Below are 230,686 nucleotides of genomic sequence, written 5' to 3' on the forward strand. Positions count from 1 at the left end.
TGAAGTAGAGCTTGTTATTATCGATATTCTTTAATGCTTCGATGATTTCGATAATCGATGCGCTTATAGCTAATCCGCCGTGAAATCCATTAGCAATCAATAAAGTTTCAGTATCTGAATTTAGCTTAGTGCAAAAAGCCAAATGTTTACCTTCAGAGATAAGCTCGGTAGACAAATTAGGTATATGCTGTTTCGGATCATCAACAAAGTGTAGGAGAATTTTTTTGTGCTGATCAGCATGTTGCCAATGGAAATCAAGTGGGTCATGGCTGATGGTATTACATTTGAGTAGTTCAGTAATTTGACAGAGTTGTTGCGTCAAAGGCTCAGGAATATCACCTAAGAAAATATCCGATAAAATCATCTTACGTCCTTGTTTATAACAATCAACTATTGAAGTCCTTAACAATAGTCTGCAAATCTAGCAGATACAGATTATTACATATAATTAGAAAACACTGAAGTTATTAATGGATTAGATTAATTTGCACTGATTGGTAAGTGAATGGATTGTAAATGTAATGTTATTGTTGTTTTTATTTAGTTAGTTTACTATAAGTCGAAAATTTATAATAAAAAGGATACTGCTGGGTATGAATAACAAAGGAAACGGGGTAACTTTTATTGGTCCCGAAACTTCACTGGATGGGGAAATGACAGTAAAGGGGCCTGCTTTGATTGCTGGTCAAGTCAAAGGTGTTATTCGTTCAACAGACCAAGTTAAAATTGAAGTAGGTGGCGAAATTGACGGTGAGCTTTACTGTCAAGAATTACGAGTTTGTGGTGTATTTAAAGGTTCTTTGCACTGTAACAGTCTCGTCATCGTAAGCTCTGGTGTAGTTGAAGGTGATGTTTCAAGCCATAAGATGGAAATCTATGATGGCGGGCAATTCTTAGGTGCTAGAACAAAAGGACCTGAGCAAGGTGTTTTACCTGAATTAGCGGCGGACGAACAATCTGTTGCTGCCTATAGTGCACCATTTAATGATGAACCGGCGTACGCCTCCCCAAAGGCTGAAGCGCCTATTGCAGAGGCGCCGATAGCTCAGGCTGCAAAAGTGAGTAATGTTAATGTAATGGCAGAGCCTATTTCTAACATTGCTGTTGACACTCCTCAGGTAAAAACTGAGATTAAACCAGAAGTAAAGCCAGAGCCAATATCTGATATCAGGGATAATTTAGACGCTGACATTCAAATGACTGAACCTGTTATCAAGGCTGAGCCCAGAACTGCGCCAACGCCAGAACGAAAAGCAGCTCCTGTGCAAAATACTGAAGCTGAAACAGCACCAAAGCCAAAATCAAAACTTGAAATTAAGCCTCAACCAAACCCTCAAGCGCAGTTAGCGGCTAAAGCTGCAGCTGAAAAAGCGCAAGAGAAAAAATCCGGTTCAGGTGCTAAGTTTGTCGTTGCTGGAGTTGTATTAGCTGCTGCAGCAGGCGTTGTTGTAATGAAGCCTGAATTGACCGAAGATTTAATGGCTCAATTTAACTCTACATCATCTCAAAACGTAACATCTGAACCAGCAGTTAAAGAAGTTATCGTTGAAGAAGTGGCTGAAGCATTAACACCGAGTACCGCAGAAGCAGTTGATGCAGAAACAGCGTTAGCGCAATTAGATGCCGCTGGAACAAATGCTAATTCAGGTATTGAATCAGTAACTAATGATGCAGTTGCTGCATCGGTTACTGAGCAAGGAGCATTATTAGCAGAGCTTGATGAAACAAGTGCTGATTTAGAAGCAGATCTTGCAGTAGAAACTGATGAAGTGATTGCAGCTTCTGAAGCTGATGTTGTAGATAAAACTAAAGTAGATAGTCTGTTAGCTGACTTACTTGCAGAAGATCGTACTGAGCTTGTTGAACCTACAGATGCAGTTGAAGAAACTTCAACTGGTAATCTATAGTCAATAGAGTTAGTTATCTGAATTAGCAATATATTGTTGATATTTAGAAAAAGATCACATCTTAAAGGTCCTCAAATGAGGGCCTTTTTTATTGGCATTAACTTCTGAATTGTACACTTTGTCATGACTGTGTTTAGTGACCAATTAACCATCCATTTTGTAGTTATGTCCTAAATTAACGCCATTTATTTTGTAACTCGACTCCTTATGAATGCGATTATTTAATGATGTCATTATTCTCATTACACGGTTTTATTTATGTCCAATTATGCACATATGCCAAAAATTAGAGCTGACTTTTATGGGTTATAAGGAGCTATTTTTACATGAGTTTGAAATCTGTTTTGAATCCCATACCTTACAAAACCTGCTGCGCTAATCTTGTGCGCACTGAAATCGAGCTGCACTTTATTGGTGCGTTTCTATGCCTTTATTTCTGACTGATTTAATCTTATTTGTTTTAAAACATAAGCTTACAAGTTTGGCCTGATGATTGAATTGTATTTGTAAACAAATATATAACAATCACACTTTTGGAGGTCGAGATGAAACTCGTCAGCGCTATCATCAAGCCGTTTAAATTGGATGATGTCCGAGAAGCTATTGCTGGAATGGGCATTGAAGGAATGACTGTAACTGAAGTTAAAGGTTTTGGTCGTCAAAAAGGACACACTGAGCTTTATCGTGGTGCAGAGTATCAAGTCGATTTTCTTCCTAAAGTAAAACTAGAAATTGCTACTAAAGCAGAAAATTTAGAAGTATTACTTGAAGCAATTACCACTGCGGCTCATACAGGCAAGATTGGTGATGGCAAAATTTTCGTAACTGATCTTGAACAAGCAATCCGTATTCGTACGGGTGAGCTTGATAACGAAGCACTATAAGGGGGCTGAAATGGAAGAGTTAGCAGCGTTAGGAACTACAGTCACTGAGTTACGTTTCGCATTAGATACGTTTTATTTTCTAATCTCAGGTGCATTAGTTATGTGGATGGCAGCAGGTTTTGCCATGCTTGAAGCGGGTTTAGTTCGCTCAAAAAATACCACAGAAATCTTAACTAAAAACGTATGTTTATATTCAATTGCCTGTGTGATGTACCTGTTAGTGGGTTACAACATCATGTATGTAGATAATGTTGAAGCAGGTTGGTTACCATCATTTGGTTCGCTAATCGGTTCACAAGCAGACGGTGCCGATCATGCGCTAGAATCTGATTTCTTTTTCCAAGTCGTCTTCGTTGCAACTGCAATGTCAATTGTATCTGGTGCGGTTGCTGAACGAATGAAACTTTGGTCTTTCCTACTTTTCTCTGTGGTATTAACAGCCGTTATTTACCCAATTGAAGGTTATTGGACATGGGGTGGTGGTTTCTTATCTGCAGCCGGTTTCGTTGACTTTGCTGGTAGTGGTATTGTGCATATGGCAGGTGCAGCGGCAGCAATCGCAGGTGTATTGTTATTAGGTGCTCGTAAAGGTAAATATAGCGCTAACGGTTCAGTTAACCCAATTCCTGGTTCTAATTTACCTATGGCTACGTTAGGTATGTTTATTTTATGGATGGGGTGGTTTGGTTTTAACGGTGGTTCACAGTTGTTAGTTTCTGATGCAGAAAATGCTTCAGCGGTTGCAAAAATCTTCGTTAACACTAACTCTGCAGCAGCATTTGGCGCAGTATCAGCGCTAATCGTTTGTAAGATTGTTTGGGGTAAAGCTGATTTAACTATGATTCTAAATGGTGCATTAGCTGGTCTGGTTGCTATTACAGCTGACCCATTATCACCTTCATTATTGATGGCAGCTGTGACAGGTATTGTTGCCGGTGGTGTGGTTATCTTCTCAATTGTTGGTTTTGATCGTATCAAAATTGATGACCCAGTAGGTGCCATTTCTGTTCATGGTGTATGTGGCTTCTTAGGCTTAATGCTAGTACCGCTTTCAAATGCTGATGCTAACTTTGGTGCTCAGTTATATGGCGCTGCAGTTATCTTTGCTTGGGTATTCGCTGCTTCTTTCGCTGTTTGGTTTGTACTGAAAGCGACTGTAGGCATTCGTGTTACTGAAGAAGAAGAGTATAACGGAATGGATGCTTCAGATTGTGGTGTTGATGCATACCCTGAGTTTGTTTCAATTAAATCAGCTGGATAATAAATGACTTAGTTTGAAATAACTTAAAAAAAGCAGAGCCTTAGTGCTCTGCTTTTTTGTTATACTCAAACTAGTATAAGCATTTAATTGGGCTTTGATATGAACAAGCTAGCTAAACTCATTACTATTATTAGTATGTCAGGATTGCTTTGGATCTTGTCTGCAGAAACTGCTCAGGCTGGTAAAGTGGTTGTGCGTAAAGCTTCTGAGCCATTTGATGCTTTTGCGATTAGAGATCAAGTTCAGCAAGATCATCAATGGCAAGAAATGCTCCGTATGCAGCAGCAAATTCAAATACTACAGGCACTACCCTTTGGCTGCTTACCTATAGCTGTCCCGTACCATTACTTTAACTGTTCTGGTAATGCTTATCGACCTTATCCTTATCAGGGCAAAGAGGTATTTATTCAAATTGATCAACCAAAAAATACTTCTAACCATCATTCAACTGATAAACCTAATTAGTCTGTTAATATTCACTCTAAGGTAAAATCGACTCAATAATTTCTGTCGTAAAAATTTGAAGTTTTATCTTCATTTTTAAGAAAACAGCGATAGTTTGACCTGTTTGTTAGATAAGTTTTGTAACGTTTAAGTGTCTCATTTTTTGCACTTGCATCTATGCTTAATAAAGGCATTAGCTGGAGCATAAAAATGTTACAAAAAAATGAAAGTGCGATATTTATTTTTAGCGGGTTTTCAGCGCTTGCTAGGTTATTGATCCATAGCTTATATTTGTTGATTTTCTTATTCTCTTTTTCCATCATTTCAGGTTGTAGCAGCACATCACAAGCAAAAAATACCGCGAAAGCCAGTTCACTTTTTAGCGACAGTGACTTTACTGCTGTTGCCATTCCTGAAACAGATGCCATATTTGAGCTCCCCGAAGAAATGGTAAATGACATAAGGAGACAGTATGCGCGATCTGCTGGGATCACTGGTGAGAAAATGCCTGTCAATAAATGGTTAGCAGAATATATCAATGCTCAAAACGGTGGCTTTGAGTATCGCGATCATTACACCAGAATGGCTAGCGTAACCGCACAGGAGCGTGCTGGAAATTGCATGTCGCTGGTGGTGTTGTCGACAGCTATCGCAGATGTGCTTGATGTACCTGTTAAATATCAAGATATTGATGTTGAGCCTATCTGGGATAGGCGAGGTGGTTTTTATCTAGTGAATGGTCACGTGAACATGAAGCTCCTTCACCGTGACCAAGCGAATACGTTCAGTATGAGAGGTTCAGAGATATTAGTAGATTTTTTACCTGAAAGATCTGTTAGAGCTTATAGAGTAAAACAGATAAACAAACAGACTTTAGCTGGAATGTATTTTAATAATGTCGCAGCAGAAGCACTGGTTAAAAATCAATACGATCTTGCTTATGCGTTGGCTAAAAGGGCTATTGAACTGGATCCCTATTATGTAAATAGCATTAATACGTTAGCCGTGATTTATCGTCATAAAGGCATGGATGAGTTAGCTGAAAAAGCTTATCGACATGTACTTCAGTTAGAGTCTAAAAATATTACCACTTTATATAATTTAGCTATCATCCTAGGCGAGCAAGATAGATTAGAGGAGTGGCAACAAGTTCATAAAGTGCTGGAGCTCGCACGTATTAATAATCCATTTTATTATTTTGATATGGCTCAACAAGCCTACTTTGAAAAGCAATATCAAGAGGCATTAGTATGGTATAAGCGTGCTGTGGACAGAGCAGATTACCGTCATGAGTTTTATTTTGGATTATCACGTGCCTATTGGGCAACGGGTGATGAAAGACGAGCGAAGAAGAATATGGAAAAAGCACTCGATCTAAGTATCGATCAAACGAATCAAAATCGATACAAAGGGAAGCTTCAAGCCATGATGCGGCATTAGTTCTAACACTTTTAGTCATCATCCATTAGCTTCAACATAGAAAACCATTTTCAGATAGCGCTGAAAATGGTTTTTTATTTTCGTCTCAAAGCACGCCTGAAAGTATCTCGGTTAACCGAAATAAATGAATTTATTAGTTATTTTAAAATGTTAATTTTAAAGTTATTTATTAACAGTGATTTATACTCATAAATTAGATAAAACCATAGATTGAGTGAATTATTGTATGGTACTGTTTGAATTATAAAGCTGTGCGTTATGCTTTACTGCCAACCTTTAAGTTTGGCATAAATAAACTGTTTGCTGGAGCTGTATAAAATATGTATTACCAAAATGATGACGTTAGAATTGATGAGATAAAAGAACTATTGCCTCCAATCGCTATTTTAGAGCGATTTCCGGCGTCAGAAACGGCATCAGCAACCGTGTTTAATGCTCGTGATGGTATTCACCGTATCTTAAATCGCCAAGATGATCGTTTGTTGGTTGTGATTGGTCCTTGCTCAATTCACGATCCTGTAGCTGCTTTAGATTATGGTAAGCGTTTAATAACCTTGCGTGAACAATACAAAGAGCAACTTGAAATTGTTATGCGTGTTTATTTTGAAAAGCCTCGCACTACAGTGGGCTGGAAAGGCTTAATCAACGACCCATACATGGATAATAGCTTTAAGCTAAATGATGGTTTAAGAACGGCACGTAAGTTATTGGTTGATTTGAATGAATCAGGTATTCCAACTGCGGGTGAGTTTCTCGATATGATCACGCCTCAATATGTGGCTGATATGATGTGTTGGGGAGCAATTGGTGCTCGAACCACTGAGTCACAAGTGCATCGAGAACTTGCGTCGGGTTTATCAAGCCCGGTTGGATTTAAAAACGGCACCGACGGTACAATCAAAGTCGCTATCGATGCAATTGGTGCTGCCAGTGCCCCGCATCATTTCTTATCTGTGACCAAATTTGGTCATTCAGCGATTGTATCGACTAAAGGCAACTCTGATTGCCATATTATTTTACGTGGTGGTAAGGCTCCTAACTACAGCGAAGGTGACGTGACTAAAATTGAGGCCCAGTTAGATAAAGCTAAGCTGCCAAAGAACATTATGATTGATTTCAGTCATGCTAATAGTAGTAAAGATTATAAAAAGCAGATGCTTGTTGCTGAAGATGTTGCAGGACAAATTAGTGCAGGTAACCAAAATATTTTTGGTGTGATGGTTGAGAGTAACATTGAAGAAGGCCGTCAGGACCTTGTTGTCGGAAAAGAGCTTTGTTACGGACAAAGTATTACAGATGCGTGTATCGGCTGGAGCGACACTGAAAAGTTGCTTGCTACATTGAGTGACAGTGTACTCAAAAGACGTGGCTAATCATTAATTCAATAGGCTATCTAATATTCGGATTCAGTTGCAAAAATAAGGCGCTATTTAGCGCCTTATTTATTTGTTGGTATTGGCTAAATACTCATTGGCTTTAGCTAGGCTTCCAAATGCCGAAATTAGATTGTTCCTTCCTTTATCTTGAAGTTCAGGGTTACCTGATTCAATCATCATCCATACCCATGTTTGTATTAGTTGTAATGGTGGGTGCTGAACTTTTGCTGCGTCTAACATGTTGCTTCCTTTGAACGGGGAAAATGTTAATGGCTAGTATAATCCGCCAAAAAGTATCCAATAAAGAGTATCAAATTCTCTTTGGTTGCTGAACTAGAAACACGCGATTATTTGCTTATTTATTGAATTATTTTATTAAAACTAGCCTTTATAACTACTTAAATTAGCTAAAAGTAATTCTAAAGTATTATTTATTGCTCGGTTTGCTATTAAAATGCATTAAAAATGATGTGTGTATGACCAATGTTTATCGACGTTTATTGATTTTAAATAAATATTACCTCAGTGAAAAAGTGTTAACTTAATGTTGATGTGATGATTGTAAATAAGGCTTCTTGGCTATTTTGTTGAAGTGAATATAATTTTTAATTGGTGGAAATAAATGAGACCGTCGGCGTATTTTGATGGACCAGTAGGTAAGCTGAACTGGAAAGTCGTGAGATTATTGTGGCCTTACCTATTCGAGTTCAAAGGTCGTATTGCATTGGCCATGTTATGCCTAATTGTCGCCAAGCTTGCCAGCGTAGGTTTACCATTCATCTTAAAGGATTTAGTCGATAGCTTAGATGGGCAAAAGACGGCTGCGTTAGTTGGAGTTCCTGTTGCATTAGTTATCGCCTATGGCTCAGTCAGATTTCTAAATGTCATTATCGGAGAGATAAGGGATACGCTGTTTGGACGTGTTACTGAACGCGCAATAAGGCGATTAGGCTTGGCGGTTTTTGAGCATTTACATCGCTTGGATCTCGACTTTCATTTAGACCGCAGAACCGGTGGCTTATCAAGAGACATTGAACGTGGCACCAGCGGCATCAGTTTTTTGATGCGTTTTATGGTGTTCAATATCGTACCAACCTTACTCGAAATCAGTTTAGTTATTATTATTTTCTTTTTTAATTATGGTATCGGCTTTGCTCTAATCACACTAGTTGCCGTAGTGGCTTATATTGGCTACTCAGTAGTGGCAACAGAGTGGCGAACAGGGTTTGTTCGTGATGCTGCTAATGCAGACTCTTTATCAAATACCCGTGCAGTAGATAGCTTACTAAACTATGAGACCGTTAAATATTTTAATAATGAACTTTATGAATCAGAGCGTTATGACTCTGCGCTAGATCAATGGGAAGTGGCTAAACGCAAAAATCGTCTGTCTCTATTTGCTTTGAATGCAGGTCAAGCGCTGATTATCGCCATAGCGATGACGTCAATGATGTGGCTGGCGGCCTACGAGGTTACTGAGGCTAATATGACTTTAGGTGACTTTGTATTGATTAATGCGTTTATGATGCAGTTATTTATCCCACTTAACTTCCTCGGTTTTGTTTATCGCGAAATTCGTGGTGCTTTGGCTAATATTGAGCGCATGTTTGGTTTATTGGATAAAGTGCCAGCCATTCAAGATACGCCGCATGCATCGGATGTGGTGCCAACAAAAGGCGAGTTATCTTTTAATCATGTTTGCTTTAATTACGATGAAAGACCGATATTAAAAGATGTCAGTTTTACCATTCCAGCTAGGCAAAAAGTGGCTGTTGTGGGGGAAAGCGGTGCAGGTAAATCAACCTTAATTAAATTGCTGTTTCGATTTTATGATGTTGACAGTGGTACAGTGACAATTGATGGGCAAGATATTAAACAGCTAACTCAACAAGCATTAAGGAAATCTATTGCTATTGTGCCGCAAGATACTGTGCTTTTTAACGACACCATTTATAACAATATTCTTTATGGCAGGCCTTCAGCAAGCGTTGATGAGCTCAAAGAAGCTGTTAAATTAGCTAACTTAACCGACTTTATTGAATCTTTACCTAATCAATGGGAAACCAAAGTGGGTGAGCGCGGGTTAAAATTATCTGGTGGGGAGAAGCAAAGGGTATCCATTGCTCGAGCTATTTTAAAATCAGCACCCATTCTAGTATTTGATGAAGCGACGTCCTCATTGGACAGTAAATCGGAACAAGCCATTTTGACGGCATTGAAAGAAGCTGAAAAAGGACATACTAGTCTCGTGGTTGCCCACCGTTTATCGACCATTATTGATGCAGATAAAATTGTGGTTTTGAGCCAAGGGAAAATTGCGGAACAAGGCACGCATCAGGGCTTATTAGACCAAAATGGCGTGTATGCAAAACTGTGGCGAATCCAAAATGAGCAAACAATCACACTTTGAAGTGCTGCTTGTAGATGTTTTCTCTCTTTGATAGTGCAGTTTTTGTGTATAATTAACTTTAATTGCCTGGAAAGGATTGAGATCGTTTAGGTAAATAGGAAATTATCAGGTAATTAAGCCTAAATATGGAGGTCGTTAGTGCAAAACATTTCTTTAATAGCAGCCTTAGAGGGTACACAACATAAAGTGACCACAGATTGGTTTGCAATTATGGCTACGCTTGAGAAGCGAGAAATGAATCAAGATGAACTACAGTCTGTCTATGATGAATTATGCGCAGGTTTGATTGTAACTACCCGTGGGCTAACACTTGCAAAAATAAACGATAACGAAAGCGAAGACAGTTTATTGAAAGCAGACGATAGCGCGGCAGATATTTTGGTGTAACTTTCTTTGGATAAGCCGTCCCTGTAATGGAGATATCCAATGATTCTAATGTGACTCAAAAGACACATAAAAAAAGCAATCAGATGATTGCTTTTTTGTTACCTAAAAATCGGATTGATATACGCTTACCGTATGTGTAAAGATATTTTTTGAGAATATCTATCTTGTGTTTATCTATTTTTAGACCAGCTATTGCAGACCATTGTAATCATCGAAGTACTACTAACATCTTCAATCAATCGGGTGATTTTCCCTTGCTCAAAGCACACCTTTTCACCTTCAATCTCAGAAAGTTTTTCGCAGTTACTGCACGTTAGTGACATTGATTTATGACTCCCGCTGGATGTCATAATCGAATTTTCAGTTTTCAAAGTAAGCCCCTAAATGTGCTCTGTGTCACAATTTTACACCTATTATAAAAATAGTCCAAAGTAATCGCTTGTCAATACATTAGCAATTGGTCTAATAGTTTTTACTAATTTAACTATTTACTCTAAAATTATTCTTGCCTGTAAGCGGTTTATTTCGCTTAATTAATACTGTCGATAAAATTTATCTAACGAGATAGAAATACCGCTTTCTGTAACAATTCTTGCGTGATGGCGAGTTAATTGTCTTGGTTCACTGACACCGCATGAGTGAGCAATAATTTTTAAATCATGATGAAGTGAACGATTATAGTTGGCGACTCTTGCTGATTTATTACGCGGGTCTAATCCTTGTTGTAGATGCTTGTTATGGGTGGTAATACCTGTAGGGCAGGTGTCTTTATTGCATTGCAGTGCTTGGATACAGCCTAGCGCAAACATATTCCCGCGGGCTGATGCGATAAAATCAGCGCCTGTGGCTAATGCCCATGCGACTTGAGAAGGTAAAACCATCTTGCCGCTAGCAATAACTTTGATCCTTTGCTTTAAGGCTTTTTGTCTCAGTAGGTTAATGACAATCGGTAAGCTTTCTTTAATTGGTAAGCCCACATGATCCATCAAGGCTTGTGGCGCAGCGCCAGTACCTCCCTCCGCACTGTCTAGAGTAAAAAAGTCAGGAGCATGTTCAACTCCCCGCTGATTAATCTCTTCACATAAATCAATTAACCATTGCTCGTCACCTAACACAGCTTTAATTCCAGTGGGTTTTCCTGTTACTGCTCGGACATGATTTATCATATCGAGGATATCTGCCACATTGTTAAACTCAGCATGGCCATTAGGGCTAATAGAGTCTTGCCCAACTGGAATACCGCGGATCGCAGCAATCTCTTTTGTTACTTTAACCCCAGGTAAAATACCTCCCTTACCGGGTTTAGCGCCTTGGCTGAGCTTTATTTCAAACATCTTCACATTGTCATGAGCCGCAACTGCTTTTAACTTTTCATCGTCTAACTTGCCATTTTTATCTCGAACACCATATTTAGCAGTACCTATTTGAAACACTAAATCACAATCGCCCTTTAAGTGATGCTCACTTAATCCACCTTCACCAGTGTTTAGCCAGCAACCCGCTTGTGCAGCACCGTGCGACAAGGCGGTGACAGCAGGGCGAGATAAAGCCCCAAAGCTCATGGCTGAAATATGGCAAACAGTTGATGTTTGATATGGAGTTTCGCACTCTGCACCGATAGTGACTGTTTTGTCGCTATGTTGATCTGAATCGTATTTGGGAAAGGCTGCATTCAAAAACATCACTGTGCCAGTTTTATCGTGCGCTTGAGTTGAGCCGAAAGAAATGGTGCGATCGATATTTTTAGCTGCACGATATATCCAGCTACGTTCAGCGCGATTAAAGGGCAGCTCTTCTCTGTCTTGAGCAAAGAAGTATTGTCTAAAAAATTCGCCTTGCTTTTCGAACAGGTATCGAAAACGGCCAATCACAGGGTAGTTATGACGAATTGCTTGTTTAGTTTGAAGTTTATCGGCGATATACATATAAATAATTACAATAACACCAAACGCAATACAGGCTAAGAATAATCCTGTAAAAATTTCTAAACCGACAATAAACCAATGTGGTTGCATTTTTGTTCCTTAAAAATGTTCCTTGGGCCTTTATCGCAACCCGTATTTATTAGTGATTGATAGTAGCTAAATTGTTTACTTCTTGACTATCATTATTATGGATGAACCCATGCGCTTGTTCTAGGTCATTTAAGGCATGTGTTATGTGTGCAAATATATTCGACCTAAACTTTATGCTTTAAATTTAGGGTTTAACTTTAGGTCTGAAGATTATGGTCGATAACTAAGTTATCCTCAATTGTACATACTTTAACCGGAGCTGATGATGGAGTTATATAACCCAACGCAATTAAATGCCAAAGCAAATAATCGTCAACAATTAACTGATGATACCTCTGCTGATAAAAGTGCTTCATCCCAGCAAACTGATAAAGTTTCAATTAGCCAAGTGAGCAGAGAGCTTAAAAATAGCAGTATTTTGGCGGCACAAGAACAAGTCAGTATCGCAGCAGGCGATCAATCTATGGCGTTATTATATCGTGCAGCCATAGATGCAATTAATGTTGAACTTGCGCCTTCAATGGGTGAAAACGCCATACAGAAAGCAGCTGAGAGTGATGTGGATTATTCGCCAGAAGCAACGGCAGAGCGTATAGTCAGTTTTGCGACTAACTTTTTTTCAGTGCATCAGCAACAAAATAGCCAAATGGAATTTACTGAGCAATTAGATAGCTTTATGGAGAAGATTTCAGGTGCGATAGATCAAGGCTTTAAAGAAGCAAGCGAGATACTATCGGGGTTAAAGGTGCTTGAAGGAGACATTGCTGCAGGAGTTGAGCAAACTTATAGCTTGATACAAGCTGGGCTTGAAGCCTTTAAAGAAAATACAACTCCGCCGCAAGCAGACTGAGCACAGTGAATTTATGCATCTAAGATTGAAGGAATAGCTTATGTGGACAACGGGTACCGTCATTGAACGTATTGAATGGAATGAGAAGTTATTCTCGCTGCGCATCAAAGCCGATGTTGAACCATTTATTGCTGGACAGTTTATTAAATTAAGCCAGATCCGAGATGAAAAGCGTATTGCGCGCGCCTACTCTGTTGTTAATCCACCGGGTAAAGATTATGTCGAAGTGCTAGCTGTGGCTGTGGAAGACGGTCAGTTATCGCCTGATCTGCAAGCGCTTAACATTGGCGATAGCATTGAAGTAAGTACAAAAGCTGCAGGCTTTATGACACTAGATGAAATCCCTACTGGGGCGCTACAAGGCCCGCATTTATGGTTTCTAGCGACAGGAACTGCTGTTGGTCCTTTTATCTCAATGATGGAAACTGAAGAGCCATGGCAGCGATTTGATAAAGTAGTGTTGGTATATGGAGTTAGGTTGATTGAAGATTTGGCATATTTACCAGAATTAACCGCGCTACAAGAAAAGTTTCCCACCCAATTTGTGTTTATTCCTTCAGTGACCCGTGAAAGTTATGACGGTGGCCTTTCATGCCGTATTCCTGATGGATTGCAAAGTGGTATTCTTGAGCAAACAGCAGGCGTTGCATTAAATCCAGAAAACTCACAAGTTATGATTTGTGGTAATCCCGGTATGATTACTGATGCGCAAACGGCATTAAATGAGAAGGGGTTAGTTAAAAATTTACGTCGTGCACCAGGTCAAATTACCGTAGAGAAATATTGGTAGCCATCTTTAAAAAGCTGTACGGAATAGAAACTGTACAGCTTTTAACATCATAATCACCGTAAACCTTTCTAAATAACCTAGGTTGTAGACATAAACAACACTTGCTCCTTAAGCAGTGATCTATTATCCTTTCCGCAATTGATAATTATTATCATTTCCATAAGCAATTACTTAACCAATCTGTTCAATATTATTAAGTAATGCCAAGCCAAGGAGAATTTGGAATGAAATCGTTTAAAAGTCTAGCATTGTTAGGTTTAGCTACTGTGTCATCAATGGGTTCAATCGCTGCAACAGCCGCTGATGATCTTACTGTTTATTCATACCGACAAGCTTTTCTTGTTGAGCCGATTTTAGAGCAATTCACCAAAGATACTGGTATCAAAGTCAATGTGGTATTTGCTAAAGACGGTATAGCAGAACGTATTGCTCGTGAAGGTCGTCTTTCACCTGCTGATGTGGTTCTCACATCGGATTTTTCTCGCTTAATGGAACTGGTTGATAAAAATCTTGTTGTTGATGTTAATAGCGACACTCTCAATAATAATATTCCTGAGCAATATCGTTCGCCTGAAAATGACTGGTATGCTCTGACTATGCGTGTTCGTAACGTTTACTCTTCTAAAGATCGTGTAGGTAAGCTTGACTTAAGCTATGAAGATTTAGCGTCAGAAGAGTACAAAGGTAAAATCTGTACTCGTAGCTTCAAGCACCCTTATAATATCGCATTAGTTGCTTCTATGATTGCTCACCATGGTGAAGCTGAAACGAAAACATGGCTTGAAGGTGTAAAAGCTAATTTAGCACGCAAGCCACAAGGTAATGACCGCGCTCAAGTTAAAGCTGTTAAAGAAGGCCTATGTGATGTTGCTATTGGTAACAGCTACTACTTCGGTAAAATGATGACAGATCCTAAGCAAAAAAGCTGGGCTGAAGCGGTATACATTAACTTCCCTAATCAGAAAAATCGTGGCTCTCACATCAATGTTTCAGGAATGGCATTAGCTAAGTTTGCACCAAACAAAGATAATGCGATAAAATTAATGGAATTTTTATCGTCTGATGTAGCTCAAAAATCTTACGCAGAAGTTAACATGGAATATCCAGTTAAAGCGGATGTAACACCTTCTGACATGGTAGCTTCATGGGGAGACTTCAAAGCTGATAGTCTGCCAATCTTCAAGCTAGCAGAAAACCATCAAGCTGCAGTGAAGTTACTTGATGAAGTAAAATTTGATCTGTAAGGATGCTTTATCTCGCCCCATGGTAGTCATGGGGCACTGACTGGAAAGTATTTATGATCTTAGGCTTAACCAGAAGCTGGTCGCTCGCTGGTTATGCGATTGCGGTAATATTAATATTGCCGCTTTTTGCACTTTTAGTACAAGCTACACTACCTGACGAAGCTGTTTTTAGTCATCTAATTGATACCGTTTTACCTACCTATATCAGTAACAGCTTGTTGCTGATGTTGCAGGTCTGTCTCGGTTCTTTGGTTATTGCTGTTCCTGCAGCATGGTTGGTGGCAAGGTGTGATTTCCCTGGCCGCCGCTATTTCCAATGGGCGCTGTTACTGCCTTTGGCCATGCCAGCCTATATTGTTGCTTATGTTTATACTGACATGCTCGATTATGCAGGGCCTGTGCAGCGCTTTTTAAGACAAGCATTTAGTTGGACTTCCCCTCAAGATTACTATTTCCCTGATATTCGTAGTTTAAGCGGCGCAGCAGTCATGCTGTCCTTGGTATTATTTCCTTATATTTATTTGTTGGCCCGTACTGCTTTTATGGAGCAATCCTCAAGCTTATTACATGCCTCACGTATTATGGGTTGTAGCCCATGGCAAAGCTTTTGGCGTCTAGGTTTACCTATGGCAAGGCCTGCTTTGGCTGTTGGGATGGCATTGGTAGCAATGGAAACCGCTGCCGACTTTGCTACTGTGAGTTACTTTGCCGTACCGACTTTAACTACCGCTGTATATGACACTTGGCTTGGATATGGAAGTTTGTCCGCAGCAGCTAAACTCTCAGCCATCATGTTATTAGTGATTTTCGCTATGGTTGGCTTCGAGCGTTTCGCTCGCCGCAAACAAGAGTTATTTCAAAAGCAATCACGTTTAACTGAATCTGATCGTTATCACTTATCAGGCTTTAAAGCATGGTTATCATTTGGCTATTGCAGCTTGCTCATTGTGCTAGCTTTTTTACTGCCGTTTACTGTGCTTGCGGGTTATGCCGTCGACTACTTCGACGAGAGTTGGAATAGCCGCTTCTGGCAATACAGCTTTAATAGCTTATACATTGCAGCTGTGGTGAGTTTTATTTGTGTTGTGCTGGCATTAGTGATGATGTTTATCAGGCGTGTTAGTCCGCGTAAAAGTGACATCTTACCTTCAAGGTTGAGCAGTACTGGTTACGCAATACCTGGCACAGTTTTAGCCATTGGGGTGTTAGTGCCGCTAACCTATTTGGATTTCGCTATTAACGATATCTATGACTACTTTGATGCTCGTGGTCCAGGCTTGCTATTTACCGGTAGTGTCTTTGCACTGATTTTTGCTTTTTGTGTCCGTTTTGTCGCGATTTCAATTGGCAGTATTGAAAACAGTTATAAGCGTATTTCGCCTTCACTAGATATGGCGAGCATTACCATGGGACAAAAACCAAGACAGTTATTATGGCGAGTTCATTTACCTTTATTGCGTAAAGGTATTTTTGCTGGTGCGCTGTTAGTGTTCATTGAAAGTATGAAAGAGCTGCCAGCAGCACTATTATTACGTCCAATTGGTTTTGAAAACCTTGCAACCCATGTCTTCCAATTCGTTTCAGATGAGCAACTTGAACATGGCGCGCTCGCGGCAATTGTGATTGTTCTTGTTGGACTTATCCCGTTGATTTATCTTAACCGTTCTTTGGAGCAAGAGAGCTAATATGTCCACATTGACCATTAAAAATGTAAAAAGTGACTACCAAGAACAGGTGATTCTTAATGGGTTAAACCTGACGTTAGAGCAAGGTGAAATAGTAGCTCTGTTAGGCCCTAGTGGCTGCGGTAAAACCACTTTGCTTCGTGCAATTGCCGGTCTACAAGCGATCAGTGAAGGTAGTATAGCGATTAATGGTCAAACGCTTAGTGCTGATGACGTATTCGTACCAAGTGAAAAACGTGGCATAGGGATGATTTTCCAAGACTACGCTTTATTTCCTCATTTAACCGTAAGTGACAATATTTTATTTGGCGTTAAAGGTTTAACGGATAAAGAGCGCTGTGAGCGTCTTGATGATATGTTGCAATTGGTAAAACTTGAAGGACTTGGTAAACGTTACCCACACGAGTTATCGGGGGGGCAGCAGCAAAGGGTATCTATTGCTCGTGCACTGGCTTACCAACCTGAGTTGTTATTGCTTGATGAACCATTTTCTAATATCGACTCGCAAGTGCGCAGTGAAATGATGTTAGAAATCAGACAAATTCTCAAACAGCGCAATGTTAGTGCGGTTTTTGTAACGCACAGCAAAGATGAAGCCTTTGTGTTTGCCGATAAATTGGCACTCTTTAAACAAGGTGGCATTGTTCAACATGGTTTAGCTGAAGAGTTATATGGTGAGCCCAATGAACGTTATGTGGCTGAGTTTTTGGGTGAAGGTAACTACATTACGGTAACGATTAAAAGTACGACACAGATATCCTCAGTTTTAGGGTTAATTGAAAGCACTACAGTCCTTAATCATCCTCTTAATAGTCAAGGTGAGTTGTTATTAAGACCACAACAGATTGACTTACAACCTGCCGCTCAAGGACATGGCGAAATTGTTGAGCGTCGTTTTCTGGGTACAATTTGTCATTATTGGGTTAAAGTAGGGTTACAAACGCTCGAAGTGAGAAGTCAATTAACGACGTTGACACTTGGCCAAAAAGTTAACCTATCAGTATCGGCGCATCCGTTAGTGATATTTTAGTGATTTAAGTCAAAGTTGGTTAATAATTGCTTAGAGCGTAAGGAATAATTTGCTTAATTACCTTACACTATTTTAATCTTATTATTGTTAAAGGTGATTGATTCCAAAATGGAAACACAGAATATGCCTCGTGAACAGTTAGGAGTTTGTGCTGAAGGGAATTTGCATAGCGTCTACTTGATGTTCAATGTAAATGACGGCGTTGAAGCCCAACTACGCCCTTGTTTAGCCAATGTTGCTCAATATATTTATGAGCTATCAGATCAATATGCAGACAGTGCTTTTAATGGCTTCGTCGCAATAGGTGCTAACTATTGGGACACCATTTTTGGCGACCAACGTCCTGCGCAACTTCGTCCTTTTCCTGCTATGAGTGAAGGTAATCGTGACGCGCCAGCGATAGAATATGATTTGTTTATGCATATTCGCTGTGATCGTTATGACATCTTACATTTGGTTGCCAACGAAATCAGCCAAATGTTTGAAGGTTTAGTTGAGTTAATCGAAGAAGAACGCGGTTTTAGATTTATGGACAGCCGTGATTTAACCGGCTTTGTCGATGGCACAGAAAACCCGAAAGGGCGTAGCCGTCAAGATGTTGCTTTAGTGGCAGATGAGGATATCTCATTTAAAGGTGGTAGTTATGTTCATGTGCAAAAATATGCGCATAACTTAAGTAAATGGAACCGTCTACCGCAGAAGAAGCAAGAAGATATTATCGGTCGTACTAAGCAAGATGATATTGAATATGCATCAGAAGATAAGCCATTAACCAGCCATATCAAGCGAGTTAATCTAAAAGATGCTGATGGTAAGTCGATGGAGATTTTGCGTCAAAGTATGCCGTTTGGTTCGCTAAAAGAGCAAGGTTTGATGTTTATCTCTACTTGCAACAAGCCGACTCACTTTGAAGAAATGCTTCGTAGCATGGTACATGGTGATGGTCACGGTAATCATGATCACTTGATGCAGTTCACTAAAGCATTAACCGGTTCATCATTCTTTGCGCCATCGTTAGATTTTTTAGCGCAGTTTGCTAACGACTAATCTCATTGTAATGGCACAAGCCATCACATAAATTTGAGACATAAAAAAGCAATGCCTAGGCATTGCTTTTTTATTGGCTGATACTCGCAAACATGCAGGTATTAATTACGAAAATGGTTCATAACAGCTATTCGTAAAAGCTACTCACTATAGTTAAAAAGTGACTTAACCGTTTCAAGCGTATCATCAATAGTCTTAATGCTAGATGGACAGATGAAAATTGTGTCATCTCCGGCAATGGTACCTAAAATTCCTTCAGGCTTACCTATTGAGTCTAGCAAACGAGCGATTAACTGTGCAGCGCCCGGGCTGGTGCGAACCACTATCATAGCTTGGTTATGATCAACGTCTAACACTAAGTTTTTGACTGGGCTACCTGCAGTAGGCACACCTAACTCAGCAGGTAAACAATACACCATTTCTTGCTTGGCATTACGAGTACGAACAGCACCGAACTTGCTTAGCATACGCGAAACTTTTGATTGGTTGATATTGCCAAACCCTTCCGCCTGCAGCGCATTAACTATCTCACTTTGGCTTCCAAAGCGCTCTTCCTTTAGTATCGACTTAAACGTTCTAACGAGTTCATCCTGATTCTTGGTCGCTGGCATATTTTTTTCGTCTTATTAGTAATTTTTAAAATGAATACAATATATTCACAAAACGGGTTCATTTTGAATATATAAACAACACAAGTCAAGAAATAAGCTAAATTGGTGAATAAAAATTCACTTTACAGTGTAAGTGGGTAAATCAGTGATTATTTATATACATATCATAGAATAAGTTAATTGCTTTACTCCACTAAGGGATAATTGAAATTGTGTCGCTGATGCAGTAATGTGACGCCACAAGAAATATGATCTATGTCACAGACTGCGAATCATAAACTTAGAAGTCAAACACTAGAACGTTATTGGAGATAATTATGAAAGTAGCTGTACTTGGTGCTGCTGGCGGTATTGGCCAGGCCCTAGCTTTACTATTAAAAACTCAACTTCCAGCAGGCTCAAAGTTGTCTCTGTATGACATTGCTCCTGTTACTCCAGGTGTTGCTGTTGATTTAAGCCACATCCCAACAGACGTTGAAGTGGCTGGTTTTGCAGGTGAAGATCCAACTCCTGCACTAGTTGATGCTGATGTTGTTCTTATTTCAGCAGGTGTTGCACGTAAGCCTGGTATGGATCGTTCAGATCTTTTCAATATCAATGCTGGTATCGTACGTAACCTCATTGAAAAAGTAGCAGCAACTTGTCCTAAAGCCTTAATAGGTGTGATCACAAACCCAGTGAACACAACGGTTGCTATCGCTGCAGAAGTGCTTAAAAAAGCAGGTGTTTACGATAAGAATCGTTTATTCGGTGTGACTACACTGGATGTTATCCGCTCTGAAACTTTCATCGCAGATCTTAAAGGTCTAAACGTTGCTGACGTTAACATTAACGTTATTGGCGGCCACAGTGGTGTGACTATTCTTCCACTTCTTTCACAGGTTGAAGGCGTAAGCTTTACTGATGAAGAAGTTGCAGCACTGACTACACGCATTCAGAATGCTGGTACAGAAGTTGTTGAAGCTAAAGCGGGTGGCGGTAGTGCGACACTTTCAATGGGTCAAGCGGCATGCCGTTTCGGTCTATCTTTAGTACGCGGCCTACAAGGTGAAGCAAACGTTGTTGAATGTGCATACGTAGATGGCGGCAGCGAACATGCTGAATTCTTCGCACAGCCTGTAGTATTAGGTAAAAACGGCGTAGAAAAAGTATTAGCTTACGGTGAAGTAAGTGCTTTTGAAGCGAATGCTCGTGATGCAATGCTTGATACATTAAAAGGCGATATCAACCTAGGTGTTGAATTCGTTAAATAAACACTTGGTTTATTAACTTTAAAAGCGAAGCCTTGAGCTTCGCTTTTTTGTGCCTGCTATCTACTTGATCATCAAATTGCCAATTTACCAGTTAATCGTTTTTCCTTGCCAATCTAAAAATTCAGCTTTGCAATCAAAGACCAGTTGTTGATGAGTCTTCATTAATTGTTTAGCGACAAATCCTGCTGTGAATAATTTACCTTCAGGTACATTTGCTTGAAAAGGTTTAGATAGCTCGGTATCGGTAGTACCTGGATGAAAGGCAATGAGTTTGACGTTTTTGGCCCTGCGAGCATATTCAATCGCTGTGGTTTTAAGTAACATATTCAAGGCAGCTTTTGATGCGCGGTAGCTATACCACCCACCTAAATGGTTGTCACTAATACTGCCCACTCTGGCACTTAATACACTGATAACACAATTTTGTTTGCTATTAACCACAGTCGCTAACTGTTGCAACCACAGCATGGGTACTATGGCGTTTGAGTGAAACAAAGCCTGCATTGATTCAGGATTTATTTCTTCTAAGCGCTTTTCTGGGCTTATTGCGGTTTCATCTTCAGTATTTACAGAATGCAGTCTGCCATTGCAAATAAACACTTTGACCAAGTAGCCTTTGATTGATGATAAATTTTGGCAAACATTGGCAATGCTTTGCGCTGAATAATTACAAACCTTGTGTACGTGATTGATGTCATTGCCGTGGTTTCCGCTGAGGTTACTGTTCTCATTTTGGCTAATGGTTATGATCTGCTCTATATCAACATCCTCAATAAGTTCATCAACGATGGCATTGGCAATGCCGGAAGATGAACCAATGATTACGGCAGAATTGACGGGCTTTAGCACGAGATTATTCATACTTATTGTAATTACTCATAATTATTTTAGGTTACAACTGCCAGTTTCGCAGCGTTGTTGACCGGTTAATAAGTAAGATATTTTATACCGGTTTTTGGCAAAGCCACGATATGCCACATCGGCAAAGGGTTTAATACAAGGTAACCTCAGTAGTTGTATCCATTTATGTTTACCCGTTAATGCCCAAGCTTTGGCGGTAACGTCAAGGCCACGTAATATTTCACCTGTATTGGTTTCTGCGTGCAAAATAGAATTGGCAACTGCAAGATCGATATGAGGATACTTTTGCTCGAAGCCTTCTTGGTTTAAATCAGCAAGCTCAATTTTGTGTAGGCGGTCGTGCTTCTTAAGCTGCTGCATCTCATTGCTACACAATGGACAAGCGCTATCATAAAAAATACGTAACTCCATAGTACTGCCTCGACTTGTTTTGATTAGAAAGTATTACGCCGAATATCACAGAATGGATCTTTTATGTGTGCTTGCGCACCTATTCTGAGGTGTAATTGAGTGTTAGTATCAAACTAATTGCACACTTTTGATGGAACAAAATATGAAGAAACTCAGCCAGTTTACTTCTTTTTTATTGTTAACCTCCGCTGTTATTTCTAGCACCTTTATTAATATTGCCGTTGCCGAAGATGCCAACGAAGTCTCAAATACAGTGATCCCACGGCCAGTTAAAGTTATCCAAGTTGATGTTGGTACCGAATATCGTGAGCGTTTCTTACCCGGTGAAGTGAAAGCATCTGACAAAGCGGCATTATCTTTTAGAGTGGCTGGTGAGATTGCACAGATATTAGTGAGACCTGGAGACCCTGTTGAACCTGGCGATATTTTAGCTATTTTAGACAGTGATATATACCAGCAACAACTCGCAGTAGCGCAGGCACAGTATGAGTTGGCTAAAGTGTTATTTGAGCGAAATGAGTCACTGGTTGAACAGGGCGTGGTATCACGTAATGATTATGATCAAGCTAAAAGTGATTACACTATTGCACAAGCTGCATTAGACAAAGCCAAAACAGATGTCACTTACACTAAGCTCAGAGCGCCGTATCAAGGGGTGATATCTAAACGTAATAAGCGTGAATTTGAATTTGTACAAGCCCAAGAAGAAGTCATGGGCATTCGCACTGATTCTGCTGCAGATATTAGCTTCCAGTTACCTGAACAATTTATTGGTTTTCTGCAAAAATCGGATAAAAGTTTATCAGATATTGATAACATCGAAGTTAAATTTGATAGCCGCGATCAATGGTACCCAGCAAGGTTAAAAGAGTTAAATACTGTAGCTGACCCCACCACCAGTAGTTACACCATTATTCTGACATTACCTATGCCTAATGAGCTTAACGTTCTTCCAGGCATGTCCGCCCGGGTTAAAGTCAAACTCCCCGCTAGAACAGCTGATGCTCATCCTAAAATTCCTGCAGGTGCGGTAGTTAAAGAAAACCAGCAAGCCTATGTGTTTACTTGGTCACCTGCGGATAAACGGATCACCAAAGTACCAATCACACTGCAAGGCACAAGGATGATGACTGGTCTCAATGATGGCGACTGGCTAGTGGTGGCAGGGGCTTCAGAACTTGAAGATGGCCAAGCGGCTGTGAAATGGATTAAAGAGCGAGGCTTATAAGATGAAAGCGTTTCTGCATTGTAAATACAGCGCCATCGCAGCTGTCGGGCTTGGAATAGTTTCCTTGTCAGCTTGTGAGCGAACAATTGATATCGCTCCGACAAAAACCTTAGTAAAAACCTACACTTTACCCCATGCAAATAACGAAGTGATGCGTGAATTTAATGGAGTTGCAAGGGCGCAGGACTTAACTAATTTATCGTTTCGTGTCGAAGGTCGAATAGAGCGCATTCCTGCGACTAAAGGTAAAACCGTTAACAAAGGCGACTTATTAGCCGTACTTGAGAAACGCGACTACACCATTGCGTTAAGTGATCGCCAAGCGCGAATGGAAGTGAGCTTTAAGCAAGCGCAGCGTGGTAAGCAATTAGTTGAAAGTAAACTGATGGCGCAATCGGAGTACGATCAAATGAATGCGCAATATCTAGTTGCTAAAGCTGAAGAGCGTCAAGCGCAGTTAAATTTGCAGTATACGGAACTTAGAGCGCCATTCTCAGGCATTGTCAGCGATGTATTTCTAGAATCATTTGAGAACGTGCAACCGGGTGTATCAGTGCTTAGCATGCAAAAAGTTGAACGCATTGAAGTTGATGTACAAATTCCTGACATGCTGATTGCAGTGTCTAGAAAACATGAAGATCGTCAAGATGAGTCTTATTTGAGCGTAAGCTTTGAAGCTTTCCCTAATACCACTTTTAAAGGTCACTTATTAGAAGTTAATACCGAAAAAGATCCTACAACCTCAACATATATTGCGACTATCGCGGTGGATTTAGACCCTAAATACAAAGTGCTCGAGGGGATGCCCGCTAAAGTGACGGTGAACTTAAGTAACATGACTTACACCTACCATCGAGAGTTTTTGGTGCCTATTGAAGCTGTTGTGATGCAAGACGGCAGTGATATCGATACTCAAACAAGTGGCGTGTGGCTTTATAACGCGGCAGATAACTCTATTCAATATCAACCTGTCACCTTAGGGGTGATTGTCGGTGATGAAATCGAAGTGACAAGTGGACTTGATGATGGCCAAACCATCATTACCACTGGCGCGGCGCGGTTAGTTAAAGGTCAGCAAGTCAAATTGCTGCAGGAGGGGTAAAGATGAATCATCAATACTCACTGAGTTTAAACAATCCAAACGCCACCAGAAAAGCTGATACAAGGGAATGTGTGTAATGAATATAGCAGGCTACTTTGTAAAAAATACCGTTATCAGCTGGATGTTCACATTGATATTACTGATCGGTGGCTTAATGGCATTTACCGGTTTAGGTCAGTTAGAAGATCCACCATTTACCATTAAAGATGCTGTTGTAGTGACTTTATATCCTGGCGCAACATCTACAGAAGTAGAAGAGGAAGTGACTTATCCCATTGAAAAGGCAATTCAAGCTTTGCCTTATGTGGATTATATACGCTCGCTGAGCACCTCAGGTATGTCACAAATCACCGTGACCATGAAAAACGTATACGGCCCAGAAGAGCTACCGCAAATATGGGATGAGCTGCGCCGCAAAGTAAACGATATGTCGGCTAGTTTACCACCTGGAGTGCAAACTCCGATTGTGAATGATGACTTTGGCGACGTATACGGCATCATGTTAATGGTCAGTGGTACAGACTACAGTTACCGCGATATTCTGGATTACGTTGACTATGTTAAGCGTGAGCTTGAACTGGTGCCAGGTGTGGGCAAGGTGTCACTAGCAGGTAATCAACAAGAACAAGTGTTTGTGGAAATGTCGCTGAACAAAGCGGCCAGTTCGAACATCGATCCATCGCTTATTCAAAACTTGCTGAATTCGCAAAACATGGTGTCAGATGCCGGTAATATCCGGGTGTCTGCCGATAACTTAAAAATTCGCACCAGTGGAGGATTTAAGTCTGTCAGTGAGCTTGAAGAGCTGATTATTCCAGGTACTCAAGGTGACAAACTCATTTATTTAAAAGATGTCGCCACAGTCTCGCGCGGCTTTCAAAATATTCCCACTAATTTGCTTAAGTTTGATCAACATGATGCCATTAATATTGGTATTTCGTTTTCAACTGGCGTTAATGTGGTTGAGGTGGGTAAAGCCATCGATGCCAAGCTCGCCAGTATCGAAAGTGTCCGTCCTGCAGGAATGGTAATTGAAACCATGTACAACCAGCCTAACGAGGTGGATGCATCGGTAGGTAGCTTTGTATGGAACTTGATTGCAGCAGTGGTGATCGTGGTTGGTGTACTGCTGGTATTCATGGGCTTTAAATCAGGGATATTAATTGGGTTAATCTTATTTTTAACCTGTTTAGGCACCTTCATGTTGATGCTGCAAGCTGAAATTGAACTGCAGCGGATATCACTAGGGGCGCTGATTATTGCCCTTGGTATGCTGGTGGATAACGCCATTGTTATTGTTGAAGGCATACTTATTGGGCGGCAACGAGGACAAACTACTCTTGAGGCGGCTCAAGGTATTGTTAAGCAAACTATGTGGCCATTACTTGGCGCGACAGTTATTGCTATTACAGCTTTTGCGCCAATAGGTTTATCGCCGGATTCAACCGGTGAATTTGCAGGTTCTCTTTTCTGGGTATTGTTGTTTTCACTGTTTTTATCTTGGATTACTGCCATCACGATTACGCCGTTCTTCGCACAATTATTTTTCGGCGCAGAAGCTGAAAAGTCAGAAGGTGAGCCAAAAGATCCATATGGCGGTGCATTCTTCATGTACTACAAGGCACTGCTTGATGTCTGTATGCGCTTTCGTTGGGTTAGCGTCGTTGCTGTCGTTATTGCGTTTTGTGTGTCAATTTACGGCTTTGCATACGTTAAGCAATCTTTCTTCCCGCCATCGACAACACCGATATTCTTAGTGGATGTGTGGATGCCAGAAGGCACAGATATTCGTGAAACCCAAACGGTAGTCGAAGGCATGGAGGCTATCGCGGTTGAACTGAATAATGTTGAATATGTGGCTTCGACCATAGGTAAGGGGTTTCCGCGTTTCTTGCTGACGTATTCGCCTGAAAAAAACTATGCATCTTATGCGCAGATTTCGATTCGTACTACTGACTTTGAAACCTTAACTGATGTGATGGTGAAGTTTAGAAAAGACGTAGAGCAAAGTTATCCTCAAGCACAGCTTAAGTTTAAGCGTTTAGAGATTGGTCCATCTACCGATGCGAAAATTGAAGCCCGGATAAGTGGGGCAGATCCTGATGTACTGCGAACTATTGCGGCTCAAGTGATGGAAATCTTTAATGCTACACCAGCGACAGTCAATGTGCGCCATGACTGGCGTGAACGAGTAAAATACATTGCGCCGCGCTTTAATGAAACCCAGGCTCGTCGATTAGGTATTGTTAAAAGTGAAGTTGACGAAGCCCTTAAATTCTCTTTTACAGGCTTACAAATCGGTGTGTACCGTGAAGGTACAACATTGTTACCGATTATTGGACGCTTACCTGAAGACGAACGTATTGATATTGAATCAATGGAAAGTATTCGAATTTGGAGTCCTGCGTTAAGCGCATTTGTGCCGTTACAACAAGTGGTTGATGGCTTTGAAGTGAAATTTGAAGATCCGATTATTCAGCGACGCGATCGCAAACGTACTCTAACTGTATTTGCTGATACTGATTTTGAGTACGACATTTTGCCTGCCGAGTTATTCACCCAAATAAAGCCTCAAGTCGAAGCACTTGAATTGCCAGTAGGTTATGAGCTGCAATGGGGTGGTGAATATGAATCTTCAACCGATGCGCAAGAGTCATTGTTTGCCACTCTGCCATTAGGTTTCTTGTTCATGTTCCTTATCACCGTATTCTTGTTTAACTCAGTGAGAAAGCCTTTGGTTATATGGGCATGTGTACCGCTAGCGATTATTGGTATTACATCTGGATTGCTGATCCTTGATAAGCCATTTAGCTTTATGGCGCTGCTGGGAATGCTGAGTTTATCAGGCATGTTACTTAAAAATGGCATAGTATTACTCGATCAAATTAATACCGATATCAATGATGGTATTGAAACTTTCGAAGCGGTATTTAACTCAACGGTGAGTCGTGTAAGGCCTGTTTGTATGGCTGCTGTTACGACTATTTTAGGGGTGTTACCACTACTGACAGATGCCTTCTTTGAGTCGTTAGCTGCAGTGGTCATGTTTGGTTTAGGTGTCGCTACCATGCTGACTCTGATCATTGTGCCAGTGTTCTATATCATCTTCTTTAAAGTTAAGTATCGAAACTATAAAGAGTTTTAGTTCGCAAAATTGACGATTTATCGCTATAACTATAAGAGTCAACTGTAAAAACGTTGGCTCTTTTTTATGTGATCTAACTTGCTCATTCTCACGTATCACGTTTTGTATTCACACGAGGCTCACTATGTCTATTAGCCAAGCTATTATTAAAGTTACTAATCTTCGTTTACGCACCTTCATTGGTTTTAATCCAGACGAACGTGAAAAGCAGCAAGATGTTGTGATTAATATTGAAATCCAATATCCCGCCGACAAGTCGTTTCAAACCGATGATGTTGCCGATGCATTGAACTACAAAGTTATCACTAAAAAAGTTATTCAACATGTGGAAGAAGGGCGCTTTTTATTGCTTGAAAAGTTGGTTGCTGATGTACTGGCAATTTGTAGCGAACACCCATCAATTACCATGTCTCGAGTAACAATTGACAAACCTCATGCTTTACGTTTTGCCGACTCTGTTTCACTGTCTTTAGAGCAGCGCAAATAAGCGAAAGCCTAGTAAGCTTTCACGTAACGGTGTGGTTTTTATTTGGCACGGGTTGCCATAAGGAAAACACATGATTTCAGATGAAGCACGTAAAGTGCAGCAAGTTCTTATTGAACGAGGTCTTGAAACGCCATTGGTCGAAAACGACATGACCAATGAACAAAAAATCGAACGTATCCAAGGGCTGATGACCGAAGTTGTATCAACTCTGGGCTTAGACTTAACTGACGACAGCTTATGCGAAACACCCCACCGTATCGCTAAAATGTACGTCAATGAAATCTTCTCCGGTCTTGACTACCATCAATTCCCAAAAGTCACTCAAATAGATAATAAAATGGGTGTTGAGGAAATGGTCAAAGTTAGTGATATCAGTGTCGTCAGCACTTGTGAGCATCATTTTATTACTATCGATGGCACAGCTGATGTCGCCTACATACCGAAAAAGAAGATTATCGGGCTGTCGAAAATTAATCGCTTAGTACGCTTTTTTGCTCAAAGACCTCAAGTACAGGAGCGACTAACTCAGCAGGTATTAGTGGCATTACAAACGTTACTTGAAACCGATGACGTGGCCATCAGCATTAACGCTACTCACTACTGTGTAAAGTCTCGTGGTGTAACAGATACGCAATCCCACACCACAACCTCTGCCCTAGGTGGTTGTTTTAAAAATAACCCTGCTTCAAGAGCTGAGTTTTTCTCAAAGGCTTGATTCACTCAGCTAACTCATGAATGATGGATAACAGACACTAGGTCATTAGCCGCTGCTAATGACCTTTATTATGTGAGTTTAACTACTGGCTCAATACAAGAATAAGAGAACTCAAATGAAACAAACCATATTTATTACAGGTGTCGGAAAACGAATTGGTTATGCCTTGGCAAAGCATTTTTTAGCTCAAGGTTTTAACGTTATAGGCACGTTCAGAAGTCATTACCCATCGATAGACGAACTACTTGAGCTCGGCGCAGACTTATACCAGTGTGACTTATGCCAAGCAGATGAAATCAATGACATGCTTAGTCGCATCAAAGCTCAGCATCCACAGGTAAACTGCATCATTCATAACGCATCTGATTGGCATAATGATAAAACCAGTGCAGAGGTTACTTCTGCCGATATTATGGCACGAATGATGAACATTCATGTCAGTGCGCCTTATCAAATAAACTTGGCGTTAGCGGAGCTATTAGTTGCCTCAGCGGGTGACAGTATTGGCGACAGTAATATCATTCACATTACTGATTATGTCGCTGAAAAGGGCAGCCAGAAGCATATTGCTTACGCGGCGAGTAAAGCAGCATTACATAATATGACCTTATCATTTGCAGCCAAATTAGCTCCAGCTGTCAAAGTGAACTCCATTGCTCCAGCGATGATATTATTTAATGAAGGCGACGATGATGCCTATAAAGCCAAAGCGCTAGCTAAAGCGATATTGCCAATAGAAGCTGGCAACAGCGAGATTATCGAATTAGTAGAGTACTTATTGTCGAGCCAATATGTCACTGGTCGCAGTTATGCAGTTGATGGTGGAAGGCAGTTGAAATAGTCTCAGTAAATAGACGGTAACGGTTGAATTAAAACGTTTTATGCTTCTGTCTTATTTCTAGTGTGTATTTTGACAATATTATCGCTGGTGACCACCAGTTGTTAGATTGCATTACAGCTTAATACTAGGCTGGTCTTGAGTTCGTAAAACTAATTGATGAGTTCGATTAGTTTCTTTAAAAAGTAAAATAATTAATCTTTTTAAGGCAGGATTTATAATATTGTTAATAACAAAGTATTTAACTAATTTCTAAAATGCAAAATTAGTTAAATGTACTATAGTGAAATACATCGCAAAATACTCACAAGGATGTGTAGATGAAGTCACTATCAATGATGCCAACCAGTTGGCTTATTTCAATGAATGTATTAGTCATCTTAGTTGTTTTTTCGTCAATTACTCTCTCAGTCAACAATTCCAATTCTAGTATAAAAACCAGCAATGATATGGTTGCGCATACATATAAAGTGCTACTTCATATTGAAGAATCTATCGAGCAAGTCGTAAATATGGAAACGGGTTATCGTGGTTATTTGTTAACTAATAACCGAGAATTCCTAGAGCCGTACGCATCAGGGCAGAAAAAAGTTCAAGAAGAGTTAGCTATTTTGCTGGATATGACAGCAGACAACCCTACTCAAACAGACGCATTTAATGAAGTCGTTAAAAACATTGAGTTATGGGAAAACTTAGTCATCAATGAAGGTTTTTCTTTAAGGGATAATAGTGATGACTCCCAGGTCTCTGCATTTGTAGAAAAGGGTGCTGGTAAGCAATATGTTGATAGAATTCGCGAAGTTTTGGATGAAGCATCATTAAGAGAAGAGAGCCTACTAGCTGTACGAGATGATGAATATGCGAGCTCAATGAGTGATTTGATGACGATGGTGGTCGTCATGTCTCTCATTGGATGTGTTGTATCATCAATATTTTTAACTTATGTAAACAGAACTCTATCTAGTAACGTAAATGAGATTTCCACAGCGATTGGCAGCCTAGCTAAAGGGGTTCTTAAGCCTCTGCCTCTAACGGAATCTAGAAATGAATTCTTTAAAATTAAACAAACATTCAATCAGTCAATTCATCAACTATCAACGCTGATCAATGAATTAACTTTGGCTTCAACCAATACAAGTAGCTCTTCAGAAGAGCTAACTTCAGTAATGCAAAATACTGCTAGCAATACGCAAAGTGAGCTATCACAAGTAGAGGGGGTTTCAACAGCAATAGGTCAGCTATCAAGTACTTCAAAAGAAATGTCACTTAATGCTGCGCAAGCAGAAGGAGAGACTAAAAAAGCCATAGACAACGTGCATCAAGGTCATAAGGCGCTTGAACAATCAATTGTGCTAACTCAAAGCATTAATCATTCGGTACAAGCTACAGCGGCTATGATCGAGGAATTGAAAAACAGTGCAATTGATATAGGTGAATTTACAGATGTTATCAGTGCGATATCTGAACAAACAAATTTATTAGCGCTAAATGCTGCAATAGAAGCAGCACGTGCGGGTGAGCAAGGAAGAGGGTTTGCTGTTGTAGCAGATGAAGTACGTAATCTCGCAGAAAAAACTTTCCAATCAGCAGAAAATATTCAAAATATAATCGCTAAGCTTCAAGTTCAATCAGAAACAGCCAATAACAATATGGTCTCTAATGTCAGCTCTATTAAAGAGTCCGTAGAGTTATCAGAGAATGTAAAAGCATCATTTAATGATATATCTGATTCAGTTCAAACCATTTCGGAAATCAATACATTAGTCGCTTTTGCTTCACAGGAGCAATATTCAGTTACAGAGGAGCTTGCTGAAAATACCTCTAAAACCTTTGATTTAGTCAATGAGAATGTCAAAGCTGTGAATCAAACTTTGCAAGCAGCCCAAGATCTTACCTTTTTAGCTGAAAAGCAAAATCAAGAGCTGTCTTTTTTCAAAATTAGTTAGGCCGTTTTAAGTTTATATTATTGTTTATGCTGTGTGCCGTAGCCCAAGGCTTCAACTTATAACTGTATGACATAAGTTACTCAATGTAAGAAGCCGTTAATCTATTTAGGTTAACGGCTTTTTTGATGAGTGGTTTGCTATCTAATAAACTCGGTTCAAGTTAAGCTGGCTGAAGCAATTCGCCTTGTGGGAGTGATAATCACAGGCAAGGGAATATCCCAATATTCAATTGGTAAAAAGCTCACTTGCTGACAATCGTGAGCATAGCCTACTGCTAAGGGTTTACCTTCTTTAACTTGCGCTAGTGTGCGATCGTAAAAGCCGCCGCCCATACCCATTCGATTACCTTGATCATCAAAAGCCACTAACGGAGTGACAATCATATCGAGGTTTTCAACTGTCACCATGTGGCGAATATCTAATTTAGGTTCAGCAATATCATAGCGATTATTTACCATTTGAGTTTCGGCGTTATAACGCATAAATAATAAATGGCCCTTAGCGAAAGGATGCAGGCGAGGTAAGTACACTTCCACATCGAGCTTCCACAGCGCTTCAATTAACTTGCTGGTGGCAAGCTCTCCATCAAAACCTAAATACAGCGCAACTCGTTTGGCTGAAATTCGTTGGATCTCAGACAATAAATGACGACTAGCAATTAATGCCAGTTGATTCTGATCTGCTTGAGGAATTGCGTTGCGTTCTTGGCGAATGTGACGACGAATACTGTCACGGCTCATATTACGGCTGTCGAATAATGGCTCTGCATCATGAGGGCTATTAAATGAATGTCGGTACAGTTTATCTGTATTTGCCGCAGCATCATTGGAGGCTGAAGTCGCAGAAGAGAAGTGAGTGATAACAGATTGATTTGTCGTAGCTGACTGGCATTGGGATGAGCCAGTCATAAAACGCGTCATGCTCATAGGTAGGAAATACTCCATCTACATACAAATGAAAAGTAAAATAGCGTTATGAATAAATGATGTAACTAACTGCAGGTTATCCTGATATGTGCAAAACTCAAAGAAGATAATGTAGTGATTAACCAGCATTGGCTGATATGGCTAAAAATCAATCGGCGGTATGATAAAAAACGCCGATGATACAAGTATCATCGGCGCTCATTTTTACATTATCGACTTAAGGCTACTTTTCCATGTTCATCGATTTAAGTAGTACAGGGCTGTCGTAATCTGCAACTTCAGTTTTAGCTTTTAACCAGAACTGACGACGAGTTAAGAAATAGGCGAAAATCACAGTTAACATTGCCCATTCAATCAGGTTTTCAGCCATAAACATGGTGCCAGGACGCAAAGACTGTAGTAGCTCGTATGGGTATCTGCCATGGTTTTCGATAAAGCCAATACGTGAATTGAGTATAAATAGGCCGTAATGCAAGGCGCAATAAACGCCAATACCAGCGATAAAACCTGCTATTTTTGTGTACCACTTATTCGGCAACTTTGTGCCAATAACGACAACATACAGCCCGACTAATAACGATGCCGCCATCAATGCATTGGTTACTTCAAGTGTATGTTGAATAACTTCAAAACCGTTGTAGTACAAGGTGAAACAAAGATGGGGTATTAACAAGGTTAAACTGAGTGCCAGTAACCACACTTTTCCTGGGCCGATGTTCTTCCAGTACCATTTTTGAATACCTTTATAGCTTAACCAGAACAAGCCAATAACGAACAGGTAGTTACACCACTCAGGTAAGCCAAATAAGCCAAATTTCATGGTCAATAGCGCCAACATCCATTCAGGAATCTGGGTAACACTCATGCGATAGGCCGTTTCTTGGGCAAAAGTAGGGAACATCACAGCAAACAACATTCCTATTGTTAGGAATAGAAATGCGAATTTACACATACTGCCAATCATTTTAGGCGTAATGCCTTTCACACTTTGCTTTTTAAGCTGGGTCACTAAGGTTTGATAATTAGAAACAACCGCATCTTTAATATCACTTGAAACCCAGTTTTCCTCTAATAATGCAATCGAGGTGTTAGTTTCATTGGCTTCAATAATGTTTTTAACTGCAGGTGTTGAAAGAGCGGCTTTATCATTGGATTTACTACCGCCAGCAAGCTTTTGCGCCACGCTCCATACCGCAGGATCGTATACACCACCTGCATCATGAGTGCTGTTTTTGTTACCACCAAAACATAACGTCGTATCGACGTTATCGATGTTGGCAGTAAATTGTAAAGTCGGTAGTTTGGCCTTAAAAGCATACATAAAGGTGCAACCGTCCAAAGCGCCTTTAACATCGACTTCGGTGATATCATCTAAGTGGTGAACGATTTTAAGTCCCGTCTTTTTGACGTAATCAGATGTCCACTCATGGTAATCACTGGTGTTATATTCCCACTTTGTACTCCGTTTAGCTTCACCATCAATGGTGTAACTGAAATAGAGGTAACCGCCACCATCACAGGTACGACAGGTCACCTTGCCTGAACCACCGCAGTTATAGCAGGTATTATGACCACGTCCGCCACACGATGAACAGGACTCTGTAGTATGTACCGTGCGGTTATTCTCGTAGCGAGTCACATGATTTCGGCCACTGCCACTACAACCGCTACAGGAAGTGCTACCGCTGCCATGACAACTGCCGCAGTTTTGTTTACCAGAGCCACTACAGTTATAACAAACCTTGCTACCGACATAGGTTTCTGGCGCAGACTTTAAGCCACGATCTTTGATTAAAAAGTTTTCAGCAACGTCAGGGCCAAGTATTTTGATGAAACGATCGTTAAATAACGAATTTTGGCCGCTGACATACTCTTTTGCTTTATCGTTAGCGCAGTTACAAGCATTTGAGGCGCTGCCAGATTTTATTCCAGCAGGGCAATGACCGCCATGTTCATGCTCGCTAACACCAATCTCAATTGTCCAGCCAAAGGTAAAGTTGAGCTCGGGTAGTTTTGCCTCTTCATTACTCAAAACAACTGGCACATCAACGCCAGTGAGGTCTTTACCATTACTGCGGATAAAATCCTGAAATTGTACTAATTTACTCACGTAATACTTCCTATAAATCAATGCGTGATAATTTTGGTTAATCTATTTAGTTATTTTGCTTAGCTGTTCTAAAGCTTAATCGTAAAGTCGGTGTTATCTGCCTTTAAATACACCCACTTTCTAACGGGTTGATGACCTTGTGCTGATACTTTTACGTCATAGCCGCCTGCGGGTAACATCATCCCTGCTTGATATTTAGGTTTGATGTTCATTACGGCAATTTTGGCACCAGTCACATTGGTATTAATGGTTAAAGGCAATAAGACTTTCGCTTGTTGGTGGTTCGCAGACTTAACGCTAGTGTCATGTTCTGGCATCAAGGTTAGGTCGAGTTGGTTAATCGGCTCACTGATGGCGTCAAAACCTTTGGTGATAAACAGGCGTTGATCGATACCAGTTCCAATAGGCTGCACGATAGGCTGAGTCACTAGTAACCATTTAAGCGCATAAGAAACGCTGGCTGAATCATTCTTTTCCATTTGCTCAAAAAAGTAATGAAGCGCCGAGTCTTTCATGGTGTATTGGTTACCGCCCATAGTTAATGGCACTACAAAAATAGCCACTAGCATCACCCCAGAAATACTGGCTTTGATGTAGCCTTTGGTTTTAGGGGCTTCAGTATCATTGGCTGCGCGCTTAACTTGTACTAACTCAACAGCTTTCATTGGCAGTTTTAATACAGTTAATAACACCAAGGCTAAGCTGATAGACATGGATATTGGCGGGACTATGGTGGCTCTTAATGCCGATTTACCCGTAGATTCGAATGCACCACCATCAGCAAACTCAGTTTGCTGGGCTTCAAGAACATTGAGATATTCAGTTGTTTTACGGGCAATATTGGGCTCAATGATTTTTTGTTTAAACTCTCGGTTATTCCAATCGGCTAATGTAGGGCTAACATATAACTCTTTCATTTGGCGTTGAATGCGTTTTTGCACATCACCTTCTTGCTGGAATTGCTGCCAGCTAAGATTAGGTGGCATGTCATTACCTTGCTTTTTCATCGCAGAACGCCATTGTGCATCGGCTTGTTGGCGCACTTTTTTAGCCACTGCATTATCAAAGCTGTTCCGATCAGTGAGCGACCAAGAAGCAGGTAAATTTAAGCCTTTCTGTTTAAGCTTTTTATTCACTTTCATGCTAGTGATTTCATGAACTCTAAAGTCATGAATATACTGAATACCTAAAGGGTAACCACCTGATTCTTTGATGAAATCAGGCTCCATTTTAACCATCAACACATTCTTATAATGATTCACATCATTGGTATACACCATACGATGATCTTTAAAGCCTGCATCACCGCCCGTTGCCGCGTCAGCTGCTTGCATCGCAGTAAATAAACCAAAGGTCATAATGCCAGTAATAATTGAGTTACCGACGTTTTCAGAGGTTGAGATTTCTTCGCGGATTAACCAGTCATCTGGTGGAATATAAGGGATGCTGTATTTGGCAATTTCTTTGTCGTAACCGTTTTGCAGACGCTCAAAACAGCGATTTTTACTGCTGCCTTTTTTCATGTCGGCGCACTTATTTCGACGTTCAAAAAAATCATACATTTTAGGGGCTATTTTTTGGGCGCGAGATTCCACTCGAGCTTCATAAGCAGTAACGCCTTTTTGGTATTTTTCCCAGCCTTGTTTTACTTGATTTTGAGTGTCTAACCAGTATTCATCTGAGCGCTGCGGTGAGCTTGCCAGTGCTTTGTTGTATTTATTTGAGCCTTCAGCATATTCGGTATATTTACTGCGTAAGGTCTGGCGAAAATCATCGTAATCGCCGTAGTGTTGATCAAAGTTGGACATAGCGCGATCGCGGACAAACTTCTCCATGATCATGCGTTTTTTCTGTTTCAAATCATCAACCAATTTATCGTCGGCATAGACTAAGCCGCCAAATACAGACAAAAAGGTTTTTTCGGTGGAGTTATGTTCTCGATTGGGATCGTAATCTATGCCTTCAAATTGAATCGAGTTTTCTATCAATGCGCTACGTAATACTTGCGATAAGTACGCTTGTTGACGTTCCTCAGGGGTTGAGGCATCGATAATGAAATGATCAACCAGCCATTTTTGTCCAAAAAATACCGTTGGCCAGACAATTAATGCAATTAATCCAAAGTAAGCTAACGCGCGGCCAACTTTAGCGACTCTTCGGCCTTTAAGTAATAAATCGGCTAATAACAAAGTGACGCCAATACCACTAATAGTACGACCAAATAGCTCGACTGCACGTAAGTCTTCTTCACTTGAATTTCTGCCGCCAGCTACATCAGTTAGCGCAGCATTAAAGACTGCCTCAGGGAATAAATACACTACCGAGCAGATAAACATCAGCAACATCCACCAAAACGGTTTACCCATTTTGGTGATTTGCGCTTCAACGGCTTGAGCTTTTTCGGTTTTAACGGCTTCTGACTTTTGTTTTTGCTGAACTTTCTTTAGTTCTTTTTCAGCCGACTGCATCTTTTGCTGTGTCGGGGTTTTATTCAGCAAGTTGGTTGCAAATGGGCTTTGTTTATTTTCAGTCATAGTGATTCAAAGGCTTTTCTTGTTATCGATTGTGATTAATGACGCTTATTTACTGTTGCTTGGTAAGGTTAAAATGATGGTGTCGCCAGTTTGAGTATCGATTTTTTCATCGGTAATCGTCGGAAAGCCATGCTCAAGCAAAGGTGTTGGAGTGTTATTTACGGCCTGTTTAGTTTGATTGCCCTTAATTGACTTAAGACCTGATGCCAGTGACAAGTAATAACCTTCTTGTTGATACCCCAGCATTTCTTCAAAGCGATCAAAGTTCGCATCTTGGGGTAATGAAGCAATATAACGACCTATATTGCTTAGAGGTTGATAGCGTTTTGCAGGCACGGCTGCGTTGAATAATCGCTGACAAATTTTGTACGGTGTTGCATCCACAATTACCCCGTGAGGCAAAGACTTTTTGTTCAGCTTCAATAGTTGTGATTGATGATAATCAGTGCCGTTGAGAGAGTAGGTATAGACTTTCATGTCTAAACGTTCTGCGCGGCTTTTAACACTTCTGTTTTGCATAAAGCTGCGAATATCGAGGTGGATCCCTGAATGACTGCCAAGCTTTCTTTGTAACTTAGCCAGCGCATCTGAACTGGTGTAGTCCTTATAACGTGAACGATAACGCTTAGTGCCATAGCGTCCAGCGAATTCAATATTATTCTGGTTCTCTAGATAGTAAGCGTCACTGTTAACGCCTTTACGCATGTCGGCAGTTAACTTTTCAACACTGGTAGGGTGTCCGCCTTGGACAAAACCTAAGTAAACGTATGGGTTAATCCCACGTAGCTTGTATAAGATATCTTGGTCTGCCGCTGAGTAATAAAACCCGCCATTACCAATGTATTTTTTGAGCATATTGTCGAGCTCGACTAACTCTTGGCCATTAGCATCAGATTTTATTTCCACATTCAGTTTTTGACTAGGCATTCGATAGCCTGCAAATACCTTAAAGGCTTCTGCTGCGGTAATTGGTCGTTCATTGAGCAAGGCGTTGGTGTCTTTATCACGTAGTTTTAATTGACCAAACTCTTTACGGTTCATACGTTCAAGTTTGTAACGCTCACCTGTGTAGTGCACGGTCGCGCGACCGGTCTGGCTATCATGGTGATTAACCCAAGTGCCATCTTTAAGCAGCATGACATCAATTTCGACACTATTAAAATTATCATTTAACGCCGAAGCAATCGCGTTATAACTGCTTTCAGGTTGGCGAAAGTCGCCGCGGTGAGCTGAAATATCTAACGCACATTGCGCGGTTGATAACATCTTAATGTTGCCATTGGCAGCTAAGTACAAGTTGCGATCGCCAAGGGTTAATTGGATATCAATGATATCTAAACCTTGCGTGGCTGCATCGACAGGTAGGTGAGCTAATGCAGCTGGTACAATATAAGTTGGAGTAATAGGTTCTGGGGTAGATTTACAACCAGAAAGAATTAAAAGCGATGTCATTGTAACTACAATGTAGCTCGCTAATAGAAAAGGGCGACTTGTCATAATCCCTAATTACAAGTTATTAATATTGTGGACTTTATACCTTAATGTTCTGAACAAAACAATAATAACCATAATCTTCACAAGTGTAATTATTAACGAAGGTTAACTTTACCTATTTTGCACTTTTTTTCGGCTGTTTTGTTACAGAGTTTTCTCAACTATTTTATGTTTTAGTTTTATGTTTTAGTTTTATGTTGAAGTTATTTGATGAAGAATTGAGACTCTGGGCGAGGTCGGAGATGTTTGATTGCTTTAAATGATTTATGCTGAATTGAAATTGAGTTACCTGCAAATGCGCTAAAAGAAACAATAAAAAAGCCACCTAATGAGGTGGCTTTTTTATTGAGTCAACTTAAGCTTTTTTATCGCTTAGCAATTTAGGATGCTCCCCAGAATACCGACCGTCGGTGTAGCCCTTGAACCGTAGGTTCAAGGCGGGAAAATGTTCATCTCCTAAGGTTTCTCGGTACGAGCCGAGCATACACAATGTCAATGAAAACATTCACCCTGGGTTTGTAAATATCGGCACAGGGACATAACCTACAAGCGCATATCCCAGGGAGCAAAACCGGTGTGAATCATGTTGAACTCATTGCTCAACACAAATCTAAATTTGTTTAGTCGTCCTTGCTGGTTCGTTCAATCAGCGAGTTTTCTAACGTCGACTGTAATAACGAAATACGCTCATCCATTTGCGCCATGTACTGCTTATTTTTTTGCTGTTCTTCGTGTAACTCGTAACCAATATTCAGCGCGGCCATAATGGCTAATTCTTCGCGGCTCAAATTATTGGTACGTGCTTTCAGGTTAGTCAGCTGTTGCTCAACACCTTTAGCGATTGAACGCAAAGCATCCTCTTGTCCTTTCGGGCAAGCGATAGAGTAGGTGCGCCCTAAAAGGGAGATATCAATAGCACTGTTACTCATAGTTCGCTGAGGATCCTTATTCGTCTAAAATAAAAATTGTAGCAGTTTATCGTTCCATCTGACTGTAACGCTTTCGCATGAATGCGAGTATCAGCGTTGATTTACAATCATTTTACAACATCGGCAGAGGAACTAGCCTATTTGCGGACTATATAGCGCCCCTATTAAAAGTGCAAGGTAACTTACCGCCTTTAAGGCTATTTGCTTGATGAATGAGCATTTCGGCTTTTTCATCGTTTTTAAAGCTCGCAACGCAATTGTTTTAGACATCTCTAAGGATACGTTGTTTATTGTAAATCGTTTAGTTCATCGAGTTATATTCGATACGGTTAATATTAGCTTTTGGTTTATCAAACCAGTCATAAATAGTCTATGAGCTAACAATTGCACATTCAGCTTAAACTATGATTACGCTAATAGGCCTAAGGTGCTTTATACTTAACAAATTGACGAAATATTTTAGCAACTTGTCTTGCAGAATTTGGTAGCAGTTATTAACTCTGCTAGCATTGCAGCAGATTGATTATTTAATGGAAAAATACCATGGCAACGCCTCCTTCTTTATGTATTGAAAAACTAAAAAAAGCTTTAGATTCAGCCGAGATTGGTCAGCATCCAGTCGAAGTGCATGGCGCGTTAGTTGGATTAATTTGTGGTGGGGTAGAACAAGCCAATACAGTTTGGCTAAAACCTTTGCTTGAACTAATGAACGATGGCCAACCATTGACCGGTGAATTACAGCAATTAATCACTGATTTGTTTAAAGACACAGCCACGCGCTTAGGCGATGCCGAATTCGGATTTTCGCCATTATTACCTGAAGAAGAAGAACCACTAAGCACCCGCTTAGAATGCCTAGCCCTGTGGGTACAAAGTTACCTGACTGCCATCGCATTGATTCAGCCTAAACTTAACGGCGCATCATCTGACGTGCGTGAGATCATTCAAGACTTAGGCGCGATTGCTCAAGTTGAATTTGATGTGAGTGACGATGATGAATCAGAAGGCGCTTTTATTGAACTGCATGAATTTGTCCGTATGGCCGCAGTCTTATGTTATTCAGAGTTTGGCCCTGAAATCCCATTAGATGACAGCGAGCCTGCAGCGCCACTGCACTAAAAAATAGTCTTACATTTTAGTATTAAATACGAGTACTAGAGTCGGCATGACAAATTTACTGGTGCGCACTTAATTTTACTTGAGTGCACACAGGTTAAATCAATAATAAAAAGAGCTCGCGCTATGACACAGCCAACTAATTCTGCCAAGCTAACTAATTCAGACAAGCTTGATAAGTCAACAGCCTCTTCAGTTAACGAAATCCAGCAAGCCTCTTCAAATGATGCTATCGAGCATGTGGATATTACCATTGTTGGCGGTGCGATGGCGGGCGCGAGTTTAGCCCTTGGTTTAGCGCAGTTATCTGATAAGTATCAACAGCAGCTTGGCAGACCTCTATCAATCGCGGTGATTGAAGCGGTGAAGCCTGATGATAATCACCCAGGCTTTGATGCGCGCTCCATTGCTATCGCCCATGGCTCAGTATTTGAATTAACCCGTTTAGGTATTTGGCCAAAGCTTGCCAGCCTTGGCAGCGAAATTAATAATATTCATATTTCTGATCGCGGCCATTTCGGCATGACCGAGCTTAACGCCGAGCAGTTCTCATTGTCAGCAATGGGACAAGTGGTAGAGCTTGCTAAAGTCGGTAAGGTCTTGTTTGATGAACTCAAGCTAAACAAAGTGAGTCAGCAAGCCGTTAAGCTTTATTGCCCTGCGCAATTAGCGGAGTTAAATACTGACGCACAAGGCCATACTTTAACCTTAGATAACGGCCAACAAATTCGAACCAAATTGTTAGTTGCTGCCGATGGCGCCAATTCGAAAGTGCGCCAAGCACTTAAGCAAGATATTGAAAAGATTGAGTTTGACCAAGTGGCATTAGTCGCGAATGTGCAAACCGATAAACTTCATGATGGCTGGGCGTACGAGCGCTTCACGGGCACTGGGCCGCTAGCCTTACTGCCTATGTCAGCGGTAGATGGTAAACCAAGAGTATCATTAGTGTGGGCGCTTGATAGTGAACAAGCGCAAGCAATGAAAACCGCCTCTAAAACTGAGTTTTTAGCAGCACTGCAAAGTGCTTTTGGCAATCGAGCAGGGCGCTTTACCGATGTGGGTGAGCGAGTCAGTTATCCGCTTACGTTATCCTATATGCCAAGACCGATTTACCATCGCACCGTCTTTATTGGTAACGCCGCACAAACCTTGCATCCAATAGCAGGACAAGGTTTTAACTTAGGCTTGCGTGATGTGGTAGGACTAATTGATGCCATTGAAGCTAGCTTTAAAAGCGTTAATGCTTCTGACTCACAAGCGCTAGATTGCGGCCAAAACACGCTTATTCATCATTACCTTAAGCTACGCGAGCAAGACAGAAACAGCACCATCAACAATGTAGAATTTTTAGTGCGCGGCTTCTCAAATCAGCATTGGCCATTAGTGGCTGGGCGCAGTTTAGGGTTAAGATTATTGTCTTGGTGTCCGCCACTTAAAGCCCCCATTGCACACAAAGCCATGGGCTGGAAAACAGCTTAACTGTTAGAGCCTTCAGCGGCTCTTGTAAATAGAGGGCCTTTAGCGGTTCTTGTAATTAGAGAGCCTTCAGCGGTTCTTGTAATTAGAGAGCCTTCAGCGGTTCTTGTAATTAGAGAGCTTTCAGCGGTTCTTGTAAATAGAGAGCCTTCAGCGGTTCTTGTAAATAGAGGGCCTTCAGCGGTTCTTGTAAATAAAGAGCCTTCAGCGGCTCTTGTAATTAGAGAACCTTCAGCGGTTCTTGTAATTAGAGAGTCTTCAGTGGCTCTTGTAATTAGAGAGCCTTCAGCGGCTCTTATGGATAGATCTCATTTAATTATCGTCTGCAAACCGATTGAAGATTAAGGATTAACATGTTTCAAACTCAAACCTATGATGTAGCCATTGTTGGCGGTGGTATGGTTGGCTTGGCAACAGCAATTGGTTTAGCTGAGGCTAACTTAAACGTGGTCGTGATTGATGCAGGTCAAACCGAGGCGGTATCAGGCGAGCCACGACTTAGAGTTAGCGCGATTAATAAAGCCAGTGAGCGATTACTAACAAACCTTGGTGCATGGCAATATATTGACCAAACCCGCACCGCGCCGTATCAAAAAATGGCGGTATGGGATAAAGACGGCTTAGGTAAAATTGCCTTTGATGCTGCTAGCATCAGCGAGCCATCACTTGGTGCCATCATTGAAAATCAATCCATCAGTTTTGCCCTAGCCCAGCGTGCAGGCGAGCTTAATAACATCACTCATCTTGAAGGTCAGCGATTAGAGCGTATCGCTTTTGGCGAGCGCGAATCATGGTTAACCCTCGATAATGGCGACAACCTAAGTGCCGCACTAGTTGTGGCAGCCGATGGCGCTAATTCATGGGTGCGCAGCCAATGCCAAATTCCATTAACCTTTTGGGATTACGGCCATCATGCCATTGTGGCCACTATTCGCACCGCACAGCCCCACGAAGACACCGCTCGTCAGGTCTTTTTAGCTGATGGTCCATTAGCTTTACTGCCGCTGTATGAAGATAACTTATGTTCAATTGTCTGGTCAGTATCGCCGCAAGAGGGCGAAAGGCTACTAGCCTTATCGCCTGAAGAGTTTTCAAAAGCGTTAACCGCTGCATCTGATGGCCGCCTTGGCATGTGCGAATTAGTGAGTGAGCGTCAATCACATCCATTGCGTATGCGCTATGCACGCCACTTTGCTCGCCATCGTTTGGTGCTGGCAGGCGATGCTGCGCACACTATTCATCCACTTGCAGGCCAAGGGGTTAATTTAGGCTTCTTAGATGCAGCCAGTATTATTGAAACCGTTAGCGAGTTACATGATGCAGGTAAAGATCTGGGTGATTACGCTAACCTTCGCGCGCTTGAACGCTACCGTAAAGCCGAAGCCATTGAGATGATCAGTGCAATGGAAGGCTTTAAACGATTATTTGCTGGCAGCAATCCGGTCAAAAAAGCCTTACGTGATTTGGGCTTAAACCTCATTGATAATGTCTCAGGACTAAAAACAGTGTTCATCAAACAGGCTATAGGCAACAAACTTAAACTTCCTAAGCTTTGTCGTGAGTAAAATTTGCCATCGCTTCGGCCTAAAAACGCTTATATATCAGGGGATCGGCCGAAGTGAGTGATATTCTTGTAAATTAACAACATCCCTCGCATTAGTTAATCTAATGTTAAAATCTCGGATTAGAAAATTTCCTACTATACAAAATCCACTCTATGAGTATAATTTTGCCCCATTCATAGCCGTGAATATTGGAAAGCCTATATTTCCTATATTCACGGTATATAAATCGCCTTCATTCGTTTTACCCTCAGAAGGCTCATAAAAAAGAGATAATAATGGCTAATAAAACTGTACTCTTTAACAAGCACTTAGAATCAAATGGCAAGATGGTCGATTTCCACGGTTGGGATATGCCACTTAACTATGGTTCACAAATTGAAGAACATAACGCAGTGCGCCAAGACGCTGGTATGTTCGATGTATCACACATGACAGTTGTCGATGTGACAGGTACCGATGCTTGTGCATTCCTACGTAAATTATTAGCAAACGATATCGCTAAGCTAAAAGTGGCTGGCAAGGCGCTGTATAGCGGCATGCTAGACGACAATGCTGGCGTTATCGATGACCTTATCACTTACTACTTAACTGACACACATTACCGCGTGGTGGTTAACTCAGCGACGCGTGTTAAAGACTTAGCATGGATGGACAAGCAATCAGCTAGCTTTGATGTGACGATTACTGAGCGTCCAGAGCTTGCAATGATTGCCGTTCAAGGTCCTAACGCTAAAGCGAAAGCGGCTGAAGTATTCTCTGCTGAGCAAAACGCTGCAGTAGAAGGCATGAAGATGTTCTTTGGTGTGCAGTCTGAATCATTATTTATTGCCACCACAGGTTACACAGGTGAAGCAGGTTACGAAATTATCGTACCAGAAGCCGAAGCTGAAGCTTTATGGCAAGCACTACTAGAAGCTGGTGTTAAGCCATGTGGACTAGGCGCACGTGACACCCTACGTTTAGAAGCAGGCATGAACCTTTACGGTTTAGACATGGATGAAACCATTAACCCGCTTGCTGCCAACATGGGTTGGACGATTGCGTGGGAGCCAGAAGATCGTGACTTTATCGGTCGTGAAGCATTAACTGCGATTAAAGCAGCGGGCCCAGACAAATTAGTCGGCCTAGTGATGGAACAAAAAGGTGTCCTTCGTCACGGCATGCCAGTGTTTTTCACTGACGCAGATGGCGTTGAACATGAAGGTTCGATCACCAGCGGGACTTTCTCGCCAACTTTAGGCTATTCTATTGCCATGGCACGCGTACCTAAGGGTATTAGCGACACCGCAGAAGTTGAAATGCGCAAAAAACGCGTAGCGGTTAAAGTTATCGCACCAAGTTTTGTACGTAACGGTAAACAAGCATTTTAATATCGTTCAGATCAAATAATTAAGAATTAATCCTTTGAGGATTAAAAACTTAAAATATTATCTATAACAGTAGATAACCGTATTTGAACAATATGCAGAACATGAACTAAAGGAACAACGACAATGAGCAACATTCCAGCTGAACTTAAATATGCTTCATCTCATGAGTGGATCCGTAAAGAAGAAGACGGCACTTACACAGTGGGTATCACTGAGCATGCACAAGAGCTTTTAGGTGACATGGTATTCGTAGAATTACCAGAAGTAGGCGACACAGTGACAGCTGGCGAAGATTGCGCCGTAGCTGAGTCTGTAAAAGCTGCATCTGACATCTACGCGCCAATTTCAGGTGACGTGATTGCAGTAAACGAAGCATTAGAAGATTCACCTGAGCTAGTTAACAGCGAAGCATTTGGCGAAGGTTGGTTCTTCCGCGTTAAGCCATCTGACGAAGCTGAAGTGGCTAACTTGTTAGACGCTGACGGTTACCAAGAAGTGATTGACGAAGAATAATCGTCGACGCTAACGAGAAGCTCCCTTGGGAGCTTCTTTTTGTTTTGCCTTTTAACTTTTTTAAAGGTTTTAGCGATCCTTCCGCTCACCTTTAAAGTATTGCACAACAACATTTTTCCCTAGACCAGTTTAATGCCCTACAGCTTGATTCTGGCAGATTTGGAACACGACTTCTCATGACAAAGCAAACCCTAACTCAATTAGAGCAACACGAATTATTTTTAAGCCGACACATTGGCCCTAACGAAACTCAACAACAAGAAATGTTGAACTACGTTGGCGCTGAGTCGCTTGAAGACTTAACCGCACAAACTGTGCCTGGGTCAATTCGTTTACCGCAAGAGTTAACCATTGGTGATTCATGTGGCGAAGCGGAAGGCACAGCCTACATCCGCACCATTGCTGATAAAAACAAAGTATTCAAAAGCTACATCGGCATGGGCTACTACGGTACTGAAGTACCAAACGTCATTTTACGTAACGTGTTTGAAAATCCGGGTTGGTACACTGCTTATACCCCTTACCAGCCAGAAATCGCTCAAGGCCGTTTAGAAGCAATTTTAAACTTCCAACAAGTGTCGATGGACCTAACCGGTCTTGACCTTGCATCAGCATCACTGCTTGATGAAGCAACCGCAGCCGCTGAAGCAATGGCCATGGCTAAGCGTGTCTCTAAAGCCAAAAAAGCGAATATCTTCTTTGTGGCAGATGATGTGTTCCCACAAACATTAGATGTTGTGCAAACCCGTGCTGAATGTTTCGGTTTTGAAGTGATTGTAGGGCCAGCTGAAGAAGCCGCTAACTACGAATTATTTGGCGCATTATTCCAATACACCAACCGCCATGGTGAAATCACCGACAACACAGCGCTATTTGCTAAGCTTGCTGAAAAGAAAGCCATTGTCACCGTTGCTGCTGACATCATGTCACTGGTATTGCTTAAGTCGCCAGGCTCAATGGGCGCAGACATCGTATTTGGTAGCGCACAGCGTTTTGGCGTACCAATGGGCTACGGCGGGCCACATGCCGCGTTTTTCGTTGCTCGTGACGCACATAAGCGTTCAATGCCAGGTCGTATTATTGGTGTATCAAAAGACACTCGTGGCAACAAAGCACTGCGTATGGCAATGCAAACGCGCGAGCAACACATTCGCCGCGAAAAAGCCAACTCAAACATTTGTACTGCACAAATTTTACTGGCAAACATGGCTTCGTTTTACGCTGTATTCCATGGCGCAGTTGGCCTGAAAAATATCGCCAGCCGCATTAATCGTTTAACTGACATTTTAGCCGTGGGTCTTAAAGCCAAAGGTGTTGAGCTGGTTAACAACACATGGTTTGACACGGTTTCACTAAAAGGGCTTGATGTTGACGCCGTTAATGCACGTGCATTAGCCGCTGAAATGAACCTACGTATCGATGCTGACGGCATTGTGGGTATCAGCTTAGATGAAACCACCACCCGTGAAGATATTGCACAGTTATTTGATGTCATTTTAGGTGAAGGGCACGAGCTTGATGTGACTGCCATCGACACCGATATCATTAATGGCGCTGCATTTGGCGAAGGCAAAGGTTCAATCCCTGCTGAGCTTATCCGTCACGACAAAATCTTATCTCACCCAACATTCAGCAGCTACCAAAGCGAAACTGAAATGATGCGCTACATCAAGCGTCTTGAGAACAAAGATTTAGCCCTTAACCATTCAATGATTTCGTTAGGTTCATGTACGATGAAGCTGAACGCGGCTGTTGAAATGCTACCGGTAAGCTGGCCAGAATTTGCTAACATGCACCCATTCTGTCCACTTGACCAAGCTGAAGGTTACACTCAGCTTATCAACGAATTATCTGACTTCTTAGTCAACATCACAGGTTACGATGCCGTTTGTATCCAGCCTAACTCAGGCGCACAAGGCGAATACGCGGGTCTGCTTGCGATTAAGAAATACCACGAGTCACGTGGCGACGGACACAGAGACATCTGTTTAATCCCACAATCTGCTCACGGTACCAACCCAGCGTCAGCACAACTTGCAGGCATGAAAGTGGTTGTGACAGCGTGTGATAAAGACGGCAACGTTGATTTAGAAGACTTACGTGCAAAAGCCGCTGAGCTTGCTGACAGCTTATCGTGCATCATGATCACTTACCCATCGACTCACGGTGTGTATGAAGAATCAATTAGCGAGATCTGTGAAATCGTGCATCAACATGGCGGTCAAGTGTATCTTGACGGCGCCAACATGAACGCACAGGTTGGCTTAACGTCACCAGGCTTTATCGGCGCAGACGTATCGCACCTTAACCTACACAAAACCTTCGCGATTCCACATGGCGGCGGCGGACCAGGTATGGGCCCAATCGGTATCAAAAAGCATTTAGCGCCATTTGTTGCAGGTCATCAAATCGTTAAACCAGGCCGTGAAAGCGACAACAACGGCGCAGTCTCTGCCGCGCCATACGGCAGTGCTAGCATCCTCCCAATCAGCTGGATGTACATTAAACTGCTTGGTACTAAAGGCGTGAAACAGTCTACGCAAATGGCACTATTAAATGCCAACTACGTGATGAAAAAGCTATCAGGTCATTACCCAGTGCTATTTACTGGCCGTAACGACCGTGTTGCTCACGAATGTATTATCGACCTGCGCCCGCTTAAAGAAACATCTGGCGTGACCGAAATGGACATCGCTAAGCGTCTTAATGACTATGGTTTCCATGCGCCAACCATGAGCTTCCCAGTAGCGGGAACCTTAATGATTGAGCCAACAGAGTCAGAGTCAAAAGTTGAGCTAGACCGTTTCGTTGAAGCAATGATCTCAATTCGCGGCGAAATCGCTAAAGTCGAAGCAGGCGAGTGGCCAAGCGACAACAACCCACTGCACAATGCACCGCACACCCTAGCTGATATTATGGACAGCGAGTTTGACTCACGCCCATACAGCCGTGAAGAAGCCGTGTTCCCAAGTGCAGCGGCTAAGGCGAATAAGTTCTGGCCGACGGTGAATCGTATTGATGATGTGTACGGAGACCGCAACTTAATGTGTTCTTGCGTACCTTTATCGGACTACGAATAATAATGGCTACTTAACCTCAGCTATGCTGCGTTAGTTGACACTTTTGCCTACTCATTGACACCAGTCAACTCCGTGAGCAAAAGCATCAACTGCCTTGCTTAGCTATCGGCAGTAACGCCATTATGGTGTAGTTGAGGTTAATTGAATTTTCAAGAATAAAAAAGCGAACCGATTGGTTCGCTTTTTTATTGGCTACTTAATATCAGTAATACAGCATTAGACGCGATTTTTTGCATGGTTCGAAGTTAAGAGTTTGACAACAGTCAACTCAGTGGCAAAAAAGCAGCGGCTTTTTGTCTTACTTTCGGCAGTAACGCTATTTGGGATGAGTAGGTAAAATATAATGGTGTTTTACTTCAGCAATAATAGATTTTATTAGAGAAGCTTAGAAATAATATCGCTCTTTATTTCGCTGTCGAGTTTTTGAATGTGTGATATTGGGGGAGCTTTATTCGGGGTTAGTAGATTTTATGAAGTAAAAACGAACCGTAAGGTTCGTTTTTGTTAGTTAAGTAAATCTTGTTATGTTTATTTATTGCTTTTAAAAAAGGGGATGCTAAAAATTGGTATTTGAGCTTTTTGGCAAGTGCTAAAAACATGTTCTCGCCAAAATGACCAGCAATTATGTACAGCGTTAAACTCGCAAAACTCTTGAATTGCTTCACTCTTAATATCGTTTTTAATTGCGTACTCAAGTAAATAGGTAGCCTCTATCTTTGCCATTTCCTCTTTATCAATAGTAGAGCCAGCATCTTTCTCCTCTTCTTGAGGTGAGTTACTTCTATTTTCCAGTATATATCTCACACCAAAAGTAATTTTTACTTGAAGCATATCGACTGATTTGTGGGAATCAGAAACCTCAATTACACTTTCAAGGATTTGACCTTCAATATGCAACATACTTTGTTGTGACATATTATTTGGGGTCACTCCTTCAATGCTATCGCTTACCTCAAGTTGTGAGTTTTGGATTTTAATATTAAGAAGCTCAAGGTTATCTATCGCTTCTCTTATGGCAACTTTATCCATTCTATGTCCCGTACTGCCACTCTATCGGCTCAATCACACGATGAACTGAATTATTAGAAGTGATTTTTTTTGAGTACCGTTGAGTATTTGATTTATCGGATATAAAATCAACAACTTTACATTTAGGAGCTGACAATTTAAATAAATCTTCTCTGTCAATAAGTTTTAAATGCTTCTTGAGGATTAATGTATCAGATGTACAAAGCCTAATTAGTTTATCTAAACTGTCACTTTGCGACACTTCGCCTCGTTCATATTTAGAAAAAGAATTGATGCCACCACCAAAAATTATAGCTGCTTCTTGTTGTGTCCATTTGTGCTGGACTCTAAGTCGCTTCAAGCTATCTTTTCCTAGTAACCCATCATGTTCTTTCTTTGCCTCGCGCATCGAAATATCATTAGCATTTGCTTGGACTGGTGACTCAAACTCTTCATTACACACTTTACAGACACTGAACTCGCTTACTACATCTAGATGCGCTTTTTTATAACGCATTGATAATGTCTCTGTTTGCATATTCAGCTCATGCGAACCGCATGAAATACAGTTGTTCATGATTACTCTCCTATCACCTATCCATGTGAAAAGACAAAACTTTTATAGCCAATTGATTATTTTTGTCGATATAAAACTTAACATACAGATGATCTACATGGTCTTGACCATCAAGTAAATAATCAACCCTATAAGCATCAGCTGGACCTTTATCATATGAGTGAGTTTTGTGAAAACACTCTTCTGTAAGATCTTGAATGCACCTTTGAACGTCATTCATTGAGTAACCGAGATTTGTTCTATCTCGTCTACTTCCGCCCATCATTATTATCTTATTAGGATCTGAAGCCAAACTTTGGACAACAGCTAAATCATAGTGTGGCATCGGTATCCTCTAAAATCAACCATAATGGTTGATTTTTGTGCGCGGAGTATAGTTCTTCTATTTTTATTTCGCAACATCATTTGAATAGCAACTCCGTTGTATCAAAATTATTAATAGTGGATAAACTGGGTCAGAGTAAACTTTTCAATTGGTGCTTGTATGGTTCAAATGAACTGGCTTTTACAAGCGAATGATTGGCTTCTTCTTCCCTGAAAGGCGTTCTCTTATTGGATTAAGAGCTTGGCCTGCGTTTGTTTTTATTGGTGATACATTACGCTATTTATTTTGTTAAGTGCAATGCTTTAGCGCATAAAATCACATAAAAAGTATTTAAAAATAATATGATAGTTTCCGTGTTGCTAATGTTGGTTTTGGCAAAGTCCGTTTGTCTGCTCTTTGTATCTATAGAGGTACTGTTCATTTTTTGCTTGAAGCTAAGGGGGGCTTTGGGTTTCAGGCGTTAAAGACTGCTCTATGACTTGTTTTACTTCTTGCACTGAATATCTCGCTTTGGCTGGAAATCGTATGAGTGGCAGTTGGGTGCTTTTACAAGCATCATTAATGAGTGCATCACGTTTTTGAGCTCGTTTGCTGTTGTGGCTTTTGTCGTCTAGCTCTATGGCTGCAACAAATTCCATAGTGTCGGGGTTACACAATATATAGTCGAAGTGCTTGGCAGAAATTCGGTTGAATGCCGTTTGCCAGTTGCTACGGTTTAACCCTTTTTCAGGGGTAAGCACATCGGCTACACGCACTTTTGCAAATACACGATATTGAGCTGCACAGGCGGTATCAAGTACGCCTAAAAATGAGCGTTCGGCAGGGGAGAATAATTTACTTTTTTGACGATAGCTTAACTGCTGAGGACGGTTAATAAAGGCGGTAAATAGCTTGATAAGCACGATAAATACCAATGCTAAAATAAGGTAGGTGAAATCCATAATTCATCCTTGAATTGAAAATAGGTGGTTAGAATATACAGTTCATTTTGTGCTTGTAAAATGCGGGGCTGATTCTACCTCCATTTGTCCTCTATCTCATGAATATATTTATCTCATTGTTGCTCACGGCCAGTGCATACTTTATTTTTACCGGTATTTTTAGCTGTATATAAGGCTTCGTCGGCAATTTCGAGTAGTTTTCTTGGAGCTTCTTGAGCGACTGTTAATGCGGCAACGCCCAAACTAATGGTGATATTTAGTGTGACTTTGTCGGTTTCAAAAGGAGTTGCAAAAATTGTTTTGCGAAGACGTTCGCCAATCATGAGTGCATCATTAATATTTGTCTTTGGTAGAAAAGCAACGAACTCCTCGCCACCAAACCGACCGAAAATATCAAATTCACGCATTACGTGTCGACAGCGGTTGGCTATTTCAAGTAATACTTGGTCACCAACAACATGGCCATAAGTGTCATTAACTTCTTTAAAGTTATCTACATCAAGCATAATTACGGCATATTCATGGCCATGATTAATGGCATTTTTGACGTCATTATCGCCAAGCTCTAATACCTTTCTACGATTGTATATTTGGGTTAACCCGTCAATTTCTGCATTTTTCTTTAGTTCTTCAAGTGCATTAAATTCACGTCGGCGAATGGTTGAAAATTGCAAATATACATATGCTCCAAAGCAATTTACTACAATCAGAAATAATAAGGTTGTGTAGATATATTCAATGGATGCAAAGCCGAGCACTGCACTGGTTATTATGTAGGTGAGTGACCCCGTGGTGCATACCGCTAACACCCCAATAAAGCGTGGAGGGAAACTAAGGTAGAACAACAAAACGATGACCGCGACGCCTGGAATACCGACATATTCAACTAAGTTCCCTTTAATCACTAACTCAATGGATTCGCCCTGTATTAATAACAACAATAATCCGCATAGAATTAGATTCAGTACGGGGGTGTATTTTGTCAGCTTCAACCCACAGACACACACAATCAAACTCATTAAAAGAACCGATAGCCTCATGGTAAATATGTCGATAAACATGGGGGCTGAAGTCATTATCATGTAATCGCCAATAATGGCTAGAAAGTAGATTAAACCGCCTACAAAGCTGGTAAAAACCATCCTTCTGCGGAGCTTTTCCCATTCATCTTTACGAAAGGCTATCTCTAATGCCGGATTCACAAATTCGCCCGTTTTTCCAATCTTGTCCATTCAACAGCACCTGCACCAAAAGTTCTAATAGTAAATACATAAGCAACACTCTCAATGGCTTTGGCATTAGGAGAAAAGCAAAGGATAGCAATAGCTTAATTGAATAGAGTATCTTGATATTTACTTGGCCGATATGAACTAACCGAGCAAGTTATTGATTTGTGATCTAACACCAATTTTTAAATAATTACGCGGGCTTTAAAAGCAGATTTATTGCAGTTCTCGATATGTGGAATGAAAAATAACTCAATAAGTGGGTGCAGAGTAAACTTAATTTTCTATGTCATTTTTTAGTACTAATAGCATTAAGAATATAATCCCAAGAGGCAATTGACTGAGCAAGCTGAACGAATAAGGAATAAGTGGGGGATTCGTCAGGGTCAGACTAAACTTAATTTTTTAAAGGACGTCCCATTTTCTTTGGTTTCATGCTGTTTCCTGTGAGTTTTTCTATCTCATTTTTAAATTTAACATTCCCAATCGCCATGCCTTTGTTGGTTGATTGGCGAATATCCTCTATGAGTTTGCTATCTAGATGATGCTTAAACAAAGCTTGATCATTCGATCATTCGATCATTCGATAATTCGATACTTCGATACTTCGATACTTCGATACTTCGATACTTCGATACTTCGATACTTCGATACTTCGATACTTCGATACTTCGATTGTGTGATTGTGTGATTGTGTGATTGTGTGATTGTGCGCTAGCTATGGTGGTGTGTTGGATGACAGGATAAATGTTCTGACCTAGACTGCGTACTAAAGCCGACTTGGCTGCTAGTACATTAGTGCATTTGTTAGTGCTCTAAGGTGGTCAGCAGAATGCAGCCTCACTCAAATAAGCGAATAATAGATAGAATGATAAAAATTAAGCTAACCGTTACCACCTTACTTATTGCCACGTTAGCTGGGTGTTCATCTACATCTCATTTACCCATAGATGCATCTAAAACGACACAATACTCAAAGTCTCATGCTCTAGTGGGGCAAGCCTCTTGGTATGGTAATCCATTTCACGGCAGGCTCACTGCCAGTGGTGAGAAGTACAATATGCGAGCTTATACCGCGGCGCATAAAACCTTGCCTTTTGGGACAATCGTTAGAGCAACGAATACGGCAAATAACAAAAGTGTCGATGTAAAAATTAATGATCGTGGCCCATTTGTAAAAGGGCGAGTGATTGACCTTTCTCAAAAGTCGTTTCAGCAAATAGCCAGTACTCATCAAGGGATTGTTCCAATTAAAATTGAAATTTTAGATGACAGTAATACTTTCAGGTATAAACACTAACTTTGTTGAATACATCATTGCGTTGATTCTACTTAGTTTAGTTATGACCTTAGAAGCTACATAACAAAAAGCTATAAAACAAAAAACCATAAACAAAAAAGCTAGCCCGTTTACTAAAAGTATTAGCAAACGGGCTAGCTTATATCTAGATATTTCCTTTCAAGCCGAGCTTTTTAACTGAGCTTTCTAGCTTACAAAGCCAATAAACAAGTAAGTGGCTAAGATAACTGCGACCCAAAGCACCATGTTACCAGATGGATAGTCGCTAGAAATAAAGCTACCACCTTCTTTGTATTGTCGGGCTAAAAATGCCTGACATTGGCTTAGCTTGCCACGTACTGATTGACGAATATCGCCATCCACTTTCCAAATAACCGCAAACATACGCTGCATTATATTAGGCACTAAGCGTCGGTAAACCCAATCTACGTCAAGGTGAGTTGAGCGTAGCTCTGGCGGGTACTTACCTTTAAGGTTAAGCCACACAAAGGCCAGCGCAGAGAATAACAGTAGCTGTGTCTGAGCGAGTACGTGCGTCGCATCATATGGGTTGTAGCCTGTATCGTATGGCAGCAGCGAGTAAAGCGCAGCAGGGTAGATACCAATACCAATACATAGGCAGGCCGCAATGAACATTGCCAGTAACATATTGATTGGCGGATCGTTTGCTCTAATACCCGAGTCATGGGCGAAGAAGGCAAAATAAGGAATTTTAATACCTGCATGGTGGAATACACCTGCTGAAGCAAACAATAGCATTAACCAAACCCAGTCATGCCCCGTTTCCATAGCAGCTGTCATCACCATTGATTTACTGACAAAACCACTAAACAGTGGGAAGGCCGAAATAGAGGCTGCGCCCACAATACACAGTATGGTGGTTTTAGGCATGGTTTTATAAAGGCCGCCGAGATCGGAGCCGTTTATTCGCCCTGTCATATGCAGTACTGCGCCCATGCTCATAAACAGTAAGCCTTTAAAGATTACATCGTTAAAGGCGTGAGAGACCGCGCCGTTTAAGGCAAGCGAAGTACCAATACCGATACCAACCACCATAAATCCCACTTGGTTAATCAAGCTATAAGCAAGTACGCGACGTAAATCGTTTTCAATTACTGCAAAGAAGATTGGGAAACAGGTCATTGCTGCGCCAATATACACTAGTAGCTCAGTACCAGGGTATGCTCGAGCTAGTGCATAAACCGCTACTTTAGTGGTGAAGGCACTGAGTATTACTGTCCCTGTTGGCGTTGCTTCTGGGTATGCATCGGTTAGCCAAGTGTGAGCAAAAGGGAACGCACACTTAATGCCAAAGGCAATAAAGATAAGCCAACCAGCAATGCTGTCTAAACCGATAAAGTCAAAGGCGGCACTGCCTGTATCGCTGATATAAAATAGCGCGCCAATTAGCAGAATAACCCCAGACAGAACCTGCATGATGAGGTAGCGCATACCTGCACTATAGGCGGCTGGTGTGCGGCGAGCCCAAATCAGAAATACTGAGGTGAACGCCAATAATTCCCAAAACACAAACAAGGTGAGCAAGTCACCCGCGAACACAGCGCCAATGGCGCTGCCTGCATACAGCATGGCTGCCACTTGCTGCACAGTGTCTTTAACGTGCAATGAATAGACGATGGCAATAAACGCGGCAATATGAAAAATATAGCCAAACATCAGGCTTAATTTATCGGCGCGGTAAGGGACTATTTCGTAGTCTAAAAACATCATTTGCAAATGGACGCCTTCAGGCACTGTCCACAAATGCAGTCCACCTAAAACCGGAATCGCTATCATCAATGCACCGCGGAGTTTTCCACGAGTTGTAGCAGCAATCAATCCGCCAATTAAAAACAGCACAAACGGCGGTAACTCAAGCATCCACATTGCGATCACCTTTCTTGTTATTGTTAGCTTCGTGGGCGTGGCCATCGCTGACGTCGACTATTTCAATCTTGCTGTCATCAAGTTCTTCAACGGGTCCGTAGTAATCTTCTGAACGCATCAAAAAGGTCCGCATCCAGCTAGCGATTAACACTAAGATGACACAGCCTACAAAACCATAGATAGGGTAGAAAATCGGTAAGTTTTCCCAGTTATGGTAAACATGACGATGGATGACAAAATCAAGTATCACCAGTATCCCGCAGCAGGCGTATAGCAGGTATAAAACCCGTTGGATATTTTGGGGGTTATCAAAGAGGTACTGCTTCTCGTTATCCATGATTCACTCCAGATACAGTCAAGATAGCTTTCGCCAATTCATAAAAGGGCTGAGGATGGATGAACATGATCAAGCAGCCTAATGTGGTGATAGTTAATGCAATCAAAGAGGGTAGTGGCGCTTCTTTGATCGTACGATTAGTTGGCACCTCGTCTTTACCGGGGAAAAATGCGTGGTAAGGGATAGGTAATAGATAAGCAATATTCAGTAATGAGCTGAGCATCAAGGTAGCCATGACTAACCAATAGCCTGTTTCTATCGTGCCCATCAACAGGAACCATTTACTCCATGTTCCCCCTGCTGGTGGAACGCCGATAATACTCAGACTAGCAATGAAAAATGCCGCCATAGTGACTGGCATGGTATAGCCTAAGCCGCGCATTTCGCTGACCTTAGATTTATGACTGGCGACCAAAATTGCACCGGCACAAAAGAACAAGGTGATTTTGCCAAAGGCGTGAGAGGCAATATGCATTGAACTGCCGATAACACCAGACTGGGTGGCGAGTAGGGCACCGATAGTGATATAGCCCAATTGGCTGACAGTAGAGTAGGCTAGTCTTGCTTTTAAGTTGTCTTGTCGCATGGCAACAATTGAAGCCAGCAAAACTGAAAGTGCCGCTAAATGCAGTAAAAACTCAGTCGTAGGTAGTTTAGGTAATAGGTCGAGTCCAAAAATAAAAATACAAACCTTAAGTACCGTAAATACCCCAGCTTTTACCACTGCCACAGCATGTAAAAGTGCGCTTACTGGGGTTGGCGCCACCATCGCTGCAGGCAGCCAGCGATGAAACGGCATCATGGCAGCCTTACCAATACCAAATATAAATAGCACTAAAATTGCGCCTGCAATAGTGGTATCTACATCGGCGTCAAACACACCGCCAGCGGTAAACTCTAGGGTGCCTGTGATGAACCAAGTTAAAATAATGGCTAACAGGAAGAAGGCGATTGAGGTGCCGAGCAAAATACCCAAATAGACGCGCCCACCTTGCTTGGCTTTTTCTGTTCCTGCATGGGTAACCAGCGGATAAGTAGACAGCGTAAGCACTTCATAGAAGACAAACAGGGTAAATAGATTGGCTGAAAACGCGAGCCCCATTACCGCACTAATCGCTAACGCGAAGCAGATGTAAAAGCGGGTTTGGTTGTCTTCATTGTGACCACGCATATAACCGATGGCATAAATGGTGGTGATTAACCAAAGGAAGCTTGCAATCAGTGCGAATAACATACCTAGCGGTTCTACAACAAAGCTTATCTCTAAGCCCGGCATAAGCTCCCACCATGATACTTCAATGCTTGCTCCTGCTTTAAGTGCTTGATAGAGATTGACCACGCAGTAAAGCACCACAAGGCTAATACTTATGGTGACCGCCTCACGAAGGTTAGGTTTCTTTCCTGTGATTGCAATTGCAAAGGTTGCTAGCAAAGGCAATAGGATAGTTAGCTGTAACATCAGCGCCAAAGATGGATTCATGGGTTTATTCCAAACAAGCTTTGAGAAGCCGCCTGTGCAACTTGCACACTTAGGCGAGTATCGATACCGAAATAGATATTAGCGATCACTAGGGTCCAAATAGGAGCAAGGAATGTCCAAGGCGCCTCTTTAACCGTATCGCGCCCAGGCAGTGGTGGTCTGAAATAAGCCATTTCGACAATCCGCCAGATATAAACAACGGCCAGTAACGAACCTAAAAGGAGCAGCACTGCGACTGGCCACATCCCCGCTTCTACACTGGCGATAAGTAGATACCATTTACTAACAAATCCTACGGTTAATGGCACACCAATTAGGCTTAATCCACCAATGACAATGGCGGACATGGTCAATGGCATTCGTCGACCTAGCCCTTGGAATTGGCTTAGTTGTACGCTGCCAATACGGTACATTACCGCACCTAATGCTAAAAAGAGGGCGCCTTTCATTAAGGCATGGTTAAACAGATGCAGTAGTGTTGCCATTACGCCAGTGCTGGTGTTAATTGAATAACCAATAATCATGTAACCCACTTGAGCGATACTTGAGTAGGCCAAGATATGTTTAACATTTTGCTGATATATTGCCGTGGCAGAAGCGACAAAAACACCCACAAGTCCAAGCACCATTAAAATGTCTTGTAAAGGCAGGCTAGTGAACGAGAACGAGATACCAAATACGGTAAAGGTAAAGCGGATTAGCAGGTAAACAGCAACCTTGGTTGAGGTGGCTGCTAAAAACGCTGTGACGATTGAAGGTGCATAGGCATAAGCATTAGGCAACCACAGGTGAAGTGGGAACAGTGCAAGCTTTAAACAGATGCCGACAATTAAGAAGGCGAAAGCTGCAAATACCGTGCGGGTGTGGCCAACGTCAACTAAGCGTTCGGCGAGATCGCTCATATTGAGTGTGCCCGTCATTTGATAAAGCATACCAATACCAATCAAAATAAAGGTTGCACCAATGGTACCCATAATCAGGTATTGGAACGCCGCCCACAGTGCTCGTCTGTCTTTACCTAAGGCAATTAAGGCGTATGCAGACAGTGAGGAAATCTCTAAAAATACAAACACATTAAATGCGTCGCCCGTCGCTACAATGCCGAACATACCGGTTAGAGATAACAGGTAAAGGCTGTAAAACAGGGTGTGGCGATCTTCGCTTAATTCTTTTTGAATGCTGGTGTTTGCAGCAAATAACACCACAGTACCTATGCTTGAGATAATGAGCAGTAAAAAGGCATTGAGTTTATCTATACGATATTCAATTCCCCAAGGTGCTTCCCATCCCCCGAGTTCATATATGATGGTGCCAGATTTCATCACTTCGATCAGTAACAGTACGCTGTTGATAAAGGTCGCAGAGCAAACCAACAAAGCAAAAATCCACACCAGTTTCGAACGGTTTAAGAACCAGCATAATGGCGCTGCCATTAGCGGTATCACGACTTGTAAAATAGGCAGGTGAGCTAACACTATGAATTTTCCTCGTTTAGCTGATCTAGTTTTTGGATCTCATCTTCTTCGACGCAGCCATAGGATTCTTTGATTCTGATGACGAGGGCAAGTCCAAGTGCTGTGGTTGCAATACCCACCACAATCGCGGTAAGAATTAACACATGAGGAAGTGGGTTAGAGTAGTCGTTGATCCCTTCAGCTAGGATAGGCGCGCTGCCACGCTCAACCATGCCTACACTGATGTAAAAGATAAATACAGAGGTTTGGAAAATCGTTAAGCCAACTAATTTTTTAACGAGGTTGCCATGGGCGATAACGATATAAAAACCAATCATCATCAGCAGGACTACGATCCAATAATTATAAAGTCCGAGAAACATCTTGCTCCCCTTTTTGTTTGTTATTGTTTTGGATGGCTTGTCTGCGTGCATCAAAGTTGAAAAAGATACTCAGCATGACTGACGCAACGGTGATACCTACGCCTAATTCAATCACGAGTATGCCGATATGTTGACCTGTCAAAGGATCATCCGCTAACACGTTATAGTCGAGGAAGTTTGCTCCATTTAGCATCGAAACAACCCCAACAGAGGCGTACAGTAAAAGCCCTACAGCCGCTAGCAGTTGAATGATCGATGGGTTGAAGACCTTTTGTGCGGTGTCTAAGCCAAATAGCATGGTGTAGAGAATAATCGCTGCTGCGAAAATTACCCCAGCTTGGAAGCCGCCACCAGGGCCAAAATCACCATGGAATTGCACATAAAGTGCAAACAGCAAGATGAAAGGGATCAGTGCTTTACTGACAATACGTACCACCATATGGCGTTCATGCATTTGCTCTTCAGTTGGGTCGTCAGATTCGGTTTTTTTACGACGTCGAGGCAGTGATAACAAAGAAAGCACACCAATACCGGCTGTGAAAATTACTGCAACTTCGCCTAAGGTATCAAAGGCACGGTAGCTTCCTAAAACTGAAGTCACGATATTCGGGATGCCGACTTCGTCCATTGATTGCTGAATATAACGCGGAGCGACATGTTGATGCACTGGCGCATCAACAGCGCCAAAATAAGGCATATCCATGGTGCCGTATATCAACATACTACCTGTGACGAGCACAACAAATAGAGCCAGAAAGGGTTTGTGTCGTTTTGGCGCTTCTTTTCGGCCGGTAATGGTAATCGCTGCCAGCATGAGTAAGCCAGATATACCAGCTCCCACTGCCGCTTCGGTAAAGGCCACGTCAACAGCATCCAGCACCACAAAGAAACAGGCTGACAATAAGCCATAAATGCCGCTTAACATGACAACAGCTAACAGATCTTTGGTGCGAACGATTGCGATGGCAATGACCACTAAAAATATTAACAGTATTATATCTACTAAGGCTTCGATGGCTTGTTCCCTCCCTGATTGTCAGGCTTGCCCTGTTGCGGTAACAGGCCATTTTGCAGTGCTGCTTTTGCTAATGCATGACTTGCAGATGGGTTAATAAATAGCGTACACACGAGGATCAAAATGAGTTTAATGAGGACTAAACCATTTGGACTTTGCAGCATTAAGCCTATTAACACTAAGCTTGCACCTAAGGTGTCGGTAACGCTTACCGCATGCATGCGGGTGTAGAAATCAGGAAAACGCATAATCCCAATTCCACCTGAAAAGCAAAGAAAACTACCAATGAGCAGGCATAAACCACTGATTATTTCTAGCGCGAGGTTCATTCTTCACCCTCCTTAGTTGTTCGGGGTTTATAAGGAGCAACTTTAAACTCGGCCGAGTCTGAATAACGTAATACCCCAATGACACTGATAAAGTTAATCAGGGCGTAAACAAGAGCAATGTCGAGAAACTCTGGACGTCCCATTAAAAAGCCTAAAACTGAAATCAACAGAATGGCTTTAGTGCCAAAAAAGTTGAAGGCTAATATGCGGTCATACAAGGTGGGGCCGACGATACAGCGAATGATCGCGAGTAACATAACAACAAGAATGGCGATTGTGGCAGCAGCTAACATTAGTTTTCAAGCTCCCTTACCCGGCGGTCCATCTCACCGGCTTTTAGTGTTTCAATGTCTGATTCATGTAAAGCATGAACGGTGATTTGGTCATCAATTAAGTCTATCGCTACAGTCCCTGGGGTTAGGGTGATGGAGTTGGCGTAGGTCACTTTATTGATATCTGAGCACTGTCGAGTGTCGATGGTGGTCAGGGTTGGTGAGATACTCTTGTTACCCATCCAGATATGTTTAACCACACTGATGTTAGATAAAATGACCTCTTTTACTAACCACGGTAAGTAACGCAGCATACTGGCATTGAGACGAACAAGGTGAGTTTCTTGATCGATCACATCCATTTTTTGAGTAATGTAAAGCACTAGCATGATTGAACCTGCACCCAGCGACAGTAAAAGTGGATTACTGTAATTTGAGTTAATCCACCAAAATAGGGCGAGTGTTAATATCAAGATAAGCCGATGGCTCGGAACAACGCTGCTTTTATTTTCTTGTTTCATATTGATTATTGTTTTGTGTTAGTTAACTGCTACTTAAACCTAGGCGAGTGTAATCACTCTAAATTGCTATTTTATTAACCAACTAATTATCCTGTTGGCAAGACGACTCTTTGGCTAATGTTTGATAAATTTGACTGTGCAATCCTTGCAAAGAATCTGTGGATGGTGACAAGTGGTTTATTGTTTCATCAACGACTCTATCAACAAGCTGTTTGCGAGTTTCATCAGCTTGTATGCAGACTTCTGTGGGGATAATTTTTGATGTTTTATTACCGACCCGAGTGCGATAGGCCCTTTCTGAAAACCCCTCAGAATTTTTTCTAAGTTCGTATTGTTGAGTGGTGTTTAAGGTTCCTGCAAGAAAACCTTGTATGTAGTAAGCACATGGCTCAGTTGATGTGACTGTCGATTGTTTATGTACTGTCATGCAAGAAGATAAAACGAACTGTTCTTCGTCTTTAGCATTTTGAGAAGCTGCAGACAGTGAAAAAACGAGAGTGAATATTGATAGCGCTAATAGTTGGATAAACTTCATATAAACTCCTTTTTTATAATTTTTCTTATTGCAAACTCACCTACTAAAATCTATTGGTGCAGCATTCTTTTAGCCGCTATGCTCACTCGACATGTTCAGTTTTAATTCGTTAATACTAGTTCGCTGTGAAGCTTTAAAAATATACAGCGCTTAAACCATTAATGTATTAGCACCAATGAATACTGGACACGTGTAAGTGTTGCATTTAATTAACAATAAGGCGTATTCATTAACCTTATAGTTCATTTATAACACAAATGGTTTAAATTAAAATACTAACTATGTGTAAACTGAATATTTTTTGATTTGGCGACATTATTCACGTTATGTGAATAAGTTCTAATATGTAGTGTGAAGGGGGTGTTTGGTTAATGACTCAAACTTGACGCCTGAGCTAGTCACTTTGACATCATTTTTTGATGAATTTTGACTTTATAGTCAAGGTGTTGATATAGCACTCTTCGGTAAGTCTATTTTGTTGGAATTATATTTTGCCAGATATTGTGATGAAAAAATAAAATTTTTAATGATTAAATTCTGCAATTTTAATCAAAAGCAGCATCGAGTGTTTTTGTATTGTTCCACCCTAAGTCTGCTTCCTCTTTAAAATGATTAAGCTCTCCTTAAACAGAGCTAGGGCTTGAGAGATGACTTATCTGTTATCTATTTATCAAAGGAGAGGCGAATATCATTCAGTTACTGGAATGATCCACATATTATTTTCAATAGTGCCTCCCATCATTTGAGTAACTACATTATCGACTACTTGAAGGCCTGTTTCTGCCATGTTTTCAAAGGTGTCAATGCCTTCATTTGGAAAGTTTTGCCGAGTGCGGTGGATATTAAACTGATTTGCAATCTTCCTATCAAAGGCCTTTTCTACTCCACCTTTACCGATCATAAAGCCGATTAGCCCTCCCCATGTTGCGGTTGGGTTATCTGAATCCCAGCCTGCCAATGAGCCAATTTTGATGGTCTCTTTTATATCTCCTTCACCATAATGCAAACTGATGATACTGGCAGCAAAGTTAATTCCCGCAGCAAAACAGCCATTACAATAGAGCTTTCGGGACGTTATATCATAGCCATCTTGCTGATTAACTTGGTAACGCTGATATATTAAATCTCTTGCTTGTTCCCAAGGAATGCCGGAGTTATGTAATTGGGTGACGTAATCGTACATAGCTGCTGCATAGGAAGTATTAGGCAACACTTGTCGAGCTTGAGTTGCCATCCATGTCATTTGTTCTTTAATTGGGATAGTGTCGTCTACAGATGAAGCCAGAGAATGCATCACAACATAAAACTTAGCTATGTATTCAGCATCTTCTCTTGCTGTGGTTTTGATAGGTAACTCAGCTATTTTTAGTGCAATGTCTGGCCTAGTCGGAGCGAAAATTCCAAATATCTCAGTGGTTAGCTGAGCATCTATCATGTCAAAGTGTTCATTATTTGTGGGTTTTCCCGTTTCCGGTGGCAACATACCTTGATTCATCAGATCAAAAGCTCGTTGGTTAGAAACCCATAAGTAGTTTTCTTCATCATGCCTAATATGTTTTAACCAACCCTCTCGAATTTGTTCTGGAGTGAGCATGCTTGTGTTTTTGCTTGCTAGTAGATATTGATACATATATTCAATGTCAGTATCGTCATCAGAGCCCCATACTTCTACTGGGTTTCGGAAAACAAAATCAATGTTTGTTGATAAGTCGCTAGGCACTCCTTGTCCCCAAATACTTGGTTGATCTGGCATTCCCCAATCATCTCGAGTGTAAAATTTGCCTGTTTTTAGATCGCCAATATCACCAATTTTGTCCATTTCAGTCACCAGACCTGTCCAATTGGCGATAGATTGTCCAAGCCAAAAGCCATAAAGCTTCTCAGCGTAACTTTCCCTAGATATTTTCTTGGTTTTATCAACAGACATGGCTGAATGATTAATCGATGTTTGCTCTTTAATTGTGGTAGAAATTTGCCTTGGACTTTGACAGGCAGCCAAGGAGAATAGGGCTAAAAATAAAACAAAAAGAAATTTCATATTTTCTACTCACCATTAAAATGAAAGCGGTTACATCGCTATTTAATATAGTAATTAGCAGGATGAAAAATCAACAAAAAATTATCCTGTAACATTATCCTGTAATAATTAGTTAAGTGGGTTCATTTACATTTTGATTTTTGAATGTTGATTAACAATAGAGTGGGTAGTTTGCTCACATGCGCACAAAAAGGATTTAATCTAAGCCGTTAAGAAAGCAGCGCTTGAGACAATTTTTACATTGCGCATGTTTTTATTGAATCTGTTAGAACAAAGCTTCTTCAGTTTGGTGTTATTTCTTGTTGATTCATCTACCAGGTTTTTAATTTATAAAATCAATCACTAATCCTTTATTGATTGACTGTCGCTGCTTGCTACTGTGACTACATTGTAGGGAGTCATTAATGTATCTTTGACTGTAGTAAATGATATGTTGTAACATAGCGCGAAAATTGGTTCCCTATATAAGAGAAAAGTACGTGAAGAAGCACCTTTTATGTTCGTTAATTGTCATTTCTAATGGCGCATTAGCACAAGATATTATTGAGCAAACGTCTGAAAATAGTGATGATATTGAACGCATTGAGGTACGCAGGCATTGGCAGCCATACCGAGGCAATGTGCCGTTGATTGACACTCCACAAGCAGTTGATCGGATTAATGCTGATACCATCAAAAATGAAGGTATTACGCGTTTTATGGATGCCTTGGATTATTCTCCGAGTATCGTTAGACAGAATAACTCAGGCGGCATGTTTGATAGCTTTGCTATTCGTGGTTTTTCTGGGGATGAGAATAACCCAACAGGTTACTTAGTTAACGGCTTTAACTCTCGCGGTTATAACGGTAATCGCAATACGGCCAATATTGAAACGATTGAAGTAATGAAAGGACCTGGTTCGGCACTGTATGGACAAGGTGAGCCGGGTGGTACCGTCAATATCATTACTAAAAAGCCGCAGTTTGAAGAGCAAGGCTATATTCAAGGCACTTTAGGTAACTTCGATACCAAACAAGTCGAGTTTGACCACACTAAAGGGCTGACTGACAATGTTGCTTACCGCATCAACGGCTTCTATGAGGATTCTGATACCTTTAGAGATCATGTTGATGTTGAAAGTTTAAACTTAAGCCCTTCTTTGTTGTGGAACATTTCTAATACGACGAGTTTAAGTTATGAAATGGAAATTCTTAACCAGAAGAAACCATTAGATCGTGGTGTCTATGTATTAGATAACGACTTTGATTCAGTCGATACTTCTGCTTTCTATGGTGATCCCCGAGATGGGGCACACACGGTTGAGGCTCTTGGCCATCAATTAGTATTAAATCATCAGTTAAATGATCATTGGCACTTATTAACAGGCTTAGCTTATAGAGACTCGTCTTTTAAAGGCCAGTCTTCAGATGCTGAGCTATCTGATGGCCGTCAGCTGATTTATACAAACCCTGATTTGTTATCAAGACAACGAAGAGAGCGTGATTATCAAGCTCAAGACTTGTCTGCACGATTTGAAATCAGTGGTGACGTAACACTTGGTGGCTTTAAAAATAATCTATTGGTTGGGGTAGATTACTATAACTACCAATTAGACACTGATTACAGAGTATGGAGAACGGCATGGGGATCAGGTGACACAACTTATGCAATCGATCCCAATAACCCTGACTACACCATGGAACAACCTGAAACGTCGCCAACGACGTTAACCTCTGAGGAGCAAGAAGGGCTTGGTTTATATGCACAAGACTTGATTGAATTAACTGATAGAACCAAGCTTTTAGTTGGCTTCAGGGTTGATCAATTCAATCAAAAAATATTCAATAAACTTGATAATGAATCACAAGAGCAAGAACATACTGAGGTATCATCTCGTTTTGGTTTAGTTTATGAATTAGCTGATAATATCAATGTATATACGAGTTATGCGGAAGGGTTCCGTCCTAACCCAGGGCTTGATTCAGACAGAAATGCATTTGACCCTGAAACGACTAAATCTTTTGAAGTCGGTCTTAAATGGCAAAATGTTGCTGATAGGTTTTCTGGTAACTTAGCGATTTTTGATGCAAGTAAAACCAACATGTTAACCGCTGAGCCTGACACTGGACTATCAGCGACTTTAGGTGAAGTTGAAAGCCAAGGGGTTGAATTTCAGCTTAGTACTCAGCTAACCGCTGATACGAGTATTGACTTAGCTTATGCTTATACCGATGCAAGAACGGCAAAAGACTTGATTGATAATGACTGGGGCGTACCAATTCCTAAAGGCTCGCGCTTAATCAACGTCGCTGAGCATGTGGGGCATATCGCATTAAGACATTACACAGATATTATGGGTAAAGAAGCTTACTTCGGCGCCACTGTGAATTACGTTGGTGATCGTCTAGGTGAGACAACCGATCCTGATTATATTTTGCCAGCATATACGTTAGTGAACTTATCAGCAGCGGTAAATCTCACCAGTAAATTCAGCGTCATGCTTGATGTGAACAACTTATTTGATGAACAGTATTTTGAAAGCTCATATCATAAGCTGTGGACCATGCCGGGCGAGCCGCTTAATTTCACTGCGAGTGTTAAGTATCAGTTCTAACTTATAGGTTAAGTAGCTACTTAACCTCAGTAAGACTGCATCAGCCGCTACTTTTTGCTTAGCTCGAAATAAGGAGTTTGACACCAGTCAACTCCGTGGCCAAAAGCAGCGGCTTTTTTGTCTTACTATCGGCAGTAACGCTACTAGGACTAACTCGAGAATCGCCATCGACGCAATTGTCGGAACACTGAACACATTGAATGTAAAAAAGCCTGCTAATTAGCAGGCTTTTCATTAACGTTGAATGTTATTTCAGTTCAACACATCAGTAAGCAAAGTACGATTGGTTAAAACTGGTTCATCGTGTTGTCTTTACCTGATGCCTTAAGGGCTTGGTCACCAGAGAAGTACTCTTTATGTGCATCACCCATATCAGAACCAGCCATGTTTTGATGTTTAACACAGGCGATACCTTGACGGATTTCCTTACGTTGAACATTAGCAACATAACCCAACATGCCTTGGTCACCGAAGTACTCTTTAGCCAAGTTATCAGTTGATAGGGCTGCAGTATGGTAAGTCGGCAATGTAATAAGATGATGGAAAATACCCGCTTCACGCGCTGCATCAGCTTGGAAAGTACGGATTTTTTCATCAGCTTGTACAGCAAGGTCAGTATTATCGTAATCAACGCTCATTAACTGGTTACGGTCGTAAGCTGATACGTCTTGCCCAGCTTCTTGCATTGCATCAAATACTTGCTGACGGAAGTTAAGCGTCCAGTTAAACGATGGCGAGTTGTTGTAAACAAGCTTGGCATTTGGGATAACTTTACGGATTTCGTTCACCATACCGCCAATTTGAGATACATGTGGCTTTTCTGTTTCAATCCACAATAAGTCAGCGCCATTTTGCAATGAAGTAATACAATCAAGCACACAACGTTCTTCACCAGTACCTGCACGGAACTTAAATAAACCATTTGGAAGACGAGCTGGTTTAACAAGCTGCCCGTCTTGCTGGAATACTACATCACCGTTATTTAGATTAGCGGTATCAACAGCTTCAACTTCTAAGAATGAGTTGTATTGTTCACCTAAATCGCCTGCTTCATTAGTCACAGCAATCTTTTGGGTAAGACCAGCACCTAATGAATCGGTACGAGCAACAATAACGCCGTCATCAATACCAAGCTCTAAGAATGCATAACGAACAGCATTGATTTTTGCTAAAAATTCAACATGTGGCACGGTGACTTTACCGTCTTGGTGTCCACATTGTTTAACGTCAGAAACTTGGTTTTCTAATTGAATACAACAAGCACCTGCTTCAATCATTTGTTTCGCCATCAAGTAAGTGGCTTCTTCGTTACCAAAACCTGCATCGATATCGGCAATAATCGGTACAACGTGGGTTTCGAAGTTATCAATCTTATCTTGAATCGCCGCTTTATCAGCTTCTGCAGCAGTATCTAACTCACGGAACAAACCACCGAGTTCACGGGCATCTGCTTGACGAAGGAAAGTGTATAGTTCTTTAATCAGTGAAGCGACAGAGGTCTTTTCATGCATTGATTGGTCAGGCAACGGACCGAATTCACTACGAAGTGCTGCAACCATCCAACCTGAAAGGTAAAGGTAACGACGTTTGGTCGTTAACAGGTGCTTCTTAATAGAGATCATTTTCTGTTGGCCAATAAAACCATGCCAGCAACCTAGAGACTGAGTATACTGCGACGAGTCTTTGTCGTAGTTATCCATGTCTTCACGCATAATCTTAGCAGTGTACTTTGCGATGTCTAACCCGGTCTTAAAGCGATTTTGTAGACGCATACGAGCGACTGACTCTGGGTTGATGGCATTCCATGCACTACCTTCCGAATTAATCAAGGTAGCAGCTTCATCGATATTACTTCTGTAGTTAGTCATGTGTATATCCCTTTAACAAATAGATTAGCGGCAATTGATTACGTTGAAAATAATAGTTAGATTTGGTTAAATAAGTCTAATTTATAGTTACTATTTTCGGTATTCACAGTATGAATGTATCTCGTATCGACTTGAACCTCCTTGTGTATTTAGACGTTTTACTGCGTGAAAGGAATGTTACTAAAGCAGCTGATCAACTAGGGATCAGCCAACCTGCAATGAGTAATGGCCTAAAACGCTTAAGAACTTTGTTTGATGATCCGTTACTGATCAGAACCAGTCAGGGCATGACACCAACAGAACGCGCGCAAGAATTGCAACCCACGATAAGTGAATTGATTATTGGATTGGAAAAAGCCGTACAGCCACGCGCCAAGTTTAATGCAATAGAAAGTGAACAAGTCTTCCGTGTCATGGCAAGTGATTATGCTGAAGCGACGTTAATTCCACCGCTAATTGCAAAGCTTCGTACTGAAGCGCCAAACATCATTTTAGATATCATGACCCCAAGTGATGTCAGTTTCCCTGATGTAGAACAAGGAAGAGTCGATATGGTAATTAACCGTTTTGACAGTATTCCTCAGTCATTTCATCAAAAAGTGTTATGGAATGATGACTTTAGTTGTTTGATTAGTAAGACTAATCCTGTCTTGGATAAGTTTTCATTAGACAGTTATTTGCAAGCTAAGCACGTGTGGGTGAGTAAAACAGGTATGGGCGTTGGCGTGGGGATGGACCCTGATGATGTGCAGCGCTTAGGTTGGGTGGATGAGGCGTTAACTCGAATAGGAGTAAAACGTCAAATCACCATTTTTACGCGCCACTATCAAGCAGCTTGTTTGTTGGCTGAACAACAAGATTTGATCGCAACCATACCAAGTAAGATGGCCCGTCAACATGAAAATAATGACCGTGTCAGTATCGTTCCGCCACCATTTATCATTCAACCTATTGCACTCACAATGGCTTGGAGTCCTTTACTACAGCATAATCCTGCCCATAAATGGATGCGTCAATTGATCACTAAAACGGCTGATGAGATCAATCGGGGTGGAGTTTAAGTTTATTGATATTTTGATTTTTAGTTACCTATACGTAGTAAATTAACCAAAAAACATCACTTTGTCATATTTTGTGTGAATAGTGATGATAATAAGTATAAATTGGATAAATAAGTGGAGTTTGATATAGAGTAATGTCTTGCTTCGAATTAACGGTAAGCTAAGAAAATTGAAATCAGTTTGGGGTTTTATTTACCCCGGATTTTACCGTTAACGCACTGGAATTATAGGTAGGGATATTAAATGACAGCACGTATTAAAGTAGGTGGCTTACAAATAGCTGAAGAGTTGTGGCAATTGGTTGATAGTGAAATTTGCCCCAAGACAGGGATTGATTCAGCAGAGTTCTGGGCTAAATTGGAAGATGTCGTTACCGAATTTTCTCCACTGAATATCAAGCTGCTAGAAAAAAGAGAACGCCTACAGCATCAAATTGACCAATGGCATATCGATAACCCTGCTCAAGATGCTAATCCAGCGCAATACAAAGCCTTTCTCAGCGAAATAGGTTACCTCGTTCCTGAGGGCGATCCTTTTGACGTTAGCACTGAAAATGTTGATCATGAAATAGCCATGCAAGCTGGGCCACAACTTGTGGTGCCAGTTAAAAATGCCCGATTTGCACTTAATGCTGCTAATGCGCGTTGGGGCAGTTTATATGATGCACTTTATGGCACCGACGCGATATCAGAAGAGGGCGGTGCAGAGCTCACTAAGCAATACAACCCAGTTCGCGGCGCTAAAGTCATCGCATTTGCCAAACAGCACTTAGATAACGCAGCGCCATTAGTTACCGGTAGCCATGCAGATGTGAAACGTTACTGCGTTGAAGCTGGTGTGTTAACTATGACGTTAACCAATGGCGAAATCACCACGTTAACGCAAGCTGAAAAGTTTGTTGGTTTTCAAGGCACTACTGATGCGCCGAGTGCCATATTACTTGTAAATAATGCTCTACATATTGAGGTTCAAATCGATCCTAGCAGTGTCATTGGTAGTACTGATAAAGCAGGTGTAAAAGACTTATTAGTTGAAGCTGCAGTTACCACCATTATGGATTGTGAAGATTCTGTCGCAGCTGTTGATGCTGAAGATAAAGTGGAAGTTTACCGTAACTGGTTAGGCTTAATGCAAGGTAACTTATCGGCTTCACTGAGTAAGGGTGGCAAACAAATCGTCAGAGAATTGAATGACGATCGTGTTTACAGTGCACCGAATGCTACTGATAAATCGGTGATTTTACCCGGCCGAAGTTTACTGTTTATACGTAATGTTGGTCACTTGATGACGATTAATGCTGTATTAGATAAAGACAGCAATGAAGTGCCAGAAGGAATACTTGATGGCATGATCACTGTGCTTGCGGCGATGCATGATCTCAAAGGCAATAATAATGGTCGCAGTAATAGCCGTAAAGGTTCGGTGAATATTGTAAAACCGAAAATGCATGGCCCCGAAGAAGTGCAATTTACTTGTGAGTTATTCACTAAGATAGAAGATGTGCTCAACTTGCCCCGTAATACCATTAAAGTGGGGATTATGGATGAGGAGCGACGAACCACTCTTAACTTAAAAGAGTGCATCAGAGTTGCCAAAGAACGTGTGGTATTTATTAATACTGGTTTTCTTGACCGCACGGGAGATGAACTGCATACCTCAATGTTAGCAGGCGCCTTTGTACCAAAGTCGGTAATGAAACAGCAAAAGTGGATTGCCGCTTACGAAGATTGGAATGTCGATATTGGACTTGAATGTGGCTTACAAGGGCGCTCTCAAATCGGTAAAGGCATGTGGCCAATGCCGGATGAAATGGCAGCGATGCTTGAGCAAAAAGTGGCTCATCCTAAAGCGGGAGCCAATACTGCATGGGTACCTTCACCAAATGGCGCAGTCCTGCACTCGACTCACTACCATCAAATTAATGTGGCAGAGGTTCAGCAACAGATTAAACAACGTCAACGCGCTAGCATTGATGACTTACTGACGATTCCTTTACTTGATGAAGCGACCACTCTCACTAAGGAACAAATTACCTTTGAGTTAGAAAATAATGCCCAAGGTATTTTAGGTTATGTGGTGCGCTGGATTGACCAAGGTGTTGGCTGTTCAAAAGTACCAGATATTAATAACGTGGGCTTGATGGAAGACCGAGCCACATTGCGGATTTCGTCGCAATATTTAACCAACTGGTTAGAGCATGGTTTATGCAGTGAAGAAGAAGTATTAGCTGCGCTGAAAAAGATGGCTGTTGTCGTTGATACTCAAAACGCAGGGGATGCTGAATACATTAATATGGCGCCTAACTTTGACGGCATAGCCTTTAAAGCCGCGTGTGATTTAATTTTTAAAGGTAAAGCTCAGCCATCTGGCTATACCGAGCCTTTACTGCATGCTTATAGAATCCAAGCAAAGGTAAGTTAATATAAGCCAAGCTATTTTAAGCATCATAGTGTTAAGCCGCCCAAAACACTAAAGCCTTAATCAATACGATTAGGGCTTTTTTGTTTGTAAGCTATTAATGAACAGCGGGTTAAATTGCTAGCCATTCATCCAGAGTTTGGCTAATGTGGATGAATGATTAATAAAGGAATATTAAGATGAAAGTGCACGATATTATGACTCAAAATCCCGTTTGTATCAGCGATGAAGCAAGCTTAAAAGATGCCCATCAATTGATGCAAAGCCGTAATGTACGCCACCTTCCAGTTATTTCTGAAACCGATGGCCAACTGATTGGGATGTTGACTCATAAAAAAATGATTGCCAGTGTGTTAACTATGCTCAATAAATATGGCCAAGGGGCATTAGACAGAAAAGAGCGTTACACGCCAATTGCCGATATTATGGAAACCCAAGTGCAAAAGTTAGGTTTAGATGAGCCTCTAACGATCGTCGTGCAATACTTTATTGATAATAAGTTAGGATGCTTACCTGTAGTTGATGAGCAAAACAAAGTGCTAGGGATTGTCACTTCATCAGATTTTGTCAAACTGTGTCAGCGATTACTGTTAAAACATAACTAAAGGTAGTATTCCTTTTAATCAGTGATTTACAGTTAGTAGGCCTTATTCATAGGCAATTTTATTAGAAGTGAAACCTTTGAGCTTTTTACACTAGCTATTAAAAAAATGGTTCAACGAATAATATCGTTGAACCATTTTTGTATGTGCTTATAAACTGCAAGATTAAAAACTATTATAGATTCACAGTCATTACTTCAAACCCGAAATCAGTGGCGGGATACCCGGTAAAATCCCTACCGCCGCCATCACTCCTGTGAGTACCACAAACAAAATGCTTGGCAATATCGTGTCATTCAGTTTTTTCAGAACTCTAGCTTTATTACATATCAACTCGGTTCTTCAGGAATACCATATTGATAAGGTAGCCATGAGTTCTTAGTCTGGGTATGATATAAAAATAAACATAACAATAACATTATCAGCTATGTATCATTTTGATAGACCAATCATTATTTTATCTGCTCCTCGATCTGGAAGTACTTTGCTATTCGAAGTTCTTTCGAAAAATAATGCATTAATGACTATTGGTGGTGAGAGTCATGCACTAATTGAAAAAATTCCAAGTCTGAATATTGCATATCGTGGGTTTAGTTCTAATGCACTAAATCAACAAGATATTGATATTAATTTACGGCAGCACTTATTGCAGCGCTTTAGTGATGAAATGCTGGATAGTGAGGGGCAGAGAGCTAATTCAATGGCGGGTACTATTTTTCGCTTCCTCGAAAAGACACCAAAGAATAGTTTAAGAGTTGATTTTCTCAATGTTTTATTCCCTGACGCACTATTTATCTATCTTGTTAGAGACCCTAAAGAAAATATCAGTAGTATTATGCAAGCTTGGCAATCCAATAAGTTTGTAACTTACCCCAACCTTCCAGGATGGAATAAACGTAATTGGTCTTTATTGTTACCTGAAAAGTGGCAAACATTGAACGGTGAGACTTTAGAATCTATTGCTGCATTTCAATGGCAAGAGGCTAATAATGCCATTATTAACTCCCTTAAAAAGATAAACAGTGCACGCTGGTGTATGGTGTCTTATGAACAACTGGTTAATCAAACTGAAAAAACTATTGAACGTTTATGCCATTTTAGCGGCATCGAGTTTACCGAAGAGTTAGCCCAAATATGCAGTCAAGCCTTACCTCATTCTCGCTACACCATCTCTGCACCAAAAGCGGACAAATGGCTTGCAAACTACAGTGAGATTAAAAAAGTTTGGCCTAGTATTGAAACAACAATTTGTAAAATTAACCAATGCTTAGGAAAACATGGTCTCCCTGTATTTGATAGCGAATGGCATTATCATGAAATGGGTGAATCTGCGACTGGAATTGTCAAGGAATCGGGAGCATTGAATGATAAAAAAGATACTAATTACAAGAATGTGACTCGAAACAGTCTTTGCCCTTGTGGCTCAGGTAAACGATTCAAACAATGTCATGGTGCGTTGCGCTAAATTGCAGAGAGAATTATTATGAAGTTACCTCATGAGTTTTATCAATTACCTTACCTTTTTGATATTAATAGGTTGATTGAAGAAATTGAGCAATTTTCTGATTCAGATTGGTTTAGTCATCACGAAGGTTTTCCTGGAAACTCAGCGATACCGTTGATTTCAGTAAATGGCGAATTTAATAATGACTTTAAAGGACCCATGAAGCCGACTTCTGCACTCGATAAATGCCCTTATATTAAGCAAATATTATCCTCTTTTGGTGAAGTTCTCAGCCGTTCAAGATTGATGCGTTTAGCTCCGGGTGCACAAGTCCCCTTACATTCAGATATTAATTATCATTGGTACAAGCGGGTAAGGGTACATATCCCTATTACTACAAACACTAAAGTTAAGTTTTTTTGTCATGATAAACAAGTTCACATGGGCGCCGGTGAGTGTTGGATTTTTGATTCATGGAAGCTTCATAAGGTGGAGAATAATAGTGAGGATTTCCGTGTTCACTTAGTGGTAGATCTTGCTGGTTCAAGCAAATTTTGGCGAACTATTTTTCAGGAATCTTATTCAATATCGGATGAGAGTAAAAAGTTATTTAATGCTCAAATTGTCGAGTTCAATGATAGTGTAAATAGTCACTTTAATACTGAAAAGTTTAATGCACCTGTGATTATGCCTGTCTCTGAAGTTGAGTATTTATGTAGTGAATTATTGAAAGAGACCGAGTTAAATACAGAAAACACTCAAGAACAAGTGCTGGCATTTTCATTGTTACTGGGTGACTTTGTAGCCGATTGGCGTGTACTTTGGCTACAATATCAGAGTAATAGAGAAGGTTGGACACATTATCATGCATTACGACAACAAGTTATGCAAAAAGCTATAGAGTTAGGCAAATCGTTGCAGTTAATCTATTCTGGCTCTGTGATAAAAGCATTTGAACAATTAGTCATTGTTGCTTGTATGAATATCGATTTAAGTGAACAGCATAAACCTTCTAATGAAATAACACGTAATTCACAGAAGAAAACCCCTCCTATAAAAACAACTGAAACTGATTTAGTTAATAAGAGTAATTCAATTGCTGCACCTCAAACTCGAAATAGTCCCTGCCCTTGTGGAAGTGGTAAACGGTATAAAACTTGTCATGGCAAAATGAATTAGCCACATTTAGTGGATGTTGACTACTCCTGAATTTTAAAGCACCCCATGGGTGCTTTTTTAGTAACTAAAAAATTGTTTGGATGCTTGTTGGGCAATAGCCTTAAGCCTGGCAACTTCAGGTTTAATATAGGGTTGATATTTTTCTGCTTGCCCTATTGCATTAGGGTTCATTGGTTGTTTGACCTGACTGGCACTTGGCGTTAACACAGCGCGTTCTGATTCATAAAAAGTAAAACATTTAGCTTGAGTCGATAAACCACAGTAATCTAAAATTTGCTGAATTTGTGTATCAGGTTCAAGCACTAATTTCTCAAAGCAAATATGTTGTATTTCATCGGGGTAGAGCTTGTCCCAATGTGCCATTAAATCTAAGTAGTGCTGCCAATAACTTTCTATATGGTCAAACGAATAAGAATATTCATGCCCTAAGCTAAAGTACTGCTTAAATACGCTAAGACCGTTGTCTACAGCATTGCGGATAACATTTATGATCTTTGCATTGGGAAACAAAGTTTTTATTAAGCCAATATGTAAAAAATTATTAGGGTTCTTATCAATGAAGTAACTTGGGGATTCAATAAAGTATTTGTTTACTTCAGTTAAATATTGTTCGCGAAGTTGAATCGCATCAATATTTGATAATTGACTTAACTGAGATTGGTAACCTCCATTCATATCCATTTTTAGAGCAAAACGTTCCATAAAGGGAAGTTCATCAGTTGCGCCTACCTCTGTGTGGCTGGCTAATATTTGTTCCACCAAAGTGGTTCCCGAACGGGGCATTCCAATAATAAAAATTGGAGTTTGATTCGGAGTTGGTAGATTATTTATGTTTGGTGATGGTGTATGGCCAAGTAAAGATAATACAATTTTTGCAAATAAAGGTTGTTTAAAAGGGCGGTAGATAGCCATAATCTTATTGGCGAATAACATAGACTCGCAAGCTTTATCTAATTGGTTAAACTGCTCATAAGCTTTACAAAGTGCAAAATATACTAATGCTTGATTTTGTTTATTTAGCGAATCATTTCGAGCATGTTCCTGTAATAGAGCCAAATCACTATTGCTAAATTTATATTGTTTTAAGTCTGCTAAGCTCCAGTATCCAACACCGGCTTGGTTTGGACTTAGTTGAAGGTATTGATGATAAAAATCAGCTGCTCGATCTGTTTCTCCTTTCGCCTTGTATATATGGCCTAAGTTAAGCTGAACAGTAGGGGATGAAAATTCATTTTCGATACACCATTTAAAACATTGTTCAGCTATTGCAACGTCGCCTAATTTGACAGTGACCATTCCTAGTTTATATCTATGTTCGCCAACAAGGGGTTGTAGCTCTATGAGTTTGTTTAAGTATTTTTTAGCTAAGAAAAAATCTTGCTTTACTTCTGCAATCGATAGTAAACCTGATAAAGTGGAAATTGAATTAGGTGCAATAGATGAAGCCTCAATATAATAACTTTCTGCTTCAATATATTGCTCTAAATCTAAATGGATAAGACCTAATAAAGTGATCGCTTCAACATGATTTTTATCGCGTTTGATAACTTTACGTGCATACATTTTTGCAGGTGAATAATTTTTAGATATATACAGTGATTTTGCTTGTTCTAAATACTGTTCAATAATACTCAAACGAAAATCCTTTTTATTATAATGTGTCTGTTACTCCCATTTGTGTTGGGATAATCTACTCGATTTAAAGATTAAATTAAACTTTAAATTAACATAAGTTAAAACCTTAGATTCAAACTATTTTTGTACAAACTACTCGCAGCCTTTAATAGCCTTTTAATCTTCTAAGATTTTTAATGTATAGGTAATATGTCACATACTGGTAAACTACTTCAAACCCGAAATCAGTGGCGGGATACCCGGTAAAATCCCTACCGCCGCCATCACTCCTGTGAGTACCACAAACATAATGCTTGGCACAATCCAGCGGTTCATTCTGGTTAACTTGGAGCTACGTTCTTTACAGCCAATTAAGCCAAGGTTATCTAGCAACATAGTCAATGACCAACCAAATGCAGGATTAACTAATACCGATGAAAACACCACAATAGCGGCTGACTGTGTGGTTTTACCTTCACGGGTCATTTCCATACCTGCTTCAAGTAAAGGGATAAATACCCCAACCACTAATGCCACACACAGTACTGGCTCCCATATGGCTAAATCCATCGGGTAACCCCAAAGTGCCGCGATAACGCAAAACAATGCAGTGAGTAATGCACCAGCTGGAATAGGGCGCTTTGCAATTGCTGCTGGTACAATATATGTGCCCCAAGATGAGGTAAAGTTCGCTCCCCCCATAATAGAGCCGATAGTTTGACGAATTGATGCTGTGGTCATGGTGTCGTCAATGTTCATGTGTACTTTTTCAGTACGTTCAGGGTAATTAATCTTTTGAAAAACTTGATGACCTAAAAAGTCTGGCGACCACATGGCCACGGCTAGAATGGCAAATGGCAGTACTACCATAAAGCTTTCTAAGGTCGGTAAACCTAGCATCCAGCCAGTATCTTCACCCCACCAATACATAGGGTTCATATTGGGTAAACCTGGAGCTGTATGAAATTCAAATGGTGCTCCCAGAGCAAATGCCAGTGTACCGCCGAGTAGGCAGCTTAGCGGCACGGCTAACCAGCGCTTACGCCAATGTTCAAGTAATGCATATAATATTATGGTGCAGAAAATCACAATGAAAGCGATATGAGACATGCCAATATCATTTGCCCATGCAATGAGTTTATTCACTTGCGAGGCCGTGCCGACAAATCCGAGATATAGCAGCAGTCCTCCACAAACCCCTTTACTGGTGAGGTTTGCTAGCATACTGCCGCCTTTGCTAATAGCGAGTATCAACCCAAGTGCGCCAATAAGCAGACCAAATGCCATTGGGTGACCACCTGCAGCGACCACAATGGGGATCATCGGGATTAGTGGGCCATGCGTTCCAGCTAAGTTTGCCGTTGGGAGTAAAAAACCTGAAAAAATGACGATAAAGAAGGCGGCAATGATCAGCTCATAACGGACATTTTCTAAGATAAAGCTTTCGTTAAGACCAAGAGAAGTAGCAAAAGTGGTAGCAATAGCACCTACCATTACAACCTTACCAATCGTTGCCGCCATAGCGGCAATGGAGTCTTCTGGTTCGAATCGATAATCTTTCACTGGCAAATTAGGGCGCCAGCGTTTCGGCGCCATAATTTTCAATTCATTTTCTAAATATTCTTCTCTGCTTTCAAACTCAGAGCTGGATTTATGCAGTTGTTGGTAAGTCTGCTGTTGGCTCTCTTGTTGCTGAGGGCTCTGTTGGGACAGATCGTTTAACTCGGCACTTTTTTGTTCATGCACTGCTTCAGAATTACTGCTCATATCATTCCTGTTGTTCACTCACTAGAAGCGCGTTGTCGACTAATTTAGAGCCAGCTTATCTGAAGCAAGTTAGTAGAGCTAACATTAAAAGCGATTTGAGTCTCAGACATTAGTCGTATAACACAAAAAATTAACATAAATAAAATCAATAGTTTGTGGTTGATTATTGAACGATGTTGAAATATGGATTGCCTGGAGTTTCAAATGACTTCAAGCAAAATAAGCGTGTATAGCAATAAGGGGAATAGGATGGAAGAATCGTTAAAGAACAAGGTTTGGAGTGATTTTTTTTTGCAGCGTTGTACAGATGTAAAATGGTTCAGCGACTGATGTTGCTGAACCATTTTGCAAGCCTTTAAAAGCCGTTTATTAGACTATTGACTCAATAGCGGTTATTGATTAAATAGCGGTTATTGATTAAATAGTGGTTATTGATAGATATCAGCGTCGACCTGTTGCCCTTTAGCTGGACGTGGGACGATTTCAAATGCGCTATCAAATTTAACTGAGATGTCAGCAAGTGTTTGCAGGACTTCACTATTACCTTTTATCTCAGCCTTATTGGCTTTGATTAAATCGGCTAAAGTAGTTTGACCGAGTAATACTTGGTTGATATCAGCTTTGTTAATCTGAAGTGTGGTATCAGCTGTTTTAAACTCGTTAACTTGCACGTTATTCAAATTACCATTTGAAAGTTCAACAAAGTATTTCTCTCCAATATCCTGCACATTAATATTCAAAGTGAAATCAAGGCCATCTGCTTTTTTAGCGACAACTTTAATGGCCATAAAATCAAGCAGGTTTTCTACTGTCATCTCTGAAAGTACGTCAGGTGAAGATGTTTTTGGAGTGCCTGGTAAAGTCCCAACTCGGACTTCTTGTGCGCCAGTTAAAAATATGTTTCTCCAGCCGGCACCTTCTGCTTGGTAACCTTGCTGCTCCCAGTTATCAGCCAATAATTTACGTGCATCTGTATAGTCATCACAAGTTCGAACAATATGGTCTAACATGACACCAGCAAAGCGGTAGTTACCATCGTCAAATTGCGCTTTAGCTGTTGTATAACCAGCTTCACAACCACCATATGCTTGAGTGAAATGTCTCGCTTCTTCATTCACGGTTAAGCGGTTTAAGTTAGCAGGGTTCATGTCAAAGTAACCTAAATACATGTTGTAAACAGCGCGAGCATTGTGACTGTAGGTACCGTGGTAGCCATTGGTGTGCCAAAGCTGTCGTAATGATTCAGGTAGTTCACTATCGATGGTTGCACCGATATCTTGAATGCCCATTCCTTCGTTTGCTAAGCGCAGTGTTTGATTGTGAACAAAGCCATAGTTGTCACGCTGCTCTTTCATAAAGCTAACGATATTGGTATTGCCCCAAAGCGGCGCTGAGTGTGAACCCATTAATACTTCTATGTCGCTGCCCCAAGCATTGATCATCAAGTTGATATCTTTAGACCACTTTAGCGAGTCGCGCACTTTTGCGCCGCGTAAAGTGTAGATATTGTGCATACCTTGATAAGTCATCTCACCAGTCCAGATGGTGTTGTGCTTTGGCAGGTAGGCAACATTACCTGAAGGCGCTTCAGTGCCTGCGGTATCCATAAATACAAACGGTACACCATCAATCTTGTACTCATAAAATTTTTGGTCATCACCAGATGGGAAGGTAACATCGGGCGCTACGAGGGTAATATTATGATCAAGCCCTTGTGACCAACCATTAGACAGTGCAGCATCAACAATACCCGTTTGTGAGGCAGCGCCTAAGGTTGCGCCATATTGGAAAGCGGCGCGTCGAGACATGGCATTACCTGCAAGTACGTTTTCATCGACCACTTCTTTTACAAAGTTATGCGGCGCATAAACTTTCACATCAGGAAAACGGTTTTGCACAGCGCGTGAGCCACCAAAATGATCTGCATGAGAGTGTGAATAAATCATCGCAATGACGGGTTCGTCACCACCTTCTGGTACATTTTTCAAGAAGAAATCTAATGAGCTTTCCATTGCTTTGTCGTGCATCAACACATCATAAACAATCCAACCAGAATCTGACTTGATAAAAGTGGTTGAAGCTAAGTCGGTGCCGCGAACTTGATAAATGCCGTCGGTGACTTGGTATAAACCGTCTGCTGAAAAGTTAGCTTGGCCCTGACGCCATAAAGAAGGGTTGACCGAATCTGGTGATGAATCATGGGCTTCTAAACCTGAATGTAAGCCTTTGAAACGATCCCGTAGATGTGTACTGGTTTTTTCATCTAATGGAGTAATGAGTCCGCGATCGTTGTCTGCAAACACGCGGGTATCTTCGAAATTGAGTGTTTCAGCGAGGGCCTTGTTGGCATCAATCGTATGTTGCGATGCGGGTTTACCTTTACCTGTTGCAAGGGCTCCAGCTGTGACGTGTTCATGGGCGTGGCCTGCATGTTCATCGTGATTGTGTGCAATCGCGCCAGTAGAGATGATTGATAAAATTGAAACTGCAATAATAGATTTTTTCATAGTATTACCCTGACTCATTACCATCCTTGAATCATGTTGCGACTTCGTCCCTAGCCGCGATATGGGTATACTTTACTAAATATAATATTTTTAAAAACAGCACTAGGTGATAGCAGATATCATTTATAGTGATATCTTGATAGTGGACAATATGATACTTCTTAACCAAAGTGTGGCTTTATTGTTTTGCTTTTTTGACAATGAAATCATGTATGAGTTGAAATCTTTAGTGGCAAAAGGGAACTCAAGAAGTTGTAAATTAAAGGCTTGTTGATATTGCTGAGCAAGGGACTCTGGCACAACGCCAATAGCATCGCTGTACGAAACCGATGCAATCATACCTAGCAGCGATTTATGTTCGCTATATATGGTTCGTTGCGGCAGCACTTCATCGGTTATCCAATCAACAAACTTAAGATTTACCCGAGTGACATCATAGGTGGCATGTTGTTCTAATAAGTAGCTTTCTTTGTTAATGGTACTTGGCGAAATACGAGGGTGATCTTGCCGTGTTATACAATTTAACCTCTGCTTAAAGATAAGCTCTGAATGAAATAAACAGCTTTCTGGCTCTCCGATATCAATCACTAAATCTACTTTTTCATCACGTAAATCATCATAAATCGTTTGTTCATTTGAAGGCAGTTCCATTAACGTCACTGAAGGCGCAAAGTCCTTGAGGCTGATATCAAGGTTTTTTCTGAGCGGGTGGAACATGGCTTCGTGACAATAAATGGTAAACCTTTTAGTGGATGAATAGGGATCAAAATGTTCAATGCCTTCTAGCATACTCTCGATTTCAAGTAGCGGGTTTTGCAGGCGTTGATATAAATCATCAGAAAACTGCGTGGGTTTAATACCGCGACCAGTGCGAGTAAACAACTCTTGATTTACATTGGCTTTTAATCGATTGAGTGCATTACTGATGGCTGATTGAGTTAAATCTAAATGTTCAGCAGCCCGCGTCACCGACTGCGACTCGTAAGCAGCAGAAAAAATACGTAGCAGGTTTAGGTCAAATTTATGTGCCATTCGGTTTATCCACTTTTAAATACAGTTTCATACTGAAGTGAACTTTGAAATCATTCAAGTTTTTAAGTCTAACATTGTTGTTTAAATAGCGAATGGCCTAGCGATAGCGAGCGTTTTAGCTTTAGCAAGTGGCTTAGTTATAGCAAGTGACTTAGCTATAGCCAGTGGTAAGTAGCGGTTTTACTCTTTTTGATTAGAACGCTTGGAATTAAACGCTTGGAATTGAGCAATTGAAATTAAACATTTGAACTTAAGCATTGGCATGTAGGCCCTATGATGAGGGTGCATCATAGGGAAGGTTGTTCATTACTACTAGGGTTAACTATTACCTTGAACAAATTGATCAATTTGATTTTGGGCTAAAGCCTGATCCATGGTTCCTTTAAGCAGTTTGTACATCAAAATAGAAGCATCAATTTCAGTTTTACGGTTAGTTAAGCTTTCAATATTCAAGCCTAACGGGATATTGAGTGGAAGTACTGCCTCCAAGATTTTCAGCAGATTACTATGGTTAATCTTAATTGACTCATATAGCGGATCAGCAGCTGACAAAATTCGTTGGCTGGTGGCTTCGGGAACTGAGACGCCTAGCCAATTGATAAACTCTAGCGTTTTAGCACTACCGCATGGTGAGAATGTTAGGATCACTCGATTTGGTTTAACATTATTTTGTTCACATTCTTTAGCATAACTCGTCAGCATATCAATCGTCGCCTCAGCGTTATACACCGCTTGAGTGATGTAATATTCACAACCCTGATTAGATTTATTTATTAGACGAATATGTTCATTCTTTTTACTTAAATGGCGCTCGGCAATGGCTACGCCGCCAAGATAAAAATCTTTCGAGTGAGCTGCTAATGTGCTGTAAGCATCTTTTAAAGATAACGAGCTGGTCGCTTGAGCAGAGGGTGAACCCACTAAAACAATATCTTTGACATTGTTTTGATACCAAGCACGAGATAACCACTCAGTAAACTGCTGTTCATCAAGTCCTGCAACACTTTTATATGCGATAACGGGCTTAGCTGATTTTTGATTAATCAGTTGGGCATATGTCCCTGAGTCATGAGTGGCCTTAAACGGAAAAGGTCTTGGGGTGTCGATACGACTGGTTTCATCTTGAATGTCATAGATGATCAAACCATCAAAGCTAATTTCGTCGAGACGGGCTAATAATTTATCAGCAATAGTGCTTACCGACTCAAAGTCGGTGTCGATTTTCGGTGGCGTCGTACCAATAAAATAGATTCCGCGGTGATGATCGGACGAACGCTGCTTTAATGATTTTCTCATGTTTTAGCCGTCTAGATGGATATTAGGTTCATTGTGACCTAATTTTTGGCTGTTGTTAAGACTGAACAAGACTAATTTATGTCTAGATGAATAAAATTCTTGAAATTAACTGATCGAAGTCATTTTTAGATTGGTCTGGCTTAATTCATTCCTTCATTGGTATCTTGGGCATTAAGAAAAAATGGTTCAGCGACGTATGCCGTTGAACCATTTATTTGAAGCGTTTCTTTTTAAGCTTTATTTTAAATAGTGATAGATTTCTAAACTTATAGCTAACTCAATATTAAGTTCGATCTTAAGTATGAATTACTCTACTTCTTCAAAGTACCAGTAACCCGCATTAACCCACGTTGTGAGCTGTGTAACGAGTAGTTCATCATTTAAGAATGGGCTAAGGTCTTCAACCGTTAGCTCTTGGGTATCACATAACAAAGTAATGAAAGCTTCGTTATTGGCTGTTATATCTGCAGCAAGGGTAAATTGCTCACCATTGATATAAAGCACACCATCAGCAACACTTGCTTCAAAGTATAATGTGCGCAAACCGCCTAATTTAACTAGCGGTTGCTGCTTTAATTGCTCAGTGATATCTAAAACTTGAAAACCTAAACATTCAGCAGGTAAATCCAATTCACATTTAGATTGGGTTAAGTATCGTCCGCTAAATTCACTGACGAGTTTGTCATCTAAAGTCGCAAACAATTGTTGTTTGATACGCTCTAAATCACTGTTATTCACAATGCCTGAATTGTTGCTTAAACTGCGATCAGGATCGGCAATCTGCTCATTACATAGGTCTTTGTCGATAATGTGATCGGCTAATGCACTGACCATATCTTTAGCTGATGCGGTTCTATATCCCACTGAAAAGCTCATTGAAGGCTCAAGTGTTACGCCGTCATGAGGGTAACCTGGTGGCAGATATAAGATATCGCCAGGGAGCAATTCTACATCAATAATGGGCTCAAATGCTTCGGTATGGAGTAGTGCAGGGTGGGCTGCAAATTCTTTGTGTGGTCCAAGATCGCCAACTCGCCAGCGACGTCTGCCTGACCCTTGGCAAATGAATACGTCATATAAGTCGATATGAGGGCCGACTCCGCCGCCCGGTGTGGCGTAACTTACCATTACATCATCTAAGCGCCAGCGCGGGATGAAATCAAAACACTTGAGCAGGTTTTCAGCTTCAGGCACCCAGTTATTCAACGCTTGAACAATTAAGGTCCAGTCTGTTTCGCCTAACTCTTCATAGGATTCAAATGGGCCAAATTCTGCTTGCCATTCATTGTTTTGTTTGAAAACACGTCGAGATTCAACTACGTCTTCACAAGCAAGTCCTGCCATTTCTTCTGGTGAAAGCAGATCTTCAAAGTGTTTAAAGCCTTGACGGATCACCAGTGGTTTCTTTTGCCAATACTCTTCAAGAAACTGTTTTGGCGTCATACCATTTAAATCTAATTGCATGTTTATTACTCAGGAAAATTTGCGGCGATCCTAACAAGTATTAGCAATGAGTAATTTGCCTGAGATCATATAATGGCAGATTAGTATTTTTAAATGGCAAGCGAAGTATCGAGCTTAAAATAAAAGCTTAAACTCATCATCCATCGATATTGATACTGTTATTGAGCAGTGAAGATAAGGAGAAATAGACTTCTAAAGGCTGTAGCTAAGCTTGGTATATGTCATTAAGAGAGTAGGTTGTTAGGTAAAGACATAACCGAATGAGTCAGTGTTATATACGGTAAAAAAACATGTAAAACATCACATTAATACATTTTTTACAGACTTTTCTTTTTAAAATCACTATTCGATTTTCATCATTAAGTGTTATTGTTAATAATTATCATTACCAACAAGTTAAGAGTGACGATGTTTGAACTGACGGGACTTCATTTAAGTGCGGAGTATCAACCGCTACTAAATCCTCATACGAATGAACTTTATGGTTATGAAGCTCTATCACGTTTTTACACTCAAGATGGTACGGTCATTGCCCCAAATATTGTGTTTGAAGAGCTCCATGCACATAACGGGTTACTCTGTGATGTGGAATTAGCCGCTAAATCATTTCAAATTGAACATGCTCCTGAAGAAGGCGTATTGTTTGTCAACATAGATCCACATGCTATTGAGTTTAATGCAGATGAAATGCTGGGCGTATTAAGCCAAAAATGCAGTATTTGCGTAGAAATGATTGAGAATACTTGTATTAATGATGCAAACCTTTCGGCAAGTTTTATTAAAGAACTCGTGAATTATCATATACCTGTTGCTTTAGATGATGTTGGTGCGCCGCACGCAATGCTGTCACTTGATTTAATGAGCCAAGTAAGCTGTTTAAAGTTTGATAAATACTGGTTAGAAACAGCACAAAATCCACAATATCACCACCTAATTACTGCATTATTAAGCTATGCCAAGCAAACAAATAAACTAACAATTTTGGAAGGTATCGAAACTGAGGAGCACTTGAAGTTTGCCAAATCAATTAATGTTGATTTAGTGCAAGGTTTTTTGTTTCAACCACAATTTTTGATGGCAAGTGATCGAGTACCATTGAAGGACATGCTTTCAAAGTCTCATCGAAATAAAGCAATGAGTATACCTGTCCTTGTATAAATCCATAATGAAGAATCAGCTAGATATGTTATAAAAGCTGTTCAATCTTACAGGCCTATATCTGCATTTATGTTCACGTTTTGAATGTCATATATTCGAGTGAACACTTTGATCAGCGGATATTGTCATTATCGGATTGCTAAGATCAAGCGGCCATCATCAAGCTTTTCTCCGATTTCTGCACTATCTAGCTTTTGACCCAGTGGTGATTGAGGAGTAATTACGACTATCTTACCGTCATCGAGTTTTATGCCACCGCAGACAGGCATTAACCAACAGGTCATGCCGCCTTGTAAGGTGATGATAGCACCTAAGGCAATTTCATCTTCTTCATCGAAATCTTTAAATACCATAGCGTTTAAGCGTTTGATCATCACCTCAATATCAGCCACCCGTTGCGATTGTCCATGGGCTAAATACGCCGCTTCTAATCCGATAGTGTCATATTGGGTTTCGGCAACACTTTGCTCATTAGTGGCATCATTATGAGCATCTTCTGCTGCCGCGAGCGCTGTTTGACGTTGGGCCGTTAAGATAGCTAATAAATTTTGCTGTAGTGATTCTTTTTCAGTCATGGCGCTCTAATTGGGATATTGGTTAGTTATGCTTTTAGTGACTTTAAACATTAGTGACTTCAAACGCACGCACGTTACTGACTTCGCTTAATGGACTTGTTACTTACTGGCGTCATTATAGAGTGATAATAAGCTTAACTGGATTTTATCAAATTTATGGTTTCAATATTGGGCTAAATGGCACTTCAACAGGTGTTCAATATAGGATTAAATTCAACATCGTTAATTGAGTTTATTTTGTCGTTTTAACATCAAATTTGGTCAAATAATGAGTTTAGTAAAACTTTGACTTAACTCTCGATTTTCCTATAACTTTCATAAATTTGTAGCTGTTACCTGCTATTTTAAATAGGATAAAATTAATGATTAGTTAAACTTGATAAGCAAAGAAGGTTTGAAGGAACCTTCAGCTAACATTAGCAAGTATTTAACTATCACTGAAAGAAAAAGCCCATGGAAGTGGTTGTAGTATTTTCTAAAGTGATTTGAAGTATCAAAGCCTATGAAACAAGTAATGAGTGTGACATCTAACGAGCGCTACGCGGAGCTTTTTGACTCCTTGGTGCGGGTAAGTAAAGGGTTAAATAAAGTCAGTTCTCTTCAGGACATGGCGGCTTTTTTACAAATTGAAACCGATAAATTGTTTCGGCTGACTGATGTATGGATATATATCGTCGATGTTAAACATAAGGGCTGGATTAATCATGTGGCTGGCGTTGGCCCAAATGCTGATGTCATGTCGGGATACGTTCCTCGTATTGATTGCAATACAGACCCCATTTTCAAAATGATGCTTGGTCAACGTAAAATCTTTTACACTGAAGATCTAATGGTTGAGCCTCAAGCTGATCACGATGTTACCCCAAAACTTAATTTACGCACTGTGGTTAATTACCCCTTGTTCGTAGACGCTAAGGCATTAGGCGTGATGGCATTTGGCAGCTTTGGCAAAAAAGTCGTAAAACTATCGCCACTTGAGCTTAATTATTTCGACATCATCACAGAGCAAACCGCACTGACAGTTTCACGAATGCATTTTTTTGATAAATCTCAACAAGATCATTTAACTAAATTATCAAACCGATACGGACTAGAGAAAAAACTCCGTAATTTACGTGATGATAAAAATAAAACCAATAGTAAATTTTGTTTCATTTATATCGATTTGAATAACTTTAAGCAGATTAATGACAGCCATGGACACCTTGCTGGCGATCATATTTTGGCGCAGTTTTCGTTGAATCTAGCAAAAGAGTTTCGCAGCGCTGATATCATTTCAAGAGTCGGAGGTGATGAGTTTGTATTAGTATTTTCGGTACCTGAACAAGGCTTTGAAGTACAACGCTTTATTCATCGCATTGAAGATAATTGTTGCAGCATTAAATACCAAAATATCAGTTTTCAGCTCACCTTTGCATGGGGTCATGTTGTAGCTGAAGGTAAAGATCATTCTGTTAGTGAGTTATTTCAAGTTGCGGATAAAAACATGTACCAACTCAAACATGCACAAATCAAAATAAATAAGCTTAAAACACCATAAAAGATGGCTAGCAAGACTCTTGCATAAATAGGCTGGAAATTGTTTATTAGGTTTACCATCTTACATTGAATTAATGCCCTAATAAAAAACAAAAAAAGCCGTAGCAAACCGCTACGGCTGTGAATGCCTAATGCCTTTTACGGGGACGGTATCAGGCCGGGTGATGGCTATTCTCCTGCGGGAATTAGCTCGAATTCGTTAGATGCTTTCTCACCATGAATTTGAATAGCCACTTTAAATACTTCTACAGCGCCTGCTGCAGCTTTGCTTTCAAGATCAAGGTCAACGGCATTAAAGGTATATTGTCCTTCTGTTTCTGTTTCAGTAAGTACACCTGCACAAGCGTCTTCAGTGCTGGTATCGCAATTAAACGTTTGGCTAACATGCCAACGCTTCCATGCTTTGGCATTTGATGATGGCGCCGCAGGATCTGGGTAGCCAAAATACATTATGCTGTAGTCACTTGCATCAGTTATCGCTTTTTCATCACCATTATCTAGACTAAAAGTTAACGCTCCTGAACTAGCATCGTACTCGTCTACTGTTAAAATAACCGTATCTGCATCATTAATAGTAATGACTTCAGTCGCTGGTGGGTCGACTGGATCTGTTACAGGTGGCTCAACGACTGGTGGATCGACAGGATCAGTACTAGTATCGTCATCATCATTACAACCCATCAAAAGCAGCGAACTGGCCAGCAAGACGCTCAATAATTTAAGATTCATAATGGGCTCCTTAATTAAAATGACCGGTATGACATGTTTGACACTCTAAATCGCCTTTAACACTGGCTGCGCTGCCCATTGTTTCAGTTGTACCGTGACAAGTTTGACAAGCTTGAGTCTCTTCTGATGCCATTGCTTCTGGTAGAATTGAGATATCTTCAGCTTCATAAGCGCGGTTAAGTAGGTCGACAATGTAGTAAGCCATACTGGCAGACAGACGTTTACAGCGTTCACCTTTTTCAACGAAAGGTTTACCACCATTAATGGCCGACCAGTTACTGATTGATGAATGGCATAATGGGCTGTTAGCTATTGAAGTTTTGCCCACTTCCTCGCTTTTTTCAGCTGTAGAGCCAATACCTGCAACAAACTCATCAGAAGATAGTGGTAAGTCTGTTCTTTCGTAGTAACGGAATGATGCAGCAATAATCGCTGAATTTTGATCGTTAATATCATCAAGTATATTTATCAACATACCTGCTGCGTTTAAGTTCCCGCAAATAGTACCTTGTCCCACAATCCCAGCCCAACCGTATCCCGCTAATGCAGTAGGAATTGACGCAAAGTTTGCAGCATCGACACTTGAAGATTCGGCTAGCTTAGTGACGATTGAATGGAAAACTTGATGCATACAACCGCCACCTGTTTCATAGGCTAGCTTGGCTGTTGCCATTGCATCTAATGGTACATATTTTAACTTATCACCTAGTTCTAAACGGAAATTACCATCTTCATCAGTGGCAGCGAATGCTGAAGTGCCTACTAAGGTTGCTCCAGCAGCAACTGTGCTGATACCAATAATTTGGGTTAATGCCTGACGTCTATTTATGCTCATAATAATCACCCTATTTCTAATGTTACTGCTAAGTTTTTATGTCTAAGTACTTATGTCTAACTATTTATGTCTAAGTACTTATGTATTAACTACAAGCTTGAGCGCTTGTTTTGTTTTAAGTAGTACTTGTATTCATCTCTTCGAGTTTGCTGGTTTCTTATTTGAATCACTCAGCGCTGCTCGATGGGTCTAATGTAAGCAATGAGAGAATTAATAGTGTGATATAGAGCAGGGAAATACAGTGGTTGTAATAAGGGGGTATTGGCAAATAAAAATTCAAAATTGAAGAAGAACTAAAGGTGGATTTTTAGCTGAGTTAGCTAAAAGTGAGGACTAAATCACGCTATTAATGAGATTAATAAAGATTAAAGCCAGTTTTAATGATTCTAAAGTTACATTTAGTTTATTAATTTGTGTGATTTGAGTCGCAATTTGTTGTTGTAGCATGGTTATCAGCCTCAAAAGTGCAACTGAAAAGAGCGAAATTACGCAGGATCACAGAATTTTTTGATGGTTGTTTTAGACTAATAATATTGAGCAATTCTTGGGATGCAACCATGCAATTAGGCCATTGCAGATTTGATGAAGTGAAGGGTGAATTAGTTAATAGTGACAGTGGTGAAACTTGGCGCCTTCCACGTGCTGAGTTGCAAGTACTGAGCTTATTAATTGATTACCAAGGCAAGGTCGTGGCTAAGCCATTGCTAAAAATAGGTGATGGCAAGGAACTGCCGTTAAGTGATGCTTCAGTCGCTCATGCCATCTTTACATTACGGGGGTTTCTAGGGCCTCAATATGAAACACTCATTGAGACGGTCAAAGGGCAGGGTTATTTATTAAAACACCACCGTAGCCGCAAAAAAGATCAAACTAGGTTTTCAGGTAAATTTAAACAACTGATTATTATCGTCATCATTTTTATTTTGTCATTACTAGTTAGTGGCATTGTGTTGATGAGCTTTTCAAAACCGAACTCTCTACCTGTCATGCCTGCAAGTGTTAGCACTGTGAAGCTAGCATCGGGTCAAACTGTCGATGTGATTTTATATTCTCGTACTAAAACCAATAATGCTTTATTGCAAGCACAAGGCATGCAGCTTCAGCAAAGCCTTTCGCAATGCACTAACACCTCCTGGAAAAGTGTTTATTTATCACTATCACATGACAAGCAAGTGTTAAACGTGACCTTGCGTGGTGACCATTTTGGCCAATCTGTCATTCGTAATCTTAAAATCAGTGATTTAAGGCAACCGAAAAGCTTTGTCAGTCAGGAGTGGTTAAAAGGAGTTGAGATATGTGGTTAATTCAACAAACTCAGTGCAGGGAGATTAACAATGACTAGAACATGGCGCTGGGTGATTAATATCATCATATTGGCCTTATTGATCAGCAGTATTGGGGTCATAGCGAGTTTAACTTCAAGCTCTCCGAGTTTTATGCTCAGTTGTAGCTCTGAATTGTTTAATCGCAATAATGACCAGCAGGACAGTAACCACTACCTATTAGTTGATATGTTATCTAAAGATGGCCAAGCTCAGGTGCATTATCGCTACTTTAATATCGATGGTAGTTCCGCTGGAACGCTATCGATGCAAGGGCAGGTGAATCATATTGATACTGAAAACATGATTTATGATATTTCGGTGAATACCAAGCAAGAAAGCCCAATGGCTGAAAACCAGCAACCACCCAAACACTATCAATACTTATCTTATGTGAGTAACCTTAATTTGACTCGTGACGGCATGCACAATCTTAGCGTGCAAATTATCGAACAAGATGAAGCAAAGGATTTTGCCGTGGTGTTGTTTCAACCCAGTAATACCGTTTGTGGCTGCCGATTGGTGAATTAATTATTGTATAAGCATGCATTTTGCTAAAACTGAAAGTGCAAAATATCTTTTTATTTAAAAAAGTTAGTCGATATATACATTAAGGTATTTTAAGGAAGAGAAATCATTTTCTAAGTTTAAATTCAATTCACGAAATATTTGTATTCAATTTAAAAAAGCGAACCTCAATAGGTTCGCTTTTTGGAATGATTTACTAATAAGTCAGTTAGTGGACAACATACATAGCATTTTCTGTTGCAAAGTGCAGTCGTGAGCTAGAGATATCAGTTGCAGGAATATATTCGATAGAGTTATTTGATACAGCGCCTAATAAAGCTGGCGTTTGCCATATTATTTTTCCTGAGGTGGTAGAACGCATAGAGAGTGTACAATTAGGGTTACTACTCAAACCAAATTCTCCTTCATCACAGCTACTTATGAGTAAGTTTTGAGATGTAATAGGCTGTAAAATATTAGAAACCTCACCATCAATTAAATAGTTACTGATTTGTGTTAGTGAACTATCAAGTATTAATATCTCTGTTTTATTACCGTGAGGTGAGCCATTTGGGGTGACACAAGCTATTTGTTTGGCTTGCTTGATAAGCTGGACCTTTTCACAGGTAAGTGGCTTTGAATTTTTAAGAGTGAAAATACTATTTGAATATTCAAATAGCTCTAAAATACCAAAGACGCTGTTATCATTATTTCGTCTTTGGGATGTGACAACTGCAACCCATTCGTCTTGTTCATTTTTAGATAAACCTGCATCTACAAATGATATTAAATCTGCAGGTTGATAATTCCAAAGTACTGATTGATTAATTAAATCTTCTACATAGACTTGATAGCCATGCACTGTGACAAGATCAGCATAACCATCTTGATTTAAATCGGCATTATCGAGTTTTATTGAAGTAATATAACTACTTTGAGATTCATCGGGACTGAAGTGTTTTTCCCAAAGCAATACTCCGGATGACAACTCTTGTGAAAATATAGTGTGCCCATACTCGGATTGGATTTGAATATTCGCTTCGTAAATTCCATCTAGATTGTAATCTACAATATCAAGATTATGAATTGTACCTGCTATTCCATTTTCAGGATGGTAAAAGTTACTTTGATCTATTTTGCCACTTTCAGAAATAATGTTTAGTTTCCAACTATTGAGTGGTGAATAAAATATTGCTTTCTTGCTACCATCATTATCTAGCGTAGTTCCTGCTGTAATATAGGTTCCACTATTGTTGGAAAAATTTGAACCCCAGACATATTGTGGGGTTGGGTTAAATTCAATTGTATTAATTGAAGAGTTTCCTGATGTTACTAATTCAACGTCTCCATTATCTTCTATAGCTGCAGCTAGAATATTGCTAGTGTGTCTTATGAACAAGCTCCATTGCAATTCCATATTTATGCTTGAATAAGAATTTAATTTACTGCCATAACTTTCACATGGACCTGTAATAATACTCTTACCGCTATCGTTACCTAGTCTTACTGCGTGCAAGCTACATATAGGTTTTTCCAAGGCTAAACTCGAGACTTGTGAGTTGTCTCCATACTTTAATATTTCTAGTGACTTATCCTGAGAGTTAAATTTTATCAGCTCTGAAATGTTATCGTCATCTACATCTGAAAGTGTAAACAATGTTTCTTCTGAGTCACTGTGTGACCAGTTTAATTTATTGAGCTCGCTATCAAACACTAATCCATTGTCTAGAATAATCTGCTTAGAACTCGAGTTGATAATGTTACCTATATATATGCTAAATGCCTGAGAGTTTAAATCGTAAAGTGAACTTATAGATTCTGTTCCCGTATCCCAAATCCATAAATCATAATTGGAGTCATTGCCGCAATCGGTGCAAGCTACAAGTAAAACAATATCAGCATCACCATCTTCATCTAAGTCATCAACAGCAAAATCAATGAATTGTTTATTGCGAATAATATTTTCTTGCTCAAACTTATCTATTGCCACAATTTCAGTTTTTTTGTTTGTTTTTGGATCAATAGATATAATTTTGTCGCTACTCATTGCTATAACATGGCTAAGGTTATCGTTTGCAAAGTCATAATTACTTATTTTTATAGTGTCGAGGTTGTATGGGTATACCCATTTCTGAGTGTACTCGTTACTATTTTTTCCTAATATGGATACCTGCTTACTATGCGTTAATAGTAATATTTGTTTCTCTTCTGAAGATAAAAAGTTTGCAATTGAAATATCACCTCTTTTACCGGTGGCTGATAAATTCGAATAGGCACTTAGTGAGACGTCAGAGATTTGTTTTATTGATGATTCTTTAGTCGTGCCATAATCAGGAATACTAAGGGCGAAGTGAATTTCTTGAATTGATGAAAAGGGAATCGAATTAGCTTCCCAATTAAGTACACCTTCATCAGAAATTTTCATTCCATTAGGACCATATAGCAATTCTGGAACGATCCCCACATCTGGAATTGTTTCAACTTTTACGCTGATTGATTCTCCATAATTAATCTCTGAGGGAAGTTGGTTTAGGGTAATCTGCGGCTCTTTGATGAATGAAGCTAAAACTGTGGTTTTTTCAGCTGTTTCATACCAATGCATTTCGTAATTTTCAGTAAAACTAACAAAAATAGATAAACTACTTCCAATTAATTCTTGTGTATTACCTTCACAGTCCGGCAATAAGTTTGAATAGCTAATATTAATCGTTAATGGGTGTCTATCTCCTGACTTTACTTGAGATTCAAACTGGTAATTACCCGTTGTAACTTGTTCGTTTGAAATGATTTCTGAAGAAAGGTCACTATTAAAAGTATAAGATTCAATACAGGTAGTATTGGGGATTTTTAATAGCCAACGCCCTTGAATATTATTGGTTACGCTAGGAGTTGTAGGAGTTGTAGGAGTTGTAGGAGTTGTAGTGGAATTATCTGAACCACCTCCACAACCAACAAGCAAAGTAATGACTGTAATAATCATTGTTATTTTTATCATTTAAAGTCCCTTTATTGTAATGACATCCATTTGTCATCTTGACAATGTCTATGGCGGCAATAATATCTTCTTAAAAAAATGTTTACAACTTTACATGTTGAAACTAAATAAGTTCTTAAGTTTTAAGTAAACTGGTATTTAGCATATGTAATTGTTAGTTATTAATATAAAAAGTGACTTCAACTTAGCTCCTATTATCTACAGGTGGCTAAGCTCAAAAGCATTATCAATACTTATCCTATGTGAGTAACCTTAATTTGACTCGTGACGGCATGCACAATCTTAGTGTGCAAATTATCGAGCAGGATGAAGCAAAGGATTTTGCAGTGGTGTTGTTTCAACCCAGTAATACCGTTTGTGGCTGCCGATTAGTGAACTAATGTTATTTAAAGCTTGCTTATGTCGGTAACTGCTTACCGATCTTTTTAGCTTGTATTTAACATATTAAAAAAGCGAACCATGTGTGGTTCGCTTTTTTATGTTTATATCTAATACATACTTACGCTTTTTAAGCGTAAATTGCTTAGAGGAGTATTAATCATCTTCAACTAATGTCATCAGAGATGTGTTACCACCCGATGCGGTGATATCAATACTCACGGTTTTTTCTGTCAGTAGACGTTGAATCAAGTTATCGAAATATTCAGAACTGATCACCGGTAATATTGCACCTTGACGCTCAGCTAATTTCTCACTGATGTAATGTTTACGATCGCAGTTACCATCAATGACCACACCTGATAATTTAGGGTGAGCCAATAACGTCGGTAAGTGGCGATGTCTTGCCACTTGGAAGATATTTTTATCAGCTCCGGTGGCGATTAATTTATCTCTAAATACCAATGCTTCATCATGGAATAAGTCAGACACTACGGTGATAACAGTATTACCTGTTGCCAGTGCGGTTACGATTGAGAGAACCCAAAAGTGGAAGCTGACGTTTTCATCGGCAAAACAAATAATATTGCCGCGATTTTCCAAGTAAAGGATATTAGATTCACCCGTTGGTCCAGGCAATACCTTTGGCTTTTTCAAGCGCTTTTCAATATCAATTAATTGTTCACGAGACACCTTTAAGGTGTAATTTAAATCGTCTGCCAAGTCATCAACAATATCAACATGGGCGATTTTAGCCAGTAACTGACGTACACAAGAGGTACGAGTATTTAGGTCTGTTAAACGCCACTGTTTTTCAACTTCATTAGCTCTATCCATCAACAATGTTGCTTCGGATATAGATTGTTCATCACAATCTTTTTCAATGGCTTGCGGCGGCAATAGATCAAAATCATCAACATCAGGGGTGGCTTTTTCTTTTACCAAACGTGTTAGATAATTTGGGCCACCGGCTTTCGGCCCCGTTCCTGAAAGACCACGGCCACCAAATGGTTGTACACCGACAATGGCACCAATCATATTGCGGTTAATATACACATTACCTGCGCGTGATAATCGGGCTAGATCGATTGCTCTGTGCTCTATTCGGGTGTGTATCCCCATGGTTAAGCCAAAACCAGTACTGTTAATGCTATCGATGACATTTTCTATATCATCGCCCTTAAAGCGAACCACATGGACACATGGACCAAATACTTCGCGCTTTAATACACTAATATCATTGATTTCATAAAGGCGCGGCGCAAAGAAGAAGTGTTCATTGTCTGCAACTTCAGTCGATATGTCGCACTGATAAAGCAACTTACCATAGTCTCTCATGTAGTCACTGTGGGCGTTTAATGCGTTCAGTGCTTTTTGATCGATGACAGGGCCAATATCAGTACTGAGGAATTCTGGGTTACCAACGTGTAATTCAGCCAGCGCGCCTTTGAGCATAGTTATGACATTATCGGCAATATCTTCTTGTAAAAATAATACGCGAAGCGCCGAACAACGCTGACCTGCAGACTGGAAGCCCGATGAGATAACGTCATCCACAACTTGCTCTGGTAAGGCAGTAGAATCAACAATCATACAATTTTGACCGCCTGTTTCAGCAATCAATGGTACTTGATGGCCGCCACGTTCAGACAAGATTTGCGAAATCTTAGTGCCAGTTTCAGTTGAACCTGTGAACATCACCGTTTGAATGCGCTCATCTGGCAAGATAACACTACCGACTAAGCTACCTGGGGCAATAACAGCTTGGACAACACCTGCAGGAAGACCAACATACTTCATCAGTTCAATGGCGCGCAGCGCAATTAAGCTGGTTTGTTCTGCTGATTTTGCTAGTACGGTATTACCGGTCGCAATGGCTGCTGCAACTTGTCCTAAGAAGATAGCTAATGGGAAGTTCCAAGGGCTAATACACAACACGACGCCGCGAGGCTCTAGGCGATCATCTTCAGCTAATTCAATTGCTCGGTTAGCGTAATAGCGGCAAAAGTCGACGGCTTCACGCACTTCATCGATACCGTCTTGGGCAACTTTACCGGCTTCTTTAATACATAACGCAATCAGTTCATCGGTATGACGTTCTAGGATATCTGCGATACGGGTTAATAACGCGGCGCGTTCAGTGACTGACACTTGTGACCATGAAGCAAATGCGGTTTGTGCTGTGTCGATCATCGCCAGCATTGCATCTTTATCGTGGAAATGGTGATAGCCAATGATTTCATTGTGATTGGCTGGGTTTTTTACCGCTACCGCGCCTTCTGGCACATCACTGGCACTTATTTGTTTGCCAGTAAACCAGTTATCAAGTGACTCTTTTAACGGTGTGATTTCGTTGATGTTGGTTAAGTCTAAACCTTTTGAATTATCACGGTTTTCGCCATCTTCACTGTAATATAAAGCAATAGGCTTAAGAATTTGCTGATTGTACTTCTCTTTTAATCGCTGAGTTTTTTCTACTGGATCTTCAAGCAGCGACTCAACCGGTTTTGATTCATCAACAATGGCATTAACGAATGAAGAGTTAGCGCCATTTTCCAATAAACGGCGAACCAAATAAGCGAGTAGATCTTCATGGTGACCCACTGGCGCATAAATTCGGCATTGAATATTTTCACCACTGACAATTTGGTCATATAGTGAATCGCCCATGCCATGCAAGCACTGGAACTCAAAGCCTTCTTTATCATCACCTGCAAGTTCTACAATGGTGGCTGCTGTATAAGCATTATGAGTCGCAAACTGCGGATAAATAGTGTCTCTATAGCCTAATAATTTATTGGCACAGGCATGGAATGACACATCGGTCGATGACTTACGAGTGAATACAGGAAAGTGCTTATGACCGTCCTTTTGGGCATTCTTAATTTCGGTATCCCAATAGGCACCTTTTACTAAACGCACCATCATTCTGCGGCCAACACGAACGGTTAACTCACGTAGCCAATCGACCACAAAAATAGCGCGCTTTTGGTAAGCCTGTAAGGCAATACCAAAGCCATTCCAACCAGCTAAATCTTCGTCGCTAAACACGGCTTCAATAACATCAAGTGAGATATCTAATCGTTCTGACTCTTCAGCATCAACGGTCAAGCCAATGTTATACTTTTTGGCCTGCAAACATAGGGCTTTAAGCTTTGGTACTATTTCGTTCATCACTCGTGATTTATGGGTAAACTCGTAACGAGGATGAATAGCAGAAAGTTTGACTGAAATGCCGGGGACTTTTCTTGGATCATTTTTACCAGACGCTTGAGCGACTTTACCAATGGCTTCGATGGCGTCTTGGTATGATGCTAAATAACGGTCTGCATCGTCCATAGTACGTGCGCCTTCACCCAGCATGTCATAAGAATACACGTAACCTTGTTGTTCTTTTGTCGCTGCACGCTCGGTTGCTGCGACGATAGTTTCACCCATCACAAACTGCTTACCCATGATTTTCATGGCGTAGTTCATTGAAGTTCGAATGACGGGCTCACCTAGTCGGCCAATGGTTTTCTTTAATAATCCAAAGCGATCTTTAGTGCGCTTATCTGCATAATCTACCACTGAGCCTGTGATCAATAAGCCCCATGAAGAAGCATTAACAAATAATGAGTCACTGCTACCTAAATGGTTACTCCAATGGCCTTGAGATATTTTGTCGCGAATAAGTACATCTTGAGTATGTTTATCAGGTACGCGTAAAAGTGCTTCAGCTAAGCACATCAATACCACGCCTTCTTCACTTGAAAGTGAATATTCATTAAGTAAGGAATCAATTGCGCCATTGCCTGATTGATCTTGGCGAATTTTCAACACCATTTGGCGTGCTCGTTCCCAAGCCTTACTTCGGGCGCTAACGTTAATTTCTGCTAGAGGGAGAATATGATCAACCGCGATGTTCTCATCGATACGATAAAAATCACGAATTTTTTGACGGATTGGACAGTCAGAAATTAACTTACCTTCAAATAGCATGTGCTTGTCCCCAAAAATGAGTAAATATTGCGTTATCGGCAATTAAAATTATTTCAATAATTATTATTATAGTTGTCCGATAGCAGCAGTTGAGTGCTGTTTCAATACGCTACTGAAACATTATTTATTCTTAGTTATTAAAGTGTGATTTACCTTCAATAATTCTAGGTGAGAATATCCTTCATCTAGTACTTCTATGTCAATACTCATTTAGTCAAAAAGATGTAAAGTTTTTTAACTAATTTAACTCGCTGTTAACCTTTGTGGTCGCGAATTCATGTGCATTCAGTTAGACGCTATAAATTGCTGATTAGGGTGACTTGAAAGTCCGGATTTTAGATTCGATTTTATCGGGGGTATTAAAGGCGGTTTTTCATAGAGCAGCCGCTGATATGATCTGTTTTTTCGAAATTTTATGGTGACCTTTATGGTGAGTTCTGTTTTAAACGATGGCTAGGGACTTAAGTGGTACTGGCATTGCGAATTAAACATTCTTGCTGCTGCATTTATTAATGAGTATATGATGGCTGCACTTGAGCAAAGCGCCTGTATTGCCTACAATAGCGCTAGATTCTATTACTACAGAGCATGCTCATGAACGATACAACTTCACAACCCGCTTTACCTGATCGCCTTTCTGTTAATCCACGCAGCCCACATCATGTTGAAGCTGTTTTTGAAAATGACATTGGCATCAAAGTTAATGGCAAAGAACGTTTTGATGTTGAAGAGTACTGCATCAGTGAAGGTTGGGTAAAAGTACCAGCAGGCAAGGCGTTAGACCGTCGCGGCCAACCTTTATTAATGACAATTAAAGGCACAGTTGAAGCATTTTACCGTTAAGCTATACGGTTAAACTGCGCGTTTAAAAGGCTTAGCAATCATTGCTAAGCCTTTTTTGTTTACCATCATGGTGCGTTAGTTTGGCGTTACCTGAATCAGTTAATCAGTTAATCAGTTAATCAGTTAATCAGTTAATCAGTCAATTGCTTGCTGAGGAACCAATAAAATATTACAGCGACTTCGCGCTAAAATAGCCTCCGATGTGTTGCCTATTACTCTGCCTATAATGCCTTGTCGCTGCACAGCGCCCATGACCAAGTATTCCGCCTTTAATCGACAGCTGAGTTCAAATAAACACATATCAGCGTTACCTGCCAAAATATGAACATGGTCTCGGTCAATGCCAATTTGTTCTATGGCTTGTTGATGTTTATCGTAAGCTTCTTTAATCAGTACTCGGCTATTTAATATATCCATATCGCGTAATATTTTAGGGATTCGGATAACAAACCCAAGGTGCAACTCGTGACCTGTGATTTCAGCTAGACGGTGTGCTTGGTTAATCACCGCTTGGTTCAGTGCTTTTTTAGCGGGTTTGTTACTGCCTAAATCCACCGCCATTAAAATTGCCCCAGCTTTATTGAGCAAATTATGGGTTAACAGCATTAATGGTATTTTGGTGTGGCGGATCAGTTGCCAGTCAACAGGCAGGAAATGATCGGACTCATGGATTGCTTTTAACATCATCGCGTATTGCTGAGGTTTTGCATGTTGGCTGGCATGTTCGGCTAAATTTTTACACCATGTGATGTTGAACGGGATATTAGTGGGAGTAGTGTTAGCAGCTATATCGCTGAGTTGTTGTTCTAGATCCAGCTTCTGTTTCGCTAAAATTTGCTGGCGTACATCAGCGGCGATTCGTGGATTATAGTAGGCATCGCCACTGAATGATTCATAGCTATAGGCTGCTATTTCAGGCTGTAGATTCATTTTTCTAGCTAGCTCAATTCCTGCACTCACCGCATTGGCTTGCTGCTGATTTTTTTGAGCAATAATATATAGCTTATCCATGGCAACCTCCTGATATATTCCTTATACATTACCTAAGTCAAATGTACCAAAACAGCTGATTTACTTCTTGATCTTTATCATTGAAGCGCTCAATATTTAATCAGAGATGCAGCGGTTAGGAGGCGTGTATGACAGTAGAGCAGTTCATTATCGCGTTATGCTTAATTCTGCTTAGCGGTAAGGTTTTAGGAAGTATATTTGAGCGACTTCAATTACCTGCTGTCGTCGGTGAAATTTTAGCGGGTTTACTGCTTGGACCGACATTGTTGAATGTGGTTACCCCAGATGCCACATTGGCTGTTGTTGCTGAACTCGGCGTTATTTTATTACTGTTTTCAATTGGCTGTGAAACCTCAATTAAGCGTTTATCTCAAGCGGGAGGGCGCGCTGCGCTCGTTGCTGTTTTGGGGATCGTTATTCCTATTATTATGATTGGAATAAGTAGCGCCTATTACCTGACTGATTCATATTTTACCGCACTGTATTTGGGCTGCGCGTTAACCGCAACTAGTATTGGCATATCGCTTAGGGTTTTAGCTCAAACTCAACAATCGCAAACTCCATTGGGTAATGTGATTTTAGGCGCAGCTGTTATTGATGATATTGCCGGCGTCATTTTACTAAGTCTGTTGTTTAACTTCGCAAGTTTTGGGGAGTTTGATCTAGTCAGTTCATTAATACTGACCGCCAACGTGCTGCTTTTTTTGATTTTAACACCACCAGTGACGCGTGGTTTATTGTATCTGGCTCGTGCGCTTAAACCCTTGGCCGACAAATCAGGATATGAAGTGATCATTACCATGGTGTTGATTTGTCTATTTTCGTGGTTAGCACATTGGTTTGGCGCGCCTGCGCTATTGGGTGGTTTTGCTGTGGGTTTAGCATTAAGTCGGCAATTTACTTCGCCATTGAATCGCTATTTAGTGAACCCTTTTTCCTTTACTCACAAAATGGAAATATCGACAAAAACCATGGTCGATGTGTTTGCGCCGATATTTTTTGTATATGTGGGCATTCGGTTAGATTTAAGTCAGCTAGATTATAGCTCTGGCGGGATCATGTTGTTGGTTTGGTTGTCGCTACTGGCTATTTTAAGTAAGTTGCTTGCAGGTTGGTTTGGCGGAAAAACTTGGCAAGCTAAAGCGGTGGTAGGCAGCGCCATGATCCCAAGAGGTGAAGTGGGTTTAGTGTTTGCAGAACTTGGTTATCAAATGGGAATTATTGATAGCAAGTTATTTACTGAATTAGTGGTGATTATTGCGATAACCACCTTAGTTGGTCCGATGATGCTCAAGTGGAGTATTAAGCAACAGCTCAGGGTATTGAGCCAAGTTAAGCCTAATTAAAGCCCCCAGTTTAAGCCTAATACAGTGTGTTTGATGGAGTTTATTACAGGTTTTTTTAAGTTTTTACATCAGCTGTAAACAAACTCTGCCGACTGTAGCTCACATTTAAAAACAACATGACTTTTATTCATGTTGGATAGCTGTAAAATCCGCGCCTTGTTTAATCACTTATCTAATTCATCATGATCGACTTGGCTTTACTCCCTGTTTATTTAACCACTGTGGTCGCTTTATTGTTGATCCCTGGGCCTGACATGCTGCTGATTGCCAGCTCAAGTCTGAGTTATGGCCGAAAAGTTGGCGTATATGCAAGCTTTGGTAATGCGACTTCAGGGTTAATTTTAACCTTATTTGCGGCAATGGGGGTATCAGCATTAGTGGCGATGAACCCAATAGCGTTAGAAGTATTAAGAGTTCTGGGCGGCGCTTACTTATTAAAGATGGGCTGGGACTGCATGCGCAGCAGTGCAGCGGATGCACCTGAAATTGAGCTGCAAAATAACTTAGCCAAGTTACTTTATCGCCGTGCGGTTTTTAGTAATCTACTTAATCCAAAAGCGCTGATCTTCTTTGTGCTGTTTTTACCTCAGTTTGTGTCTACTCAGCTTACAGCCAGCTCTGGCGAACAAATGCTAGCACTGGGATTATTGCTTAATGTGATGGGGCTGTTGTTCAACTTACTGCTGGTGGCACTCGTTGGCAGCTTAGGTAAGCCTTTACTTAAAAATGAAAAGTTTCGCACTTACCAAAACAAGTTTATGGGGTTAATATTTTTCGCGCTAGCGATTTGGCTGTTGGCTTCACAAGTGCAAAGCCTTAGCTAAACGATTTGGCTTTTCAAACTAGCGCAATAAATGTTATCTATTGCGCTAGTTTGGGATAGCTAGATAAGCCATAAATATAATTAGTGCATCAATTTAGTTGCACTTAATGCATGCTTTTAGAAAAGAGCTTTAGGTGAATAGGTGATATTAAATGAGAAAATCTCTCCTTCAAATTTAGCTTGTGCACTATATTCCTTCATGTAATTGAAAGATAAATTCCAATGTGGATCTAACCAATAAGCAACTTGTACCCCAAGGCCGTGAACTTCAGATTTAGTGCCGAGACGGGTTCCCATTTTTTGATTGAAATTTGATATTTCATTGCTTAAATCATCTTCTTGTACCTGCCACTGACTATAGCCTTTTAGTCCCACTTCTAATTGCTGAGTTAAATACTGACTGTAGCCGTATTCTATAGTTAGGTGATCGCCAGCCGTTACGCCTGTTGAATCAGACTCACCGTGAAACTCGTAGGTTGCCGACAGCATAAATGCCCCAGCTTGCTCCATGACATAATAATAGCCAGATAACTGCACTTGAGTTGTCACCATATCGAGGCTTAAGCCATCTTCACCCGTGGGTAAATAAAAACCTAAGCCTAAGTTAATATCGTAATTAGGGTTAAGCCAACCGAGCCATAGTGGCTGAACATAAGTGTCTCCAACACCGTAGGTTTCTTCGCCAGCTACGCTGCTTGCTGCAACTGATGGATTGATGTAAAAGCTATATCGAGCCCCTAGTACATTCTTGTCGGTTACCCACATAAAAAGTGGAGCAATAGCGGCCACTTCATAATCGGTATTTAGGCCGATACTGTCACCATTTTTATTTTTTAAGTCATTACTATCGTAATGAATATTGTATTGTTCATAGATGAAGCCTGCCTGATCTGGCATGGTCATATCTCTGATATTGGCGGCACCAGGGGTGTAGTGTCCAGCCCCAATCAAACCATCTGCATGAGCTGTTGTTATAGCAGTTAAATTTACCAGTAACCCAATGAATACTTGTGTCGATTTGCGCATTTTCTAAATCCTAACGTTAACAAAGATGCCTCCAATGTATTGGAATCACAGCCAGCTTTGTCACGCTGGAACATTTATATCTAAATAGTGATTTTTACTATGTGTTTATTCCTTTTCTCCGTTGCTCACTATCAAGTTAGTTAAATTAGCCCTGTCATTCAGTCGCGGTTGTTAGCAATGGTTTTATATCGCTGAAGTCTCTGCGCAATGACATGTTCGGTTCATTAGGATGCTGATTTAGCAGAGCGTGAACCTTTAATTTAACTGCAATAGAACTTATTAAGGCGACACTGATGGAACCCATAGTGATAAGCGGCTTCATGTCTTTTACTTTGGCTATTTTCCTTTTATTCATTGGGAAGTGGTCTCTTTCAAATAGCGAGGTACTGCGTAATTTCAGCATACCGGAACCAGTTATAGGTGGCTTTTTGTGTGCGCTAGTCGTCGCAGGGATCTACTTTGGGTTTAACTCAAAAGTCACTTTTGATGTGGTCGCCATTAGAGATATTTTGTTGCTGTATTTTTTTGCTGCTATGGGGTTAAACGCAGATGTTAGATCCCTAATCAAAGGTGGAAAGCCACTGATGATTTTAGTGGGGTTAGCAACGGTTTATATCTTAATTCAAAACGGTATTGGTATGAGCGTTGCGAGTGCTTTTGGGATGGATCCCGTTGCAGGTCTTATGTCTGGGTCAGTTTCATTGATTGGCGGGGTCGGCACGACTTTGGCGTGGGGGCCAACCTTTGTTGATAAGTTGGGCGTGAGTAATGCTGTTGAAATTGGTGTTGCCAGTAACACAATTGGGTTGATTTTTGCCTGTGTGATTGGGGGGCCAATTGCTAAATATCTGATGAAAGTGCATCAAGTAAAAGGCAATAAAGAAACGCTACTCGATGTTGGTCAGTCTTATTCGAAATCTACGGAATATATAGACAGCTATAGCCTACTGTTTTCTTGGATGCGTTTGAATCTTGCATTAATGCTAGGTCATGGTGTTGATGCCATTATTGGTATGACAGGGGTTGAGTTGCCACTGTTTGTGTCATGTTTAGTTGCAGGCATCATCATGGGAAATCGATTCCATAAAATCCTGCCTAAACAGAAGGTTGAAGGCAGTGATAGGAGTCTTTCACTGATTTCTGATATTTGTTTAGGGCTATTTATTGTTATGGCTCTAATGGACTTAAAAATTTGGGAATTACAGGGATTAGTTAAGTATTTATCTGTTGTGATGACACTACAAATTATTATGTCGATTTTGTTCTCTGTGTTCGTGGTATATCGCCTCATGGGGCGAAATTATGAAGCGACCGTTATTTGTGCTGGTTTTAGCGGTATCACTTTAGGTTCAACTGCAACAGCTATTGCCAATATGACCGCGGTAACTAAGCAGCATGGGGCAGCTCATAACGCTTTCATTGTCGTGCCTTTGGTGTGTGGCTTTTTTGTCGACATTATCAACGCCTTTGTTATTAACCATCTTATTGCTTTGTAAGCTCGTATTTAGGTACTTGCTTGTCAAGCACAAGTGAGACCTCTCTTTTAGTTAATGCCTCTTGCGAATCGCTGGGGCTAACATTCTCCTTGTAAGGTTTCATTATGTATATGTTAAACGGTATATCTACACTAAAAAAACGCTCTCTTTTAACCCTGATTGTTTTACTTAGCTCTACGAGTGCTTGTAGCAATCTCACTGCGATGGATGCGCAGGAAAAGCAAAGTATGATAGATGATATTAATCATGTTTCAGTCGTCACCATTGATAAATTTTCTGAGAAAAATCCGAATTTCAAGGACATGCTTGATGCGTCTCGAGGATATATGGTGGCAGATATCTCTACTACTAAAGTCCCCTTGGTCGGCAAGGCTAAGGGCGTTGGTGCGATTTACGACAATCAAGACGATAGTGTCACTTATGTGAATTTACATCGCGATGATATTGGCATTGGTATTGGTCATGCTGAATATCAAATAGTGTCAGTGTTTGAAAATGAAGAGAGCTTAGAAGTATTCCGTAAAGGGCTAAGTAGCTCAAAAGTCTCAGCTGATTGGAATTTCACTGAAGGGTCTTTGTCATCTTATGACGTGAATGTAAAAGGGCAAAGCGTGCCAACTTATACGCTCAAAGATGGCAACCAGTTATCATTAGCGGCAAGCTTTGTAGATATAGAGAAAAACCTGGCATTAACCGATACTGGTATTTCAAATACCACTGTTTCGATGAAAGGTCGCTCAAAAGATAAGGTGACTCCTGTAAAACATTGGGATAGAGCGTTACCATTTTTTGGGCAACAAGTGATTGAACTAGGTCATGATTTGCCTTTACCCATCGGCGTTAGTTTTATATACGCTAGCACTAATCAAAATATGGAACTGTATGATCTCAGAGTCAAAAATAAAGAAGGAGACTATGTCCCAATCGACTTCGTTGCATTTGAAAATAATAATAATGAGTCTATAACGCCACAAATAAAGTTTGATGCTTGGGTATTTCCCTTTATGAATGTGTTTGTCTCTATTGGGCGTATTGAAGGCGAAGCCAATGTTAATTTTGGCTTTGATAAAAATGCCCTGACGAATCAACTCGGCATCGATTGTACTTTAGCCAGAGGAAAGGAAAAGCGCTTTTGTGAAAGCCCGCAGTTAGTTGATGGTGTTGTTGATGTTGTGGCTAAAATGGAAGGAAAAAGCTATACCGTCGGCACCGTGTTAGCTGGGGGCTGGGATAATTACTTTTTCTCATTACCTATCTCATTTACAGCGGTAGATATGGATGACCGAAATATTGATGGCCATGTGTTTACCGCTTCTCCACGAATAGGCAGAGTGTTTCCATTTCAAGGTGGTAGCAGTTTAGCTGTTTATGTTGGCGCCAGCTATATGAGTAATGAAGTGCGTATTGAAGGATCACAAGATGTTGGAGATACTGGCTATGCAATTGAATATGATATTTGGCAACGAACTGAGGATAACTGGGAGCCGTTAGTGGGTGCTAATTATAATTTCAATCAAAAATGGTCTGCATTTTTTGAGTTTACAGGTTCACATGATGGCAGACAGCAATTTACGGGTGGATTAACAAGACGCTTCTAAGATTGATTATCAGCTATAAACGAGGTCATAAAGACCTCGTTTGGCTTAGGTTCATTTAACTCACTTTTAGACTTACTTTTCTCTTATCCTTTTTTATTCTGCAACTCTCGGCAACTTGCATCACCACTTCAGCGATGTTCTCAAAATCAATTTCTTATAAATAGTCTTCTATATTTTGAAGGTATTGCTTTGGCGTGACTTCATGGACCTTTTTAAATGCTTTACTGAAACTTTGAGGGTTATTAAAACCAAGTTCTGCTGCAATGATGTCTTCAGATTCGCCATTGACTAACATTTCAGGTGCGAGATGATAGAACAATTGATACTTGGTGATCTCTGAAAAACTTAGGTTTTCTCGCTGTAATCGTCGTTGTAATGTGAGTGGCGAGATCATCAAAATATCAGCTACAAATTCAAGTTTAGGGTAGCCAAAAGCCCTAGCATAATTTATCAATTCATATACGCAACGCGGAAGGTCTGACTCTTCAGGTAGATCAATGCTGTCCAGAGAAAATGTTTGCCCAGAATCTGAGGGTAATAAAGCGCGGTTAATTGGAATGCATTGTTTTAAGTGTTCACTTGGGAACCTCACCATCGTTAATTTTGCGTTCCAAATAACCGGGCAACCGAATATCTTTTCTATCTCGCCGTGAGCGCCTAACCGAGAGCCTGGCAAGTGGACTTCAGAGGGAGTGTAATTTTTTCCGAGGTACCATTTGAGTAAGTGAATAAATACCCAAGCGCCGACAATACCGTCTAATAGTCGTTCAGATTGGATAGATAATTGAGTATTGTATGTCCAACATGTTAACTCTTTTTCTATGCCTGTTCGGACTTTACAACCCGATTGAATATTCTGAGCAAGGGCATTAAAGCGCCTGATGGCAGTAAATAAAACAGGGGTTGAATATACGATACTACGAAAGGGACCAAAGTTTTCTAATTGTATTAATGAGCCACCTTTGGCAACAAACAGTTCGTCATTAATAGACTCTTCAAGTACACCAAAATACCGTGTCATTTCGTTTAATGGCATGGGCCGCATTGGATCATTAAACAGGCTTTTGGGTAAATTAACTTTATTGATGCAGTTACCGTAATAATCGTCCATGGCTTTTAGAAACAGCCAAAAAATGCCTGTTCTTCCAAATGAAATGGGTTTCTCATTAGCCATAATGAATCCTTATTAATGTGCTATGAAAATACTACGCTTTTATGAGTGGCAATTGAAGTAGCCATTTTACTGGTGAGGTTGATTTCGTTAATTTTTTAAGATTGATAGCCAGTGGATAGGGAGCCTGTTAACGGGCAGCATTTATTGGCGTTACTTAGTGATGCAAGATTCAAATGCTCGATCTTATGGTGGATAAATGACGGCAGTAAACTATGGTGAAATGAACTAAGGCGAAACCAACTAAGGTGAAATGAACAGAGGTAAATGAGCTTAGGTGAAATGTAGGGGGCGCTAATGTTGTGACTAAATATGCCCCCAAATAAAGTTAGTTTAATGCAATATAACTTTTATTAATCATGCAGTTGCGCATTACTGTTACGTAGGCTTGTTCATTGGCTGCTTCGCGCTCCTTTTCCTGTTTTCGACCAGAAAGGCGACCTCCTACTACCCCTGCAGCAGCGCCAATTTTAGCCCCATCAGAGCCAGAACCACCACTGATAGCGCCAACAGCAGCTCCTGCCGCCGCTCCTTTAGCTGCGCCCTTAAGGCCAGAACCTTTTTTATCTTCAGTCGCTTTTTTTGAGCTATTTGCTACTTGCTGGCACTGAGTTAAGTCCGTTTGTGTTTGGGAGGTTGCTATATCCGAATAACTAAAGATGAGCCCACTTCTTTGATCTGACAAAGAGCCTTGATTCGCACTCACAGAAAAAGAAAGCGCGATACAGCTAATTAAAAGTATCTTGTGCATTTATTTACCTTATTTTATGTGTTCTATTTTCATTAAGCTAAGCGGTGTTGTATTTTGCTTTCGCTGTGACAATTTGACTGCTCACTTTCTTCAGCAATACAGTTCAACATTGATTCATCGGTGGTTGTTATCGTGCCGTCTTCTATTTGTTTGAGTACCTCTCGCAAGTAATCATCATGTGCATGCTCCACTAGTTGTTTATAAATACTGACAATGTTTTCAATGATGACGAGCCGCTGCATACGATTTAACTGTAAACTTGAAACCGCGATAAGGCCTGAACGAGTATGTAGGTTCAGTTCCTGCTTCAATAAGTTAAAATCGTCTATTACGCCTTTGGGTAAGCCATAGGTGGACTCTAGATCCGTAGTGACTTCAATGACTTTTTCTAAACGGCTATTAAAGCTGCCGTTACTGCATAGAATATGAAGAGCACTTTTAAATACTTCTCGCGCTTCGGGGTATTGCATCATATCGCGCCTCTTAAATGTTAAGTGGAATGTTGGTTAAAGGTGGTTGCCAGTGACGTCAATGGTTAAGGAGTCAAACTCTGGCGGTCTATCAACCCACAGGGCATCTTGTGACATCTTTTCAAAGCCATACTGAAACAGTTTTTGCATATGTTCTGGATTGAATTGTTCTTTGGTTTCATTAACTTCTTTGAAATCGTTATCGATATGAGCGAAATTAAATTCTATGTTGGCCTGATTAGCTTGGTTGTAGATCCTCATCACATCACTGCGGCCTTGATATTTAATAATGGTATTAAGTGATCGAGAGGAAATGGCCACCAATGAAGGTGTGACTTCCTGCCAGCTGGGCGAGAACTCGCCATTTCTGATCACATATAGCTGACGCTTTTTAGCTAAAACTCCTTTTTCTAAAGAGCTTGCTGAAACGGTATCTGGTAGTAAAAAGACTTGTCTTGCTACGCCGCCATCGACGTGAAGCTCTTGGTAGCTTGTATCGCCATGTTCTACTTCTATTTGTACTGCAGGCATGGCTCCGGGTATCGCAGTGGAAGCGAGGATAATATCTTCAAAAAGCTTCTCTGAAGCCGCTGTATTTTGTGCTGCTATGGCGCCCATATTCCAAACTGATAGACGTTGGCTCTCAAGGTGAGTTGTCCCTATCAGTAATAAGCGGCCATGACGGTAACCTTCAGCGACAACACTCAAAAGCTCCGTATCAATAGTGTCACGTACTAGCTTTTCATATGGGCTAACATTGAGCATCGACATACTACGAAAAGCGGCGAGAAAGTCTTTGGCTTTAAATAGATCGTCATCACTAGAGTTAGTATAGAAATCAACAATATGGTAATCATACTCAGTACCTAGGAATGCAAAAACGGCAAGAATAGCTCCTGTACTGACACCGGTGACTAAATCAAATTCTGGACGTGTACCTTTTTCTGTCCAAGCAGATAAAATACCTGCTCCAAACGCGCCATTTGCGCCTCCGCCCGACAAGGCTAAGATTTCTAAAGAATCACTATGTGTTTTACGAGACATATAGTTATCAATAAAGGTTTCTAAGAACTCATAGCTGACGCGGGTATCGTTACCCCATGTGCGCGTATTGTCGACGCCAATTGGTTTGACTTGCATGGCCAATGATTTAGGCACACCGTGATGTTCAGGCACTGTGCTACAGCCTGCCAATGTGACCAAAAAGCCAAGGCTAAGTAATATTTTATTCATTTGAATGCCTAATAGTTTTGCATGAGACGATGAGGTTGCAGCAAAGTCAGGAATAGATGCAGCCCCTTAAAGCCATAAGCAGAATAGAGGCAAACATGGAACTGAAGTTGCTGAACACAAGTCGCTAACTGCTATTGTTTAATCAGCAGCGATTGATTAAGCGAAAGCTTATCGTGAGAAATGTTTAGGGCTGAAAATTGGACAATTCATATCACACATAATTGAGTTTTTGATAGCTTATATCCACAACGCAATTGTTATATGGAAATGAAAAAGGCGGTTGTTATGTTCTGGATAAGTGCTAAAAACCATTTGGCAAGGGCGATATTTAGCGACAGCAGTTTTCTGTTTTAAATAAGAGAGCCAGCTTGAGTGATAGGGTTCACCCAAGTTATTTGGCTCATTCTTTTATTGTGTTATTCAATACTTTATTAACTCAGCACAGCACTTTGAGAGAGGTTGGCTTGCGCCTCGCTATTGTTAGAAATGTATTTCATTAGGTAATCAGCATCCTTGTATACACCGCCAAGGGTGGCAGACCCTCGGGTGTATAACCATGGTAAGCCGATGAAATATAAGCCTTCAACATCATTGCTGACGCCGCGATAATTACTGGGGTAATTCATTTCATCAAATGAGATACCATCAATCCAAAAAAAGTTAGGCTTAAAACCCGTAGCCCAGATAATGTTTTTAATCGTGCTGATGCTGCCTTTTTGAAACGTTATAGTATCTTTCTCAGCAGATAAGGTTCGCCCCATGTGGATGACATTATCTTTAGCGAGTAAGGATTTAACGTCAGTGCCAATAACGGGTTGAACCCCATTACTTAGCCATTTGCCAATGCGGCTATAGCGGTTAACGGATAAGAAGCCTATTTTAGTAAACCACCACCATAGTGTTTTACCCAAAAAGGTTTGTGGTATTGCTTTAATTTGATCGGTACCTGAAAAGTATGCTGTGCGGCCTGTATCGGCAATTTCAGATAAAATCTGCACCCCAGAATCACCAGCACCTACGACCAAGCAGTCACCATCTTGAAGCTGCTCTGCATTTTTATAATTTTCGCTATGCAGTTGAGTAACACCTTCGGCGATATCGACATGACAAGCTGGAGTATACGGGGTATGAAATGGCCCTGTGGCAATAATCACTTGTTTTGCCTGAAACTGACTTGTGGCAGTTTTGATATCAAAAACACCATTAACTTTGGTGACAGAGGTGACTTTTTGGTTGAACTCAATCGGGATATTGAAGGTGTCTACGTAGCTTTTAAGGTAATCAGCGACTTGATATTTATTCGGGTAAAAACCTTTTGGAAATGGGAATTTCATGCCGGGCAAATGGTTATATTCTGTGGGGGTAAATAGGGTTAACGAATCCCAGCGTTTTAACCAAGGGGCACCAATACAATCATTAGCATCGAGAATCAGATAATCTTTATTTTGTTGGCTTAAATTGTAAGCCATAGATAGCCCAGATTGGCCAGCGCCAATGATGATGAAGTCTTTGATGGTGTTCAACTGCGTATTTCTCGTTATTATTTTTGCGCGCTATTGTAGCAGAGCCTGTCGTAGCATTGCTCCATGCCGTAAAAGAATGTTTGAAAGGAGTGTAAACTTTTATCTGGAGCATTGATTTGGTTGAGTTTAACTAGCAGTACTGAAACCACGGTGATAGCTAAAGCTATTAAACCGTGGTTTCTGGTTGTTTACTTAATATATCGAAATAGTAGGTGTTATTTTCCTGGTAGGTATTTGAATCTTGCCATTTGTTCACCGTGTATTTCTATTATCTTATCGACTTGCTCTTTTGTTAATTCTTTCTGCCATTGGTGTTTCATGCCACTTCTAAAAAATGAATTGGCATTCTCATGTTTTTCAACGAATCCATTTTTCACTTCTTGTGCTTTAAGTTTGACAAATGAAGAGTTCATAATGGCGTTTTTCAATCGTTTAGGATCTTTTTTCAAGCCTAAAAATGATTCTACTTTTCGAAGGACTTTCTTTGGATTATCTAAGATATCTTCGTAACGGAGTACGAGCCTAGAATCTTCAGGATTTTGAGTCCAACTTGATACATGCATAGACCAAGAAGTAATAACTTGGGGCACATTCGCTTCTTCGTTAGGGGTACCAGTCAACTCTTCTGCCATATAAGCTATGGCTTCATCGATGGTATAGTCAAAATATTTGGCCATTGATACAGTTACATCTAACGGATTTCTCACAATGTAAATGGCACCTGAAGTCACTAAAGAGTTGTGCAATGGATGACCATTAAATTCACCTAAATAATTATGTGTTTTTACAAAGGTGGTTCCATTAGCTTGCATGGCAATATCAGATTGTACTGAAGGTCTTATAGCGCAAATTTCTTCTAGAGATAAGTCTGTTGTTTTTCTGCCATCTCTGATTTTATGCTGAAATCTATGAGAGGCAGACTCAGCTGTTGAAATAGTGTGCATTGTATTAATGTCTATAGGGTTTTCAGAGTTTTGAATATAGTTTTCGATAAAAGCTCTTACCCACGTGTTACCAGATTTTGGATAAGAGGCGACCCAAAGAATATTACCCATTTTTTAGTCCTTTATTTTTATTTGTTATGCGGACTCGAACGTCCTTGCCGTTAATGAGTAAAACTACCTATTCTATTGATTAATGGCAAGTGTGTGCGTATCGCTAATTTCAAACTCATTTAATCTAAGAAGAACTTTTACTGAGGCGAATACTGTTGAGTGTTATCAGAAGGTGCATCTCTTGAAAGCAAACTGCAGCCTTTTTAACTTTGGGTGGAAAGCTAATTCCTGGTTAAAAAACGGGCATCTTTGCTTACGATAATAAATCAAAGCAGAAAGATTCTATATCAATTATTGTATCTACTAAAAATGCCTGCCAGAGGGGAGCTGGCAGGCATGAATACACTAAAAAAAACTAATCAGAGTTAACGTTATTGAAACGTTAGCTGCCAATTATTAATGGTGCCAGTGTCGCGTCTTGCACTGTCCACAGCTTTTAGTGTCCAGTCGCCTGCAGACTCAACGCCCGTCATATCAACAGTGTAGGTTTTAACAATATCGTTAGCACTGCCACCACTATTGTCATGTAATACCGCCACTTGGCCTGTTGGGCTATATAGCTCGACTTTTAAGTCACCAATGTAAGTATGGCTAATATTGACACTGACAGTGACTTCACCAGAGTCGCCTGTGCGAGCCGCTGATAAAGTACTGCTAACACCTACGCTACTGTTATCTGGGATGTTGTAGCTAGTGTTATTGGTGTAAGTTGCTGCTCCACCAGTACCACCACCTGAACCGCCTCCAGAAGCTTCAGTATAATTAGCCACTAAGCTCACACCGCTAAATGCACTGTAACCACGAACCATCACGTGGTATATGCCTGTTTGCACCGTTGTGATTGGACATGACTCTACATTTCCGCCTTTCCAAGGACGGCAATCGTAACTGCTGGTTGTTGGTGCTGCACCATATTGAACGTATAAGTCAGCATCACCACTGCCACCACTCATGCTAAAGCTTAAATCTGTTGCACCTGCAGGCACATCGATAGTGTAAAACAGTTCATCACCTGTTCCGCCGCTCAGATTAGATTTAGCAACGCCATTTACAAGCTCGTCATCGCCAACTCCCGTGCCAGGATCGGTAGGGCCAGTACATGAAGCATCTAGATAGGCTTTTGCAGCTTCTGCATCAACTAAACCATAACCAGTTTGGTTATCACGACCTGCGATAGACAGGTCTTCAGCAGTGGCATTAAGCGCTGCTCGAATCTCTGCTGCACTACATTGCGGGTGATGACTCCAAACTAACGTGGCAACACCTGAAACATGTGGCGTCGCCATTGATGTACCGTTGTAGTATTCATAATCTTCATTATCGGTATTCGTCACGGTGACAGAGGCGCCAACTTGATTGCGTAAAGCTAGGCCAGTTGCGCGATCAACAGATACAGATACAATCGGCGCTTCGTTATTACTGTCTACCAAAAACGGGTTTTGTAGTCCAGGTAATGCAGTATTACTGTAAACAATAGATGCACTAGCACCTGCTGATTCACAGGCTTTAACGGCATCGATATCTGGGTAGCTGCTACCTTGGTTACCGACACGTTCAACTAAACAAATTTTATTACTCATATTGCCACAATTAAAGCTACTGCCAGTGACCGAACATTCAGCTAATTCGCCAGTTGCAGTGCCGATAAACGGTGTGCTGACATGAGACGATCCTGATAAAACATAACGGTTATGAGGCACAATACCGCTGTCAAAATAAGACTGACCATTGATGTTAATATCCGCTAAGCGTCCTTCGCCTCGTGTCACTGTTGATAAAATTGCTTCACCAGGGCCTGAGATTTCAACTTGGGCTGTGTATTGTGAAAACGCAGCGTGATCTTTGTTGCTATCAACCGCAGCAACCGACATTACAGAGTCGTAAGATGCAGGGTAACTCAAGGTGTCATTACCATCATTACCAGCTGCGGCAATGAGCAATACGCCGTTATTTTCATGGGCGGCTAGGGCGTTTCGTTCAGTATTACTAGAGCCCGTTCCCCCTAAACTCATGGTAACGACATCGGCATTGTTATTGACACAAGTATCTACCGCAGCAACAAGGTCTGAAGAGTAACCCCAGCCTGATGCATTAAACACTTTAATCACGTGAATATTGGCATTTTGATTTGGCATCACACCCACAACACCTTCGTTGTTAGCGATTGCGGCAATGGTACCAGCAACGTGAGTACCATGGGCGTTGTTAGCGCCTGGCTCATACCAATTATTAGTGCCTGAGTTATTGGTTCCAGTGACGTTATTGGCATTAAGATCGTTATGGCCTAAATCGTAACCTGAATCGATAATACAAATGGTGCGATTGCCAGCTTGACTGTCACTGATTGCTGTTGCGCCCACATAGGTTTGACCCCATGGTGTGGTTTCTGACAGTAATCGACGTTGAACATCCTCTTCAACGTAATCAACATCAGCTCGGTATCTCAGTGCTTGTAAGTTTTTATTATCGAGTTTGACACTGTAGCTATTGCTACGGCCGATACGTTTCATTTCTTTAGCCGAAACGCTGTTCATTGCACGAAAATGCGAGAACACTTCGTTACTTCTCGGCTCGTACTGAGCATCGTCAATGGCATCAGAAGCGGCAGAGGTAGAAAATCCAGCTGCTGCAGCATTAGCGTTTTTAAACTTAACGATATAGCGCTTAGGTAGAGGACTATGCTGGTTGAATTGAGGTGAATTACTATTCACATTTTGTGTGAAAACAGGTGCCGCATTGAGACTGGCAGAGATCGAAAGCGCAAGAACTGAGAGTCCTAGCACTGTTGTTGCTTTGTTTTTAGTCATAACTATCTTCCATGTTATTCAGAGTAAAAAATTGTTTATTATTATTTTTGCAGCGTAAAACTCTATTTGAGCAAGCTGCGGCGATCAATGTATCTCCAGTTGTTACAATTGTAAAATTTATGTGAATAATTGTTGACGGTTAAGTAAGCTGTTTTTGTTACTGTGCGCTATTGAATAAATATTCACTATATTCTGGTGTTGATTGTTCTCTAAAGCGAAGTGTGTGATTTTATATTCAGTGATATGCGGTATTTATAGTGAGGGGGTTACTAGAACAATGAGTAGAGAGCTAAACAAGAAGCATGATTAAGTAGCTGATTTAAAGTAATAAAAAAAATATTAAAAATTTTGTTAATTTACATTAGGGAACCGTAATATAGCTTTTATTAGTGCTTCAGCACTGACTTAGCACTAAATGGCAGTCATTGAAGCGGAAGTTTACTGTCAGATGACGCTAAAGGCTGTCTAATATCAAACAAGGTTTTTTTAATATCAAACGAGTTAAGTTGGTGGAAATATTATCTTTAGGTATGGCATAGGTATGGGTTAGATATGGCATAGGTATGGGTTAGGTATGGGTTAGATATGGCATAGGTATGGATTAGATATGGCATAGGTATGGGTTAGATATAGTAGGGATATGTGAGTTTCGCTTTTCCTGTGTTGATAGCCCTGTGCTGATAGCCCTTTGCTGATAGTCCTGAACAGATTCTCTTATATCGGCTATTTTCATTGATATTTAGTGCAGGGGAATTAGCTGAAGTGCCTAATAACTAACATTCTCAAACCAATAAAAAACACGGCACTAGTGAGCTCTAGTTGGCCGTGTTCTATAGTTCGCAAATATTTGGTCACAGGTTATTTAAACGCAGCAATCTCTTTTTTGACAGCATCTACAACAGCATGTGGGCTGCTGATGTATTTTGAATGGTCGATAAAAATAGCGTTATCGCCAACAGTCATTACCATAGCTGGGAAGTTAGCTGTACCAATCATTTGTTGGATTTCAGCAATTCCTTCAAGGACATATTCCGCGTCCATACTCAGCTCATCTCTGAAAATTTTATTTGATGGCGATAGCTTAAATTGCTCCACAATATCCATGAAATCATGCTTGGTATTTAATGGATTGCCTTCAATAAAGTGCGCTCTTTGTAGGGCATTTAGCACTGGTAACTGTTTGTCAGCTTGTTTGCTTTGCATCCAGCCCATTAAGTTAGCGGTTTTTATTGAGCTTTTGGGACTATTAGCATAGCGAATATAATCTCGACCAAACTTAAGCCCACTGGCTCTTGCAGCAGCTTCCATTTGCTCTTCACCCGCGCTGTCTTTACCCGCATAGTGAGCTGCATGTAGCAAATGAGGCTTCATTTCTGGGAAAGCTTCTTGTAAAGCATTCACTATGGGAGTGGCCGCATAGCTCCAAGGGCAATGTGAGTCGTAGATAAAATAAAGCTCGGTGGTCATGAGTTGATTCTTGATTGAGTATCGATAAACCGATCCTAAATAGTTTGCCGGTAATATTCAATGTTTGTCAGCTGTATTCGTGCCCTTTGCAACCGTTAACCCTGTCTTAACCCCTCAATCGTTATGCTTTAGCCAATATTCGCGGGAGAGCATCAATGACATTTCGATATTCCATAATTGCATTAGTGTTAACAAGCTTAGTGGGCTGCACTTTAAATGACAGTGCAAACTTCGCCACTCAGGCCAATGATAATCGCAATCAAACTCTTGAATTGTTGATAGAACAAGTCAATCAAGAAACAACAGCTGAGACTAATGCTGCTGAAATAGACAGCGACACCATCTTGTTGCTGACTGACTTAGTCAGCGTTCCTGCGTTAAATAGTTATCTTGATGCTGCAATGCAAAATAGCCCAAGCCTTCAGCAAAGTATCATTGCGCTAAAAATTGCTTATGCGCAGCAAGGTGTCACTTCAGCAGATCGCTTACCGAGTGTGAGTGCAGGTTTTGATGCGCAAAATACTGAAGATAGTGATGAAAGCTATAGCGCTGATGTTACGGTGAGTTGGGAGTTGGATCTTTGGCAAAAAATTGCCGACAGCACTGCAGCTGCAAGTAAAGATATCGAAGCGACTCAAGCCAGTTTCGATGCTGCAAAAAACCTATTGGCCGCCAATATTATGCGTGGCTGGCTTGAAATTAGTGTTAATCAGCAATTACTGGAAATTGAGCAGCGCCGTTTAGCAGTACTTGCTCAAAACGAAACCTTAGTACTTGAGCGTTATCAAGCTGGGCTTGGCTCATTAGAAGAGTTGGATAATGCTAAAAGCAGCAGCGCTTCAACGCGCGCAACCGTCGCTCAGTATCAAGAAAATGTCGCACAAAGTGAGCGAAGCTTAATGTTACTCACTGGTCAGTGGCAACCAGAAAATGAACTGCCAGTGCTTGAAGCTTTAAATGAATTTCCCCATGTCATTAATCCGTTAGATGCTGTGCCTGTGCAAAATATGTCGGGGCGCCCAGATTTACAACAAGCCTTTTTTAGTATTGAAGCAGAGTCATTACGAACTGATGCAGCCTATAAAGCCATGTTGCCATCCTTTAGTTTGTCAGCCAGTTTAACCGACATTGCTAACACCCCAAGTGAAGCGCTTTTAACTAATCCGCTTTGGAGTGTATTAGGCCAAATGTCAGCGCCGTTGTTTCAAGGCGGTAAGTTAAAGTCACAAGCAGAAATTGCTCAGTTGACCACAGAGCAAAGCTTCTGGGTATACCAAGAGACTCTGCTTAATGCCGTTAACGAAGTAGAAAATGCTATCGGTCAAGAAGGCTCGTTAACACTGCAACAAACACACCTTGATGATGCACTTTTAAGCGCTCAACGCAGTATCGTGAGTTACGAGCAAAAGTATCGCCAAGGCTTAGTTGATATTTTGGATTTACTCACTGTTCAGCAGCAATCCTACGATATTGAAGCAAAACTAACTAACACCACATACCAAAGATTATTGAACCGCATTGATTTAGGCCTTGCACTAGGTTTAGGAGTATCAGCATGAAACAAATCATTACCCGTAAATTAAAAAAGAATGCCTTAACGATTGCGATCACTTTAGCTGCTGCAGGTTCAATTTTTGTGGTTTCTGCTTACAACGGCAGCCAAATGGGGCCGGGGCCTGATAAAGGTAAAGAGCCTGCTTCAACCAAAGTTGCGCCACAACAAATGGTGCAAAAGACTGACAAACCTTCAGAAAGACTCGGGGCAAATGAACAAGCTAAAAAGACTGAGCCAGTGTCATTACTTTCGCAAGTGGCTGTTCAACCAACCCCTAGTGCCACTTACCAAGCAGAAGTGACGGGCTATGGTGAAACTAAGCCGCGTTTCGAGTTGACTTACACCAGTGAAATCAGTGGTCGAATTGAATGGCTTGCTGAAGCCTTCGAGTCAGGTCGCGTTGTTAAGGAAGGTGACTTATTGGCTAAACTTGATGACACTAATTTCCAGCAAGCAGTATCACAGGCAAAAGCTGATGTGGCCACTGCGCAACTTGAGTTACTAGAAGAGCAACGTCAAGGCGAGCAAGCGCGCAGCGAATGGGAACGTTCAGGATTATCTGGAGAACCAAGTTCACCACTTGTGTTAAGAGAACCACAACTTGCTAGTGCGGAAGCAGCGTTAGAAAACGCCCAAAAAACCTTAGAAAAAGCCGAGCGAGATCTTAATTATACAGATATTACAGCCCCATTTGATGGCGTGATTGTCAGTCGTAATGTGCAATTAGGTAGCTTTATCAATGTGGGAGGCGAAGTGGCAATGCTGTATAGCGTTGATCGCATCGAGATTGAAATTCCATTATCAGACAAACAATGGGCTAACTTGCCCCAAGCTGTAATCAATGTTGATGCGGCTAAAAATGACCAACTGACTCTTAATGAGAGCAATAAAAGCAATCATCAGTGGAGCGCAATCATTTCATCAGCAGGCAGTGATAGTGATAAGAGTCAGCAATGGACTGCTTATGTTGAGCGTACACATCAATATGTGGCACAAGACACGCGTCAGCGTTCATTGGTACTTGTAGTTGAAAATCCACTGCAACAGGAGACACCGCTTTATCCTGGTACTTTTGTGCAAGCTACCATTGAAGGTGTCACGATTGATTATCTTTGGGAGTTACCGTCTTCAGCGCGCTCGCAACAAGGTGAAATCTGGACGGTAGATAACGAAGGCTTATTACACAAGTCTGCAGCAAATACCTTGTTTGAACGTCAAAATAAAATTTATGTTACGCCTACGCAAGACGAGTCTTTAGTTCAGGTGGTTAAACGCCCCTTGAGCAACTTTAAAGCTGGTATGAAGGTTATGCCAACGGTTGAGGAATTGTAATGAGCAGCAATATCAATGACAAAGAACCGTTACCAAAAGGCATTATTTCATGGTTTGCCCAAAACTCAGTAGCGGCAAATCTACTGATGATGGGCGTAATCATTGTAGGCCTATTTTCATTCAATGATATCCGTAAAGAAGCGTTCCCGAGTTTAGAGCCAGACTTAGTCACAGTGTCGGTCACTTATGACAGTGGCGACCCTATTCGTGCTGAAGAAAGTATCGCAATGAAGATTGAAGAAGCCCTTGAAACCGTATCCGGTGTAAAGCGTATTACTTCAACTTCCGATGCTTCAGGCAGTCATGTGTCGATTGAGAAAGAAAGCAACTACAACTTAGATACTTTGCTGACGGATGTAAAAACCAAAGTCGATGCGATCAATAACTTGCCAAGCGAGGCTGACAACCCTGTTATTGATAAAGCGCGTCGTCAAGAGCACGCCATTTGGGTGCAGCTATATGGTGATGCTGACCGCAAAACCTTACAAGATTTAGCTGAGCAGCTTAAATCTGACTTGCTAAGTCAAAGTGCCATTCGTGATTTATCCATCAGTGCCACCTTAGACCCGATGATTTCAGTCGAGGTCAACGAGGTTAAGCTTCAAGCTTACGGACTCACCCTAACAGATGTGTCAAATGCCATTAATGCTGAATCATCAAGTAGCATAGTGACTAGCTTACGTAATGCCGATAAAACCGTGCGTTTAAAGGTGTCTGAACAGGCCTATGAAGTTGAAGATTTTAAAAACATATCAGTATTAACCTACGCCGATGGTAGCCATATCTTACTGTCTGATATTGCAGTGGTTAGCGACACTTTTGAAGAAGACACTTTTAGTTTATCTCGTTATAACGAGCAAAACTCAATGGGTATTCAGGTGGTCATGGATGAGTACAGCGATGTCGTCGATATTGTTGAGCAAGCCAAACAAGTGATAGAGAAATGGCGTAGTAGTAACTTATTACCTGAAAATGTCGAGATTGAAAGCTGGTACGACAAAAGTGACCTTATTACTGAGCGTCTATCATTGCTGGCTAAAAATGCGCTTTCAGGTATTGCATTAGTATTTATTATTTTGGCGATATTTTTAAATATCCGCGTTGCCTTTTGGGTCGCCGCCAGTTTGCCATTTGTGTTCAGCGGCACTTTATTTTTCATGACGGATACCTTTACGGGATTCACCTTAAATGAAATGACCACCTTTGGTTTTATCATGGCGCTGGGTATTGTGGTTGATGATGCGGTGGTGATTGGCGAAAGTATTTACACCACTCGTAAGCAAGAAGGCGACTCAATTAGAAGCACCATTATCGGCACACATAAAGTGGCCGCGCCGACTATTTTTGGGGTGTTAACCACTGTAGTTGCCTTTATGTCTATAGCAGCCATTGAAGGTAAGTTAGGCCAAATTTATGCGCAATTTGGCATGATTGTGACCATTTGTTTATTGTTGTCATTAGTAGAGTCTAAGTTAATTCTGCCTGCACATTTAGCGCACGTTAATACTCAGCGTAACGATAAAAAAAGCTTCTGGAATACCATTCAGCAAGCTGCAGATAATGGGCTTGATTGGTTTAACAATAACATTTACAAAAAGGTCATTGGCCAAGCGCTTAAATTGCGTTATGCGGTAGTGATGATATTTGTTGCCTTGTTTCTTTTAGTGATTGGTATGCCATTTACTGGCGGGGTGCGAGTTGCCTTTTTTCCTGAAATTGCTGGTGATACCGTTGTTGCTGATATTCGCATGTACAACGACAGCAGTTACGGCCAAACACAAACAAACTTAATGACACTGGAAGCTAACGCATTGGCGCTGGATAAAACCTTACGTGCTGACGCGGGTGAAACAGATGACGCTGAATCAGATATTAGCAGCATTCAGGTGACTGCTAGCGCAGATAAATCAGGTTCAGTGATTATCGAATTAGACAGTGATGCCGCTTATACCGCTCGTGATTTTGCTAATGCATGGTCAGATATGTCAGCGCAAATGGAAGGGGTAAGTAAGCTCAAAGTGATGTCGATGAAGGAGATGGTTGATAACTTTAAAGTTGAGTTAAAAGCCAATGACGACACGCTATTAACTGAGGCTGCTAATAAATTAAAGCAAGAACTGCAGACTATTGATGGTGTTAGCGGTATCGATGACAACCTAGATTTAGGTGAGCCTCAATATCGTTTTGAGTTAACTCCTCAAGGCCGTGCGTTAGGCATGGATACCGCAGATTTAGCTAAGCAAGTCTTGCAAGCGTTTGGTGGGGATATTGTTCAGCGTTTTCAACGTGGTAAAGACGAAGTGAAAGTGCGTGTTCGTTACCCAGAGGAAAATCGTCAGACCTTTGCCGATGTGACAACAGCCAATGTGAGAACGCCCGATGGTACTGTCGTGCCGCTAATCTCGGTAGCGAATGTGTTTTCAGATTATCAACAATCAGAAATTACTCGTATCGACAATCAGCGTGCGGTTTATATTACTGCGGTTGTGGATAAAGCGGTTATTGCTTCAAATGAGTTAGTGACGCAATTACAGCAAACCATGGTGCCGCAATTAAGTGCAGATTACCCAACGGTTAAAATCGATTTTACCGGTGAAGCAGAGCAGCAAAAAGAGTCGACAGATTCAATGCAATCGACTTTTGTACTTGCGCTAATTTTGATTTTTGCTTTACTGGCGATACCGCTTAAATCGTACGTACAGCCAGTGATCATTATGATTGCGATTCCATTTGGTATTGTTGGCGCGATTTTAGGACATTGGTGGAATGATTTAACTATTAGTATTTTATCGCTTAACGGTATCTTGGCATTGAGCGGCGTAGTGGTGAACGACAGTTTATTGTTAGTTTCACGTTTTAATGAGTTGGTACGCGAAAAACAAATGCCGATTAGTGAGGCGATTGAACAAGCGTGTACCGGTCGCTTGCGAGCAGTGCTGCTAACTTCGATTACGACATTTGCAGGTCTTGCACCACTGTTAAGTGAAACCTCTATGCAGGCGCAGTTCTTAATTCCAGCTGCAGCGGCTTTAGGTTACGGTATTTTATTTGCCACAGTGATTACCTTGGTATTAACGCCATCATTATTGATGATTCAAGCTGATGCTGGGCGTGGGATTGATAAGCTAAAGCAGTGTGTTTTTGGCCAAGAGAAACCAATACAAACTCAGTAATATCATATTGAAATGTAATGATTAGTTTGATTAGGCTAGACTGTGCTCTATTAGATTAATAGTGTGTCTTCAGTAGCAACAAGCTAATGCTGAAGCGCAATGGTTAAATAGAGTACGTTGAATCTAATATCCTGCAATGTACGCACTGAATTTGAGTTAATGAGGAAATACAATGTCTGATAATTTGCAGTTACTCTTGGTCGAAGATGATATTGACCTAGCAACAGCCATCATTGATTACCTTGAACTTGAAGATATTCAGTGCGATCACGCTGCCAATGGCGCGATTGGGCTTAATTTGATTGAAACGAATCAATACGATGTCGTAGTGCTTGATTTAAACATGCCGAAAATGAATGGCCTTGAAGTGTGTGAACGTATACGCGCTCAAGGGATTGATGTGCCAATACTGATGCTAACGGCACGAGATACCTTGGATGACAAACTGGTTGGCTTTTCAAAGGGGGCAGATGATTATTTGATAAAACCGTTTGCCATGGAAGAGCTGATTGTAAGGGCGCAAGTGCTGTCGCGCAGAAGGAGTGGTGAAGTCAGTAAGTTGATGGTATCTGACTTGGCTTTAGATTTACAAAGTAAAACAGCCACTCGAAAAGAGCAGATGCTTAAGCTGTCACCGACAGCCATTAAAATTCTTGAATGCTTACTACGTGACAGCCCCAAAGTGGTATCTAGAGAAAAGATAATGCAAAGCGTTTGGGGGGATGAACAGCCAGACAGCAATAGTTTAAAAGTGCATATGTTCAACTTGCGCAAAGCTGTTGATGGTGACTGTGAAGAAGCACAAAAGCTGATTCATACTATTACGGGACGGGGATTTGCTTTAAAACTTGAACCTGAAAATAGTGAGTCTGCCTCATGAATATAAGACCCAGTATTAAAATCTACTTTTTACTCGCAATGTTTTTGACTGGTACAGTTACGATTGTGGGAATGTCTGCCGTTGCTGTGAGTTATTTCTTCTCGGGTTTAGATGTTGCCATGACTAACTTTGTTCGCTCACAAGCGACAGAAATCACCTTAGATGGTGATAACCCTGTCACCATTGGCGAGTTAACCGTGGCTACCCGTTGGGAGGCATTACCTTTTCTTATTCAAAAGAACCTGAATAAAGATGACCTTGAGCCTAATGTGCTTATTAAAGAAATTGAAGGTATTCCAATCATAGATCATCCTAAGCGTGCATTTTTTGCGATGAAAGTTGTTTCTGGCAAAAAGGTGCGTTATGCAGGGGTTATTTTAGATAAGAAAGATAAAGTTAAACGAGATAATAAACCGCCGCAATTTTTATATATTTTGCTGGTGGCCTTTTTCGCCATGATACTGTTTGCAGTTGTATTGTTGTTGGTACTTCGAAAAATAGCTTCGCCTGTCGAAAAGCTTAAAGAGTGGGCTAAATCTCTGGATGAAGAGAAGCTTTCTCAGCCTAGGCCAAACTTCCATTACAGTGAACTTAATACCTTGGCTGATATCGTTCAAACCAGTTTAAGTTCTGTACAAGATAGCTTAGACAGGGAGAAACGCTTTTTAGGTTATGCCAGCCATGAATTGCGCACACCTATTGCTGTGAGCCGCACAAATGCAGAATTACTACGTAAAATGATTACTAAACAATTAGCCCAAGATAAGCAATTGGCGGTACTCGATAGAATTGAGCGAGCTGGCTTAACCATGACTGATTTAACCGAAACCTTATTATGGCTTAATCGTCAAGAAGGGAAATCATTACCCACTAGTGAAGTTGCCGTTGGCGAGTTAGCTGAGCAAATTGCTTCCGAATTACATTACCTACTACAAGGTAAAACGGTTGATGTTAGCCTAAGTACAGATGATACCCAGTTGACGATGTCAGCAGGTTTGTATCGGATCATCATTACCAACCTTATTCGTAATGCATTTCAGCACACTTTTAATGGTAAAGTCGTCATAGAGCAATCAAACGATCATTTATCGATTACTAATCAAAATTATGATGTTGACGAGCACAGCGAAACAGACGATTTAGGCTTTGGTTTAGGCTTAGAGTTAACTGAAAAGCTAGTTAGACAATATGGTTGGCGATACGAGGTCACGCCAACAGCTTATGGCCGAAAAGTTGAAGTGATTTTTTAGCATTGATGATTATGTAAACGACATTGAAGGTTGAAGGCTAGCAATAGTCTTCAACTTTTTTGCCATTTATTTGTGGGAATTTATTTGTTAAAGCGCTTCATATTAAGCACTTTAGCAATTAGCTCTTTTCTCAAATAGCTTTTTCTCAAATAGCCCTCCTCATAAGAATTTCTGTATAGCTTGTTAATCGGTAACGCTAGCTTTATCACTAAAATGTAAATTAAAACTGACGCTTAGCAATAGCCCTTGTTAGCCAGTTTTTAATCTACGTGATAGGTTATTTTTGTGTCGCAAATAATATTCAAATTTAGCGATGTTGAATCGATATGTAACTTAAGCCACTCAACGAAGGAGTTTTACATGGGCTGCCCACTTGGTCATAAGTCTGCACCACAGACTGATAACAACAAAAATAATGAGACCAAAGCTAACTTCAGAGAACTTGAAGATAGCATTCATACCGACTTTAAAGATGATATGTCCTATGGCGACTATCTAAATCTCGAGAAAATACTATCGGCGCAGCAGCCTTTGTCAGATCAACATGACGAGATGCTTTTTATAGTTATTCATCAAGCCAGTGAGCTTTGGTTAAAACTAGCAGGTCACGAGTTAACGTGTGCGATTGACAATATAAACACTGGCGATTTTGGCCACGCATTTAAAGTGATCTCTCGAGTTAAACAGATTTTGAATCAACTCACTCAGTCATGGAATATTCTCGCCACACTGACCCCTGTCGACTACCTTAAATTTCGCGATGCCTTAGGTCACTCGTCAGGTTTTCAGTCCTACGGTTATCGTAAAATTGAATTTTTATTAGGCAATAAAAATGCTGACTTACTTGGGGTTCATAAAAGTAACCCGGAAGTTTACCAAGAGCTAAACAGCCTATTGCATGCGCCGAGCTTATATGATGTCAGCATCAAGGTTTTGCAGCACAAAGGCTTGCTGGACGATGAGTCAGTATTAAGTCGAGATGTCAGCCAACCTTATCAAAGTCATCCTGCGGTATTAAATGCTTGGATTAATGTATACCAGCAAGCGGATCAACACTTTGAGCTTTATGAGTTGGCTGAAAAATTGGTGGATATAGAAGACAGTTTTCAGCAATGGCGTTTTAAACATATGTATACCGTACAGCGAATTATTGGTAACAAAGCGGGAACGGGCGGTTCATCTGGGGTAGAGTTTTTGAAAAAGTCACTGGATATTAGTTTTTTTCCAGAGCTATTTGAACTGCGTACTCATTTATAAGCTGTTTGATTAAGCGTATTTACGAGAACCACTTACCACTATGATTTTTAAGTTTGAATCCTTGATTTGAGAGACTCTACATGAATAAAAATATCGCCGCTCAACTTCAACCTTATTACGCAGATTTTAACGTTGAAAGTCGAATTTTATTGTCAGGTCATTCCCACCAAGCTTGGCCGGATGCCGCTAAAAAAGGCATGCTAGATTGTTATTATGATGCGGCAAAGCATGTCGATGAAAAGTGGGGCAATGCACTGGCTAAAGCTGACTGTGTCAGAGATTTTTATCGACACCTGATGGGCGAGCCTAATGGTCAAATCGCATTAGGTTCATCAACCCATGAACTCATTTTACGTTTTCTGTCAGATCTAAAATACTTTAAAACCTCACTTAATAGGCCATTGAAGATAGTCACCACAGATGGTGAGTTTCATTCTTTAAGGCGTCAGTTGCAACGCTTAAAAGAGCTCAATTGCACCATCGAAGTTGTGCCTGTTCATCCCAGTGACACCTTGGCTCAAAGACTGATGGATAAGATTGATGTCGATACCGATGCGATAATGTTGTCAGCGGTATTTTTTAATACAAGTGAAATTTTTGATGATGTGGGCTTAGTGGCGCAAGCGGCCAAGTCTTTGAACGTTCCATGTCTAGTTGATGCTTATCATGCGTTAAATGTGGTGCCGTTCAACCTTCAGAGATGGCAGATTGAGTCAGCTTTTGTGGTGGGCGGCGGTTATAAATATTGCCAAGCGGGTGAAGGTAATTGCATGATGCGCATTCCAGCAGACCACCAAGGCAGTCCGATTATTACGGGTTGGTACGCTGAGTTTGATGTGTTAAATCAAGCGCCTGGTAAGGTCGGTTACGGCGCAGGGCAGTCTGCGTTTGCGGGATCAACTTACGATCCTGTGAGTCATTATCGTGCTGTGGCAGTGTTTGATTTTTTTAAGCAACAACAATTAACCGATGTGTTCTTGCGTGATATTAATCAAAGGCAAATTGGTCGTTTATGGCAAGGGATTGAAGCTGTTGGTGAGCATCAATTAGGTTTGAAATTACCGGAGCATCACTTGCAAGCCAATGGCGGTTTTTTATCTTTGACTACCGATAAAGCCAGTGACTGGGTACAAAAACTCGGTGAGCATAACGTGTTGTGTGATAGTCGTGGTCATCAGTTAAGACTTGGTACCGCGCCTTATGTTAGTGATAAACAAATTGATCAGGCACTTAATATTATTGAAGATATTGCCAAGGTGATTTAACAGCTTAGTTGTATTAAGGAATGTATACGTTTATCAAAAATAGCTGCCATATCTGGGCAGCTATTTTTGTATATGCTTTTATCTATTTAATTCTGCAGGCAGCTTAATTTTTAGTCACGCTGGTTTAATCACTACTATTTTCAATATCAACCGCTTCTAGGGGATCGGGAGCACGCATTCTATCCCACCATTCAGGACTCGCATCAATTTGACCGTGTTCATCTATTGCAGGGTAAGGAATATTCTTACGACGGCACGCTTTCGCGTAAATCGGATGGCCTTGTTCAAATAATTTGGTTTGGCAATACTCATGAGTTAAACGTCTGTTGTTATACATGCCTGCTTCTTGGCGCTGGCGCTGAGCTTCATACATGATTAATGCCCCAGCAACCGACACGTTCAATGACTGCACCATGCCCACCATTGGAATAATGATGTGTTGATCAGCTGAGGCTATCGCTTCTGGGCTAACGCCATCTCGCTCGTTACCCAGCACGATAACCGTTGGCTTGGTATAGTCCACTTCACGAAAATCTATCGCAGAATCGGAAAAGGTGGTGGCTAACACTTGCATACCTTGGGCTTTAAATTGCTCATAGGCTTCTTGATAAGTCACATGCTTAACAGTATTGACCCAGCGGTGACTGCCCGACGAGGTATTGCCCGATACCCATAATGAGTCCTCTGGCATCACCGCATGAATTTGATGAACACCAACACTGTCGGCGGTGCGCACTGTCGCCGCGATATTATTGGTTTTATGCACTTTATCAAGACAAACCGTAAGGTCGACTTGGCGGTTATCAAGCATTTCGTTAATGCGGGCTAAACGTTCTGGCGTCATGGTGCTAATTCTACTTCTTTTAAAAGTGGGTTAAATCGTTGTCAGGTATTTTGCGCAGCGATTATAACGCTAAAATGGCACTAAACTCGACTTGTATGTCTTTAGAGATGGAATCGTAGCTGGGATTGAGTATTGCTGAAAGTAAAACGAGCAAGGCCAAAGGCACTTGCTCGCTATTGTTATCAAAATCTCGAGATTTAACTCTTACTCTTTTTCGATGATCAGTTTTCTGTGTGGGAATGGAATTTCAATACCAGCTTCATCCAGTGCTTTTTTGATTTGCTCAGGGATTGAATACAAGATATCGAAATAGTGCTCACCATGGCAGAAAGGACGGACTAAGAAATCCACTGAGCTGTCATTTAAGGTTTCAACTTCAACAAACGGAGCAGGGTCTTTTAAAATATGTGGATGTGCAGCTAGTACTGCATCAATCACCTTACGCACCTCATCGGTGTTTTCTTTGTAAGCCACTCCAAAATGCATATCCACACCACGAATATCATGGAATGAATGGTTAACGATTTGCGCACCCCAAATTTGGCTGTTCGGTACGATAATATGCTGATTATCGAAGGTTCTTAGAATAGTCGTGAACAAGTCAATTTCTTGAACATTACCGAAGCGATCTGCAGCGCTAATAAAATCACCGACTTTATAAGGGCGGAATAACAATAGCATCACGCCAGCAGCAAGGTTAGACAATGTTCCTTGTAATGCTAAACCAACAGCTAAACCTGCAGCACCTAGCAATGCAACAATAGAGGCTGTTTGCACCCCAAAACGATTTAATACCGCAATAGCAACAAAAGCGAGAATAATGTACTTGGCGACACTGCCTAAAAAGCGGAATAAAGTGTTGTCGAGCTTGTCGTACTTTTCACCAATTTTATTGATGATTGAGCTGGCTTTATTAGCGATATAAAGACCAACGATTAAAATTAGCGCAGCTAATAATACATTGATCCCTACATCAATAATGAGTGGTAGATATTGATTTATATCGATTTGATCTACGTAGTCTTGCATTTAATGCCTCCTGCATAAAAGGGATACTTGCCTTAGATTCAACGAATATTATGTATTGGATGATGGAGCAGCTTAACAGCTTGTTTAGCTGATTAATTTAGTCCAGTTACATGATATTGTTATTATCGAATTTAGCTTAGCACAACCTAGTGCAATATGTGATGACAACCGATTGAAGGTTCACATTAAAGGGATTGTTTTTGCTTAAGTTATCTAAGGTTTTTAAACATACTCATGAAAATTTCCATGTTGTTAGGGCCAATCAAAACTAAAGGATATCGAGATGAACATTTTGCTACTCACGATTGGCTCACGTGGTGATATAGAGCCTTTTATTGCTCTGGGAGTTAGCATACAGGCGCAAGGTCATCAGGTTTATGTTTGTACTCATGAACGATTTCAATCAATAGTTGAAAAGCATGGACTCAATTATCAATACCTGAGCAATGAGCTGTTCAAATTAATGGAAGGTGGCAGTGTTGAAAGCATGGGAAGTTTATTCAAAGGCATTAAAACCGCTATTAGGTTAATGAAACTGGCAAAACCAATAAATGAACAATTGATGGTTGATAGCATTAAAGCAGGCATTGAAGTGGAGCCTAAACTAGTGATTTATCACCCTAAGTGTATCGTTGCTCCCTCTATTGCAGAGAAGTTTAATGTGCCAGCGGTCATGGCACTATTACAACCAATGCTCGTTAAGACCAGTGACTTTCCTTTAATAGGCTTACCTAATATCAGTGGTATCACAAATCGCTTAAGCTATCGATTAGCGAGCTTGGGTTTTAAACCCTATTTGAAACAGCTGAATTTACTTCGGAAGGCGCTTTTACACTTGCCTGAATTGAGCCACAAAGCAGGTGTGCTTTCGATGAATACAGGTAAAGCCATTCCTGTATTACATGCCTTTAGTAAGCACATCGAGGCTCGCCCACAGGATTGGCCACAAAGCACAGCAATAACAGGTTATTGGTTTCTACAAAAACAGAACGATTACTCACCTGAAAAGACAATTACTGACTTTATGGCAGATGGTAAACCGCCTATTTATATCGGTTTTGGCAGCATGTCAGGTAAAGATCCAGTAAAAACCGCACGGTTGGTGATTGATGCCGTGATTAAAGCAAAGGTAAGAGCGATTATTGTCACTGGTTGGGGCGGGCTTGAGCTTGATGATGTTCCAAGCCAAGTGCTAGTTACTGACGCTGTGCCACATGACTGGCTATTTCCTCAAGTCGCTGCCGTGGTTCATCATGGCGGCGCTGGCACAACGGCCGCAGGGCTTAAAGCAGGTAAGCCAACTTTGATTTGTCCTTTCTTTGCTGACCAGCCTTTTTGGGGAGAAAAAGTTTATAAACAGGGTTTGGGGCCAAAACCGATTAAACAAAAGCATCTAACTGTAGATAATCTCGCTGAGGGGATTTTGCAAATGGTGACTGATCAACAAATGCAGCAACGAGCCCAACAAGTCGCTGAGCTATTATCTCAAGAAGACGGAATAGAGAATGCGATTAAGTGGCTAAAAAAGCAAGGAGTGTTAATTTAGTACCTAAGCTGAAATTGATATCAAGGGCAGGAGGTTTCTAGGGCGTTTATAAGTCGCCAGAGAATCAAAGTTAAAACTCATTTTGACAAAAACGTTTTAGAGCTAAATTCTAAAAGTGACTTTTGGTATTAGGGTAGATATGGCAATCGGATATACGGTAACGCTCCACTTAGCGGGAGCAGACTGCCCGGCTATAATCCGCGAGGCACGAGCGCAGCCGGGCTAGCTGAAATCCGCCTACAGTGCCTTGTTATGTTGCGAAACCTTGTTTTAATCTAGAAAAAATCACCCAGAAAAGCATCAAAGTCATTATAGCTATAGAAATCCATAAATTAGTGAAGCGTTCAATTAGCCCTATAATTGGCGCACTTATGCAGACGATCGAGACAAATATAGTATCTCTTTTCTTAAATCTTGGATCGGTAATACTCACCAAAATTAATACTACAGCCAATAAGATCGCTGAGTACAACGCAACATCCATTTAACGATGCTCCCTTTTGAATTGACTAGATTTACTTACGGACAATATTCAGCAAGCAACATAACGCACCACTTAGCGGGAGCAGACTGCCCGGCTATAATCCGCCAGGCACGAGCGCAGCCGGGCTGGCTGAAATCCGACTATAGTGCCTTGTTATGTTGCGAAACCTTGTTTTAATCTAGAAAAAATCACCCAGAAAAGCATCAAAGTCATTATAGCTATAGAAATCCATAAATTAGTGAAGCGTTCAATTAGCCCTATAATTGGCGCACTTATGCAGACGATCGAGACAAACATAGTATCTCTTTTCTTAAATCTTGGATCGGTAATACTCACCAAAATTAATACTACAGCCAATAAGATCGCTGAGTACAACGCAACATCCATTTAACGATGCTCCCTTTTGAATTGACTAGATTTACTTACGGACAATATTCAGCAAGCAACATAACGCCTTTAGCAACGGCGCAGCTTTGCTGCGTCCGATTGCCTAAACTTGTTCTGTGTTTCCAAGGTAATTTACCTTGCTTTGATACGTTTTGGATGCACTAACCAACGAAACTGTGCAAACACTACAATAATGATCGAGTTGACCATGTTTGAACTCGAAAACCATTTTTGCCGACTCAATATCTTGTGGCTCGAAACCTTCAGTTACTACCAAACCGTAGAATGTTTCTTTGAGTGAATTCAGTGCCAATCGCAGTGGCTCTATATGAAGGAACCTTGCTGGGCATGGCTCAGCTTCAGATACATAGATTTCTATAGAATCAAGGCCGGCTTTCTCACACGCTTGACCAAGATGCGGGTGCACAAAGGAAAGCGCACTCACTGCGTGGTGAGCCGTGCTTTGTACAACACTTTTTAGTCGCTTATGAGATGCCATGATTCTCCTGACACAGAACAGCTTATTATACGGCTCGCCTGATAAAGTCGGCCGTTTAAGTTATTGATTTATATCATCGTACATTTTCTATCTCTTTGATGTAAAGCAATAAAATGCTCTCAACATCATAAAACAAAACGGGCTTGCGCGATAATATCGTTCAAAAAACGATCTCTTAAGTTTATTTTTAATATTATCAATTAATTATAGTTTTCTAATTAAGTCAATGTTACGACTTTAGACTTACTTAATGAGTTGTTTGATTTAAATTAAGCCAAATCTCATTATACCTGTATATAAAACCAGTTCATTAGATTGTGCAATCTAGGCAGTAAGGATGGCAACTGTAAAAGAGCAATTTCAATTAAATGTTGTATGGAAAACGAAGATAAGCATTGTTAAATAGAGCTATGGTTCTAAATAACTTTGGGGCATAAACGTGTTATAACCACTAACTTTTCACTTCATTTATATTGGGTTTGTTAAAGAAGATCACTACTTCAATCTAATCCATTGCCTGCCGCTGGGATGTACAGGACGAACGAAATGTCGCGATCACATGGTCAATGATGTTCCATACATCATAAAGACATTTACCATATCCCTATGGTTCAGATGTGAAAGAACGACCTTATGTGCAGATACAACTGCGAGACGCTGGCTCTTGATTTAAAAGTAAGCATCCCTGTAAGCTCTGCCAAAACATCCATGTTTTGGAAGCTCGCTGCTGCATCTACATTGGGATTATTACTTCTTCGATTTAGCTTCATTTGTGTATCCAGTAGGCTTGAGAACATCAAGAGAATCGCGTGAGTCCTGACATGGCCTTTCTGGCACATCCAGGTGCTTTAAGGCATTTAGTGCATCCTGCACTTAAGATTCTGGCTAGTTTTCGAGGTGAAGGGATGCCCCCATCGGAAGCGTTAGTGATTTTTGAAGATGATCGAAGCTGAATACAAACGAAGTTTAAATCTGGATGATTTTCCGTTGGAAATTTTGCTTTTTTAATTTCGCCGGAGCTGCTGGGGAGATGCAAGAGGGGTGAGCAGTTTCACCCTTCTTGCTCTGGTGTGGGCGAAGCGCCACGACGTTAATCCAAACGGAGTTTGGAAATCCAGTGTGAAATCCATATGTCTTAACCTGATATTAACTAAGTACCAAGACGTAGAGTTTTCAAAATAGTAAACAAGGAATGGGGGCATAAATGAGTTACGAACAGCAACTATGTAATTCATTTATCCCTGCTCAACTATCGAAGACCATCACCTCAATCTAATCCATTGCTTGCCGCAGGCTTATGTGCAGACGCATCCAAGACACGCCGTAAACACATCCATGTGGGCTCTGCGAAAACAAATAACATCCATGTTAAACGACCAGTTCAGCATCCATGCCTCTCGCTCAGAGCGTTTCACACTATGAAACTTCGCCTTGTTTTCGAAGGTCTTGAACGCATCTACACTGGGGTTATTTTCTCTTCGATTTGACTGTAATTGTGACAACCTTAAAAGATAAAATGTTGAGAAACCTAACTAATCTATAAACGAATTTCAAAGCTGGATAATCCCCCGTTGGAAATCTTTCGTTTTCCAGAAAATTTCGCCGGGGCTGCTGGGGTGATGCAAGAGGGGTGAGCAGTTTCACCCTTCTTGCTCTGGTGTGGGCGAAGCGCCACGACTTTGATCTTGGTGTTATCTTTACTGAAGTGATTTAGTCTACAAACGAAGTTAAAACTGGATGGAATCCTTTGATGTTGCTTTATTTGTTGAAAATCGCCACGACGTTGTTTTTAAAATAGCTCACCGCTTTGTGGGGCATAAATGCGTTGCAGCTTCTGTTCTTTGCATACTTAAAGATTCAATATTTTAGTAAAAAAGGCTTATCACGGCTGAGTGACTGGCTGTTAGTACATTAAATAAAAAGCACTTATCTTTTAAATTATTATCAAATATAAATTGATAATAAGGTTTGGTACATTAATCATTACTGCATATGATTAATGCAGTTTCTAATAATCATGGTCAAATTATGCTTCTCGAAGATCTTCAGGTGATACTTAAAGTTGCCGAGTTTCGCAGTATTACTGCCGCAGCCACGAACTTAGATATGCGCACAGCGACAGCGAGTGCTGCAGTTAAACGTGTTGAAGCCTCGTTGGGCGCAGAATTGTTTGTCAGGACCACTCGCCACCTAAGGCTCTCCACTGCAGGAGAGCGTTATCTACCTCAATGTGAGCAAGCACTAAAAACGCTTGAACAAGCCAAGCTCAATATTCGTGAGGATTCAGGCATCATTGATGGTGAAATCCGCATTGCCTTATCATCTGATTTAGGTAGAAATCTAATCAACCCTTGGTTGGATGAGTTTCTAACTCAATATCCTAAGGTCGCGCTTCGAAGTAGTATCAGTGATAGCAACATTGATTTTTATCGTGATTCGGTGGATATGGCGCTGCGATATGGCTCACCTAATGATGCCACGATGTACGGTTTTAAGATTTGTGATGTGCCAAGGGTGATTTGTGCGAGTCCTGATTATGTCACTAAACAGGGAATGCCAAAGGATCCAAAAGCTCTTATGGAATGCAATGGTCTGCTTTATCAGCTGCAAGATATCTTGCAAGATGAATGGGTATTAACTCAAGATAACACTGAGCATAAAATTAAGTTGAGGGGTAATCGCGCTTCAAATGATGGCGATATCGTCAGGCGTTGGTGCGTTGCTGGGAAAGGTGTGGCAATTAAATCCTCCCTTGATATGTCTAGTGATTTGCTTGCTGGCAATGTCGTTAATCTTATGCCTGACTATAAACCTAAATCTACTGAGTTATGGCTAGTTTGTCCTAGTCGTCAGTCAATTACCCCTACTGTACGTTTATTAAGAGACATGTTCCGAGAAAAAACCGAAACAATACTTGCAACAATACGCAGCAAAGGTCTGATATAAAAGAGTAATGTTGATATGTAATAACAGTGATCTAGCCGTTAGTTGAAGCGCCCATTTTATCTTTTTTTCAGAGGTACAGTGAGTTTTTGCTGCTTGGTTTTTTTTGAAAATCGCACCAACATCGCAATGGTTGCAGATAGCATTAAACTCATGCTTACAATTAAAAATGCTTTGTTTAAGGTCTCTTGATAATCACTTAGAAGAGGGTTGTTCATCACCCATTGGCCTATTAAAAGAAGTGTTGTTGTCCATATCATTGCGCTGGTAAAACTCATTAATACAGTCCGTTTAACGCCGAGTTGTCTAACGCCCATAATCATTGGAGTTAATACTCTGACAAATGGGATAAAACGAGAGAAAAATAACGCTAAAAAGCCATACTTTTCAAGTAAGTTTGAGGCTCTTTCTAGGGTGTTCTCAGGTAAACCTTTTTCTATTTTACTCACTATAGGGTGATGCGAAAGCCACTTGCCTTGTATATATGCGATGCATGAACCGAGTCCAGCAGTGAAGGTTAATAGTAAAAAAGCATATTGCAGATCAACAACGCCTAATCCGACTAAGCCACCTACAAACAGTACTAATCCATCCCCAGGAAGTGGCAAGAAAACAAAGCTGGACTCTAAAAATAAAATTAGAGCTAACATCAGCATTAGATGATGAATTGAAACCGTTTCCAGTAAGGCGTCAAAGTCTTGATACCAAATTGAAAGCATTACATCAAACATTGAATATCCTCACACTAAATCTCTAGCTAAGATGATTAAACCAATAACCTTTGGCATTTCTATTAACTCTTTATTTGAATAGGATATCACTCAATATGACATTTTATTATTAATTAACAGTCATGTTTAGGAGGTGTATTTATTAACTAATGTGACAAATTGTTATTTCAACCTAAAGCTAATTTAGTGTTTTTTATTATATTATTTGCTAATTTTAAAGTTAAATATTATGAATTATTTTTAATTAATAATTAATTAAGGTTGAGTTAATGATATTGATCTAGTAAATGACTTTAAATTTATTTATTGATGTTTTCTACTTACTCAAAACTTGACGTGAATAGGGATTATATCTTTTTTGTGACATTGGAATATTAAGAATGTTACTAAGTTAAGATTCAGAAGATTAATTATTTTATATAAGTTTAAATTTTTAAGTTACTGTTTATTAGTGTTTTTATTGTTGCTCTTGTTTTTATTCAGCATAACGCTATCACAAAAGTGTGTAAATAAAACCTAGTTGGTTAAATGTCGAGCATTACCTGAGCATTTACAAGTAGAGCTACTACCCCTAAAGGGGTATTTCTTTTATGGGTAAAAGTTTGATGTGTGACAAGTAAATTAGGTTGGTTTGTATGGGGTCACATTAATAAAGTAAGCGCCTATCTCACCGTCCTTATTATGATAATAATTAGTTTAAATTTTTTAAATTATAAATTTAAAAATTCTCAAAAAGTAGTAGTTGCTTTCATGAGTTTACTAAAAATGTGTTTGGTAATTTGCAGGGGATATAAATTCCAACACAATAATAATCCTAATGAGGAATGATGATGAAATTAAGAAAACTAGCAGTTGCAGTGATGCTTACAACCGCATTTACCGGTTATAGCGTTGCTGGCGAAGTCGATTTATATAAAAGTGAAAACTGGCAAAAAACTTTCCCAGAGCAATATAAAACTTGGGCTGAAACAGAAGAAAGCACGCCAGCTTCAGGCAAGCTTGATGATTTACTTGCAAGCAACCCAAACTTAGTCAGTGCTTGGGCGGGTTATGGTTTCGCTAAAGACTACAATCGTGCTCGTGGGCATCACTTTGCGCTAACTGATATTATTAAAACCTTACGTGTAGGCCATCCAATGGTCGGTCATGACGGTAAAATGGTCGGTGAAGCAATGGCTGCAAGTTGTTGGTCATGTAAAACCCCTGATGTAGCACGCATGTATGATGAAGTTGGTGAAGGCAAGTTTTCAGACAATGCATGGTCTGCTTGGGGCCATGAAATGTCGAACACCATTGGTTGTGCTGATTGTCATGAATTAGGCAAAGAAGATGTGAGATTGAGCCGCCCTTATGCCGATCGTGCAATGAAAGAGATTGGCAAAGATTTCACTAAGCAAGACGCAACTATGCAAGCAAGTCAAACTTGTGCCCAATGTCATGTTGAGTACTACTTTGACGGTACTGATGACAAGAAAGTGAAATACCCATGGGATTACTGGGTGCCAGGTGTGAACACAGACTATAAAGAGTTTGTTGGATACAAAGGTACAGACGGTTTATATGAAGGTTTTGCTGCTGAAGCGCAACTTGCATACTTTGATAGCCGAAACTTTAAAGATTGGACCAATGCTGTATCTGGCGCGCCAATGATTAAAGCTCAGCATCCTGAGTTTGAAAACATGTTAGATCGTACTGAGCATGCGATGGATAGCCATTTAGAGTTTGGTTGTACGACTTGTCATATGCCTAAAGCTGAAAATGCCAAAGGCGGTGAGTATTCTAACCATAAAGTGACCTTCGAAGCGGCAACATTGCCTGATAATTGCCAAAGCTGTCATGAAGCCGAAGATTTCACTGAAATCCTAGATGAGCGTAAAGCTGAAATCAACAAGCTACGTTTTGAAGCTGACGGTACAGACCCTCGTTTGACTGAGGTTCATTTTAAAGCGCAAGCAATTTGGTCTGCAAATGGCATCAAAGGTCTTGAAGCAGGTAAAGGTATTGCTGAAGCAAAAGGTAATTACGAAGCTGCACTAAAAGCGAAAACGCCTTTAGCGGGCGAAATGAATAGCTTACTGACTAAAGTTAGAAATGCACAGTGGTTCTGGGATAGCGCAACAGCGTCACATGGTATCCATGCTCATAACCCTGCTGAAGCAATTCGTTTGTTAGAAAAATCAAACGGCATTTTAGATGCAGCAATTGTTGAAGCTGATGCGTTACTGAAAAAATACGCTCCAGAGTACAAATTCGATGCAACTAAGTACGACACTAAAGCTAAAGTTCAACCTCTTGTCGGTCTTGATTTAGAAGCAATGAAAGCGTCGAAAGAATTGTTCCTAGAAAAGCGTGTTGAAAAAGAATGGCCAGTAGAACTTAAGTAATTAAGTTTAAACAGTGTGATTTGAAAAAATAGACTCTCCACTATCACCGTTCAAATCAACTACTGTTACAGCCTAATGCCAGTCGATGTAAATTGACTGGCATTTTTATTGCTCAATATTTTTTCATTTTTTATTAGAGAAAAAGTGATTTGCGGGTTTATTCAAAACACTAGGCATTAATCCGCGATATTATCTTGCTGAACTGAATGAGGGGTAGCACCTGCGTAGTCTGAGAATGAATTACAAAGTAGTTGAGGTAAAGATATGACAGAGTTTGAAAAGATGACCCAAGGTCAGGCATTTAATGGTGGCGATAGAGAATTAAATGCTATGCGTGATGATGCAACCTTGAGGCTAGTAGAGCTTAATCAGACCGTTGATGATGCAAGTCGTGTTGGGCTATTTAAGCGCTTATTTGCTCACTTTGGTGAGGGCAGTGTCATTCGTTCACCTTTTTCATGTGAGTTTGGCAAAACGATTTCAATAGGTGATAACAGCTTTATTAATCTAAATGTCACCATGCTCGATGGCAGCTTTATTACCATTGGTGACAACGTCCTGATTGGACCTAATGCACAGTTTTATTCAGCAAGTCACGACCTAGACTATCGCCAGCGTAAGAACTGGGAAACCTACTGCTTACCGATCGTGATAGCAAACGATGTGTGGATTGGTGGCAATGTCATCATTAATCAAGGGGTCACTATTGGAGCGCGTTCAGTGATAGCAGCCAATTCTGTAGTGACAAAAGATGTGCCTGCAGACTGTCTTTACGGCGGTACTCCTGCTAAGTTGATTCGCCATTTAATAGAAAATGAATCATAAGGACATTAGCGCAATTTTATATGCATAAAGAGGCTATCACGATTGCTCTACCTTCACTTATTCATCGCATTGGTAGAGAAACAGCTAATCAAGCTAAAGCCATTGCCACTAAGCATGGTTGTGAACTCAAGCGCGTGCGCCGCTCACGTAATTGGAGTCTGGTAGGCGAGGCGATTAAGGTGCAGTCATTCAATAATCAACTTAAAACCTACGGTCAAGATGAATTAACTGAAATAAAACTCAGCTCAAGTGAGTTCAGGTATTTGATTCAAAAAATCGAAACCGCACTCTTAGGTCATGCTGATAAGTTAGAACCCTTAGAAGCAAAACTGATTCGTTTAATTACTGAAACCCCGAGTATTACATTGGCTGAACTCATTCAACTGACTCAATGCACTGAAGCGCAAGCCAGAACCGCGCGTTTTGAAGCGGATACTTGGTAGTGCTCTTTTGTAATAGTTCTTTGTAATAGTTCTTTGTAAAAGGTTTAAGGTAACGAATAGCTAGTTGCAGATATTCGCTCGCTTTAATAAACGTTTTCAGCTGTTTTTAAACGTTTTTATTAAATCATTCAAACCTTGTTGATATTCCCCTCTACACTTGTATTAATTGGAATGAGTTCTAGCGCAAAACCTTGTGCTGCTATTTCTCGTTAACTATTCATTCAAGAGAGCCAACATAGTGAACTTATCGTTAGTAGTAGGCGTGATACTGATTATGGTTAGCGCAAATACACATGGACGTTTTAATCCTTGGGAGCATGCAAAGCTCCCTTTTGAGGGTAGCCCTGCAGCGATTGGTGAGTACGCAAATGGCTGTTTATCTGGCGCAGAAGCTTTGCCCTTATCAGGCAAAGGGTTTCAAGTCATTAGACCGCAGCGACAACGCTATTATGGCCATCCTTATCTTGTGAGTTTTGTGCAGCAATTTGCTCAAGACATGCAAAAAAAAGGTGTTGAGCAAATCCTTGTTGGCGATATGTCGATGCCTCGAGGCGGGCAGTTCGACTACGGTCATAGTAGCCATCAAACTGGTTTAGATGTTGATATTTGGCTTAGATTAACTGCGCAGCCGCTTACAGCCAAAGAGTTAAAGTCTCCCCGTGCACTCACCGTTGTAGATAGCCAAGAATTCGCTCTAGATACTGCTGCATGGCAACCTCAGCATAAAGAGATGATTAAAACGGCGGCTCAAGATCCCCGCGTTGCCCGAATTTTTGTTAATGGCGCAATTAAACAGCAATTGTGCAATGAACGAAATGATGGTGATACTTGGCTACATAAAGTACGCCCTTGGTGGGGACATAGTGCGCATATGCATGTTCGCCTAACTTGTCCTGAGGCGAGTAGCGACTGCAAACCGCAACAACCTATTAAGCCTGGTGATGGTTGTGAAGATATTGAATGGTGGAAACAACAATTTTATATCGCAAAGTCGGCCCCTAAAAAAGCCGTTGATAACAATCAGCCTGCTAAACCCAAACCGTTAAAGGTTAAGCCACTACAATGTCAGCCGTTAACTTTGGCAGCGCCTCAGTAACTAAGACACAGATTAGAGCAGTGGCTAAGATATTTGTTATTGCAACGCTTATGCATCCAGGTTCATTTTAAAACTTCTTTTGTGCTCATATTTCCTGATTATTCCCCTATCTAATAAACTGCATAATCTGTATACTGCCGCGCTGCTTTTAAAGCTCATTAATTCGACTATTTACCCCGAGGGTTACCACTATCATTAGTACAAACAACATCACTATGCAGTTTGGCGCTGAGCCATTGTTTGAAAATATCTCCGCTAAATTTGGCCACGGCAACCGTTATGGTCTAATTGGTGCTAATGGTTGTGGTAAATCAACATTCATGAAAATCCTTAGCGGCGCGTTAGCACCGAGTTCAGGTAATGTCTCAATTACTCCCGGTTTGAAAGTCGGTACATTGAGCCAAGATCAGTTCGCATTCGAGCAGTACAGTGTGGTTGATACTGTGATCATGGGTGATGCAAAACTATGGGAAGTGAAGCAAGAGCGTGACCGCATTTACTCACTACCAGAAATGAGCGAAGAAGACGGCATGAAAGTGGCCGATCTTGAAAGTGAGTTTGCTGAGATGGATGGCTACAGTGCAGAGTCTCGCGCAGGTGAGATTTTACTAGAAGCAGGTATCGAAGAAAGCTTCCATTTTGGCTTGATGCAACAAGTTGCACCAGGCTGGAAATTAAGGGTATTACTGGCGCAAGCACTATTCTCAAATCCAGATATTTTGTTACTTGATGAACCTACCAACAACTTGGATATTCATACCATTTCTTGGTTAGCAGGTGAGCTTAACAAGCGTAAGTGCACCATGATTATCATTTCACATGATAGACATTTCTTGAATTCAGTATGTACGCACATGGCTGACATCGATTACGGTGAGTTGCGTATTTACCCAGGTAATTACGAATACTTCCTTGAAGCGGCGGGTCTTATTCAGGAGCAGTTATTAGCGGGCAACGCCAAGAAAAGTGCTGAAATGGCAGAGCTACAAGACTTCGTTAACCGTTTTGGTGCCAATGCATCTAAAGCGAAACAAGCAAGCTCACGTGCTAAAAAGCTGGACAAAATCAGTTTAGATGAAGTGAAGTCATCAAGCCGTATGACGCCTTCACTGCGTTTTGATGAAAGTAAAAAAATGCATCGTCAAGCTTTGGTATTAGAAGAACTGGGCCACGGCTTTGATGGCGAAAGCTTATTCGAAGGCGGTGACTTAATTTTAGAAGCGGGCGCTAAGCTTGCAGTTATTGGTGAAAACGGTGTCGGTAAAACCACATTACTGCGTTGTTTAGTTAATGAATTAGCAAACAATAACGGTACTATTAAGTGGTCTGAAAATGCAGCGATTGGTTACTGCCCACAGGACAGCAGCAAAGACTTTGATAATGACTTGTCTTTGTTTGATTGGATGTCGCAGTGGCGTACTCCTAAACATAACGACTTAATGGTTCGCGGTATGTTAGGGCGTTTGTTATTCACTGAAGACGATGCCAACAAGAAAGCCAAAAACTGTTCAGGTGGTGAGAAAAACCGTCTGTTATACGGCAAGTTAATGATGCAAGACGTTAACGTGTTAGTGATGGATGAACCAACCAACCACATGGATATGGAAGCGATTGAAGCGTTAAACAATGCCCTTAAACTGTTTGAAGGCACGTTAATTTTTGTCAGCCATGATCGTGAGTTTGTATCATCACTGGCTACGCACATTATTGATGTTAAAGATAAACAGTTAGTGAGCTTCCACGGTACTTTTGATGAGTACTTAGCAAGCCAAGCAGAAGCTGCGGCGCTCGCTAAAAAATAAAACTGATTCAAAAGGCAATAAGCCTAGCTAGTATCAATGCCGCTAACCTTATGGTTCGCGGCATTTTTTATGATTAATAATCACTTATTTAAATGAGCTATCAACCTTAATGACCAATACTGCCTAAATGTTGTATTAACATCATTCTTATTTCTGTTGGGGTTTCGCTATGCCAAAAACCACCAACATATGCCCAAAGTGGGATCATAAATAGTAATGACAGCAGTAATATTGTTAAGCCTCTGGCTGACATTTTAGTTCCCCAACGAGTGCTAAGATGCAGCGCCTCTTGTTTAGGGCAGGCGGAGATGCACTTCATACAGGCTTGGCACTCGTCGCTACGAATTGTCGTTTGAGTGTGAACGATAATGTTAGCTGGACAAGCGCGAGTACATTTATCGCACTTCATACCTTTGCCTTCAATTAAACATTGTTCAGTGGTGCGGCGTATTTTGAACGGACTTAAAAAACTGAGTAGCCCTAAAAATGCACCATAAGGGCAAATGTATCGGCAAAATCCTTGTTTCTTCCAAGCGGCAATACCAAGAATAATACTGAAACAGATAAGGCTTATGATGGTAGGTTTTAAGAAAAACAGCGCCATCTTTAAGTCCGCGACTTTGTGATAATAACCATCGAGGTAATTCGGGATACTGGCAAGTGGCATTGTGAAGACTAATATAATCAGCGCTGCCATTAGCAAGTATTTAAGCATGCGTAGTATCCAGTCTAACCAAGCTGGTGGAGCAAACTCTTGTTTGATGAACTTCTTTCTAAAGGCATAAAGGTAATCGCCAGCTAACCCAAGTGGGCATGCCCAGCCGCAAAAGGCGCGCTTACATAACAAGCCAGTGAGTAAAACCACTACTAACATGACGGCTGCAGAAGGGTGATTTTTATCCCATAACCCCAGCCCTAAAATGGCTTTTAGTTCTATTCCGCCTGCAATCGGTAAAAAGGCATCGCCAATATCTGGACGAACCAATATGGGTTCGACTCCGGCTTTAAGCATGGCGGAATTGATGGCAAATTGTACCCCAACAAGCAGCATAGATAACGCCAGTAAGTGCCTTATCATTTCTCGTAATTGGTTGGCTTTGTTATTGCCTCTTGAGCCTTCGCCAGCAGCAGCGCCGCCTTGGGCCAGTGCTGGTTGAAACTTATTTAACATTGTCACCGCAACCAGTGCCACGACTAGGCCGACAAATAACGGCCAATGGAGAGTCATTAACAGCGCAGAGCCAAGTAATGCAGCGCTAATAGCCGCGCCCCATTTTTGTTTACTCCAGTAAAGTAAACTGATGCTATAGACTAGCGCTAGCATTAAGGTGATTGATTCGATAGTACTCATAAGATGACTTATTTATTGTGTAAGTGCTTATGAGAGCCAAGCTCGCTAATCTAAGTTCGTTATCCCATTTCAGATTGTGAATGAGTTCGTAAATTTAATATAAAAACCACAAATAAAATGCGCAATATCACTAACCTGAAATTAACATTGTTAACAGGGGTAGTATTTTCAAATTGATTTGATAGGAGGGGGGAGCTTAGCTAAATAGGCTGACTTTATGATGAAAGCCCAATGTTCAACACGCTTGGGCTTTAGTGATTGCTTTAGCGATTATTTTAGTCGTGTTTTATGGTTGCCAAAGCGAGTGAGTTAGTTGCTTTACTCGCTGGTAGATATGGTTTGCATTCAGGTTTCGCTTAACAATCTTCATTGGCATCAATATTCATTGGCATCAATCTTCATTCGCATCAATCTTCATTCGCATCAATAATGCGCTGCAGTCTTTCTTGCTCTTCTTCCCGTGCTGCGTTGATTTCTTCAAGCACAGAGTCAACATCGGCTAAGTGTTCACTTTCTGCAAATTCACCTGTAAGTTCAGTGTCTGGCGTTAGTTCTCCTGCTTCAAATAATGCCCACATCTCTTTGGCGTATTGGGTGTTAGCAAGCTCTGGGGCAAACTGGCTGTAGTAGTTTGTCATGTTGTTCACATCTCGGGCGAACATCCATATTGCGTTGTTGTTGGCTGCAGCATCAACCGCTTGGGGCAAGTCGATAATTACCGGGCCTTTATCATCAACCAATACATTAAATTCTGATAGGTCACCGTGTATGAGCCCAGCACATAACATTAGTTTCGCGTATTCAATCATACTGGCGTGATCGCGAACCGCGTCCTCATGTGAGAACACGACATCGTTTAATCTTGGCGCGACAACGCCATCAGTGTCGGTGACGAGTTCCATCAGCAGTACACCAGAAAAACATCCATAAGGCTCAGGCACGCGAACGCCCGCAGCGGCTAATTTATATAGCGCATCAACTTCGGCGTTTTGCCAAGCTTCTTCTTGCTGATCTCGGCCGAACTTAGAGCCTTTCTCCATCGCTCGAGCACGGCGGCTATTGCGGACCTTTCGTCCTTCTTGGTATTGAACCGCTTGTTTAAAGCTGCGCTTATCAACATCTTTATAGACTTTGGCGCAGCGAATATCATCGCCGCAGCGCACAACATAAACACTGGCTTCCTTGCCGCTCATTAATTGGCGCAGGACGTCGTCGACTAAGCCTTCTTCAACCAGAGGTTGGATTCGTTTCGGGATTTTCATTGCGTCGTTATACCGTAATTAGTCACTATATGGAATGCTCAATCTATAGAATTGACATAAAAGATTAGCTTTGATTGATATTAAGCTTTTGAGCTTAAACATAGGCTTGTGATAGCTAAGCTAGGCGGTTGCTTGCTATCATTAGTGTATTAAATTGAAGTTAGTGATAATTAATGCCTGAATCGGCCAAAATGGTTAGATTTGTGACGGTTTATTGGATGAGCAAGCATTTATTTAGCTGACTATTATTATTTTCTTATTTGTTTCTTATTGGCATTATCGATACCGCATAGTCGGTTACTGGGATCTCTCATGATTGAATTACAACAAAATAACCCGCTGCATGGTTTAAAGTCAGAAACCATGGTGTCTGAGTTAGTGGACTTTTATGATTGGAAGATTTTGTACGCAGCATTGCGTTTAGAGTGTTTTAACAATAATCCTAGCTTAGAGTCATGCCTTAAGTTTTTAAAGAAAACCGAATGGGCCAGAGAGCGAGTTGAAAGCTTTTATCTGTATCGTTTTAAAAGCATGCCTAAAGGCAGTGCTGCCCAGTTTGAGCTAAAACCCCGTGAGCGTGGCTTTGCTGATGGCATCGTGCCACGTAAGCCGCAAGAGCTGACAGTTGAACTGATTGCAGAAATGCGTGAAAAGGCCACTGCTGATTACGAAGAAATGAAGCGTAATGATAGTCGCCCTAAAAAATACGGTAAAGATAAACCCAGAGCGCAAGATAACTATGCACAAAACAAGCGTAGTGATAAAAATCGGCCTGCACCGTCACAAGACCCGAGTAACCCTTGGGGTAAGTAGTTAGCCAGTTTAATGTATTATTAGTTTGTCGTTCAATTCGTTCGCTAAGGCATTAGTAAGCGAATTGAACTCAGTAAAATCACTGCCTTTTAAACCCACGCCAAGTGTCCAAATCTATTGTTCTACTCCCTACTTTTAAATATCTAATAAGTTGTATGGTAGTCGCTAAATTCAAACAAGAGCCATAATATTGGTAATGCAAGTCAATTTAAGATGAGTTGTTGGTCGCTTGCGGTTAGTATGAATTAAGGAAGCTAATATACCAAGGCCAGTGATGACAATTTCAAATGCAATGAGTGGACGTATTTGGGCGATGCTGATTGTGCTCTCCATATTATGGGGCGGGTCTTTTTTCTTTATTGGGGTTGTGGTTAATGAGTTGCCACCGCTTACCATCGTGACGTTACGAGTAGCCATTGCCGCAGTGACCTTATGGCTGATTGCGACCATTTTAGGCCATAAACCACCTAAAGCCCCCAGAATTTGGTTAGCATTTTTAGGGATGGGGTTACTTAATAACGCCATTCCTTTTGTGCTGATAGTATGGGGGCAAACCCAAATTGCCTCAGGGCTAGCTGCTATTTTAAATGCTGCTACGCCAATTTTTGCGGTCATAGTTGCCGGCTTTTTACTGCCAGATGAACGTCCGACAAGGCTTAAGCTGTTTGGTGTCGTTATTGGTTTTATAGGCGTGGTTGTAATGATTGGCATGCCAGCACTTGAAGGTGCGGAAAGTATATTAGCGCAACTTGCAGTGATAGGTGCTGCGCTGTCTTATGCCTTTGCTGGCGTTTATGGACGTCGGTTTAGAACGATGGCGGTAAGCCCAGTGATTACCGCAGCTGGTCAAGTGACTGCATCAAGTGTTGTGTTACTGCCCATTACATTGATGGTTGATGGTCCGATTGATATTACTGGTACTAGTATGCAAGCTTGGTCTGCAATAGCGGCATTAGCGATTGCTTCAACGGCAATTGCCTATGTGCTTTATTTTAAAATTCTCGAAATCGCTGGTGCCACCAATGTATTGTTAGTGACATTAATGGTGCCAGCTTCTGCCATTTTATTAGGCTCAGTATTTTTAAACGAATCGTTAGAGGCGATACATTTTGTTGGCATGCTGCTTATTGCATTGGGATTATCAGCTATTGATGGCAGGTTGTGGCAAAAATGCTAGTCTATAAATTCAAGCCAATACAAATTTATGAAAAGTAGCTTTTCTAGTATCATTCTCTGGAAAAGTAGGCTTAAGTGAGAAGTTTATATGGAAGAACATTGCACTATTACCTTATTAGTCTATGTAGGTGTGTTTGCTAATATATAATTATTTAAATCATAAGTTTATCTATATTCACTAAAATGATTAACACTTGTTAACGCTTTCATTTATGTGTAAATTTTGTGTTGCTCACTTCATGCGACAAGGATGCTATACCATGTTCTCCGGCCTTTCGATTACTCTGCAATATCGCCGCTTATACACAGTTATTATTGGCATTTTTTTAATGGTATTGTGCTCAGGTTTTTCTTTATCTCACGCTGAACCTCTTCCTGAAGCTTATAAACAACATTTGTCGAAAGGGGAGTTAAAAACCCTGACTACAGAGCTTAAGTATTATGATGAAATACTTACCTCATCAGTATTAAGTTACGCTTTTTCAGAGGACGAAAAGTGGCTTAATCGTTATCACGAAAATGAACCTAAGCTGGGCAAACTCATCAATGCGTTACTGTCTCGACAAAACCCCGAAGATGAACAGCTTATACTCAAACTGGAAAAAATTAACGACCGACTCGTAGCACTTGAAGCGCAAACTATTGCGTCAATTAAATCAGGTCAACGTAAACAAGCTATGGAGACGATTAACAGTGATGAATACCATGAGCTTAAACAAAACTTTTTAGCGTTACTATTGGAGTTTGCCGAAACTGTTCAGCAACGTACAGGTGCTTTGAGCACCACTGAACAGCCTTTTCTTACTGACGAAGAACAGGAATGGATTGACAATAATAAAGTGATTATTGCTATCGACAATTGGCCTCCGATGCTATTCATGCTTGAGGATGGCACCATTGGCGGATTGGCTGGTGCTATTGTTAATAAAATCGTCGCAAATACTGGCTTAAAACTTGATATCGTCGAAGGGGAATGGAACAGCAATATTGAATTGTTTAAGCAGGGAAAAGTCGATTTAATTCCCGATGCTTATATGGAAGAAGATCGTAAACAATTTGGTCAGTTCACCACGCCTTTCTTTTTAGTACGCGAGTTATTTCATGTCAAAGATAGTAACAGTCACTTTAAAGGCAGCCTTGATTTAATTAACGCTAAGGTGGCTGTTCCACAGGGATATACCTCTATTGGTAAGCTACAGAAGCTATACCCAGATATCACCATTGTTGAAACCATATCGATGGAAGACTCAATTAATAAAGTGCTTTTAGGTGAAGTGGATGCATTGCTCGATTCAGAGTTAGCAATTCAACATGCGATGAGTTTACGCAATGATTCTGAGACTCTGAGGTCAATTAACGAAGATATATTTCCGCCTACATCAGTACATTTATATAGTCATAACCAACATCCTTTATTGCATTCAATATTACAAAAAGGTTTAGACTCTCTGAAATTAAGGGATTTGATGTTGACCAAAAATGATTGGTTAACAACGGGGACAGAGGTGGAAGAAAACCAAGAGCCTAAGCTCATTGATTCGCTATTAACAGTGATATTTGTAGTAGTGGGACTCTTGGTATTAACAACACTTTTTAGTTCGCGTATTTTGAAAGCCAGCGATAAAGAATTAGCCAATAAATTTGGTTCGAATCACTTCAAAAGGGGCATTTATATTGGATTAACAGTGCTATCGATTGTGCTCATTGCCATCATCGCCATGATTTCAACCTATGTGGAAAAACTAAATCGCACTGAAGTGGAGTACAACTTAAATACTCTTCTGACTTCAACGCATCAGCGATTATTTTTTTGGGTAGATTATGAGTTAAATAGTCTGGAACAAGTCGGTAAAAATAAAGAACTCGTGTCAATGGTTGAACAACTACTGGTGATCCCAAGAAGCCGTGACTCGTTGTTGGAAGCACCGATTCAATCCCAAGTCAGGAAGTTTTTTAGTGATCGAGAAGGGGAGCCCGGTTCTTATGGTTTCTTTATTATTTCACCGGACATGATCAGCCTTTCTTCCCGTCGTAACTCTAATATTGGCGATATTAATCTTATCCAACAACATCGCCCAGAATTGTTACAACAAGTATTGGCAGGCGAAAATGTGTTTATTCCGCCTATTCGCTCTGATGTGTATTTTTCTGAGAACGTAAATAGCAGTGTGGATGATAAGCCTTCAACCATGTTTTTTGCTTCACCTGTGGTCAATAGTGACAATCAAGTGATTGCTATTTTAACTAAGCGAGTCAATTTTAAAGGGGTCTTTTCATCCATTCTCTCTGCTGGCTTCATCGGCCACAGTGGCGAAACCTATGCCGTAGATAAGACTGGGGTATTGTTATCGAATGTTCGATTTGCAAGTCAGTTAAAAGATATTGGGTTAATTGACGATAATCAACAGGCGTCTTTAAACATCAGAATTGCCGATCCAGTGATTAATTTATTAGAGGCAGACGAGAAAATTCCAGCTAATCCTAATTGGCTGCCCACTAAGATGGCGAGTGAAATTAGTAACAAAAACTCTGGATTTAACCTTGAGGGATACAATGACTATCGAGGCGTGAAAGTTGTAGGAAGCTGGCTATGGGATGAGCGCTTAAACATGGGCTTAGCTGCAGAGGTTGATTTTGATGAGTCATTTGCGCTGATTACGACATTTAAAAATACGCTTTGGGCAGTTGTATTTATCTCATTAACTTTACTACTTGGCAGTACCTTATTTACTCTTAGAGTAGGTACGCGGGCCACGCGGGCATTAACTCGTTCGCGTCATGAGTTAGAGAGCTTAGTAAAAGATCGTACAGAAGCACTGCAAGTGACTATGCTGCGTAACCGCACCATCATTGATAATGCCTCTGACGGTATTATTGTGGTTAATGAGCAAGGGCTTATCGAAGAGTTTAGTCCGGCAGCAGAGCAAATTTTTGGCTACTCTGCAAACGAACTCGTGCAAAGTAATATCGAAGCCATTATCCAACCACCATTCCAAACTCAATATTTACAAGACAAGCTTGAAGGTCATGAGCGTTCGATTTATGAATTAACAGGCATATGCAAAAACGGTATGGAAATCACTATTGAAGTAGCAATTGGTGAAGCCAATATCGAAAAGGAACATATCTTTACCGGAATCGTCAGGGACACGACTCAGCGTAAAGAAGCTGAACAAGTGTTAAAAGACGCAAAACAACGGGCCGAAGCGGCGACTCGTTCTTTAGCAGAGCAAATGAAACTGCAACAATTGCTGATTGATACAGTACCTATTCCATTATTTTTTAAAGATGCTGAAGGAAAATTCTTAGGATTTAACAAAGCTTATGAAGATATATTCGCTGTTAATTCGAAGGATCTTATCGGTCTGAAAGTGACTGACTTAGCTTACTTAAGCGAAGAAGACCGTCTTCAATACCATGCCGAAGATGTTGATATCATTGCGAACCAGAAAACCATTAAAAGAGAAGTGATGATGCCATTTGCTGATGGCAATATGCACGACACACTTTATTGGGTGACGGGATTTAAAGATAGCAATGATAACCCAGGTGGTTTAGTGGGTAACTTTATTGATATCACCAACGAAAAAGAGAATGCCAGAAAGCTCGAATTAGCGGTCAAAACAGCAGATGAAGCGACCCAAGCTAAAAGTGACTTTTTAGCTAATATGAGTCATGAAATTCGTACCCCAATGAATGCCATTATTGGCATGAGCTATTTGACTCAGCAAACAGAGCTGACCCGTAAACAATCTGATTATGTGAGAAAAATTCAAAATTCTGCAGAATCATTGCTGGGCATTATCAATGATATTTTAGACTTTTCTAAAATTGAAGCTGGCAAGTTAGAACTCGAGGTGACTCCTTTTAATCTTACTGAAAGTTTCGATAGTTTGGTGGAAATTATCTCTCATAAGATCCAGCAAAAAGGACTTGAATTACTCATCGATGTTGACCCTAATTTACCCGTGAGCTTAAAAGGTGATCCGCTCAGACTTGGTCAGGTGTTAATTAACTTGGCAAATAATGCCGTTAAGTTCACAGATTCTGGCGAAATTATTGTAAAAGCCAAGTTGCTTGAGAAGCAAGAGGATGAAATTTTTGTCGAGTTCTCAGTGAGAGACACTGGGATCGGTATGAGCCCTGAACAACAGGCTAAGTTGTTCAAGTCATTCAGTCAGGCCGATGCTTCGACGACGCGCAAATACGGTGGAACTGGTTTAGGGCTAACAATCAGTAAAACACTGACAGAAATGATGCAAGGTGATATCTGGGTTGAAAGTATACAAGGAGAAGGAAGCACATTTTTATTCACGGCTAAGTTCCTATTGTCTGACTCAAACAGCATTGTTCAGCCAGCTTCTTCGACAAGTCTTTTAAACCTTCCAGTGCTTATTGTTGATGACAGTGTCGCAGCTCGTGAAATTTTATTTACTTTATCTGAGAGTTTAGGTTTCTTACCCGATGTTGCAGCCTCTGGCCATGAAGCAATAGAAAAAATACAAGAAGCAGATGAGAAGGGGGCTCCATATCAGTTAGTGCTTGCTGATTGGAAAATGCCTCAAATGGACGGGTTAGACCTGTGTAGATCAATTAATACTAACGAGACTTTATCAGCCTTGCCTAAGATGGTGATAGTCACTGCCTACGATAGAGACGAGATGCTTAAAAAAGCCAGTGATATAGGCTTAGATAGTGCCATCACTAAACCGGTTAGTGCCTCTACATTATTAGATACCGTGATGAGTGTTATGGGGAAAAAGTCACTGATAAAACCGAAATCAAACAGTGACAAGTTGAATATTTCAGCGGCTAAAGACATTGTCGGTGCTCATGTACTATTGGTTGAAGATAATGATATTAACCAAGAGATTGCGATTGAACTGCTCAATATGGCAGGTATCAAGGTTTCTTCTGCATGGAATGGCGAAGAAGCGGTGTCAATGAGTCTAGCCTTTGAGTACGACGCTATTTTGATGGACATTCAAATGCCAGTTATGGATGGGTATGAAGCGACCAGAGCAATTAGGTTACAAGCGAATAGGCAATCTATCCCGATTATTGCAATGACAGCCAATGCAATGAGTGGAGATAAAGAAAAATGTACAGATGCAGGAATGAACGATCATATTCCGAAGCCAATAAACCCACAGGAAGTGTATAAAACCTTAGCTAAATGGATCGAACCGACAGGGAAAACATGGCAGGAAATAGCCACAGAAGAGCCATCAGATGCAGAGGCTTCAGCTGAAGTAAGTACGCTCGATTTACCTGATTTTGATGTTAGTGCAGCACTTGAACGTCTATCTGGGAATGAAAAAACTTACCGTAAAATGTTGAAAAAAGTCGCTGCCAGAGAGGCGGATGCGATTCAAAGAGTTGCTGATGCCATTGCTGAAAATGATATAACTTCCGCAATTATAGCAATCCATACGATTAAAGGGGTGGCTGGTAATATTGGGGCGAGTTTTGTTGTGCCGCCAGCAGCTAAACTTGAATCAGCCCTTAATGTGCAAAAACAAGATGATGAGTGTGCTCTTAATGAAGAAATAGAAAGGCTTATGAGTGAGTCTCAGATCCAAATCAGTAAGATGGTATCGACAATTGAAATGGCGATAACAGCACCAACATCAACAACAGAACACACCTTGTCGATTTCTAATGCGCAATTTGAGTTGCAGTGTGAAAAGTTAAGGGAGCAAATTGAGCTTCTAGATAGTACCGCAGTAGATCAATTAGATATGCTACTCGAGTCAACTAAAGGGCTTGAACAGCACTTTGGTTTGAAGCTACATGCTGCGTTATCAGAGTATGATTTTGATGAAGCTGAAGTCTTACTTGAACAATTTAAACAAGAAACCATTGAACAATTAACAGCTGAGAGTGGTGATATCAACACTGTGACAATGAGCTCTGAGGCTCTGCTTGAACCACTTAAAGCAATAGAAGCACAAATAGAAGATTTTGACGCCACCGTGGTAGACAGTGTTGAAACATTATTGGAAAAAGAGCTGAAAGCGAGCATAAATCAGCAGCTAGAGGCATTGCATAGCACGCTTGGCGAGTATGACTTTGAAGCAGCAGAAGCGCAAATTAAGCAGTTAATCGCTACATTAGAGCACTAATTTACGGATAAAGAAGCAATCAATATCGATAGGGATAGGGAAATGGTTGAAGTTAAAAAAGCAACAATACTTGCCGTTGATGATACAGCGACCAACATTGAAGTGGTAAAAGGGGTGCTATCGCAAGATTATCTTATACAAGCAGCATTAAGTGGCAAAGTTGCATTAAAAATTATCGAAAAACGAAAGCCTGACTTAATTCTACTTGATGTCATGATGCCTGAAATGGACGGTTACGAAGTCTGTAAGACATTAAAATCGAATGAAGAAACCCAAGATATACCTGTTATATTCTTAACCGCAAAAGTGCAAGAAGAAGATGAAACTAAAGGCCTAGCACTTGGCGCTGTGGATTATATTACCAAGCCCATTAGCCCTGCAATTTTGAAAGAGCGAGTGAAAAATCATTTACTGTTAAAAGCTTCCCGTGATCTCATGGCGCGTCAAAATGAAATCCTTGAGGAGCGTGTTATTGAACGCACTAAGCAATTAGCTGAAATACAAGATGTGGCGATGGTGGCGATGGGGGCATTAGCTGAATCGCGTGACCCTGAAACAGGCAACCATATTCGTCGTACCCAGCACTACGTCAGAGTACTGGCTAAACAATTGGCTAAAAAAGAAGGCTTTAGCGATATTCTAACACCGGAAGTTATAACTGCCATGTATAAGTCGGCACCGCTACACGATATCGGTAAAGTGGGCATTGAAGATAGCATCTTACTTAAACCAGGTAAGCTGACCGATGAAGAGTTTGAAATCATGAAGAAGCATACCACCTATGGTAGAGATGCTATTTCGGCGGCGGAGAAGTCCATGAATGTGGCTGATAACTTCTTAGTGTTTGCCAAAGAAATCGCCTATTCTCATCAAGAAAAATGGGATGGTTCAGGTTACCCAGAAGGGTTAGCAGGTGAAGCTATTCCGTTATCAGCAAGATTAATGGCTGTAGCGGATGTTTACGATGCACTGATTAGTAAACGGGTTTATAAACCTTCATTTACCCATGAAAAAGCAGTGAGTATCATTTTAGAAGGTAAAGGCAGCCATTTTGACCCAATTATGGTCGATTGCTTTATGGAAATCACTGATGAATTTAATGACATTGCAAAACAATTTTTTGATGAAGAGTCGTGAAGTGCAATTTAATAGCGACTCACGATAGGTGAGTCGCTTATTTATTTCGATCGTTTTAAGCGAACACTTAATGTTGTGCCACTTTGTAGATCACTGGTAAAAGCCACATCTCCGCCTTGGGCTTTTGCTGAAAGCATAGCTGAATAAGTGCCGATCCCCGTTCCGTTCGATTTACCTGAAGTCACAAATTTATCAAAAAAACGTTGCTGAATTCTTGCCGGAATTTCCCCATCATTATGGATATTAATTGTTAGCCAGTTTTCATCAGTTAATTGGGATAGATGAATTTTACTTTTCTCTGGTGCGGCTTCTATAGCATTAGCGAGGAGGTTATGAAACAAGTTTAAACTCAATACTTTATCGCCAATAAAATGTACGTCTGCGGCAATTTTCGTTGAGACAAAAACTTGGTGGCTTAGGCTTTTTGGCTTGAGCCCGAATAATACTTCATTGATTAATTTAAATGCGTTAATCGCCTCTGAATCACATTGAGCTGAGTTATTTTCAAGCTTGTAAATCAGCATATGATCATCGACCATTTTTTGTATAGAAGAAGCAGAGCTTTGCAATATCTCGACTTCTTCATTACAACCGACATTTTTACTGCCGATGATTTCTGTAGCAGCAACAATCGTTGATAGAGGCCCTTTTAAATCATGATGCATGATCCGCTCTATTTCATCTTTCAAACGGGCATTTTCAAGCAAAGTATCAAGCTGTTTACTGACATCTTTACGTTGTTCTACAAGGCGTATATGGGTGGCGACTCTTGCTTTAGTGATTTCTGGTGAAATAGGTTTAGTAATGTAATCAACAGCCCCTAAATTTAGACCTTTAATTACATCTTTATCTTGGGAAAGAGCCGAGATAAAAATAATCGGGATATGCTCTGTTAGCGGATCTGACTTGAGCTGTTTACACACTTCAAGTCCGTCCATGTCAGGCATCATAATATCAAGCAATATGAGGTCAGGTTTAACTTCTTGCTGGCAAATATCTAATGCCTTCTGCCCAGATAAACAAGCTTTTAATTTGTATTGGCTTTTCAGTAACTCAGTTAAAATAGCGACGTTATTAGCATTATCATCAACAATTAATAATGTGGATAAATCAGCCTTGATATCTTTGATTTTTTCAGCAGGCTTATCATTTACTGTTTTTACTGCAACTTGTCTGACTGGGCTATTGAACGCACTTGAAATCTTATCTTTGAGTGTAGACTGATTAAATGGCTTGATAAGATACTCTGTTACGCCAAGCTCGATAGCTTGTCTAACATCGTTATGATTTACATTGGCGGTAAGCATCATAAATGGCACATTACGATGTTCAGATTGGCCCTGACGAATCGCTTTTAAAAGTCCTAAGCCATTCAGTTTAGGCATATTCCAGTCTGAAATGATTAAGTCTACTTTTTCTTCTTCTAGTATTTGCAGCGCCTCTTTACCGTGGGCTGCTTTAATCACTTTTTTAAATCCTATGGAAATTAGCATGCTGCCAACGGTTTTCAACATGGCAGGAAAGTCATCGACAATTAGCACCGTTAATCCTGAATATTTATTGATAAGGTGAACAGGCTGCAAAGTATGACTCCTAGAATTCGAACGTTATTAGATAATACTCTGCTTTTATTTACTTTTCAGTAATCATTGTGAAACAAAGTGCAAATTAATTTGAGAGGAGATTTGTTGAGTTTGAAAGGTAAATTAAGCAAGCTTTGTCGGTCAAAAGTATTGAAATTGTTGTTATTAAGCATGACCGACAGACTATGCAAAAAACCATATTAATTAGGAAGTCGATTAATACTATTTGTAGATTTAAGACTATTCATATTGATTAATACTCTTCATATCGATTACTGCTTTATGCCTAAACGTTTAGCTAAGCGATGTAAGTTACCTGTATCTAAACCGAGTTCACGGGCTGTGGCAGACCAGTTTTGTTGATTTTGCTGGTAACTTTGTTGAATTAACTGCTTTTGAAATTCTTCGGTGGCCTGTTTGAAGTTTTGACAGCTGAAGTTTGCGCTGGCATCAGAAATGTTGCCAGCAGAGCTATTAGCATATGAGGCACTAGCATTTGAGACATTAGCATTTGAGCCTGAGCCATAGTCATTCGAGCTACTTTCATTCGAGCTACTTTCATTCGAGCTACTTTCATTCGAGCTATTATCATTCAAGCCGTGAGCACTCGAGCTTTGCAAATTAATATGCTCAATGTCGAGGGTGATTTGCTTAACCTTCTGTCTATTATCTGCAGTTAATGGCGCCTTACTACTTGCCTTTGCTAATACTGCAGCGCGGCTAATGAGGTGCTCAAGTTCGCGAATGTTTCCCGGCCAAGTGTAGTCTTTTAAGGTTTGAGTCAGCGACTCACTTAAACGAATGTTGCTAAGATTTAGCTTACGGCACATGCGCTCAGCAAAGAATCCTGCTAGTAGAATGACATCACCTTCACGTTCCCGAAGAGGTGGCACTGCGATGGGGAATACGCTTAAACGATGGTATAAATCGGCTCTAAATCTACCTGCTTTAACTTCTTCGTGCATGCTGCGATTGGTCGCTGCGACGATACGGGTATTAACCCTAATATGGCGGTCATCACCCACACGCTGGATGTCACCATATTGCAGTGCTCGCAATAATTTAGCTTGCAACGACAGTGATAACTCGCCGATTTCATCTAGAAACAAGGTGCCGCCATCGGCTTGTTCAAATTTACCTTTGCGGTTGCTGATAGCACCAGTAAACGCGCCTTTAACATGGCCAAATAACTCACTTTCAGCTACCGATTCAGGTAAAGCTGCACAGTTTAAATAAACTAGTTGATTGCTTGCACGGTTCGATTGCTGATGAATAGCACTGGCGACAAGCTCTTTACCAACACCGGTTTCCCCCATGATAAGTACAGTCAAATCGGTATTGGCCACGGCATTTATTTGCTCTTTTAGCGCTTGCATATTGGCTGACTGACCAATCATTTCAATTCTGTCGCCACGGCGTGAGGTGAGAGTTTGATTTTCAATTGCTGAAACACTGGTTTGTTTTTCTAATTGCTCAATGAGTAAAGCCGTGTGCAAGCCGCTGGCAGCAAGGGCACTAACAAAGCGTAAATCTTCGTTGCGCAGTAAATCGAACTGACCAGGGTCAAAGGCATCAATGGTAATTGCACCAATGAGGCGGTCATCAATCAGCAGTGGTAACCCAATACATGAATGCACCTGCAGCTTTTCATCATGGTTTGAGATTAAGCCATCATAAGGATCGGCAAGGTGGCTATCAGCTGGAAATCGAACGATATCGCCAGCGCGAGCTATGGCTTCAAGGCGAGGGTGATCATCGATGACAAAGCGGCGACCGAGTACATCATCCGCTAAGCCATTGATAGCTAATGGGGTGAATTGCTGATCTTGATACAATAAAAGCGCCGAGGCATCGCAATTTAACACCTGACGAATGGTGGCGAGTAAACGATCGAATCTATCGGGGGTTGTGAGCCCTGAGTTTAAGTCTTGGGTAATACTTTGCCATTGCACCATTAAAGAAATCATCAGCAGTACTCTTTCGCCCAGCGAGTTAATTGAAAGTTTGTCAATATGACAATTGTAGTGTCACTTTGACAAAAGTAAAGTTTGTCATTATGACATGGTTTGCTGGGATGGTATTTACCAATTCGTTATTTTTTAATGGTTTATACAATTGGCACGTCTAGTGCAATTACTCAAATAGGAAACGAAATAACAAATTATTTAACTCGATTACTATTTGAAGCACTAGGTATTAGATTATGACTATTCATGTAAAAAACAACATTCATTGGGTCGGACAACGTGACTGGGAAATTCAAGATTTTCACGGCACCGAATATAAAATGACCCGTGGCACCTCTTATAACAGCTATCTGATCCGTGAAGAAAAAACCGTTTTAATTGATACCGTCGATCATCGTTTTAGTCATCAGTTTATTCAAAACTTAGCAATGGAAATCGATTTAAATACTATCGACTACATTGTGATTAACCATGCTGAAGAAGATCACTCGGGTGCGTTATCAGCCTTAATGGAAAAAATTCCTAATACACCTATCTATTGTACAGAAGCGGCAATCGATTCGATTGTTGGGCATCATCATCACCCAGAATGGAACTTCAAGACCATTAAAACCGGTGAAAGCTTGGATATTGGTAATGGTAAACAACTGATATTTATTGAAGCGCCAATGCTGCATTGGCCTGACAGTATGATGACTTACATGACAGAAGATGCAGTGCTATTTAGTAACGATGCCTTTGGTCAGCACTATTGCGATGAGCATTTATTTAACGATGAAGTCGATCAAAATGAATTAAAAGAGCAGTGCTTACGCTACTACGCCAACATTCTTACCCCGTTTAGTAGCCTAGTAACGGCTAAAATCCATGAAGTATTAAGCTTTAATGTGCCAGTGGACATGATTGCTACTTCGCACGGCATTGTTTGGCGTGATAACCCAACGCAAATCATTCATCAATACCTTGAGTGGGCGGATAATTATCAAGAAGACAAAATCACCATTTTCTACGATTCCATGTCAAACAACACCCGCATGATGGCTGATGCCATTGCTCAAGGGATCCATGATGTAGACCCCGGAGTAGCGGTAAAAGTGTTTAATGTGTCAAAGCATGATAAGAATGAAATCTTATCGCATACCTTCCGTTCAAAAGGCGTATTAGTTGGCTCATCAACGATGAACAACGTAATGATGCCTAAGATTGCTGGCATGCTCGAAGAAATCACCGGCCTTCGCTTTAAAGAGAAAAAAGCAGCAGCCTTTGGTAGCTATGGCTGGAATGGCGGCGCTGTAGATCGCATTCATGCACGCTTAACTGATGCGGGTTTTGAAACTGCAATCAGTTTAAAAACCAAATGGCGCCCAGATGGCAAAGCCATGCGCGAGTGTCGTGAACATGGTCGCCAAATTGCTAAGCAGTGGGCTTTGCATGCGTTATCACCTGATGTGCAATCTGTTGAGGTTCAAAATGAAATGGCATTGTCAGAGTCAACAGCGCCTGAGCAACATCCTGCAGATTGTCAGTGCATGATTTGTACTGTGTGTAACTGGATTTATGATCCTGCCATCGGTGAGCCTAATCAAGGTGTTGAAGCGGGAACGCGTTGGGCGGATGTGCCTGATTACTTTCTCTGTCCTGAATGCAACTTAGGTAAAGATGTGTTTGCAGAGCATAACGCTTAATTCGCGTTTGTATTGATGAGTTACAGGTTGAGGATATCATGATGACAGCTCCAATTATCATCATTGGCAGTGGTTTTGCTGCCTATCAATTGATTAAAAATATTCGTAGACAAGATAACGAAGTGGCTATTCAGGTTTTTACTGGCGATAACGGTGATGAATATAACAAGCCCGATTTAAGTCATGTATTTACTAAAAAGCAAGATGCAGATGCCCTAGTACTTCAATCTGGAGCTGCATTTGCAAAGCAATACAAGGTCAGCTTATTTGCTAATACTTGGGTTGATGACATTGATACCCAAGCACAAAGTATTTTCGTTAATGGGCAAGCATACCCATATTCGAAACTGGTTTTCGCTACAGGCGCCAGCGCTTTTGTACCGCCAGTGTTAGGTGATGGCGCAGGAAAAGTGCTGACGTTAAATAGCCTTGCAGAATATAAACGATCTCAGGAGCAGATTAACTCAGCTAATGCTGTGTTGATTATGGGGGGAGGACTTATTGGTATTGAGCTTGCGATGGATTTACAAGCCAGTGGTAAGCAAGTGGTTGTAGTTGAACCCAATGGCAGAATATTGGCTAATGTCGCCCCTGATTTTGTTGCACTCAAACTTGAGCAGCAGCTACTGAGTGGTGGAGTGAGATTATCGTTAAATGATGCGGTTACCACTGTTCAGCTACAAGGCTATCTATCTGGCTCGAACAAACTGAATGTGGTGACTAAAACGGGTAAACAGTTTCAGGTTGATTGCGTGATATCTGCAGCAGGGCTTAGACCTAACACTCAGTTAGCTAAGCAAGCTGGTGTCGATGTTAATCGCGGCATTATGGTCAATAGCCAATTGATGACCTCAGATAGTCAGGTTTATGCTTTAGGTGATTGTGCGGAAATAAACGGCAAAGTCATGGCTTACTTACAACCGATAGTACTTAGCGCCAATGTCCTCGCTAAACAGCTTTTAGGACAAGAGTCTGAACTTAAATTACCGCCAATGATGGTGAAAGTGAAAACACCTTCATATCCGATTCAAGTGGGTGGTCAATTTAGTACTGATTCTGCTTGGAAGGTCAACTTTAATCAACAAAGTGTCAGTGCTGAAGCCTTTGATGAAAATGACAATATGACAGGGTTTGTGGTCACGAATAACCATGTGCAGCAGGCGTTTTCGTTATTGAGAAAAGTGCTAATTAATTAGTCGTCAATTTATGAGTGTTCAAACAGCTAATACTCAATTAATACTGAACTAGTGTAGGCGGTAAATAAGCCTGCTTATGAGGAGATTTATATGAGCCATCAACGTATTCCTAGCCATTGGAAAATCCAACGCTCAACGCCATTTTTTACCAAAGAAACGGTGCCAGCAGCATTATTGAGTCATCATAATACGGCCGCTGGTGTATTTGGGCAGTTATGCGTCATGGAAGGTGTGGTCACTTATTACGGTTTTGCCGATTCTGAGGCTACGGAACCAGAGGTCAAAGTGGTTATTCCTGCAGGCAGTTTTGCCACCAGTCCACCAGAGTATTGGCATCGTATTGAACTCAGTGATGATGCACAATTTAATATTAACTTTTGGTCTGATAAGGATAAGTCAGGCGAGAAAATGTTTAACGCAAAATAATGGCAATCACCTATCTTTGCTGGCAGTGAAGGCTTGGCCCGTTGGGACAAGCTTTGATTGTTGAGCGAGCTGTTTTTATCTGCGGTTTTTTGTAAGATGAGATAACCCCTGTCATTATCCCGCTAGATTTTATTATCAAGGACGTGAACGATGATAAAAAGCTCAACGTTAATAGTGATACTTAGAACTTGTATTTGTTGTGGCATTTGTCTGATTTTACTTGGTATTTATCTACATAACTTTAACCACACTGTTGAAGTGATGGGAGTAAAGGGGATTATTCTCAGCGCCATGTGTGTGGCATTTGGGATGGTGTTGTCATTGCCGACGAAAATGTATTTAACCCTAGTGCTGGTTAATCATGAAAACCATCAACGTGAACTTGAGCAGCAACAAAATGCCAGTCGCAAGTCTCACACCAAAGCGCAGCCCAACGATCCCTAACATCTCCCTTAGCTGTGAATCAAAAGCCATAGCAGAGCGACTTAAACCATAGCAGAGCGGCATAAGCCTTAGCAAAGCGGCATAAACTATCACAGAGCGACTTAAGCCTTAGCAAAGCGCTATAAACCATAGCAAAGCGGCATAAACTTTAGCAAAGCGGTATAAGTCTATTTGTTATTGTTCAGTACAGATCTTCCCACCTCTCAATTAGTTGTTCACTTTTCTAGTAAACCTTTCAGGTGTGCGCTTCGTATCAATAGCATGTTTGAATAATCTCTAGGGTGTGTTTTGTCAGACAATCGCTGCTTATTTGTGTTTACTCAAGACCTTCGCTTACACGACAACGTGGCGCTGAATTCGTTATTGCGTCACGCGCAATCAGTGCAGCATGGTGGTCGCTCAAACCAGCAAACGCCAAGTTTGGCTTTTGCCTATGTGTTTGATGAGCAATGGTTTACACCAAGATGTTACCAGCAGCAATCAATGGGGCCACACAAACTCAGTTTTTTACTGCAATCCTTGGCAGACCTTCAACAACAGCTCAGTGTATTAGGGCACTCATTGCAGTTATATTTTGGTAATCCTGTTGCAGTGGTTACTCAGTTGGCCGAACAAAACCGCATAAATGCGCTAGGTTACAGTAAATCAGTGGGCTGGGATGAAAGGCAATCTTGGCAGCAAATAGGTAAAAACCTGCCAGATGTCACTCTACTTGCACAGTGGAATAATGGTTTGTTCAATCAACAACAAATGACGCCTTATATTGATGCAATGAGCAGCTTCTCGCAGTTTCGCCGTAAAGTTGAAAAGGCGAAGTTAGCAGTGGAGTTACCTTGCGATACCTTCAATGGTATTTCGCCACACCCAATCACTTTAGTTAGCCAATATGAAACCGACTTCAGTCAGTTTCAAGCGCCATCTTCCGTTATATTTTCTGGCGGTGAAAAGGCGGCTAATAAGCATATTGAGCATTATTTTTCGAGTCACTACGCCAGCGACTATAAACAAACTCGTAATGCACTCGATGGCTTTGAACATTCGACTAAATTCAGTCCATTTCTTGCTATCGGTAATGTGTCGGCAAGGGCGTTATGGTCACAGCTAAAGCAATATGAGCGCATACATGGCGCGAATGAGTCTACATACTGGATAGGCTTTGAGCTGCTTTGGCGGGAGTATTTTCATTGGCTTGCTTGGCAACATGGCCCGCAGTTATTTCATTTTAAAGGCCAAGCAACAGTCAAGCCTCTGACGAGTTTTTTCCCTGAGCGATTTAAAAAATGGTGCTTAGGTAATACTCCTTATCCTTTGGTCAACGCTTGCATGAAACAGCTTAATACGACGGGTTACATGTCTAACCGCGGGCGACAGATTGTAGCCAGTTGTTTAGTGAATGAATTAGGCCTTGATTGGCGCTATGGCGCTGCCTATTTTGAGCAACAGTTGATTGATTATGATGTGGCATCTAACTGGGGAAACTGGCAGTACATTGCTGGCGTTGGTGTCGATCCAAGTGGTGGTCGCCATTTCAATATCGAAAAACAAACATCCATGTACGACCCTCAGCATGTTTTTATTCGCCATTGGTTGGGCGAGCAATGGCAGCAAGAGCTAGCGTTAAACTTAGATAGCCTTGATGCTGTCGATTGGCCACAAGAACATCAGGAGGCTGGCTAATGCCTATAGCGGTTGTGTGGCTTAAACGAGACTTACGCTTGTCTGATCACGCGCCTTTATTGGAGGCAATTAATTCGGGTTTGCCTGTATTACTTTTATATTGTTTTGAGCCCATAGTCGTTAACGACAAACACACTTCCGCTCGCCACTTACAGTTTATTAAGCAATCCTTGCAGGATATCGAGCACCGAGTCCCTCAAGGTGCGTTACGTTGCAGCCTTGATAACGTGACAGAAACCTTAACAGACTTACATCAGCAATTTGGTATATCGGCGTTATATTCACATCAAGAGGTGGGGCTTAATAGTACCTTTGAACGTGACATCGAAGTAGGGCAGTGGTGTGAGATTCAAGGCATTGATTGGCATGAAACACCCTATGCGGCAGTGATACGAGGTTTATCTGATAGGCAAAATTGGGACAAGCACTGGCAAAAGGTCATGCGTGCGCCCTTGGTAAATATTGATTTATCGGTAATTGATTGGCTGATTGATGATGAAGCGAAAGGTTCATTGAGTCGATGTGCTGCCTCGCTGCCCAACGCTATAGGCACATTTCAATATGGTGGCGAACAATCAGCTTGGCAAACGCTAACGTCGTTTTTTGAAGGGCGTGGCCAATCTTATGCCTACTCATTATCGAGCCCACTGTTAAGCCAAACCCACTGTTCACGCCTGTCGGCATATTTGGCGTGGGGCAATATAAGTTTGCGTCAGGTATACCAGCAACTTTTACAACACTGGAACACCAAAGGCTGGCGACGCAGTCTGGTGGCGTTAAGCTCAAGGCTGCACTGGCATTGCCATTTTATCCAAAAGTTTGAAAGTGAATCAGCAATGGAGTTTAGACCGGTCAATCGTGGCTACATTGATTTACCACGAGCCGAAGGGGTCGCTGCTATGCTCAAGTTAGAGGCTTGGAAAACCGGTAAAACAGGTATTCCTATGGTGGATGCGTGTATGCGATGTTTAATTCATACGGGCTATATCAACTTTAGAATGCGTGCCATGTTAGTGAGTTTTCTGACCCATCATTTACAGCTTGATTGGCGTTTAGGTGTGCAGCATCTTGCCCAGCTGTTTTTAGACTTTGAGCCAGGGATCCATTACAGCCAATTCCAAATGCAAGCTGGGGTTACTGGCATCAATACCATTCGGATTTATAACCCTGTAAAGCAAGGTATCGAAAAAGATTCTGATGGCGAGTTTGTCAAAAAGTGGTTACCTGAACTGGCAGATATTCCAGCTCCTTTAGTGCATTCACCTTGGATGTTGTCACCAATGGAGCAAATGATGCATCAAGTGCAACTCGGTATTGAATACCCTGAGCCAATCGTCGACCTAAGCCAAAGCTATAAAGCTGCGCAAAGCCTATTGTGGCAATGGCGCAGCCGACCTCAAGTCAAGCAAGAGGCCCAACGCTTGTTGCAGCGACATGTTAGGCAGGACTGATGAGAAAATCACAAGGGATAAAAAGAACCTTACCAAACAAAATATGTCTAGTGTGCCAGCGACCATTTAGTTGGCGTAAAAAATGGAAGCGGGATTGGCCTAATGTGAAGTACTGCTCTAAGCGCTGTGCGGGTGAAAGACGATAAGTCATTGTAAGCTCAGCGAAAACCGTACACTTGAATACAACACTTACTAAGGCTGAATTAGCTAATAAGCCATTAGTTAAAAGGGAAACGTCATGAAAACAGCCAATCGATTACGACTGATTTTAGGCGATCAACTTAATGCGTCACACTCTTGGTTTCGTCAGACCTGTCCAGAGACTTTATATGTTATTGCTGAGCTAAAACAAGAAACAAACTACACCCGTCATCATGGGCAAAAGGTATGTGCTTTTTTTGCGGCAATGGCCGCCTTTGCTAAGGCATTGCAGCAAGCTGGGCATCGTGTGTGCTATTTAACGTTAGATGACACTGCGTCATTTACAGATTTACCTGAATTATTTCATAGCCTGATTGAGCAATACCAAGTTACGCAGTTTGAGTATCAGTTGCCTGATGAGTATCGCCTGCGAGAGCAGTTAGCGAATGACATGAATTTCAACACAGGCGTTACGACTCAAGCCTACGAAACTGAACACTTTTATTTGTCTGATTCAGAGCTCAATGAGTACTTCAAAGCGGGTAAGAAACACCGTTTAGAGCACTTTTATCGCAAGATGCGTAAACGCGTTAATTTACTGATGGATGGAGACAATCCAGAAGGTGGGCAATGGAACTATGATGCTGAAAACAGGAAAAAGTTAACTCCTGCCGACTTTGAACATGTACCCGAAGCGTTAGTCTTTAGTCATGATGTTAGCGAAATAATTGCACGGCTAAAACGCCATGACATTCACACCATAGGTAAAATGTCACAGACCTTGCTTTGGCCAGTAACACGTCAGGAGGCACAGGATTTATTAGTGTATTTTTGTCGCGTTTGTTTAGTGCGTTTTGGCCAATTTCAAGATGCGATGACAGGCCAACTTGATACCTTGCTTTCTCAGCGACAATGGAGTCTATACCACTCTCGGTTATCCTTTGCCATTAATAGCAAAATGCTCAGTCCACAACATGTGGTCGACACCGCGATTGCATCTTATCGCCAAGCAGAGGGTGCCATCTCAATAGCTCAAATTGAAGGGTTTGTTCGTCAAATTTTAGGTTGGCGTGAATTTGTCCGTGGCGTGTATTGGGCCAATATGCCCGAGTATCAACAGTTAAACCATTTAGATGCTACCCAAGCTTTGCCTAGTTGGTTTTGGGACGCTAATACCAAGATGAATTGTCAACATCATGCCATTAAACAATCCCTCGATTATGCCTATGCTCATCATATTCAGCGTTTAATGGTCACGGGTAACTTTTGCCTGATTGCTGGCATTCATCCGGATGAAGTAGACCAGTGGTATTTAGGTATTTATATTGATGCGATTGAGTGGGTTGAAATGCCCAATACCCGAGGGATGAGCCAGTTTGCTGATGGTGGCATTGTTGGCTCAAAAGCCTATGCCGCTAGCGGTAACTATATTAAAAAAATGAGCGACTATTGCACAGACTGCCACTACAAGGTGAATCAAATTGACACAGAGGATGCGTGCCCGCTGAACTCGATGTATTGGCACTTTATGGATAAGCATCAACACAGTTTTAATGCCAACCCTCGCACTAGAATGGTGTATGCCAATTGGCTTAAAAAACCAGAAGCAGATAGGGCTCGTATACTTAAGCATGCCCACGGGTTATTAGCCAATTTAGATAATATCTAATGCTCAGTCTCAGTCTAATGCTCAGTCTCAATCTCAATCTCAGTCTCGACACATTGGCACCGAGAACTTTTACTTTAAATCAGGGCTAAGTCTCGCTTGGATTTATTTTACAACTTACAGGAAACGTCACCATATTATGGCAATTAAGCATTTCAGTTCAGCAGACATTAATGGCTTTGCAGATCGTCAACGAGCAAGGTTTATTAATAGCTTATCAGGGTTTAAAAGTGCCAATTTAGTGGCAACAATTGACGAGCAAGGCATCACTAATTTGGCGATGATAAGCTCGGTGTTTCACATTGGCGCATCACCTGCCTTAGTCGGTATGATCATTCGCCCAACCGCTGTGCAGCCTCCAGTAAAAAACACCCTCAAAAAAGCGAACATCAACGACGCTGATAATAAAGCTGTTCCCCGAAATACCTTAGCCAATATCAAACGCACTGGGGTTTACACCATCAACCACGTATCGGCAGATATTTATCAGCAGGCACACCAAACTTCGGCTAGGTACGATGATGCTATTTCAGAGTTTGATGCAGTAGGGCTTACAGAAACCTATATTGATGGAGTTGCTGCGCCATTTGTTCAACAAAGCCAGCTAAAGTTTTCGCTGTCAGTGCGGGAGATTACGCCGTTAACTATCAACAATACGATATTGGTGATTGGCGAAGTCAGCCATGTATTAGTGGATAACATTGCAGTGAAAGATGATGGTTATATTGATATCGAGTCGATAAATACCGCAGCAGTGTCGGGGCTTGATAGTTATCATACGACGACCAGATTATCACGCTTGAGCTATGCCAAAGTCGATAGGCCAGTACAAGCACTGGATATTTGATTGTAGCTGATGGCGGAAAATAGCGGATAATCAGCCACAATCGAGTTTTATTTTAATTAATCCAAGACTAATGGAGCAAAAACACCGATAATTCACCCCATTCGATAGATAGGCGCGATCGTTAGCGCTGATTTAAACATATTAGCTAAGCAAGTTGTGGGTGTATTCAATGGAAATCAAAGTTAACTTTCTCGATAACTTAAGGCTCGAAGCCAAGTTTGACGATTTTACGGTTACGGCCGATCAGCCTATTCGCTATAAAGGTGATGGTTCAGCGCCAAGTCCGTTTGATTACTTCCTTGCATCATCTGCGTTATGTGCGGCTTACTTCATCAAGGTTTATTGTAAAGCCCGTGATATTCCGACCGATAATATTCGCCTATCGCAAAACAACATTGTTGACCCTGAAGATCGTTACAACCAGATTTTTCAAATTCAAGTTGAACTGCCTGATGATATTTCAGAGAAAGATCGTACCGGCATATTACGTTCCATTGACCGTTGTACGGTAAAAAAGGTCGTGCAAACAGGCCCTGAATTTAAAATAGAAACGGTTGAAAACCTCGATAGTGATGCGAACGCCATGCTAATGGGGCAACCTGATGGTGATGAGTCTACCTACATTTTAGGTAAAGACTTACCGCTTGAAGAAACCATTAAAAATATGACCGGGATGCTGGCTGATCTTGGGATGAAAATTGAAATCTCATCGTGGCGCAACATCGTCCCTAACGTGTGGTCATTACATATTCGTGATGCAGCATCGCCAATGTGTTTTACCAATGGTAAAGGTGCAACCAAAGAAAGTGCATTATGCTCAGCGTTAGGCGAGTTCATTGAACGTTTAAACAATAACTTCTTCTATAACGATCAGTTTTTTGGCAACGAGATCGCCAACAGCGAGTTTGTTCATTACCCCAATGAAAAGTGGTTTGAACTTGAAGAAGACGATGCTTTACCACAAGGCATTTTAGACGAGTACACCCTTGAAATTTATAACCCAGATGAAGAGTTAAATGGCTCGCATTTGATTGATACTAACTCAGGCAATATTGAGCGCGGTATTTGCACGATTCCTTACACACGTCACAGCGATGGTGAAACGGTCTATTTCCCATCAAATCTGATTGAAAATTTATTTTTAAGTAACGGCATGAGCGCAGGTAATAACCTGCAAGAAGCCCAAGTGCAGTGCTTGTCTGAAATCTTTGAAAGAGCCATTAAACGCCAAATCATTGAGCAAGAAATTGTCCTTCCTGATGTACCAATGGCCGTATTAGAAAAGTATCCAAGCATTCTTGCGGGTATTAAAGGGTTAGAAGAGCAAGGTTTCCCTGTTGTGGTAAAAGATGCCTCACTTGGTGGTGAATTCCCAGTGATGTGCGTGACCTTAATGAACCCTAAAACGGGCGGCGTTTTTGCTTCATTTGGCGCACACCCAAGCTTTGAAGTGGCATTAGAGCGCAGCCTTACTGAGTTACTGCAAGGCCGCAGCTTTGAAGGCTTAAATGACGTGCCAAAGCCGACATTTAACAGCATGGCAGTGAGTGAGCCAGAGAACTTTGTTGAGCACTTTATTGACTCAACCGGTGTGGTTTCATGGCGATTCTTTAGCAGCAATTCAGAATATGAATTCTGTGAATGGGACTTCTCAGGTACATCTGAAGAAGAGGCAAACGGCTTATTCGGCATCTTAGAAGCCTTAGGTAAAGAGGTGTATACCGCTGAGTTTAACCAGTTAGGTGCATCAGCTTGTCGTATGTTGGTCCCTGATTTTTCTGAAGTTTACCCTGTGGAAGACCTGATTTGGGATAACACCAATAAAGCCTTAGATTATCGTGAAGATATTTTAAATCTGCATCGTTTATCTGATGAAGAGCTGGTGGATTTGGTTAACCGTTTAGATGAAAGTCAGCAAGATAACTACACTGACATTCGCACCATGATTGGTATTGTGTTTGATGAAAATACCGTCTGGGGACAGTTAACGATTATTGAGTTAAAAATCTTAATTTACCTTGCATTAGGTGCTCTTGAAGAAGCCCTTGAGTTAGTCGAAGACTTCCTGCAATTTAACGATAATACGGTTGAGCGTGGCTTATTCTATCAAGCTGTTAATGCTGTATTAGAAGTTGAGTTAGATGAAGAGCTGGAACTTGAGCACTTTATCCATAACTTTACCCGTATGTTCGGCGAAGAAGTGATGCAAAATGTGGTTGGTAGCGTAACAGGTGAAGTGAGATTCTATGGCCTAACTGAAACCAGCATCAACCTTGAAGGCATTGAGCCTCATTTACGCTTGATTGAAAGCTATAAGAAACTGCATCAAGCGCGTAAATTGGCTGCTAAGTTATAAGCTCAACGCTGCTTAATAATGCTAAATCGCGTTTTATTGAAATGAATTAAATGCCCGTTAGTGACTCACTAATGGGCATTTTTATTGTTATTTTAGCAAGTTATTGCTTCATTAATTTTCAGCATTCATTTCATTTGATTTCAGCTCAGCTCAGTTCATTCCCTTGCACTAACAAAAGCACTCTTTATCGTCAAAGCACTACTTATTCCCAAAGTACTATTTATCATGATTTACATCGGGTTGCGGTAATGTTCGTGTGTACTTTGAAGTTGTAACCTTGTTGTTCAACCATAGTGATTGCACAAATATACAATTGTTTGAGTAAGGTTTGCTGGTGGGTGTTATTTGATGGTTATGTTGATATTTTCTCTTTGTTTTTGTAACTAAGCTGTTGAATAAGAATGTTTTTAGCGGTTTTAGGCTTGTTTGTCATTCAGGTTGATTAACATGATGAGAAATAACAATAAACTCAAAATATTTCTTTCAGAGTGACATGATAATGACAAAGATAAAAGTGACGATGTTAGCTGCTTCAGTAGTGTTTTTACTGGGTTGTGATGATGTTGAGATCAATAATAACTACATTCAAAAAAGTCTAACCGCATCAAATGGCGCTTTATACGATCAAAACACCGCCTTTGAAGGTCGTGCGTATATGGACTACGACTTGCCAAGTATTAGTCCTCGTTTAGGCTATTGCTTCAATGGAAGCCTTGCTGTGCAAGTGTGTGCAGAGACATCATTTGATGGCCGAGTAGGGTACGATGAGGATTGGGTAGAAAACTATCAGGCGCTTGATTTAGATAATAAAACCGTGCGTTTTAAAACCTTCAATGAAGCCACAAACCCTGAACAAGATTTGATCCCATTGATTATTAATAAAGCCTATTCTTACAGCAGTGACTGGGAAAGCCGATTGATTGATTCTGCAAAACGTATTGAAAGCACAATTGGTCAGCGGATTTTTCAACGTGAAATACTGTATGTCGATATTCATGTAGAGGATGAATTCGCTGTTAGCCGAGATGATTTATATAACGGCAGCTATATGACGAATGACAGTAAGTTGAGTGCAGATGGTGTTGCTACCTCTTATAAACAACTGATTAAAGAGAATCCACATGTTGCAGGTGGCATTATTATGTCTGTTGGCTCCAATGTGGTTTACAAAAACTGTGGCGACTCTAAAGGTTCGGTGAGCTATGCACCTAAAACAAACTACATTCCATCACAAGTCATAGACTCAGAGGGTTATTTGAGTAATGAAGGCTTTGTGTGGGTCAATTTAGGCGTAGTATCGGGCACGTGCAATAACCTGAATAATGTCAGTAATAGCATTATTGATCATGAGTTGGGGCACTTGATCGGCCTTGCCGATCATTTTGAAGATTATGGTCATGGCGCAGCTTGGGGGGATGGAGCCAAAGCAGTGCTTAAAGCGTTATACAACAATCCGCTCGGCACGCCTTATGACTTAATTGAAAAACCATAAAACTGATATCATATCAATGTGAGTCACTAACAGTGGTGGCTAAATTAAGTTGTTGATTATGATTTGATTTTGTCACTGGCTTACATTAAAAAGCGAACCTCATGGTTCGCTTTTTAAGTTTATATAAATTCGTCGAGATCACGAATATTTTTTAAAAAACGCTCATAAATAATCGTTGTAATTTTTGAGCTAATGCGTCTTTTTGTTGTATTTTCATATCATGGCTTTTCTGAATATTAGTCTCTAGCATAGCAAGTACAAAGTCTTTGCCAGCTTTGTCTCGATCCTGTTGATTAGGGAAGAGCTCCCTAATTTTTGCGAGTTCATTATAGTCAAACCAAATCCCCCCACAGCCAGGACATTCATCCACTTCTACTTGATTTTTCGGACTGTAAAAATATCGGCGCATGACGATATCGGGACATTTCGGGCAATTAATTCTTTGGCTATAATCTATTGCAGATGGGGTAAATTGAGATAAATGCTCTACCAGCACCGAACCGCGCTTTTCATGTTCTTCGTCAAAATGCATCAGCTCATAATTGTCAAAAAAGACACCACCAGAGGCTTTGGAAAACTCGACCGTTATACCGCCGACTTTGATAGGTGTTAGTTCAGACGCCGTTCTTGGGCATTTCATGTCGTTACTCCTTTAACTGCTAGGTTTATATGCTTCATTATAAAGATTAATTTGCTGTTAAGTTACTTTTAATGGGTGTATTGGTAAAGCTTTAAAATAGAGTTAGGTTTAGCAAATTGACGATTAAGCTTTACAGCCATCAGTAGCATATTTTGCATAATTAAACGTGTCTAACCCAACAATTAGATCGCCAGTAAACTCATTTTAGTTTCATTCAAAAAACCTCTGCAGCAATTGATATTGCCTAAATAAACTTTTTACTTTCCCCAATATTTACATTGTCAATTATAGAGATGAGAGCCGTTGATGAAATACACTGCGTGATTAATGGCTTTTATTTAACCAGTGATTATGGATATAACGTGACGATACTTATCATTGAAGATGACCAAGAATTAAACAATCAACTGGCAGAGCTTCTTTGCCAAAAAGGATATGAAGTTGAGCAATGTTTTGATGGTGAAACAGGATTAATTAAAGCATCGTCAGATCATTATCAGCTTATTTTATTAGATGTCATGCTCCCTAAAAGAGATGGTTTTTCATTACTTAATATTTTACGAAAATCCTCTCAAACTCCAGTGATCATGGTGACGGCAAAGGGGGCTGAGCAAGAGCGGATTCAAGGCTTTAGTCAAGGCGCTGACGATTATGTGGCTAAACCTTTTAGCACCACAGAATTACTCTTTCGTATAGAGGCGTTATTAAGACGTAGCTCATCCGAAGACAGGGTTGTGTTATTGCAGCAAATGACCCTTGAAAACTTATTAGTTGATGCCAAATCGCAACAGGTTGCAGTAGATGGCCTGATCCTCGATTTTACCCCGATTCAATTTAAGCTTTTATGGGAATTGATGCTGAATCAAGGTGAAGTGCTCAGTAAAGCTTACCTGTATCAAAAAGTGCTAAATCGCAGTATTAGCGCTTATGACCGCAGTTTAGACATGCATTTAAGCCGTGTGCGAAAAAAAATTAATCAAGCTCAAGGCCCCGGCCAGCGTATTACCACCTGTCATGGAAAAGGATACTGCTGCATATGAATCGTCGATTATTTTGGAAGCTTTGCTTAGTCATTGCCACGGGCGTTGTTGCGCTGTTTTACTTAATTAACCATCTCACTACTCGAACAGAAGAAGGGATGAGTTTACTGGCGCTGCAAGATCGCCAGCAACTAACCCAGTGGGGAGAAAAAGCTGAACAGCTTTATCAAGCGGGCGATTTAGACAAATTAAACGTTTGGTTAAATGAGCTACAAACTCAAGAAAATACTTGGATTACCATTGCCAGCTATGACATCGAGCATATCGCCGGAAATAAGTTAAAAGAGCGTTTTTATACAGGGTATAACTTAGGGCGCAGCGTGGATTGGAAAATCCATTTATATTTTGAACAAAACCCAGTAATGGAGTTGCCATTTAGCCAAGGTCAAACGAGTTTACTGATCCAACTCCCTAATAGAATGCGACCCGGTACCTATTGGCAATATACAGAGGCTACAATGCAAATCATTGTGCCGACGATTTTATTAGCCTTATTGTCGTATTTTCTTTATCGCTACATCATGCGGCCGTTACAACAAATGCAATTAGCCACTCGTCATTTTAGTGCTGGTGATTATGATGTTAGAGCTGCGACCTTGATGGGAAACCGAAATGACGAGTTTGCTGATTTAGCTATTGCGTTTGATCAAATGGCCATTCGCATCGGGGAGCAATTAATTAGCCAGCGGCAACTTATTGCGGATTTATCCCATGAATTGCGCACCCCATTAACACGCTTAGATATTGCGCTAGCATCGGCCGAAACCTCAGCACCTTCGGCGCATTTTGATCGCATTAGCCGAGAATCGAAACATATTCGTAAGCTAGTAGAAGACACCTTAACCCTTGCATGGCTTGAGAATGAGCAGCCCAAACTTCAAAGTGAATCACTGGAGTTAACTGACTTACTTGATGTGGTCATTGATGATGCTAAGTTTGAATTCCCGAAAGTGGACATTCAATGTGAACTCCCCACAAGCGCATTGATTGAGCACTCAAGTCACCGCGCGGCAGGTCAGGCAATCGAGAATATTCTTCGTAATGCACTGCGCTATACGCCCAATGGAAAAAGTGTGATGGTGAAGCTTAAAGATGATGGATATCAATATCTAATCACTATTGAAGATCAAGGGCCTGGGGTTCCACACCATCTATTGAACACCATTTTTAATCCTTTTTTCAGAGTCGATAAATCACGAGAGCGTGATGGTAGCTCATTCGGGTTAGGTTTAGCCTTGGCTAAAAGGCAGCTATTGGCAATCAGAGGTCAAGTCACAGCAGATAATCGTATCGATGGTGGGCTTTGTATGACAGTTGTCTTACCTAAAGTGTAAAGCTTAAGCGCTAACGCTTTATGCATGCATTGTAGGAGCTAACGGCTCAGTTGTGGCTAAGTTATGGCTCAGTTATAACGAAGTGGATATTGTGCAAATGTAACAATTGTAAAAGTACTATCGTAAATGTTAGTAAATGATAATAATTCGCATTAACTTTTGGATGTAGATAAAGGCGAATTATGAAAAACACTAGATCACCAATGACGCTTAAACCATTGGTAGTAGCCGTTGCGCTAGCCACATTTGGCCCCCAAGCCATTGCGGTTGAATCTGAAGAGGAGCAAAGCTTAGCCTCGATAGAGAAAATGACAGTGGTAGGACAAACCACTAACACCGTCATTACACCGCAAGAACTAGAAAAGTTTCAAGCAAATGATCTTGCAGATATTTTTAGGCTTGTGCCTTCTGTATCTGTCGGTGGCTCAGTTGGGATTGCGCAAAAAATCTATATCCGTGGTCTTGAAGATACCTTACTCAATATTACCGTCGATGGTGCTCCTCAAACGGGAACACTATTTCATCACATAGGCCGTGTGGCTATTTCCCCTGAATTATTAAAAGAAGTCGATGTGCAAGCGGGCGCTGGTGAAGCGACCAGTGGTGCAGGAGCGATAGGTGGTGCCATTCGCTTTAAAACCAAAAATGTTGATGATCTACTTGCAGCTGATGAACGCTTTGGTGGCACAGTTAAAGGGGGTTATTTCACCAATGATGGTTATCAAGCCAGCGGGACTTTATATGGCAGATTGACGGATAACTGGGGCGCTATGGGGTCTTATGTTTATGTTGATCGAGAAAACATGGAAGACGGTGCTGGTAACGAGTTGTTTGGCACGGCAGCTGAGCAGCAATTAGGCTTTTTCAAACTGAATGGTGAGTTAACTGAAAATCAGCAACTGAGCATCAGTGTTGAGCAGCGTAATGAACAAGGTGACTTTGGCGCACGTCCAAACTGGCCGACATTAGAGGGCGACACTTTATTTCCTATCGAAGGTGATCGAACCACCTTTGTGCTGAACCATCAATTTAACCTTAACCGATATGTGAACCTTGAAACCAGCTTATACCATACCAGTGCTAGCGTTGAGCAAGACAGGTACGATCGCTGGGGGAAATACGGTGGAGACATGACGACCTATGGTTTTGATATTCGCAATGTATCGCTAGTTGGCAGTCATACCTTGACCTATGGATTTGAGCTGCGCCAAGACGAAGTCTCTAGTGAATACTTAGCAGAGGATGCTATCTGGCAAGATTGGGCATGGGATGCCAGTGTGGGAAAATTCGAAGAAGAAGGCCAAGTACTGGGTATTTACATCCAAGACCATTGGCAAATCACCGATGCCTTATTGTTGAGTGTGGGTGTACGTTACGATCAATATGACTTAGAGCAAACCACTTATCAAAATGAAACCGACAGTGACGGTGTTAGCCCAAATATTGGTTTGAATTATCAGTTTAATGATAATTGGTTATTAACTGTTGGTTATGCAGAAGCCATGCGCGGCAAAGAAGTCGGCGATGCCTTTACTTTAGAGCAAGCGCCAGATTGGGTATCAATAGATCCTGATTTAAAAGCGGAAGAAGTGGACAATACTGAAATAGGCTTAACCTACAGCGACAACCATTGGCAAGTCACTGCATCGGTTTATCAAAGTAATATTGATAATGTGATATTAGATCAAATTGGCCGTGGTGTATTTTATGAAAATGTCGGCGAACTTGAAATGCAGGGTTTTGAATTAAAAGCGAATTACTGGTATGACGGCCTGAATGTTGTTGCTAGTTACAGTGACAATGATTCTGAGCTTAATGGCAATACAGTAGAAGGTTACGAGCATATTGGTTTAGCCAATGCCCGTGGTGATACATGGGGATTAAATGTCAGCTACCTATTATCTGATAGCTGGGAGCTAGGCTGGAACTTCATGTATGTTGATGATCTGAACAATATCGAAGTGTTGCAACGAGGTGTTGAAATTGGCTGGATCGATCAAACACAGTTTATCGATAAACCAAGCTATGACGTTCATGATATTTATGTGCAATGGCTACCACTAGACAGTGATCAACTTAAAGTAAATCTTGCGGTTCAAAACCTATTTGATGAGCACTATCGTGACCATTCTAGTGTCGGCGATTATAACGATATTCCTGGCTGGGAAGGCGTAGCGGGTTTGTATGAAGCTGGTCGTGACATCAGAGTGTCGCTAAGTTATCAATTTTAATTTTGTTTAAATGACTGTCGCGGTTATGGCGCTTGCCATAACCGTTTTTTAGTTTGATAGGTGACAAGAATGAAAGCAAAAACACGATTGTTGTGGATGAAGTTACACGGTTATATAGCGTGTTTTTTTCTGCCCATTACCCTGATTTATATCATCACAGGTATGTTGTATTTTTTTGATATTAAAGGTGAAGTCAGCAAAGATATCGAATACTTTGTGCCAACAACTGAAGGCTGGCCTGATAACGAGCAAAGTGCTAAAAAGTTTGTGGTTAACTTCTTAAAAGGGAAGTCACATTTACCGCTGCCAGAAGACTATTATTGGGAAGGCGTGCACGATTGGTACGGACATCGACAAGAGGTGATTTTAGCCAAGACTGATGATCCGAATACTTTAGAAATTCACATCAAAGAACATGACTTTTTGATGCAATTATTAATTATTCATAAAGGGTTTGCTGGGTCTTTTTTCAAAGTATTTTCTATCCTATTTGGGATAAGTTTAGCATTTAGCATTATCAGTGGGGTGGTGATTACACTGCAGTTACCACAATTAAAAGTCCCATCACTCATTAGTATTGCAGCAGGAGCATTAGCCCTTTCTGTAGGGTTTATATTGTGATGAATCAACTTAATGAAACTGGCACTTTAGTGAATTTTTAAAACGGTTTAGCAGGATATATTGAGAGGTATTAGATTATGGTTAAACAGGATAACGGTTAATACTATCTGCGCTAGAATACTAGCTTTACTGAATACTAGCTTTACTGAATACTATCTTTACGAGAATACTAGCTTTACTGAATACTAGCTTTACGAAAATACTATCCTTACTGAATACTGTCCTTACAAGAATAGAACCCGCGCGAGCATAAGGGGGCTCGCGCGGGTAACTTAATCCAATAAATTATAAATCAAATCTATCGGCATTCATCACTTTGACCCATGCGGCAACAAAGTCATTGACGAACTTGGCTTTATTATCATCTTGCGCATAATGCTCACAATAAGCACGTAAGATGGAATTAGAACCAAAGACTAAGTCAACACGTGTCGCAGTCCATTTCTGAACCCCACTTTCTCGTTCAACAATATGATAGAGGTTGTTAGCAACAGGCTTCCAAGCGTAGTTCATATCAGTGAGATTAACGAAAAAGTCGTTAGTTAGCTTACCGACATTATCAGTGAACACGCCATGAGTTTCGCCGCCATAGTTGGTGCCTAATACTCGCATACCACCGATTAATACCGTCATTTCTGCTGCGGTGAGCCCCAATAACTGGCTGCGTTCTAACAATAACTCTTCAGCACTGACAACATAGTCAGACTTTAACCAGTTTCTAAAGCCATCATGAATGGGCTCAAGAACATCGAATGACTCAGCATCTGTCATTTCAGCGGTTGCATCACCTCGACCTTGGCTAAATGGCACTGACACATTAACGCCTGTTTGAGCGGCTGCGTGTTCAACAGCGCAGCTACCGGCTAACACAATCAAATCAGCCATAGAAATTGGCGAATTCTTTTGTGCTTTAATCGCTGCTAATGCCGCGAGAACTTTATTAAGCCGTTCAGGTTCATTGCCTTGCCATTGGTTTTGCGGCGCAAGTTGAATACGAGCGCCATTTGCACCACCACGTCTATCAGAACCACGATAGGTTCTGGCGCTATCCCATGCGGTAGTAATGAGTTCAGCCGCCGTTAACTCACTTTGTAAAATAGCCGCTTTAAGCCCATTAATTTCAGTTTCACTGAGAGTATGAGGATTACTAGGGATTGGGTCTTGCCAAATTAGCTCTTCATTTGGCACATCATTACCTAAGTAGCGAGCTTTAGGGCCAAGATCTCTGTGAGTAAGTTTAAACCAAGCTCGGGTGAACACTTTGGCAAAGTAGTCTGGGTCGTTATAAAAGCGCTCGGCAATTTTTCGATATTCAGGATCAAATTTTAATGCCATGTCGGCATCGGTCATGATCGGATTATGGCGCTTAGTTGGGTCTTCAACATCAACTGGCATATCTTCAGGTTTGATATTGACCGGTTCCCATTGCCATGCACCAGCTGGGCTCTTGGTTGTCCACCAATCGTAGTTTAATAACAGGTGAAAGTATCCGTTATCCCACTGGGTAGGATTTGTTGTCCAAGCGCCTTCAATACCACTGGTGACAGTGTCACTGCCGATCCCACGGTTTTGTTTATTGAGCCAACCAAAACCTTGATCTTCGATTTCAGCCGCTTCTGGCTCAGGGCCTAATTGCGCTGCATCGCCATTACCATGACATTTACCCACAGTGTGACCGCCAGCCGCTAAAGCGACGGTTTCTTCATCATTCATGGCCATACGCGCAAAGGTGATGCGAACATCATGTGCGGTTTTAATTGGATCTGGCTTACCGTCGACCCCTTCTGGGTTAACGTAAATCAGCCCCATCATGACCGCAGCTAATGGATTATCTAAATCTCGCTCGCCAGAATAACGGCTATTTTCGTTATCACTGGAGGCGAGCCATTCTTTTTCAGCGCCCCAGAAAATATCTTTCTCTGGACTCCAGATATCTTCCCGTCCGCCAGCAAAACCGTACATCTTAAGGCCCATTGACTCGTAAGCCATGTTACCAGCAAGAATCATTAAATCTGCCCAAGATAAACTGTCGCCATACTTCTTTTTAATTGGCCAAAGTAGGCGACGGGCTTTATCTAAATTGCCGTTATCAGGCCAGCTGTTCAAAGGAGCAAAGCGCTGGTTACCGCGGCTTGCGCCACCGCGCCCATCGGCAATACGGTATGTCCCAGCTGAGTGCCACGCCATGCGGATCATCAAGCCACCATAATGTCCCCAGTCGGCAGGCCACCAGGATTGTGAGCTGGTCATTAGCTCAATTAAATCTTGCTTAACTGCATCTAAATCTAATGCATTAAACGCATCGGCATAACTAAAACTGTTGGGCATAGGATCGGTTTTAGTATCGTGTTGATGCAAAATATCGAGGTTAAGCGACTTGGGCCACCATAGCTGATCTTGGCTTTGTTGATTGGTGTTGCCCCCATGCATGACAGGGCATTTTCCGGCTGACTTTGAGCTATCCATTACGCTATTTCCTTGCTGAGTGATGTGATAAACATAATCAAGAACTCCCACTAGACTGGGTGACTTCTTGATTGAACGTACTTAAATCGTTGTTACCATTAAAAAAGACAGAGAAATGAAACGGTTATATAGGCTTGGCTAGTTAACAGATGGCTGAGCCTACATGTTAAAGCGGACTTTGAAGCCGTACTTGCGTTATACCTTTTAGCGTGGGGTAAACACAGTAAGAAATATTTCAAAGCGGAATTATTGTATACGGCTGTTTTGACGTTTTATAAATCTAGATCAATATTTGGCCAATATCCTGTTGTTCTTTGCAATAATTTACATTGGCAAGTCTTTAATATCTAAAAACAGTAAGTTAACGGTTTAGTGATGTATTTAGAAAACTGCAAAATTTGCAAGGTAAACGAGATTAATCGCTAGTTTTCTCGTTGCTATGTTTCAGCTGTTGCTTATGAGTCGATATGAAGAGTTTGTCTTCTAATGCTGACAGTAAAGTTAATGCTTCGAGCCGATTGCAGTAATATTTGTAAAGTAAATTTGAAGGATACTGTTCACCTAGCCTAAATGATTAAGTAAGCTTGGTGGTATTAGCATGACTTTTTATAGGAACTTATTATGTCGACACATCCGTTTGATGCATTAACTTTAGATAACGGTGCTCAGCTGATTTTTACCCCTTGCCCTGGTACCAAAGAGGCGTCGTTGACTGACTCTGTTGCCACATTAAAGCAAGCTGGCACAGATATGTTACTGACACTGATGTTCGATAAAGAAATGGCTGTTAATAACGCTGAATCTTTACCTATTGTGTGCAGCGATAATAATATCGTTTGGGCGCAACTTCCGATCCTTGATGATGCAGCACCGAGTGATGATTTTGAAGCTGCATGGGCAACATATCGATCGCAAATTTTGGCGCTGATTGCCAATAAAGGTAAAATTGCTGTGCACTGTAAAGGCGGAACTGGCCGAACAGGTTTGGTCATTGGATTGATTTTATTAGCTCAAGGCTGGCCAGTAGGTAAAGTGGTTACTGAAGTGCAAAATATCAGACCGAAAGCCCTTAGAAATCCTGTCCAATTGGCTTATTTGCATGCCTATGCATAGCTGATTTATTCAAGCTTGCCCTTGGGCTATGTGAGCGCGGATTTAAGTAAAAAAGCGAACCCAATGGTTCGCTTTTTTTTGCGTGTAATATTCAGTGGCCAGTTCAAATAAGTCAATTTATCGAGTGGTTAAAAACCCTACATAAATGTCGAGCTGACAAATAATTAAACGTAATTAGCTCAATAGAGAACAGTAATCCAACAACGCTAGCGCATTAAAAAATCAGGTGACCGACCATCCTAATTAAATGACTGAAACCTAGTACTGGTAAGGGTTTGTGGCATAGTTTGTTATCTGAGCAATGAAGAGGGCACAGGCGAAATCAAGATAGATTAATGATTAATCTGTTGTAGCAAACCAAGATAAAGAATTACTTAATGCGGCTGACAGTTAGCTGATTGCCTTTGGCATTCTCATGAAAGATATCCGCTAAATACTTATCCAGTTCAGATTCTGCTAAATCGGCGGGGATCACCACATCATAAATCCTAGATCGCAATCCTGTTCCTGAATCTAAAAATAATTGCCATTCTTCGTTTTTACGCAGTACCGCCATGGGTTTGCCAAACACATCAAACGTTAAAAACATAAACCACTCCGATCTAAACCTTAGCTACAGTGTAGTGAAATGATCCCATGGGATCCATTGATATCGCAGGCACAATTTAAGTGATTCTTCCTGCTATTGAATGTCTCGTTTGATAACAAAAAATTATGATTATAAGAATAAATGCTAATTATATTTTTATATTCGATAGGCGTAAAATGATGTTATTCCCATTGAGGCACACTCAAGCAACAAGCTTAATGACTTTTGTTTGAGGCCAACTTTGTAAGGCAAATTATGAAATTTTTACACACAATGTTACGGGTCGCTGATCTTGATGCCTCTATCGAATTTTACACGAATGTGTTGGGTATGAAGGTACTTGAGCGTCACGAGAATAAAGACTATCGCTACACCTTAGTGTTTGTCGGTTATGAGCAAGGTGGCACCACAATCGAGTTAACCCATAATTGGGACACCAATGAATATGATATGGGTAATGCTTTTGGTCATTTAGCCTTAGGTGTTGATGATATTTATGCCGCTTGCGACAAGATTAAAACATTGGGCGGAAATGTCACTCGTGAGCCAGGCCCAGTTAAAGGCGGCGAAACTCATATCGCCTTTATTACAGATCCTGACAAATATCAGATTGAATTAATCCAATTAGATTAACGTCATCATATTTGCTTTCAGACTATTTTTGCCGTTTTCGATTTTAAGGAATTCCCATGAAAGACTCACTATTTCAAACGATACAGTTAGGTGAACATGCCCTAAATAATCGTATCGTCATGCCACCAATGACACGTTCACGTGCATCACAGCCAGGCAATGTCGCCAATGACATGATGGCGCAGTACTATGCTCAACGTGCGCAAGCAGGATTGATCGTCGCCGAAGGCACGCAAATTTCAGCAATGGGCCAAGGTTATGCGTGGACGCCGGGGATTTACTCAGCTGAGCAAATTGCTGGTTGGAAGAAAACCACTGACGCAGTACATGCTAAAGGCGGAGTGATATTCGCTCAGTTATGGCATGTAGGTCGTGTGACGCATCCTGAAAATATTGGTGGTCAGCAACCGATTTCATCGTCAGCGTTGAAAGCTGAAAATGTGAAAGTGTTTATTGATGATGGCACTAACGCACCAGGCTTTGTTGATGTGGTTGAGCCGCGTGCAATGACTAAAGCTGATATTGAAGCTGTTATTGCTGAGTACCGTCAAGCGGCGCTGAATGCGATTGAAGCAGGTTTTGATGGTATTGAACTGCATGCTGCGAATGGTTATTTGATTAATCAATTTATCGATTCAGAAGCCAACAACCGCACTGATGAATATGGTGGCTCGATTGAAAACCGCCTGCGCTTTTTAAGTGAAGTGGTTGCCGCCATGGTTGATGCTATCGGGGCTGATAAAGTGGGCGTGCGTTTAGCGCCGTTTACCTCGCTTAATGGCACCGTTGACGCAACACCTGTCGAGACTTACACCGCAGCAGCTGCATTATTAGAGACTCACAAAATTGTATATCTGCATATTGCCGAAGTTGACTGGGATGACGCGCCTGAAACGCCAATCGAATTTAGAATCGCGGTTCGTGAAGCTTATAAAGGGGTATTAATTTATGCGGGTAAGTATGATGCTGAAAAGGGCGGAGACGCCATTGAAGATGGCTTAGCTGACATGATTGGCTTTGGTCGTCCGTTTGTCTCAAACCCAGATTTACCGAATAGAATTAAGCATGGCTATCCGTTAGCGGCACACGACCCTGCTACCTTATTTGGCGGCGATGAAAAAGGCCTAACAGATTACCCTGAATACAGCCCATCATGAAAATTACTGGTTAGTTAACCCAGTCGTATTTAGGCTAACATAGACTAATAAATAGCAACCTTGCAGATGCAAGGTTGCTTTTTTATGTTTAATACGCCACACAATTACTGACAAATGAATTTACACAAACTCGATATAATTGTTGATTTCACAGTTTCTTGATTCATTGTTCGTCAGCTGAGTCTTTATCGTTTATAACAACCTCAGTTTATTATTCGTCACTAGGACCTGTTGAACTTTGCTGGTTAAGTTTTGTTCGAAATAAAAGTGTTTTAATTGAGATGGATGGATTGATGCCTTGATGCCTTGATGCATTGATGTTTAGATGCCTAGTCATCTAAGCACCTTTTATTCACAAAGATGCATCCAAAACTCGCAACAAAACAACCTTGAAAGATCAACAGCCCCAGCCATTAAGAGTCTTTTTATGCGCGGAGCATTGTTTTTATTTATCGCCACCTTGTTGGCAGCATTTGGCTGGATTGCCTCGAAAATTGTGGTCGCTGAAATGCCCGGTGAAAGTTTTATTGCGAGTCGTTTTTTGCTGGCAAGTCTAGTGCTGCTGCCATTTTGTTATAAAAGTTTATGGCGACTTAGGGCTAAGCAAGTTTTATTAGCCTGCGGTGTCGGCGTCTTTTTGGGGTTAGCTCTGCTGGTATGGGTACACGCGGTATCTGTGACTGCAAGTTTATCGGAAGGGGCATTTATCATGAGCCTAGCGATGATCATCGCACCGATGACAGCATGGCTATTGTTTAAGATTAAGCCCAACAAAGCCTTTTGGTACGCACTGCCACTCAGCGTAGTGGGGATGATGTTGATGACCTTGACCAATGGTTGGCAGGTGGATGAATCTCAGTGGTACTTTTTATTTGCATCAGCACTTTTATCGGTGCATTTTGTATTAAACAAAAAAATCAGTAGTCGTATAAAACCATTAGATTCTATTTGTTTACAGCTCTTTACCGTTGGTCTCGTGGGCGGTATTTATGTGCTCTTTACACAACCCGCCGCTTTTGAGCTAAACAGCACCTTACTGGCGTGGTTTGTTATATCGACAGTCTTTGCCACATCGATGCGTTATTTGCTGCAAACACTAGGACAATACTCGGTGAACATGGAAACAGCGGCACTCATCATGATCCTAGAGCCGATATGGACACTCATGCTGAGTGTAATGGTGCTTGGTGAAGCGATAGAAATTCAAAAACTGGCAGGTGGTTTGGTCATCTTTTTATCTTTGTTTATGTATATTAAGTTATCTAAACGACCCAATTGATGCCCGCTAAAAGGGTTAGTTTCAGTTTCTCGGCACACTTTCACTGCTTTGAAATTGAACCCACAGCTCACTCATAAGCGAGTAGTGGGTAAGGTAGAAGAGGGATATTACGAGCATTGCTAGCTAATCATTAAGTTTACTCTGGCTCCACTTATTTGATTGCATGGCCTTGTTATATTTTTATTTCTTTAAACTCCAAAGCAAAACGCCCATGAACCTTTACGGCTTCATACCACTTTATATGTTTCCATTCCGAGCCAGTGAGTAGAGTAATTAATGTTTGTCTATCTCGCTCCGGCATGCGCAAACCAAATGCGACGGAACGCACATCTTGCGGTTGAAACGTTGATACCCCCGACGTTGGCATTACCAACCTTGTTTCTCTTTCGTATGTCCAATACGTATATTTGGTTCGAATGATCTCATGGAGTGAGTTTGAATCAATAGTTCCTACTAAACCGTTATCTTCTTGTCGAAAGTGACCAATAACATTTGGCTGTGGTAAGTCTGCTTGATAAATTACGTCTATAGCTTTGATTACTGGCTCATTGTTTAGCAAGTTGCTTTCGTTGAACCCGATGCAAAACCCCTTATGCTCATCGGCATAATGGGCCCACATTAGCTGATTTTTTCGGGCGCGGCTAAATGAACAAACTCCGAGTGAATTGAACACATTCAATGCTAATTTTTTTTGCCTTTTGATTTCAGTATCTGAAAGTTGTGGAAGTTTATCTATACCGTCAAAAATATGCTCGGCATCAAAAGGACATTCAAATGGGTCATTCAAACTTTCAGGTTTGGCAAACCAAAGCTCTCGATTCACTAAAAGCTCAATAGACCCTTTATTGAATGCTCTAAATTTAAATAGAGAACGATTACTTCCCACTTAACTCTCCTAAAATATAACGCCGCAATAACTGGCGCGAGGTACGAGCGTCCGGCGCCGGAGGCGCGTAGTTGTTTTGCCTTGTTATAGCTTTGCATATTCTTTAGCTATTGTTTGATTAATTTCAGTTGCGAGCGTTTGAGCCTGACGCATAGTATTTTGCACCGACTCCCAGTTTGCCCAATGCTGCGCCCACTTTTCTTTGCCGACCACTGACTCAAAGTCAACTTTAGTTGGCTCTAACCAAGCCTCGTATTTATGCAGCTTATCAATGCGTTGGTTAAGATCTGACACACCTCTAGATTTTGGCGATAACTTTGCTGAGCTAGTAATCCAGATATGCCAAGGCTTATTACCCTTTGATTGGTTGCATTTTCCACAAGCCGGAACCAAATTATGGATTTCTGAAATATAGCCCGTTGGCTTTTTGTTAAGAACCAAAGGCCGCAAGTGATCCCACTCCGATACAGTGGCACCACAATAGGCGCATTGGAAGCTATCGTGATCCATGCCAAGAATTTCCAATGCTTCTCTCACTTGCTCATTTGTTGGAACAATTATTGGGATAATTGAATTAATAAATGAGTTCGTGATGCTCGACGATCGCCCCGTGATTTTCATTGGGGTTGGCATTCTGAATAGTGATAAGTAATCCATAACTCCCATTGGCTATAACGCCCTGTTAAGGGGTGAGCAACGCAATGTCGATGCTTCCGCATACCACTTTAAACACTAAACGCAACGCATAGTAAAAATGCCGCGCGTTGCGAATCCCTCTTAAACAGTTTGTTATGTGCTTGTTTTATTGATTTATTTAAGTTAATCGAAATCTTCTGTATGGTAGATGTCACGCACCATTTGCATAACCATCAACTCTTGCAGCTTATTAAACTCGGTCGGTGAAAATTGGCCGAGATCATGTTCTGTTAAACTATCAAGAGCTTCCCACGGATGAGCGCCGTCTGTTACCTTTTCTAATAAAAGATCGTAATTTAATTTCGGCCAAGTTTGAATAAACGAAGTAGAAACATATTCTGAGAAATTTTTCATATGCCCTCGGGATTCAGGACTAAAGAAAAAGATAGAGTATTGAATATGCGCAGTAAGATTGTCATATGCTAAACGGTATGCTTCTAGAGCATCAGCAGTACTTTTAATCGAGTATTTCCAAAGATCTTGTTTACTAAACTCTACAGCTCTTGACTCCAATTCCTCTTTACGCTCTGGAATCAGTTTTGCGAGCTCCAAATTTTTCCGAGAAATTTCAGGGCCAATGGAACCAAAATATTTAGCATACATGTAATTTTGATATGCCCTCTTATAATCGGCCAAGAGTTTATTAATTTGCTTAAAACTTTCCAACTTCTGATCTTGAAGTTTTTCATACATCACAACTTTACGTTGCATATGCCAATTTTTCTGTTCTTGTGTCAATTGGTAGTTGACACCAAAAATAGTCAAAATTGACGCAAGGATCGTTATAGCAACCTGAATCTTAAATTGTTTATTATCAGCTTTTGATACTTGTGTTTCTTCCGTATCAGTTTTCATGTTCTTCCTTCATACTTATTTAGCCAAATGCCCCACTTGTTAATAGAATCCGGCACATAACAGCTTATTATATAGCTGCTCGATAATGTTCCTGTTAAAATTCAACTTAGTAGCAAGGATACCAAGCCAACCGACTGTTTAGTAAAGATAAAACGAAAATTTAACACCTGTTTTATTAATATCAAGCCCGCAAAAGTGAGCGCTTTGATGTAGAGGTCTCTACAACCTTTTATCAATCATTTTAATTTCAATAAGTTATCAGGGAAATAGAATTTTATCGAGCATAAAGTACGCGATTTTTGCTCACTTTACTCGCAAGTCATTTGCGTACATTTATAACTGTATATCTTTCTAGTACTTTAAAGTCAGATCGAGTGCACAATACAGTAGAAAATATAAGGTGATATTTCCGCAAAGCGCCATGACTTTGATTTTTCAAAATAATAAAACAGACTTTGGGCACCAACTCGTTATAACTACAAACGAAGTTTAAAGCTGGATGATTCTCCGTTGGAAATTTTGCTGTTTAAATTTCGCCGGAGCTGCTGGGGAGATGCAAGAGGGGTGAGCAGTTTCACCCTTCTTGCTCTGGTGTGGGCGAAGCGCCACGACGTTAATCCAAACGGAGTTTGGAAATTCAGTGTGAAATCCCTATGCCTAAAACTGATATTAACTAAGTACCAAGACGTAGAGTTTTCAAAATAGTAAACAAGGAATGGGGCAGAAACACGTTAGAACTACAAACGAAGTTCAAAGCTGGATGATTCTCCGTTGGAAATTTTGCTGTTTAAATTTCGCCGGAGCTGCTGGGGAGATGCAAGAGGGGGTGAGCAGTTTCACCCTTCTTGCTCTGGTGTGGGCGAAGCGCCACGACGTTAATCCAAACGGAGTTTGGAAGCAGAGATAACCCCAAAAAGTTAATTTACCCTCTATCGCAAACAAACTTTTAAGCAAAATATGGTTCAAGTTGGCTTAGTGAATATCCCAAATGGCACAGAATGACGCGCTTTAGTAACTAAACCGCTACTAGGTTCTCCCCTGATAGTGATAAAATCTTTGCATCAGAATTAACGAGACACTCTATGTTTATCCATCATGTTAACGGCATCGACTGGCTGGTGATTACCGCTTTTGAAGAACTGAAAACGATGTTTATTGAAGACGCAGGTGCTATCCCATCTTGTTTCTCAAGCGCCAGCGAATTGAGCCTGATTGATCAAGCGAAGCGCAGTTATGGATATTTGCCTACATTCAGCGGCGTAATCACTGACACGGGAACCTTTCAAAGTCAGGATAACGAAGAAGATTTGAACCCACAGCTTGCCTGCATAGTTGAAGGGCGTGGTCGGGTGTTTATCTATCACGGCGGCTTTGTTGCTTTTGTGGATGACGAACACACGCTTATTACCCGAATGGACTAACCATGTGATGCAAACTCAGGGGTAAAGTACTTTTGTTGTAGTTGCTCTACGGTCAGCGGCTTATCGAAGTAATACCCTTGAATGAGGTCACAACGGTATGATTTTAACGTTAAGAACTGCCTTTTTTCTTCAACACCTTCAGCGACAACACTGATGTTGTAAGCTTCACTTATGGCAAAAATGGCTTTTACGAGTGCATTACTTTGCTTACTGCTATTAATATTATTAATAAAGCATCGATCAATTTTGATTTCAGTAATCGGTAACTCGTTTAAATAACTCAATGAAGAGTAGCCGGTGCCAAAGTCATCAAGGGAAATACCAAATTTTAGTGCCTTTAATTCATTTAAAATTATGGCGGTCATTTTTAAATCTTGAAGCACTAAGTTTTCAGTAATTTCTAAGGTAATACGATGAATATCAATACCCACTTCACTGACGATTTGGGTCACTGATTCTACGAAGTTGATATCCACTAATTGCTTAGGTGAGATATTGATTGAGACATTGATTGCACCGTGCCCATTGGGCGATGTTGCTAAGATATCTTCACAGGCTTTACGGAAAATAAATAAGCCAATATCAATAATCAGTCCTGTTCGTTCTGCAAGGTTAATGAACACGTCGGGTGAAATTGAACCAAGCTTTGGGTTATTCCAACGAGCAAGCGCTTCAACGCTTTGTATTTTCACATTGCGGGTATTGATTTGAGGTTGATACAAGACGCTAATTTCATTGTTGTCTAATGCCTCCCTTAGTTGCTCTTCAAGCTGATACTCATAACTGACCTGAGCATCGACTTCTGCATTAAAGAATGTGACTGAGCCGTTTAAATTGGTTTTAGATTTATAAAGTACGATGTCTGCTTTTCGGATTAAGCCTTCAGGATCTTGGCTGTCTGAGGGATACATACTAATACCAATACTGCACTTAATCATATGTTCAGTGTTATTTACCGTATAGGCTTTATTTAAGATCGTTTGTATTAGCGCAATTTTTTGATGAACTTGTTGGTTGTTATCTAAGTTAGGAAAGCAAAATGCAAACTCATCGCCACCAAAGCGTGCCAAGGTATCGATAGGTTCAATTGATTGCGATAGGGCTTGGCTTAATTTTTTAAGTAATTCATCTCCTGATGACTGGCCATAAATATCATTAACCTTTTTGAAGTTATCAATATCAATCAGCACCAGCGCGAGCTTTTTATGGTGTTTTTTAGCAGATTTAAGATCTTGGTTAATCTTGTCTAATAAACACATTCGATTAGGAAGCCCAGTTAATGCATCATGCATTGCCATATGTTTCATGGTGGCTTTTGAGTTGGCTAACTTAGTAAAATCCTTTTCGATACGGTGTTTAAACTTCTTGAATCGATTCGCAATAAGGTTACTTGCAAATAAACAGCCTCCCACCATAAGAAAAGTGGAGATGATACTTAATGTCAGTACCTTCATTAATTTCTCGTGGTTATTGAGCAGCAAGGCTTCTTGCTTGCTCATAAGGTAAGCTTCAAAGTCATGGGAATTGAAGTGAGAGCCAACAATCCAGCCCCATGGTTCAAACAGTTTGGCATAAGTGATTTCTACCGGGGTTAATGCAAACTCTGTTTGGCTCGATAAATCAAACTCCACCAAGTTACCTTCAGTGGTTACTTGGGAAAGTAGCTGTTTCACCATTTGTTGCGTTGTATCTTCATGGCGATCAATAAAAGCATGCTCGTTATGCGTGATAGGGTTAGCGAGTGAGTGACCTTGTTTGTCAATGACAAACAGGCGTTGATGATTACCGTAGTCGTATTCAGAAATCCAATTCAGTAAGGTTGCCTTCTCATCATTTTCAACATCGGCGATATACTCTCCAGTCCCGATAAACCAATTAAATGGGGTAAATTGTTTACCAAAGCCGACTTTTTCGAATTCTTGTGTGGCTGGGTACCCTGGTTTTTGGTACCACCAATGATAAAAGGCTTCACCTTGTTGGCGTTTTATTTTATTGATGTGCTCTTGCAGGATGAAAGTGCCGCGTAAATCTTGGGCATCCCATACTGAGGTGCCTTCCAGATGGGGCTTTAATCCATGTAGGATATTATTGCCCTGCATGTCAAAAATGAAAAAATACCCTCTGCCATCATTAAAGCGTATCGGCCTTAACGCATTGATAATCATTTTTATGACGTCTGATTTCGGCTTGTCAGGATTATTAACGAATATACTTTGCGCGATTGAGTGGGCTTCATCGACCCGTGATTTGGACTGCTGTTTTAGCTGTGATAATACCAGGTTGTTTTTGAATTGAATGACATTGATGACTTGATTTACTTGTTGATTAATCTCTTTTTTCTGACGAGAAATAACGTCTTCTCGAAGGGATAGGATGCTTTCATTTTCTTTTTGTTGGTTGTCATGAATGATGACCGCATTGATCACTATCATAAAAAAGCATACCGTTAGCGCAGGAGCATACTTGATTAAGTTAATCAGTTTTTGGTCATTCCATAGCAGCATAATCTTCCTTGAATATCCTTGTATTTCTGTTTTAGCTTAGACTAATCATAGAACAAAACTCAACGCCCCTTATTAAGATAAATAATATCGATATCAATTACTTTAGATTATGTGAGAATCATCAAGCTATTGATGGTATTTAATGAGGCTTGGTTGCTTTTTCATCAAGGTAAAGTGCTGAGTTAACATGTCCCATGATATTTCGATAAGTGTCGACCCACAGGATGTCTTGATTATCTGCTAAGTATTGTAATACCTCTTTATGGGCTTGATTGCTGACACCTCGTTACTAACGATTGTTGCGATGAGGAGCGCCAAATAAAATAGCGTTATCCGATATCATTCAACTTAAACTCTACTATATTTTTGGGTCGCTTTTTCAAGTTGGTTACGTAGCCATTTATGGCTTGGGTCATTGGTTCTTGATGAATGCCAGTACATGGCGACTTCCACTGGATCTTGTAAAAAACTGGCGTCGAGCTGTTTGAGGTTGAATACATCAACGTATTTATCGACTAATCGCTGCGGTAAAATGGAGATGTAATCACATTGCTCAATCACTGGAAGCATTTCAATAATACTGCTAGCTTGCCATGCGATTTGTCGTTTCCCTAAAGTGCTTTCATCTTTTAACCCACGTCCCATCAAATAACCGTCTTTTTGATCTAATTGAGAATGAATCACATGTTTTTCTGCGAGGAAAGATTCAATGGTGATTTTATTATCTTTGAACCTTGGATGCTCTTTACGACACATCACGCACAGGTTGTCTTTCATAATGACTTTAGAGCGTAAATCACTGTGTTGATTCGAGTGCGCCTCAATGACTAAGTCGCATTGTTGTGAACGCAGGATATTGGTGAGGTCATGGTTAAATAGCGGTTCGACTTTGACACTGGCTAATGGCGCTTCATGGCTCATTAAGGCTGCAAGCTCAGGGAGCAGGGTATAACCGAATACACTTAATGACGAAATAACAAATTGTTTGTCACATTTTAGCGGATCAAACTTTTTAAATTCGGGCATGGTATAGGCGATATTTTCCACCGCGCTTGCCAATGTTGGATAGATATCAAAAGCAAACTGAGTGGGTTCAACACCATGGCTGCTACGAATAAAAAGCGGGTCTTTAAAAACTTCTTTAAGCCTTGTCACGCCTTGGCTGACAGCCGATTGGCTAATGCCTAAACGCTTGGCTGCTTTGGTGTAACTTTTCTCTTCGACTATGGCTACAAAGGTCGGAATAAGACTGTAATCTGAATGCTTCATTTCTTAACTCAAGTGTCATTATTGCTCTTGATATAAGTTAACTTATATCATATATCAGCTAACTTCTGCAGTATTTATATACGATACCTCCATCAAATATTGATAATTATGAAACGAGGTTTATATGAAACGATCTGTCATTACGTTATCTGTTCTTTTAGCTACTTCTTTTTCAAGCACAACACTTGCAGCTGATGCACATCAACATAGGTTTGATGGTGTGAGTGTCGATATTCCAACGCTTTCTCATGATTATTACTTGGGGGAAAACTCAGGTGCCACTCATTTTTGGCACGGTGATACCCAAGATATGACTTTCATTCCAACTGGCGGCAATGACGCCTTTGACGCTGAATCTGACAAGGTTCACCCACAGTTAACTGCTCACTCAAAGAAAATGGACAAAGGCTTATTTGTTTATAAAGACAAATTTTATCAAGTCTATGGTTATGGCTTAACGTCGCCGATGATTGTTGATGGTGACAAGGGGTTATTGATTTTTGACCCTGTTGAGTCAGTGGACAAAATGCAAGCTGTAATGGCTGATTTTCGTAAAGTGACTGGCAACGAAAAACCTGTTGCAGCTGTGATGTATTCTCACTGGCATCCAGATCACTACGCTGGTGTTCGTGGTATTGAAGGTGTAGAAAACGCTAAAATTATTGCCCACGATACATTTATGAAAAACGTGGTTAAAGGCTCTATGGGCGGCACCGGCCCAGCACTTGGTTTCCGCGTTGATTATTCATTAGGCACTTTACTTAATGTTGAAGAAGGCGGCCGTATTAATGGCGGCTTAGGCCCTGACTTTGAAATCCGTGAGCACAGCTTAATTAAGCCAAATACCTTAGTTGAAGGAATGTTTGGTAAGTTAGAAATGGAAATTGAAGGGGTGAAAGTAGAATTTAAACATGTACCTTCAGAAGCTTCTGATGAAATCACTGCTTACTTCCCTGAATTTGACATGCTGTTTGGTTCTGAAGTCATCCAAGGTGAGAGTTTCCCGAACTTACACACAATTCGTGGCACCCAGTATCGCGACCCAAGTGTTTGGTTTCCAGGTGTTGATATGCTGCGTGAGTACAAAGCGAACACTATGATGTTATCTCACGGCCGCCCAGTTAATGGTGCTGCCCATGTAGATGACACTTTAACGTCTTATCGTGACGCGATTCAATTTACCTATGACCAATCTATCAAAGCCATTAACGATGGTGCGACACAGGAAGATTTAATCCGTCAAATCATCTTACCTGAGCACTTAGTTAACCATCCTTGGTTAGGTGACTTCTACGGATCTATTCGTCACGCAGCAAAACAAATCTTTGTTGGTGAAATGGGCTGGTTTGATGGTGACCCAACAACACTTAACCCAACTTACTCAGTTGAAGCATCTCAGCGTTATGTTGCGATGGTTGGCGGCAAAGACAAGATGATGGATTTTGCGGTTGATGCTTGTGATAACGGTGACTTCCAATGGTGTGCTGAATTAGCAACCCACGCCATTCGAATCGATTTGAACGATATGGAGCCTCGTGAGCTAAAAGCGATGGCGCTAAGAGAGTTAGGTTACAGAGAAACCAACAATAACTGGCGCAACTGGTACTTAACCTCAGCGCAAGAGTTGGATGGCACAATTGATTACTCGAAGAAGATTAACCTTCAAGCACCTGACTTAATGGCAGAGTTTGAGCCATCGCAGCTAGTGAATGCATTACGTTTCAGCTTGAACGCTGAGCGTAGCCAAGACAAACACTTTACGGTTGCATTTGAATTTGGCGATACCAATGAAACCCATGCTCTTGAAGTGCGTCGCAGTGTGGCTCAGTTCCACAAAGACTATCAAGGTGAGCCAAAGGCCACAGTTAAGTTAACTAAAACGGTGTTCTTAGGATTACTGGTCGGTAAGGTTGATTTTGTTAATGCGGTTCAACAAGGATATATCCAAGTGAGCGGCGATGCGACTGCGGTACCTGAGTTCTTCGGTTTATTTGATAAGCCTTTAGAATCACCAAAAATCACCCTTCGTTAGTCCTCGTTAAGGTTCATTAAGCTGAGTATGCCAGCAAATAGGTTGGCATACTCAAGCCCTAACGCTTATCAATGCACACTTAATTTGAGTCACAAGTAAGGAGCTAGATGATGAAAAACAGTTTATTGACCACGTCATTTTTGTTCGTTATCGGTGTATCTGCAATGCCATTGACTGTGAGCGCATGTGGTGGCGATGTCGATATGACTGTCCCGCATATTCATGACGAAAATGGCTTTATGATTGCGATTAAACAGGCTAATAACCAACCGTTAAAGCACATTGATATTAATCAGATTTTTGCTGGTGAGTTAGCCAATCATGATAGCCACGATAGCCATCAGCACCATGATCATAATCTCCACCATGAGCATAATCATCACCATGACGAACAACAGGTTAATCATCTACACGCACCAGAGTAATACCAAAGCAATTAGCTGAGTCATTACATTAGTCAATGAAATCAGAAGGCATTTTTCAATGTCGTCACATGGAAGTTCACTGATCTTCGCGACGTTATTAACACTTTCAGCCAACGAGCGTGAGTTGTTATTGACCTAACTTTTCAACATGTTTGCACCATGGTGAATGTTAAAGAGGAAAGGATATGAACGTTTTAAAAAGTATTTTCCGAGTAATATTTATTATATGTAAAGTATTACTGAAGTTTATGAGCTTTATGGCAGTTATGATTGCCGGCGCTTATCTGCTTGCCCCAATGGGCACAATCAATTCTAAAGATATCGATTTAACCCAATTCAGTAATACCCCTAATGACGCCATGATGATGATTTTTAACTCTGAGTATTTCAGTGGTTATCTGTTTTCGGTCACTATCGCGCTCGCCTTATTTGTTGCTTACTTATTGTGGGATCTTCATGAAGTCGCGGTACATAAAGCCGAAGAAAAGAAGAGTTCGCATATTCAATTAGTGTTTGCCTTGTCTCTTTGTGGCTTATTTGTCCATAAAGCTTGGTGGGTACTTGCCATCATTATCGCTTTTGCTAATTGGGAACAATTAGGAAAGTCACTCAGTAATATTATCCGTAATAGCCGCTTCGAAAAGGAGCGACAAGATGTTGTCGGTAATGCTGACAATGCAGCACTGGCACTTAATCAGTCTGAAACAAAAGTTGAGGTGAAGTCATGAAAGAAGTGATGATCCCGTACATTTTATTAATGTGGATTTTAGTCTCTACCGGTGCAATCAAATGGACATTGAAAAGTGCATTTTGGATAGTCTCTGGCGGGGTATTAATTCTGGTGTTATTAGGTGTGTTATCACGCTTATGGGCACCTGTGGATTTAACCTATTCATCGACCATTAAAGCTCCGCATTCTGTGCTTTCAACCGTACTTCGCGAGCAAATTGATGAGATCCATGTTGAGCATAACCAGTACGTCGAAAAAGGTGATGTGATTTATACCTTAATCGATACTAGCTCAAATGCTGACTTGGAAAATATCAATGCATCCATCGTGACTCAAGAAGAGTCTATCGCGCAGATGCTACGTGATATTAAGCGTGCTGAGATTTCTCCTGAAATCTTTAAAGAACGCGATATCGAGAGCTACCAATCGCAACTACGTATTGCTCGCTCAAGTTTAGTATCGCTGCATGCCGATTATAAGCGTGTTGAGTTTGAACAAGACAGAAAGACGGTTCGTGCGCCTTTTGATGGTCAAGTTGCAGTGGTCAATGTCGCTGATGGCAGCCGTATGGGTAATATGCATTTATATGATACTTCTCGTAAATTTTTAGAGATGCGCATACCAGATCAAACCTTTAGATATGTTGAAAAAGGCCAATTTGCTGAGTTTTATGTTGATGCATACCCAGGGGAAGTGTTCCGCGCCAAAGTACATAGCTTTACCGCGGGTACTGGTGAGTCATCTATCTCGCCACTTCAAGGCCCTCAAAGCGTCCGTCAACATGTTGGGGCAAACACTAGCTCTCACGGCCGCACTGTCATTTTAGAAATCTTTGAGCCTGAAGGGAAAATTATTCCAATTGGGGCGACCGGCTCGGCGTGGATTGCAGCGAAAAAGCCACATGCTTTCTTTGGTTTTATTGACGTAATTGGCGCTGCCACAGTCAGACTTCATTCTTATAAATCTTATCTCAACGCCATGTAATTGTGCTGGCTAGGTCTTCACTGGCATTAACTGAAACCTAGCCTACTCATCCATCAAAGATGACTCATTTGGAATAACCATGAAACAACATACTATTTCGATTATTGCGCTATCAATGTTAGTCGCAACCAACGCCAATGCTGGTGCTTATATGTTCCCAGAATTAGGAATGATGAGTAACAGCACAGCTGGAGCAGGAGCAGGAGCACAAGCAATTGCAGAAGGCGCAGAAACAGCTTTTGCTAACCCCGCAGCTATGTCTGAGTTTGATACGCCAGTGATGGCATTTAATATTCAAGGCATGGTATCGAGTATTGATTATACCGATAGCGGTTCAACGGGGGTTTTTGCTGGTGGCGATGATCAAACTGCCGCTGGTACTAGCATGCCTGTAGGTTCTTTTTATTATATTCAACCTATTAATGACAAATGGACTGCTGGTGTCGCTTTGGCTTCAAGTGGCGGTTCGCTGATTGACTACGGCCCTGATTATGCAGGCGCTTTATTACTACAAGATGCGCAGTTGCTGACTGTGCAACTTAACCCAAGTGTGTCATATAAAGTGAATGAACAGCTGTCATTTGGCGTTGGGTTAGTGTCTGAATTGGGTGTGTTAGAGCAGAATTTGGCTGGCAGCACCGATGGTATTATTCCGAAAATTGAAGTCACTGGTGACAGTCTAGATTTTGGTTATACCTTGAGTAGTTTTTATAAAATCGATGCTAATAACCAAATCGGTTTTACATATCGCTCGGAAATCGATCATGAATTAGATGGCGAAGTCACTGCCTTAGGTGCAAGTAACGACTCATCAATTAATGTGGTTATGCCGGCGATGGCATTATTAAGTGGTCATCATCAATTGACCGCAGACACAGCAATGATGTGGAGTCTAGGCTGGACTGATTTCAGTAAAATTGCTGAAACACCTGTGACACTAACCAATGCAAGCGGCGGCATTGCTCGCGATTGGAAAGATACCGTTTCAGCCAGTGTTGGGGTGCATTACCAGCTTAACAGTAAGTGGCGTTTAGAAAGTGGTGTTTATTATGAGACATCACCTCAAGATGATCCGACTTATCAGTACCCTGATGTACCAACAGGTGAAATTTGGAAGTTGGGTATGGGCGCAAGTTATGAGCTGAACTCACAATGGCGCTTACAGATGTATTATGAGTATTTATATGCAGGTCAATCGAGTATTGAATATACCTTGTTAGAAGGTTCGCCATTGGAGAGTACGCTACAAGGCGATTACGATATCGATTTACACTTTTTTGGCTTGTTGATGAATTATCGTTTCTAGTCATTTATGTTTTATCGCTAATTAGCGCTTAAAACAGAGTAGATACAGCCAGCGTAGAAAACGACTAGCCGCTATTTAAATAGCGGCTTTTTTATTTCTTGTATCGGTTATTTAATGGTTAATTTCGAGCAGATATTAATTGGCAATTGCTGTGCCGTGGGCAGTGGTACGCTGCTTTACATGCTGCATAATATTTAAATAGGTATCGACCCACAGTAAGTCTCGGTTATCGCTCAAATACTGCAGTAATTCATTGTGAGCTTGATTGCTGACGCTTAAGTAATCTTCTTCAATGCCGTGAAATAATATGTTGGCAATGCCCCCTTGTTGCTGGGCTTGCTTGACAAAATTAATCAAGGTTTCGCCATCTACATTTTCAGGCATTAATAGCAAATCGAACTTTGGAGCCAGTTGTGGGTTGTAACCTTTTATAGCGACAAAGTTTTCACGTATGGCATCAATATAATTACCATCTGCGGCATAAAAATCACCGCATGGCGGCGTAAAAGTACGCTCAGTTTGTTGGTCTATGGCTTGGAGGAAGGTATTGGCGGTTTCGATTTCTTGCTGCATTTGCGCCACGGTTTTAGTATCAATATTATTGTGAGGCTCGACCCACTCACGTCCTTCAATACTTTTACTGCAGGCATGGAATAAGGTGTGGTTGCCCAGTTCGTGGCCATCAGCGGCAATATCACGCCATCGCGCTAGAGCGGTTTGGGTACCAGAATTAGATAGCGTGAGATAAAAAGAGGCTTTAAAACCATGCTTATTTAACGCTGGAATTGCGTAGTTTAATTGACTGAGTAGTGCATCATCATAAGATAAACTCACCGCAGCTTGATAATGATTGGGCCAGTTAATATTCGCATGGTTTGTAGGTGCCTGGTTTGTTGCAGCTAGGTTTGTTGCAGCTAGGTTTGTTGCAGCATATGCAGTGCTAGTGATTTGTAAGATCGATAACGCCAAAAGGGTGATGGCTGATGCAAGATTTTGGCGCAACATAACTAATCCTTGTACTTGTAATGGTGTATTGAATTGTAATGGTGTATTGAATTGCTTTTTCAGCTTATAGCCATCAAGTTTCAACACCACTGACTGAAGCGGCTCATTAAGTAAAAAACTGGTTTCGTCTTAGTCGTCAGCGTGAACGTGTTTATAAAGTAACAATGCCAGCCATGAAAGCAATCAAATTTATGGCGTGTGGCTATTCATGTAATGAATGGGGCAAAGGGATATAACCAATGATGACTTTTGATATAAATGACTTTTGATATAAATGACTTTTGATACAAATAAATAGTGCCTAGAGATATAAATGACTTTTGATATAAATGAATGGTGCCTAGAGATATAAATAAATGATGCGCAATGAACACAGTAAAAAGGGGCGTTAATGCAATCATTAACGCCCCTATACGTTTTGTTGAGACCAATAAAACGCTTAGTTTCTTACCGCTTGACCTGGGTAGATATCTTTTAACACCACAGAGTCATTAACAATAACGGTACCGTTAATCAATACATAGGGAATACCCGTTGTTGGTAAACCAGCATCGGTTAACGTGGCGTTATCTGTTACGGTTGCAGGGTCAAAAATAGTAATATCTGCATCACTGTTCACTTGAATACGACCTTTATTTTCCATAGCTTGCACACCGTTTTCTTGTAAGTATTGCGCAGGCTTGTAGCTCATTTTAGAGATAGCGGTCATGAGTGGCATGATGTTTTGCTCACGCACTAAACGTAATACTTTGCCATGAGTTCCCGCCGCTCTTGGGTGACCTTGTAAGCCTTCATAAGGTGTATCGAAGTCAACAGCCATTTGCCCTGTTTCTGAAACGGTTAGTGGCATTGCATCACTGCCAACATGAACATTTGGATCCACTAACGCATCTAGCATGCCTTGCTTAGAAATGCCTGCAAAAATCACTGATGCACTTGGGTTGCTTGCCACTAACTCATCGTAACGCTCTTTAGTTAACGGTTTCATGGTTGCCACTTCAATAATGTCTTTATAAGTTCTCCCCATGTTTGGACCATAGTTATCAGGGTTGAGGTAATCTGCACTAGCAATGGTTGCGCCTTGATAGTATGGGTAAACTTCTGCTGAAACCTTTAGTCCAGCTTTACGCGCATCACCGATCATTTTTAATGCTTCAGGTGTTTTCTCTAAAGATTGTTGGTGGATATGTTGGATCAGTAAGCCGCCGCCATAAATACCTACATTTGAGATCATTTCTTGGAAGCCTAAAATGCCAGTCGTTGCCGGCTTTTGACTTGAGAAGCGGCCATGTAAATAGGTTGATGAACCATATTTAGCTGCGGTTTCTTGCCATGAAATGGTTTCTTCTGATGTCGTACCTACTGACATATAGCCTACAGGGACACCAACACCGATTGCGCCTTGCTTCATTTCTTCTTCAACCATTTGGTTGATCTGGCCAATTTGTTCTTTGTTAGGTAAGAAGGTGGCTACTGCCATATTGGCATGTGAATGCTCATGTTCATGCTGCTCAAATAAGTCAGTAACAAGTGATGCTGTGTTTGAGTGATATTCTGGGTTAATAATCGATTCACGTATGCCTGCGGGTGATACTGATGTGCCGTAGTTGGTCATCGACTTGCCTTCAAGTCGGTCGTAGAAAGTATTAACAGGGTAAGAGCCCATCTCTAAATCTAACGGGGTCGTTACACCGTCACGTAAGTGCAATTTTTGGCCAAATGGAATGTTTGATACGTGGGAGTGAGTGTCAATAAACCCAGGCGCAACCACTAAACCCTTGGCATTGATTGATTGCTTACCTTCGATGATGTCTTTGGTAATGCTTAAAATTTTACCATCTTTAATACCAATATTGGCGACTTGATCAAAACCTGTTTCAGGATCCATCACACGTCCTTCGTTGAGGACAATATCAAAGTCTTGTGCTTGAACTTGACCACCAATGAGTGCCATTGCGATAACCAATGGAGTGATTTTGCTGACTATTTTCATGATTATTCCTCGAGTTAGAAAGATGGACATTAAATCCATCGTATTCAGGCAGCGTGTTTGCCTGTTGAATGACGAGTAATTTACTGGCTAATTGTAAAAAAGTGATATCTCTTGGAGAGGACATGATCATCATCCTTGATGGTTTACTGACCATTTTGTGTAATTGAAAGGCTTTTATTCCCGAGTGGCTGGTTTTATTGTGCATGTTTTATCTGCATTGAAGCGTGTGATGATGGAATTGTCATCGCTTGGCGATTATCTGGATTTAAGAAGTGATTTTATTATCTCGGTTTACACCAATACCGGAGATGGCACTAATGAAACGATCGACCTTAGCTACACTTTTATTGAGCACACTATTGTTTACTGGCACTTATTCCTCGGCAATCGTTGCCGAAGAAAAACCTGAACATGACCCTTCTGATTTAACCAAAGCAACGACATCCGGCTACGCCGCGATGAGCAATAAAGGGGACTTGAAGGTGTCTATTTCAGGTTCGTTTAGTGTCAGTCCCACCCAAGAAGGAATGCTGACGCTAGAAGGGACGATGAACAATGAAGGTGAGTATAGCGACAGTCGTTTACAATACTTTCATGTGTTTGATTTAGAAAGTACAGCCGTACCTAAGGTCGCGATGTCATTGGATATGATTAACAATGATACTTTTACCACGGCGGCTATTGGCGGAATTGCATCGATTACGTTACCGAGTGACAAGGTTAATTTATTCGTAAGAGCAGGCGTGCTAGGTGGTGAATACAGTGATGATTTTGTCGAGATGATGGGGGAGTCAGACACGGCAACTTATGGGGCAACAGGCGATATCTTCTTGATTTTGAAAACGGGCAATGATGGCACCTATTTTATGATTAACCCTGAATATACCTACATGACAGGCAGTATTGAAACATCGGTGCTAAAAACCACATTAGAAGTCGCGACACCATTAAGCCAAGACAAAACTCGTTGGGGTCAGATTAAGATTGAAAATACGCTAGCAAGTACGTCATCAACTCATTTTGATTACTCAGCTGATGAGACTGTTGTTTGGGCGCTATACAAGGCTTATTTTTAATCGAGTGCCAATCTTATCTGGCGGCTGCTCACGATGTATGTGCGGTTTTTCCGTGTTGATTGTCGTGTTGATTACCGTGTTAATTGTCATGTAACTGATGTAAAAAAGCGACGTTGAGTCGCTTTTTTATTGCTTGTTTTTTATGACGAGCATGTTTTCAGTAAAGGTTTGCTATTGAACATGCTGGCCTAGTGATGTGTATCGATAAAACGCCTCTTTAATCGACTTTTTAACTTCAATAATGGGTTTTGTTTTTAAACTCCACAAAGCCAGTGGAACGTAATAGTCATCGCTAATTTGCGGACATTGTATTTGCAGTAGATTATTGGTGGCGTTGGCATGGTCTTGATGTTTTGGGAGTAACGCCCAGCCTAAATTATCGTTGACTAATTTGATGGCGAGCGACAATTGATCCACAACATCATAATGGGGTGACAAGGTGATTTTTTTTGCCATATTTTCATCTAAAAAAGATTTTAGAATAATTTGTTTTGATGATTGCAGCGCGGTGAACACTTCATTGCTATCGAGCTTGGCGATATCACTATTGCGATTAACATACGGAGCAAAAGGCATTTGGCCGAGTAAGACATAATCTAAGTTACTCATGGCGCTGGCATTTGTAATATTCACAATACCAAAATGAATCGACTCATCTTCAATTCCCGCTCGGATCTCTTGCTGAGTACGCACTAATAGACGTACCCGCATATTAGGAAAGTCAGAGGTGAGCTGTGCTCTGATCAATGACAAGGCTGTGTGTGGAATAAAGCTGTTATAAGCGATTGTTATTGAATCAAGTTCACCGTAGGAAAGACTAAGCGCGACTTTATCGAAAGTTTTGACTTGTTCTAAGGCTTGCTTAGCGTAATGGTACAGTAAACTGCCTTCGTGGGTTGGGGTGACTTTTCGAGCGCCTCGTTCAAATAAAATCACTGCTACTTGGTCTTCTAAATTGCTGATCACTTGTCCAACAGTCGTGCGGTGTTTATTGAGTTTGATTGCGGCTTTACTGATTGATTGTTCTTCATAAACAATCACGAAAGCTTGCAGCTGCTCTAGACTAAAATTCATTTACCGCTCCGAGGTTGGTTGCATCAGATTCCATATTATTATTAGCATAACTGAACTCAAGTGATGTTGCTGTTTGATTTTACGCTGTTTTCAATAAAAATGGCTGATGATGCAATGTCTGATGATGCAATGTCTGATGATGCAATGTCTGATGATGCAATGTCTGAAGATCGTAATGAGCTGCGTTAGCTTTAAAACGTCGTTGTATTTGATGGGGCAGATAAAAATAGGGCATAACATGGAAATGTTATGCCCTAAAATCGTGAACGGTAAAGATGCATTGCAGTATCAAGTTATAACTCTGACTCACCATCCATTTTTCTAAACAGCCAGTCGGGTAATTTATGCCAGCTTCCATAATTAGGATTGCTATTGAGTACCTTATCTTGACTTCGCCACTGGATATCCCCGTTTTCTTGTTGGGTTACATGCCAAAAAAGCGTGGCTTTTTGTTGTAAAAGGTACTGGTGTAGATGCTCGGCAAACTCAGTGCTGTGAACGAACAAGCCAAACTCTATGTTTAAGAAATCTGAGCGTGGGTCAAAATTTGATGACCCCACATAAGAGACGTGATTATCTAGAATAATGGTCTTGTTATGGTAGTAAGTATCACCATGGTAAAAATGATCGTCATTTTTGGCCGTGTCTTTATATTCATATATATCGACTCCCATATCCAATAAGGTTTGACGGTGCTTTTCATAATATGCCGGGATAAATAGCGAATCATTTGAGGCTGACGAGTTGGTCACTAACGTGACTTTAGATGCTTGGGCTGTCAGGTTTGCAATGACCGTAAACTCGTTATCTGTCGGCACAATATAAGGGGTTGAAATAACGACATCCTTGGCTTGCTGTAACTCTTCACTGACCGTCATTTCAGCTCGTGTTCTGAAGTAAGGTAAACGGTCATGCATTTTTTGTAGTGAATCGAAAACAGGTGACACTGTCACATCAATAAACGCTGGGTTTGTCATGTTATTGATTGTTAATTCAATGTTTTGTGTTATTTCTGGGTGCTTTTTTTGGGTTTTAGCTAAGGCTTTAGAAAAGTAGCGTGTGTCGCTAATATCCGCATTCACCTTAATTAATTCACTCACAGGGACAACAAAGTCACTTTGCCATTGCTGTTCATAATTGGTTGCAAATGGCGCAATAATATCGCCAGTGAACAGCACATCTAAGTCGAAAAAGTTAGCCTCTTTACTGTAACCAAAATACTCGTCGCCAATGTTTCTACCGCCGAGGATCATTTGCTGATGATCGACGTTAAAGTACTTTTCATGCAAACGATTATCTAGCACTTCTTGATGGATTTGGAAATCAAAAGCACGGCCAACCCAGCCCATTTTTCGCGAGTTAAATGGGTTGAAAATTTTGATTTGGACATTAGGGTGTTTGTCGACATCCGCCAGCCATTTTTCATTAAAAACCAGTAAGTCATCTAAGGTTAGCCTGACCTTCACGCCACGGTCAGCTGCGAGTTTGAGCTCATTAAGTAAGGTGAGGCCTAAGGTATCGCCATTCCACGAAAAATAGGTCATATCGATGCTTGATTGTGCTTTTCTGACCAAATCAATTCGACGGGCAAAGGCTTCATTTGCCGCTGGAATTAAGTAAGCCTGTGCTTGATAGTCACGTTTTACAAACTGGCTTTCAAATCCTTCAGGGACACTTGGGTTAGGTGTGGCGCAGCCTGTCAGTAACAATATGCCGCAAAGCAATGTCAGCAGTGACATATGTTTAATAGGGGTAATTGACTTAATAGGGTTAAACAGCTTCATGAGGTATCCGTTAATCGTCAAAAAACGTCATAAAAAAGGCCAGTGAACTGGCCTATTTTTGGGGAGTTGTTAGGTATGACTAACAAAGAGTGAAATCTTGTGCTTTGATAGCGCTAAGTCACTGCTTATAGGTAACCTAAGATCAGGTTTAAATCTTCAAGTCCTTGTAAGCGACCTTGTCTAAGCGCCGGATCCGTACCTGGCTGTTTGCTATCCCAGTCTGACTCGAATGTATTGATTCCGTCTTCGTCGATTAACAACACGCTGTCGTTGTTGTATTGGTAGTTTTCAAATAATGCATCGCTAAACCACAGGCGAGACATTTTATCCATTAACGCTTGGTCTTTGCTGCTAACAGAGACTGGTGAACCATCAAGTTTCAGTGCTTTGTTAAATACAAATGGCAGTTCAGAGCCATTACACGCACCACTTATACAGCTGATAGTTTTAATCACATCGCCGATATCAAGATTGCCATCTTCACCTTCTGTGTTGTATGTCCATACGTTGAAACTTGCATGGTAACCAAACTGATAGAAGGTGGCGTCTACGTTATTTTCTTGGGTTTCTCGTGCTTGTTTACGTGAAGGTCCAGCAAATAACATGTCATTTAGCATCATTTTAAATTGCTTCATGTTGGTTAAAGCGCCCGATAATTCACTTTCATTGTTTGGATAAAAGTCTGCTAAATCGAGTAATGCATTGGTGGTGTCACCGTTACCAAGACCAAAGTAAAACTTAACAATGGCTTCATAGGCGCTGCTCGGTAAGATATCACCTAGCTCCACTTGCGCTTTAATATCATCAGCGGTTAGTTGAGCAATTTCTTGTTCAACTAAAGCCATGTTTTTCTCGTCAGCAAGCCAAGTTAGCATGGCTTGATTGATGTCACCTTGTTCGATTAACTCTGGATCGAGATTATTCATTAAGTTAATAATCGTTGGGATCAAGAAGGTTAAGCTTGGCAACATCGCGAAAGTATTGGCTTCTTCCGTATTCGAACCTACAACTGTCGGTACGGTAAAATGATCCAATGAAGGCTGAGTGGTTAAGTGGTAGCCTTTAATGGTTGAACCAAACGTTGGCTTATAATATTCAACGTATGGTGCAAATGGCATTAGATTAGCCATTGGGCTTGCTTCACCTGATATTTTGCTGGTTAAGCATAATCCGCTACCCACAAGGTTATCCAGATCAACACAGCTAAGCCCAGTCCAATCACCGATGCGACCAATTGGCGAGTTCACTTTAGCCTGAAGTGTCATCAGCTGTTCTAAAGGCATCTCCGCTAAACTTAACTCACTGAGTTCTGGCATTTCAGCTCGGGTGTCTTCAATTCTAGTGGCAAAGCTTTTAGCCTGATTGTAAGTGCGATAATCAAATCCAGCGGGGTTACTTTGCATAATAGCGCGAGTAAAATACTCACCAGCCATCGGCTCTTCAGTTGCTTCTTGTTGTAAAATGCCTACCGACATTGCACCAGCGCCTTGACCGATTAGGGTGATGTTTTCAATATCACCGCCAAAGTCAGCAATATGGTTATTGACCCACTCTAAAGCGCGCTTTTGATCGCCAAGACCATAGTTGCCGCCTTGATTGTCTTTAAGCCAGTGGCTGCCTAACATGCCAAGGCGATAGTTAAGTGTCACGGTAATAAATGGGTTACCTTCAGCAGCACCTTGAGCAACAACCGTATCGCCATGAATCAATGGCTCAGAGCCTGCGCCGTATTCAAAATCACCACCATGGATAAATACATAAACCGGTAGTACCACATCCGTTGACAGATCTGCTGGACGCCAAATATTCAAATTTAAACAATCTTCAGATTGAGGTTGTGATGTTGTTTTAAGCTGTGGACATGCAAAGCCAAATTCTGTCGCATTGACCGTTTCGTCCATATCAAGTTGCGCACTATGGCTAAAACGCTCTGCTGTTGCGTAAGTAATGCCCTTGAATGTTTCGATACTGGCAAGTGATTTTTCACCTGTCACTGAGGTCACAACATGAGACTCTTTTAGGGCTTCAACCTGACTTTGGCCGATGGTTAACGTCACCTCTTCAGTCGGAAGTGGCGTGACTTCTGGTGGCGGTGGTGTCGGTGTTGTTTCGTTATTATCATCGCTGCCAGAACAAGCTGCTAATGTGAATGCGATTGAAACAGCAAGTATGGTTTTATTGAATATTGTCATTTTCGTGTCCTGTAATGGCCTTATCGTCCAAACGTAACCTGTTATTTGCTAATAAGGCTGATTGATTATTGTTAAGGCCTGATAGCTAGGTTGTCTGCGAATGTGGCTGTATATTAATTGTTCAGCGCCTACATGCGTAATCGGTTATGTAGGATGAAACCCTCATGAAAATTTAGCCCTGAATGTCAGCCTTACCCGTTGAGGTGCGTGCAAGGAGAAATGACTCACTCAACTTGATAGAGTGAGGTCATTTGTTTTCTCAGGTAGTGTTTTGGGTTACATCAAGTCAATTTAGAAGTGGTAACCGAAATTCAGTGTGACTGCATTACGGGTTTCGCCTTTGTTATACAGCACAGTTAAGTTGTAGTGCTTACCAAATTGTTTGTTAAAACCAACAAGGTAAGCCCACTTATCTAGGTCAACTCCTACGTTGTAGAAGAACTCTTCACCGCCGAGTTCAACGCCTTGGATAGACCCTTCCATGTTAGGTTTTAGGCCTTGATATTCAGCACCAACAAAGATTTGTGCGCGGTAATCTGCTAACTGGTAACCCAGCATTGGTTGAACAGTTAAAATACCGTCGCCCCACTTATCTGTTCCGACCATTCTTGTTCTCGAGTAGCTACCTGTAACAGAGGCAAAGAACTGCTTGTAACCAACTGATAAAGTTGTTCCAACCCCCATTAGGTCGTATTCAAGATGCAGAGGTACGCTTAAGGTGCCAGAGTTACATAGTGCAGATAGCTCATTACAGAATGCATTACCTAAACCAGGTAACTTGTTGTTTAACTTATCTTGTAACTGACGACCAATTTCACCTGTGTATTCAGCATCAACTTTGGCATCAACATTAATTTTTCCGACGTAACCAAATACATTCCAAAAAGGCAAAATATTCACGTCACCACGTAAACTTAAACTTTCTGCATTCACTTGAGCTATCGATTTAAATGGGTCAAATAGCTCATTTAAATTGGCGCCCATAATGTCAAAGTCACTAAAGCCAAAATTCATATCTTGATTACGGTAAGCAACGGACACGCCGAACGGTAAAGGCACATCAATACCTTGACGGCGGACTAAATCCCCCATTAATGGGAATACGCGGTCTAGCTTCACGCTTTCTTCTTTGTAGCGAGGGTCTGATACTTGAGACAGACGTGCTTGGTTAACAACGGTTGATTCCATGTCACCATCGTAAAAAGCCACAGGTTCAACGATGGTTGCGATGCTAACGGCTGTGCCTTTTGAATTTTCACCATTGGCTTCGATGCGCTTGTTTTTAACGCCAACGTTACCATTGTCAAAAGTTTCAAAATTGACCACTTGTTGATAGTCATTAATACGGTAATTTTGATATGCAAAGTCACGGGTATTTTTGATAATCATTTTTACAGGTTGATTATTCTCAACCGTGATTTTGACTCGCATAAAACGAAAGTAAGCAATATCTTGTGGTAAGCCAAACTTAGAATAATTGAATGCGATTTCTACTTGGCCATTACCAAGCTCTGTTGCGATAACAGAGTTCGGATCATAACTTTGCGCATAGTTACGTAAGCGATACTCAATTTTAGTATTCGCTTCGATTTCTTTAATGATGTCTTCATTATCGTCAAGCTTTGCTGGGTCATATTTGATGCGAAGGTCAATGTTGCCTTTTTCGTCAGTATTTTGAATTAAAAACACTTCGGATTTACGCTCTTCATCGCCGACTTTGGTGGTGCGTGTGACGTGCTCAACCAAGTGCTCACCTTGTACTAATGAATTCAACCCAAGCTTAGGTAAATCATCTGCAATGCCGTATTTTTTGAAGATGGCTTTACCTGTCAAAATTTGCTGTTTTTCGCTCTGTTCAACAGGTTGAAATTCTTCAGCTACTGCATTCATTGGGCAATTGAGCGCCATTAAACTGATGCCAATAGATAAAGCTTGCTTCGGGAAAGAGGTTATCCAGTTTTTAGTAAAACTCATGTTGTTGCTGCTCCTACTGAACCACAAAACTATGTGTATTCAATCGTTATTGATGTCGACTAACGCGTCATCGTCAGTCGTGAATCTCATACAAACCTCGCTAAAAAGATGGCGCTCTTTAGTGTGTCGCACACGCTTTTTTGCATTGATGAAACTGTGTTGGCGAGCATTCTAGGGAGAAAGATTAAATCTAGTTAATCGCGTTTGTAGGATGGAATCCTCAGGTTGATTTTTAGTCTTTTACTTCTATTTACATTGGAGTTAATCAGTAATAGTGAGAGAGGGCAGTTGTTTTAGTGTTGTACAAAAGAAGGTTCATATATTGAGTTGAGGGTTAATTAGGTATTTATTCAAGTAACCCTCACTTTCACTTTATTAAGTGAGGGTTTCATCCTGCAAACGTGATTCAAACGAATAATTGTTTATCTCTATAATGTCGGCATTCAACCTATTAATTAGCTTTTTATGATTCAATCTTGCTGATTTTAAAGGGTTATTTATTCATGGTTAACGCACTGTAACACCGTGATTATCATGATATTTGAATATAAAGAGAGAGAAGATGAATTATTTTAAGCAGATGGCAGCATTATTGTTGCTGACTTTACTGGTAGGTTGCAGCACAACTCACCCCCTTGAGAATCGTGTGCCTGAACAAGGTTATCAGCTTGCCAGTGTTGCCAACAAAGCCAAGCTGCACTCTAAAGAGCCGTTACGATTTTGGGCTGGTGAGCAGTCTGACTTTCTATATTCAGAATTAACACAATCAACCCCACTCAGTGTTAACGGTGATGCGTTAAATATTTTAGTGTTATCAGGAGGAGGAGCTAAAGGTGCGTTTGGTGCAGGTGTCGTTAATGGCTTATATGATCATGACCAACTCGAACAATACACAATAGTGACAGGCGTAAGTGCGGGTGCGTTAATCGCGCCGTTTGCGTTTTTAGGTGGCGATGAAGTACCTAGATTAAAGCAGGTCATGTTAGGCATTAATGATAAAAAAGTCATTGGCAGTCGTAATTTTTTAAATACCTTATTTAAAGATGCTTTTACCAATGGTGACAACATGCTTGAGTTTATTGCCAAGGTCTATAATCCTGAAATGATCGAACAAATAGCCAAGCAACATCAAGCTGGGCGTCGACTATTTATCGGTACCACTCATTTTGATTCAGGCCGTTTATCGATTTGGAATATTGGTCAAATCGCCGACAGTGATATTGAAAACAAAGTGGCATTCATTCATCAAATACTTGCTGCAAGTTCATCAATTCCTGGTGTGTTTCCTCCACAGTTTATTCAAGTTCAATATCAAGGCGAGCAATACGAAGAGCTACACGTGGATGGCGGAATGTCAGCGCAAATGTTTTTTGAACCCGTCACAACCGATTATGACAAAGTATCTAAAGCGCTAGGTTTAACTCAGCAGCCATATATTCATGCGATCCGAAATGGCATGTTAACTATGCCTTATGAAGTAATACCTGATAAAGGTTTGCCATTATTGACGCGCAGTTTAAAGAGCTTAACCGTGCTGCAAAGCCGTGGTGATTTATACAAAATGCTTTATGACAGTGAACGACAACACATCGATTTACGCTTCACCTATGTCGACAACGAATTTGATGCGCCAACAGGCAGTAAAGACATGTTTGATGCTGAATATATGCAAGCGCTTTATGGCTATGGCTATAACAAAGTGGTTAAGGGGACGGTGTGGACCCAAGCAGTACCCAATTAAGCGCTTCGACTTTACAAATATTCCAATAAGGCAATTGGCTAGAAAAAATAGAAATGAGAGAGCGTTACTGAATTATCAACCTACTCGTTGGTTACTGCCACTCGCCACCATGTATTGTGGTGTGTTGAACCGCACATTTGCTCAAGGGCATTTTTAGTAACCAGTGCACGGATGCAAACTGTTAACCGGACTTTATGTCCGGTTTTTTTTGGCTATCGGTTGAGCCAAGTGTCAGCGGCGTCAATCCCCATTTTATAACCTTGCTCCAATATTGTTTGGTCAGTGGTGAGCCTCCCGACGTTAAACTCTGAAGGGGGGGCGATGAGGTTCACTTTACAATCAGCAGGTGGGTTTTCAATAAAATCGATGGCTTGGTTATAACTATTGGCTCGATTTACCATCGCCTCTGCTAATTTCGGATGTGTTTTTAAAGCGCGCCTTATTAACCATGGTATTTTAGGCGATTTTTTGCGGTAACCTAGCGGCCTTGATAGCACCACAGTGATCTCTTTTGCGCCCATTTCATACGCTTTTATTACCGGAATGGAATCGGCAATTCCACCATCGGTCATGGGGGAATCTTGGTATTCAGGAAAGTCTCTAAAAGCAATTGGGACTGAACAAGATGCTTTTAAAATCAATTCAATATTGTCTGCGGTCGCCTTTGTATAAACTGCGGCACCTGTGTTTATGTTGGTTGTTACCACAAATAAAGGAATGGTTTGATGGACAAAAGTATCCATATCAAAATGACACTCTTTAGCGAGAATATCCCATAGCCAATTGAGTTCCAGCCAATGTCCACCTCGGACAAATCGACCAAAATCGATAAACTCAGGTAGGCAAGAGTAATGGGTGATAATACGATAATTACGCTGTTTTTGGCGAGACAACCAAGACGCTAAATTAGTGGAACCGGCAGATACGCCAATGCAGAAATCGAAAGGGCGGTATTGATGTTCAATAAACCTATCTAATACGCCCGATGCAAAGATTCCTCGCATAGCTCCCCCTTCAACCACTAAAGCATGAGAGTTTATTTCCATGTTATTTATAATTGCATCCGTTGCTGTTTCAACTGGGTTCATGGTTATTATCTGAGGTAAGTGATGGCTTTATCTTAATAGCCATAGAGTAAAGACTCAATATAAGCACTTAGGGTTTAGCAGAGTAGGATGGTTTATTGTGGATTAATATGTCCACAATGTTTGGTGGAAATAGCTATGTTTCATCTGGCTGGTATTGGCTAGTATTCTCCCAACGAATTAATTCAAATGAATAGTTCACCAAAATCGTTCATCGAAATAGCTTATTGAGGAAGTACATCATGTCTCATCAAATTATCCAAGACTTAAACAATCGTTACACCGCTAAAAAATATGATGCTTCAAAGCGCATTTCTGCAGAAGATATGAATGTATTAAAAGAAGCCATTCGTTTATCGGCTTCTTCGATTAATTCGCAACCTTGGAAGTTTATCGTACTTGAAACTGACGCAGCGAAAAAACGTTTCAGTGACACGTTTGCTAACATGCATCAGTTTAATCAACCGCATGCGACCGAAGCATCGCACGTTATTTTATTTGCCCATAATCCACATTACACCAAAGATGATTATCGTAAAGTGGTTGATTCAGAAGTGGCATCAGGTCATTTACCTGCAGAAATGTACGACAACATGCTTAATGGTGCATACGCTTTTGCCGACCTTAATACCGACGAAAGTGGTTTTAACGGTAACTGGACTAAAGCCCAAACCTATATCGCAATTGGTAATACTTTGCATGTACTTGCACGTTTAGGTATTGATTCAACACCAATGGAAGGGGTTGATCCTGAGTTAATTGGTGAAATTTTCAAAGATGAATTAAACGGTTATGAGTGTCAGTTTGCTTTGGCTATTGGTTACCATAAAGATGGTGAAGATTATAACCATGGTCTACCTAAAGCACGTTTACCTGAAGCTGATGTGATTACTGTTTTATAGTCGCATTGGTTTACTAAAAAAGCTCAAGCAATTGCTTGAGCTTTTTTGTATTTGCCACTATTTTTGCTGTCACTTATCGGCCTGAAAATAGGGCAGAACCTTTTTCATAAAACAGTCATAAAAACTGACAGAGTTACTTGTCAGCATTGGTTGAGCCAATTTTGTGAATGGCTAAATCAGCACCCATATATTCATCTTCTTGGCTTAAACGTAAGCTAGATATTTTATGAACAATACCGTAAACAATCACGCCGCCTACGATGGCAAAAGCAACACCCACAAGTGTGCCAACCAGTTGCGACATAATGCTTACACCACCAAGACCGCCTAAGCTCTGTTGTCCAAATATACCAGCAGCAACACCGCCCCAAACACCGCATAATCCATGCAAAGGCCAAACACCTAATACATCATCAATTTTGGTGCTGCGTTGAAGTTTAGTGAATACAAAAACAAATAAGCCACCGGCAACACCACCGACGACAAAAGCGCCAACCGGATGCATTAAATCAGAACCTGCACAAACAGCAACTAACCCAGCTAGTGGGCCATTATGGATAAACCCTGGATCATTTTTACCGACAATTAACGCGATAATCGTGCCGCCAACCATGGCCATTAAACTATTTAGTGCCACAAGGCCACTTATGCCATCTAAGGTTTGTGCTGACATGACATTAAAACCAAACCAGCCGACAATTAATATCCATGAACCTAATGCTAGAAAGGGAATGTTAGATGGGGCAAAGGCGACTCCGGGCTTACGGCCACCACGAACACCTAAAAAGTACACAGCAACTAATGCTAACCAACCGCCCATACCATGTACTACAACAGAGCCAGCAAAGTCATGAAACTCTGCGCCAAAGGTGTTGCCTAACCATGCTTGAAATCCATAGTTACCATTCCATATCATGCCCTCAAACAGTGGGTATACAAACGCCACAATCAATGCTGAGGCAAATAAGAAGGGGCGAAAGCTACCACGCTCAGCAATACCGCCAGAAACAATGGCGGGAATAGCGGCGGCAAAGGTGAGTAAGAAAAAGAACTTCACTAAGTCATAGCCATTATTGGCAGCTAATGTCTCTGCACTAACAAAGAAGTGGCTGCCGTAAGCGATTTGATAGCCAATGACAAAATAGGCAACGGCTGAAAAAGCAAAATCAGTTAAAATCTTAACTAATGCGTTCACTTGGTTTTTATGTCTAACAGTTCCCACTTCTAAAAATGCAAAACCTGCGTGCATCGCTAGCACCATAATTGCACCAAGAAGGATAAAAACGGTATCCGCACTTTGTGCAATTACCCCGATCGCGTCACTGATATTGTCCATTTATGCTCCCCAAAGCTATTCTCTTATTTATAATTCAGTCACTTAGTGAAGCAAGAATTATTCCTATGTTGTTAATTTGTTAAATGCTGGCGGGGCGAAAATGGTGCGGTTAGATAAAAATTCCATCATAACAATAAGTTCTATGATCGATATCGGTGCGATTTTTCTGCAGCTTTAGGTTGAGTGATTAAGTTCTGTTCAGTAAATGCGCACATTTTGTTTCATAATGGTGCGATGGCTGAGTCACCACAGTGCAGCGCGTTATCAAACAGTGCTGCGTTATCAAATAGTGTGGAGCGGTTTATTAAGGCCATTTAATTTGATGTGTTCTAATGCGCTAATAGCTTTTAAGATGCCATCTGAATTATCAACAGCGTTGAGATCAACATGGGTTTGTTGGCGGACTTGTTCTAGGATTACAGATCGGTTAACTCGATATTTTTCAGATACGCAAACGGCACAAGAGCGTGCACTCGATGCTCGATAAGCAATAGGACGGCTTGTATCTAATGCACGTTTACGGCTAGAGCTAAATGACATTGTTAACGGTATTTCATCGGCTTAGCTATGCCACTCATGGCTGAAGGTTCATCGCTAATGGCACTTTACTAAGAGTGCCAAGTTAGCTTGATGAGATATCGTTTATTGCTTTGTTTTACAGCAGTATTAATAACATTTACAAATGGCTTTTAGCCGTTTTTTCATCGAGGTCTAACAATCGTCAGTATATAAAGTGGTTTTAGCGGGATAAGTTGCTCCACGAGCATCAGTCCACTGGTGGCTGTATTGTACGAAGCAGTTGCCAGCCCCATCACCAATGGTAGGGTGGTCAGCAGGATGAATTCTCATGTTTACTTCATTGGTTTTTTCCATTTCCCATGCACTTGGGTCATCAATACCTTCGACAAACATCACTAAGCTTGTTTCATCAGACTGCATGCCGCCATATATGAGCGTTGCACCTGCATATTCTTCGCCAATCGCAGCAGCATCTATCGACGCTTCTTTTTCAACACCATTAATCGCAGACTTTGAGTAAACTAAACTGTTGGTGCTATCAATTGCACCCGCCATGGCTTCAACGGTAGCAGTATGGGCATCGCCTTTAAGATCGATAAATTTTGGTGCAGCCACGACAGACAAAATGCCCAGAATAATAATCACCACTACTAATTCAATCAGTGTAAAACCTTTATTGCGTTGCATTGTATGACCTCATCGTTAATGTGGTTGTATTATTAACCAATGAAAAAATAAAAGTTACCATTTGGTGCCAAATGCTGACATTAGCCATTACTGTTACGACTAGTTTTGAGAACGATCGCGCAAAATAGGTAAATGATCTTATAATTAAATTGTATTTATATAGACGATCGGTCTAATATGATTTTATGACAGAATCAATTGTAGAAAACATCACTAAACCACGACGTGGTAGGCCGCCCAAGCAGGCGAGAGACAGTCAAGATACTCGGGCGGAATTAATTCGAAGTGGTCTTGAGCAACTGACTGAGAATGGCTTTGCGTCGTCTGGCATTGATCAAATTCTGAAAAAGGTCGGTGTGCCGAAAGGTTCTTTTTACTATTACTTTGCCAGTAAAGAAGCGTTTGGACAGGCGGTGATTGAAAACTACGCCACGTATTTTGCTTACAAACTTGATAAGTGCTTGCTAAACGAGGCTTACTCAGCGCTTGAACGTATTGGCCTTTTTGTTGAAAGTGCTATGGATGGTATGGAGCGCTACCAATTTAAGCGTGGTTGTTTGGTTGGCAATTTAGGCCAAGAAGTGGATTTATTGCCTGAAAGCTACAGACAGCAATTGATTGATATATTTTTAGATTGGCAACAAAGATTAGCGACTTGTCTAGAGGCTGCCAAAGTTGAAGGCGAATTATCCCCTGAGGCTAATTGTTCATTATTAGCTGAGCATTTTTGGGTTGGCTGGGAAGGGGCGGTAAGCCGAGCAAAATTAGTGAAGAGCACGCAGCCATTACAAAATTACCTTGAATGTTTTATCGCAGGATTACCGCGATAAAATTTTTTAACTATTTATAGACGAGCGGTCTATATTGAGGAGTGACCATGTTTAACGGCTTATTAATTGAAAAAGATGACCAAGGATATCGCGCGGCAGTTAAGGAAATTGATGAGAGTGTTTTACCCGATGGCGATGTAAGCGTAAAAGTGATTTATAGCACGATAAACTATAAAGATGCATTGGCAATTACCGGTAAAGGTCCTGTGGTTAGGCAGTTTCCTATGGTGCCTGGTATTGATTTAGTGGGGCTTGTTGAAGCGTCCGACACTGATAAATTCAAAGTTGGCGATTACGTGCTACTCAATGGCTTTGGTGTTGGCGAAGTACATTGCGGTGGTCTTGCTGAGCGGGCGCGTTTAAAAAGTGAATGGTTGATCCCATTGCCTAATGCCTTTACACCAAAGCAAGCTATGGCGATTGGCACCGCAGGTTATACCGCAATGTTGAGTGTGATTGCGCTGGAGAAAAATGGCGTCACTCCTGAAAAAGGTGAAATTCTGGTGACAGGCGCTAATGGCGGTGTCGGCAGCTTTGCTATCGCCATTTTAGCCAAACTTGGCTATCAGGTTGTGGCATCAACAGGGCGAGCAGATCAAGCTGCTTATCTTGAAAAGCTTGGCGCTGCAGAAGTGATTGACCGTAACACCTTATCGGAGCCAGGTAGACCATTAGCCAGAGAGCGCTGGGCTGGGGCGATTGATTCTGTTGGTAGTCACACCTTAGCCAATATCTGCGCCAGTACAAAATATGGCGGCACTGTGGCGGCTTGTGGCTTGGCCCAAGGGATGGACTTTCCTTCTTCTGTCATGCCATTTATTTTACGTGGTGTGACGCTAGCGGGTATCGACAGTGTCATGCGTCCTCTTGAAGACAGACTTGAGGCATGGCAACGCTTAGCTGAGATTATTGAGCCACAAATGTTTGATGATATTTCAGCAGATATTGGCTTAGATGAAGTGATAAGTACGGCAGAAGCGTTAATGGCTGGTCAAGTTCGTGGCCGCGTTGTGGTCGATTTAACTAAGTAGAAAAGTACACTTTCATCTACTCATAAAAAAGCCAGTCAATTGACTGGCTTTTTATTTATCGGGTGATTGACCGATTACCAAATACGAACGCGTTGGTCTTCTGGTAAGTAAAGCTTGTCACCTGGTTTCACGTCAAACGCTTTGTACCATGCATCATGGTTACGTGGCGCAAGTGCGCGGTAACGGCCTGGTGCGTGAGTACCTGCACGCAGCTGACTTAACATGCTTTGCTCGGTGCGTTTTTCTTTCCACACTTGTGCCCATGCTAAGAAGAAACGTTGATCGCCCGTTAGGCCATCAATAATTGGTGCTTCTTTACCATTTAAGCTTAACTGGTATGCATGATAGGCCATGGCTAAACCACCCACATCACCAATATTTTCGCCTAAGCTGTTACGACCATTAACGAAGTTGTCCGGTAATGGCTCGTATTGACTGTATTGATCTGCAAGCATATCTGCTTTTGCCTCAAATGCAGCTCGGTCACTGTCGGTCCACCAGTTACGTTGAATACCGTTAGCATCAGATTTAGAGCCTTGGTCATCAAAGCCGTGTCCCATTTCATGACCAATCACAGCGCCAATGCCGCCATAGTTTACAGCAGGGTCAGCATTTGGATCGAAAAACGGAGGCTGTAAAATGGCTGCTGGGAACACAATCTCATTGAACGAGCTATTGTAGTATGCGTTGACGAATTGTGGCGTCATGCCCCAACGGTTACGGTCAGTCTTTTTCAATTCTTTAGCAACGCTATCGGCATGGAAGTATTGGCGTAAGTTTTGGATATTAGTGATTAAGTCTTTGTTGGTTAATGTTAGGCCATCGAATTCTTGCCATACATCTGGGTAACCAATCTTAGGTTTGAAGGCGGCAAGTTTAGCGTGGGCGTTTACCTTAGTTTCATCACCCATCCAATCAAGACCATCAATACGTTGACCTAACGCAGTGCGAAGATTTTCAACCAATTCAGCCATTTGCTGTTTTGATGACTCAGGGAAGTAACGCGCTACATACACTTTACCAATAGCAAAACCTAACGATTGGGTGCCAGACATTTCGGCTACGGCACGTTTCCAGCGCGGTTTAGGCTCTTCTTGTCCGCTTAGTTCTTTGCCATAAAAAGCAAAGCTTGCGTTGTAGATATCTTCAGATAGTAGGCCTGCATTGTTACTGACAGTGTGGAAGGTCAGGTAGTCTTGCCATACATTCAATGGCTCGTTATTGACTAGCTCAATCATGGCTTTGATCGGCTCAGGCTGAGACACGTTAAGTTGTGGGATTTGGTAACCTGATTGCTCAAAGAATAAGTCCCAGTTGAAGTTAGGGTACTCATTATTTAAGTCTGAACGTTTAACCTGATTTAAGGTTAAATCACGGTTACGGCGTTTCTCACGTGGCCATTGACCTTCAGCAATTTTAGTCTCTAACGCAAGAATAGCCTCTGCGCGAGCTTGGCCATCTTTAATGCCAGCAAAAGCAAGCATTTCAGCAATGTGGCTCACATAAGCGGTGCGAATTTTTACAAAACGCTCGCTGTCTTCTAGGTAGTATGAGCGATCAGGTAAGCCTAAACCGCCAGCACCGATAGACAGTTCATATTGGTTTGGATCTAAACGGTTGAACCACATGCCGCCAGAAATTGGCGATTCAGCATCGGTGAGCCACGCGTTACCAAATACCTTGGTTAAGTCATCAGTGTTTTTAACTGCGGTAATAGTATCTAATGTGCCTTGAATAGGGGTTATACCCAATTTATTGATGGTATCAGTATCCATGTAAGACTGATAAAAATCTGCAATTAACTGCTCTTCAGCATTAAGGTCGCTGCGGCTGCTAATGTCATCAATGATTTCTTTAACTTGTTTTTCGCTACGCTCACCAAGAGCGGTAAATGCACCATAGCGAGTTTTATCTGCTGGCATTTCAAAGTTGTCATACCAAGTGCCACTGGCATACATAAAGAAATCATCGCCAGGCTTTACCGCTTCATTTCGAGCGGTTAAATCAACGCCGAAATCGCCTAACTCAGCATGAGTAGAAACTGCTTTTACTGCTGGTGCTTCAGCTTTAGTCGTGTCGTTAACTTTGACATCTGAACTGCCGCAAGCACTCAAAAAGGTTGAGGCTAACGCAATTGCGAGTAATGTTTTTTTCATTGTGGTCTGCTTCCTTACAAAAAATGAGGCTCATTTTTGTTTTTATAATTTTATATTTTTATCTGATTAATCTTTAGCAATAAAGCCTAATAGCAAGATTGAATACTGCCACCATAGTCTAAGAATGAGTGAAAATGTCAATCTTATAATTGTTAGCAAATCTTGATACATACGTTGTGAATTGAATCCTAATACTTAGGTATTAACCCAAACTGAATCAATAAAGCCTGAAAATACGATGCAGGTGTAAGCGTTTAGTGTACGGCATGATGTTGGTGTGCAAGCGCTTTCTTTGTTCTGCACTTGTTAAATTTGTGTTTCTAATTTGTTTTATTCGTGGCTTTCAAAGCTAAATGTAACAAAATATTTGTCTATTCTTGTTTTGCGCGACTAGAGGTTAAAGAGCAACGAGAGTTGTATCACCTCTAAATCATACAAGGAATGTCTATGACGCCACAATATAGTGCTAACCACTCAATGTCTGAAAATAATACTCATATATTCAGTGAATTAAAGTCTTTAAACGAAAAGCAGGTTAACTATCCTAAATTGATAACTCAAGTGGGCATTTTGCTCATGGGAGGGATAATCACTTTGGGGTTATTTGTATTTATGGCTCAACTGGTTAAAAGTGATGCCGTGTTTGTGGACAGCATTGCCCCTACGCCCGTTATTGATTTTGTACAAAGACCAGAGGAAACGCTAAAGCCGATTAAAAAAATCAGGAGTCAGCCAGAAAAAATACCACCACTAGTGCAGCGCGATAGCATAGCCACTGATAACACCAGCACGACAGACTCTTTTAAAAATGTTGCGCCTGATATGACGGCGCCGACTCAAGAGAAGTTTGTCCCTGGGTTTAATAATGGAGATGCAATGCCTGTGGTACAAGTGTCGCCACAATATCCAATGGCTGCAGCGCGAGATGGCAAAGAAGGATACGTGATTGTAATGTTTGATATTACTGCCAGCGGCATTGTAACCAATGCACAAGTGGTTGAAGCTGAACCTAAGCGCACGTTTAATCGGGCGGCACTACAGGCTATTAATAATTGGAAGTACAAACCCAAAACCATTGATGGCGTCAGTGTGATACAAAGAAACCAGCAGGTCAGGTTAGATTTCACCATCGACAAGTGAGCTAAATAGCCAACGACTGACAAGGCTTATCCGCTTAGTTAATCTTTTTCAGCGCTTAATCAGAGCCAAAGTTAAGGCTCTGATTTTTATTTAGCTATCAATGTAAGCTGGCTATTTTCGCTGTGAAGGCGGTAAATTATGTTGAATCCAATCAAGAGTATAAGCAATGAAGCAAGCAAGTCTTGCTGACTGATGGATAAGCTGCGGATGAACCAGGTAAGTGGTTGATGACAACGTCTGCTCTCGCTGGAGTAACGGCCTTAATTGTCCTGATGTTAGTTCACGGTCCACCAAATATTCCGGAACCAGAATAACCCCTTCTCCTGCTAAGGCGAGCTCTTTGAGCATGTGATTATCATTGACACTCAATTGACTACTTACTTTTGTAGGTTCATGACCTATGTGCCAAACACTTTCCTCTGCAGCCGTTAAGCACTGATGCTGGTTTAAGTCTGCAATCGAGTTAGGTAAACCGTATTGTTGAATGTAGGTTGGCGATGCGCAGCATACATGCTGATATGAGAATAGCTTTTTAGCCACCATATTTTGGGGCGGCGTTTTAGTGGCCCTAATAGCAAGATCAAAGTCATTTTTAGTCAAATCATGGGTGGTATAACTACTGTCGAGGGTAAACTCAATCTCAGGATATTTCTGTTTAAAATCACGGCAGATATTAAGAAGGTACCGCTGGGTAAACTGACTTGGGGCTGTAATACGAATTCTGCCAGCAATATTGTCATTGTCGTGACGAATTTGTCTATCAAGCGTCAATAAAGACTGCTTAACTTGTCCCATACTGGTTAGAATTAGCTCCCCTTGAGGCGTCAATTTCACGCTACGAGTGCTGCGAATAAGCAGCGGTCTTCCAAACTCTTTTTCTAATTGGCGTATTTGCTCAGAAAGGTAACCGCGAGATATCCCGAGGATTGCCGCAGCTTCAGTAAAGCTGAGTTGTTTTGCCACTTCGCTAAACAGAAATAATCGCTCAAATTTTTTGTGTTCTCGGCTCACGCATTTTCCTACCTAGTTCGTGGTTTTTAGTTTAGCAGTGTGAATAAGTTAACCTGTCTTTATTGAGTTGTCCTCCATTATTTGCTCTATTTAAGTGCGCTCATGATTTTATTGGTAGTTATATCGAATAATGATTTTGGTTAATTGGGTTCCTCACTGGTAGGCAATATTGAGATTATGGTTTATCTCCTTATTGAAACAGTGAAGTATTAGATAATGAAATCTGCAATGGCGCCTGTCGGTGTTACCACAAGAGTATTGCCTTTAACTGAACACCTAAATGGTGTTAGCGATCTTGTTTATGGCTGTATGGGTTTAGGTGGTGGCTGGAATAGTAATCCTATTAGCGCAATCGAACTTGCTCAAGCCCACGATGTGGTGGATGCGGCATTAACTCAGGGGATTAATTACTTTGACCATGCCGATATTTATACCTTTGGCAAAGCCGAGCAGGTGTTTGGCCAAGTACTTGCTGCAAGACCTAAGCTGCGTGAGCAAATGTTTATTCAAAGCAAATGCGGTATTCGCTTACAAGATGACATAGGCCCTAAAAGGTATGATTTATCAGCGCAATGGATAAACCACAGTGTCGATAATAGTTTAAAGCAGCTACAAACAGATTACCTTGATGTATTGGTGCTTCATCGTCCTGATCCCTTAATGCAAGCAGCTGAAATTGCCGAGACTTACCATCGCTTGCGTGATGCGGGAAAAGTGCGCTTTTTAGGTGTATCTAACATGCAACAACACCAAATCAATGCCATTCAACAAGCTCTTGATACGCCATTGGTCGTTAACCAAGTTGAGCTGAGTTTGCATAAACAAGATTGGATAGATGAAACCGTTTATGCAGGAAATCAAGCTGGCGCATCCATTAATTTTACCCCTGGAATGCTGGAGTACTGTCTGCAGCAAAAGCTTCAAGTTCAGTCTTGGGGCAGCTTATGTCAGGGGCTTTATTCAGGTGTTACAGATACAAATGCCGTTTTAAGTACGGGTATTGACTTGAATGATAAGGCTTCGGCAGTACAACAAACTAGCATCTTAGTGAGTCAGCTTGCCAGTGAATATGGTGTCAGCAAAGAAGCGATTATCCTTGCTTGGTTAATGCAGCACCCTGCCAAGGTGCAACCTGTGATAGGCACTACCAATTTGCAACGAATTGCTGCCTGTAACCAAGCGGTAGGATTAACACTTGCCCGCGAGCATTGGTACGCATTATACGTTAGCGCGAAAGGTGAAGAGTTGCCTTAGTCACTTAGGGCAAACTTTATTGTACTTAATTGTTATTGATTAACTCGCCACTAGGTCTGGGAGTTATCTTAAATTAATGGAATATGAAGGTGTTATGAAACGCATATTATTAACCACATCAGCAGTATTTATTGGCATCAGTTTGATGCTATCTGGCTGTCAAACCAATGAGAAGGCAGAGGTTAAACCGCTCTCTTCTAAACCGCTTTTTTCTAAAGAGCCTGACGCAACAGCCCTATATCAGGATTATCTTAATCGCGATATTCGAGACGATATATTCTATTTTGTTCTGCCAGATCGCTTTAATAACGGCAATACAGCTAATGATAATGGCGCGACCTCAGGGATATCCCATGGCGGTTTAGATACCACTTCTGAGCGCGGTTTTCACGGTGGTGACATTAAAGGTATCGAGCAAAAATTAGATTATTTACAAAAGCTTGGGATCACTGCTATTTGGATGACGCCGTTGCTGCGTAATCAAGCGATTCAGAAAGATGGGATTGCTCACCATGGTTATTGGATTGTCGATTTTAGCGAAATCGATCCGCACTTTGGTTCTAATGATGAGCTAAAGCAGTTAATTGATGCTGCCCATCTGCGTGGGATGAAAGTCTTCTTTGATATTATTACGAATCACACCGCTGATATCATTCGTTACAAAGAGTGCCATCAAGATGATGGCCTTTATCAACAAAGGCTGACTCGATGTCAGTACAAGCCATTAAACACACCTGAAAGCGAGCGTTATTCGCCATTTATTTTAACCCAAGATGAAGCTGTTAAAGTTCCACACTGGTTGAACGACCCTCAGTATTATCATAATCAAGGTGACAGCACCTTTGAGGGAGAAAGTTCACTGAATGGTGATTTTAACGGCTTAGATGATCTTGATACTCAAAATCCACAAGTGCTAAACGGCATGATTGATATCTATCAGCAATTGATCACTGAATTTAAACCAGACGGTTTTCGCATTGATACCGTGCGTCATGTGGATTTATCATTTTGGCAAACCTTCAGTCCTGCCATTGTTGAATTTGCCAAGCAGCAGGGGATCCCTAACTTTCATGTATTTGGCGAAGTGTACGACAGCAACCCACAAAGCCTAAGTGTATTTACCACTGAGGGGAAGTTGCCATCAGTTCTGGATTTTGCCTTTCAAGATACGGCGGCTAAGATTTTCTATCAAGGCCAAAGTCCGCTGCTTGCCAAGCAATTATTTGAGCAAGATGATTTGTATAAAGATGAAGATAGCCAAGCAGATTTATTGATGACTTTTTTAAGTAATCACGACATGGGGCGAGCGGGTTACTTTATCAATGAAGCTGGCATTGCCAGCACAGAAGCAGAAAAATTACAGCGCAGCATTTTATCCCATGCCTTTATGTTTTTGTCTCGTGGTATTCCGGTGGTGTATTACGGCGACGAGCAAGGATTTACTGGAGACGGTAATGATATTGATGCCCGAGAAGACATGTTTGCTTCAAAAGTAGCAAGTTATAACGACAACACGCTATTAGGCACACATGCCACAACTGCTGATGACAACTTTGACACCTCACACCCTTTGTTTATCGCCATCTCAGCATTGAGTGAACTGCGTAAAAATAATCGAGTATTACGTCGAGGAGAGTATCAGGCGCGCTTTTATCAAGCTGACACAAGAGCTGAAAATGCAGCGATGTTTGCTTTTTCACGCATTGATAGAGAGACCGGCGAAGAGTGGCTGATGGTGTTTAATTCTGGCACTCAAATAGCGCAAATCTCAATACCGATGAAAGTGTCAAGTGCCGTTGCTGTAGTGGATACTCAGGCAGGTATTCAATCAAACAGCATCGAGGTAGCAGACACGCAGATATCTGTTTCATTACCAGGGTTAAGCTACGGGGTATATCAAATCACTCCAGAATCCTGAGCTTAGAAAAGTTTTAGGAGCCCCCCCTTCAGTTCGCTCCTTACCACTGCGTGATGCTGATGTCGGTGGTACTTTATAGGTCTAGCTTTAGTGAAGTTATTTATGATTCATTAAGCTCAGCGTTGGAAAGCCTGCTGAGCTTAATGATCCATGGAAAGCGTTGTGGGAGATGAACGCCTATGCATGGTAGATGGAAATAGCTAGCAATTATTTGCTAGAAACTAATGCGAGGAACTAATGTTAAGAGCTAATGTTAAGAGCTAATGTTAAGAGCTAATGTTAAGAGCTAATGTTAAGAGCTAAGCAAAAAAGTCATCGCCACCCATGTCACGCTTGAGTTGCTGGGCTTCAAGGTAATCCTCAAGGCGCCTTTTTACCTCGCGTCTGTGCAGCATATCTTCTTTTGCTTTTTGGTTAGATGGTTTCTCAAGCGCTTCAACTTCAGCGTCCATGAGTACAAGATCAATAATTTCAGCCATAAAATATCCTCATTATCGAATTGTCATCTCTTGCTTTAGCGATACCTTTAAGGCCGTTAATGATGTTCAAGAAAGACAATCAATATTAAACATAGAGACCAAACTACAAGCATTTAGTATTGGTAAAAATGACACTACATTAGTGTATGCTTAAGCTGGAATTTATCAGGAGTTTCAAAATAAAAATGCGATCCGCGTAACAATTTTATTTTAAAATTTCAAAAGGAGATATCCGTCATGTTTTTAGATAGATAGCAGCTTTTTGTGGCTATTAAATCTGACTATCAACAAGCTAAAAATTGCTAATTTACGTAAAGGTAAGCCCATTTTATAATGGCTATATAGATTTTGTTGATTATTTCGCTGAGCAATTTGGCCAAAAGCCTTATTGGGATTAAAGCATGGCCATGAATGTATCTTTAACTCCAACTGCGACTTCAGAGTAATTCCATATGACTGATAGAGCTGCTTTAACGTTAAGCCCGACTCAAGCTAGAAAGTTAGTTTTACTGTCTCAAGGTTTTCCGGTTAAATCCTCAAAGAACACCGCTAACTCAGCCACTTTGGCCGTAATAAGGCGCTTAGGCTATGTGCAAATCGATACTATTTCGGTGGTGCAAAGGGCGCATCATCACACGCTTTGGACTCGTAACCCACATTATCAACTCGATCATATCGATACGCTTATTGCTGATAAAAAAGTCTTTGAGTATTGGTCGCATGCAGCGGCTTACTTACCCATGCAAGATTATCGCTTTAGCTTACCAAGAAAGAATGCTTTAAAAGCTGGGGAGCAACAGCATTGGTTTAATAAAAATTTACCATTAATGGCTGAGGTCATGAGTCGAATTGAAGCGGAAGGGCCGCTAATGGCTAAAGACTTTGTGTCCAAAGGTTTAAAAAATAACGGTTGGGGAGCCAGTCCAACAAAACAGGCGCTAGAAAATTTGTATATGCAAGGTGATTTAATGATTACCGAGCGGCGAAACTTTCATAAGGTCTATGATTTAACCCAGCGAGTATTACCTAAAAATATTGATGATAGCGTGCCTACAGCACAGGAACATGGCCGATTTTTAGTGTTGCGATTTTTACGCGCTCAAGGCTTTGGTACTCTGGCTGAAATCATCTATTTACTCAAGCACGTTAAAGCTCATGCAAGTGCAGCTATAGATGAGCTTTATCACTCAAGTGAGATAGATAAAGTGCTGATTAACGGTGTGGAGTATTATGCTTGCCATGATGTTTTAGCATTACTAAACCGCAGAGTGAACAAGCAACAACTGAAAATACTGTCGCCGTTCGATAACTTACTGATCCAACGCAAACGCGCCAATGCGATATTTGATTTTGATTACTTGCTTGAGTGCTATGTCCCCGCCGCAAAACGCCAGTTCGGCTATTTTTGTTTGCCGATAATGTGGAATGCAACCTTAGTAGCAAGAGCGGACTGTAAAGCAGAAAAGCGAACAGGTACTTTGTATGTCATTCACTTAATCCTTGAGCCTTCAATAAAAGAGTTAAGTGAATTTATGACGGAGTTAGAATCGCAGTTGCAAGAATTTGCTCACTTTAATATGTGCGAAAGATATATTATTCAGAAGGTTAGTAAGATTTCTTAATCACTTTTAGTGAGTTCTATAAATAACCGCTACTTTATCATTCAGCATCTAAGCCTTTTCGTTTTCAATACGCAGTAATTCTAATTGTGTGCCATTTATGTCAAAGCTTAAAAGACTGTAAAGCTGCTAGTGATTAGTGCCTTGCTAGGGTTAAATAACCTTATTCAATATTTTTATGAATAGCCTATTATTAACCAACACACTTATTTGATTGACTGAAGGCCCTATGAAAAACGAATTGTTTAAAAACATCCTATTTTCAATTGGCGGTATCGTCATGATAGGAAGTACAGCGATGAGCTGTGCTTCTGATGATATTCAAATGCACCATAATGACTATCTCGGCTCAGGGAGTATTACCCAAGGCGCTGCGACTACCGTCGTCAGTAATTTGTTTACGTGTCAAAATGGTCGTAGCCGCGCTGCAGGTATAGGTGAGATTACTGATGCGCAGGGCGCAGTATGGACTGTACCAGGCAGTAATCAATTTAGCAGTGCGCCCAAAGCAATGGATTTATATGAACAATGCGCTGGTATTACCCCTAGAAATTTAGCCGAAGTTAATCAAGATGATGTTCCCGTGGTGACAGTTGACCCGCAAGGTGAGGTGATTACGGGGTATATTTTTGCAGATAATTACTTTGAACTTTATATCAATGGCAAATTAATCGCCGTTGATAGCGTGCCATTTACGCCATTTAATTCAAGTATTGTAAAATTTAAGGTCAGTAAACCTTATACCATTGCAGTTAAAGTCATTGATTGGGAAGAAAACCTAGGTTTAGGTTCTGAGAATAATAGAGGTAATGCATACCATGCTGGTGATGGGGGCTTTATTGCCAGCTTTAGTGATGGCACTGTGACAAATCGTGATTGGCAAGCGCAAACTTTTTATACCTCTCCAATTTTAGATTTAAGCTGCTTATCTGAAAAAGACGGCGCGAGATTATCTATTGACTGTGGTGTTACGGATGAGAAAAATGGACAACAAGCGTATGCCGTGCATTGGACGATGGCTAATAATTGGATGAATGAAGATTTTGATTCAAGTACTTGGCCGCAAGCAAGCTTATACTCAGATGATGAAATAGGAGTGAATAATAAAAAAGCCTACATGAATTTTATCGAAAAATTCAGTGGGGCGGGAGCCAGCTTTATTTGGTCTACTAATGTGGTGTTAGATAATGAGGTATTGCTACGGTATACCGTGAACTAATGCGTGGTTGATATGACATTCAGTAAAGTAAAAACAGTGGCTTAAATAATGGCAAAGTGTTGAGGGTGAATCCCAACACTTTGCAAGGTAATAGCTGTTAAATTAGCATGTTAGCCTACCAAGAAAACGTTTGAATGATGTCTTGTTTTGTCACTGGATTGGTTGCTATTTCATGCTCAATTCTATCTTTAAATGGCACTCTAGCTTGAGGTAACATGCCTCGCATTGGCGAGATATTATTACCGTGATCGCCCCAGTAATAGCAGTCAAAGTCCGCTAAATTTTCCAATAAGTATTTCTCTTCTTCCAGCACTTGTAATGGACTTGGCATAACAAATTCACCACGCAGTACTTGTTGTTCGAGTTCAGTTCCTGGCTGAATTGCAATGGCCATTGGCGCAATTTCTTCTGGCTGCATCATGTTTAAAATATCTGTAGTCGCTTTAATGTGCTCTTTTGAGCGATGACGGCCACCTAGGCCAAATATAAATGAAGCCAGCACTTTAATCCCTGCCTCTTTTGCCATCGCCATGCCTTCAATGGCATGTTCAGGTTTCATCGCCTTTTTGATGTTATCGAGGACAATAGGATCGCCAGACTCTAAACCTGCGTATGCCATTGTCAAACCCGCTGCCCGCATTTGTTTAAGTTCGTCTACCGTTTTACGGCGAAAATCATTAAAACCTGCATATAAAGCAATATTTTGAATTTCAGGGAAAGTCTCAGTAATTTTATTGAGAATCGCCAATAAAAATTCGGTTCTTACAGCCATGACATTGCCATCAATCAAAAAGATAGATTCAACGTGAGCGTGGATTTTTCTGGCCTGTTCAATATCACTAAAAATATCTTCTAGTTCACGAATTTTAAATCGTTTATCGCTGAACATATTGCAGAAAGTACATTGGTTGTTACTGCAACCTAATGTGGTCTGAATGAGGATGCTGTCAGCCTCGGGCCATGGACGATAAACTTTGCCTTCATAACGCATAACGTTTCCTTAAGACTGTCGTCTTATTTGAGAATACATCACCTAGAAGTGGAGACACTCTAGGTCAACGCTAGATGAAAAGACACCTAGCAATACAATGAAGGCGATCTTAGCAGTAGATATTTAGCTTGATAATTAAGCACTATATTGAATCAGTTTATCGATTTTGTTGATAATCGCTTTATTGCTAAGTCACAGGACTGTTATGCAACTCAGGGTTTTGCCGCGATGAAAAGGCGTTGTACTTATGCTGAAGATGACAGGTTTTATCAAAAGAATGAGTCATCGCAGGGCAATAAAAAAGCTAAAGGCACGGGCCATTAGCTTTTTTAATATTAAGGTTTTTGTAATTGAAGCTGAGCTTAATTATTAGCTTAGCTCTGTAAGAACTCGCTCAAGCACTGCAACCACTTTTGCGGTTTTAGCTACATCAAGTGCATCAGGGTGAGGTGATGCAAATTGGCCTCTGTCATTATCAAAATATTGCCCGGTTGCTTGAGCAAACTCTTCTGATAATGCCGCTCTGGTTAGAATATCTGCACCAATTGATAAATCCCCGCCAGCTACACCGTAAGCTTGTTTAACCATTTTACTGCCTAACATCGAAGCAGGATTGACTGAGACAATTATAGGTCCATGACCTTGAACTGATAAGGCTAAATCACGTGACCACATGGTCAGCGCAAGTTTACTTTGGGCATAGACAGTACTATCAGATAACTGACTTGGCTGTGCCATGTCGTTTGCTAAAAAAGCGGCTTGTGCAGCTGAAGATAAATTCACAATGCGGCCGCTATTATCCATGATCGGCATTAACAACTTACTGAGTAAATAAGGCGCAAAAGTGTTTACTGCATAGCGTGAATCTAAGCCGTCTGAGGTGACTAAAGTGGTTGGGTTATAAACTCCTGCATTGTTAATTAACACATCCAGTTTACTGTGATTTGCTTTAATGTTTGCTGCTAACTTTTTTACATCACTCATGCTGGATAAATCAGCGACATACGTTTCGATTTGTGCAGCTGAGGAGCTGTTAGTAAGCAGAGCTTCAACGTCGGCAAGTTTGTTAGGATTGCGACCGTGAAGTAACACTTTATGACCTTCAGCTAACAACATTTTTGCTGTTTCTAATCCAATTCCATCTGTAGAACCAGTAACAAGAATGATTTTTTGCATGATGTATTCCTAAAAATTAAATGCTATCGGGATGATATCCACGAACTTAATACAATAATATTAGCATTTAATAAATCATTGATAATGCCAGTATCTATAGAATCACTTTATCGATTTTGTTGATAATGCTCTGCTAAAAACTCAATAGTATCCGTTAAAAGCCAGTT

Annotated in this window: 180 protein-coding genes and 1 other RNA gene (1 of these 181 running past the window's edge); 99 read left to right on the top strand and 82 right to left on the bottom strand. The window is 40.9% G+C overall.

Going from position 1 to position 230,686, the window contains the following annotated elements:
* Window positions 1-364: the 5' portion of a helix-turn-helix domain-containing protein gene (locus QPX86_RS04045; protein ID WP_220753450.1), read on the bottom strand. Its footprint begins 257 nt before the window's first position; the window shows 364 of its 621 coding nt (coding positions 1-364); the start codon lies at window positions 362-364; the stop codon falls past the left edge of the window.
* 229 nt (window positions 365-593) lie between these two features.
* On the opposite strand from QPX86_RS04045, the gene QPX86_RS04050 reads away from it, so the two are divergent.
* From QPX86_RS04050 to aroG, 6 genes are all read left to right on the top strand, one after another.
* Complete coding sequence (locus QPX86_RS04050; RefSeq protein WP_285164319.1) at window positions 594-1,907, top strand: polymer-forming cytoskeletal protein; 1,314 nt, start codon at window positions 594-596, stop codon at window positions 1,905-1,907.
* Between the two features lie 545 nt (window positions 1,908-2,452).
* Window positions 2,453-2,791, top strand: a complete 339-nt coding sequence (locus QPX86_RS04055) for a P-II family nitrogen regulator (protein ID WP_220753452.1) — start codon at window positions 2,453-2,455, stop codon at window positions 2,789-2,791.
* Window positions 2,792-2,801: 10 nt separating this feature from the next.
* Entirely contained in the window at window positions 2,802-4,052 is a 1,251-nt protein-coding gene (locus QPX86_RS04060; RefSeq protein ID WP_220753453.1) for an ammonium transporter, read from the top strand.
* A gap of 99 nt (window positions 4,053-4,151) precedes the next feature.
* A complete protein-coding gene (locus QPX86_RS04065) occupies window positions 4,152-4,517 on the top strand; it encodes a hypothetical protein (RefSeq protein WP_285164321.1) in 366 nt (121 codons plus the stop codon).
* 189 nt (window positions 4,518-4,706) lie between these two features.
* On the top strand, window positions 4,707-5,936 hold the full coding sequence (locus QPX86_RS04070; protein ID WP_285164324.1) for a tetratricopeptide repeat protein: 1,230 nt from the start codon (window positions 4,707-4,709) through the stop codon (window positions 5,934-5,936).
* Between the two features lie 320 nt (window positions 5,937-6,256).
* A complete protein-coding gene (gene aroG, locus QPX86_RS04075) occupies window positions 6,257-7,309 on the top strand; it encodes a 3-deoxy-7-phosphoheptulonate synthase AroG (protein WP_220753455.1) in 1,053 nt (350 codons plus the stop codon).
* Window positions 7,310-7,378: 69 nt separating this feature from the next.
* Here aroG and QPX86_RS04080 read toward each other — a convergent pair whose 3' ends face one another.
* Window positions 7,379-7,552 (bottom strand): hypothetical protein, encoded by a 174-nt coding sequence (locus QPX86_RS04080; protein ID WP_102528249.1) that lies wholly within the window; start codon window positions 7,550-7,552, stop codon window positions 7,379-7,381.
* Between the two features lie 382 nt (window positions 7,553-7,934).
* On the opposite strand from QPX86_RS04080, the gene QPX86_RS04085 reads away from it, so the two are divergent.
* Together QPX86_RS04085 and QPX86_RS04090 are read left to right on the top strand one after the other, a co-directional pair.
* On the top strand, window positions 7,935-9,722 hold the full coding sequence (locus QPX86_RS04085; RefSeq protein ID WP_220753456.1) for an ABCB family ABC transporter ATP-binding protein/permease: 1,788 nt from the start codon (window positions 7,935-7,937) through the stop codon (window positions 9,720-9,722).
* A 138-nt stretch (window positions 9,723-9,860) separates the two neighbouring features.
* Window positions 9,861-10,109, top strand: a complete 249-nt coding sequence (locus tag QPX86_RS04090) for a hypothetical protein (protein WP_153912714.1) — start codon at window positions 9,861-9,863, stop codon at window positions 10,107-10,109.
* A 533-nt stretch (window positions 10,110-10,642) separates the two neighbouring features.
* On the opposite strand, the gene QPX86_RS04095 is transcribed toward QPX86_RS04090, so the two are convergent.
* Window positions 10,643-12,124: an FMN-binding glutamate synthase family protein gene (locus tag QPX86_RS04095; protein WP_285164327.1), complete on the bottom strand. Its 1,482-nt coding sequence runs from the start codon at window positions 12,122-12,124 to the stop codon at window positions 10,643-10,645.
* A 265-nt stretch (window positions 12,125-12,389) separates the two neighbouring features.
* Between QPX86_RS04095 and QPX86_RS04100 the strand changes: the two genes are divergently transcribed.
* The 6 genes from QPX86_RS04100 (at window position 12,390) to QPX86_RS04125 (ending at window position 18,770) form a co-directional block, all read left to right on the top strand.
* Window positions 12,390-12,974 (top strand): DUF5610 domain-containing protein, encoded by a 585-nt coding sequence (locus QPX86_RS04100; protein WP_220753458.1) that lies wholly within the window; start codon window positions 12,390-12,392, stop codon window positions 12,972-12,974.
* Between the two features lie 40 nt (window positions 12,975-13,014).
* Window positions 13,015-13,764: a ferredoxin--NADP reductase gene (locus tag QPX86_RS04105; protein ID WP_220753459.1), complete on the top strand. Its 750-nt coding sequence runs from the start codon at window positions 13,015-13,017 to the stop codon at window positions 13,762-13,764.
* Window positions 13,765-13,988: 224 nt separating this feature from the next.
* Complete coding sequence (locus tag QPX86_RS04110) at window positions 13,989-15,008, top strand: Fe(3+) ABC transporter substrate-binding protein (protein ID WP_285164330.1); 1,020 nt, start codon at window positions 13,989-13,991, stop codon at window positions 15,006-15,008.
* A gap of 53 nt (window positions 15,009-15,061) precedes the next feature.
* Complete coding sequence (locus QPX86_RS04115) at window positions 15,062-16,693, top strand: ABC transporter permease (protein WP_220753461.1); 1,632 nt, start codon at window positions 15,062-15,064, stop codon at window positions 16,691-16,693.
* A 1-nt stretch (window position 16,694) separates the two neighbouring features.
* Window positions 16,695-17,723: an ABC transporter ATP-binding protein gene (locus QPX86_RS04120; RefSeq protein WP_220753462.1), complete on the top strand. Its 1,029-nt coding sequence runs from the start codon at window positions 16,695-16,697 to the stop codon at window positions 17,721-17,723.
* 108 nt (window positions 17,724-17,831) lie between these two features.
* Window positions 17,832-18,770, top strand: coding sequence for a Dyp-type peroxidase (locus tag QPX86_RS04125; RefSeq protein ID WP_220753463.1), 939 nt, complete (start codon window positions 17,832-17,834; stop codon window positions 18,768-18,770).
* 140 nt (window positions 18,771-18,910) lie between these two features.
* Here the strand turns inward: QPX86_RS04125 and argR are convergent, their stop codons facing one another.
* The gene (argR, locus tag QPX86_RS04130) at window positions 18,911-19,381 is read right to left on the bottom strand and encodes a transcriptional regulator ArgR (RefSeq protein WP_153912722.1); all 471 of its coding nucleotides are present in this window, start codon (window positions 19,379-19,381) and stop codon (window positions 18,911-18,913) included.
* A gap of 317 nt (window positions 19,382-19,698) precedes the next feature.
* Here argR and mdh point away from each other — a divergent pair, with 317 nt between their 5' ends.
* A complete protein-coding gene (gene mdh / locus QPX86_RS04135) occupies window positions 19,699-20,634 on the top strand; it encodes a malate dehydrogenase (RefSeq protein WP_220753464.1) in 936 nt (311 codons plus the stop codon).
* Window positions 20,635-20,718: 84 nt separating this feature from the next.
* Here the strand turns inward: mdh and QPX86_RS04140 are convergent, their stop codons facing one another.
* Both QPX86_RS04140 and QPX86_RS04145 read right to left on the bottom strand, forming a co-directional pair.
* Window positions 20,719-21,483, bottom strand: a complete 765-nt coding sequence (locus tag QPX86_RS04140) for an SDR family NAD(P)-dependent oxidoreductase (protein WP_285164337.1) — start codon at window positions 21,481-21,483, stop codon at window positions 20,719-20,721.
* Window positions 21,484-21,516: 33 nt separating this feature from the next.
* Window positions 21,517-21,906 (bottom strand): thiol-disulfide oxidoreductase DCC family protein, encoded by a 390-nt coding sequence (locus QPX86_RS04145; protein WP_220753466.1) that lies wholly within the window; start codon window positions 21,904-21,906, stop codon window positions 21,517-21,519.
* Between the two features lie 142 nt (window positions 21,907-22,048).
* Here QPX86_RS04145 and QPX86_RS04150 point away from each other — a divergent pair, with 142 nt between their 5' ends.
* The 7 genes from QPX86_RS04150 to QPX86_RS04180 all read left to right on the top strand — a co-directional run bounded on the left by QPX86_RS04150 (window position 22,049) and on the right by QPX86_RS04180 (window position 31,367).
* Entirely contained in the window at window positions 22,049-23,134 is a 1,086-nt protein-coding gene (locus QPX86_RS04150) for an efflux RND transporter periplasmic adaptor subunit (RefSeq protein WP_285164339.1), read from the top strand.
* 1 nt (window position 23,135) lies between these two features.
* Window positions 23,136-24,236 (top strand): efflux RND transporter periplasmic adaptor subunit, encoded by a 1,101-nt coding sequence (locus QPX86_RS04155; protein ID WP_285164341.1) that lies wholly within the window; start codon window positions 23,136-23,138, stop codon window positions 24,234-24,236.
* A gap of 76 nt (window positions 24,237-24,312) precedes the next feature.
* Window positions 24,313-27,381, top strand: a complete 3,069-nt coding sequence (locus tag QPX86_RS04160; protein ID WP_220753469.1) for an efflux RND transporter permease subunit — start codon at window positions 24,313-24,315, stop codon at window positions 27,379-27,381.
* Between the two features lie 130 nt (window positions 27,382-27,511).
* On the top strand, window positions 27,512-27,868 hold the full coding sequence (folX, locus tag QPX86_RS04165) for a dihydroneopterin triphosphate 2'-epimerase (protein ID WP_153912748.1): 357 nt from the start codon (window positions 27,512-27,514) through the stop codon (window positions 27,866-27,868).
* A 70-nt stretch (window positions 27,869-27,938) separates the two neighbouring features.
* Window positions 27,939-28,583, top strand: a complete 645-nt coding sequence (folE, locus tag QPX86_RS04170; protein WP_285164343.1) for a GTP cyclohydrolase I FolE — start codon at window positions 27,939-27,941, stop codon at window positions 28,581-28,583.
* Window positions 28,584-28,698: 115 nt separating this feature from the next.
* A complete protein-coding gene (gene folM, locus QPX86_RS04175) occupies window positions 28,699-29,424 on the top strand; it encodes a dihydromonapterin reductase (RefSeq protein ID WP_220753471.1) in 726 nt (241 codons plus the stop codon).
* A gap of 332 nt (window positions 29,425-29,756) precedes the next feature.
* Window positions 29,757-31,367, top strand: coding sequence for a methyl-accepting chemotaxis protein (locus tag QPX86_RS04180; RefSeq protein WP_220753472.1), 1,611 nt, complete (start codon window positions 29,757-29,759; stop codon window positions 31,365-31,367).
* Window positions 31,368-31,522: 155 nt separating this feature from the next.
* Here QPX86_RS04180 and QPX86_RS04185 read toward each other — a convergent pair whose 3' ends face one another.
* From QPX86_RS04185 to QPX86_RS04210, 6 genes are all read right to left on the bottom strand, one after another.
* Window positions 31,523-32,293 (bottom strand): 5-formyltetrahydrofolate cyclo-ligase, encoded by a 771-nt coding sequence (locus QPX86_RS04185; protein WP_220753473.1) that lies wholly within the window; start codon window positions 32,291-32,293, stop codon window positions 31,523-31,525.
* Between the two features lie 223 nt (window positions 32,294-32,516).
* On the bottom strand, window positions 32,517-34,403 hold the full coding sequence (locus tag QPX86_RS04190; RefSeq protein WP_285164348.1) for a CCHC-type zinc finger protein: 1,887 nt from the start codon (window positions 34,401-34,403) through the stop codon (window positions 32,517-32,519).
* Between the two features lie 68 nt (window positions 34,404-34,471).
* Window positions 34,472-36,937, bottom strand: a complete 2,466-nt coding sequence (locus tag QPX86_RS04195) for a hypothetical protein (protein ID WP_285164349.1) — start codon at window positions 36,935-36,937, stop codon at window positions 34,472-34,474.
* Between the two features lie 45 nt (window positions 36,938-36,982).
* Entirely contained in the window at window positions 36,983-38,389 is a 1,407-nt protein-coding gene (locus tag QPX86_RS04200) for a glycerophosphodiester phosphodiesterase (RefSeq protein ID WP_285164351.1), read from the bottom strand.
* A gap of 427 nt (window positions 38,390-38,816) precedes the next feature.
* A non-coding RNA gene (gene ssrS / locus QPX86_RS04205) (6S RNA) lies at window positions 38,817-38,999 on the bottom strand.
* Window positions 39,000-39,051: 52 nt separating this feature from the next.
* A complete protein-coding gene (locus tag QPX86_RS04210) occupies window positions 39,052-39,360 on the bottom strand; it encodes a cell division protein ZapA (RefSeq protein ID WP_102528275.1) in 309 nt (102 codons plus the stop codon).
* Between the two features lie 543 nt (window positions 39,361-39,903).
* Between QPX86_RS04210 and QPX86_RS04215 the strand changes: the two genes are divergently transcribed.
* From QPX86_RS04215 to gcvP, 6 genes are all read left to right on the top strand, one after another.
* On the top strand, window positions 39,904-40,479 hold the full coding sequence (locus QPX86_RS04215; protein ID WP_220753477.1) for a UPF0149 family protein: 576 nt from the start codon (window positions 39,904-39,906) through the stop codon (window positions 40,477-40,479).
* A 264-nt stretch (window positions 40,480-40,743) separates the two neighbouring features.
* Window positions 40,744-41,958: a 2-octaprenyl-6-methoxyphenyl hydroxylase gene (ubiH, locus tag QPX86_RS04220; RefSeq protein WP_285165134.1), complete on the top strand. Its 1,215-nt coding sequence runs from the start codon at window positions 40,744-40,746 to the stop codon at window positions 41,956-41,958.
* A 350-nt stretch (window positions 41,959-42,308) separates the two neighbouring features.
* Complete coding sequence (locus QPX86_RS04225; protein WP_285164357.1) at window positions 42,309-43,520, top strand: FAD-dependent oxidoreductase; 1,212 nt, start codon at window positions 42,309-42,311, stop codon at window positions 43,518-43,520.
* Between the two features lie 275 nt (window positions 43,521-43,795).
* Window positions 43,796-44,890: a glycine cleavage system aminomethyltransferase GcvT gene (gene gcvT / locus QPX86_RS04230; RefSeq protein ID WP_285164359.1), complete on the top strand. Its 1,095-nt coding sequence runs from the start codon at window positions 43,796-43,798 to the stop codon at window positions 44,888-44,890.
* Window positions 44,891-45,013: 123 nt separating this feature from the next.
* Complete coding sequence (gene gcvH, locus QPX86_RS04235; RefSeq protein WP_220753481.1) at window positions 45,014-45,403, top strand: glycine cleavage system protein GcvH; 390 nt, start codon at window positions 45,014-45,016, stop codon at window positions 45,401-45,403.
* A gap of 176 nt (window positions 45,404-45,579) precedes the next feature.
* The gene (gene gcvP / locus QPX86_RS04240; protein WP_285164364.1) at window positions 45,580-48,483 is read left to right on the top strand and encodes an aminomethyl-transferring glycine dehydrogenase; all 2,904 of its coding nucleotides are present in this window, start codon (window positions 45,580-45,582) and stop codon (window positions 48,481-48,483) included.
* Between the two features lie 528 nt (window positions 48,484-49,011).
* On the opposite strand, the gene QPX86_RS04245 is transcribed toward gcvP, so the two are convergent.
* From QPX86_RS04245 to QPX86_RS04270, 6 genes are all read right to left on the bottom strand, one after another.
* Complete coding sequence (locus QPX86_RS04245) at window positions 49,012-49,512, bottom strand: hypothetical protein (RefSeq protein WP_285164368.1); 501 nt, start codon at window positions 49,510-49,512, stop codon at window positions 49,012-49,014.
* Between the two features lies 1 nt (window position 49,513).
* Entirely contained in the window at window positions 49,514-50,068 is a 555-nt protein-coding gene (locus QPX86_RS04250; protein ID WP_407696618.1) for a type II toxin-antitoxin system MqsA family antitoxin, read from the bottom strand.
* A 13-nt stretch (window positions 50,069-50,081) separates the two neighbouring features.
* Complete coding sequence (locus QPX86_RS04255; RefSeq protein WP_285164372.1) at window positions 50,082-50,393, bottom strand: type II toxin-antitoxin system MqsR family toxin; 312 nt, start codon at window positions 50,391-50,393, stop codon at window positions 50,082-50,084.
* Between the two features lie 434 nt (window positions 50,394-50,827).
* Window positions 50,828-51,334 carry a DUF2726 domain-containing protein gene (locus QPX86_RS04260; RefSeq protein ID WP_285164374.1) on the bottom strand — a complete coding sequence of 169 codons (507 nt, stop codon included), beginning with the start codon at window positions 51,332-51,334 and terminating at the stop codon, window positions 50,828-50,830.
* Window positions 51,335-51,447: 113 nt separating this feature from the next.
* Entirely contained in the window at window positions 51,448-52,566 is a 1,119-nt protein-coding gene (locus QPX86_RS04265; protein WP_285164376.1) for a GGDEF domain-containing protein, read from the bottom strand.
* 391 nt (window positions 52,567-52,957) lie between these two features.
* A complete protein-coding gene (locus QPX86_RS04270) occupies window positions 52,958-53,116 on the bottom strand; it encodes a hypothetical protein (protein ID WP_285164378.1) in 159 nt (52 codons plus the stop codon).
* Between the two features lie 276 nt (window positions 53,117-53,392).
* Between QPX86_RS04270 and QPX86_RS04275 the strand changes: the two genes are divergently transcribed.
* Window positions 53,393-53,860: a septal ring lytic transglycosylase RlpA family protein gene (locus tag QPX86_RS04275; protein ID WP_285164380.1), complete on the top strand. Its 468-nt coding sequence runs from the start codon at window positions 53,393-53,395 to the stop codon at window positions 53,858-53,860.
* Between the two features lie 186 nt (window positions 53,861-54,046).
* Here QPX86_RS04275 and QPX86_RS04280 read toward each other — a convergent pair whose 3' ends face one another.
* The 11 genes from QPX86_RS04280 to QPX86_RS04330 form a co-directional block, all read right to left on the bottom strand.
* Entirely contained in the window at window positions 54,047-55,747 is a 1,701-nt protein-coding gene (locus QPX86_RS04280) for a Na(+)/H(+) antiporter subunit D (protein ID WP_220753487.1), read from the bottom strand.
* Window positions 55,734-56,084, bottom strand: coding sequence for a hypothetical protein (locus QPX86_RS04285; protein WP_285164382.1), 351 nt, complete (start codon window positions 56,082-56,084; stop codon window positions 55,734-55,736). The genes QPX86_RS04280 and QPX86_RS04285 overlap by 14 nt, the downstream gene beginning before the upstream one ends.
* The gene (locus QPX86_RS04290; protein WP_220753489.1) at window positions 56,077-57,564 is read right to left on the bottom strand and encodes a monovalent cation/H+ antiporter subunit D family protein; all 1,488 of its coding nucleotides are present in this window, start codon (window positions 57,562-57,564) and stop codon (window positions 56,077-56,079) included. Before QPX86_RS04290 ends, QPX86_RS04285 begins: the two co-directional genes overlap by 8 nt.
* The gene (locus QPX86_RS04295) at window positions 57,561-59,039 is read right to left on the bottom strand and encodes a monovalent cation/H+ antiporter subunit D family protein (RefSeq protein WP_285164384.1); all 1,479 of its coding nucleotides are present in this window, start codon (window positions 59,037-59,039) and stop codon (window positions 57,561-57,563) included. Before QPX86_RS04295 ends, QPX86_RS04290 begins: the two co-directional genes overlap by 4 nt.
* The gene (locus QPX86_RS04300) at window positions 59,039-59,401 is read right to left on the bottom strand and encodes a cation:proton antiporter subunit C (RefSeq protein ID WP_220753491.1); all 363 of its coding nucleotides are present in this window, start codon (window positions 59,399-59,401) and stop codon (window positions 59,039-59,041) included. The genes QPX86_RS04295 and QPX86_RS04300 overlap by 1 nt, the downstream gene beginning before the upstream one ends.
* Entirely contained in the window at window positions 59,382-60,377 is a 996-nt protein-coding gene (locus QPX86_RS04305; RefSeq protein ID WP_285164388.1) for a Na(+)/H(+) antiporter subunit B, read from the bottom strand. Before QPX86_RS04305 ends, QPX86_RS04300 begins: the two co-directional genes overlap by 20 nt.
* Window positions 60,378-60,403: 26 nt before the next feature.
* Window positions 60,404-60,745, bottom strand: coding sequence for a monovalent cation/H(+) antiporter subunit G (gene mnhG / locus QPX86_RS04310; RefSeq protein ID WP_220753492.1), 342 nt, complete (start codon window positions 60,743-60,745; stop codon window positions 60,404-60,406).
* Window positions 60,742-61,038, bottom strand: coding sequence for a monovalent cation/H+ antiporter complex subunit F (locus QPX86_RS04315; protein WP_220753493.1), 297 nt, complete (start codon window positions 61,036-61,038; stop codon window positions 60,742-60,744). The genes mnhG and QPX86_RS04315 overlap by 4 nt, the downstream gene beginning before the upstream one ends.
* The gene (locus QPX86_RS04320; protein WP_220753494.1) at window positions 61,038-61,538 is read right to left on the bottom strand and encodes a Na+/H+ antiporter subunit E; all 501 of its coding nucleotides are present in this window, start codon (window positions 61,536-61,538) and stop codon (window positions 61,038-61,040) included. Before QPX86_RS04320 ends, QPX86_RS04315 begins: the two co-directional genes overlap by 1 nt.
* Window positions 61,539-61,620: 82 nt before the next feature.
* Window positions 61,621-62,073 carry a hypothetical protein gene (locus tag QPX86_RS04325; protein ID WP_220753495.1) on the bottom strand — a complete coding sequence of 151 codons (453 nt, stop codon included), beginning with the start codon at window positions 62,071-62,073 and terminating at the stop codon, window positions 61,621-61,623.
* A 688-nt stretch (window positions 62,074-62,761) separates the two neighbouring features.
* Complete coding sequence (locus QPX86_RS04330) at window positions 62,762-64,111, bottom strand: ADP-ribosylglycohydrolase family protein (protein ID WP_285164395.1); 1,350 nt, start codon at window positions 64,109-64,111, stop codon at window positions 62,762-62,764.
* A 479-nt stretch (window positions 64,112-64,590) separates the two neighbouring features.
* Here QPX86_RS04330 and QPX86_RS04335 point away from each other — a divergent pair, with 479 nt between their 5' ends.
* Window positions 64,591-66,705, top strand: coding sequence for a TonB-dependent siderophore receptor (locus tag QPX86_RS04335; protein WP_285164397.1), 2,115 nt, complete (start codon window positions 64,591-64,593; stop codon window positions 66,703-66,705).
* Between the two features lie 287 nt (window positions 66,706-66,992).
* Here the strand turns inward: QPX86_RS04335 and QPX86_RS04340 are convergent, their stop codons facing one another.
* Window positions 66,993-68,573, bottom strand: a complete 1,581-nt coding sequence (locus tag QPX86_RS04340) for an isocitrate lyase (RefSeq protein ID WP_220753497.1) — start codon at window positions 68,571-68,573, stop codon at window positions 66,993-66,995.
* 110 nt (window positions 68,574-68,683) lie between these two features.
* Between QPX86_RS04340 and QPX86_RS04345 the strand changes: the two genes are divergently transcribed.
* The 5 genes from QPX86_RS04345 to QPX86_RS04365 all read left to right on the top strand — a co-directional run bounded on the left by QPX86_RS04345 (window position 68,684) and on the right by QPX86_RS04365 (window position 75,277).
* The gene (locus QPX86_RS04345) at window positions 68,684-69,634 is read left to right on the top strand and encodes a LysR family transcriptional regulator (protein ID WP_220753498.1); all 951 of its coding nucleotides are present in this window, start codon (window positions 68,684-68,686) and stop codon (window positions 69,632-69,634) included.
* A 243-nt stretch (window positions 69,635-69,877) separates the two neighbouring features.
* Complete coding sequence (locus QPX86_RS04350; protein WP_285164401.1) at window positions 69,878-72,055, top strand: malate synthase G; 2,178 nt, start codon at window positions 69,878-69,880, stop codon at window positions 72,053-72,055.
* Window positions 72,056-72,231: 176 nt separating this feature from the next.
* Window positions 72,232-72,657 (top strand): CBS domain-containing protein, encoded by a 426-nt coding sequence (locus QPX86_RS04355; protein WP_220753500.1) that lies wholly within the window; start codon window positions 72,232-72,234, stop codon window positions 72,655-72,657.
* Window positions 72,658-73,081: 424 nt separating this feature from the next.
* Entirely contained in the window at window positions 73,082-74,119 is a 1,038-nt protein-coding gene (locus QPX86_RS04360; RefSeq protein ID WP_285164403.1) for a sulfotransferase family protein, read from the top strand.
* 18 nt (window positions 74,120-74,137) lie between these two features.
* Window positions 74,138-75,277 carry an aspartyl/asparaginyl beta-hydroxylase domain-containing protein gene (locus tag QPX86_RS04365; protein ID WP_285164405.1) on the top strand — a complete coding sequence of 380 codons (1,140 nt, stop codon included), beginning with the start codon at window positions 74,138-74,140 and terminating at the stop codon, window positions 75,275-75,277.
* 57 nt (window positions 75,278-75,334) lie between these two features.
* On the opposite strand, the gene QPX86_RS04370 is transcribed toward QPX86_RS04365, so the two are convergent.
* The 6 genes from QPX86_RS04370 to QPX86_RS04395 form a co-directional block, all read right to left on the bottom strand.
* Window positions 75,335-76,912, bottom strand: coding sequence for a tetratricopeptide repeat-containing sulfotransferase family protein (locus QPX86_RS04370; protein ID WP_285164407.1), 1,578 nt, complete (start codon window positions 76,910-76,912; stop codon window positions 75,335-75,337).
* Window positions 76,913-77,119: 207 nt separating this feature from the next.
* Window positions 77,120-78,658: a DUF3360 family protein gene (locus tag QPX86_RS04375; RefSeq protein WP_285164408.1), complete on the bottom strand. Its 1,539-nt coding sequence runs from the start codon at window positions 78,656-78,658 to the stop codon at window positions 77,120-77,122.
* A gap of 428 nt (window positions 78,659-79,086) precedes the next feature.
* Window positions 79,087-81,165 (bottom strand): alkyl/aryl-sulfatase, encoded by a 2,079-nt coding sequence (locus QPX86_RS04380; RefSeq protein ID WP_285164410.1) that lies wholly within the window; start codon window positions 81,163-81,165, stop codon window positions 79,087-79,089.
* Window positions 81,166-81,288: 123 nt separating this feature from the next.
* Window positions 81,289-82,197 (bottom strand): LysR family transcriptional regulator, encoded by a 909-nt coding sequence (locus QPX86_RS04385; RefSeq protein ID WP_285164412.1) that lies wholly within the window; start codon window positions 82,195-82,197, stop codon window positions 81,289-81,291.
* A gap of 318 nt (window positions 82,198-82,515) precedes the next feature.
* Window positions 82,516-83,493 (bottom strand): methylenetetrahydrofolate reductase, encoded by a 978-nt coding sequence (locus QPX86_RS04390; RefSeq protein WP_220753505.1) that lies wholly within the window; start codon window positions 83,491-83,493, stop codon window positions 82,516-82,518.
* 306 nt (window positions 83,494-83,799) lie between these two features.
* Entirely contained in the window at window positions 83,800-84,957 is a 1,158-nt protein-coding gene (locus tag QPX86_RS04395; RefSeq protein WP_285164415.1) for a cupin domain-containing protein, read from the bottom strand.
* A 408-nt stretch (window positions 84,958-85,365) separates the two neighbouring features.
* On the opposite strand from QPX86_RS04395, the gene QPX86_RS04400 reads away from it, so the two are divergent.
* Window positions 85,366-86,115, top strand: a complete 750-nt coding sequence (locus QPX86_RS04400; RefSeq protein WP_220753507.1) for an EAL domain-containing protein — start codon at window positions 85,366-85,368, stop codon at window positions 86,113-86,115.
* Window positions 86,116-86,243: 128 nt separating this feature from the next.
* On the opposite strand, the gene QPX86_RS04405 is transcribed toward QPX86_RS04400, so the two are convergent.
* Window positions 86,244-86,690: a transcription elongation factor gene (locus tag QPX86_RS04405; protein WP_285164419.1), complete on the bottom strand. Its 447-nt coding sequence runs from the start codon at window positions 86,688-86,690 to the stop codon at window positions 86,244-86,246.
* A gap of 502 nt (window positions 86,691-87,192) precedes the next feature.
* On the opposite strand from QPX86_RS04405, the gene QPX86_RS04410 reads away from it, so the two are divergent.
* Window positions 87,193-88,230, top strand: a complete 1,038-nt coding sequence (locus tag QPX86_RS04410) for a sensor domain-containing diguanylate cyclase (RefSeq protein WP_285164422.1) — start codon at window positions 87,193-87,195, stop codon at window positions 88,228-88,230.
* Window positions 88,231-88,397: 167 nt separating this feature from the next.
* On the opposite strand, the gene QPX86_RS04415 is transcribed toward QPX86_RS04410, so the two are convergent.
* Both QPX86_RS04415 and QPX86_RS04420 read right to left on the bottom strand, forming a co-directional pair.
* A complete protein-coding gene (locus QPX86_RS04415; protein ID WP_220755065.1) occupies window positions 88,398-88,958 on the bottom strand; it encodes a hypothetical protein in 561 nt (186 codons plus the stop codon).
* 10 nt (window positions 88,959-88,968) lie between these two features.
* Entirely contained in the window at window positions 88,969-89,793 is an 825-nt protein-coding gene (locus QPX86_RS04420) for a cytochrome c3 family protein (protein ID WP_220755066.1), read from the bottom strand.
* Window positions 89,794-90,350: 557 nt separating this feature from the next.
* Between QPX86_RS04420 and QPX86_RS04425 the strand changes: the two genes are divergently transcribed.
* Together QPX86_RS04425 and QPX86_RS04430 are read left to right on the top strand one after the other, a co-directional pair.
* Window positions 90,351-91,097: a winged helix-turn-helix domain-containing protein gene (locus QPX86_RS04425; RefSeq protein WP_220755067.1), complete on the top strand. Its 747-nt coding sequence runs from the start codon at window positions 90,351-90,353 to the stop codon at window positions 91,095-91,097.
* A 30-nt stretch (window positions 91,098-91,127) separates the two neighbouring features.
* Window positions 91,128-91,646 (top strand): hypothetical protein, encoded by a 519-nt coding sequence (locus QPX86_RS04430; RefSeq protein WP_220755068.1) that lies wholly within the window; start codon window positions 91,128-91,130, stop codon window positions 91,644-91,646.
* 205 nt (window positions 91,647-91,851) lie between these two features.
* Here QPX86_RS04430 and QPX86_RS04435 read toward each other — a convergent pair whose 3' ends face one another.
* The gene (locus QPX86_RS04435; RefSeq protein WP_285164428.1) at window positions 91,852-94,617 is read right to left on the bottom strand and encodes a hypothetical protein; all 2,766 of its coding nucleotides are present in this window, start codon (window positions 94,615-94,617) and stop codon (window positions 91,852-91,854) included.
* A 534-nt stretch (window positions 94,618-95,151) separates the two neighbouring features.
* Window positions 95,152-98,976 (bottom strand): bifunctional proline dehydrogenase/L-glutamate gamma-semialdehyde dehydrogenase PutA, encoded by a 3,825-nt coding sequence (gene putA, locus QPX86_RS04440; RefSeq protein WP_220755069.1) that lies wholly within the window; start codon window positions 98,974-98,976, stop codon window positions 95,152-95,154.
* Window positions 98,977-99,570: 594 nt separating this feature from the next.
* On the opposite strand from putA, the gene QPX86_RS04445 reads away from it, so the two are divergent.
* A complete protein-coding gene (locus tag QPX86_RS04445) occupies window positions 99,571-99,819 on the top strand; it encodes a DUF3297 family protein (RefSeq protein WP_153913974.1) in 249 nt (82 codons plus the stop codon).
* Between the two features lie 135 nt (window positions 99,820-99,954).
* Here QPX86_RS04445 and QPX86_RS04450 read toward each other — a convergent pair whose 3' ends face one another.
* On the bottom strand, window positions 99,955-100,830 hold the full coding sequence (locus QPX86_RS04450) for a universal stress protein (RefSeq protein ID WP_285164432.1): 876 nt from the start codon (window positions 100,828-100,830) through the stop codon (window positions 99,955-99,957).
* A gap of 128 nt (window positions 100,831-100,958) precedes the next feature.
* Here QPX86_RS04450 and QPX86_RS04455 point away from each other — a divergent pair, with 128 nt between their 5' ends.
* The gene (locus QPX86_RS04455; RefSeq protein ID WP_285164435.1) at window positions 100,959-102,176 is read left to right on the top strand and encodes a cation:proton antiporter; all 1,218 of its coding nucleotides are present in this window, start codon (window positions 100,959-100,961) and stop codon (window positions 102,174-102,176) included.
* Window positions 102,177-102,358: 182 nt separating this feature from the next.
* Complete coding sequence (locus QPX86_RS04460; RefSeq protein WP_285164438.1) at window positions 102,359-103,000, top strand: LysE family translocator; 642 nt, start codon at window positions 102,359-102,361, stop codon at window positions 102,998-103,000.
* Window positions 103,001-103,116: 116 nt separating this feature from the next.
* Here the strand turns inward: QPX86_RS04460 and QPX86_RS04465 are convergent, their stop codons facing one another.
* Complete coding sequence (locus tag QPX86_RS04465; RefSeq protein ID WP_220755073.1) at window positions 103,117-104,025, bottom strand: SphA family protein; 909 nt, start codon at window positions 104,023-104,025, stop codon at window positions 103,117-103,119.
* 293 nt (window positions 104,026-104,318) lie between these two features.
* On the opposite strand from QPX86_RS04465, the gene gltS reads away from it, so the two are divergent.
* Window positions 104,319-105,521, top strand: a complete 1,203-nt coding sequence (gene gltS / locus QPX86_RS04470) for a sodium/glutamate symporter (protein WP_220755074.1) — start codon at window positions 104,319-104,321, stop codon at window positions 105,519-105,521.
* Between the two features lie 104 nt (window positions 105,522-105,625).
* Window positions 105,626-107,119: a porin family protein gene (locus tag QPX86_RS04475; protein WP_285164444.1), complete on the top strand. Its 1,494-nt coding sequence runs from the start codon at window positions 105,626-105,628 to the stop codon at window positions 107,117-107,119.
* 154 nt (window positions 107,120-107,273) lie between these two features.
* On the opposite strand, the gene QPX86_RS04480 is transcribed toward QPX86_RS04475, so the two are convergent.
* From QPX86_RS04480 to QPX86_RS04515, 8 genes are all read right to left on the bottom strand, one after another.
* Window positions 107,274-108,293 carry an AraC family transcriptional regulator gene (locus tag QPX86_RS04480; RefSeq protein WP_192022142.1) on the bottom strand — a complete coding sequence of 340 codons (1,020 nt, stop codon included), beginning with the start codon at window positions 108,291-108,293 and terminating at the stop codon, window positions 107,274-107,276.
* Between the two features lie 325 nt (window positions 108,294-108,618).
* Window positions 108,619-109,041 carry a glycine zipper domain-containing protein gene (locus QPX86_RS04485; RefSeq protein WP_220755076.1) on the bottom strand — a complete coding sequence of 141 codons (423 nt, stop codon included), beginning with the start codon at window positions 109,039-109,041 and terminating at the stop codon, window positions 108,619-108,621.
* 32 nt (window positions 109,042-109,073) lie between these two features.
* Entirely contained in the window at window positions 109,074-109,514 is a 441-nt protein-coding gene (locus QPX86_RS04490) for a hypothetical protein (RefSeq protein WP_192022144.1), read from the bottom strand.
* A gap of 33 nt (window positions 109,515-109,547) precedes the next feature.
* Window positions 109,548-110,744: a patatin-like phospholipase family protein gene (locus QPX86_RS04495; protein WP_285164449.1), complete on the bottom strand. Its 1,197-nt coding sequence runs from the start codon at window positions 110,742-110,744 to the stop codon at window positions 109,548-109,550.
* A 431-nt stretch (window positions 110,745-111,175) separates the two neighbouring features.
* Entirely contained in the window at window positions 111,176-112,267 is a 1,092-nt protein-coding gene (locus QPX86_RS04500; RefSeq protein ID WP_285164451.1) for a flavin-containing monooxygenase, read from the bottom strand.
* Window positions 112,268-112,482: 215 nt separating this feature from the next.
* Window positions 112,483-113,322, bottom strand: a complete 840-nt coding sequence (locus QPX86_RS04505) for a sulfotransferase domain-containing protein (protein ID WP_285164453.1) — start codon at window positions 113,320-113,322, stop codon at window positions 112,483-112,485.
* 371 nt (window positions 113,323-113,693) lie between these two features.
* Window positions 113,694-116,129 (bottom strand): S8 family serine peptidase, encoded by a 2,436-nt coding sequence (locus tag QPX86_RS04510; protein WP_220755078.1) that lies wholly within the window; start codon window positions 116,127-116,129, stop codon window positions 113,694-113,696.
* Between the two features lie 858 nt (window positions 116,130-116,987).
* Window positions 116,988-117,596 carry a protein-disulfide isomerase gene (locus QPX86_RS04515; RefSeq protein WP_220755079.1) on the bottom strand — a complete coding sequence of 203 codons (609 nt, stop codon included), beginning with the start codon at window positions 117,594-117,596 and terminating at the stop codon, window positions 116,988-116,990.
* 155 nt (window positions 117,597-117,751) lie between these two features.
* Here QPX86_RS04515 and QPX86_RS04520 point away from each other — a divergent pair, with 155 nt between their 5' ends.
* From QPX86_RS04520 to QPX86_RS04550, 7 genes are all read left to right on the top strand, one after another.
* The gene (locus QPX86_RS04520; protein ID WP_285164456.1) at window positions 117,752-119,155 is read left to right on the top strand and encodes a TolC family protein; all 1,404 of its coding nucleotides are present in this window, start codon (window positions 117,752-117,754) and stop codon (window positions 119,153-119,155) included.
* On the top strand, window positions 119,152-120,483 hold the full coding sequence (locus QPX86_RS04525; RefSeq protein ID WP_285164458.1) for an efflux RND transporter periplasmic adaptor subunit: 1,332 nt from the start codon (window positions 119,152-119,154) through the stop codon (window positions 120,481-120,483). Before QPX86_RS04520 ends, QPX86_RS04525 begins: the two co-directional genes overlap by 4 nt.
* Entirely contained in the window at window positions 120,483-123,656 is a 3,174-nt protein-coding gene (locus tag QPX86_RS04530) for an efflux RND transporter permease subunit (protein ID WP_285164460.1), read from the top strand. Before QPX86_RS04525 ends, QPX86_RS04530 begins: the two co-directional genes overlap by 1 nt.
* 172 nt (window positions 123,657-123,828) lie before the next feature.
* The gene (locus tag QPX86_RS04535; protein WP_285164462.1) at window positions 123,829-124,536 is read left to right on the top strand and encodes a response regulator transcription factor; all 708 of its coding nucleotides are present in this window, start codon (window positions 123,829-123,831) and stop codon (window positions 124,534-124,536) included.
* Window positions 124,533-125,786, top strand: coding sequence for a sensor histidine kinase (locus tag QPX86_RS04540; RefSeq protein ID WP_220755084.1), 1,254 nt, complete (start codon window positions 124,533-124,535; stop codon window positions 125,784-125,786). The genes QPX86_RS04535 and QPX86_RS04540 overlap by 4 nt, the downstream gene beginning before the upstream one ends.
* A 360-nt stretch (window positions 125,787-126,146) precedes the next feature.
* Complete coding sequence (kynA, locus tag QPX86_RS04545) at window positions 126,147-127,043, top strand: tryptophan 2,3-dioxygenase (RefSeq protein ID WP_220755085.1); 897 nt, start codon at window positions 126,147-126,149, stop codon at window positions 127,041-127,043.
* A gap of 80 nt (window positions 127,044-127,123) precedes the next feature.
* Complete coding sequence (locus QPX86_RS04550; RefSeq protein ID WP_285164465.1) at window positions 127,124-128,308, top strand: aminotransferase class V-fold PLP-dependent enzyme; 1,185 nt, start codon at window positions 127,124-127,126, stop codon at window positions 128,306-128,308.
* A gap of 124 nt (window positions 128,309-128,432) precedes the next feature.
* Here the strand turns inward: QPX86_RS04550 and trmH are convergent, their stop codons facing one another.
* A complete protein-coding gene (gene trmH / locus QPX86_RS04555; protein ID WP_220755087.1) occupies window positions 128,433-129,152 on the bottom strand; it encodes a tRNA (guanosine(18)-2'-O)-methyltransferase TrmH in 720 nt (239 codons plus the stop codon).
* 204 nt (window positions 129,153-129,356) lie between these two features.
* Window positions 129,357-130,181 (bottom strand): mechanosensitive ion channel family protein, encoded by an 825-nt coding sequence (locus QPX86_RS04560; RefSeq protein ID WP_220755088.1) that lies wholly within the window; start codon window positions 130,179-130,181, stop codon window positions 129,357-129,359.
* 283 nt (window positions 130,182-130,464) lie between these two features.
* Here QPX86_RS04560 and QPX86_RS04565 point away from each other — a divergent pair, with 283 nt between their 5' ends.
* A complete protein-coding gene (locus QPX86_RS04565) occupies window positions 130,465-131,727 on the top strand; it encodes a glycosyltransferase (protein WP_285164469.1) in 1,263 nt (420 codons plus the stop codon).
* A gap of 974 nt (window positions 131,728-132,701) precedes the next feature.
* On the opposite strand, the gene QPX86_RS04570 is transcribed toward QPX86_RS04565, so the two are convergent.
* The gene (locus QPX86_RS04570) at window positions 132,702-133,097 is read right to left on the bottom strand and encodes a hypothetical protein (RefSeq protein WP_285164472.1); all 396 of its coding nucleotides are present in this window, start codon (window positions 133,095-133,097) and stop codon (window positions 132,702-132,704) included.
* Between the two features lie 2,028 nt (window positions 133,098-135,125).
* On the opposite strand from QPX86_RS04570, the gene QPX86_RS04575 reads away from it, so the two are divergent.
* A complete protein-coding gene (locus tag QPX86_RS04575) occupies window positions 135,126-136,043 on the top strand; it encodes a LysR family transcriptional regulator (protein WP_285164474.1) in 918 nt (305 codons plus the stop codon).
* A 56-nt stretch (window positions 136,044-136,099) separates the two neighbouring features.
* Here the strand turns inward: QPX86_RS04575 and QPX86_RS04580 are convergent, their stop codons facing one another.
* Window positions 136,100-136,771 carry a DedA family protein gene (locus tag QPX86_RS04580; RefSeq protein ID WP_220755710.1) on the bottom strand — a complete coding sequence of 224 codons (672 nt, stop codon included), beginning with the start codon at window positions 136,769-136,771 and terminating at the stop codon, window positions 136,100-136,102.
* A gap of 830 nt (window positions 136,772-137,601) precedes the next feature.
* Here QPX86_RS04580 and QPX86_RS04585 point away from each other — a divergent pair.
* From QPX86_RS04585 to QPX86_RS04605, 5 genes are all read left to right on the top strand, one after another.
* Window positions 137,602-139,155 carry an ammonia-forming cytochrome c nitrite reductase subunit c552 gene (locus QPX86_RS04585; protein ID WP_285164475.1) on the top strand — a complete coding sequence of 518 codons (1,554 nt, stop codon included), beginning with the start codon at window positions 137,602-137,604 and terminating at the stop codon, window positions 139,153-139,155.
* 264 nt (window positions 139,156-139,419) lie between these two features.
* Window positions 139,420-139,980 (top strand): sugar O-acetyltransferase, encoded by a 561-nt coding sequence (locus tag QPX86_RS04590; protein ID WP_285164476.1) that lies wholly within the window; start codon window positions 139,420-139,422, stop codon window positions 139,978-139,980.
* Between the two features lie 20 nt (window positions 139,981-140,000).
* Window positions 140,001-140,423 (top strand): ribosome recycling factor family protein, encoded by a 423-nt coding sequence (locus QPX86_RS04595; protein WP_220753210.1) that lies wholly within the window; start codon window positions 140,001-140,003, stop codon window positions 140,421-140,423.
* Window positions 140,424-140,661: 238 nt separating this feature from the next.
* The gene (gene mepA / locus QPX86_RS04600; protein WP_285164477.1) at window positions 140,662-141,519 is read left to right on the top strand and encodes a penicillin-insensitive murein endopeptidase; all 858 of its coding nucleotides are present in this window, start codon (window positions 140,662-140,664) and stop codon (window positions 141,517-141,519) included.
* Window positions 141,520-141,710: 191 nt separating this feature from the next.
* The gene (locus QPX86_RS04605) at window positions 141,711-143,321 is read left to right on the top strand and encodes an ABC-F family ATPase (protein WP_285165135.1); all 1,611 of its coding nucleotides are present in this window, start codon (window positions 141,711-141,713) and stop codon (window positions 143,319-143,321) included.
* 106 nt (window positions 143,322-143,427) lie between these two features.
* On the opposite strand, the gene QPX86_RS04610 is transcribed toward QPX86_RS04605, so the two are convergent.
* Both QPX86_RS04610 and QPX86_RS04615 read right to left on the bottom strand, forming a co-directional pair.
* Window positions 143,428-144,672: a 4Fe-4S binding protein gene (locus QPX86_RS04610; RefSeq protein ID WP_285164478.1), complete on the bottom strand. Its 1,245-nt coding sequence runs from the start codon at window positions 144,670-144,672 to the stop codon at window positions 143,428-143,430.
* Between the two features lie 407 nt (window positions 144,673-145,079).
* On the bottom strand, window positions 145,080-145,934 hold the full coding sequence (locus QPX86_RS04615; RefSeq protein ID WP_285164479.1) for a PA4780 family RIO1-like protein kinase: 855 nt from the start codon (window positions 145,932-145,934) through the stop codon (window positions 145,080-145,082).
* A 312-nt stretch (window positions 145,935-146,246) separates the two neighbouring features.
* On the opposite strand from QPX86_RS04615, the gene QPX86_RS04620 reads away from it, so the two are divergent.
* The 4 genes from QPX86_RS04620 (at window position 146,247) to QPX86_RS04635 (ending at window position 155,185) form a co-directional block, all read left to right on the top strand.
* Window positions 146,247-146,747 (top strand): VF530 family protein, encoded by a 501-nt coding sequence (locus QPX86_RS04620; protein WP_285164480.1) that lies wholly within the window; start codon window positions 146,247-146,249, stop codon window positions 146,745-146,747.
* Window positions 146,748-147,021: 274 nt separating this feature from the next.
* Window positions 147,022-147,924 (top strand): DMT family transporter, encoded by a 903-nt coding sequence (locus tag QPX86_RS04625; RefSeq protein ID WP_285164481.1) that lies wholly within the window; start codon window positions 147,022-147,024, stop codon window positions 147,922-147,924.
* 259 nt (window positions 147,925-148,183) lie between these two features.
* On the top strand, window positions 148,184-154,048 hold the full coding sequence (locus QPX86_RS04630; protein ID WP_285164482.1) for a response regulator: 5,865 nt from the start codon (window positions 148,184-148,186) through the stop codon (window positions 154,046-154,048).
* A 42-nt stretch (window positions 154,049-154,090) separates the two neighbouring features.
* Entirely contained in the window at window positions 154,091-155,185 is a 1,095-nt protein-coding gene (locus QPX86_RS04635) for a response regulator (RefSeq protein WP_220753204.1), read from the top strand.
* 41 nt (window positions 155,186-155,226) lie between these two features.
* Here the strand turns inward: QPX86_RS04635 and QPX86_RS04640 are convergent, their stop codons facing one another.
* Complete coding sequence (locus QPX86_RS04640) at window positions 155,227-156,768, bottom strand: ATP-binding response regulator (RefSeq protein ID WP_285164483.1); 1,542 nt, start codon at window positions 156,766-156,768, stop codon at window positions 155,227-155,229.
* Between the two features lie 272 nt (window positions 156,769-157,040).
* Window positions 157,041-158,735 carry a nitric oxide reductase transcriptional regulator NorR gene (norR, locus tag QPX86_RS04645; protein ID WP_285164484.1) on the bottom strand — a complete coding sequence of 565 codons (1,695 nt, stop codon included), beginning with the start codon at window positions 158,733-158,735 and terminating at the stop codon, window positions 157,041-157,043.
* 236 nt (window positions 158,736-158,971) lie between these two features.
* Here norR and norV point away from each other — a divergent pair, with 236 nt between their 5' ends.
* From norV to QPX86_RS04700, 11 genes are all read left to right on the top strand, one after another.
* Window positions 158,972-160,420 carry an anaerobic nitric oxide reductase flavorubredoxin gene (gene norV / locus QPX86_RS04650; protein WP_220753201.1) on the top strand — a complete coding sequence of 483 codons (1,449 nt, stop codon included), beginning with the start codon at window positions 158,972-158,974 and terminating at the stop codon, window positions 160,418-160,420.
* Window positions 160,421-160,461: 41 nt separating this feature from the next.
* Window positions 160,462-161,616, top strand: a complete 1,155-nt coding sequence (norW, locus tag QPX86_RS04655; RefSeq protein ID WP_285164485.1) for an NADH:flavorubredoxin reductase NorW — start codon at window positions 160,462-160,464, stop codon at window positions 161,614-161,616.
* A 90-nt stretch (window positions 161,617-161,706) separates the two neighbouring features.
* Window positions 161,707-162,042: a DUF1971 domain-containing protein gene (locus QPX86_RS04660; protein ID WP_220753199.1), complete on the top strand. Its 336-nt coding sequence runs from the start codon at window positions 161,707-161,709 to the stop codon at window positions 162,040-162,042.
* Window positions 162,043-162,195: 153 nt separating this feature from the next.
* Entirely contained in the window at window positions 162,196-162,486 is a 291-nt protein-coding gene (locus QPX86_RS04665) for a hypothetical protein (protein WP_374758483.1), read from the top strand.
* Between the two features lie 288 nt (window positions 162,487-162,774).
* A complete protein-coding gene (locus QPX86_RS04670; protein WP_285164486.1) occupies window positions 162,775-164,163 on the top strand; it encodes a DASH family cryptochrome in 1,389 nt (462 codons plus the stop codon).
* The gene (locus tag QPX86_RS04675) at window positions 164,163-165,614 is read left to right on the top strand and encodes an FAD-binding domain-containing protein (protein ID WP_285164487.1); all 1,452 of its coding nucleotides are present in this window, start codon (window positions 164,163-164,165) and stop codon (window positions 165,612-165,614) included. The genes QPX86_RS04670 and QPX86_RS04675 overlap by 1 nt, the downstream gene beginning before the upstream one ends.
* Window positions 165,614-165,760 (top strand): DUF2256 domain-containing protein, encoded by a 147-nt coding sequence (locus tag QPX86_RS04680; RefSeq protein WP_285164488.1) that lies wholly within the window; start codon window positions 165,614-165,616, stop codon window positions 165,758-165,760. Before QPX86_RS04675 ends, QPX86_RS04680 begins: the two co-directional genes overlap by 1 nt.
* Before the next feature lie 92 nt (window positions 165,761-165,852).
* Window positions 165,853-167,424: a cryptochrome/photolyase family protein gene (locus QPX86_RS04685; RefSeq protein WP_285164489.1), complete on the top strand. Its 1,572-nt coding sequence runs from the start codon at window positions 165,853-165,855 to the stop codon at window positions 167,422-167,424.
* A 136-nt stretch (window positions 167,425-167,560) separates the two neighbouring features.
* Window positions 167,561-168,268, top strand: a complete 708-nt coding sequence (locus QPX86_RS04690) for a flavin reductase family protein (protein WP_285164490.1) — start codon at window positions 167,561-167,563, stop codon at window positions 168,266-168,268.
* A 169-nt stretch (window positions 168,269-168,437) separates the two neighbouring features.
* Window positions 168,438-170,624 (top strand): OsmC domain/YcaO domain-containing protein, encoded by a 2,187-nt coding sequence (locus QPX86_RS04695; RefSeq protein WP_055024842.1) that lies wholly within the window; start codon window positions 168,438-168,440, stop codon window positions 170,622-170,624.
* Window positions 170,625-171,123: 499 nt separating this feature from the next.
* Window positions 171,124-172,116, top strand: a complete 993-nt coding sequence (locus QPX86_RS04700) for a hypothetical protein (RefSeq protein ID WP_285164491.1) — start codon at window positions 171,124-171,126, stop codon at window positions 172,114-172,116.
* A 151-nt stretch (window positions 172,117-172,267) separates the two neighbouring features.
* Here the strand turns inward: QPX86_RS04700 and QPX86_RS04705 are convergent, their stop codons facing one another.
* Window positions 172,268-172,756 (bottom strand): TFIIB-type zinc ribbon-containing protein, encoded by a 489-nt coding sequence (locus QPX86_RS04705; RefSeq protein WP_285164492.1) that lies wholly within the window; start codon window positions 172,754-172,756, stop codon window positions 172,268-172,270.
* 362 nt (window positions 172,757-173,118) lie between these two features.
* Between QPX86_RS04705 and QPX86_RS04710 the strand changes: the two genes are divergently transcribed.
* From QPX86_RS04710 to QPX86_RS04725, 4 genes are all read left to right on the top strand, one after another.
* Entirely contained in the window at window positions 173,119-173,796 is a 678-nt protein-coding gene (locus QPX86_RS04710) for a response regulator transcription factor (RefSeq protein ID WP_225442178.1), read from the top strand.
* Window positions 173,793-175,130, top strand: a complete 1,338-nt coding sequence (locus QPX86_RS04715; RefSeq protein ID WP_285164493.1) for a sensor histidine kinase — start codon at window positions 173,793-173,795, stop codon at window positions 175,128-175,130. The genes QPX86_RS04710 and QPX86_RS04715 overlap by 4 nt, the downstream gene beginning before the upstream one ends.
* A 182-nt stretch (window positions 175,131-175,312) precedes the next feature.
* Window positions 175,313-177,361, top strand: a complete 2,049-nt coding sequence (locus tag QPX86_RS04720; protein WP_285164494.1) for a TonB-dependent receptor — start codon at window positions 175,313-175,315, stop codon at window positions 177,359-177,361.
* Window positions 177,362-177,430: 69 nt separating this feature from the next.
* Window positions 177,431-177,982 carry a PepSY domain-containing protein gene (locus QPX86_RS04725; protein ID WP_285164495.1) on the top strand — a complete coding sequence of 184 codons (552 nt, stop codon included), beginning with the start codon at window positions 177,431-177,433 and terminating at the stop codon, window positions 177,980-177,982.
* 285 nt (window positions 177,983-178,267) lie between these two features.
* Here the strand turns inward: QPX86_RS04725 and katG are convergent, their stop codons facing one another.
* Entirely contained in the window at window positions 178,268-180,448 is a 2,181-nt protein-coding gene (katG, locus tag QPX86_RS04730; protein ID WP_285164496.1) for a catalase/peroxidase HPI, read from the bottom strand.
* A gap of 621 nt (window positions 180,449-181,069) precedes the next feature.
* Here katG and QPX86_RS04735 point away from each other — a divergent pair.
* Window positions 181,070-181,561 carry a phosphatase domain-containing putative toxin gene (locus QPX86_RS04735; protein ID WP_285164497.1) on the top strand — a complete coding sequence of 164 codons (492 nt, stop codon included), beginning with the start codon at window positions 181,070-181,072 and terminating at the stop codon, window positions 181,559-181,561.
* A gap of 370 nt (window positions 181,562-181,931) precedes the next feature.
* Here the strand turns inward: QPX86_RS04735 and QPX86_RS04740 are convergent, their stop codons facing one another.
* The gene (locus QPX86_RS04740) at window positions 181,932-182,150 is read right to left on the bottom strand and encodes a DUF7661 family protein (protein WP_065109928.1); all 219 of its coding nucleotides are present in this window, start codon (window positions 182,148-182,150) and stop codon (window positions 181,932-181,934) included.
* A gap of 255 nt (window positions 182,151-182,405) precedes the next feature.
* Between QPX86_RS04740 and gloA the strand changes: the two genes are divergently transcribed.
* The 3 genes from gloA (at window position 182,406) to QPX86_RS04755 (ending at window position 185,219) form a co-directional block, all read left to right on the top strand.
* Window positions 182,406-182,783, top strand: coding sequence for a lactoylglutathione lyase (gene gloA / locus QPX86_RS04745; protein WP_285164498.1), 378 nt, complete (start codon window positions 182,406-182,408; stop codon window positions 182,781-182,783).
* A gap of 56 nt (window positions 182,784-182,839) precedes the next feature.
* Complete coding sequence (locus QPX86_RS04750; RefSeq protein ID WP_285164499.1) at window positions 182,840-183,940, top strand: alkene reductase; 1,101 nt, start codon at window positions 182,840-182,842, stop codon at window positions 183,938-183,940.
* 427 nt (window positions 183,941-184,367) lie between these two features.
* A complete protein-coding gene (locus tag QPX86_RS04755; protein WP_285164500.1) occupies window positions 184,368-185,219 on the top strand; it encodes a DMT family transporter in 852 nt (283 codons plus the stop codon).
* Window positions 185,220-185,391: 172 nt separating this feature from the next.
* Here QPX86_RS04755 and QPX86_RS04760 read toward each other — a convergent pair whose 3' ends face one another.
* The 3 genes from QPX86_RS04760 to QPX86_RS04775 all read right to left on the bottom strand — a co-directional run bounded on the left by QPX86_RS04760 (window position 185,392) and on the right by QPX86_RS04775 (window position 187,656).
* A complete protein-coding gene (locus QPX86_RS04760; RefSeq protein ID WP_285164501.1) occupies window positions 185,392-186,105 on the bottom strand; it encodes a DUF2971 domain-containing protein in 714 nt (237 codons plus the stop codon).
* Between the two features lie 84 nt (window positions 186,106-186,189).
* Window positions 186,190-186,762, bottom strand: coding sequence for an HNH endonuclease (locus QPX86_RS04765; protein WP_285164502.1), 573 nt, complete (start codon window positions 186,760-186,762; stop codon window positions 186,190-186,192).
* A gap of 162 nt (window positions 186,763-186,924) precedes the next feature.
* On the bottom strand, window positions 186,925-187,656 hold the full coding sequence (locus QPX86_RS04775) for a hypothetical protein (RefSeq protein WP_285164503.1): 732 nt from the start codon (window positions 187,654-187,656) through the stop codon (window positions 186,925-186,927).
* A 1,082-nt stretch (window positions 187,657-188,738) separates the two neighbouring features.
* Here QPX86_RS04775 and QPX86_RS04780 point away from each other — a divergent pair.
* Entirely contained in the window at window positions 188,739-189,077 is a 339-nt protein-coding gene (locus QPX86_RS04780) for a cytosolic protein (protein WP_285164504.1), read from the top strand.
* Here the strand turns inward: QPX86_RS04780 and QPX86_RS04785 are convergent.
* Together QPX86_RS04785 and QPX86_RS04790 are read right to left on the bottom strand one after the other, a co-directional pair.
* Window positions 189,074-191,581: a bifunctional diguanylate cyclase/phosphodiesterase gene (locus tag QPX86_RS04785; protein ID WP_285164505.1), complete on the bottom strand. Its 2,508-nt coding sequence runs from the start codon at window positions 191,579-191,581 to the stop codon at window positions 189,074-189,076. The genes QPX86_RS04780 and QPX86_RS04785 overlap by 4 nt on opposite strands.
* Window positions 191,582-191,929: 348 nt before the next feature.
* On the bottom strand, window positions 191,930-192,850 hold the full coding sequence (locus QPX86_RS04790) for a LysR family transcriptional regulator (RefSeq protein WP_285164506.1): 921 nt from the start codon (window positions 192,848-192,850) through the stop codon (window positions 191,930-191,932).
* 124 nt (window positions 192,851-192,974) lie between these two features.
* Between QPX86_RS04790 and QPX86_RS04795 the strand changes: the two genes are divergently transcribed.
* From QPX86_RS04795 to QPX86_RS04815, 5 genes are all read left to right on the top strand, one after another.
* On the top strand, window positions 192,975-194,882 hold the full coding sequence (locus QPX86_RS04795) for an alkyl/aryl-sulfatase (protein WP_285164507.1): 1,908 nt from the start codon (window positions 192,975-192,977) through the stop codon (window positions 194,880-194,882).
* Between the two features lie 107 nt (window positions 194,883-194,989).
* Window positions 194,990-195,307, top strand: coding sequence for a hypothetical protein (locus QPX86_RS04800; protein ID WP_285164508.1), 318 nt, complete (start codon window positions 194,990-194,992; stop codon window positions 195,305-195,307).
* A 185-nt stretch (window positions 195,308-195,492) separates the two neighbouring features.
* Window positions 195,493-196,035, top strand: a complete 543-nt coding sequence (locus tag QPX86_RS04805; RefSeq protein ID WP_285164509.1) for a magnesium transporter — start codon at window positions 195,493-195,495, stop codon at window positions 196,033-196,035.
* Window positions 196,032-197,021 (top strand): efflux RND transporter periplasmic adaptor subunit, encoded by a 990-nt coding sequence (locus QPX86_RS04810; protein ID WP_119969129.1) that lies wholly within the window; start codon window positions 196,032-196,034, stop codon window positions 197,019-197,021. The genes QPX86_RS04805 and QPX86_RS04810 overlap by 4 nt, the downstream gene beginning before the upstream one ends.
* A gap of 79 nt (window positions 197,022-197,100) precedes the next feature.
* Window positions 197,101-198,327, top strand: coding sequence for an OmpP1/FadL family transporter (locus QPX86_RS04815; RefSeq protein WP_285164510.1), 1,227 nt, complete (start codon window positions 197,101-197,103; stop codon window positions 198,325-198,327).
* Between the two features lie 135 nt (window positions 198,328-198,462).
* On the opposite strand, the gene QPX86_RS04820 is transcribed toward QPX86_RS04815, so the two are convergent.
* Both QPX86_RS04820 and QPX86_RS04825 read right to left on the bottom strand, forming a co-directional pair.
* Window positions 198,463-199,332 (bottom strand): polysaccharide deacetylase family protein, encoded by an 870-nt coding sequence (locus QPX86_RS04820; protein ID WP_285164511.1) that lies wholly within the window; start codon window positions 199,330-199,332, stop codon window positions 198,463-198,465.
* 439 nt (window positions 199,333-199,771) lie between these two features.
* A complete protein-coding gene (locus QPX86_RS04825) occupies window positions 199,772-201,325 on the bottom strand; it encodes an amidohydrolase family protein (RefSeq protein ID WP_285164512.1) in 1,554 nt (517 codons plus the stop codon).
* A gap of 317 nt (window positions 201,326-201,642) precedes the next feature.
* Between QPX86_RS04825 and QPX86_RS04830 the strand changes: the two genes are divergently transcribed.
* On the top strand, window positions 201,643-202,401 hold the full coding sequence (locus QPX86_RS04830; RefSeq protein ID WP_119969126.1) for a hypothetical protein: 759 nt from the start codon (window positions 201,643-201,645) through the stop codon (window positions 202,399-202,401).
* A 171-nt stretch (window positions 202,402-202,572) separates the two neighbouring features.
* Here the strand turns inward: QPX86_RS04830 and QPX86_RS04835 are convergent, their stop codons facing one another.
* Entirely contained in the window at window positions 202,573-203,475 is a 903-nt protein-coding gene (locus tag QPX86_RS04835; protein ID WP_285164513.1) for a LysR family transcriptional regulator, read from the bottom strand.
* Window positions 203,476-203,535: 60 nt separating this feature from the next.
* On the opposite strand from QPX86_RS04835, the gene QPX86_RS04840 reads away from it, so the two are divergent.
* On the top strand, window positions 203,536-203,664 hold the full coding sequence (locus QPX86_RS04840) for a hypothetical protein (protein ID WP_285164514.1): 129 nt from the start codon (window positions 203,536-203,538) through the stop codon (window positions 203,662-203,664).
* Window positions 203,665-203,768: 104 nt separating this feature from the next.
* Here the strand turns inward: QPX86_RS04840 and QPX86_RS04845 are convergent, their stop codons facing one another.
* The 3 genes from QPX86_RS04845 to QPX86_RS04855 all read right to left on the bottom strand — a co-directional run bounded on the left by QPX86_RS04845 (window position 203,769) and on the right by QPX86_RS04855 (window position 209,425).
* The gene (locus QPX86_RS04845; RefSeq protein ID WP_285164515.1) at window positions 203,769-205,259 is read right to left on the bottom strand and encodes a phospholipase D family protein; all 1,491 of its coding nucleotides are present in this window, start codon (window positions 205,257-205,259) and stop codon (window positions 203,769-203,771) included.
* A gap of 125 nt (window positions 205,260-205,384) precedes the next feature.
* Window positions 205,385-207,451: a carboxylesterase family protein gene (locus QPX86_RS04850; protein ID WP_285164516.1), complete on the bottom strand. Its 2,067-nt coding sequence runs from the start codon at window positions 207,449-207,451 to the stop codon at window positions 205,385-205,387.
* Window positions 207,452-207,742: 291 nt separating this feature from the next.
* Entirely contained in the window at window positions 207,743-209,425 is a 1,683-nt protein-coding gene (locus tag QPX86_RS04855) for a hypothetical protein (RefSeq protein WP_285164517.1), read from the bottom strand.
* A gap of 562 nt (window positions 209,426-209,987) precedes the next feature.
* On the opposite strand from QPX86_RS04855, the gene QPX86_RS04860 reads away from it, so the two are divergent.
* Complete coding sequence (locus QPX86_RS04860) at window positions 209,988-211,166, top strand: patatin-like phospholipase family protein (protein WP_285164518.1); 1,179 nt, start codon at window positions 209,988-209,990, stop codon at window positions 211,164-211,166.
* 212 nt (window positions 211,167-211,378) lie between these two features.
* On the opposite strand, the gene QPX86_RS04865 is transcribed toward QPX86_RS04860, so the two are convergent.
* Window positions 211,379-212,212 carry a patatin-like phospholipase family protein gene (locus QPX86_RS04865; RefSeq protein WP_407696628.1) on the bottom strand — a complete coding sequence of 278 codons (834 nt, stop codon included), beginning with the start codon at window positions 212,210-212,212 and terminating at the stop codon, window positions 211,379-211,381.
* A 281-nt stretch (window positions 212,213-212,493) separates the two neighbouring features.
* Here QPX86_RS04865 and QPX86_RS04870 point away from each other — a divergent pair, with 281 nt between their 5' ends.
* Window positions 212,494-213,153, top strand: coding sequence for an NAD(P)H-dependent oxidoreductase (locus QPX86_RS04870; protein ID WP_285164520.1), 660 nt, complete (start codon window positions 212,494-212,496; stop codon window positions 213,151-213,153).
* 133 nt (window positions 213,154-213,286) lie between these two features.
* Here QPX86_RS04870 and QPX86_RS04875 read toward each other — a convergent pair whose 3' ends face one another.
* From QPX86_RS04875 to QPX86_RS04885, 3 genes are all read right to left on the bottom strand, one after another.
* Window positions 213,287-214,489, bottom strand: a complete 1,203-nt coding sequence (locus tag QPX86_RS04875) for an ammonium transporter (protein WP_285164521.1) — start codon at window positions 214,487-214,489, stop codon at window positions 213,287-213,289.
* A gap of 282 nt (window positions 214,490-214,771) precedes the next feature.
* The gene (locus QPX86_RS04880) at window positions 214,772-215,029 is read right to left on the bottom strand and encodes a hypothetical protein (RefSeq protein ID WP_211031114.1); all 258 of its coding nucleotides are present in this window, start codon (window positions 215,027-215,029) and stop codon (window positions 214,772-214,774) included.
* Window positions 215,030-215,200: 171 nt separating this feature from the next.
* Window positions 215,201-215,695, bottom strand: a complete 495-nt coding sequence (locus tag QPX86_RS04885; RefSeq protein ID WP_220753173.1) for a type II secretion system protein — start codon at window positions 215,693-215,695, stop codon at window positions 215,201-215,203.
* A gap of 185 nt (window positions 215,696-215,880) precedes the next feature.
* Between QPX86_RS04885 and acuR the strand changes: the two genes are divergently transcribed.
* Complete coding sequence (gene acuR / locus QPX86_RS04890; RefSeq protein WP_220753172.1) at window positions 215,881-216,525, top strand: acrylate utilization transcriptional regulator AcuR; 645 nt, start codon at window positions 215,881-215,883, stop codon at window positions 216,523-216,525.
* Between the two features lie 47 nt (window positions 216,526-216,572).
* Window positions 216,573-217,556 carry an acrylyl-CoA reductase (NADPH) gene (acuI, locus tag QPX86_RS04895; RefSeq protein ID WP_065109949.1) on the top strand — a complete coding sequence of 328 codons (984 nt, stop codon included), beginning with the start codon at window positions 216,573-216,575 and terminating at the stop codon, window positions 217,554-217,556.
* A 74-nt stretch (window positions 217,557-217,630) separates the two neighbouring features.
* Here acuI and QPX86_RS04900 read toward each other — a convergent pair whose 3' ends face one another.
* Window positions 217,631-219,712, bottom strand: a complete 2,082-nt coding sequence (locus tag QPX86_RS04900) for a M13 family metallopeptidase (protein WP_285164522.1) — start codon at window positions 219,710-219,712, stop codon at window positions 217,631-217,633.
* Window positions 219,713-220,159: 447 nt separating this feature from the next.
* Between QPX86_RS04900 and QPX86_RS04905 the strand changes: the two genes are divergently transcribed.
* Window positions 220,160-220,852, top strand: a complete 693-nt coding sequence (locus tag QPX86_RS04905) for an energy transducer TonB (protein ID WP_220753170.1) — start codon at window positions 220,160-220,162, stop codon at window positions 220,850-220,852.
* 111 nt (window positions 220,853-220,963) lie between these two features.
* Here QPX86_RS04905 and QPX86_RS04910 read toward each other — a convergent pair whose 3' ends face one another.
* Window positions 220,964-221,863 carry a LysR family transcriptional regulator gene (locus QPX86_RS04910; protein ID WP_285164523.1) on the bottom strand — a complete coding sequence of 300 codons (900 nt, stop codon included), beginning with the start codon at window positions 221,861-221,863 and terminating at the stop codon, window positions 220,964-220,966.
* Between the two features lie 216 nt (window positions 221,864-222,079).
* Here QPX86_RS04910 and QPX86_RS04915 point away from each other — a divergent pair, with 216 nt between their 5' ends.
* Together QPX86_RS04915 and QPX86_RS04920 are read left to right on the top strand one after the other, a co-directional pair.
* Window positions 222,080-223,117: an aldo/keto reductase gene (locus tag QPX86_RS04915; protein WP_285164524.1), complete on the top strand. Its 1,038-nt coding sequence runs from the start codon at window positions 222,080-222,082 to the stop codon at window positions 223,115-223,117.
* A 94-nt stretch (window positions 223,118-223,211) separates the two neighbouring features.
* Window positions 223,212-225,035, top strand: coding sequence for an alpha-amylase family glycosyl hydrolase (locus tag QPX86_RS04920; RefSeq protein ID WP_285164525.1), 1,824 nt, complete (start codon window positions 223,212-223,214; stop codon window positions 225,033-225,035).
* A gap of 299 nt (window positions 225,036-225,334) precedes the next feature.
* Here QPX86_RS04920 and QPX86_RS04925 read toward each other — a convergent pair whose 3' ends face one another.
* Window positions 225,335-225,514 carry a PA3496 family putative envelope integrity protein gene (locus tag QPX86_RS04925; RefSeq protein WP_220753167.1) on the bottom strand — a complete coding sequence of 60 codons (180 nt, stop codon included), beginning with the start codon at window positions 225,512-225,514 and terminating at the stop codon, window positions 225,335-225,337.
* Window positions 225,515-225,966: 452 nt separating this feature from the next.
* Between QPX86_RS04925 and QPX86_RS04930 the strand changes: the two genes are divergently transcribed.
* A complete protein-coding gene (locus QPX86_RS04930; RefSeq protein ID WP_285164526.1) occupies window positions 225,967-227,136 on the top strand; it encodes a winged helix-turn-helix domain-containing protein in 1,170 nt (389 codons plus the stop codon).
* Window positions 227,137-227,362: 226 nt separating this feature from the next.
* The gene (locus QPX86_RS04935; RefSeq protein ID WP_285164527.1) at window positions 227,363-228,352 is read left to right on the top strand and encodes a hypothetical protein; all 990 of its coding nucleotides are present in this window, start codon (window positions 227,363-227,365) and stop codon (window positions 228,350-228,352) included.
* A 115-nt stretch (window positions 228,353-228,467) separates the two neighbouring features.
* Here the strand turns inward: QPX86_RS04935 and QPX86_RS04940 are convergent, their stop codons facing one another.
* A complete protein-coding gene (locus tag QPX86_RS04940) occupies window positions 228,468-229,343 on the bottom strand; it encodes a radical SAM protein (RefSeq protein ID WP_285164528.1) in 876 nt (291 codons plus the stop codon).
* 147 nt (window positions 229,344-229,490) lie between these two features.
* On the opposite strand from QPX86_RS04940, the gene QPX86_RS04945 reads away from it, so the two are divergent.
* A complete protein-coding gene (locus QPX86_RS04945; RefSeq protein WP_162928480.1) occupies window positions 229,491-229,667 on the top strand; it encodes a hypothetical protein in 177 nt (58 codons plus the stop codon).
* 45 nt (window positions 229,668-229,712) lie between these two features.
* Here QPX86_RS04945 and QPX86_RS04950 read toward each other — a convergent pair whose 3' ends face one another.
* The gene (locus tag QPX86_RS04950; RefSeq protein WP_285164529.1) at window positions 229,713-230,519 is read right to left on the bottom strand and encodes an SDR family NAD(P)-dependent oxidoreductase; all 807 of its coding nucleotides are present in this window, start codon (window positions 230,517-230,519) and stop codon (window positions 229,713-229,715) included.
* Between the last annotated feature and the right edge of the window lie 167 nt (window positions 230,520-230,686).

The organism is Shewanella goraebulensis (assembly GCF_030252245.1).
GTDB lineage: Bacteria > Pseudomonadota > Gammaproteobacteria > Enterobacterales > Shewanellaceae > Shewanella > Shewanella goraebulensis.

What these genes read in the sequence shown, in the direction of transcription:
- QPX86_RS04050 (WP_285164319.1), top strand. Translation starts at nt 594, where the DNA reads ATGAATAACAAAGGAAACGGGGTAACTTTTATTGGTCCCGAAACTTCA.
- QPX86_RS04055 (WP_220753452.1), top strand. Translation starts at nt 2,453, where the DNA reads ATGAAACTCGTCAGCGCTATCATCAAGCCGTTTAAATTGGATGATGTC.
- QPX86_RS04060 (WP_220753453.1), top strand. Translation starts at nt 2,802, where the DNA reads ATGGAAGAGTTAGCAGCGTTAGGAACTACAGTCACTGAGTTACGTTTC.
- QPX86_RS04065 (WP_285164321.1), top strand. Translation starts at nt 4,152, where the DNA reads ATGAACAAGCTAGCTAAACTCATTACTATTATTAGTATGTCAGGATTG.
- QPX86_RS04070 (WP_285164324.1), top strand. Translation starts at nt 4,707, where the DNA reads ATGTTACAAAAAAATGAAAGTGCGATATTTATTTTTAGCGGGTTTTCA.
- aroG (WP_220753455.1), top strand. Translation starts at nt 6,257, where the DNA reads ATGTATTACCAAAATGATGACGTTAGAATTGATGAGATAAAAGAACTA.
- QPX86_RS04080 (WP_102528249.1), bottom strand. Translation starts at nt 7,552, where the DNA reads ATGTTAGACGCAGCAAAAGTTCAGCACCCACCATTACAACTAATACAA.
- QPX86_RS04085 (WP_220753456.1), top strand. Translation starts at nt 7,935, where the DNA reads ATGAGACCGTCGGCGTATTTTGATGGACCAGTAGGTAAGCTGAACTGG.
- QPX86_RS04095 (WP_285164327.1), bottom strand. Translation starts at nt 12,124, where the DNA reads ATGCAACCACATTGGTTTATTGTCGGTTTAGAAATTTTTACAGGATTA.
- QPX86_RS04100 (WP_220753458.1), top strand. Translation starts at nt 12,390, where the DNA reads ATGGAGTTATATAACCCAACGCAATTAAATGCCAAAGCAAATAATCGT.
- QPX86_RS04105 (WP_220753459.1), top strand. Translation starts at nt 13,015, where the DNA reads ATGTGGACAACGGGTACCGTCATTGAACGTATTGAATGGAATGAGAAG.
- QPX86_RS04110 (WP_285164330.1), top strand. Translation starts at nt 13,989, where the DNA reads ATGAAATCGTTTAAAAGTCTAGCATTGTTAGGTTTAGCTACTGTGTCA.
- QPX86_RS04115 (WP_220753461.1), top strand. Translation starts at nt 15,062, where the DNA reads ATGATCTTAGGCTTAACCAGAAGCTGGTCGCTCGCTGGTTATGCGATT.
- QPX86_RS04120 (WP_220753462.1), top strand. Translation starts at nt 16,695, where the DNA reads ATGTCCACATTGACCATTAAAAATGTAAAAAGTGACTACCAAGAACAG.
- QPX86_RS04125 (WP_220753463.1), top strand. Translation starts at nt 17,832, where the DNA reads ATGGAAACACAGAATATGCCTCGTGAACAGTTAGGAGTTTGTGCTGAA.
- argR (WP_153912722.1), bottom strand. Translation starts at nt 19,381, where the DNA reads ATGCCAGCGACCAAGAATCAGGATGAACTCGTTAGAACGTTTAAGTCG.
- mdh (WP_220753464.1), top strand. Translation starts at nt 19,699, where the DNA reads ATGAAAGTAGCTGTACTTGGTGCTGCTGGCGGTATTGGCCAGGCCCTA.
- QPX86_RS04145 (WP_220753466.1), bottom strand. Translation starts at nt 21,906, where the DNA reads ATGGAGTTACGTATTTTTTATGATAGCGCTTGTCCATTGTGTAGCAAT.
- QPX86_RS04150 (WP_285164339.1), top strand. Translation starts at nt 22,049, where the DNA reads ATGAAGAAACTCAGCCAGTTTACTTCTTTTTTATTGTTAACCTCCGCT.
- QPX86_RS04155 (WP_285164341.1), top strand. Translation starts at nt 23,136, where the DNA reads ATGAAAGCGTTTCTGCATTGTAAATACAGCGCCATCGCAGCTGTCGGG.
- QPX86_RS04160 (WP_220753469.1), top strand. Translation starts at nt 24,313, where the DNA reads ATGAATATAGCAGGCTACTTTGTAAAAAATACCGTTATCAGCTGGATG.
- folE (WP_285164343.1), top strand. Translation starts at nt 27,939, where the DNA reads ATGATTTCAGATGAAGCACGTAAAGTGCAGCAAGTTCTTATTGAACGA.
- folM (WP_220753471.1), top strand. Translation starts at nt 28,699, where the DNA reads ATGAAACAAACCATATTTATTACAGGTGTCGGAAAACGAATTGGTTAT.
- QPX86_RS04180 (WP_220753472.1), top strand. Translation starts at nt 29,757, where the DNA reads ATGATGCCAACCAGTTGGCTTATTTCAATGAATGTATTAGTCATCTTA.
- QPX86_RS04185 (WP_220753473.1), bottom strand. Translation starts at nt 32,293, where the DNA reads ATGAGCATGACGCGTTTTATGACTGGCTCATCCCAATGCCAGTCAGCT.
- QPX86_RS04195 (WP_285164349.1), bottom strand. Translation starts at nt 36,937, where the DNA reads ATGACTGAAAATAAACAAAGCCCATTTGCAACCAACTTGCTGAATAAA.
- QPX86_RS04200 (WP_285164351.1), bottom strand. Translation starts at nt 38,389, where the DNA reads ATGACATCGCTTTTAATTCTTTCTGGTTGTAAATCTACCCCAGAACCT.
- QPX86_RS04210 (WP_102528275.1), bottom strand. Translation starts at nt 39,360, where the DNA reads ATGAGTAACAGTGCTATTGATATCTCCCTTTTAGGGCGCACCTACTCT.
- QPX86_RS04215 (WP_220753477.1), top strand. Translation starts at nt 39,904, where the DNA reads ATGGCAACGCCTCCTTCTTTATGTATTGAAAAACTAAAAAAAGCTTTA.
- ubiH (WP_285165134.1), top strand. Translation starts at nt 40,744, where the DNA reads ATGGCGGGCGCGAGTTTAGCCCTTGGTTTAGCGCAGTTATCTGATAAG.
- QPX86_RS04225 (WP_285164357.1), top strand. Translation starts at nt 42,309, where the DNA reads ATGTTTCAAACTCAAACCTATGATGTAGCCATTGTTGGCGGTGGTATG.
- gcvT (WP_285164359.1), top strand. Translation starts at nt 43,796, where the DNA reads ATGGCTAATAAAACTGTACTCTTTAACAAGCACTTAGAATCAAATGGC.
- gcvH (WP_220753481.1), top strand. Translation starts at nt 45,014, where the DNA reads ATGAGCAACATTCCAGCTGAACTTAAATATGCTTCATCTCATGAGTGG.
- gcvP (WP_285164364.1), top strand. Translation starts at nt 45,580, where the DNA reads ATGACAAAGCAAACCCTAACTCAATTAGAGCAACACGAATTATTTTTA.
- QPX86_RS04245 (WP_285164368.1), bottom strand. Translation starts at nt 49,512, where the DNA reads ATGGATAAAGTTGCCATAAGAGAAGCGATAGATAACCTTGAGCTTCTT.
- QPX86_RS04250 (WP_407696618.1), bottom strand. Translation starts at nt 50,068, where the DNA reads ATGAACAACTGTATTTCATGCGGTTCGCATGAGCTGAATATGCAAACA.
- QPX86_RS04255 (WP_285164372.1), bottom strand. Translation starts at nt 50,393, where the DNA reads ATGCCACACTATGATTTAGCTGTTGTCCAAAGTTTGGCTTCAGATCCT.
- QPX86_RS04260 (WP_285164374.1), bottom strand. Translation starts at nt 51,334, where the DNA reads ATGGATTTCACCTACCTTATTTTAGCATTGGTATTTATCGTGCTTATC.
- QPX86_RS04265 (WP_285164376.1), bottom strand. Translation starts at nt 52,566, where the DNA reads ATGGACAAGATTGGAAAAACGGGCGAATTTGTGAATCCGGCATTAGAG.
- QPX86_RS04275 (WP_285164380.1), top strand. Translation starts at nt 53,393, where the DNA reads ATGCAGCCTCACTCAAATAAGCGAATAATAGATAGAATGATAAAAATT.
- QPX86_RS04280 (WP_220753487.1), bottom strand. Translation starts at nt 55,747, where the DNA reads ATGTGGATGCTTGAGTTACCGCCGTTTGTGCTGTTTTTAATTGGCGGA.
- QPX86_RS04285 (WP_285164382.1), bottom strand. Translation starts at nt 56,084, where the DNA reads ATGGATAACGAGAAGCAGTACCTCTTTGATAACCCCCAAAATATCCAA.
- QPX86_RS04290 (WP_220753489.1), bottom strand. Translation starts at nt 57,564, where the DNA reads ATGAATCCATCTTTGGCGCTGATGTTACAGCTAACTATCCTATTGCCT.
- QPX86_RS04300 (WP_220753491.1), bottom strand. Translation starts at nt 59,401, where the DNA reads ATGTTTCTCGGACTTTATAATTATTGGATCGTAGTCCTGCTGATGATG.
- mnhG (WP_220753492.1), bottom strand. Translation starts at nt 60,745, where the DNA reads ATGAACCTCGCGCTAGAAATAATCAGTGGTTTATGCCTGCTCATTGGT.
- QPX86_RS04315 (WP_220753493.1), bottom strand. Translation starts at nt 61,038, where the DNA reads ATGTTAGCTGCTGCCACAATCGCCATTCTTGTTGTTATGTTACTCGCG.
- QPX86_RS04320 (WP_220753494.1), bottom strand. Translation starts at nt 61,538, where the DNA reads ATGAAACAAGAAAATAAAAGCAGCGTTGTTCCGAGCCATCGGCTTATC.
- QPX86_RS04325 (WP_220753495.1), bottom strand. Translation starts at nt 62,073, where the DNA reads ATGAAGTTTATCCAACTATTAGCGCTATCAATATTCACTCTCGTTTTT.
- QPX86_RS04330 (WP_285164395.1), bottom strand. Translation starts at nt 64,111, where the DNA reads ATGAAATTTCTTTTTGTTTTATTTTTAGCCCTATTCTCCTTGGCTGCC.
- QPX86_RS04340 (WP_220753497.1), bottom strand. Translation starts at nt 68,573, where the DNA reads ATGACTAACTACAGAAGTAATATCGATGAAGCTGCTACCTTGATTAAT.
- QPX86_RS04345 (WP_220753498.1), top strand. Translation starts at nt 68,684, where the DNA reads ATGAATGTATCTCGTATCGACTTGAACCTCCTTGTGTATTTAGACGTT.
- QPX86_RS04350 (WP_285164401.1), top strand. Translation starts at nt 69,878, where the DNA reads ATGACAGCACGTATTAAAGTAGGTGGCTTACAAATAGCTGAAGAGTTG.
- QPX86_RS04355 (WP_220753500.1), top strand. Translation starts at nt 72,232, where the DNA reads ATGAAAGTGCACGATATTATGACTCAAAATCCCGTTTGTATCAGCGAT.
- QPX86_RS04360 (WP_285164403.1), top strand. Translation starts at nt 73,082, where the DNA reads ATGTATCATTTTGATAGACCAATCATTATTTTATCTGCTCCTCGATCT.
- QPX86_RS04365 (WP_285164405.1), top strand. Translation starts at nt 74,138, where the DNA reads ATGAAGTTACCTCATGAGTTTTATCAATTACCTTACCTTTTTGATATT.
- QPX86_RS04375 (WP_285164408.1), bottom strand. Translation starts at nt 78,658, where the DNA reads ATGAGCAGTAATTCTGAAGCAGTGCATGAACAAAAAAGTGCCGAGTTA.
- QPX86_RS04380 (WP_285164410.1), bottom strand. Translation starts at nt 81,165, where the DNA reads ATGAAAAAATCTATTATTGCAGTTTCAATTTTATCAATCATCTCTACT.
- QPX86_RS04385 (WP_285164412.1), bottom strand. Translation starts at nt 82,197, where the DNA reads ATGGCACATAAATTTGACCTAAACCTGCTACGTATTTTTTCTGCTGCT.
- QPX86_RS04390 (WP_220753505.1), bottom strand. Translation starts at nt 83,493, where the DNA reads ATGAGAAAATCATTAAAGCAGCGTTCGTCCGATCATCACCGCGGAATC.
- QPX86_RS04395 (WP_285164415.1), bottom strand. Translation starts at nt 84,957, where the DNA reads ATGCAATTAGATTTAAATGGTATGACGCCAAAACAGTTTCTTGAAGAG.
- QPX86_RS04400 (WP_220753507.1), top strand. Translation starts at nt 85,366, where the DNA reads ATGTTTGAACTGACGGGACTTCATTTAAGTGCGGAGTATCAACCGCTA.
- QPX86_RS04405 (WP_285164419.1), bottom strand. Translation starts at nt 86,690, where the DNA reads ATGACTGAAAAAGAATCACTACAGCAAAATTTATTAGCTATCTTAACG.
- QPX86_RS04410 (WP_285164422.1), top strand. Translation starts at nt 87,193, where the DNA reads ATGAAACAAGTAATGAGTGTGACATCTAACGAGCGCTACGCGGAGCTT.
- QPX86_RS04415 (WP_220755065.1), bottom strand. Translation starts at nt 88,958, where the DNA reads ATGAATCTTAAATTATTGAGCGTCTTGCTGGCCAGTTCGCTGCTTTTG.
- QPX86_RS04420 (WP_220755066.1), bottom strand. Translation starts at nt 89,793, where the DNA reads ATGAGCATAAATAGACGTCAGGCATTAACCCAAATTATTGGTATCAGC.
- QPX86_RS04425 (WP_220755067.1), top strand. Translation starts at nt 90,351, where the DNA reads ATGCAATTAGGCCATTGCAGATTTGATGAAGTGAAGGGTGAATTAGTT.
- QPX86_RS04430 (WP_220755068.1), top strand. Translation starts at nt 91,128, where the DNA reads ATGACTAGAACATGGCGCTGGGTGATTAATATCATCATATTGGCCTTA.
- QPX86_RS04435 (WP_285164428.1), bottom strand. Translation starts at nt 94,617, where the DNA reads ATGATAAAAATAACAATGATTATTACAGTCATTACTTTGCTTGTTGGT.
- putA (WP_220755069.1), bottom strand. Translation starts at nt 98,976, where the DNA reads ATGCTATTTGAAGGTAAGTTAATTTCTGACTGTCCAATCCGTCAAAAA.
- QPX86_RS04445 (WP_153913974.1), top strand. Translation starts at nt 99,571, where the DNA reads ATGAACGATACAACTTCACAACCCGCTTTACCTGATCGCCTTTCTGTT.
- QPX86_RS04450 (WP_285164432.1), bottom strand. Translation starts at nt 100,830, where the DNA reads ATGGATAAGCTATATATTATTGCTCAAAAAAATCAGCAGCAAGCCAAT.
- QPX86_RS04455 (WP_285164435.1), top strand. Translation starts at nt 100,959, where the DNA reads ATGACAGTAGAGCAGTTCATTATCGCGTTATGCTTAATTCTGCTTAGC.
- QPX86_RS04460 (WP_285164438.1), top strand. Translation starts at nt 102,359, where the DNA reads ATGATCGACTTGGCTTTACTCCCTGTTTATTTAACCACTGTGGTCGCT.
- QPX86_RS04465 (WP_220755073.1), bottom strand. Translation starts at nt 104,025, where the DNA reads ATGCGCAAATCGACACAAGTATTCATTGGGTTACTGGTAAATTTAACT.
- gltS (WP_220755074.1), top strand. Translation starts at nt 104,319, where the DNA reads ATGGAACCCATAGTGATAAGCGGCTTCATGTCTTTTACTTTGGCTATT.
- QPX86_RS04475 (WP_285164444.1), top strand. Translation starts at nt 105,626, where the DNA reads ATGTATATGTTAAACGGTATATCTACACTAAAAAAACGCTCTCTTTTA.
- QPX86_RS04480 (WP_192022142.1), bottom strand. Translation starts at nt 108,293, where the DNA reads ATGGCTAATGAGAAACCCATTTCATTTGGAAGAACAGGCATTTTTTGG.
- QPX86_RS04485 (WP_220755076.1), bottom strand. Translation starts at nt 109,041, where the DNA reads ATGCACAAGATACTTTTAATTAGCTGTATCGCGCTTTCTTTTTCTGTG.
- QPX86_RS04490 (WP_192022144.1), bottom strand. Translation starts at nt 109,514, where the DNA reads ATGATGCAATACCCCGAAGCGCGAGAAGTATTTAAAAGTGCTCTTCAT.
- QPX86_RS04495 (WP_285164449.1), bottom strand. Translation starts at nt 110,744, where the DNA reads ATGAATAAAATATTACTTAGCCTTGGCTTTTTGGTCACATTGGCAGGC.
- QPX86_RS04505 (WP_285164453.1), bottom strand. Translation starts at nt 113,322, where the DNA reads ATGGGTAATATTCTTTGGGTCGCCTCTTATCCAAAATCTGGTAACACG.
- QPX86_RS04510 (WP_220755078.1), bottom strand. Translation starts at nt 116,129, where the DNA reads ATGACTAAAAACAAAGCAACAACAGTGCTAGGACTCTCAGTTCTTGCG.
- QPX86_RS04515 (WP_220755079.1), bottom strand. Translation starts at nt 117,596, where the DNA reads ATGACCACCGAGCTTTATTTTATCTACGACTCACATTGCCCTTGGAGC.
- QPX86_RS04520 (WP_285164456.1), top strand. Translation starts at nt 117,752, where the DNA reads ATGACATTTCGATATTCCATAATTGCATTAGTGTTAACAAGCTTAGTG.
- QPX86_RS04525 (WP_285164458.1), top strand. Translation starts at nt 119,152, where the DNA reads ATGAAACAAATCATTACCCGTAAATTAAAAAAGAATGCCTTAACGATT.
- QPX86_RS04530 (WP_285164460.1), top strand. Translation starts at nt 120,483, where the DNA reads ATGAGCAGCAATATCAATGACAAAGAACCGTTACCAAAAGGCATTATT.
- QPX86_RS04535 (WP_285164462.1), top strand. Translation starts at nt 123,829, where the DNA reads ATGTCTGATAATTTGCAGTTACTCTTGGTCGAAGATGATATTGACCTA.
- QPX86_RS04540 (WP_220755084.1), top strand. Translation starts at nt 124,533, where the DNA reads ATGAATATAAGACCCAGTATTAAAATCTACTTTTTACTCGCAATGTTT.
- kynA (WP_220755085.1), top strand. Translation starts at nt 126,147, where the DNA reads ATGGGCTGCCCACTTGGTCATAAGTCTGCACCACAGACTGATAACAAC.
- QPX86_RS04550 (WP_285164465.1), top strand. Translation starts at nt 127,124, where the DNA reads ATGAATAAAAATATCGCCGCTCAACTTCAACCTTATTACGCAGATTTT.
- trmH (WP_220755087.1), bottom strand. Translation starts at nt 129,152, where the DNA reads ATGACGCCAGAACGTTTAGCCCGCATTAACGAAATGCTTGATAACCGC.
- QPX86_RS04560 (WP_220755088.1), bottom strand. Translation starts at nt 130,181, where the DNA reads ATGCAAGACTACGTAGATCAAATCGATATAAATCAATATCTACCACTC.
- QPX86_RS04565 (WP_285164469.1), top strand. Translation starts at nt 130,465, where the DNA reads ATGAACATTTTGCTACTCACGATTGGCTCACGTGGTGATATAGAGCCT.
- QPX86_RS04570 (WP_285164472.1), bottom strand. Translation starts at nt 133,097, where the DNA reads ATGGCATCTCATAAGCGACTAAAAAGTGTTGTACAAAGCACGGCTCAC.
- QPX86_RS04575 (WP_285164474.1), top strand. Translation starts at nt 135,126, where the DNA reads ATGCTTCTCGAAGATCTTCAGGTGATACTTAAAGTTGCCGAGTTTCGC.
- QPX86_RS04580 (WP_220755710.1), bottom strand. Translation starts at nt 136,771, where the DNA reads ATGTTTGATGTAATGCTTTCAATTTGGTATCAAGACTTTGACGCCTTA.
- QPX86_RS04585 (WP_285164475.1), top strand. Translation starts at nt 137,602, where the DNA reads ATGAAATTAAGAAAACTAGCAGTTGCAGTGATGCTTACAACCGCATTT.
- QPX86_RS04590 (WP_285164476.1), top strand. Translation starts at nt 139,420, where the DNA reads ATGACAGAGTTTGAAAAGATGACCCAAGGTCAGGCATTTAATGGTGGC.
- QPX86_RS04595 (WP_220753210.1), top strand. Translation starts at nt 140,001, where the DNA reads ATGCATAAAGAGGCTATCACGATTGCTCTACCTTCACTTATTCATCGC.
- QPX86_RS04610 (WP_285164478.1), bottom strand. Translation starts at nt 144,672, where the DNA reads ATGAGTACTATCGAATCAATCACCTTAATGCTAGCGCTAGTCTATAGC.
- QPX86_RS04615 (WP_285164479.1), bottom strand. Translation starts at nt 145,934, where the DNA reads ATGAAAATCCCGAAACGAATCCAACCTCTGGTTGAAGAAGGCTTAGTC.
- QPX86_RS04620 (WP_285164480.1), top strand. Translation starts at nt 146,247, where the DNA reads ATGATTGAATTACAACAAAATAACCCGCTGCATGGTTTAAAGTCAGAA.
- QPX86_RS04625 (WP_285164481.1), top strand. Translation starts at nt 147,022, where the DNA reads ATGACAATTTCAAATGCAATGAGTGGACGTATTTGGGCGATGCTGATT.
- QPX86_RS04630 (WP_285164482.1), top strand. Translation starts at nt 148,184, where the DNA reads ATGTTCTCCGGCCTTTCGATTACTCTGCAATATCGCCGCTTATACACA.
- QPX86_RS04635 (WP_220753204.1), top strand. Translation starts at nt 154,091, where the DNA reads ATGGTTGAAGTTAAAAAAGCAACAATACTTGCCGTTGATGATACAGCG.
- norR (WP_285164484.1), bottom strand. Translation starts at nt 158,735, where the DNA reads ATGATTTCTTTAATGGTGCAATGGCAAAGTATTACCCAAGACTTAAAC.
- norV (WP_220753201.1), top strand. Translation starts at nt 158,972, where the DNA reads ATGACTATTCATGTAAAAAACAACATTCATTGGGTCGGACAACGTGAC.
- norW (WP_285164485.1), top strand. Translation starts at nt 160,462, where the DNA reads ATGACAGCTCCAATTATCATCATTGGCAGTGGTTTTGCTGCCTATCAA.
- QPX86_RS04660 (WP_220753199.1), top strand. Translation starts at nt 161,707, where the DNA reads ATGAGCCATCAACGTATTCCTAGCCATTGGAAAATCCAACGCTCAACG.
- QPX86_RS04675 (WP_285164487.1), top strand. Translation starts at nt 164,163, where the DNA reads ATGCCTATAGCGGTTGTGTGGCTTAAACGAGACTTACGCTTGTCTGAT.
- QPX86_RS04680 (WP_285164488.1), top strand. Translation starts at nt 165,614, where the DNA reads ATGAGAAAATCACAAGGGATAAAAAGAACCTTACCAAACAAAATATGT.
- QPX86_RS04685 (WP_285164489.1), top strand. Translation starts at nt 165,853, where the DNA reads ATGAAAACAGCCAATCGATTACGACTGATTTTAGGCGATCAACTTAAT.
- QPX86_RS04690 (WP_285164490.1), top strand. Translation starts at nt 167,561, where the DNA reads ATGGCAATTAAGCATTTCAGTTCAGCAGACATTAATGGCTTTGCAGAT.
- QPX86_RS04695 (WP_055024842.1), top strand. Translation starts at nt 168,438, where the DNA reads ATGGAAATCAAAGTTAACTTTCTCGATAACTTAAGGCTCGAAGCCAAG.
- QPX86_RS04700 (WP_285164491.1), top strand. Translation starts at nt 171,124, where the DNA reads ATGACAAAGATAAAAGTGACGATGTTAGCTGCTTCAGTAGTGTTTTTA.
- QPX86_RS04705 (WP_285164492.1), bottom strand. Translation starts at nt 172,756, where the DNA reads ATGAAATGCCCAAGAACGGCGTCTGAACTAACACCTATCAAAGTCGGC.
- QPX86_RS04715 (WP_285164493.1), top strand. Translation starts at nt 173,793, where the DNA reads ATGAATCGTCGATTATTTTGGAAGCTTTGCTTAGTCATTGCCACGGGC.
- QPX86_RS04720 (WP_285164494.1), top strand. Translation starts at nt 175,313, where the DNA reads ATGAAAAACACTAGATCACCAATGACGCTTAAACCATTGGTAGTAGCC.
- QPX86_RS04725 (WP_285164495.1), top strand. Translation starts at nt 177,431, where the DNA reads ATGAAAGCAAAAACACGATTGTTGTGGATGAAGTTACACGGTTATATA.
- katG (WP_285164496.1), bottom strand. Translation starts at nt 180,448, where the DNA reads ATGGATAGCTCAAAGTCAGCCGGAAAATGCCCTGTCATGCATGGGGGC.
- QPX86_RS04735 (WP_285164497.1), top strand. Translation starts at nt 181,070, where the DNA reads ATGTCGACACATCCGTTTGATGCATTAACTTTAGATAACGGTGCTCAG.
- QPX86_RS04740 (WP_065109928.1), bottom strand. Translation starts at nt 182,150, where the DNA reads ATGTTTTTAACGTTTGATGTGTTTGGCAAACCCATGGCGGTACTGCGT.
- gloA (WP_285164498.1), top strand. Translation starts at nt 182,406, where the DNA reads ATGAAATTTTTACACACAATGTTACGGGTCGCTGATCTTGATGCCTCT.
- QPX86_RS04750 (WP_285164499.1), top strand. Translation starts at nt 182,840, where the DNA reads ATGAAAGACTCACTATTTCAAACGATACAGTTAGGTGAACATGCCCTA.
- QPX86_RS04755 (WP_285164500.1), top strand. Translation starts at nt 184,368, where the DNA reads ATGCGCGGAGCATTGTTTTTATTTATCGCCACCTTGTTGGCAGCATTT.
- QPX86_RS04765 (WP_285164502.1), bottom strand. Translation starts at nt 186,762, where the DNA reads ATGGATTACTTATCACTATTCAGAATGCCAACCCCAATGAAAATCACG.
- QPX86_RS04775 (WP_285164503.1), bottom strand. Translation starts at nt 187,656, where the DNA reads ATGAAAACTGATACGGAAGAAACACAAGTATCAAAAGCTGATAATAAA.
- QPX86_RS04780 (WP_285164504.1), top strand. Translation starts at nt 188,739, where the DNA reads ATGTTTATCCATCATGTTAACGGCATCGACTGGCTGGTGATTACCGCT.
- QPX86_RS04785 (WP_285164505.1), bottom strand. Translation starts at nt 191,581, where the DNA reads ATGCTGCTATGGAATGACCAAAAACTGATTAACTTAATCAAGTATGCT.
- QPX86_RS04790 (WP_285164506.1), bottom strand. Translation starts at nt 192,850, where the DNA reads ATGAAGCATTCAGATTACAGTCTTATTCCGACCTTTGTAGCCATAGTC.
- QPX86_RS04795 (WP_285164507.1), top strand. Translation starts at nt 192,975, where the DNA reads ATGAAACGATCTGTCATTACGTTATCTGTTCTTTTAGCTACTTCTTTT.
- QPX86_RS04800 (WP_285164508.1), top strand. Translation starts at nt 194,990, where the DNA reads ATGATGAAAAACAGTTTATTGACCACGTCATTTTTGTTCGTTATCGGT.
- QPX86_RS04805 (WP_285164509.1), top strand. Translation starts at nt 195,493, where the DNA reads ATGAACGTTTTAAAAAGTATTTTCCGAGTAATATTTATTATATGTAAA.
- QPX86_RS04810 (WP_119969129.1), top strand. Translation starts at nt 196,032, where the DNA reads ATGAAAGAAGTGATGATCCCGTACATTTTATTAATGTGGATTTTAGTC.
- QPX86_RS04815 (WP_285164510.1), top strand. Translation starts at nt 197,101, where the DNA reads ATGAAACAACATACTATTTCGATTATTGCGCTATCAATGTTAGTCGCA.
- QPX86_RS04820 (WP_285164511.1), bottom strand. Translation starts at nt 199,332, where the DNA reads ATGTTGCGCCAAAATCTTGCATCAGCCATCACCCTTTTGGCGTTATCG.
- QPX86_RS04825 (WP_285164512.1), bottom strand. Translation starts at nt 201,325, where the DNA reads ATGAAAATAGTCAGCAAAATCACTCCATTGGTTATCGCAATGGCACTC.
- QPX86_RS04830 (WP_119969126.1), top strand. Translation starts at nt 201,643, where the DNA reads ATGAAACGATCGACCTTAGCTACACTTTTATTGAGCACACTATTGTTT.
- QPX86_RS04835 (WP_285164513.1), bottom strand. Translation starts at nt 203,475, where the DNA reads ATGAATTTTAGTCTAGAGCAGCTGCAAGCTTTCGTGATTGTTTATGAA.
- QPX86_RS04845 (WP_285164515.1), bottom strand. Translation starts at nt 205,259, where the DNA reads ATGAAGCTGTTTAACCCTATTAAGTCAATTACCCCTATTAAACATATG.
- QPX86_RS04850 (WP_285164516.1), bottom strand. Translation starts at nt 207,451, where the DNA reads ATGACAATATTCAATAAAACCATACTTGCTGTTTCAATCGCATTCACA.
- QPX86_RS04855 (WP_285164517.1), bottom strand. Translation starts at nt 209,425, where the DNA reads ATGAGTTTTACTAAAAACTGGATAACCTCTTTCCCGAAGCAAGCTTTA.
- QPX86_RS04860 (WP_285164518.1), top strand. Translation starts at nt 209,988, where the DNA reads ATGAATTATTTTAAGCAGATGGCAGCATTATTGTTGCTGACTTTACTG.
- QPX86_RS04865 (WP_407696628.1), bottom strand. Translation starts at nt 212,212, where the DNA reads ATGGAAATAAACTCTCATGCTTTAGTGGTTGAAGGGGGAGCTATGCGA.
- QPX86_RS04870 (WP_285164520.1), top strand. Translation starts at nt 212,494, where the DNA reads ATGTCTCATCAAATTATCCAAGACTTAAACAATCGTTACACCGCTAAA.
- QPX86_RS04875 (WP_285164521.1), bottom strand. Translation starts at nt 214,489, where the DNA reads ATGGACAATATCAGTGACGCGATCGGGGTAATTGCACAAAGTGCGGAT.
- QPX86_RS04880 (WP_211031114.1), bottom strand. Translation starts at nt 215,029, where the DNA reads ATGTCATTTAGCTCTAGCCGTAAACGTGCATTAGATACAAGCCGTCCT.
- QPX86_RS04885 (WP_220753173.1), bottom strand. Translation starts at nt 215,695, where the DNA reads ATGCAACGCAATAAAGGTTTTACACTGATTGAATTAGTAGTGGTGATT.
- acuR (WP_220753172.1), top strand. Translation starts at nt 215,881, where the DNA reads ATGACAGAATCAATTGTAGAAAACATCACTAAACCACGACGTGGTAGG.
- acuI (WP_065109949.1), top strand. Translation starts at nt 216,573, where the DNA reads ATGTTTAACGGCTTATTAATTGAAAAAGATGACCAAGGATATCGCGCG.
- QPX86_RS04900 (WP_285164522.1), bottom strand. Translation starts at nt 219,712, where the DNA reads ATGAAAAAAACATTACTCGCAATTGCGTTAGCCTCAACCTTTTTGAGT.
- QPX86_RS04905 (WP_220753170.1), top strand. Translation starts at nt 220,160, where the DNA reads ATGACGCCACAATATAGTGCTAACCACTCAATGTCTGAAAATAATACT.
- QPX86_RS04915 (WP_285164524.1), top strand. Translation starts at nt 222,080, where the DNA reads ATGAAATCTGCAATGGCGCCTGTCGGTGTTACCACAAGAGTATTGCCT.
- QPX86_RS04920 (WP_285164525.1), top strand. Translation starts at nt 223,212, where the DNA reads ATGAAACGCATATTATTAACCACATCAGCAGTATTTATTGGCATCAGT.
- QPX86_RS04925 (WP_220753167.1), bottom strand. Translation starts at nt 225,514, where the DNA reads ATGGCTGAAATTATTGATCTTGTACTCATGGACGCTGAAGTTGAAGCG.
- QPX86_RS04930 (WP_285164526.1), top strand. Translation starts at nt 225,967, where the DNA reads ATGACTGATAGAGCTGCTTTAACGTTAAGCCCGACTCAAGCTAGAAAG.
- QPX86_RS04935 (WP_285164527.1), top strand. Translation starts at nt 227,363, where the DNA reads ATGAAAAACGAATTGTTTAAAAACATCCTATTTTCAATTGGCGGTATC.
- QPX86_RS04940 (WP_285164528.1), bottom strand. Translation starts at nt 229,343, where the DNA reads ATGCGTTATGAAGGCAAAGTTTATCGTCCATGGCCCGAGGCTGACAGC.
- QPX86_RS04950 (WP_285164529.1), bottom strand. Translation starts at nt 230,519, where the DNA reads ATGCAAAAAATCATTCTTGTTACTGGTTCTACAGATGGAATTGGATTA.